General features: G+C 37.0%; 203 protein-coding genes, 1 riboswitch and 1 other annotated feature (2 of these 205 only partly in view). Of the genes, 19 read left to right on the top strand and 184 right to left on the bottom strand.

Annotated elements, in window-relative coordinates:
* From rpmJ to spoIIID, 66 genes are all read right to left on the bottom strand, one after another.
* A protein-coding gene (gene rpmJ / locus HZI73_RS03995) for a 50S ribosomal protein L36 (protein WP_212696972.1) crosses the window boundary here: on the bottom strand, window positions 1-81 show its 5' portion. It extends 33 nt beyond the left edge of the window; 81 of the gene's 114 nt are visible here — the first part of the coding sequence; it begins with the start codon at window positions 79-81; its stop codon lies off the left edge, out of view.
* Window positions 82-202: 121 nt separating this feature from the next.
* Complete coding sequence (gene infA, locus HZI73_RS03990; protein ID WP_212696971.1) at window positions 203-421, bottom strand: translation initiation factor IF-1; 219 nt, start codon at window positions 419-421, stop codon at window positions 203-205.
* A gap of 4 nt (window positions 422-425) precedes the next feature.
* On the bottom strand, window positions 426-719 hold the full coding sequence (locus tag HZI73_RS03985; RefSeq protein ID WP_212696970.1) for a KOW domain-containing RNA-binding protein: 294 nt from the start codon (window positions 717-719) through the stop codon (window positions 426-428).
* A gap of 16 nt (window positions 720-735) precedes the next feature.
* Window positions 736-1,485: a type I methionyl aminopeptidase gene (gene map / locus HZI73_RS03980; protein ID WP_212696969.1), complete on the bottom strand. Its 750-nt coding sequence runs from the start codon at window positions 1,483-1,485 to the stop codon at window positions 736-738.
* A gap of 4 nt (window positions 1,486-1,489) precedes the next feature.
* A complete protein-coding gene (locus HZI73_RS03975; protein WP_212696968.1) occupies window positions 1,490-2,134 on the bottom strand; it encodes an adenylate kinase in 645 nt (214 codons plus the stop codon).
* Between the two features lie 286 nt (window positions 2,135-2,420).
* On the bottom strand, window positions 2,421-3,680 hold the full coding sequence (secY, locus tag HZI73_RS03970; RefSeq protein WP_212696967.1) for a preprotein translocase subunit SecY: 1,260 nt from the start codon (window positions 3,678-3,680) through the stop codon (window positions 2,421-2,423).
* Complete coding sequence (gene rplO / locus HZI73_RS03965; protein ID WP_212696966.1) at window positions 3,681-4,121, bottom strand: 50S ribosomal protein L15; 441 nt, start codon at window positions 4,119-4,121, stop codon at window positions 3,681-3,683.
* Window positions 4,122-4,153: 32 nt separating this feature from the next.
* Complete coding sequence (rpmD, locus tag HZI73_RS03960; RefSeq protein WP_212696965.1) at window positions 4,154-4,336, bottom strand: 50S ribosomal protein L30; 183 nt, start codon at window positions 4,334-4,336, stop codon at window positions 4,154-4,156.
* A gap of 12 nt (window positions 4,337-4,348) precedes the next feature.
* Window positions 4,349-4,858 carry a 30S ribosomal protein S5 gene (rpsE, locus tag HZI73_RS03955; RefSeq protein ID WP_212696964.1) on the bottom strand — a complete coding sequence of 170 codons (510 nt, stop codon included), beginning with the start codon at window positions 4,856-4,858 and terminating at the stop codon, window positions 4,349-4,351.
* A gap of 16 nt (window positions 4,859-4,874) precedes the next feature.
* Window positions 4,875-5,243 (bottom strand): 50S ribosomal protein L18, encoded by a 369-nt coding sequence (gene rplR, locus HZI73_RS03950; RefSeq protein WP_212696963.1) that lies wholly within the window; start codon window positions 5,241-5,243, stop codon window positions 4,875-4,877.
* A 26-nt stretch (window positions 5,244-5,269) separates the two neighbouring features.
* Window positions 5,270-5,803 carry a 50S ribosomal protein L6 gene (gene rplF, locus HZI73_RS03945; protein WP_212696962.1) on the bottom strand — a complete coding sequence of 178 codons (534 nt, stop codon included), beginning with the start codon at window positions 5,801-5,803 and terminating at the stop codon, window positions 5,270-5,272.
* Window positions 5,804-5,966: 163 nt separating this feature from the next.
* Window positions 5,967-6,368, bottom strand: a complete 402-nt coding sequence (gene rpsH, locus HZI73_RS03940) for a 30S ribosomal protein S8 (RefSeq protein ID WP_212696961.1) — start codon at window positions 6,366-6,368, stop codon at window positions 5,967-5,969.
* Between the two features lie 30 nt (window positions 6,369-6,398).
* Window positions 6,399-6,584, bottom strand: coding sequence for a type Z 30S ribosomal protein S14 (locus HZI73_RS03935; RefSeq protein ID WP_212696960.1), 186 nt, complete (start codon window positions 6,582-6,584; stop codon window positions 6,399-6,401).
* Between the two features lie 19 nt (window positions 6,585-6,603).
* Complete coding sequence (gene rplE / locus HZI73_RS03930; protein WP_212696959.1) at window positions 6,604-7,143, bottom strand: 50S ribosomal protein L5; 540 nt, start codon at window positions 7,141-7,143, stop codon at window positions 6,604-6,606.
* Between the two features lie 21 nt (window positions 7,144-7,164).
* On the bottom strand, window positions 7,165-7,491 hold the full coding sequence (gene rplX / locus HZI73_RS03925; protein WP_212698691.1) for a 50S ribosomal protein L24: 327 nt from the start codon (window positions 7,489-7,491) through the stop codon (window positions 7,165-7,167).
* Between the two features lie 19 nt (window positions 7,492-7,510).
* Window positions 7,511-7,879, bottom strand: a complete 369-nt coding sequence (gene rplN, locus HZI73_RS03920) for a 50S ribosomal protein L14 (protein WP_212696958.1) — start codon at window positions 7,877-7,879, stop codon at window positions 7,511-7,513.
* Between the two features lie 31 nt (window positions 7,880-7,910).
* Entirely contained in the window at window positions 7,911-8,168 is a 258-nt protein-coding gene (gene rpsQ, locus HZI73_RS03915) for a 30S ribosomal protein S17 (protein WP_212696957.1), read from the bottom strand.
* A gap of 20 nt (window positions 8,169-8,188) precedes the next feature.
* The gene (rpmC, locus tag HZI73_RS03910; protein ID WP_212696956.1) at window positions 8,189-8,398 is read right to left on the bottom strand and encodes a 50S ribosomal protein L29; all 210 of its coding nucleotides are present in this window, start codon (window positions 8,396-8,398) and stop codon (window positions 8,189-8,191) included.
* Window positions 8,385-8,825: a 50S ribosomal protein L16 gene (gene rplP, locus HZI73_RS03905; protein ID WP_212696955.1), complete on the bottom strand. Its 441-nt coding sequence runs from the start codon at window positions 8,823-8,825 to the stop codon at window positions 8,385-8,387. The genes rpmC and rplP overlap by 14 nt, the downstream gene beginning before the upstream one ends.
* A complete protein-coding gene (gene rpsC / locus HZI73_RS03900) occupies window positions 8,825-9,484 on the bottom strand; it encodes a 30S ribosomal protein S3 (protein WP_212696954.1) in 660 nt (219 codons plus the stop codon). The genes rplP and rpsC overlap by 1 nt, the downstream gene beginning before the upstream one ends.
* Before the next feature lie 10 nt (window positions 9,485-9,494).
* Window positions 9,495-9,881: a 50S ribosomal protein L22 gene (rplV, locus tag HZI73_RS03895; RefSeq protein WP_212696953.1), complete on the bottom strand. Its 387-nt coding sequence runs from the start codon at window positions 9,879-9,881 to the stop codon at window positions 9,495-9,497.
* 26 nt (window positions 9,882-9,907) lie between these two features.
* Window positions 9,908-10,189 carry a 30S ribosomal protein S19 gene (gene rpsS / locus HZI73_RS03890; protein ID WP_212696952.1) on the bottom strand — a complete coding sequence of 94 codons (282 nt, stop codon included), beginning with the start codon at window positions 10,187-10,189 and terminating at the stop codon, window positions 9,908-9,910.
* Between the two features lie 61 nt (window positions 10,190-10,250).
* Window positions 10,251-11,087 carry a 50S ribosomal protein L2 gene (rplB, locus tag HZI73_RS03885; RefSeq protein WP_212696951.1) on the bottom strand — a complete coding sequence of 279 codons (837 nt, stop codon included), beginning with the start codon at window positions 11,085-11,087 and terminating at the stop codon, window positions 10,251-10,253.
* A 90-nt stretch (window positions 11,088-11,177) separates the two neighbouring features.
* Window positions 11,178-11,477 carry a 50S ribosomal protein L23 gene (gene rplW, locus HZI73_RS03880; RefSeq protein ID WP_212696950.1) on the bottom strand — a complete coding sequence of 100 codons (300 nt, stop codon included), beginning with the start codon at window positions 11,475-11,477 and terminating at the stop codon, window positions 11,178-11,180.
* Window positions 11,477-12,097: a 50S ribosomal protein L4 gene (gene rplD / locus HZI73_RS03875; protein WP_212696949.1), complete on the bottom strand. Its 621-nt coding sequence runs from the start codon at window positions 12,095-12,097 to the stop codon at window positions 11,477-11,479. The genes rplW and rplD overlap by 1 nt, the downstream gene beginning before the upstream one ends.
* A gap of 28 nt (window positions 12,098-12,125) precedes the next feature.
* The gene (rplC, locus tag HZI73_RS03870) at window positions 12,126-12,755 is read right to left on the bottom strand and encodes a 50S ribosomal protein L3 (RefSeq protein ID WP_212696948.1); all 630 of its coding nucleotides are present in this window, start codon (window positions 12,753-12,755) and stop codon (window positions 12,126-12,128) included.
* Window positions 12,756-12,866: 111 nt separating this feature from the next.
* Window positions 12,867-13,178, bottom strand: a complete 312-nt coding sequence (gene rpsJ, locus HZI73_RS03865) for a 30S ribosomal protein S10 (protein ID WP_212696947.1) — start codon at window positions 13,176-13,178, stop codon at window positions 12,867-12,869.
* Between the two features lie 1,671 nt (window positions 13,179-14,849).
* Window positions 14,850-16,043 carry an elongation factor Tu gene (tuf, locus tag HZI73_RS03860; protein ID WP_212696946.1) on the bottom strand — a complete coding sequence of 398 codons (1,194 nt, stop codon included), beginning with the start codon at window positions 16,041-16,043 and terminating at the stop codon, window positions 14,850-14,852.
* A 177-nt stretch (window positions 16,044-16,220) separates the two neighbouring features.
* Window positions 16,221-18,308, bottom strand: a complete 2,088-nt coding sequence (fusA, locus tag HZI73_RS03855) for an elongation factor G (protein ID WP_212696945.1) — start codon at window positions 18,306-18,308, stop codon at window positions 16,221-16,223.
* A gap of 195 nt (window positions 18,309-18,503) precedes the next feature.
* A complete protein-coding gene (gene rpsG / locus HZI73_RS03850; protein ID WP_212696944.1) occupies window positions 18,504-18,974 on the bottom strand; it encodes a 30S ribosomal protein S7 in 471 nt (156 codons plus the stop codon).
* Between the two features lie 186 nt (window positions 18,975-19,160).
* Window positions 19,161-19,574, bottom strand: coding sequence for a 30S ribosomal protein S12 (gene rpsL / locus HZI73_RS03845; protein ID WP_212696943.1), 414 nt, complete (start codon window positions 19,572-19,574; stop codon window positions 19,161-19,163).
* A 40-nt stretch (window positions 19,575-19,614) separates the two neighbouring features.
* The gene (locus HZI73_RS03840; protein ID WP_212696942.1) at window positions 19,615-19,854 is read right to left on the bottom strand and encodes a ribosomal L7Ae/L30e/S12e/Gadd45 family protein; all 240 of its coding nucleotides are present in this window, start codon (window positions 19,852-19,854) and stop codon (window positions 19,615-19,617) included.
* Between the two features lie 193 nt (window positions 19,855-20,047).
* On the bottom strand, window positions 20,048-23,608 hold the full coding sequence (rpoC, locus tag HZI73_RS03835; protein ID WP_212696941.1) for a DNA-directed RNA polymerase subunit beta': 3,561 nt from the start codon (window positions 23,606-23,608) through the stop codon (window positions 20,048-20,050).
* 17 nt (window positions 23,609-23,625) lie between these two features.
* On the bottom strand, window positions 23,626-27,474 hold the full coding sequence (gene rpoB, locus HZI73_RS03830) for a DNA-directed RNA polymerase subunit beta (protein WP_212696940.1): 3,849 nt from the start codon (window positions 27,472-27,474) through the stop codon (window positions 23,626-23,628).
* A gap of 700 nt (window positions 27,475-28,174) precedes the next feature.
* Entirely contained in the window at window positions 28,175-28,549 is a 375-nt protein-coding gene (gene rplL / locus HZI73_RS03825) for a 50S ribosomal protein L7/L12 (protein ID WP_212696939.1), read from the bottom strand.
* Window positions 28,550-28,578: 29 nt separating this feature from the next.
* Window positions 28,579-29,136 carry a 50S ribosomal protein L10 gene (gene rplJ / locus HZI73_RS03820; RefSeq protein WP_212696938.1) on the bottom strand — a complete coding sequence of 186 codons (558 nt, stop codon included), beginning with the start codon at window positions 29,134-29,136 and terminating at the stop codon, window positions 28,579-28,581.
* Between the two features lie 191 nt (window positions 29,137-29,327).
* Window positions 29,328-29,487, bottom strand: a sequence feature (ribosomal protein L10 leader region).
* A gap of 41 nt (window positions 29,488-29,528) precedes the next feature.
* Window positions 29,529-30,230 (bottom strand): 50S ribosomal protein L1, encoded by a 702-nt coding sequence (rplA, locus tag HZI73_RS03815; protein WP_212696937.1) that lies wholly within the window; start codon window positions 30,228-30,230, stop codon window positions 29,529-29,531.
* Between the two features lie 69 nt (window positions 30,231-30,299).
* The gene (gene rplK, locus HZI73_RS03810; protein ID WP_212696936.1) at window positions 30,300-30,722 is read right to left on the bottom strand and encodes a 50S ribosomal protein L11; all 423 of its coding nucleotides are present in this window, start codon (window positions 30,720-30,722) and stop codon (window positions 30,300-30,302) included.
* 91 nt (window positions 30,723-30,813) lie between these two features.
* Window positions 30,814-31,332, bottom strand: coding sequence for a transcription termination/antitermination protein NusG (gene nusG, locus HZI73_RS03805; protein WP_212696935.1), 519 nt, complete (start codon window positions 31,330-31,332; stop codon window positions 30,814-30,816).
* A gap of 42 nt (window positions 31,333-31,374) precedes the next feature.
* Window positions 31,375-31,560 (bottom strand): preprotein translocase subunit SecE, encoded by a 186-nt coding sequence (gene secE / locus HZI73_RS03800; RefSeq protein ID WP_212696934.1) that lies wholly within the window; start codon window positions 31,558-31,560, stop codon window positions 31,375-31,377.
* Window positions 31,561-31,600: 40 nt separating this feature from the next.
* A complete protein-coding gene (rpmG, locus tag HZI73_RS03795; RefSeq protein WP_212696933.1) occupies window positions 31,601-31,750 on the bottom strand; it encodes a 50S ribosomal protein L33 in 150 nt (49 codons plus the stop codon).
* 315 nt (window positions 31,751-32,065) lie between these two features.
* Window positions 32,066-34,834: an RCC1 domain-containing protein gene (locus HZI73_RS03790; protein WP_212696932.1), complete on the bottom strand. Its 2,769-nt coding sequence runs from the start codon at window positions 34,832-34,834 to the stop codon at window positions 32,066-32,068.
* Between the two features lie 531 nt (window positions 34,835-35,365).
* On the bottom strand, window positions 35,366-35,848 hold the full coding sequence (flgN, locus tag HZI73_RS03785; RefSeq protein ID WP_212696931.1) for a flagellar export chaperone FlgN: 483 nt from the start codon (window positions 35,846-35,848) through the stop codon (window positions 35,366-35,368).
* A gap of 35 nt (window positions 35,849-35,883) precedes the next feature.
* On the bottom strand, window positions 35,884-36,075 hold the full coding sequence (locus HZI73_RS03780; RefSeq protein ID WP_212696930.1) for a YjfB family protein: 192 nt from the start codon (window positions 36,073-36,075) through the stop codon (window positions 35,884-35,886).
* 18 nt (window positions 36,076-36,093) lie between these two features.
* Window positions 36,094-36,489, bottom strand: a complete 396-nt coding sequence (gene fliS, locus HZI73_RS03775; RefSeq protein ID WP_212696929.1) for a flagellar export chaperone FliS — start codon at window positions 36,487-36,489, stop codon at window positions 36,094-36,096.
* Window positions 36,489-37,985 carry a flagellar filament capping protein FliD gene (gene fliD, locus HZI73_RS03770; protein ID WP_212696928.1) on the bottom strand — a complete coding sequence of 499 codons (1,497 nt, stop codon included), beginning with the start codon at window positions 37,983-37,985 and terminating at the stop codon, window positions 36,489-36,491. The genes fliS and fliD overlap by 1 nt, the downstream gene beginning before the upstream one ends.
* 11 nt (window positions 37,986-37,996) lie before the next feature.
* Window positions 37,997-38,356, bottom strand: coding sequence for a flagellar protein FlaG (locus HZI73_RS03765; RefSeq protein ID WP_246552349.1), 360 nt, complete (start codon window positions 38,354-38,356; stop codon window positions 37,997-37,999).
* 288 nt (window positions 38,357-38,644) lie between these two features.
* Complete coding sequence (locus HZI73_RS26630) at window positions 38,645-40,270, bottom strand: flagellin N-terminal helical domain-containing protein (protein WP_212696926.1); 1,626 nt, start codon at window positions 40,268-40,270, stop codon at window positions 38,645-38,647.
* 182 nt (window positions 40,271-40,452) lie between these two features.
* On the bottom strand, window positions 40,453-40,677 hold the full coding sequence (csrA, locus tag HZI73_RS03755; protein ID WP_212696925.1) for a carbon storage regulator CsrA: 225 nt from the start codon (window positions 40,675-40,677) through the stop codon (window positions 40,453-40,455).
* A 1-nt stretch (window position 40,678) separates the two neighbouring features.
* The gene (gene fliW, locus HZI73_RS03750) at window positions 40,679-41,128 is read right to left on the bottom strand and encodes a flagellar assembly protein FliW (protein ID WP_212696924.1); all 450 of its coding nucleotides are present in this window, start codon (window positions 41,126-41,128) and stop codon (window positions 40,679-40,681) included.
* Window positions 41,129-41,472: 344 nt separating this feature from the next.
* Window positions 41,473-42,765, bottom strand: a complete 1,293-nt coding sequence (flgL, locus tag HZI73_RS03745) for a flagellar hook-associated protein FlgL (protein ID WP_212696923.1) — start codon at window positions 42,763-42,765, stop codon at window positions 41,473-41,475.
* Between the two features lie 18 nt (window positions 42,766-42,783).
* Window positions 42,784-44,478 (bottom strand): flagellar hook-associated protein FlgK, encoded by a 1,695-nt coding sequence (gene flgK / locus HZI73_RS03740; protein WP_212696922.1) that lies wholly within the window; start codon window positions 44,476-44,478, stop codon window positions 42,784-42,786.
* A 13-nt stretch (window positions 44,479-44,491) separates the two neighbouring features.
* Window positions 44,492-46,093 carry a flagellar hook-associated protein FlgK gene (gene flgK / locus HZI73_RS03735; protein WP_212696921.1) on the bottom strand — a complete coding sequence of 534 codons (1,602 nt, stop codon included), beginning with the start codon at window positions 46,091-46,093 and terminating at the stop codon, window positions 44,492-44,494.
* Window positions 46,094-46,134: 41 nt separating this feature from the next.
* On the bottom strand, window positions 46,135-46,644 hold the full coding sequence (locus tag HZI73_RS03730) for a flagellar protein FlgN (protein ID WP_212696920.1): 510 nt from the start codon (window positions 46,642-46,644) through the stop codon (window positions 46,135-46,137).
* 31 nt (window positions 46,645-46,675) lie between these two features.
* Window positions 46,676-47,023 (bottom strand): flagellar biosynthesis anti-sigma factor FlgM, encoded by a 348-nt coding sequence (flgM, locus tag HZI73_RS03725; RefSeq protein WP_212696919.1) that lies wholly within the window; start codon window positions 47,021-47,023, stop codon window positions 46,676-46,678.
* Window positions 47,024-47,194: 171 nt separating this feature from the next.
* Complete coding sequence (locus tag HZI73_RS03720) at window positions 47,195-47,611, bottom strand: flagellar protein (RefSeq protein ID WP_212696918.1); 417 nt, start codon at window positions 47,609-47,611, stop codon at window positions 47,195-47,197.
* A 96-nt stretch (window positions 47,612-47,707) separates the two neighbouring features.
* Complete coding sequence (locus HZI73_RS03715; RefSeq protein ID WP_212696917.1) at window positions 47,708-48,436, bottom strand: ComF family protein; 729 nt, start codon at window positions 48,434-48,436, stop codon at window positions 47,708-47,710.
* 88 nt (window positions 48,437-48,524) lie between these two features.
* A complete protein-coding gene (recD2, locus tag HZI73_RS03710; RefSeq protein ID WP_212696916.1) occupies window positions 48,525-50,777 on the bottom strand; it encodes an SF1B family DNA helicase RecD2 in 2,253 nt (750 codons plus the stop codon).
* 640 nt (window positions 50,778-51,417) lie between these two features.
* Window positions 51,418-52,608, bottom strand: a complete 1,191-nt coding sequence (gene metK / locus HZI73_RS03705; protein WP_212696915.1) for a methionine adenosyltransferase — start codon at window positions 52,606-52,608, stop codon at window positions 51,418-51,420.
* Window positions 52,609-52,720: 112 nt separating this feature from the next.
* Complete coding sequence (locus HZI73_RS03700) at window positions 52,721-53,197, bottom strand: COG2426 family protein (protein ID WP_212696914.1); 477 nt, start codon at window positions 53,195-53,197, stop codon at window positions 52,721-52,723.
* Window positions 53,198-53,635: 438 nt separating this feature from the next.
* A complete protein-coding gene (locus HZI73_RS03695; RefSeq protein WP_212696913.1) occupies window positions 53,636-54,835 on the bottom strand; it encodes a phosphodiester glycosidase family protein in 1,200 nt (399 codons plus the stop codon).
* Window positions 54,836-54,914: 79 nt separating this feature from the next.
* The gene (locus tag HZI73_RS03690; protein WP_212696912.1) at window positions 54,915-55,286 is read right to left on the bottom strand and encodes a rod-binding protein; all 372 of its coding nucleotides are present in this window, start codon (window positions 55,284-55,286) and stop codon (window positions 54,915-54,917) included.
* Between the two features lie 85 nt (window positions 55,287-55,371).
* A complete protein-coding gene (gene flgG, locus HZI73_RS03685) occupies window positions 55,372-56,187 on the bottom strand; it encodes a flagellar basal-body rod protein FlgG (protein ID WP_212696911.1) in 816 nt (271 codons plus the stop codon).
* Between the two features lie 41 nt (window positions 56,188-56,228).
* Window positions 56,229-57,002, bottom strand: a complete 774-nt coding sequence (locus tag HZI73_RS03680; protein ID WP_212696910.1) for a flagellar hook-basal body protein — start codon at window positions 57,000-57,002, stop codon at window positions 56,229-56,231.
* A 26-nt stretch (window positions 57,003-57,028) separates the two neighbouring features.
* Window positions 57,029-58,015 carry a rod shape-determining protein gene (gene mreB, locus HZI73_RS03675; RefSeq protein WP_212696909.1) on the bottom strand — a complete coding sequence of 329 codons (987 nt, stop codon included), beginning with the start codon at window positions 58,013-58,015 and terminating at the stop codon, window positions 57,029-57,031.
* A gap of 546 nt (window positions 58,016-58,561) precedes the next feature.
* Window positions 58,562-58,834 (bottom strand): sporulation transcriptional regulator SpoIIID, encoded by a 273-nt coding sequence (gene spoIIID, locus HZI73_RS03670; protein ID WP_212696908.1) that lies wholly within the window; start codon window positions 58,832-58,834, stop codon window positions 58,562-58,564.
* Window positions 58,835-59,258: 424 nt separating this feature from the next.
* Between spoIIID and HZI73_RS03665 the strand changes: the two genes are divergently transcribed.
* The gene (locus HZI73_RS03665) at window positions 59,259-60,140 is read left to right on the top strand and encodes a hypothetical protein (RefSeq protein WP_212696907.1); all 882 of its coding nucleotides are present in this window, start codon (window positions 59,259-59,261) and stop codon (window positions 60,138-60,140) included.
* Window positions 60,141-60,266: 126 nt separating this feature from the next.
* Here HZI73_RS03665 and HZI73_RS03660 read toward each other — a convergent pair whose 3' ends face one another.
* Together HZI73_RS03660 and HZI73_RS03655 are read right to left on the bottom strand one after the other, a co-directional pair.
* The gene (locus HZI73_RS03660; RefSeq protein WP_212696906.1) at window positions 60,267-61,085 is read right to left on the bottom strand and encodes a helix-turn-helix domain-containing protein; all 819 of its coding nucleotides are present in this window, start codon (window positions 61,083-61,085) and stop codon (window positions 60,267-60,269) included.
* A complete protein-coding gene (locus HZI73_RS03655) occupies window positions 61,078-61,608 on the bottom strand; it encodes a GyrI-like domain-containing protein (protein ID WP_246552518.1) in 531 nt (176 codons plus the stop codon). Before HZI73_RS03655 ends, HZI73_RS03660 begins: the two co-directional genes overlap by 8 nt.
* 249 nt (window positions 61,609-61,857) lie before the next feature.
* On the opposite strand from HZI73_RS03655, the gene HZI73_RS03650 reads away from it, so the two are divergent.
* Window positions 61,858-62,346 (top strand): SAM-dependent methyltransferase, encoded by a 489-nt coding sequence (locus HZI73_RS03650; protein WP_212696904.1) that lies wholly within the window; start codon window positions 61,858-61,860, stop codon window positions 62,344-62,346.
* A gap of 178 nt (window positions 62,347-62,524) precedes the next feature.
* Here the strand turns inward: HZI73_RS03650 and HZI73_RS03645 are convergent, their stop codons facing one another.
* The 10 genes from HZI73_RS03645 to HZI73_RS03600 all read right to left on the bottom strand — a co-directional run bounded on the left by HZI73_RS03645 (window position 62,525) and on the right by HZI73_RS03600 (window position 76,764).
* Window positions 62,525-63,553, bottom strand: a complete 1,029-nt coding sequence (locus HZI73_RS03645; RefSeq protein ID WP_212696903.1) for an FAD:protein FMN transferase — start codon at window positions 63,551-63,553, stop codon at window positions 62,525-62,527.
* A 126-nt stretch (window positions 63,554-63,679) separates the two neighbouring features.
* On the bottom strand, window positions 63,680-64,531 hold the full coding sequence (locus tag HZI73_RS03640; RefSeq protein WP_212696902.1) for a M23 family metallopeptidase: 852 nt from the start codon (window positions 64,529-64,531) through the stop codon (window positions 63,680-63,682).
* Window positions 64,532-64,819: 288 nt separating this feature from the next.
* A complete protein-coding gene (gene spoIID, locus HZI73_RS03635; protein WP_212696901.1) occupies window positions 64,820-65,758 on the bottom strand; it encodes a stage II sporulation protein D in 939 nt (312 codons plus the stop codon).
* A 121-nt stretch (window positions 65,759-65,879) separates the two neighbouring features.
* Complete coding sequence (locus tag HZI73_RS03630; protein ID WP_212696900.1) at window positions 65,880-66,590, bottom strand: Uma2 family endonuclease; 711 nt, start codon at window positions 66,588-66,590, stop codon at window positions 65,880-65,882.
* A 225-nt stretch (window positions 66,591-66,815) separates the two neighbouring features.
* Window positions 66,816-68,210, bottom strand: a complete 1,395-nt coding sequence (locus HZI73_RS03625; protein WP_212696899.1) for an extracellular solute-binding protein — start codon at window positions 68,208-68,210, stop codon at window positions 66,816-66,818.
* Window positions 68,211-68,336: 126 nt separating this feature from the next.
* A complete protein-coding gene (locus HZI73_RS03620) occupies window positions 68,337-69,176 on the bottom strand; it encodes a carbohydrate ABC transporter permease (protein WP_212696898.1) in 840 nt (279 codons plus the stop codon).
* Between the two features lie 50 nt (window positions 69,177-69,226).
* On the bottom strand, window positions 69,227-70,090 hold the full coding sequence (locus tag HZI73_RS03615) for a carbohydrate ABC transporter permease (protein ID WP_212696897.1): 864 nt from the start codon (window positions 70,088-70,090) through the stop codon (window positions 69,227-69,229).
* Window positions 70,091-70,553: 463 nt separating this feature from the next.
* Window positions 70,554-72,104 (bottom strand): response regulator transcription factor, encoded by a 1,551-nt coding sequence (locus HZI73_RS03610; RefSeq protein WP_212696896.1) that lies wholly within the window; start codon window positions 72,102-72,104, stop codon window positions 70,554-70,556.
* 2 nt (window positions 72,105-72,106) lie between these two features.
* A complete protein-coding gene (locus tag HZI73_RS03605) occupies window positions 72,107-73,963 on the bottom strand; it encodes a cache domain-containing sensor histidine kinase (RefSeq protein ID WP_212696895.1) in 1,857 nt (618 codons plus the stop codon).
* 338 nt (window positions 73,964-74,301) lie between these two features.
* Window positions 74,302-76,764 carry a glycogen/starch/alpha-glucan phosphorylase gene (locus tag HZI73_RS03600; protein WP_212698690.1) on the bottom strand — a complete coding sequence of 821 codons (2,463 nt, stop codon included), beginning with the start codon at window positions 76,762-76,764 and terminating at the stop codon, window positions 74,302-74,304.
* Between the two features lie 514 nt (window positions 76,765-77,278).
* Between HZI73_RS03600 and HZI73_RS03595 the strand changes: the two genes are divergently transcribed.
* Window positions 77,279-79,354, top strand: a complete 2,076-nt coding sequence (locus HZI73_RS03595; RefSeq protein ID WP_212696894.1) for a choice-of-anchor J domain-containing protein — start codon at window positions 77,279-77,281, stop codon at window positions 79,352-79,354.
* 262 nt (window positions 79,355-79,616) lie between these two features.
* Here the strand turns inward: HZI73_RS03595 and ileS are convergent, their stop codons facing one another.
* From ileS to HZI73_RS03570, 5 genes are all read right to left on the bottom strand, one after another.
* Window positions 79,617-82,736: an isoleucine--tRNA ligase gene (ileS, locus tag HZI73_RS03590; protein WP_212696893.1), complete on the bottom strand. Its 3,120-nt coding sequence runs from the start codon at window positions 82,734-82,736 to the stop codon at window positions 79,617-79,619.
* An 892-nt stretch (window positions 82,737-83,628) separates the two neighbouring features.
* Window positions 83,629-84,714 (bottom strand): HD-GYP domain-containing protein, encoded by a 1,086-nt coding sequence (locus HZI73_RS03585; RefSeq protein ID WP_212696892.1) that lies wholly within the window; start codon window positions 84,712-84,714, stop codon window positions 83,629-83,631.
* A 146-nt stretch (window positions 84,715-84,860) separates the two neighbouring features.
* On the bottom strand, window positions 84,861-88,640 hold the full coding sequence (locus HZI73_RS03580; protein ID WP_212696891.1) for an IPT/TIG domain-containing protein: 3,780 nt from the start codon (window positions 88,638-88,640) through the stop codon (window positions 84,861-84,863).
* A gap of 297 nt (window positions 88,641-88,937) precedes the next feature.
* Window positions 88,938-89,765 carry a flagellin N-terminal helical domain-containing protein gene (locus HZI73_RS03575; protein ID WP_212696890.1) on the bottom strand — a complete coding sequence of 276 codons (828 nt, stop codon included), beginning with the start codon at window positions 89,763-89,765 and terminating at the stop codon, window positions 88,938-88,940.
* 262 nt (window positions 89,766-90,027) lie between these two features.
* Complete coding sequence (locus HZI73_RS03570; protein ID WP_212696889.1) at window positions 90,028-90,198, bottom strand: carbon storage regulator; 171 nt, start codon at window positions 90,196-90,198, stop codon at window positions 90,028-90,030.
* Window positions 90,199-90,968: 770 nt separating this feature from the next.
* Here HZI73_RS03570 and HZI73_RS03565 point away from each other — a divergent pair.
* Window positions 90,969-93,044: a transglutaminase domain-containing protein gene (locus HZI73_RS03565; RefSeq protein ID WP_212696888.1), complete on the top strand. Its 2,076-nt coding sequence runs from the start codon at window positions 90,969-90,971 to the stop codon at window positions 93,042-93,044.
* A gap of 293 nt (window positions 93,045-93,337) precedes the next feature.
* Window positions 93,338-94,792 (top strand): nicotinate phosphoribosyltransferase, encoded by a 1,455-nt coding sequence (locus HZI73_RS03560; protein WP_212696887.1) that lies wholly within the window; start codon window positions 93,338-93,340, stop codon window positions 94,790-94,792.
* A gap of 118 nt (window positions 94,793-94,910) precedes the next feature.
* On the opposite strand, the gene HZI73_RS03555 is transcribed toward HZI73_RS03560, so the two are convergent.
* Window positions 94,911-95,345, bottom strand: coding sequence for an L-2-amino-thiazoline-4-carboxylic acid hydrolase (locus tag HZI73_RS03555; RefSeq protein ID WP_212696886.1), 435 nt, complete (start codon window positions 95,343-95,345; stop codon window positions 94,911-94,913).
* 67 nt (window positions 95,346-95,412) lie between these two features.
* A complete protein-coding gene (locus tag HZI73_RS03550; protein WP_212696885.1) occupies window positions 95,413-96,102 on the bottom strand; it encodes an RNA polymerase sigma factor in 690 nt (229 codons plus the stop codon).
* Window positions 96,103-96,433: 331 nt separating this feature from the next.
* Between HZI73_RS03550 and malQ the strand changes: the two genes are divergently transcribed.
* The 3 genes from malQ (at window position 96,434) to HZI73_RS03535 (ending at window position 99,431) form a co-directional block, all read left to right on the top strand.
* Window positions 96,434-97,951 carry a 4-alpha-glucanotransferase gene (malQ, locus tag HZI73_RS03545; protein WP_281418859.1) on the top strand — a complete coding sequence of 506 codons (1,518 nt, stop codon included), beginning with the start codon at window positions 96,434-96,436 and terminating at the stop codon, window positions 97,949-97,951.
* A gap of 238 nt (window positions 97,952-98,189) precedes the next feature.
* Window positions 98,190-98,906 carry a lysophospholipid acyltransferase family protein gene (locus HZI73_RS03540; RefSeq protein ID WP_212696883.1) on the top strand — a complete coding sequence of 239 codons (717 nt, stop codon included), beginning with the start codon at window positions 98,190-98,192 and terminating at the stop codon, window positions 98,904-98,906.
* A gap of 141 nt (window positions 98,907-99,047) precedes the next feature.
* Window positions 99,048-99,431, top strand: a complete 384-nt coding sequence (locus HZI73_RS03535) for a hypothetical protein (protein WP_246552347.1) — start codon at window positions 99,048-99,050, stop codon at window positions 99,429-99,431.
* A gap of 962 nt (window positions 99,432-100,393) precedes the next feature.
* Here the strand turns inward: HZI73_RS03535 and HZI73_RS03530 are convergent.
* From HZI73_RS03530 to HZI73_RS03440, 19 genes are all read right to left on the bottom strand, one after another.
* Window positions 100,394-100,888 (bottom strand): HXXEE domain-containing protein, encoded by a 495-nt coding sequence (locus HZI73_RS03530; protein ID WP_212696882.1) that lies wholly within the window; start codon window positions 100,886-100,888, stop codon window positions 100,394-100,396.
* Window positions 100,889-101,471: 583 nt separating this feature from the next.
* Window positions 101,472-103,085 (bottom strand): CTP synthase, encoded by a 1,614-nt coding sequence (locus tag HZI73_RS03525; RefSeq protein WP_212696881.1) that lies wholly within the window; start codon window positions 103,083-103,085, stop codon window positions 101,472-101,474.
* A 258-nt stretch (window positions 103,086-103,343) separates the two neighbouring features.
* Entirely contained in the window at window positions 103,344-104,744 is a 1,401-nt protein-coding gene (locus tag HZI73_RS03520) for a S41 family peptidase (RefSeq protein ID WP_212696880.1), read from the bottom strand.
* Between the two features lie 52 nt (window positions 104,745-104,796).
* A complete protein-coding gene (locus HZI73_RS03515; RefSeq protein ID WP_212696879.1) occupies window positions 104,797-106,305 on the bottom strand; it encodes an S-layer homology domain-containing protein in 1,509 nt (502 codons plus the stop codon).
* Between the two features lie 18 nt (window positions 106,306-106,323).
* Window positions 106,324-109,293, bottom strand: a complete 2,970-nt coding sequence (locus HZI73_RS03510) for an S-layer homology domain-containing protein (protein WP_212696878.1) — start codon at window positions 109,291-109,293, stop codon at window positions 106,324-106,326.
* Window positions 109,294-109,782: 489 nt separating this feature from the next.
* On the bottom strand, window positions 109,783-110,529 hold the full coding sequence (locus HZI73_RS03505; protein WP_212696877.1) for an AgrD family cyclic lactone autoinducer peptide: 747 nt from the start codon (window positions 110,527-110,529) through the stop codon (window positions 109,783-109,785).
* A gap of 222 nt (window positions 110,530-110,751) precedes the next feature.
* Window positions 110,752-112,083, bottom strand: coding sequence for a sensor histidine kinase (locus HZI73_RS03500; RefSeq protein ID WP_212696876.1), 1,332 nt, complete (start codon window positions 112,081-112,083; stop codon window positions 110,752-110,754).
* Entirely contained in the window at window positions 112,080-112,814 is a 735-nt protein-coding gene (locus HZI73_RS03495) for a LytR/AlgR family response regulator transcription factor (protein WP_212696875.1), read from the bottom strand. Before HZI73_RS03495 ends, HZI73_RS03500 begins: the two co-directional genes overlap by 4 nt.
* Window positions 112,815-113,121: 307 nt before the next feature.
* Complete coding sequence (gene galU / locus HZI73_RS03490) at window positions 113,122-114,012, bottom strand: UTP--glucose-1-phosphate uridylyltransferase GalU (RefSeq protein ID WP_212696874.1); 891 nt, start codon at window positions 114,010-114,012, stop codon at window positions 113,122-113,124.
* 92 nt (window positions 114,013-114,104) lie between these two features.
* Window positions 114,105-115,067, bottom strand: coding sequence for a stalk domain-containing protein (locus HZI73_RS03485; protein WP_212696873.1), 963 nt, complete (start codon window positions 115,065-115,067; stop codon window positions 114,105-114,107).
* Window positions 115,068-115,178: 111 nt separating this feature from the next.
* Window positions 115,179-115,667: a DUF1934 domain-containing protein gene (locus HZI73_RS03480; protein ID WP_212696872.1), complete on the bottom strand. Its 489-nt coding sequence runs from the start codon at window positions 115,665-115,667 to the stop codon at window positions 115,179-115,181.
* Window positions 115,668-115,749: 82 nt separating this feature from the next.
* Window positions 115,750-116,805 (bottom strand): D-alanine--D-alanine ligase family protein, encoded by a 1,056-nt coding sequence (locus HZI73_RS03475; protein ID WP_212696871.1) that lies wholly within the window; start codon window positions 116,803-116,805, stop codon window positions 115,750-115,752.
* Between the two features lie 398 nt (window positions 116,806-117,203).
* Entirely contained in the window at window positions 117,204-117,833 is a 630-nt protein-coding gene (locus tag HZI73_RS03470; protein WP_212696870.1) for a TetR/AcrR family transcriptional regulator, read from the bottom strand.
* Between the two features lie 21 nt (window positions 117,834-117,854).
* On the bottom strand, window positions 117,855-118,589 hold the full coding sequence (locus HZI73_RS03465; RefSeq protein WP_212696869.1) for a hypothetical protein: 735 nt from the start codon (window positions 118,587-118,589) through the stop codon (window positions 117,855-117,857).
* A gap of 297 nt (window positions 118,590-118,886) precedes the next feature.
* Window positions 118,887-119,624 carry a stage II sporulation protein R gene (gene spoIIR / locus HZI73_RS03460; RefSeq protein ID WP_212696868.1) on the bottom strand — a complete coding sequence of 246 codons (738 nt, stop codon included), beginning with the start codon at window positions 119,622-119,624 and terminating at the stop codon, window positions 118,887-118,889.
* 167 nt (window positions 119,625-119,791) lie between these two features.
* Window positions 119,792-120,907 carry a Ger(x)C family spore germination protein gene (locus HZI73_RS03455; RefSeq protein ID WP_212696867.1) on the bottom strand — a complete coding sequence of 372 codons (1,116 nt, stop codon included), beginning with the start codon at window positions 120,905-120,907 and terminating at the stop codon, window positions 119,792-119,794.
* Between the two features lie 59 nt (window positions 120,908-120,966).
* Entirely contained in the window at window positions 120,967-122,082 is a 1,116-nt protein-coding gene (locus HZI73_RS03450; protein ID WP_212696866.1) for a GerAB/ArcD/ProY family transporter, read from the bottom strand.
* On the bottom strand, window positions 122,063-123,646 hold the full coding sequence (locus HZI73_RS03445) for a spore germination protein (RefSeq protein ID WP_246552345.1): 1,584 nt from the start codon (window positions 123,644-123,646) through the stop codon (window positions 122,063-122,065). Before HZI73_RS03445 ends, HZI73_RS03450 begins: the two co-directional genes overlap by 20 nt.
* Before the next feature lie 19 nt (window positions 123,647-123,665).
* The gene (locus HZI73_RS03440; RefSeq protein WP_212696865.1) at window positions 123,666-123,869 is read right to left on the bottom strand and encodes a CLC_0170 family protein; all 204 of its coding nucleotides are present in this window, start codon (window positions 123,867-123,869) and stop codon (window positions 123,666-123,668) included.
* 1,450 nt (window positions 123,870-125,319) lie between these two features.
* Between HZI73_RS03440 and HZI73_RS03435 the strand changes: the two genes are divergently transcribed.
* The gene (locus tag HZI73_RS03435) at window positions 125,320-125,535 is read left to right on the top strand and encodes a helix-turn-helix domain-containing protein (RefSeq protein WP_246552343.1); all 216 of its coding nucleotides are present in this window, start codon (window positions 125,320-125,322) and stop codon (window positions 125,533-125,535) included.
* A gap of 169 nt (window positions 125,536-125,704) precedes the next feature.
* Here the strand turns inward: HZI73_RS03435 and HZI73_RS26625 are convergent, their stop codons facing one another.
* The 19 genes from HZI73_RS26625 to HZI73_RS03345 form a co-directional block, all read right to left on the bottom strand.
* Window positions 125,705-125,830 carry a hypothetical protein gene (locus tag HZI73_RS26625; RefSeq protein ID WP_281418858.1) on the bottom strand — a complete coding sequence of 42 codons (126 nt, stop codon included), beginning with the start codon at window positions 125,828-125,830 and terminating at the stop codon, window positions 125,705-125,707.
* 238 nt (window positions 125,831-126,068) lie between these two features.
* Window positions 126,069-126,746, bottom strand: a complete 678-nt coding sequence (locus tag HZI73_RS03430; RefSeq protein ID WP_212696864.1) for a GntR family transcriptional regulator — start codon at window positions 126,744-126,746, stop codon at window positions 126,069-126,071.
* A 140-nt stretch (window positions 126,747-126,886) separates the two neighbouring features.
* Window positions 126,887-127,753, bottom strand: coding sequence for a 4-(cytidine 5'-diphospho)-2-C-methyl-D-erythritol kinase (gene ispE, locus HZI73_RS03425; RefSeq protein WP_212696863.1), 867 nt, complete (start codon window positions 127,751-127,753; stop codon window positions 126,887-126,889).
* Window positions 127,754-128,018: 265 nt separating this feature from the next.
* Window positions 128,019-129,596: a DUF3794 and LysM peptidoglycan-binding domain-containing protein gene (locus tag HZI73_RS03420; RefSeq protein WP_212696862.1), complete on the bottom strand. Its 1,578-nt coding sequence runs from the start codon at window positions 129,594-129,596 to the stop codon at window positions 128,019-128,021.
* Window positions 129,597-129,757: 161 nt separating this feature from the next.
* Window positions 129,758-130,006, bottom strand: coding sequence for a Veg family protein (locus HZI73_RS03415; protein ID WP_212696861.1), 249 nt, complete (start codon window positions 130,004-130,006; stop codon window positions 129,758-129,760).
* 310 nt (window positions 130,007-130,316) lie between these two features.
* The gene (locus HZI73_RS03410; RefSeq protein ID WP_212696860.1) at window positions 130,317-130,727 is read right to left on the bottom strand and encodes a protease complex subunit PrcB family protein; all 411 of its coding nucleotides are present in this window, start codon (window positions 130,725-130,727) and stop codon (window positions 130,317-130,319) included.
* Between the two features lie 51 nt (window positions 130,728-130,778).
* Window positions 130,779-132,479, bottom strand: coding sequence for a phospho-sugar mutase (locus HZI73_RS03405; protein WP_212696859.1), 1,701 nt, complete (start codon window positions 132,477-132,479; stop codon window positions 130,779-130,781).
* A gap of 184 nt (window positions 132,480-132,663) precedes the next feature.
* Window positions 132,664-134,112 (bottom strand): PEGA domain-containing protein, encoded by a 1,449-nt coding sequence (locus HZI73_RS03400; RefSeq protein WP_212696858.1) that lies wholly within the window; start codon window positions 134,110-134,112, stop codon window positions 132,664-132,666.
* 174 nt (window positions 134,113-134,286) lie between these two features.
* The gene (locus HZI73_RS03395) at window positions 134,287-135,987 is read right to left on the bottom strand and encodes an O-antigen ligase family protein (RefSeq protein WP_212696857.1); all 1,701 of its coding nucleotides are present in this window, start codon (window positions 135,985-135,987) and stop codon (window positions 134,287-134,289) included.
* A 230-nt stretch (window positions 135,988-136,217) separates the two neighbouring features.
* A complete protein-coding gene (locus HZI73_RS03390) occupies window positions 136,218-137,411 on the bottom strand; it encodes a pyridoxal phosphate-dependent aminotransferase (protein WP_330619683.1) in 1,194 nt (397 codons plus the stop codon).
* Between the two features lie 251 nt (window positions 137,412-137,662).
* Window positions 137,663-138,655 carry a DUF4097 family beta strand repeat-containing protein gene (locus HZI73_RS03385; RefSeq protein WP_212696856.1) on the bottom strand — a complete coding sequence of 331 codons (993 nt, stop codon included), beginning with the start codon at window positions 138,653-138,655 and terminating at the stop codon, window positions 137,663-137,665.
* Window positions 138,656-138,658: 3 nt separating this feature from the next.
* Complete coding sequence (locus HZI73_RS03380) at window positions 138,659-139,243, bottom strand: DUF1700 domain-containing protein (RefSeq protein ID WP_408648278.1); 585 nt, start codon at window positions 139,241-139,243, stop codon at window positions 138,659-138,661.
* Window positions 139,236-139,556, bottom strand: coding sequence for a PadR family transcriptional regulator (locus HZI73_RS03375; RefSeq protein WP_212696854.1), 321 nt, complete (start codon window positions 139,554-139,556; stop codon window positions 139,236-139,238). Before HZI73_RS03375 ends, HZI73_RS03380 begins: the two co-directional genes overlap by 8 nt.
* 305 nt (window positions 139,557-139,861) lie before the next feature.
* The gene (locus HZI73_RS03370; RefSeq protein ID WP_212696853.1) at window positions 139,862-140,623 is read right to left on the bottom strand and encodes a hypothetical protein; all 762 of its coding nucleotides are present in this window, start codon (window positions 140,621-140,623) and stop codon (window positions 139,862-139,864) included.
* Between the two features lie 4 nt (window positions 140,624-140,627).
* The gene (locus HZI73_RS03365) at window positions 140,628-141,353 is read right to left on the bottom strand and encodes a fluoroquinolone export ABC transporter permease subunit (RefSeq protein WP_212696852.1); all 726 of its coding nucleotides are present in this window, start codon (window positions 141,351-141,353) and stop codon (window positions 140,628-140,630) included.
* Window positions 141,353-142,210, bottom strand: a complete 858-nt coding sequence (locus HZI73_RS03360) for an ABC transporter ATP-binding protein (protein WP_212696851.1) — start codon at window positions 142,208-142,210, stop codon at window positions 141,353-141,355. The genes HZI73_RS03365 and HZI73_RS03360 overlap by 1 nt, the downstream gene beginning before the upstream one ends.
* Window positions 142,211-142,215: 5 nt before the next feature.
* The gene (locus HZI73_RS03355; protein ID WP_212696850.1) at window positions 142,216-142,902 is read right to left on the bottom strand and encodes a TetR/AcrR family transcriptional regulator; all 687 of its coding nucleotides are present in this window, start codon (window positions 142,900-142,902) and stop codon (window positions 142,216-142,218) included.
* 279 nt (window positions 142,903-143,181) lie between these two features.
* Window positions 143,182-143,838: a TetR/AcrR family transcriptional regulator gene (locus HZI73_RS03350; RefSeq protein ID WP_212696849.1), complete on the bottom strand. Its 657-nt coding sequence runs from the start codon at window positions 143,836-143,838 to the stop codon at window positions 143,182-143,184.
* A 119-nt stretch (window positions 143,839-143,957) separates the two neighbouring features.
* Window positions 143,958-146,507 carry a PEP/pyruvate-binding domain-containing protein gene (locus tag HZI73_RS03345; RefSeq protein ID WP_212696848.1) on the bottom strand — a complete coding sequence of 850 codons (2,550 nt, stop codon included), beginning with the start codon at window positions 146,505-146,507 and terminating at the stop codon, window positions 143,958-143,960.
* A 124-nt stretch (window positions 146,508-146,631) separates the two neighbouring features.
* Here HZI73_RS03345 and HZI73_RS03340 point away from each other — a divergent pair, with 124 nt between their 5' ends.
* Window positions 146,632-147,207 (top strand): TetR/AcrR family transcriptional regulator, encoded by a 576-nt coding sequence (locus HZI73_RS03340; protein WP_212696847.1) that lies wholly within the window; start codon window positions 146,632-146,634, stop codon window positions 147,205-147,207.
* Window positions 147,208-147,217: 10 nt separating this feature from the next.
* Here HZI73_RS03340 and HZI73_RS03335 read toward each other — a convergent pair whose 3' ends face one another.
* The 6 genes from HZI73_RS03335 to HZI73_RS03310 form a co-directional block, all read right to left on the bottom strand.
* The gene (locus HZI73_RS03335; RefSeq protein ID WP_212696846.1) at window positions 147,218-148,009 is read right to left on the bottom strand and encodes a response regulator transcription factor; all 792 of its coding nucleotides are present in this window, start codon (window positions 148,007-148,009) and stop codon (window positions 147,218-147,220) included.
* 41 nt (window positions 148,010-148,050) lie between these two features.
* On the bottom strand, window positions 148,051-149,793 hold the full coding sequence (locus HZI73_RS03330) for a sensor histidine kinase (RefSeq protein WP_212696845.1): 1,743 nt from the start codon (window positions 149,791-149,793) through the stop codon (window positions 148,051-148,053).
* A gap of 395 nt (window positions 149,794-150,188) precedes the next feature.
* Window positions 150,189-150,947: a PHP domain-containing protein gene (locus HZI73_RS03325; RefSeq protein ID WP_212696844.1), complete on the bottom strand. Its 759-nt coding sequence runs from the start codon at window positions 150,945-150,947 to the stop codon at window positions 150,189-150,191.
* A 454-nt stretch (window positions 150,948-151,401) separates the two neighbouring features.
* On the bottom strand, window positions 151,402-153,054 hold the full coding sequence (locus HZI73_RS03320) for an ABC transporter permease (RefSeq protein WP_212696843.1): 1,653 nt from the start codon (window positions 153,052-153,054) through the stop codon (window positions 151,402-151,404).
* Window positions 153,054-154,133 (bottom strand): ABC transporter ATP-binding protein, encoded by a 1,080-nt coding sequence (locus HZI73_RS03315; protein WP_212696842.1) that lies wholly within the window; start codon window positions 154,131-154,133, stop codon window positions 153,054-153,056. Before HZI73_RS03315 ends, HZI73_RS03320 begins: the two co-directional genes overlap by 1 nt.
* A 473-nt stretch (window positions 154,134-154,606) precedes the next feature.
* Window positions 154,607-155,710, bottom strand: coding sequence for an ABC transporter substrate-binding protein (locus HZI73_RS03310; RefSeq protein ID WP_212696841.1), 1,104 nt, complete (start codon window positions 155,708-155,710; stop codon window positions 154,607-154,609).
* 422 nt (window positions 155,711-156,132) lie between these two features.
* On the opposite strand from HZI73_RS03310, the gene HZI73_RS03305 reads away from it, so the two are divergent.
* A complete protein-coding gene (locus HZI73_RS03305; protein ID WP_212696840.1) occupies window positions 156,133-156,300 on the top strand; it encodes a hypothetical protein in 168 nt (55 codons plus the stop codon).
* Window positions 156,301-156,353: 53 nt separating this feature from the next.
* Here HZI73_RS03305 and HZI73_RS03300 read toward each other — a convergent pair whose 3' ends face one another.
* From HZI73_RS03300 to HZI73_RS03255, 10 genes are all read right to left on the bottom strand, one after another.
* A complete protein-coding gene (locus HZI73_RS03300) occupies window positions 156,354-157,079 on the bottom strand; it encodes a tetratricopeptide repeat protein (RefSeq protein ID WP_212696839.1) in 726 nt (241 codons plus the stop codon).
* 94 nt (window positions 157,080-157,173) lie between these two features.
* Window positions 157,174-158,052 (bottom strand): tetratricopeptide repeat protein, encoded by an 879-nt coding sequence (locus HZI73_RS03295; protein ID WP_212696838.1) that lies wholly within the window; start codon window positions 158,050-158,052, stop codon window positions 157,174-157,176.
* A 17-nt stretch (window positions 158,053-158,069) separates the two neighbouring features.
* Complete coding sequence (locus HZI73_RS03290) at window positions 158,070-160,463, bottom strand: N-acetylmuramoyl-L-alanine amidase (protein WP_212696837.1); 2,394 nt, start codon at window positions 160,461-160,463, stop codon at window positions 158,070-158,072.
* Window positions 160,464-160,703: 240 nt separating this feature from the next.
* Window positions 160,704-166,460: a glycine rich domain-containing protein gene (locus HZI73_RS03285; RefSeq protein ID WP_212696836.1), complete on the bottom strand. Its 5,757-nt coding sequence runs from the start codon at window positions 166,458-166,460 to the stop codon at window positions 160,704-160,706.
* Between the two features lie 316 nt (window positions 166,461-166,776).
* Entirely contained in the window at window positions 166,777-168,276 is a 1,500-nt protein-coding gene (locus HZI73_RS03280; protein ID WP_212696835.1) for an S-layer homology domain-containing protein, read from the bottom strand.
* A gap of 387 nt (window positions 168,277-168,663) precedes the next feature.
* Window positions 168,664-169,662 carry a CotS family spore coat protein gene (locus tag HZI73_RS03275; protein ID WP_212696834.1) on the bottom strand — a complete coding sequence of 333 codons (999 nt, stop codon included), beginning with the start codon at window positions 169,660-169,662 and terminating at the stop codon, window positions 168,664-168,666.
* 208 nt (window positions 169,663-169,870) lie between these two features.
* A complete protein-coding gene (locus tag HZI73_RS03270; protein WP_212696833.1) occupies window positions 169,871-171,211 on the bottom strand; it encodes a CCA tRNA nucleotidyltransferase in 1,341 nt (446 codons plus the stop codon).
* Window positions 171,212-171,244: 33 nt separating this feature from the next.
* Window positions 171,245-172,294, bottom strand: coding sequence for a mannose-6-phosphate isomerase, class I (gene manA, locus HZI73_RS03265; RefSeq protein WP_212696832.1), 1,050 nt, complete (start codon window positions 172,292-172,294; stop codon window positions 171,245-171,247).
* 271 nt (window positions 172,295-172,565) lie between these two features.
* Window positions 172,566-173,783, bottom strand: a complete 1,218-nt coding sequence (locus HZI73_RS03260) for an ABC transporter permease (protein WP_212696831.1) — start codon at window positions 173,781-173,783, stop codon at window positions 172,566-172,568.
* Window positions 173,784-173,812: 29 nt separating this feature from the next.
* Entirely contained in the window at window positions 173,813-174,583 is a 771-nt protein-coding gene (locus tag HZI73_RS03255) for an ABC transporter ATP-binding protein (protein WP_212696830.1), read from the bottom strand.
* A gap of 228 nt (window positions 174,584-174,811) precedes the next feature.
* Between HZI73_RS03255 and HZI73_RS03250 the strand changes: the two genes are divergently transcribed.
* A complete protein-coding gene (locus HZI73_RS03250) occupies window positions 174,812-175,933 on the top strand; it encodes a GNAT family N-acetyltransferase (protein WP_212696829.1) in 1,122 nt (373 codons plus the stop codon).
* A 61-nt stretch (window positions 175,934-175,994) separates the two neighbouring features.
* Here HZI73_RS03250 and HZI73_RS03245 read toward each other — a convergent pair whose 3' ends face one another.
* From HZI73_RS03245 to HZI73_RS03200, 10 genes are all read right to left on the bottom strand, one after another.
* Complete coding sequence (locus HZI73_RS03245; RefSeq protein WP_212696828.1) at window positions 175,995-177,269, bottom strand: L-cysteine desulfidase family protein; 1,275 nt, start codon at window positions 177,267-177,269, stop codon at window positions 175,995-175,997.
* A gap of 27 nt (window positions 177,270-177,296) precedes the next feature.
* Entirely contained in the window at window positions 177,297-177,674 is a 378-nt protein-coding gene (locus HZI73_RS03240) for a RidA family protein (protein ID WP_212696827.1), read from the bottom strand.
* A 177-nt stretch (window positions 177,675-177,851) separates the two neighbouring features.
* On the bottom strand, window positions 177,852-178,967 hold the full coding sequence (locus tag HZI73_RS03235; protein WP_212696826.1) for a Card1-like endonuclease domain-containing protein: 1,116 nt from the start codon (window positions 178,965-178,967) through the stop codon (window positions 177,852-177,854).
* 452 nt (window positions 178,968-179,419) lie between these two features.
* A complete protein-coding gene (locus HZI73_RS03230) occupies window positions 179,420-179,848 on the bottom strand; it encodes a hypothetical protein (RefSeq protein WP_212696825.1) in 429 nt (142 codons plus the stop codon).
* A gap of 9 nt (window positions 179,849-179,857) precedes the next feature.
* Window positions 179,858-180,553 (bottom strand): hypothetical protein, encoded by a 696-nt coding sequence (locus tag HZI73_RS03225; RefSeq protein ID WP_212696824.1) that lies wholly within the window; start codon window positions 180,551-180,553, stop codon window positions 179,858-179,860.
* Window positions 180,554-180,556: 3 nt separating this feature from the next.
* Window positions 180,557-181,420, bottom strand: a complete 864-nt coding sequence (locus tag HZI73_RS03220; RefSeq protein WP_246552516.1) for an ATP-binding cassette domain-containing protein — start codon at window positions 181,418-181,420, stop codon at window positions 180,557-180,559.
* Window positions 181,420-181,794, bottom strand: a complete 375-nt coding sequence (locus tag HZI73_RS03215) for a GntR family transcriptional regulator (RefSeq protein WP_212696822.1) — start codon at window positions 181,792-181,794, stop codon at window positions 181,420-181,422. The genes HZI73_RS03220 and HZI73_RS03215 overlap by 1 nt, the downstream gene beginning before the upstream one ends.
* Before the next feature lie 293 nt (window positions 181,795-182,087).
* Window positions 182,088-182,315 carry a small acid-soluble spore protein Tlp gene (tlp, locus tag HZI73_RS03210; protein WP_212696821.1) on the bottom strand — a complete coding sequence of 76 codons (228 nt, stop codon included), beginning with the start codon at window positions 182,313-182,315 and terminating at the stop codon, window positions 182,088-182,090.
* A 174-nt stretch (window positions 182,316-182,489) separates the two neighbouring features.
* Window positions 182,490-183,896, bottom strand: a complete 1,407-nt coding sequence (locus HZI73_RS03205) for a glycosyltransferase family 39 protein (protein ID WP_212696820.1) — start codon at window positions 183,894-183,896, stop codon at window positions 182,490-182,492.
* 20 nt (window positions 183,897-183,916) lie between these two features.
* Complete coding sequence (locus HZI73_RS03200; protein ID WP_212696819.1) at window positions 183,917-184,849, bottom strand: glycosyltransferase family 2 protein; 933 nt, start codon at window positions 184,847-184,849, stop codon at window positions 183,917-183,919.
* A 277-nt stretch (window positions 184,850-185,126) separates the two neighbouring features.
* On the opposite strand from HZI73_RS03200, the gene HZI73_RS03195 reads away from it, so the two are divergent.
* From HZI73_RS03195 to HZI73_RS03185, 3 genes are read left to right on the top strand one after another with little or no spacing between them, the layout of a single operon-like run.
* A complete protein-coding gene (locus tag HZI73_RS03195; protein ID WP_212696818.1) occupies window positions 185,127-187,472 on the top strand; it encodes a xanthine dehydrogenase family protein molybdopterin-binding subunit in 2,346 nt (781 codons plus the stop codon).
* Window positions 187,459-188,292: an FAD binding domain-containing protein gene (locus HZI73_RS03190; RefSeq protein WP_212696817.1), complete on the top strand. Its 834-nt coding sequence runs from the start codon at window positions 187,459-187,461 to the stop codon at window positions 188,290-188,292. Before HZI73_RS03195 ends, HZI73_RS03190 begins: the two co-directional genes overlap by 14 nt.
* A 1-nt stretch (window position 188,293) precedes the next feature.
* Window positions 188,294-188,764: a (2Fe-2S)-binding protein gene (locus HZI73_RS03185; RefSeq protein WP_212696816.1), complete on the top strand. Its 471-nt coding sequence runs from the start codon at window positions 188,294-188,296 to the stop codon at window positions 188,762-188,764.
* A gap of 111 nt (window positions 188,765-188,875) precedes the next feature.
* Here the strand turns inward: HZI73_RS03185 and HZI73_RS03180 are convergent, their stop codons facing one another.
* From HZI73_RS03180 to HZI73_RS26485, 7 genes are all read right to left on the bottom strand, one after another.
* Window positions 188,876-190,534 carry a DUF6056 family protein gene (locus HZI73_RS03180; protein WP_212696815.1) on the bottom strand — a complete coding sequence of 553 codons (1,659 nt, stop codon included), beginning with the start codon at window positions 190,532-190,534 and terminating at the stop codon, window positions 188,876-188,878.
* Window positions 190,535-190,568: 34 nt separating this feature from the next.
* On the bottom strand, window positions 190,569-191,006 hold the full coding sequence (locus HZI73_RS03175; RefSeq protein WP_212696814.1) for a GtrA family protein: 438 nt from the start codon (window positions 191,004-191,006) through the stop codon (window positions 190,569-190,571).
* Window positions 190,966-191,949 carry a glycosyltransferase family 2 protein gene (locus HZI73_RS03170; RefSeq protein ID WP_212696813.1) on the bottom strand — a complete coding sequence of 328 codons (984 nt, stop codon included), beginning with the start codon at window positions 191,947-191,949 and terminating at the stop codon, window positions 190,966-190,968. The genes HZI73_RS03175 and HZI73_RS03170 overlap by 41 nt, the downstream gene beginning before the upstream one ends.
* Before the next feature lie 195 nt (window positions 191,950-192,144).
* On the bottom strand, window positions 192,145-194,247 hold the full coding sequence (gene wsfD / locus HZI73_RS03165) for a glycan biosynthesis hexose transferase WsfD (RefSeq protein ID WP_212696812.1): 2,103 nt from the start codon (window positions 194,245-194,247) through the stop codon (window positions 192,145-192,147).
* Between the two features lie 271 nt (window positions 194,248-194,518).
* Window positions 194,519-195,355, bottom strand: coding sequence for an ABC transporter ATP-binding protein (locus tag HZI73_RS03160; protein WP_212696811.1), 837 nt, complete (start codon window positions 195,353-195,355; stop codon window positions 194,519-194,521).
* Window positions 195,352-196,242, bottom strand: coding sequence for a glycine betaine ABC transporter substrate-binding protein (locus tag HZI73_RS26490; RefSeq protein WP_246552340.1), 891 nt, complete (start codon window positions 196,240-196,242; stop codon window positions 195,352-195,354). Before HZI73_RS26490 ends, HZI73_RS03160 begins: the two co-directional genes overlap by 4 nt.
* Complete coding sequence (locus HZI73_RS26485) at window positions 196,235-196,900, bottom strand: ABC transporter permease (protein ID WP_246552338.1); 666 nt, start codon at window positions 196,898-196,900, stop codon at window positions 196,235-196,237. Before HZI73_RS26485 ends, HZI73_RS26490 begins: the two co-directional genes overlap by 8 nt.
* A gap of 205 nt (window positions 196,901-197,105) precedes the next feature.
* On the opposite strand from HZI73_RS26485, the gene HZI73_RS03150 reads away from it, so the two are divergent.
* On the top strand, window positions 197,106-197,609 hold the full coding sequence (locus HZI73_RS03150; protein WP_212696810.1) for a GNAT family N-acetyltransferase: 504 nt from the start codon (window positions 197,106-197,108) through the stop codon (window positions 197,607-197,609).
* A gap of 64 nt (window positions 197,610-197,673) precedes the next feature.
* On the opposite strand, the gene HZI73_RS03145 is transcribed toward HZI73_RS03150, so the two are convergent.
* Complete coding sequence (locus tag HZI73_RS03145) at window positions 197,674-198,762, bottom strand: hypothetical protein (RefSeq protein WP_212696809.1); 1,089 nt, start codon at window positions 198,760-198,762, stop codon at window positions 197,674-197,676.
* A gap of 212 nt (window positions 198,763-198,974) precedes the next feature.
* Between HZI73_RS03145 and HZI73_RS03140 the strand changes: the two genes are divergently transcribed.
* Window positions 198,975-199,493, top strand: coding sequence for a ferritin family protein (locus HZI73_RS03140; protein WP_212696808.1), 519 nt, complete (start codon window positions 198,975-198,977; stop codon window positions 199,491-199,493).
* A gap of 77 nt (window positions 199,494-199,570) precedes the next feature.
* Here the strand turns inward: HZI73_RS03140 and HZI73_RS03135 are convergent, their stop codons facing one another.
* From HZI73_RS03135 to HZI73_RS03110, 6 genes are all read right to left on the bottom strand, one after another.
* Entirely contained in the window at window positions 199,571-199,759 is a 189-nt protein-coding gene (locus HZI73_RS03135; RefSeq protein ID WP_212696807.1) for a PspC domain-containing protein, read from the bottom strand.
* A gap of 82 nt (window positions 199,760-199,841) precedes the next feature.
* The gene (locus tag HZI73_RS03130) at window positions 199,842-200,549 is read right to left on the bottom strand and encodes an HAD family hydrolase (protein WP_212696806.1); all 708 of its coding nucleotides are present in this window, start codon (window positions 200,547-200,549) and stop codon (window positions 199,842-199,844) included.
* Window positions 200,550-200,668: 119 nt separating this feature from the next.
* On the bottom strand, window positions 200,669-201,880 hold the full coding sequence (locus HZI73_RS03125) for an AI-2E family transporter (protein ID WP_212696805.1): 1,212 nt from the start codon (window positions 201,878-201,880) through the stop codon (window positions 200,669-200,671).
* A 115-nt stretch (window positions 201,881-201,995) separates the two neighbouring features.
* A complete protein-coding gene (locus HZI73_RS03120; protein ID WP_212696804.1) occupies window positions 201,996-202,673 on the bottom strand; it encodes a response regulator transcription factor in 678 nt (225 codons plus the stop codon).
* Between the two features lie 481 nt (window positions 202,674-203,154).
* Complete coding sequence (locus HZI73_RS03115) at window positions 203,155-203,724, bottom strand: xanthine phosphoribosyltransferase (protein WP_212696803.1); 570 nt, start codon at window positions 203,722-203,724, stop codon at window positions 203,155-203,157.
* A gap of 201 nt (window positions 203,725-203,925) precedes the next feature.
* Window positions 203,926-204,028, bottom strand: a riboswitch (purine riboswitch).
* A gap of 74 nt (window positions 204,029-204,102) precedes the next feature.
* Window positions 204,103-205,062: a DUF4003 family protein gene (locus HZI73_RS03110; RefSeq protein ID WP_212696802.1), complete on the bottom strand. Its 960-nt coding sequence runs from the start codon at window positions 205,060-205,062 to the stop codon at window positions 204,103-204,105.
* 306 nt (window positions 205,063-205,368) lie between these two features.
* Here HZI73_RS03110 and HZI73_RS03105 point away from each other — a divergent pair, with 306 nt between their 5' ends.
* Window positions 205,369-207,315 (top strand): GGDEF domain-containing protein, encoded by a 1,947-nt coding sequence (locus HZI73_RS03105; RefSeq protein ID WP_212696801.1) that lies wholly within the window; start codon window positions 205,369-205,371, stop codon window positions 207,313-207,315.
* A 265-nt stretch (window positions 207,316-207,580) separates the two neighbouring features.
* Here the strand turns inward: HZI73_RS03105 and HZI73_RS03100 are convergent, their stop codons facing one another.
* The 21 genes from HZI73_RS03100 to HZI73_RS03000 form a co-directional block, all read right to left on the bottom strand.
* Window positions 207,581-209,053, bottom strand: coding sequence for a serine hydrolase domain-containing protein (locus tag HZI73_RS03100; protein WP_212696800.1), 1,473 nt, complete (start codon window positions 209,051-209,053; stop codon window positions 207,581-207,583).
* 459 nt (window positions 209,054-209,512) lie between these two features.
* On the bottom strand, window positions 209,513-210,235 hold the full coding sequence (locus tag HZI73_RS03095; RefSeq protein WP_212696799.1) for a flavodoxin family protein: 723 nt from the start codon (window positions 210,233-210,235) through the stop codon (window positions 209,513-209,515).
* Between the two features lie 93 nt (window positions 210,236-210,328).
* Complete coding sequence (locus HZI73_RS03090) at window positions 210,329-211,201, bottom strand: helix-turn-helix transcriptional regulator (protein ID WP_212696798.1); 873 nt, start codon at window positions 211,199-211,201, stop codon at window positions 210,329-210,331.
* Window positions 211,202-211,234: 33 nt separating this feature from the next.
* Window positions 211,235-211,879, bottom strand: a complete 645-nt coding sequence (locus HZI73_RS03085) for an NAD(P)H-dependent oxidoreductase (protein WP_212696797.1) — start codon at window positions 211,877-211,879, stop codon at window positions 211,235-211,237.
* Window positions 211,880-211,900: 21 nt separating this feature from the next.
* Complete coding sequence (locus HZI73_RS03080; RefSeq protein WP_212696796.1) at window positions 211,901-212,362, bottom strand: flavodoxin family protein; 462 nt, start codon at window positions 212,360-212,362, stop codon at window positions 211,901-211,903.
* Window positions 212,363-212,381: 19 nt separating this feature from the next.
* Window positions 212,382-213,047, bottom strand: a complete 666-nt coding sequence (locus HZI73_RS03075; RefSeq protein ID WP_212696795.1) for a TetR/AcrR family transcriptional regulator — start codon at window positions 213,045-213,047, stop codon at window positions 212,382-212,384.
* Between the two features lie 100 nt (window positions 213,048-213,147).
* Complete coding sequence (locus HZI73_RS03070) at window positions 213,148-213,588, bottom strand: DUF6608 family protein (RefSeq protein ID WP_212696794.1); 441 nt, start codon at window positions 213,586-213,588, stop codon at window positions 213,148-213,150.
* Window positions 213,585-214,046: a LytR/AlgR family response regulator transcription factor gene (locus tag HZI73_RS03065; RefSeq protein WP_212696793.1), complete on the bottom strand. Its 462-nt coding sequence runs from the start codon at window positions 214,044-214,046 to the stop codon at window positions 213,585-213,587. The genes HZI73_RS03070 and HZI73_RS03065 overlap by 4 nt, the downstream gene beginning before the upstream one ends.
* A gap of 47 nt (window positions 214,047-214,093) precedes the next feature.
* Window positions 214,094-215,080, bottom strand: a complete 987-nt coding sequence (locus HZI73_RS03060; RefSeq protein ID WP_212696792.1) for an alpha/beta hydrolase — start codon at window positions 215,078-215,080, stop codon at window positions 214,094-214,096.
* Between the two features lie 230 nt (window positions 215,081-215,310).
* On the bottom strand, window positions 215,311-216,894 hold the full coding sequence (locus HZI73_RS03055; RefSeq protein ID WP_212696791.1) for a YybS family protein: 1,584 nt from the start codon (window positions 216,892-216,894) through the stop codon (window positions 215,311-215,313).
* A 242-nt stretch (window positions 216,895-217,136) separates the two neighbouring features.
* Window positions 217,137-217,616 (bottom strand): helix-turn-helix domain-containing protein, encoded by a 480-nt coding sequence (locus HZI73_RS03050; protein ID WP_212696790.1) that lies wholly within the window; start codon window positions 217,614-217,616, stop codon window positions 217,137-217,139.
* 103 nt (window positions 217,617-217,719) lie between these two features.
* Entirely contained in the window at window positions 217,720-218,682 is a 963-nt protein-coding gene (locus tag HZI73_RS03045; RefSeq protein WP_212696789.1) for an endonuclease/exonuclease/phosphatase family protein, read from the bottom strand.
* Between the two features lie 52 nt (window positions 218,683-218,734).
* Entirely contained in the window at window positions 218,735-219,712 is a 978-nt protein-coding gene (locus HZI73_RS03040; protein WP_212696788.1) for an SDR family NAD(P)-dependent oxidoreductase, read from the bottom strand.
* Window positions 219,713-219,729: 17 nt separating this feature from the next.
* The gene (locus HZI73_RS03035) at window positions 219,730-220,593 is read right to left on the bottom strand and encodes a helix-turn-helix domain-containing protein (protein ID WP_212696787.1); all 864 of its coding nucleotides are present in this window, start codon (window positions 220,591-220,593) and stop codon (window positions 219,730-219,732) included.
* Between the two features lie 10 nt (window positions 220,594-220,603).
* Window positions 220,604-221,572, bottom strand: coding sequence for a DMT family transporter (locus tag HZI73_RS03030; RefSeq protein ID WP_212696786.1), 969 nt, complete (start codon window positions 221,570-221,572; stop codon window positions 220,604-220,606).
* A 114-nt stretch (window positions 221,573-221,686) separates the two neighbouring features.
* Window positions 221,687-222,949, bottom strand: a complete 1,263-nt coding sequence (locus tag HZI73_RS03025; protein ID WP_212696785.1) for a L,D-transpeptidase family protein — start codon at window positions 222,947-222,949, stop codon at window positions 221,687-221,689.
* A 64-nt stretch (window positions 222,950-223,013) separates the two neighbouring features.
* Window positions 223,014-224,081: a sensor histidine kinase gene (locus HZI73_RS03020; RefSeq protein ID WP_246552515.1), complete on the bottom strand. Its 1,068-nt coding sequence runs from the start codon at window positions 224,079-224,081 to the stop codon at window positions 223,014-223,016.
* Window positions 224,071-224,778: a response regulator transcription factor gene (locus HZI73_RS03015; protein WP_212696783.1), complete on the bottom strand. Its 708-nt coding sequence runs from the start codon at window positions 224,776-224,778 to the stop codon at window positions 224,071-224,073. The genes HZI73_RS03020 and HZI73_RS03015 overlap by 11 nt, the downstream gene beginning before the upstream one ends.
* 91 nt (window positions 224,779-224,869) lie before the next feature.
* On the bottom strand, window positions 224,870-226,738 hold the full coding sequence (locus HZI73_RS03010) for a CocE/NonD family hydrolase (RefSeq protein WP_212696782.1): 1,869 nt from the start codon (window positions 226,736-226,738) through the stop codon (window positions 224,870-224,872).
* A 227-nt stretch (window positions 226,739-226,965) separates the two neighbouring features.
* Window positions 226,966-228,492 carry a MerR family transcriptional regulator gene (locus HZI73_RS03005; protein WP_212696781.1) on the bottom strand — a complete coding sequence of 509 codons (1,527 nt, stop codon included), beginning with the start codon at window positions 228,490-228,492 and terminating at the stop codon, window positions 226,966-226,968.
* Window positions 228,493-228,541: 49 nt separating this feature from the next.
* Complete coding sequence (locus HZI73_RS03000) at window positions 228,542-228,919, bottom strand: VOC family protein (RefSeq protein ID WP_212696780.1); 378 nt, start codon at window positions 228,917-228,919, stop codon at window positions 228,542-228,544.
* Between the two features lie 521 nt (window positions 228,920-229,440).
* On the opposite strand from HZI73_RS03000, the gene HZI73_RS02995 reads away from it, so the two are divergent.
* Window positions 229,441-230,686, top strand: partial view of a cellulase family glycosylhydrolase gene (locus HZI73_RS02995; RefSeq protein WP_246552335.1) — the 5' portion only. Its footprint extends 113 nt past the window's final position; the window shows 1,246 of its 1,359 coding nt (coding positions 1-1,246); it begins with the start codon at window positions 229,441-229,443; its stop codon lies off the right edge, out of view.

Raw genomic sequence — 230,686 nt, 5'->3', positions numbered from 1 at the left:
GCAGATCACACGAACTCTACCTTTTCTTTTGATGACCTTGCATTTTTCACAAATAGGTTTTACAGATGCTCTTACTTTCATCCCTATCGCTCCTTCCTAAAACAATGCTTGTTTATTCCTCTCATAAACAATAACAATTGTTCTTATGCTTTTTTACTAAGTGAACGGGTTTCTTATTGGCGAGAAAAATGATGCTATTCTCTTATTTGTCTCTCCAAATAATTCTACCTTTTGTTAAATCATATGGAGAAAGTTCAACCGTTACCTTATCTCCAGGTAAGATTCTGATATAATTCATTCTTAACTTTCCACTGATATGTGCTAAGATCTTGTGTCCATTTTCAAGTTCTACTTGGAACATAGCATTAGGTAATTTCTCGAGTACAACACCTTCTACTTCAATGACATCCTTTTTAGACATTTTTTCAACCTCCTCCACGTTTTAACGTATCATCATTCACTTGGTAAATAGCTAAATGCCTTCTAATTTCTATATTGGTAACCTTTTTATCTCTTGAAAGCTTATCACTCAGCTCTTCAATGATTTTTTTTGTCGGTTGTATATGCTTCATTTTCTTTCGCTTAGGGTCTTCAACACGTCTTAATTGCCCATCAGCTAATAAGGCAAATTCACCTTGTACATCCACGACGATAAATATTCTGTCTTTATCTCGACCAGCTTTTGATTTTACTATTTGACCATATTGTAATTCATGCATAGTATCACCCCTAGCCTTAGACTGTCAGAAGTTCATGTCCATCATCTGTTATAAGAATTGTATTCTCATAATGAGCAGATAATGCACCATCTATGGTAACAACTGTCCAATTGTCTGATAACCACCTTACTTCTGATCTTCCCATATTTATCATAGGTTCAATGGCAAGTGCCATACCTGAGCGAAGTCTCGGACCTCTTCCTATTACTTTAAAGTTTGGAATCTGAGGTTCTTCATGTAATTGACGTCCAATTCCGTGTCCCACTAAGTCCCTAACAACAGAATAACCATGTGCTTCTACATATTTCTGAATAGCAGATGATATCTCATGTAGATGATTGCCTTCTAAAGCAAATTTAATGCCTTCAAAAAAGCTTTGCTTCGTGACGTCAATGAGTTTCCTTGCATGATCACTTATTTCTCCAACACCATGGGTCCTAGCAGCATCGCCATGATACCCCTTATAGAGTGCACCAATATCAATGCTGATGATATCCCCTTCTTTTAATAAACGTTTTTTAGAAGGAATCCCATGTACCACTTCTTCATTAACGGAAGTACAGATGTTAGCGGGAAATCCACCATAGTCTTTAAAAGATGGTATGGCATCATGGCTTAAGATAAAGTCTTTTGCAGCTTTATCCAAGTCATAAGTGGAAACACCAGGTTGAACCATTGATTCAAGAAGCTCGTGGGCTCCTGCAACAATCTTACCTGCTTTTCTCATCAATACAATTTCTTCGTCAGTCTTTATCATAATTGACATAAACTTACGCTCCTAAAATATCAATAATACTCTCAGTCACTTTATCAATATCAACTGTACCATCAACAGTAATAAGAATATTTTTACCTTGATAATAGTCTATTAATGGACGAGTTTGCTTGTGATAAACACTTAATCTTTTTTGTACCGTTTCTGGCTGGTCATCATCGCGAATGATGAGTTCCCCTTCACAGGTATCACATACATTCTCTTTTTTTGGAGCACTGTATTTCAAGTGATATGTGGCACCACACTTAACACAAGCTCTTCTACCAGACATTCTTCTTACAATGTTCTCATCCGGTACATCAATGTTAATGGCATAATCCATTTTTGTATCCATTTTAGCTAGTGCTTCATCAAGACTCTCAGCTTGAGGTATTGTTCGAGGGAAACCATCTAAGATAAAACCCTTTTTACAATCATCTTCTAAGAGACGATCCGCAACAATGTCTACTACCAACTCATCAGGAACTAATAATCCTTTATCCATATATTCTTTAGCTTTTAAGCCTAATTGTGTTTCTTTTTTTATATTTGCACGAAAAATATCCCCTGTTGAAATATGTGGTATGTCGTATTTTTCAGCAATTCTCTTTGCCTGTGTACCTTTACCTGCACCAGGCGCACCTAACATAATTAATTTCATTTTATACCTCCAAGTATATCTGTGCATGCATTTATCAGCTAACTGTTATGTTATAAGCCTCAATCAATGAACAGACAAACTTCATTGTCACCATTTAACAAGACTTATATCGACCATAATTTCTAGAAACTTAAGAGTAAGAATGAAGAAAGCACCTGTTGCTTCATCTTCATTCTTCCTTTGTATATTAAGTTATACAACACCATTACTAGTATGCTCTGCCCCTACAATTCATATGATTATAATTGTACTTTAGCATGGGCCTAGCTTTGATTACTCTTTTGTATTAAGAATTTAAAAACCCTTTGTAGTGACGCATAACCATTTGAGATTCAATTTGCTTAATGGTCTCAATGGCAACCCCTACGACGATGATCAATGATGTACCACCGAAGGATATATTCATGTTAAATGCAACACCCAATAATGTTGGAAGTAAAGCAATGAGTGCAAGTGCTAACGCTCCAATTAATACAATCTTGTTAAGTACATTTGTTAAATAATCAACTGTTGGTTTTCCTGGTCGTATACCTGGAATAAACCCACCATTTTTCTTCATGTTATTTGCTACCTCAATTGGATTAAACGTAATTGATGTATAGAAATAAGCAAAGAATAAGATGAGTACAAAATAAATAAATGCACCTGACCAACTTTGAATTCTTAGTAGGTTAATAATGGTCGCCCACGCGCCTGTTGGCTCACCGAAGAACTGTGTAATCGTTCCTGGGAAACCAAGTAGGGATGATGCGAAGATAACTGGAATAACACCAGCCATATTAACTTTTAATGGTATATGGGTAGACTGTCCACCATATACTTTTCTTCCCTGCATACGTTTAGCATATTGTACGGGCACCCTTCTTTCGCCAAGTTGAACCAAGACGACGAAAGCAACCATGGCTGCAAATATGATAATCAGTACAATAACGGGAATTAATTTGTTACCTGTTGTTGCTGAATTATATAATGATTGTACACCGAAAGGTAATCGTGAAATGATATTAATAAAGATAATTAGGGATATACCATTTCCAATACCATTGGTTGTAATCTGCTCACCAATCCACATTAAGAAAGCTGTACCAGCAGTCATAGCAGTTATACCAATAACAACTGAGAATACATTATATTCATAGAATAATCCTCTTAAACTAATGGATATAGCTGTTGATTGTAATATAGCTAGAACAACTGTTCCATAACGTGTAATCTTAGCAATTTTCTTACGTCCTTCTTCACCTTCTTTTTGCATTTCCTCTAATTTGGGAATAGCAACTGTAAGGAGGTTCATGATGATGGATGATGTAATGTAGGGTCCAATACCCATAGCAAAGAGTGCCATGTTCTGGAAGGCCCCACCTGAAAATGCGTTAAACATGTCAAGCATACCACCGTCTCCAGCAAAGCTTGAAACAGCCTCAGGATTAACAAGTGGTACACGAATATGTGCTCCGATACGAATAGCGAAGAACATCATGAGTGTATAGATTAATTTTTTTCTTAAATCAGGTATTTTAAATGCATCGCGAAGTGTTCTAAACAACTATACCACCTCTGCTTTCCCGCCAGCAGCTTCAATTTTTTCTACTGCGGATTTACTAAAGGCATTAGCTCTAACTGTAAATTTCTTAGTTAATTCTCCATTACCTAGGATTTTCACACCATCTCTAGGATTTTTAATAACACCAGTCTCAATGAGTAATTCCACTGATATGGTTTCGCCTTCTTCAAATCTATTGAGTACATCAACGTTGATAGCCACGATATCTTTTGAGTTTCTACATGTGAAGCCTCTCTTAGGAAGTCTTCTGTACAATGGCATTTGGCCTCCTTCGAAACCAATTCTTACGCCACCGCCTGAACGAGATTTTTGTCCATCTTGTCCTCTACCTGCAGTTTTTCCGTTCCCTGATCCATGACCTCTACCTTTTCTACTACAGTTGGTTCTTGATCCTTGTGCTGGTTTTAATTCTGTCAAATTCATGCTGTTACACCTCCTTGCTTATTTGGGCTTCATTAAATTTCTTCTACTTTTACTAAATGTTGTATAGATTTTACCATACCTCTAATCGCATCGTTATCTTTTTGCTCTACTGTTTTATTAAGTTTTGTAAGACCTAACGCCACTGCAGTTTTCTTGTGTTTAGGAATGGCTCCAATTGTGGATTTAACTAAAGTAATTTTTAATTTATCTGCCATCTTGGTTCCCTCCTATCCTAATAGCTCTTCGACTGATTTTCCACGAAGTTTTGCTACTTGTTCAGGTGTCTTAATGCCATCAAGACCAGCTACTGTAGCTGTTACGACGTTATTTTTATTGTTTGAACCTAATGATTTGGTTCGAATGTTTTTAATACCTGCAAGCTCAAGTACCGCACGAGCAGGTCCTCCAGCGATAACACCAGTTCCTTCAGGAGCTCTCTTCATAAGAACACTTGCGCTTCCGAATTTACCTATAAAATCATGAGGAATACTACCATTTTCGTCCATAGGTACTTCAATAAGTCGTTTCTTAGCGTCTTCAATACCTTTTCGTATAGCCTCTGGAATCTCTGTTGCTTTTCCAACACCAGCGCCTACATGACCGTTTTCATCTCCGACTACTACTAAAGCTGCAAAACGGAAGTTACGTCCTCCCTTTACTACCTTAGTTACACGTCTTATTGATACTACTTTTTCTTTTAGATCTAAACTACTAGCATCAACCATTGTACGCTTCATTCTTTTACCTCCTTACTTAGAATTTAAGTCCAGCTTCTCTTGCTGAGTCAGCTAGAGCTTTAACTTTACCTTGATAAATATATCCACCTCTATCGAATACAACTTCTGTTATACCCTTTTCAACAGCTTTCTTACCAATGGTTTCACCAACGAGTGCTGCCGCAGATACATTATTTGTTTTATCTAAACCTTCACTAATTGCTTTTTCAATTGTAGAAGCTGATACCATTGTATGACCCTTAACGTCATCAATGATTTGTGCATACATATGCTTATCACTTCTATATACCGCTAAACGTGGTCTCTCAGCTGTACCAACGATTTTATTACGGATTTTCAAATGCTTTTTAGCACGTGTTTTTGATCGTGAAACTTTTTTTATCATGTGGATTTCACCCCTTTACTTTTTTACTATTTACCAGTTTCTTTACGTCTGACTACTTCATCAGCGTATCTAATCCCTTTGCCTTTGTATGGCTCTGGTGGTCGCTTGAATCTTATTTCCGCAGCATATTGACCTACTCTCGCTTTGTCAATACCTTTAACGATAATAACATTCTGGCCTTCCACAACCGACTCAAGACCTTCTGGATCTTCCATTTCAACTGGATGTGAATATCCTAAAGATAATGTTAATTTTTTACCTTGCTTTGCTGCTCTATAACCAACACCGTTGATTTCTAACTTCTTTTCGTAACCTTTCGTTACACCTTCAACCATGTTTGCAACGAGTGTTCTTGTTAAACCATGTAATGACTTCATTTTCTTTAAATCACTTGGTCTTGTCACAACGATTTGATTGTCTTCTTTCGTAATTGTCATTTCTTTTGGTAATTGTTGTTCTAATGTTCCTTTTGTCCCTTTTACAGTAACAAAGTTACTGTCGCTGATTGTTACGTCTACACCAGCTGGAATCTCGATAGGTAATCTACCAATACGTGACATAATTGCACCTCCTCGGATTAAATACCTTTACAGTCTTGCTGCAAAGCTTCATCCATTATCGTTAATCATTAAATAATTGTTTACATGTAAGGATACCCTATGCATCATGATTTACAGAAGTAACTGCTACTTCTCAAATGTCTGCATACGAGCTGTTCCTTAACTACCAGATAAATGCTATAACTTCTCCACCAACATTTTGCTTTCTAGCTTCTTTGTCAGTGATAATACCTTTGTTTGTAGAAATGATTGCTGTTCCAAGCCCACCAAGAACCTTTGGTAACTCATCTCTTCCAGCGTATACACGAAGTCCAGGCTTAGAAATTTTCTTAATACCTGAAATAACCTTCTCGCTTTTTGTTTTGCCATATTTCATTTCAACACGGATTGTTTTGATAAGTCCGTCTTCAATTAATTTATATCCTTTAATGTAGCCTTCTCCTACTAAAATGTCAGCAACTGCTTGCTTCATTTTTGAGGCAGGTATATCTACAAAATCATGCTTAGCAGTATTTCCGTTACGGATTCTTGTTAACATATCTGCAATTGGATCGCTCATTGTCATAATTTGTGGCCTCCTTCCTATTACTTGGTTCTACCAACTCGCTTTTCTAACACCAGGGATTTGTCCTTTGTATGCTAATTCACGGAAACAAATTCTACAGATACCGTATTTTCTTAAATATCCGTGAGGTCTTCCACATATTCTACAACGATTGTAAGCTCTTGATGAGAACTTAGGCTTACGTTGTTGCTTTACTTTCATTGATGTTTTAGCCATTTAATCAATTCCCTCCTTATTATTTTTTAAAAGGCATCCCAAACAAACTGAGTAGTTCGCGGGCTTCTTCATCTGTATTAGCAGTTGTTACAAAGATGATGTCCATACCTCTTACTTTGTCTACCTTATCGTATTCAATCTCAGGGAAGATTAATTGCTCTTTGATACCTAAAGCATAGTTACCTCTACCATCAAAAGCATTGGGATTAACTCCTCTAAAGTCTCTTACACGAGGTAAAGCTAAGTTGATAAGGCGATCTGCAAAATCGTACATTCTCTTACCTCTAAGGGTAACTTTACATCCGATTGCCATACCTTCTCTTACCTTAAATGCAGCAACTGACTTCTTAGCTTTTGTAATGATTGGCTTTTGACCAGAAATGATCGTTAAATCACTTACTGCAGCGTCAAGAACCTTTTGATTTTCTTTTGCTTCACCAACACCCATGTTGATGACAATTTTCTCAATCTTAGGTACAGCCATTTTATTTTTATAGTTAAATTTTTTCATCATAGCGTCTACAATCTCGTTATTGTAAACTTCTTTAATTCTACTCACTAAGGTACCTCCTCTCTACGATTAATCGATCACTTCACCTGTTGATTTAGCCACTCTATAACGTACATTTTTAGTACGACCATTTCGCTCTTCTTGTACAACCTTAACACCTAGACGCGTTGGTTTGCCTTTGTGTACATACATGACTTTCGCTGCATGAAGTGCTGCCTCTTGATGTACAATACCACCTTGTTGGTTAGCTGCACTTGGCTTCGTATGTTTTGTTACCATGTTGACACCTTCAACAAGTACTTTAGAATTTTTTCTATCTACAGATAAAATTTTTCCTTCTTTACCTTTATCTTTTCCTGAAATAACTTTTACAGTATCGCCTGTTTTAAGTTTCATCTTCACTTATTACACCTCCCTATAATACTTCTGGTGCTAATGATAAGATTTTCATGTATTTCTTTTCTCTTAGCTCTCTTGCAACAGGTCCAAAAATACGTGTTCCTGTAGGTGTCTTATCCTCTTTGATAATCACTGCTGCATTCTGGTCGAATTTAATATATGATCCGTCCTTACGACGTGCACCCTTTTTAGTTCTAACGACAACGGCTCTAACGACATCACCTTTTTTTACAACGCCACCTGGTGTTGCGTCTTTAACAGTAGCAACAATCACATCACCGATGTTTGCATATCTTCTAGTTGATCCGCCTAATACACGAATACAAAGAATTTCCTTCGCTCCTGTATTGTCAGCAACTCTAAGTCTAGATTCTTGTTGGATCAATGTATCCAGCCTCCTTTCAGCAAAAATAAATTTATTTTGCCTTCTCTAATATCTCCACTAATCGCCATCTTTTATCTTTAGACAAAGGTCTAGTTTCCATTACGCGTACTCTATCACCTTGACCACACGCATTCTCTTCGTCATGAGCTTTTAATTTATACGTTCTCTTAACAACTTTATTATATAATGGATGTTTAACGCTACTTTCTACAGCAACTACAATCGTTTTATCCATTTTATCGCTTACTACTCTACCTATACGTACTTTACGTAGATTTCTCTCTGCCACTTGAATTCCTCCTTTCAAGGCTACTTAGCAACTCTTAACTGCTCAGTTATAATTGTTTGAATTCTAGCTATATTTTTTCTAACCTCATTAATTCTTCCTGTATTATCTAATTGGTTAGTCGCATTTTGAAATCTTAGGTTGAATAATTCTTTTTTAGCAGAAACTAGATCTTCATTAAGCTCTGCAGTCGATTTATTTCTTAAATCTTCAAGATATTTAGTTGACTTCACAATTATCACCGCCTTCTAAATCAGCTCGAGAAGCAATCTTACACTTACAAGGTAATTTGTGTACTGCAAGTCGTAATGCCTCTCTTGCTACTTCCTCTTCTACGCCAGCAATTTCAAACATAACGCGGCCTGGTTTCACAACAGCTACCCAGTATTCAGGTGATCCTTTTCCAGATCCCATTCGTGTTTCAGCAGGCTTTGCTGTAACAGGCTTATCTGGGAATATTTTAATCCATACTTTACCACCACGTTTAATATGACGGGTCATAGCAACACGGGCAGCCTCTATTTGATTGGATGTAATCCAACATGGCTCCATAGCAACAATACCATATTCACCATAATTTATCTTATTGCCTCTAAGCGCTTTTCCACGCATATTACCGCGGAACTGCTTACGACGCTTTACTCTTTTTGGAATTAGCATTATCTACCTCTCCCTTCTCTCTTATTACCTTGTGTAGGAAGAACTTCACCATTATAGATAAATATCTTAACACCTATTTTACCGTAAACCGTATCGGCTTCAGCAAATCCATAATCGATGTCTGCACGAAGTGTTTGTAGAGGAATTGTACCCTCGTTATAAGATTCTGTACGTGCCATCTCTGCTCCACCTAAACGTCCTGCACAAATAGCTTTGATACCTTTTGCTCCCGCTTTCATGGTTCTTCCCATTGATTGTTTCATCGCTCGACGGAAAGATACACGGTTCTCAAGCTGTTGAGCAATGTTTTCAGCTACAAGCTGTGCATTCTTTTCTGGTCTTTTTACTTCAACGATATTAACAATCACCTTGTTTGCTGTCATCTTCTGAAGTTCAATTCTCAATTTCTCGATAGATGATCCACCTTTACCAATAACGATACCTGGCTTAGCTGTATGAATGTTAATCTTAACTCTCTCTGATGCTCTTTCTATTTCAATACGAGATACACCAGCTGAGTACAATCTCTTTTTAATGTATGTTCTTAGTTTATTGTCTTCTATTAAAAGATCAGCAAAGTCTTTTTCTGCGTACCACTTTGCATCCCAGTCTTTAATAATTCCGACTCTTAATCCATGTGGATTGACTTTTTGTCCCATTCTTTCCCTCCTATCTTTCGTTAAGAACGATCGTGATATGACTAGATTTCTTTTCTATTCGGTAAGCTCTACCTTGTGCACGAGGTCTAATACGCTTCATTGTTGGACCTTTGTTAGCAAAAGCTTCCTGAATATATAAGTTCGCTGGATCTAATCCATTATTGTTTTCAGCATTCGCGATAGCTGATAATAACACTTTCTCAATAATTCTAGCACCATTTCTTGGTGTGTATTTTAAGATACCAACAGCAGCTCCTACATCTTTACCCTTGATAGTATCAAGAACGATCTTAGCTTTTGTTGTAGACACTCTAGCATAAGATACTTTAGCTTTTGGCCTTGTATCTTTATTAGCATTTCTTTCTCTTTTTATCTGACTTCTATGCCCTTTAGCCATGTTACACTGCCTCCTTCCATACTACATTAACGTACTCTTGATTTCTTTTCGTCTTTTCCATGTCCTCTATACGTTCTGGTTAAAACGAATTCGCCTAATTTATGACCAATCATATCTTCGCTTATATAAACTGGCACATGTCTTCTTCCATCATGAACGGCAATCGTATGTCCTAACATTTCTGGGAAGATAGTTGAACGTCTTGACCATGTTTTAATTACTTGCTTATCGCCACTTTCGTTTAATGCTCTTACTTTTTTTAGTAAGTGATTATCAGCGAAAGGTCCTTTTTTAAGTGAACGAGCCATATACTCAAACCTCCTTTGATTGACTGTCTAAGAGAATAATTAAGTGCTTTGAACACTTCAATTATTTTTTGCCTCCACGTTTTCTTACAATATATTTATCAGAATGCTTATTTTTCTTTCTTGTTTTATAACCAAGTGCTGGTTTACCCCAAGGTGTCATTGGACTTGGACGTCCGATAGGTGCTCTACCTTCACCACCACCATGTGGATGGTCATTAGGGTTCATAACAGAACCACGAACTGTAGGACGAATACCCATGTGACGCTTACGACCTGCTTTACCCACTGTAATAAGCTCATGATCGATATTACCTACTTGACCGATGGTTGCTTTACAAAGGATAGGTACCATACGCATTTCGCCTGATGGTAATCGAAGTGTTGCAAACTTTCCTTCTTTCGCCATAAGCTGTGCTACGTTACCTGCTGAACGGACTAACTGTCCACCTTTACCAGGCTTCATTTCGATATTGTGAATACTTGAACCAACAGGTATGTCTTTTAACTCAAGCGCATTACCTACACGAATCTCTGCTTCTGGTCCACTCATAATCTTGTGTCCAACTTTTAATCCATTTGGTGAAAGAATATAGCGCTTCTCACCATCAGCATATTGCAATAATGCTATATTAGCTGAACGATTAGGATCGTATTCAATGGCTACTACTTTAGCTGGAATACCATCTTTGTTTCTTTTGAAATCAATTATTCTATATTTTATCTTAGAACCGCCACCACGGTGTCTTACTGTAATTTTACCTTGATTGTTACGTCCAGAATGTTTTTTAAGGCTTACTACTAATGACTTCTCTGGAGTTTTTTTCGTAATCTCCTCAAAAGTAGAACCTGTCATATGTCTTCTGGAAGGTGTATAGGGGTTATATTTTTTAATACCCATATCGTCGACACTCCTTTCAAAAGTATATCCTCACACGCTACCGTGTGTATCAATTAACCACAAATTTTGTGGTTGCTTTTACATTAACTTCTACATACCTTCAAAGAAATCAATGTCCTTACTACCTTCTGTAAGTTTTACAATTGCTTTCTTTGTCTTAGCTGTTTTCCCAAAAGTCATACCTCTTCTTTTGGTTTTTCCATGATTATTCATGGTGTTGACTTTTTCAACTTTTGTTCCATCGAACATTTTTTCAACGGCTTCGATGATTTGAATCTTTGTTGCTTCTGGATGCACCAAGAAAGTGTATTTTCTTTCGGACATTGCTTCCATACTCTTTTCCGTTACAACGGGTTGTAATATGACGTCATAATATTTTAAATCTGCCATTATGCATACACCTCCTGCATTGTAGCAACTGCATCCTTTGTTACAATAAATGTATCGTATTTCAGAATATCATATACATTAATTGTTGACGTTGATGCTGTCTTGATGCCACTAATGTTTCGTGCTGACAAGACAACGTTCTTATCGTTATCTGCAATGACAACCAATGCTTTGTTGACATTTAAGTTGTTCAGTACAGCACTCATTTTCTTTGTTTTAATTTCACCGAACTTTAATTCTTCAAGTACAATAAACTTATTATCGTTAACTTTTGTTGTTAAAGCAGATTTTAGAGCTGCTCTTTTCTCTTTTTTATTTAATTTGAACGAATAATCTCTTGGCTTTGGAGCAAATACAACGCCACCACCTGTCCAGTGTGGTGCACGAATGGATCCTTGTCTTGCTCTACCTGTTCCTTTTTGTCTCCAAGGCTTAGCACCGCCACCTCTGACTTCTGAACGAGTCTTCGCACTTTGTGTTCCTTGACGTTTGTTCGCAAGCTGTCCGATCACTGACATATGCATTAAGTGTTCGTTCACATCTACACCGAATATATTGTCATTAAGTTCCATATCTCCAACTTGTTTACCTTCCATATTATAAACAGAAACTTTGGCCATGTTCGTTCCTCCTTCCTACCGTTTTAGGCTAAGCTTTCACGCTATTTACAACTGTTACAATTGCTTTTTTAGGTCCTGGTACAGCACCTTTTACTAACAATAAGTTATTTTCTGCGTCTACTTTTACGATTTCAAGATTTTGAATAGTCACTTTTTCAGACCCCATATGTCCTGGTAACTTTTTACCTTTAAATACACGTCCTGGGAATGATGCAGCACCCATTGAACCGGATACACGATGAGACTTAGATCCATGGCCCATAGGTCCTCTTGCTTGATTGTGTCGCTTAATGGATCCTTGGAACCCTTTTCCTTTGGATACACCAGAAACATCTACTTTATCGCCAGATTCAAATACATCGGCTTTAATTTCATGCCCTACTTCAAATTCTTCTGCATTGTCAAGTCTAAATTCTTTGATATGTTTTTTGAACGCTACGCCCGCTTTATCAAAGTGACCTTTCATTGGCTTATTTGTATGTTTTTCTTTTCTTTCACCGAATCCAACTTGCACTGCTGAATAACCATCGTTATCCACTGTCTTAACTTGTGTTACAGTACATGGACCAGCTTGTAATACAGTTACTGGTATTAATACTCCGTCTTCTGCGAAGATTTGAGTCATACCAACTTTTTTAGCTATTATAGCTTTTTGCATTCGTTGCACCTCCTAATAATCTACAGCGGATTACACATTCATGTAATCATCCTAGATGGTTTATAGCTTATATATAAACCTCTAAGGGATTTTGCTTCATAAAATTTCCTATTACTTCACATCAACTTTGATGTCTACCCCTGCAGGTAATTCAAGTCGCATTAAAGCGTCTACAGTTTTAGCTGTAGGCATAAGAATATCAATTAATCGCTTATGTGTTCTTTGCTCAAATTGCTCTCTAGAGTCTTTGTACTTATGAACCGCTCTAAGAATGGTTACGATTTCTTTCTTGGTAGGTAATGGAATAGGTCCACTTACCTTAGCACCTGTCTTCTTAGCTGTTTCAATAATCCTCTTTGAAGATTGATCAATTAATTGATGGTCATACGCTTTTAAGCTAATTCTCATTTTTTGACTTGCCATAAAAAAAGTCGCCTCCTTTTCGTACTATTTGTACGACAAGTGGTGACTGTACATCGCTCCGTGTGTATCATCTTATCAACACACGCATCATGGCTTATTCTTCCATGATATCTATATTGTACAGTGACCTTGCCGCCAGTTTCTTGAACATGACATTCGCTCAGTATGAATTACCCGCTTCAGCGGCAACCTCATACTTCATCGCTATCTTTGTCACAGCATTTAATAGTATACACTATGAGCATGCATTATGCAAGGGTTTTTCAATTTATTTTCAAGTTTTTTGCAGTTTTTTATTTATTTCATCACCATATTGTTATAAGTGTAAAAATATGGGTATTTACATATTCTCTACTGGTAAATTATGTGGATTTTAGTGGATTATTATTCGTTATGGATATGATAGGTTTAGGTATTGAATGGTTGGGGTTATTAAGGGTAAGTTTTGGGTTTTATGGGGTATGAATTATTTGTAAAGAAGTTTTTTGGTAATTTAAGTTGTTTGGGAAATTAGGGGCTAGTGCCAGGGTTATATAATAGGTTTAACTTGCCTTTCCTTGAGGAGCGAGCCGGTCTGCGTTAAACCTATTATATAACCCTTTTTCTCTATTATGTGTCATTTTGATTAGTTGTTCCTTTTGACGATTTAACTTTGGTTGGGAGTTTTAGGCTGATACTAGGGGTATATAATGGGTTTAACTTGCCTTTCCTTGAGGGGCTAGCCGGTCTGCGTTAAACCCATTATATACCCCTTTTCTCTATTACGTGTCATTTTAATTAGTTGTTCTCTTAGAGCATAGGCTGTATGTAAGTTTTGTGCATTTATTCTTGGATGTTAGTCTTTTTCAACTCACATTACAATTACAAACTGTGGTGTATTGTTTAACCACTAGCATGATTACGAATAATACTCTGTAGCCATTACCAAAGGTAATATAGTAAATTTAGCGCTGACCGGCTTGCTCCTCAAGGAAAGGCAAGCTGAATTTACTATATTACCTTCACCCTAGCCTTAGTCTCCCCAACAACATATAAAATCTTTTCATCATGTATCCCCTATACTATTAAGAAAATCCCCTTACTCACTTAATATACCTCTTTTACACTCAACAACCTATCATAAAGGTAACATAGTAGATTCAGCGCTGACCGGCTCGCCCCTCAAGGAAAGGCAAGCTGAATCTACTATATTACCTTCACCCTAACCTTAGCCTCCCCAACAACATACAAAATCTTTTCATCACTCAACACCCATACTATTAAATTAAGTCCTCTCACTCACTAAATACTCGTCTTTTACACTCAGCAGCCCTATCACAAGGTAATATAGTAGATTCAGCGCTGACCGGCTCGCCCCTCAAGGAAAGGCAAGCTGAATTTACTATATTACCTTCACCCTAGCCTTAGCCTCCCCAACAACATACAAAATCTTTTCATCACTCAACACCCATACTATTAAATTAAGTCCTCTCACTCACTAAATACTCGTCTTTTACACTCAACAGCCCTATCATAAGGTAATATAGTAGATTCAGCGCTGACCAGCTCTCCTCAAGCAAAGGCAAGCTGAATCTACTATATTACCTTACACCTAGCCATAAACTCCTCAAAAAGACCAAAACAAAAGCAGTGCTAAATAGCACTGCTTCTATACATCATATAAATATGAAATTATTCAATGATTTCAGCTACTGATCCAGCACCTACAGTTCTTCCACCTTCACGGATTGAGAACTTTATACCTTTTTCCATAGCGATTGGAGCGATTAATTCGATATTCATCATTACGTTATCACCAGGCATACACATTTCTACGCCTTCTTCAAGGTTGATTACACCAGTGATATCTGTAGTTCTGAAGTAGAACTGTGGTCTATAGTTTGAGAAGAATGGTGTATGACGTCCACCCTCTTCTTTTTTAAGCACGTATACTTGAGCTTTGAATTTTGTATGAGGTGTAATTGAACCAGGCTTAGCTAATACTTGACCTCTTTCAATTTCGTCTCTTTGCACACCACGAAGTAATGCACCGATGTTATCACCAGCTTGAGCTTCATCTAATAATTTACGGAACATTTCTACTCCAGTACAAACAACTTTTCTAGCTTCATCTTTAATACCAACGATTTCAACTTCGTCAGATACATGAAGCACACCACGGTCCACTCTACCAGTTACAACAGTACCACGACCTGTGATTGAGAAAACGTCCTCTACAGGCATAAGGAATGGTTTGTCAACTTCTCTCTCTGGAGATGGAATATAGTTATCTACTTCTTGCATTAACTCAAGAATCTTATCTCCCCACTCGCATGCAGGATCTTCTAATGCTTTAAGCGCAGAACCCATAACGATAGGAATATCATCACCTGGGAAATCGTACTCAGATAATAACTCTCTGATTTCCATTTCTACTAATTCTAATAATTCTTCATCATCAACCATGTCACACTTGTTCATGAATACAACAATGTACTCAACACCAACTTGACCGGATAATAAGATATGCTCACGTGTTTGAGGCATTGGACCATCAGCAGCAGATACAACTAAGATAGCACCATCCATCTGTGCAGCACCAGTGATCATGTTCTTAACGTAGTCAGCATGTCCTGGGCAGTCTACATGCGCGTAATGTCTTGTTTCAGTTTCATACTCAACGTGTGCAGTAGAGATAGTGATTCCACGCTCTCTCTCTTCTGGAGCCTTATCAATATTATCGAAAGCAACTGCTTCTCCAGTTCCTAATCTTGCATGTAAAGTCTTAGTGATTGCAGCCGTTAAAGTTGTTTTACCATGGTCAACGTGACCGATAGTACCAATATTAACGTGTGGTTTGGTTCTTTCATATTTAGCTTTAGCCATTTTAAAATCTTCCTCCTTTTATCAATGGGGCAAATCCCCTTGTTATCCATTCAGTTTCTGAATTGACCTATTTTAAATTATATTTTATTGGTTCCAATTTTGCAAGTGATTTATATTGAATTCATATTACAAAATTATTAAAGAACCATTATTTGTATCCATAAGCTATGGTTTAACTTATTTAACTTCTTTACCAGCAATAATCTTCTCTTGAATAGACTTTGGTAAAGCTTCAAAGTGAGCAAACTGCATCACAAATGTTCCTCTACCTTGTGACTTAGAACGTAAGTCTGTTGCGTAACCAAACATTTCTGATAGTGGTACGTAACCATGAATTTGTTGAACACCATTTCTTGGCTCCATACCTTCAATACGTCCTCTACGAGAGTTGATATCACCAATAACATCACCCATGTAATCTTCTGGAACAGATACATCGACTTTCATGATTGGTTCACAAAGTACTGCATCCCCTTTTCTCATAGCTTCTTTGAATGCCATAGAACCAGCAATTTTAAAAGCCATTTCTGAGGAGTCAACATCATGGTATGAACCATCAAAACAATCTGCTTTAATACCAAGTACAGGGTAACCAGCTAAGTTTCCGCTAGCCATTGCTTCTTGAATACCGTTGTCAACAGCTGGTACGTATTCTCTAGGAATAGATCCACCAACAGTTGAGTTAACAAATTCGTAAGATTCTTCACTGTTAACATCCATTGGTGAGAATCTTACTTTACAGTGTCCATATTGTCCACGTCCACCAGACTGACGTACAAATTTACCTTCAACTTCAACTTCTTTTGTAATGGTTTCTTTGTAAGCAACTTGTGGTTGACCTACATTAGCTTCCACTTTAAATTCACGAAGAAGACGGTCAACAATGATTTCAAGGTGAAGTTCACCCATACCAGAAATAATTGTCTGTCCTGTGTCATGATCTGTACTTGTTTTGAATGTAGGATCTTCTTCTGCTAACTTAGCAAGAGCAATACCCATCTTCTCTTGGCCTGCTTTTGTTTTAGGCTCAATAGCTACGTGGATAACTGGCTCTGGGAAAATCATGGACTCAAGTATAATTGGATGCTTTTCATCACATAATGTATCACCTGTAGAAGTCATTTTCAGACCTACAGCAGCTGCAATATCACCTGAGTATACTTTTGAAATCTCTTCTCTTTTATTAGCATGCATTTGTAGAATACGTCCCATACGTTCTTTCTTGTTCTTTGTTGAGTTATATACATAAGAACCTGAATTGGTTGTACCTGAATACACTCTAAAGAAAGCAAGTTTTCCTACAAATGGATCTGCCATAATCTTGAATGCTAATGCTGAAAAAGGCTCTTCATCAGAAGATGGTCTAGCCTCTTCTTCTTCCGTATCTGGATTAACACCTGTAATCGCTGGTACATCCACTGGAGATGGCATGTATTCAATGACAGCATCTAATAGTTTTTGAGCACCTTTATTTCTATATGCTGTTCCACATAGAACAGGGATAATCTCAACATTAATTACAGCTTCTCTTAGAGCCGCTTTTAATTCTTTTTCAGTGAGTTCTTCCCCTTCAAGGTATTTCTCCATTAATTCTTCATTTGTCTCTGCAACAGCCTCAACCATGGCTTCACGATATTCTTCTGCTTGGTCTGCTAACTCAGCAGGAATCTCTTCTTCAGAAATATCTTGACCCAAATCATCTTTATAGATGAAGGCTTTCATTTTCATAAGGTCTATTAGACCAACGAAATTATCTTCAGCACCGATTGGTAACTGAATAGGTACTGCATTAGCACCTAGTCTATCTTTCATCATGTCAACCGCATTATAAAAATCTGCACCCATAATGTCCATTTTATTAACAAATGCCATACGAGGTACATGGTATTTATCCGCTTGACGCCATACTGTCTCTGATTGTGGTTCTACGCCGCCTTTTGCACAAAAAACACCAACAGCACTATCAAGGACACGTAATGAACGTTCTACTTCTACAGTAAAGTCAACGTGCCCCGGTGTATCAATAATGTTGATACGATTATCAAGCCATTGACAAGTTGTTGCTGCAGATGTAATTGTAATACCACGTTCTTGCTCTTGTTCCATCCAGTCCATTTGAGCAGCACCTTCATGGGTTTCCCCAATCTTATGTGTTCTACCTGTATAGAATAAGATACGTTCTGTTAATGTTGTCTTACCAGCGTCGATGTGAGCCATAATCCCAATATTTCTAGTTCTTTCTAGTGGGAACTCTCTTCCAGCCAAAGTTTTTTCCTCCTTTGGTAATCAACTGTTACTTTGCTACGATATATGCGTTATTATGCGGAAACTCACGCTTCCGCATATGTCTGCAAATTATTATTACAACACACTATTATATGCATTATTATAACCATGTGCGACAATGTCATACATGCAAAAGAATAGTCCTTTACTGTAAGATTGCCGTTTGTAACATCATTAGAATCTGTAATGTGCGAAAGCTCTGTTTGCTTCTGCCATTTTATGTGTGTCTTCGCGCTTCTTAACGGATGCCCCTGTATTGTTTGCTGCATCCATGATTTCAGCAGCTAAACGGTCCACCATTGTTCTTTCTCCACGCTTACGTGTGTAAAGTGTTAACCAACGAAGTCCTAACGCTTGTCTTCTCTCTGGTCTAACTTCCATAGGTACTTGGTATGTGGATCCACCAACACGTCTAGCTTTAACTTCTAATACAGGCATGATGTTGTTCATGGCTTCTTTGAATACCTCAACAGCATCCTTTCCTGTTTTATCAGCTACTTTTTCGAAAGCTCCGTATACAATCTTTTGTGCAACACCTTTTTTACCATCTAACATAATGTTATTGATAAGCTTAGTGATCACCTTGTCATTGTACATTGGATCTGCTAATACTTCTCTTTTTTGAATATGTCCTTTACGTGGCACGGCTCTTCCCTCCTTAATATACATTAAATCTTCGGTACTCACGAATGATTTCCGTGTTCGTGCTTAGGGTCATCGTCATATCTATCTAATCCTGCAACCTACAGGTAATATTCCTCTTTACCTAGCACTAATTAGTAAAATACCTAGGGGTTACCTGATGCATTTACTAACCTTAAATTATTACAATTACTTCTTAGGACGCTTAGCTCCGTACTTAGAACGGGACTGTCTACGATCAGCTACACCAGCTGTATCAAGCGTACCTCTAACGATGTGATAACGTGTACCAGGTAAGTCTTTTACCCTTCCACCTCTGAGTAATACAACGCTATGTTCTTGTAAGTTATGTCCCTCACCAGGAATATAACCTGTTACCTCAATACCGTTTGTTAAACGCACTCTGGCAATCTTACGAAGTGCTGAGTTAGGTTTCTTAGGTGTTGCTGTTTTAACTGCAGTACAAACACCTCTTTTTTGTGGTGAAGATACATTCGTCACTTTTTTGTGTAAAGAGTTGTAACCTTTTTGTAGGGCAGGTGCTGTGGATTTCTTAGCACTTACTGATCTACCTTTTCTTACTAACTGATTAATAGTAGGCATCTATTTCACCTCCTGTAATTTTTAAGACGCCAAAAACATCTTATTTAATTAGTGCTGCGGTTGCCGTTTTAACTTCTACGTCACAAACTGAACCTAATTCTTCCATGGTTTCTACATAAACGATTGGAAGGTTTTGACTCTTTGCTAAATCAAGAGCACGCACTGTTACTTTACTCTGAGCATCTTTTGCTACATAGAGTACAGATGCTTGTTCTCTTTCTAAAGCTCTAAGAGTCTGTTTTGTTCCAATGACTTTGGAACCTTGCTTTAATCTGTGCACTTTAGATCATCCCTTTCGGTCACTAACAACATTATTACAATGCACACTGATGCATTTTATCACTATTTACTTAGAAAGTCAAGGTTTTTGTAAAAAAAGTTAGAAATCCCAAGAAAAGACATTAAAACGCACCACCAAATATTAAAAGTTACTTAATATTCAGGGTGCGTTCTATACGTATTTACATGTTTATCTACTCTTCAAATAACACATCATCAATCATTGGCTCATCTTCCACATACTTCTCAATATCCACTTTACGGTAACGCTGCATGCCTGTTCCTGCAGGAATGAGTTTACCAATGATTACATTTTCTTTTAATCCAATTAATGGGTCAGATTTTCCTTTAATAGCTGCTTCAGTCAGTACTTTTGTCGTTTCTTGGAACGATGCAGCAGATAAGAAGGAGTTGGTTGCCAGTGAAGCCTTGGTGATACCAAGCATAACTTGTGTACCCTCTGCTTGTTCTAGGCCTTCAACAGCTAATTTTTCATTGGTGTTTTCAAATTCTAAACGATCCACTAAACTTCCTGGAAGGAAATCGCTGTCACCACTGTTTTCAATTCTTATCTTTTTAAGCATCTGTCTAACAATCACTTCAATATGCTTATCGTTTATTTCCACACCTTGTAAACGGTATACACGTTGTACTTCTTGAAGCATGTAGTCTTGAACACTACGGCTGCCTTTAATCTTCAAGATATCGTGTGGGTTAACGCTACCTTCTGTTAATTCATCACCAGCACCAATGATCTCACCATCTGATACCTTGATTCTTGAACCATAAGGTATAAGATATGCTTTGCTTTCACCTGTTTCATCACTGGTTATCACCACTTCACGCTTCTTACGTGTATCATTAATCTTAACCACACCACCAAATTCAGCGATAATAGCTAAACCTTTTGGTTTACGTGCTTCAAATAATTCCTCAACACGAGGGAGACCTTGTGTAATATCATCACCAGCGATACCACCTGTATGGAAAGTCCGCATGGTAAGCTGTGTTCCTGGTTCACCAATGGATTGAGCAGCAATGATCCCAACAGATTCACCAACTTGAACGGATAAACCGGTTGCCATATTTGAGCCATAACACTTGGCACATACACCTATATCCGAGCGACAAGTCAATACGGTTCGAATGTGTACTTTATCAATACCAGCTTCAACTACATCTCTGGCTTTTAATGGTGTAATCAGTGTATCTTCTTCTACGATAACTTCACCTGTTTCAGGATGTGTAATTCGATCCACAGACCATCTGCCAGTGATTCTTTCTTCTAAGCTTTCAATAATTTCTTTTCCATCTGTGAAGGCTTTTATCCACATACCTGGTGTTTTGCCATCTTCACAACACTCATGCTCACGAATGATCAAGTCTTGGGATACGTCAACAAGTCTTCTTGTCAAATACCCTGAATCGGCTGTACGCAAGGCTGTATCCGCAAGTCCTTTTCGGGCACCATGGGCTGAACTGAAGTACTCAAGAACATCAAGTCCTTCACGGAAGTTGGATTTAATCGGTAACTCAATTGTTTTACCAGATGTATCGGCCATCAAGCCACGCATACCGGCTAACTGTTTAATCTGCTTATCTGAACCACGGGCTCCAGAGTCGGCCATCATGAAGATATTATTGTATTGACCAAGTCCGCCAAGTAAGGCGTCTGTAATATCATCATCGGCTTTCTTCCAAGTATCAATCACTTTTGCACGACGTTCATCATCAGTCATAAATCCACGCTTAAATTGTTTTGTTATTTTTTCTACGGTTCCTTCTGCTTTTGCAAGAATATCTTTCTTCACTTCTGGCACTTCCATATCAGAGATGGATACAGTTAAAGCACCTCTTGTGGAGAACTTGAACCCTAACTTCTTAATACCATCAAGAACTTCAGACGTTCTTGTTGAACCGTGAATATTAATACATCTATATAGTATTTCTTTTAACTGCTTTTTACCAACAAGAAAATCCACTTCATATTTGAATAGATCATCTGTTGTGCGACGCTTTACAAAGCCTAAGTCTTGTGGAACAGCCTCATTGAAAATGATACGGCCAACGGAGGATTCAACTAAACGGTATTGTAATGCACCTTCAATCATCATCTCTCTTCGCACATTGATCTTAGCATGTAGTGTAATGGCGCCATTCTCATAGGCAAGTATGGCTTCATTTTCATCTTTGAAGTAGGAACCTTCACCTTTTTCACCATCTTTTTCCAGGGTCAAGTAATACGTACCAAGAACCATATCTTGAGAAGGTACAGATACTGGAGCACCATCAGATGGTTTTAACAAGTTATTAGGCGATAAGAGTAAGAAACGACACTCTGCTTGGGCTTCTACTGAAAGAGGTACGTGAACCGCCATCTGGTCACCATCAAAGTCTGCATTATAAGCCGTACATACCAATGGATGAAGCTTAATGGCTTTACCTTCAACGAGTATTGGCTCAAATGCCTGGATACCAAGACGGTGAAGCGTAGGGGCACGGTTTAACATAACCGGATGCTCTTTAATCACTTCTTCGAGAACGTCCCAAACATCGGATTCAAGTCTTTCCACCATCTTCTTAGCTGATTTTATATTATGGGCTAAACCATCACTTACTAATTTTTTCATCACAAATGGCTTAAATAATTCAATGGCCATTTCTTTTGGAAGACCACATTGGAAAATCTTAAGTTCAGGTCCAACAACGATAACAGAACGACCTGAGTAGTCAACACGTTTTCCAAGTAAGTTCTGACGGAAACGTCCTTGCTTACCTTTTAACATGTCAGATAAAGATTTTAGTGGTCGATTACCAGGACCTGTAACAGGGCGGCCACGTCTACCGTTATCAATAAGAGCATCCACAGCTTCTTGAAGCATTCTCTTCTCGTTTCTAACGATAATGTCTGGAGCACCTAGGTCTAATAACCGCTTAAGTCGATTATTTCTATTAATCACACGACGGTATAAATCATTTAAGTCAGACGTAGCGAAACGTCCACCATCTAATTGAACCATGGGTCTAAGATCTGGTGGAATAACAGGTACAACTTCCATAATCATCCACTCAGGCTTATTAACGGATTTATTGAAAGCATCAATGACTTCAAGACGTTTGATGATACGTGCTCGTTTTTGTCCTGAAGATTCTTTTAATGCTCGTTTTAATTCCACAGATTCTTTTTCCAGTTGGATATTAGAGAGAATCTCTTTGATGGACTCAGCTCCCATACCTGCTCTGAACTTATTGCCATATTTTTCATAGGCATCACGATACTCTTTTTCTGTTAAGATCTGCTTGTATTGTAATCCTGTTTCACCTGGGTCAATCACAATATAAGATGCAAAGTATAATACTTTTTCAAGTGTTCTAGGGGATAAATCTAGGATTAATCCCATACGACTTGGGATGCCTTTGAAGTACCAAATATGTGATACGGGAGCTGCAAGTTCAATATGTCCCATTCGCTCTCGACGTACTTTTGATTTCGTTACTTCAACACCACAGCGGTCACAAACAACACCTTTATAACGTATTTTTTTGTATTTACCACAATGACATTCCCAGTCTTTGCTAGGTCCAAAAATCTTTTCACAGAACAAGCCATCTCGTTCTGGTTTGAGTGTACGGTAGTTAATTGTCTCTGGTTTTTTGACCTCTCCCTTTGACCACTCTCTAATTCTTTCAGGAGATGCTAAGCCAATTTTGATAGCATCAAAGTTTACTGATTGCTCTAGTTTCTCGTTTGGCATTCGTCGACACTCCCTTCTTAATTCTCTTCATCAAATAATGTTTCTTTATCGGAGATAATAAACTTACTTTCATCTATTTCGTCGTAATTTTCATCTATTTCGTCAAATAATTCTTCTTGATCAGAAGTCTCTTTTTTACCTGTTCCACTGTTAACTGTATCCCCAGGCGTGTATTCCCCTTCTCGACCTTCTAGATTAATGGATAAATCGTCTACATCGTCGATACTTTCACGGAGTCTTACTTCTGTATCATCATTCTTGAGAATTTTAACATCAAGTGCTAACGACTGAAGCTCTTTTAACAATACTTTAAAGGATTCTGGTATACCTGGTTCTGGAATATTTTCACCTTTTATAATGGCTTCATATGTTTTAACACGTCCAACCACGTCATCGGACTTAACAGTTAAAATTTCTTGTAGTGTATAGGCCGCACCATAAGCCTCAAGTGCCCATACCTCCATCTCACCAAATCGCTGTCCACCGAATTGGGCTTTACCACCTAATGGCTGCTGTGTTACCAGTGAATAAGGTCCCGTTGAACGGGCATGAATCTTATCATCAACCAAGTGGTGAAGTTTCAAGTAGTGCATGTATCCTACGGTAACAGGGTTATCAAAATATTCACCTGTACGCCCATCCTTCAGATAAATCTTACCATCTCTGGATATGGGAACACCCAACCACTCTTCACGGTGTGCTTTATTTTCATCTAAATATTGTAATACGTGAGGTTCAAGAGAATCTGCCCATTTGTCACAGAATGTCTCCCAATCATGATTCACGTAATCATTAGCAAGTTCTAAGGTATCCATGATATCATCCTCATGTGCACCATCAAATACAGGCGTTGCCACTTTAAAACCAAGGGCTTTTGCAGCTAATCCTAGATGGACTTCAAGTACCTGTCCGATGTTCATACGGGATGGCACCCCTAGTGGGTTAAGCACGATATCAAGTGGTCTCCCATTAGGCATAAATGGCATATCCTCCACTGGAAGAATTCTAGAGATAACACCTTTGTTACCATGTCGACCAGCCATTTTATCCCCTACAGAAATCTTTCTCTTTTGGGCAATGTATGCACGAACAGATTGGTTAACACCTGGTGGTAGTTCATCGCCATTTTCTCTTGTGAAGACTTTTACATCAACGATGATACCAGATTCACCATGGGGAACTCTTAGAGATGTATCCCTAACTTCTCTAGCCTTTTCACCGAAAATAGCTCGAAGAAGTCTCTCTTCTGCTGTCAGTTCTGTTTCACCTTTTGGTGTTACCTTACCAACTAAAATATCGTTTGCACGCACTTCTGCACCGATTCGGATAATACCTCGCTCATCCAAATCTTTTAGAGCATCTTCACCTACACCAGGCACATCACGGGTGATTTCTTCTGGTCCAAGTTTCGTATCTCTTGCTTCAGCTTCGTATTCTTCTATATGAACAGATGTATACACATCTTCTTTCACTAAGTTTTCGCTCAGTAAGATGGCATCCTCGAAGTTATAACCTTCCCAAGTCATAAAGCCGATTAATGGGTTCTTACCAAGAGCAATTTCACCTTGATCCGTTGAAGGTCCATCAGCGATGACTTCGCCAGCATCTACTCTTTGCCCTTTGTTAACAATAGGACGTTGATTGACACAAGTACCTTGGTTACTCTTTGCAAACTTTAATAATTTATAAACGTCACGCTGACCATCATCTGTTTTCACAACAATTGTTTTGGCCGCTACTCTTTCAATCACACCAGCTCGTTTAGCAATAACCACAACACCTGAGTCAACGGCTGCTTTATGCTCCATACCTGTACCGACAATAGAAGAATCTGTCATGAGCAGTGGTACCGCTTGTCGCTGCATGTTAGACCCCATAAGTGCACGGTTGGCATCATCATTCTCTAAGAATGGTATCATGGATGTGGCTACTGAGAATAACTGTTTCGGTGAAACGTCCATTAAGTCAATGGTATTACGTTCCATCTCCAGGATATGTTCTTTGTAGCGTCCTGTAACGTACTTGTGTACAAAATGACCTTCATCATCAAGAGGCTCATTGGCTTGAGCCACATGATAGTTCTCTTCTTCATCAGCTGTTACATAGATGACCTCATCTGACACAACGGGTTCACCAGATGTTTTATCAATCACACGATACGGTGCTTCAATAAAACCATATTCATTAATTCTTGCATAACAAGCCAACGAGTTAATCAAACCAATGTTTGGTCCCTCAGGCGTCTCAATGGGACACATTCTACCATAATGGGAGTGATGGACGTCACGAACTTCAAAACCAGCTCTTTCTCTGGATAAACCACCTGGTCCAAGAGCTGATAAACGTCTTTTATTGGCAAGTTCAGCAAGGGGATTATTCTGATCCATAAACTGAGATAATTGTGAACTACCAAAGAACTCTTTTATGGCCGCTGTAACAGGACGAATATTAATAAGGGTTTGAGGCGATATACCATCACTATCTTGAATGGTCATTCTTTCTCGAACCACACGCTCTAATCGTGATAAACCAATTCTAAACTGATTTTGTAACAGTTCACCAACGGCACGAATTCTTCTGTTACCCAAATGGTCAATATCATCTTTATTGCCTACGCCATATTCTAAAGCAATGTTGTAGTTAATGGACGCAAGAATATCTTCCTTTGTGATATGCTTAGGAATTAATTTATGGGTATTCTTTTTAATGGCTTCTTTTATATCTTCAATATCATCATTTTCTTCTAATATTTCTTGTAAGGCTTTATAATACACACGTTCATAGATATCATATTCTTTTGGATCAATATCCACGAATTTTGTGATGTCAACGGTTAGATTTGATAATATTTTTACTCTTCTATCCTCTACTAATAACCATACGGAAGGTATGGCAGCATCTTGGATATCATTAGCTAATTCTTTGGTAACAACTGTACCCGCTTCTGCTAGTACTTCACCTGTTGAACCATCAATGACAGATTCCGCTAAGGCAAAACCTGTTATTCTATTTCTAAAAGCTAATTTCTTATTAAATTTATAACGTCCAACTTTTGCCAAGTCATAACGTCTTGGGTCAAAAAACATGGTATTGATAAGCGATTCAGCACTTTCAACTGTTGGTGGCTCACCAGGTCTAATACGTTTATATATCTCAATTAAACCTTCTTCATAAGAAGTGGTGCCGTCTTTTTCAATACTGGCAAGAATCTTAGGCTCTTCACCAAAAAGATCAACAATAGCTGCATCTGTACCAATACCTAGCGTACGAATAAGTACCGTGATGGGTACTTTCCTTGTTCGGTCAACACGTACGTAGAATATATCGTTTGAATCTGTTTCATACTCAAGCCAAGCTCCCCTATTAGGGATGACTGTCGCAGAATATAACTGCTTACCAATTTTATCAAAGTTAATGTTATAGTATATCCCTGGCGAACGAACCAACTGACTAACGATAACCCTCTCAGCACCATTAATGATAAATGTTCCTGTTTCCGTCATAACAGGTAAGTCACCCATGAAAATTTCATGCTCATTAATTTCGTCTTTTTCTTTGTTGATTAGTCGAACTTTGACTTTTAATGGAGCCGCATAAGTTGCATCTCGTTCCTTACACTCTTCGATGGTGTACTTTAATTCTTTATTAAGCGAGAAGTCTATCAGTTCGAGTACTAAGTTTCCACTATAATCTGTAATAGGGGATATATCCCGAAATACTTCCCTAAGCCCTTCTTTCAGAAACCATTGATAGGAGTTTTTTTGAATTTCGATCAAGTTTGGCATATCTAAAACTTCTTTTTTTCGGGAGTAGCTCATTCGAACGCCTCTCCCAATTTTCATAGGTCGAATTCTGTTTTTTTCCATGTACGTTTCACCCCTTGGCTAATTTTAAAATTATCTATGAAACAGCTTAAATATGAATTTATCCTCAATAGTTAACCGGTCTAACTTATATAAATCTTGGTCAATAGATGAGATAAAATCATTTTAGTGTTTCGCTAAAGATACGGTGATACTTGCTAAAAAGCTAATGATTGCCAGTATCATATGTATCATTAATTATCTTATATCCTTGACATATATTTGATTATTATACAATAATTACCATATATTCTAGGATTTTTGTGCTAACATCTTTCATCTATTTCAATGATCTTTTGCTTATTTGGCTCAGTTTAAAATAGCGATTAACTTCTTTATTTAAGCCACTTTCTGAACCTAAGTTTATTGTATACACGGCTAATGAGCATACAACTCCACAATAATGCATTATCAAATATTACCACAAATAAATATGCCTGTCAACAACTTTTTTACTATTTTTTATCTTTTATTCTAGTATTTATTACCACGTGTTATCAAAAGATTGTAAAGACAAATGTACGACTGTTTTTTAGTTTATTCCTTTACATTAGCCTTTACAATCCTTAGATATGTCGTGGCAACCTCTTCCCTTACATCAATGATTCTTATTAAGCGTTGCCGACCATTAACTCTATCATAGTACTATAAGTCCCATAACGAAAGCCCCTAGCAAAGGCTAGGGGCTCAAAACATTAAAAAACTATTTTAATGTTGCAGAAGCACCAACTTCTTCTAACTTAGTCTTCATTTCTTCAGCTGCATCTTTAGCTACGCCCTCTTTAACATTTGCTGGAGCACTTTCAACTAAAGCTTTTGCTTCTTTTAAGCCTAAGCCAGTGATTTCTCTAACAGCTTTGATAACTTTGATTTTTTGAGATCCTGCTGATGTTAACTCTACATCAAACTCAGTTTTCTCTTCAGCTGCGCCACCTGCTGCACCTGGAGCTGCCATAACCACACCTGCTGCTGCAGATACGCCAAACTCTTCTTCACATGCTGTTACTAATTCATTTAATTCTAATACGGATAATTCTTTAATAGCTTCCATAATCTCTGCTATTGTTAATTTTGCCATAATCGTACACCTCCGAAATTTTTATAATTTTATTCTTCTGTTGCTTCTACAGCTTCTTCTGACTTTTCTACTACAATTCCTGCAGCTGTCTCTAAACCTTGCTCTTCCACTTTGTCAGCAAGTGCTTTCAATGTACGAGCAAATGATGATATAGGAGACTTGAAGCTTCCAAGCATCTTAGCAATTAATTCATCTCTTGATGGAATGGATGCAATCTTGTTAATACCATCCACATCATAATATGTGCCTTCAACGACACCAGCCTTGAATTCTAATTCCTTGAAATCTTTAGTCGCTTTTTTAAGTACGCGAGGTCCTGCAGTAGGATCTTGGTAACTTATGGCGATAGCACTAGGCCCTGCTAAGTGTTGTCTTAACTCATCAAACTCAGTTCCTTCAAAAGCAAAGTTCATCATTGTATTTTTGAATACTTTATATACAACTTCAGCTTCTCTTAGCTCTTTACGTAACTTCGTATCTTCTTCAACTGTCAAACCACGATAATCCACAAGAACAACTGACGACGCACCTTCAAGATTTTCTTTTATTGCGTTGACAACTGTTTGTTTTAATTCCACGTTTGGCATCCTGTACACCTCCTTGAATTCACGACTCTTCGCAAACCATGTCCATGTTTTACTTATTAAGGAACTAAGCCACTTAAACTTGAGGGAATAATAACTTAGCTATATTGCAATAAGACCATTAACAACATCCATTTGACAAAGTTTGTTAACGAGTTGGCTTATGATTAGCCATTGATAGGAAAGCTTACTTCCTATCTCAATAAAAAACTCTCTGCCCATAGACAGAGAGTTTACATTTATTCAATCATACAACTATTGTATATATTAATTGATTTCATGTGATTCCTCGGTAGGTGGATTACCCTTTACACCCATGGTACCTACTGTCTACGGTCATGATTCTTTTATTTATTTTCCGAAGGTATTATACCATCCGAAAAATGGTTTGTCAACTATTGTTGAAGGGAAATTTTATCAGGATTAATTTTAATACCTGGTCCCATAGTTGATGTAATGGCAACACTTCTTAAGTATTGACCTTTGGCAGCCGATGGCTTCGCCTTTATAATTGCGTTCATTAAAGTGTGGAAGTTGTCCATAATCTTTTCTTGTCCAAATGATACTTTTCCAACAGGTACATGAATAATATTGGTTTTATCTAATCGATATTCAATCTTACCTGCTTTTATTTCTTTAATTGCTTTTGTTACGTCCATTGTAACTGTTCCAGCTTTTGGGTTAGGCATTAAACCTTTAGGTCCAAGAACACGTCCAAGTCTACCTACAACAGCCATCATATCAGGTGTTGCTACAACAACATCGAAGTCTAACCATCCGTCGTTCTGAATCTTAGGGATCAATTCGTCCCCACCTACGAAATCTGCTCCAGCTTCTTCTGCTTCTTTTAACTTATCGCCTTTAGCGAATACCAATACTCTAACTTTTTTACCTGTTCCGTGAGGAAGCACTACGGCTCCACGAACTTGTTGGTCAGCGTGACGACTGTCTACACCTAATTTAATATGACATTCTACAGTCTCATCGAATTTTGCACTAGCTGCTTTTACTACAATATCAGCGGCATCATTAGGATCATATAGTGTTGTACGATCGACTAATTTCACTGCCTCTTTATATCTTTTTCCTCTTTTCATTTCATTAACCTCCTTGTGGTAATATCGGGAGCAACCCTCCCACAGTTCAAAAACAAGCTTCTCAGCCTATTATTCTACAACGATTCCCATACTTCTAGCCGTTCCTGCAATCATACGCATGGCAGATTCAATAGAACTAGCATTTAAGTCTGGCATTTTTAATTCAGCAATCTTTTTGAGCTCATCTTGAGAAATAGTTGCTACTTTCGTTTTGTTTGGTACACCTGAACCTGAATCAATTTTACAAGCTTTTTTAAGTAAAACTGCTGCAGGTGGTGTTTTTGTGATGAAGCTAAAGCTTCTATCTTGATATACTGTAATAACAACTGGAATAATCATGCCTGCTTGATCAGCTGTCTTTGCATTAAATTCCTTAGTGAATTGCATAATGTTAACACCGTGCTGTCCAAGTGCTGGACCTACTGGTGGTGCTGGCGTAGCCTTACCAGCTGGAATTTGTAATTTAATTAGACCTGTTACTTTCTTAGCCATTTAAGGGCACCTCCTGAATTTTGTGGTATTTAACGGGATTTCCCTCCCACTCGCGCGAATATATGTCATTCACACGTTAAACCTACATCTGTTAAATTTTTTCCATTTTTGAAAAGTCTAATTCTACAGGGGTTTCTCTGCCAAATATTGAAAGGTTAACGATGACGGTGTGCTTGTGTTCGTGAATCTCTTTCACATTACCTGTTGAGCCTTCAAAAGGTCCATCTGTAACGGTAACAGCATCACCAACTTCAACGTGGATGTTCACAACCTCTAGGTCAATACCCATATTCCTAATCTCTTCTTCAGATAAGGGTACAGGTTTGGATCCTGGTCCAACAAAACCAGTCACCCCACGTGTATTTCTCACCACGTACCAAGTCTCATCGTTCATGATCATTTTTATGATGACATATCCTGGAAAAGTCTTTTTTTCGACTTCTTTTCGTGTACCGTTCTTTTCTTCTACAACTTTGTAAAGCGGTACGATGACTTCAACAATCTGATCATGTAACTTTCTGTTATCAACTAACTTTTCAATATTGGCTTTTACTTTGTTTTCATACCCTGAGTAAGTATGCACAACAAACCATTTAGCTTCTTCTGCCATAGAACCATCCTTTTTAACTTATTTCGCCTAGACTTACTTGTACTAATAAATATAACTTACACCTGCATTGAACAAGAAGTCTATTCCAGCAATTAAAGCCCCAATTACTAATGACAAAACGATCACTGTAACTGTTTGTTTTGTTAGTGTTTTTCTATCAGGCCAAACGATCTTTTTGAATTCACCTTTTAAACCTTTGAAAAAACTTTTTTTCCTTGCTTCACTCATTGCTTTCACTTCCTTTTACACAAATTATAGAAAACGTTTCTTATTTTGTTTCTTTATGATTAGTATGCTTTCTACAGAATTTGCAATATTTTCTTGTTTCTTGCCTCTCTGGATGTAATCTTTTCTCTTTTGTTGTGTTGTAATTTCTTTGCTTACATTCGGTACATTCTAAAGTTATTTTGACACGCACAACTTCCACCTCCACTTGTCTATAAGTTTAGAGAAAGCACATTTACGGCATAAAAAAAGAGCCCTACAAATGTGCTTTTATAATATATCACATTGTAGGTTCTCGTGTCAAGGTTTTTAATAGAAAAAGTTAATAGCGTATGTATGTAGACGCATATTTATCAATGTTTTCTTCTATTTCTTCTGATCAACGAAGAAAGATTGCTCCTTGAAAGTGTTGTTCATGTTTTTATAATAGTTGGACTGTAGCTTTACTCTAGAAAACATATAAGAACTCTTCCCCCTTTATCTCAATGTTAAGTAAAATGGGAATACTTTATTCAGATAATCTTACAGATTCATCTGGTAGCATGTCTTTTAATAATTTTATGAAGTCTACTTTTACCTGAGCTAAAGTAATATCGTCTTCATTTTTAGTTTCTTCAGCTGTTAATAGTAGTTGATCAGCTTCTTTTAAATTAACGTTCACTTGTACATACTTTAACCTTAGTTGTAAATCACTCTTATCATTATCAATTAATAAGTCATAAAGTTGTATTGCATTATTATAGTCCTCTCTTAATTCACTATTTTCAGCTGTTGATATAGATGATTCAACTTTTTCTCTATTAAGTGTATCGATAAAGTTAATATTAATTATTGTGCTACTACCTATAATGTCTGAAGCACTTATATTTGAAAATGCAGTGTCTTTAATATTTAGAGTGATTTTCGTATTAGATGAAATACTATGATCATTAGCAATCCCATCTAATGCTAAAGTTATCTTTGTATCATCAATTTTAGTAGCTTTTAATGTTAATCCATCTGGAATTGAGCCAATTACTTCTATATTATTTAATACATCATCACCGTTAATTCCTGTAAAAGTATCTCCTTGTAGTACGATATCAATAGCGTTACCAATTATACCATTGTTAGTTATTACCTCATTAAATTCGTTTGAAGAAAACTTTACATTAGGACTATCTATGAATTTAATAGACAAGTCTACAGATTTATCTTGAATATTTAAGTCATTCTGATTTAGAAATAAACTATCTTCAAATATTATCTTTAAATCACTTATATTATTTTCAGATGTATGATTTATAGCATTTCCAACTAATGATATAGTAGCATTATTGTCTGAGTTGAGTTTCACTTTTACTGTGAGTCCATCAGGACAATTTTGAACGGTTACTTTGCCTTTCTCTACTAAGTCCTCTCCTATGTTTTCGTTAAATTTATTCGTATGTAAAGAAGCAGATATTATTGTTGATATTGATCCATCATTGGTACTATTCTCTATCAACTCCTTTGATGTGTAAGTAATATGTGAAGGATCAAGGAAGTTAATTGTAATATCTGATTTAGTGCTTCCTACTACATTGTTTGCATTACCTTTTTCAAAAGCTAAATCACTAAATACAATTTCTAAATTCGTTAAACTATCTACTAGATCGTGATTATCTGCATTTCCTTCTAATGATAAAGTAACTTGGGAATCACTATCTTTGTTTACTTTGGCAACAATACCCGAAGGAACATTGTTTACTGTTACTTTATTATCTAAAACAAAATCATCATTATTGTTTCCTGTAAAATAATCGTTTGTCAATGTCATAATTATATCATCTAAAATATTACCATTGTTTGTCTCATCTTCTATTAAAATATTTTTAGAGTAACTAATTTCCGGCACAACCTCAATATTCTTTACTTCTGTTCCGTTTATGCTGCCAATAGATTCGCTATGTTGCTTAATGAATTCTATATTAGTTTTTGTTCCTGTTCCTAACTGACCTTTATTATACCCACAAATGTATAGTTTATTATCATTATCTACAAAGAAATAGGTAAAAAAACTGTTTGTTGACAATGTATTGGTGTTATCCATTATGTATTTTAATGAATAGCTTTGCTCTTTTCCTGATAAAGTGTATAGCTCTTTCCCTGCCCCATATAACTTGCCATCTTTATCTAGAACATATATATTTTGGTCGACTATCACATCTATTAAATGAGGTACAGTTGTAATTTTTGTTAATTCTGTCTTATCAACATTGTCTCCCGTGGCAAGGCTACCATAATAATTATAACCAGCGGTATATAAGTATCCATCGTTACCTATAATAGCTATAGATTTACCTGAAGCTATTTTAACTATATCAATACCTTGATTTTTTAAATTCCCTATTAGCCTATATTTGTTGTTATACTTGAAGTAAATATCACCAGAATTTTTTATGTAGTATGTATCTTTAAACTCTTTTACATCTGTATCAAAAATCACCTTATTATCTAGATCAATTGCACCATCAGTATCACTTATTATATTAGAGTAATTATCACCCCAAGCTATCAAGTTTCCATTATCTTCAAGAACAAAATTACTTCCTGTGTGAGTACATATAGATTTTACAGTATTAAATCCACTCAGTTTAATAGGTACAGTATCATGAGACTGTACTTGCCATAATTCCCCATTCTCCTTTATGAAGAAAACTCCTCTAGCTTCAAAAGCTACCACTGCATCAATACCCATTAATCGATTAGCTGTTGCTGGATATTTATCAGATATACCGTTTGGGTCACTACCTACATACCATACCTGTCCATCTTTTGTTAAACCAACAATCTCATTCCCTCCAAATGAAAGATAGACATCTTCAACAACAGGAAAATCTACCTTGTGAAATTTCCCAGCTTCAACAGAGTTAACTGGGGTTCCCATAGCTGCCGATAAAGAATCTCCTGATATATACACATTACCTTCTTCTGTAAGAATACAAGCCAATCTCTGTGTATTTAATACTTTTTTTATCCTAGAGCTAGTTGGGATTCCTATTACATTGGTTAAACTGCTTTTATAGTCATAATCAGATACTGTTAAAGTATCTGACCCTACCCCAAGAGAACCCTCCCGATCTAACCCAGAACCCTTTATTGTTCCATCTGCATATTGTATGAATGTTCTATATTGATGAGTAAACATATCGATACCTTCTGCCTCTGATGCCAATACACAAGTGAAATTTCCTGTGATTATGACCATAGTCATTATTATTACTAATGTTGTTATTTTTACTATCTGTTTTTTCATAAGTACATTCCTTTCGTTTATAATATAGTATTTTATTAGAACCTTTCATTATTCTGTCATTTTATTTTGTGTGATATTAGGTTCTCGTTAATAATGGAATTAATTATGTATAATTCATATTATAGTATAATACAATGCATAAATTAACACAACAATAAATATAATTTCTAATACAATATATATTAAGCATAATATTATACTTAATTTAATAAAATTACTAATACCATGTAAAATAGAATCACTAAATAGCATGTATACCTTCTTTTTATTAGTTATAGGTCACAAGACTCATTATACTATATTAATATAATGGGATATATGGCTACATATTTCATATATAAAAAAGCTAGAACATATAAATTATAGTCATATGTTCTAGCTTGATAGTATTAAATAGTGAATCATGATTAAATTAAGAAAACTCCATTATAATCGACTCCATGTATCACATTATAGGTTCTATGTCAGGGTCTATGATAAAAAAAGTTAATAGCTAGTGTCATGTAGACACATATTTATCAACGTTTTCTTCTATTTCTTCTGATCAAGGAAGAAAGATTGCTCCTTGAAAGTGTTGTTCATGTTTTTATAATAATTGGAAGCTGTTGCTTTGCTCTTCTTAAAAGATTTAATGCGCTTTTTCTTTCTAGAAAAATGTTCTTCGATCTTTGCTTTATTTTTTTCTTCCAATACTTGTATGTTGATACCTATGTCAGATACAGCTGTTATTTTTTCTTTCAATAATATAATGGTATTTTTATAAGGTTCTGCATGATGTTCTAACTCTTCCGCAATCCGATCAAAAGTGGATTGAAATCCAGAATCAATAAGTTCAATGGCATCAATGTGTGCTTGTTTCTCATCCATATAGCTGCTGAACTTATCCAGTTCAAATGTTTCTTCATTAACATAGGCTGCTTGTTCCTTGGTTACTTCATAGATTTTCTTAAGTAATTCCTTCTTATTATCTAATGAATCCATTAAGATATTAAGATATGTATGGATATCTGACATGACAATACCTCTTTTCTAAATGGTTGCTGTTGGTATCATAGCTTGATGTCGATGTTTCCTCCCACATGAGGTGTAATGGATTGTTCCATGGAGGACGTTTCTACCAGTTGTTGGAGGGCTTGTCCTTGTTGTTTGGCTAGGTTCATCCCCATCTTAGCTAGTGAAACACTTACTTGTGACATAATTTTACCCTGAGCAAGGGATGTAGATAGTGCTGCGATGTCCATTATAAACACTCCTTATCCTTAAGCATTCGTAACCTTAGGATTTGGGTTTTTAGCTAATTTCATAGCTTCCTTCCAAGTATCTCTTAATTCCCTAAGGTATCCTAGAACCTCTTCTAAAATCGTCTTATCTTTATTCATATTGGCTTCTATCAGTCTCTGATGAATATAATCATACATATTTTTAAATGTTTCAGCAATAGGATATTTGTCATCTAGTGTAATTATAAATTCTTCAATGATGTCCTCTACACGAATAATCAATTCGTGAGCAGTTTCTATATCTTGATTATCAATGGCTTGAATTGCTTGATTACAGAATTTAATAGCTCCGTTGTATAGCATTAGGGTTAATTCTTGTGGTGATGCAGTAAGGATAGCGTTATTTTGATACTGATTATATCCATTGTTAACCATTAAGCTCCTCCTCCCAGCATGGACGCTAATGAAGCACTTTGATTATTCATGGCTTGTATGGCTTGTTCCATGGCTGTAAATTGTCTGTAATATCGCTGTTCCACTTGTATTAATCTTTCTTCTAATTCACTTATTTTATCTTTATAGTCATCAATATCTTCTGTCATCAGTTTGTCACTGAAAAAGGTAAGGGCGCTACTTACTTTAGTTGATTTCATTTTCTCCTGCATAGTGGAATATAGTTTATCACCCAAGGCATTTAGTAGTTCTGAGACCTTTTCAGGATCATTTTCAATAGCTTCTTTAAGAGCATTTTTCTTGGGTGCATATAATGCATCATCTTCATCACCATTAATATGCAAAATACCTTTTTCCTTATAATCACCCGTTACAATCCCTAAGTCTAATAAATGACTATATGTAAACCCTGTTGTGTCAATACCACTACTGTTAGTTAGAATATTTCTCATGGAATCTCTTAACCTAAATAAAATACTATCTCTTCTCAACAGTGACTTCTTAATTTTTTCTTCATACAGTTTAACTTCATCTTCAGACATAGCTTTTTTTTCTTCTTGAGTTAGAGGCTCATATCCTGTTGCTTTATCAGCATAAATTTTTTCATTAATTTCTGTAAGCAACTTATTATATTCTGTAACAAATTCCTTTACATTGTCATATATCGCTTCAGAATCTTGATTAACACTAATATTTGCCGTTACCCCTTCTGCTTTCAACGTTAGTGTTAACCCATCAATTGTCACTTCGTTACTGCTACTTGTTAGAGTTGTGGTATTATAAACAAATTCTGCATCTTCTCCAATAGTTCCAGTTCGATTACCAGCTAATAAACCTAGTCCTGTAAGTAATGTGTCATCTCCAGCAACTACAATCTGATTACCATCTCCTTGCTTCTTAGTGGACATCATCAATCGATTAAAATTATCATCAAATGAAACATTAACACCTTCTACATTTTCTTTGATCTTTTTAACAACACTTGCAATGCTATCTGTTTTTTCGATTTCAATATCCGTATAAGTAGTTCCATTATCCAAGCTAATACTAATGGTTTTCTTTGTAACGCCTCCAAAATCAATCAACTCTTCTGCCAACGATGTAGATGTAATAGCAGCACCATTTTTATCTAATTCTATCTTATTTCCAGTAAGAAAAGAACCTTTTGCGAGCCGATTTACCGTAATGGTATGATTCCCATTAGTAGCTTTAATGGTTGCTTTAGCTGATATTGCTACTTCATTGGATGAATAGGCGTTCTTCTTCATATAAGTTCCACTAGATTTTAATGCGTAAACATGCTTTGTGAAAAAAGAATATAATTTCGAATTCATATCCTGCCAAATATCCTTTTTCCATTCTAGTTTAGTTTTTTGTTTTTGTATTTTTTCAACCTTCATTCTTTCTGCATTCATTAAATCTTTAATAATAGCATCTGTATCTAACCCCGATGCTAACCCGGAAAACTGTATTGCCATATACTCACTCCCTATCTTTTCTCATCTACAAAAATACCAGCCATTTCCCATAGTTTTGCAACCATATCCAGTATCTTCTCTGATGGAATTTCTCTAATAATACTATCATCTTCTGTACTAATAACTTTAACCATAATTTGCTTTGTCTGTTCATGTATGGAAAATTCTAATCGTCTATCATAAGACCTAAAATGCTTGTTTGCTTTTTCAATAGCTTCAATAACATCTTGCTCTTGTTGCATTCCCATATCAATGGGCTCATCTGATTCTTTTGATTTCTGAACTTCAGATGCTAACTCTACATGCCTGCTATTAACCTGAGCATTTGGCGTATACTGATTACTTGCATTATTGACATCAACTCTCATCATATAACCTCCCATATTTATTTCTATATATTATATCGTAAAAAATAGCTAAGAACTTAAGTATAATACTAAATTAGTCACTTCTATCATTTAAATAAAAAATTGGTTTTACTGTATTTTAAGAAGAACATTATTATTTACGTATCTAGCTAATAAGCATTCTTAGGTATTTTTTATGATGTAAAACATTATATGCAACTTGGTAGATACAGCATATTAGAAATACTGTTCACATATCAAAAGAGACTCTAGTTAAACTAGAGTCCCCTATGTAAAATTCAACGTTCTGTACTATCTTAATAGTTGAAGTACACCTTGAGGTGCTTGATTTGCTTGTGCTAGCATTGATTGAGCTGCTTGTGCAAGAATATTATTCTTAGTGAATTCCATCATTTCTTTAGCCATATCTACGTCTCTGATTCTTGATTCAGATGCCTGTAAGTTTTCTGCTGAAGTATCTAAGTTAGCAATGGTATGTTCAAGCCTGTTTTGGAAAGCACCTAACTTAGAACGTTCATCAGATACTTTTGATAAAGCAGCTTCTATTGTTGTAATCGCATTTTGTGCACCAGTTGTAGTGGATATATCAACATCCTTAATTCCTAATGCGTTACCTCTCATATCATTCATGTTTATTTCCATTTTTTGACCTTGATTTGCACCAATTTGGAATTCAGCTTTGAATTCTTCTTGGATACCACCATCTGAAGTTCCAATAGAATTTCCAGCTTTACCACCTTGAGTAGCAGTAACTACTAAATCATCACCAACATTGGTTAATGTAACACCATCAATTTTGGCCTGTGCTACAATTGCATTAGTTAAAGCTGCTTTAGTAGCAACTCCACCTATATCAATACCTTGAGCATCACCTTTGTAAACACCTTTAGTAGCATCATAAAACTCTAATGCTGTACCATTAATTGTAATTCCTTTTCCTTCAAGACCTGCAGCAACAACTGCATCTGCTGGCATTGTAAGAGTTCTCGTTGCTTGAGCAGGGGCTGTAGTTGTTCCTACATTTGCAGGACCAGCTGTACCACCAGCAAATACATCAGTACCACCACTAGTTGATAAAGCTATGTTTCCTGCTGCACCTTCAAAAGCTCCACCTTTAACTGCTGATACAATTACATCTGCACCCGTACCTGATACAACATAGTTACCTTTTAATACCGTATTATTATCAATTACTTTTTGAAGAGCATCTCTTAGACCAGTTGCTGTTTCATCAACAGTTTGAGCAGCATCAATGTTTACTGTTGCAGAATTTTGAGTAACATCATAACCAACATGACTTGCTTCACCTGATGTTCCAGCAGCGTCAAAATTAATTGTTAAAGCTTGTCCATTTAGATTAAATACTACACTTGATGTAGCATCTGCAGCTGCACCAATAGTATTAGTGCTGGTAGCTTCAGTAGTACTCAAATCAGCTCCACCTGTTAAATCACCCACACTAGCTGCAGCAATACCAATACCTTGAAGTGTTGTTCCTCCATCACCTTTAAGCAATGTTTGTTTGTTGAACTCAGTAGTTTCTGCAATTCTATCAACTTCTGCTTTTAATTGCGTAATTTCATTTTGAAGAGCATCTCTATCTTCTTCAATGTTAGTACCATTTGCAGACTGAACTGCTAATTCTCTCATCCTTTGGAGAATTGATTGTGTCTCATTCAAAGCACCTTCTGCAGTCTGAATCATAGAAATACCATCCTGTGCATTTCTTGAAGCTTGATTAAGACCTCTAATTTGGCCTCTCATTTTTTCAGAAATAGCTAAACCAGCTGCATCATCACCAGCACGGTTGATTCTAAGTCCTGAAGAGAGTTTTTCCATGGATTTTGATTGGTTAACACCAGTTGTACCCATTTGACGATGCGTATTCATAGCTAACATATTGTGATTAATTCTCATAAGATATTCCTCCTTGAATTTTAAGATGGCCTTCCTTTGCCACCAATATTATTTATATAAGAAGCCAATGGGCCCAATCGAATGACTCCTTATACATTTCAATATATATATCGGATAAAATATGAATGACTTAATACTTTTGGACTATTTTTTTACAATTTATTTTATCATGTCATTTGTTGTTATTTTAAGAGGTTTTTTAATAAGTCTGTGCTTTGCTTAGAACTGTTAAGAGCAGCTTTGTTTTCTTCTCTAATTTGGATAAAGATTTCTTTTCGGTGAATGGTGACATGCTTGGGTGCCTTGATACCTAGGCGAACATTCTCACCCACGATGTCTAAGACAACCAGTTCTATGTCTTCGCCAATCATAATACCTTCTCCTTTTTTTCTTGATAATGCTAGCATCTTATTCACCCACCTTTTGTTCGTATTGTTTAAGGTGTTGGTAGAGATTATGTTTTACTTGGTATTGATCATCTTCTAGAATGACCTGCATACCTTTTTTTGTCTTATTATTAATGATGATAGGTGCTTTTAGGTTTGTTGTCATTTGTTCAATATCAGAAGGTATGACAACGATTGTATGCACCATAAGGTCCTCGTCACTTAGATCACCAATACGTAAGATCAATTCATCTTTTACTTCTGGTTGATATTCTGGGAAAATAAGGGGTGTGGTAATCATGGGCAAGACAATGTCCACATCATCAATGGATTGTAACCAACAAAGTAAGTCATTCTCATATAATATAATAAATCGATGGTCATCATTAAAACCAAAAATACCTTCTTCAAACGTTATGATATGTTCATCATCCATATCAATTGTTCCAAAATGCTTTGTATTCATTAACATCCAATCACTCCTTAATCATTATCTCATCTATCTTCATATAGATGTCTTACATCTATAATAGATAAACTATTTTTTAAACCAAGATGTTGGTTAATAAGATATCTATGTATCTTTTTATAAACTTACATTCATCATTAGAGGTATATAATTGAAGCATATGCAAAATCTACCATAATGTCATTATATCACCTATTATTCCACATAAAAAGTAATATTTTAATAATTTAATGGGATATATTACCACGTAAAAAATAAAGACGCATCATATCATGCGTCTAGCTTATGAAAGATATTAATTTGTTATCTCAGCTTTGGTAACCACTTATTTAATAATATAGGATACATTATCTAATAAAATCAAGCAACGTAGTCTGCACAACTTTACTCGATGCCATTAACGATGCATTATAAATCATTTCCTGTGACTTTATTCTAATGGCTACTTCTGCAATATTAACATCTTCATTTTTTGACATTATATCTTCAAAATTATCCTTATCGTACTCTAAACGTGTTTGTGTTAATTCTAAGCGATTCATTCGCGTACCTAGATCAGATTGTTCTTTAACGATATGCTCAATATGATTCTGTATCAGACCATTTAGTTTATCAAATTTATCACCTAATACATCTTTTTTCAAATTATCTTCTTCAGAATCATCATCCTTAATCTCACCTACTGCATGAATAATGTCTTCTAAATCTCGCATAAGATCGACTGAAATGAGTTCACTGCCTTGTGTGTTCACTTGTACATTTTGATTATAGCTTACTTGATAGGTAATAGCATCTACTTTCTTAGTATAGGTATCCGTACCATCTGTACATGTAAAGTAGTGGATAGGATTCAAGTCATTCTTTTTAAAATTGGTTTTATCATACTCAACACTTATATTAGCAATATTATTCTTATCTGCATCATTAAATATCAATTCACCTGTATCCTTTAAGAAACACACTTCCCCTGCGAGTGGTGTATATCCATTTGCATCTGTTGATAATCTTTGAATTGTTGTTATCCCAGCAGGCAAACCAGTAATAGTAACCCCAGCATCTAAGTCTGAATACCCTAGTCTTATACGATGTACCTTATCAATAGTAGGATGAGAACCACCTTTAAACACTTTATCCAATGTTTCAATATCAGTGTTTGTAAATTCTTCAGTAATGGTATATGTCTTACTGCTATCATCATCTCTATAAGTCAAAGGCATGTCTGTCTTAAACCCACTAAACACATATCGCCCAGCATAATCCACGTTACCTTCATTGGCCAATTGATCTTTTAGTTGTTCAATGGACTTAACAATTGTTGCTCTTTCATCTTTTCCTAAGGGATCATTGGTTCCTTGATTACTTAACTCTTTTATTTTCTTAACTATTTCAATCACATTCGCTACGGACTTCTCCGTTACTCCCATCCATGATAACCCATCACTAATATTTGATTTATATTGCTCAATTTCTTGTAATCTTGCGCGAAATTTCAAAGCCCTAACGGCAATAATGGGATCATCTGAGGGTTTCTGTATTTTCTTGCCTGTTGAAAACTGCTGTTCATATTTACTTAAAGCTAATTTATTCCGATTAAGATTAAGTAGCATGTTATTGGTTACCATACTATTGGTTATACGCATGATGTAATCCCCTCCTATCTATGCACCCATTCGGTTAATGGTCACATCGTATATTTCGTCAAATACTTTTATGGCTTGTGCCGATAAATTATACGCTTGTTGGAATTTCAAAAGATTCGTTGTCTCTTCATTAATGTTAACCCCTGAGACAGATAAGCGTTGGTTTTGAATCATGTTGCTCATGTCGATTTGTCCATCCATAAAACTCTTTGCTTGTTCTTTATCAATACCCAATTCACCAATGATTGATTGTATATAATTCTCTGGTTGACCTTTACTAAACACGTTGTTATCATGTCGAAGCTTGAGCATTTTTTTTATGAGTACGGCATCGCTTTCCCCATCAATAGGTTTTAATTTTGTTAGCAGCTTACTTACATCTGCTATTATATCTGGTGAAAATCGCACATTATCAATGGTCATCAAGTTATAATCCATCGTACCAGTATACCCATCATATTCAAAAAGTGGTATACCATGAGCACCTAGCTCGTCTACCCCATCATCATGTATATTGTTAAACTGCTCAGCAATGGTACGAATAAAATGGTTCATCCGTTCTGCATAATAAGGTATTCCTTTATACGGAACATTCTCACCAATGGAAGCCGGACCAGCGGTCACTGTAATTGACCCTGGCAATGTAAATTCGATATTACCGCCAACAACTTGATAAGATTTATATTCTATGATTTGCGTACCGATTCTTACTTCACCACTAGCTGGCAAATCCGTTCTATTGATACCTTCAATCAACATTTTATCCGAAGCTGGATTGATATCAGCAACTAATGTACCTGTAAAATTATCCCCATTATTCCCATCTCGCATTTCAATATAACCCTTTAACTCGCCTTCCAGTGTGGTACTATATAAATTAAGACTTGGGCCACCTTTCCAATTAATATCATATAACCCAGGTTCATCTTCTGGATTCTTAAGGAAATCTCTTGGCTTCACTTCTAATACGTTGGTATCTGTACCTTCAACAAGGGAATAATTGTTTAATTTAACAGAATATGTTTTCTTACCATTAATGTCTTGGAATTCTTCTACGTCCACATTTACAATCTTGGATAATTCATCCACAACATTCGCTCGCTTATCCCGAAGGTCATTGGCTTGCATACCTGAAAACTCCATGGCTTCAATTTGAGAATTAAGGGTAGCAATACGTTCTGCACAATAATTGATTTGATCCACTTTTGTTTTAATAGAGAAATTGGCTTCTCGTTGCTGCTCTCTTAATTGCTCACCAATATCGTTAAATACCATGGCAAAGCTAGATGCTTTATCTATAAAATTATTACGAAAAGAAGGATCTCCAGGTGTTGTGGCCAATTTACCAAGGTTATCAAACATATCGCTAAAATGTTTACTAATACCTGTCTCATTTAGCTCATTCAGCAAGTTTTCAACACTACTTGTTTGAAAATTTTTCACTTCATATTCACCGAGATGACTGTTATTATTCCAGAATTTAACATCTAAATATAGATTTCTATATTGATTAATCTTTAATATCTCTGACCCTGTCCCAATCATACCCATGCCATGCTTAGGTAAAGGGCGCATAGCGGATTGTATGCCATACTGTCTGCTATAACCAGGTGTTTCTGCATTGGCTATATTGTGATTGGTGATGTCTAAATTAATACGTGCTGTATACAGACCTTGTGTTGCAACATGTATACCAAAAAATGATGATCCCACTCTAATAACCTCCTTACCTTCCGACGAGTCCTAGTTGTTTAATAATCGTTTCCAACATGGAATCTACCGTTGTTACCACTCTTGCTGACGCATTATAGGCATGTTGGTATTTCATCATGTTACCTAATTCTTCATCGGATGATACCCCCATTAGGGAGCTTCTTTTGTTCTCTATCTGTGCCACCAACAGCTGCTGATTTTCCATATGTTTAATGACCACATTACCTCGATTACCTACATCCCCTATAAAACTTTTATAATATTCATCAATATTAAGTTTCGTTGGACTGCCTGGCTCCTCTTCAATAAATGCTTCAGCCCATTTGTCCTTAATCTCTTGAATGGATGCGTTGTTACCAGGACCATTCTTTTCTTTTGATATACAAATTTTATTGTAATCATTCAGAACTTCTGGATTGATTTCTATATTGCCTGCTGTATATAAGGAAGCATAGTTACTTGCTACTTCAGCATTAACTGTCGTGCCCGTATAACGATCCATATTCTTCCGTTTAAAAATCTCAATATGCTGACTTGTTTTATCTAGTCCCCAAGGCGAGTTAGCACTTTGAGTTTTTGGTGCAACAATATCATTGATGGTCGTTACCACCGCATGCACCAATTTATCAAAATTAGCTTGAGCTGACATAATCAACGAGGGTTTTATCTCATTTTCATAGATAACTGGATCATCCGTATCAATCCATGTAGCTGATCTTGAACCTCTAGCTAATAATAGTCCTTTTAACTCCCCTCGGTCATTGCCTTTTGCAGGAGATACCTCTTCATCAAGGTTGTAGACATCCATATTGTAATCTTCCCATATGGGATCCACCATCAAGCTCTTAGCGGTTGTTTGTCTGACACCCATCTTCGTCACCCCACCTATGGTGACAAAATCCATCCCCTCAGCTTTAACTAAAACATTACCAACCTTATCTTCCGAATAGGAGATGTTAATCATACTTGATAGTTTATCCAATGCCAAGTTTCTTGCATCTCGATAATCGTTGGCATGATCCCCATTGGATTCATATTTCACAATTTGCTCATTCAATTGACGTATTTCTTCACCTAGCTGATTGATTGCATTGACTTTGTCTTTGACCTGCTGGTTGAGATTAAGCTGGTATTCTTGAAGCTGTTCCATGATGAGATTCGCTTTATTAACGAATTGAACAGCTGTTTGAACAAAAACACCTCTATTTTCTAATGTATCAAGACCTGTAGACAGACCATTAATGGCAGAATAGAGTTTTGTCAATAATTTACTCATGCCCTCACCTTCTGTCTCACCCAATATGGTCTCAATCTCATTAATGGCATCATATTCACCAGCATAAAAACCATGTCTGCTTGACTCTTCACGATAGGCTGCATCTAAAAACATATCCCTTACTTGACGGATAGCTTGAATATCTGTTCCTAGACCTACCATGAGAGGATTGTTGCCGCTATAACCCACCTTTAAATATGTTGCATCTTTCATCAACACCTGCTGCCTTACATATCCCGGTGTATTTACATTACTGAGATTATGCGATGTTGTCTGTAATGCTTGCTGACTTGCTTGTAATCCTGAAAACGCCCTTGAAAGGCTGCTTATGGATGACATGTACTCCACCTCTTATCTGTTGTACTATCTTATTCTACTACTTATTGTTTGGCATCAAATAGTCGTTTGCTATCGGCATGGTTATACGTATTACCTTCTGATTGATAGTTTGCGTTGGCAATCGCATTGACACTTTGAATAGCATTCATTGTAAAATCTATATAATCCAAGGATTCTTGTAATAAAATTTTATTTCTGTCATTCACCGTCTTAAAAGCTTCTACTACTTCTTTAATGCTATCTTTTAAAGTCACTAACTGTTCATGCTCTTCTTTTTCATTGATCAGTAATTCTGCCAGATGACTGATGGTTAACTGGTTGGCATCTTTATTGGTCACTAAAGCTATATCTTCAATTATACCTGTGCGTTTTTTATCAAGTCCAATAACGCGAGATACGAATTCTTGCTCCTTCTTTGTGAGTTCCACAAGAGTTGATGCATCTCCTTCAACAATAACCTTCGTTTTCTCCTGACCGATGACTAACAGTTCTTCATAACATTCTTTTTCTTCATATAAGCTCTTAATAAGATCTTCTATTAAGCTAGCCATGCTTATCCCCCTTCAATACCAAGCTTAATCCTTATCCTCGATGGTCAAAATAATGTTCCATTATTTTATCAGCAACTTCTTTTGCATTGACATTATAAGTACCAGACTGGATACGTTTTTTAATGGCATCTACTTTATTTTGTCGGATATCAGGGGCTTTCTTAACAGCCTTTTTTGCAATTTGTAAATCTTTTGCTAGATCTGATATAGCTACAGAATCTTTCTCTTTTTTTATTTTTGAAGTTTGTGATGTTCTATTGGCCCTATTTGCTTTATAAGCATTGTTCATATTCTTTATCCCATTAATTCTCATGATATGACGCCTTCCTCTCTTTATCTTTTTATTGATATTCTTCATAACCTCTCTATTTCTAGTCATATGAAATCATGTCCGTTAATATCCATTTTAAGTCCACATCATCTATTTCTCTTATTGTTCTTATGCGGTTCAATAATACTATCGGCATTGTTATCTATATTATTTAGTAAAAATAGAATAAAAAAAGCAGAGACATCATCTCTGCCATTTCCTTTATTATATGTACAATTGTTAATCTCTATCTCTGTTTAAGAATCGCATTTCTTCTTTTTTGCCTCTGGATCTCTTAAAATTTTCAATGGCTTCCTTATTATCATATGCGCCACCAAGATTATGTTGGATATCAGCTTTACAAACATCGCAAAAACGGCCTGTTCGAATACTTGTATCACATATCTCACAGGAAATACCAATAGGGGAGTCTTCTGAAAAAATCAATCGTTCTTCGCGCACCCATTGGTGAATCATCTTGATGGATACATCACACTCTTCAGATATCTCAGCAATATTTGCGTGAGGGTTATCCCGAATATAACGCTTTGTTATCTGGAATCGTTCTTCTAACTCACTTTTACATGTGGGGCATATAGGTGGACCTGTTATATAATTAAATATCTTGCCGCATTTTACACAGTTTCTTACATTCATATAAAACACCTCCATAGAATTATGTGTCAAACATTTGCTAATTACTGAAGATAGCACTTACCTGACATCTTAAACAATCATGTTCATGGTTTTCTCTCAAAAACCTTTCCCTATAGCAAGGGTAATAAAATACACTTCACTGGCTCCATGTCTCAATAATGCTTTTGCACAGCCATTAATGGTACTGCCGGTGGTATAGATATCATCACACAAAAGAATGCGTTTATTATCAATACATGCTGGTTCAATAACTTGAAAAGCTTTTTGCATATTTTCAATACGACCCAGATCGGATAAATGTTTCTGAGGTTGTGTGTTCATGGTTCTTATAAGACACCCGTCTTCACACGGTATATCCATAGCTTCACTAACAGCATCTGCAATAATCTTCGCTTGATTATACCCTCTCTTCTTGTATTTCTTTGGATGTAATGGTACAGGTATAATCATGTCGATACTAGCGTGAATAATATCTCTATAATATAATGTTACTACTTCTTTCGCGAAAATTCTACCATTATTTTTATTATTATTATTTTTCAAGCGATAAAGGGCTTGTCTAACCTTACCTTCATATAGCCACAATGCCCATCCCTTCCTATAATAATGCTCGGATTTGGAACAATCAAAACAAAGAGCTACATCTTGGTCAAAAACGGGTTTGCTGCATTTTTCACATCGAGGCTCACTGATATAAGGTAAACCATCCACGCATGCAGAACAGATAGCTTCTTCTTCATGAATGGGTATAACCTCCAAGCACATGGGACAACGCTTAGGATAAACAATATCCAATAAACCTTTGCCTATCTCTCGAAACAACATATCGACCTTCCTTTAACAAGAATTCCTCATCATCTACTTGTGCATTAAATCTAACGTTATACATGTCAGTTATTACTTATTCCCTTTATTATTCTATAACTTGAACTTCAGCCATGGTATCAAATATCTCCTGTATACGCAATTTCAAAGTTGTATACCGCTCAATTTCTTTATCATTATCAATCATCTGATAGATTGTTGAATCCAGTCCCACAATGACCACATACTTCTTGGCTCTTGTAACAGCTGTATATAAAAGGTTCCTTATAAGGAGCATGGATGGACCTGTAAGAAGGGGAATTACCACCACAGGATACTCACTACCTTGGGATTTATGAATGGTTACCGCATAGGCTAACTCTAATTCCTCTAGTCCAGCATACTCATATTGCACCACTTTGTTATCCTCAAATTGCACCTTCACTTTGTTACTATAAGCATTAATTTCAATGATCTTACCAATATCCCCATTAAAAACACCTAAACCTTCGTCAATGGTATACTGATAACTGTTTTTGATCTGCCATGCTAGATTATAGTTGTTTTTAATCTGCATGACTTTATCGCCTTCCCTAAAAATCATACTTCTAAATTCCCGCTCATTCTTATCCTTGTGTGGAGGATTAAGTGTGGCTTGCAGTTCCTTATTAAGATTTTCGATACCTAGAATACCTTTGCGCATGGGTGCAAGAACCTGAATACCCTCGTAGGCTGAGCACTTGGCGAACTTCGGCAATCGTGTCTTAATAAGGGTCTTAATTTCATCTAATATACCACCTGTTGTGGCTCGCTTAATATAGAAAAAATCACTTTTCCGATTGGTTAAATCAACATGTTCACCTTTATTAATAAGATGGGCATTCATCACAATAGCACTTTCTCTTGCCTGACGAAAAACCTTCTCTAATTTTACCACCTTTATGCGGTCACTTTCAATCATATCTTTTAACACATTCCCTGGTCCAACTGACGGCAGCTGATCTTTATCACCCACTAATATTAACCGGGTCCCAGGTATAACAGCCTTTAACAAACTGTTCATCAGCACCACATCCACCATGGATACCTCATCCACAATGAGCACATCACACTCTAAGGGGTTGTCTTCATTCTTCTCAAAACGGTTGTTCCGGTCATCTTCCTTCATAAAAGATATCTCCAATAACCGATGAATCGTCTGCGCTTGCCTCCCTGTGGCCTCCGTCATCCTCTTAGCCGCTCTACCAGTGGGAGCAGCCAACAACACATCAAGACCTTGCTTTTCCAATAAATCAATCATGGAGTTAATGGTGGTTGTCTTACCTGTTCCAGGACCACCCGTGACAATAAGAACCCCATTGGTCAACCCTTCTTTGATGGCCTCACGTTGATACGCATCAAAATAAATATCCGAATCCTTTTCAATGGCTTCAATCTCTTTTTCTGTATCCTCTGGAAGATCATAATCATAACCCGACAAATCATAGAGCTTTCGGGCTACGTTTAACTCCACATGATAATACGTCATGCTATAGGTAATCACTTCTTCATCCACTATTTTACTAATGACCGATTTCTCAATCTGCATTTCCAACAATGCCTGATCCAATAGCTCATACGCCGCATCTAACATAGCCTCTGCCTTCTCAATCAGTTCATCTCTAGGCACATAAACATGTCCCTCTGTGGTCGCCCGATTTAAAATAAACATCAATCCAGCTTTAATACGATGAATAGAAAACTTGTCCACACCCATATTCAAGGCAATATCATCCGCCATCTTAAACCCAATACCAAATATGTCCTCGGCCAACTTATAAGGATTATTACTGATCACATCCATTGTTCTCTCTTTATAGCGATTATGAATCTTAATGGCATAAGTAAGGGATATACCATACTCTTGCAGAAAAATAATATTCTTACGCATCTCCCGCTGTTCATAAAAAACCATAGCCACTTCCTGGGCTTTCTTCTCACTAATCCCTTTTACGGTTGCAAGGGTCTCAGGCTCTTCCTCAATAATACGAAAAGCATCATCCCCAAATTTCTTAACAATACGCTTCGCAAGACCAGGACCAATACCTTTAATCGCCCCAGACGATAAATAACGCAACACCGCATGACGATCCTTAGGTATAAAACTCTGATAACTCTCTATCTGAAATTGATGCCCATATGTATGATGCTTCACATACGTACCTACAGCCCGTAACTGCTCACCCTCTGATACGCCAACCATCGTACCCACACACGTCACATCATCATCTTCCAATGCTACCACACAAACACAATAACCATTATTATCGTTTCTATATATAATTTCTTCAACAATACCTTCAATAACTTCCTGGTTTTCCATCCACAATCACCTTTACAGAATATATGTTCCTTTATTTTAACATACATTATATACGAATACAATTACTCTTAAAATTAGCTACATCGGTAATCCTCACAAAATCATTCCATCATACTAATACCCTCTAAACTCGTAAAACTTAGCCTCTACATCAATCAAAATACAAATGCATACTCCATCAATATCTTTCTCCCATATTCCCACCCAAATAAACAAACCTCTCAACCAAAATCACCACTGCACCCCAACTAGCCCAGTAGCTGAATAGGTATAGGTAATCCGTGATTTTTAAATAATGGACTAGAAAATCTTAGTGAACCACAAGGTCTATGCCGTTAAAAAACTTAATTGTTTGACCGAAGGGAGTTTTAAGTTTTAGGCATATACCTTGTGGTGAACTTAGTTTTTCTTCCACTATTTAATGTGAACGGATTAGCTATACCTATTCTGCTACGAACCCCTTGCACATCACTCAACACCATCTCTCAAACTAACTCCTCTTAATTCTAACCTTCCCCTTCCAACTCACAATAGCAATTATCAACAACAAAAAAAGGCATAAGGAACTCCCATTCCATATGCCTCATCTCATTTCATCAACTCATAAATTTTTAAATACTACCTACTTCAACACTTCAATCTATAAACCAGCAGCCCTTCTCAAAACATCCACCTTATCCGTCCTCTCCCAAGGAAGATCCACATCTGTTCTACCAAAATGGCCATAAGCAGCCGTCTGCTTATAGATAGGTTGTCTTAACTCTAAGTTATGAATAATAGCCCCAGGTCTTAGGTCAAAATGCTCATCAACAAGCTTCGTCAGTTCTTCATCCGATAATTTCCCCGTACCATGTGTATTTACCAACACAGAAACAGGTTTTGCAACACCAATAGCATAAGCTAACTCAATCTCACACTGAGAAGCCAACCCTGCTGCCACAATATTCTTAGCCACATACCTGGCTGCATAAGCTCCAGAACGATCCACTTTCGTTGGGTCCTTACCAGAAAAAGCACCTCCACCATGACTTGCATAACCGCCATAGGTATCCACTATGATTTTACGCCCTGTAAGACCAGCATCCCCTTGAGGGCCACCAATCACAAAACGTCCTGTGGGGTTAATATAATACTTTGTCTCACCATCCAATAAAGCCTCAGGAATCACAGGCTGAATCACATGCTCCATAATATCCTTCTTGATGGTATTCAAATCCACTTCACTATCATGTTGAGTGGATATTACAACAGCATCCACTCTAACCGGCTTATCATCCACATACTCAACCGTTACCTGTGATTTCCCATCAGGCCGCAGATAAGAAAGTGTTCCATTTTTTCTCACATCTGTTAAACGCTTTGTCAAACGATGTGCAAGGGATATGGGCATGGGCATTAGCTCTTCCGTTTCATCGCAAGCATAGCCAAACATCATACCTTGATCACCAGCACCTGTTGCTTCCAGTTCTTCCTCTGTCATTTTTCCTTCTTTTGATTCTAATGCTTCGTCAACACCCATGGCTATATCTGCTGACTGCTCATCCAGGGATGTGAGCACAGAGCATGTCTCACTATCAAAACCATACTTTGCCCGATCATAACCAATCTCTTTTATGGTTTTTCTTACAAGTTTTGGAATATCCACATAACAATTGGTTGTGATCTCACCCATAACAAGTACAAGACCTGTTGTGACAGCTGTTTCACAAGCAACCCGAGCCTGTGGGTCCTGTGCTAAAATAGCATCAAGAACGGTATCTGAAATCTGATCACATATTTTATCTGGATGTCCTTCTGTTACGGATTCTGATGTAAATAATCGTTTAGCCATTCTTCATTTCTCCTTTCGTACCTTCATGTTTGAACGAAGCAATCACATGCCTTGACCGTTCAATCATATCTACCTTATCAACTGGTTTATAGGATACTGTATCTATGTATACCTATGCGACTAGAAATTTTACACCATAAGATATCATTAACATAAACACACCTGCTAATGAAGCACCTAATACCACTGCTAGCAATGACTTCTTAAAATCAAACCCAAGAAGTGCTGCAATGGTTGAGCCCGTCCATACCCCTGTGCCAGGTAATGGTATAGCCACAAATAAAAAGATGCTCAGATATTTATAATTATCTTTTACTTTTTCTGCTTTTTTTAATGCTTTATTTTCATACCAGTTAGCTAATTTACCTAAACCCTTCACTTTCTTAAGAATTTCTAATACTTTTGGCATAAGAAATAAAATGAAAGGAGCCGGTATAATGGCACCAATCAATGTCCATAAATATGCCTCACTTGGACTAAAATGACTTAAGGCCGCTAATGGTACGGCACCTCTTTGTTCAATCAGTGGTGTTGCCGATACAATCATTAATTCAATGATTGATACGGGTAATGCAAAAATGTTTTTCATACATGCCCTCCTACGATTCTCGCTAAACTCTCGTTACAACGTATACGACCATCATTAATCAACTTATAATTATAGTATTACCTATATCATGCATTCATACCTAAAATGATGTATTTGCCCCCTTATGCTGTTACAAATAATATCATAAGGCAATTTAGATGAAAAGCATACCCTCTTATCTTATCACCCCATACAGGTATTTACCATACATTACAAGAAGTATTAATTAAACTTTAACAATAAAATAAACCCTCTGAACATCAAGAAGGTTTCTATGATAAAGCCTTATCGACGTTAGCAGAACCACCTTACAATATGCAGGCTGGCGTAGGGTCACCGAGCTAACTCTCTACCCTAACTCTTGATAAGCATTTCTATTTAGTTAAATGTGTAAAATTTCTAAATCCATCTTAACATATATAAATGTTAAATGCAACCTCATTTTTTTACAACACCTTCATGTGCAAACACATTAGCAAAGGAGGTGCCTTTTGTACGAAAAATGATGCTATGGGCTACTTTACGCTCTTCATTACTGGATGGCTGATTGACCACTTTTCCATTGAAGACCATGGTACTGGATGCTCCACCGTCTAAATAGACAGCTTGGATACAATTTGAACCCAACATAAGCTCTGCTGCTTCCTTACCTGAAATACCATAGCTCTCTTCTTGTCTGCCGTCAATAACTTTTACAACCAGTTGATTATCGGCTGTGACCCCTATGATGGTTCTTGGATTGGGAATTAAGGTGTTTCCTATATAAGGCTCATAGTTCTTGGCTACATTCTTTCCATCCTTCACTAGCCAACCACCCGATTGAAAAGCCTCTTTCACTTGACCGATTTCTGGCTGGTAGGTGGTTTTAATCGTTACAACATCCCCTACTTTTAGAACATCATCCTGAGCAGGCTCTTGACTCACACGACACAGTACATAACCGTTTTCAGGAATGTCAATGGGTTCATCCGTTAGGCTTTTTTTAATTACCTTATTATCTTGAATCACATAATTAATGCTGTTTCGCGTAATACGGGTGGTACGACCATATATTCTGGAATACAGTACCCATGTATTTTCAAATGCTGCATCATTAACCGTCTGAACAGGTAAAGTTAAGCCTTCCCTTTGGATGGCTACAGTGGTGGATATAGGGCCAATATAAACACGATTATCTTCTAAGATAGCAATGGATGGTGTTTCGCTTCGAGCTAGGGTAATAAGTTCTTCATCCTTAATCATCAACCCAATGTGATGACCATAAATGGTATAGAACATACCGTTAACCCCAATCTCAGCACCTGCGTCTGCAACCATGGTACTGGTTTCCTCAAAACCATAAATAGCACCCAAAGAAAGCACATTTTCCATAGAAACCCGCTTATCGTTCATGTTCACTTCTAAAGTATGAACCTGTTGTTGGCGTCCGTTAATCTCAATATCTTCCATATGATACTGAATGGGTTGCTTTGTGGTTACCAAACTTATGATGATGTTTATGAAAATAATAAAATAGTAAATAGCCTTCACAATATACACCCTATCCCATAACTGTCTTTTAATGATACTATTAAACAAAGCGACTACGTTGCATCTTGCTAAGCAAGTTGTTACGTTAGGAAAGTTTCCTTGACGCATATGAAAATGCTTCTATTTCATATGCTAAATTCAGAGGACGTTCCTATAAGAATAAAGAAAAGCCCTGATTCATCAGGACTTATTTTAACCCACTTTTAACTTGATTAACCGTACCCGTGTTGGATAATTGCTCAAACATCATCTGAGCAATGCCTATGCCCTGTTCTTTTGCTATTTCCTTTGAGTACTCTTCATAAAGCATATCTTCAAAAATCTTTTCGCCTTGTGACTTTGGTATAAGGCTACCGCCATGTACCGTTTTTCGCATTTCACTAAACATTTGATTCACAAAATATTCTTCAAACTCACGGCATGCTTCACGTAATGCTTTATCATCTTGTTCTTCTTCAGCTTTTTTTAATGCATCCTCAAAAGATGTCGTGGTCACCTTATCTTGTTTTGATATGTTTAATTGTTGATAGATATTAGGGTTAATGCCTGATATGTCCACGTTCATTCATCCTTTCGCTTATGTACCATTGAATCAAAAATTACTTATGACAATTAAGTCCTGTTGTCGCAGTATTGGGACTTACCTAACGCTTCAAGTTATTAGCTTGTGAGAGCATTTCGTCGGATGCTTGGATGGCTTTGGAACTTACTTCATAAGCACGTTGAGCCACAATTAAGCCAACCATTTCTTCAACCACTTGCACGTTAGAACCTTCAAGAGAGCCCTGTATAAGTTGACTCATGACTAATTCATCATCTTCGGCTTCTGCAATGGCAGGTCCTGATGCAGCTGTTGTTCGATATAAGTTACTACCAAGAGCCTCTAACCCGTTCACATTTCTAAATTGAACAATTTTTATTCTTTCATCTAACTGAATCACTTCATCATCACTGCCAACATAACTTAATGTTCCATCCGCATTGATGCCTAATTTTTTAATATCAATGGTAGAATCTAACATAATGGGTTCATCATTTACATCAAGAACTTTACGTCCGTCTGAGGTAATAAGCATTTGTTGTCCTTCTACTAAGGCAATTTTGAAACTTCCATCCTTTGTATAAACCTGACCACCAGCTAAGTCATCAATAACAAAGAAACCGTCTCCTGTTATGGCCACATCCAGAGGATTAGCCGTCTTTTGCATAATACCACCTGTATAATTTCTTACAGTGCCAACGGGTTTAACACCGTGACCTACTTGTAAATTCACTGGACGTCCTTTACCATTAGCGTCTGTTCCTGCACGCTCTAATGTTTCATATAATAACGATTTGAATTCCAATCGCTCTTTTTTAAAACCTGTTGTGTTGACATTTGCAAGGTTATTGGATATGGTATCCACATTCATCTGTTGTGTTTTCATACCGGATGCCGCTGTATATAATGAACGTATCATCAGCTTTCATTCCTTTCACACTATCTTATCTCATCATCATGCTACAATCTACCAATTTCATTTGCCGCTTTTTTGAGGGTTTCATCTTGGGTCTGAACCACTTTCTGATTGGCTTCAAAAGCGCGCATAACACTAATCATATCCACCATTTCTTTCACTGTGTTCACATTGGAGCTCTCTGTATAACCTTGTAGAAGTGATCCGCTAAACCCTTGTTCCACAGAATCTGTTGTTTGACGATACAAGTTGTCCCCAATCTTTCTTAAAGACTCTGGATTTTCAAAATCAACTACCTGAATCTGGTCTATGATTTGGTCATTGTCGTAGATTGTCCCATCTTTGCCAATACGGATATTTTGTCCCGTACTGCTTTCCAAAACAATTTTACCTTGTGTACCAAGGACATAATTCCCTTCTCGGGTCATGAGTGTACCCTCATTGGATACGACAAATGAACCGTCTCGTGTATACCTTGTCTCTAATTCACCTTGGGCATTTTCTTGACCGATAGCAATCATGCCATCACCTGTTATGGCAACATGATAAGGATTCCCAGTAGGTGTAGCGCCACCTTGGGTATAGTCTGTAAAGATATTGCCTACTTTACAACCTAAAGTCATTTTTCCAATGACTTGGTCATGAGGCATACTGGGGTCTTTAATTTTTTTTGTTAAAACACTGTCAAAAGACTCGACAATCACACCATCACGTTTAAAACCTGCGGTGTGCACATTCGCAAGGTTATTGGACACAATATCCAATTTCTGCTGCCTCGCAATCATACCATTTGAAGCGGTGTATAAACCTCTAACCATGCTTTCACCTAACCTTTAATTCATCATTAGTTTTTTTGATTGGCTTGATATTCCACATACTTACCTGTACCAATAGCCACACAAGTAAGGGCATCATCTGCTGTAATCACATTGATACCTGTCTTGTTCTCAATTAACTGATCAAGACCTTGTAATAAACTGCCGCCACCTGTTAACACAATACCTCTGTCTGAAATATCAGCGGATAACTCTGGTGGTGTTTTTTCTAGAATGCTGTGAACAGCTTCTACAATATTGGATGTTGCTTCTCTTAAAGCTTCTTCAGTTTCTTCAGAAGATACTGTAATGGTCTTAGGTAAACCGGTAATGAGATTTCTTCCACGTACATCCATGGTCAATATCTCTGGTCTTTTATAAGCTGTTCCTATCTTAATCTTAATCTCTTCGGCTGTTCTTTCCCCGATTAATAGATTGTGTTTTTTACGCATATACCGCACAATGGCTTCATCAAAATTATCACCAGCTACTTTGATGGATGTGCTAACAACGGTTCCTCCTAGAGAAATAACCGCGATATCAGAGGTTCCTCCACCAATATCAACCACCATGCTGCCACAGGCTTTACTGATATCAATACCTGCCCCAATAGCTGCTGCAATGGGTTCTTCAATAATCTCGACTTTCCTTGCTCCTGCTTGATAGGTAGCATCTTCAACGGCACGTTTTTCTACTTCTGTTACACCACTTGGTACACACACTGTAATACGAGGTTTTCGAAGCCTTTTACCTACTGATTTTGACACAAAGTATTTTATCATTTTTGCAGTTACTGTATAATCGGATATCACACCTTGTCTAAGTGGACGAATGGCAACGATGTTACCTGGTGTTCTACCTAACATTCTTCTGGCATCACTACCTACTGCAAGAATTTTATTTGTATCACGATCTATAGCAACAACTGAAGGCTCTCTTAATATGACACCTTTACCTTTTATATACACCAGTATGTTAGCCGTTCCTAAGTCAATTCCAATATCTGTTCCAAACATTATTTATCCCCTTCCGTAATCTTTTTATTTTGGTATAAGAAAGTATGTTATCTTGTCTTTTCATCCATAATCAACCCATACTTTTCTTCATTTTTAGAAAATTATTGTATATTTGTATTATCACCATTCATTAATTGACAAAATCAATTACTGATTAACAATTGCAAGCTTTTACAACAAACAATAGAATTAAAATCTTTTTTATCAAATGGTTCTGTCTATTGCAATGTAGATTTTATGCTATTATACGCTATTTCCATATACATATTATATACAAATACCTGCAATTTTCAAAGGGGAATTTGATAAATTTTAATATTTATCGGCACTTTTTTAACATTCTATTATATAGGCGCAAAAAAATGGTACTTAGTCCCCATGATTTTACTATTTCAGCCCTATTTTGACTTAGTACAACCCTGTTACGACATCCGATTTAAGACCTATGTTGAAATGGTATAGCAATATATGTCAAACACTTTTCTATTTAGATAAAAAAAAGGGGCATCTCACCTGGGATAAAATCCTTTAGGTGAGATCCCTCTTTTAATAGAGCGTTGGTCGTGTATGGGACATACTGACATATTTAGCTCGAGTCGCTAAACCACCTCGAATATGCCTTTCTGATTTATTAATGTCAAGGACCTTTCTAGCCTCTAAGGCTAACCCTGGATTAATCTTGCTTAGCCTTTCTGTGACGTCTTTGTGCACCGTTGATTTACTAATACCAAACTTTTTGGCAGTTTGTCTTACAGTAGCATTGGAAGAGATAATATAATTTGCAACCTCAATAGCCCTTTCCTCTATATATTGCTTCAAGATAAATCCCCCTCGAATCATTGCTTAGTTAAATATATGGGAGAACTTTGCAAAATATACATCTTTTTTTTACTATATTTTCAAGGCATTTGGTTACTTATGCTGTATAAAATGTTAGGATTCTATTTTTATATTCTTGTCTTGTTGTCATCTTGACTTTTTATGGTTTTATGTTCGTTAAGTAATTAACTATTTTACGAAGCCAGCCATAAGGAAGTCTTATGCTACATAAGCTTAACCCATTTCTACTTAACAAAACTTACAAAACTTACTTTATTGACCCTTTAATTGATTTTTAGAACTGTTACACATATAATAACTCTGTAACATAGGTATATTACCTAATATGCCTATCTATTAACAAGTAAACTTATAATGCCTTATGACTTTTTACTAAGGTGGTTATAAGACTAAGGAGGCAACTATGAAAAAAATATTAACATCTATATTAGTAGTTATTTTAACAATCAGCGTGATAGCAGGGTGTGGAAAAAAAACAACTGAAGATACATACAAAGAAACAGGTTCAAATGACACCTCTACAGATTCAAAAGATAATGAAACAGCAGCCTATGCAGATGGCATTTACTTTGCTACAGGGGACTTTGGGGATTCAGGCTGGAAATCTGTTGTGACTTTAGAAGTTAAAGACGGTAAAATCATATCCGCAGATTGGAACGGTGCTTCTATCCACGGTGGTGACGATAAGAAAACCACTTCAAAATCTGGAGCTTATGGCCTCGTTGAAAAAGGTAATGGTCAATCAGAATGGCATGAACAAGCCGAAGCAGCTGAAAACTTCTTATTAGAAAAACAAGACCCAACGGCTATTACCTATAATGATGAAGGTAAAACAGATGATATCGCTGGGGTTTCTATTTATGTAACAGAACTCTTTACATTAGCCGAAGAAGCCCTTGCTAATGGACCTACTGGTAGCGGTAATTGGAAAGATGGCGCTTATCATGCAGAAGAAGATAATTTTAGTGAGCAGACAGGTTGGAAAGCCACATTTGATGCAACAGTCATTAACGGTTATATCGTTGCTGCTAACTGGAACGGTCTTCATAAAGATGGTGGCGATGACAAGAAGAAACAAGTGGCTGCAGGTAATTATACATTATCTAACGATGGTGGTAAAACTTGGACTGAACAAGCTGCACTTGTTGAAGCTAAATTAGTAGAAACCCAAGACCCTACAGCCGTTACGGTTAAAGACGATGGTAGTGTGGATGATATTGCAGGCGTTTCTGTTAAGGTAAAAGAATTCTTTACTTTAGCTGAGAAAGTATTAGAAGCGCGATAATTTAATCCGAATAAAACGGTAGAATTTAATTTCGCTTATTCACTTATCAACAAAGCCCGTTGTTCCTTCGTTGGAATAACGGGCTTAAGTATATTAAAAATCGTGCTTACACCAAATGATCAACCATTAAAGCTTATGTTTTTTCCAAAGCCCTAGAATGGGTACATATACTCTAATGCATGGCCTGTTATCCTCTAGCATGTATTGTTCAATCACATAGTCATCCGCAAGTTCATAGGTTGTTTTTGGTAACCATGTCTGGAAAATATAATCATAGGTCATAGACAGCACATCTTCTGAACCCATATGGGTGAATTCGGCAGAATACCCTTGTGGTATATGTTTTAAGATATAATCCCCAGGTGTACTTGCTATTTGGTCGGTTTTATGACCAACCATCTTATAAGGACTATTCTTTCTAGAAACTTGGGGGAAAAAACTTATTTTATGGTCATAGGTTGTATGATCTGCCTCACAAGAAGGTTCTTTACCCCACTGAACTCGACCTAATACATAGAATGCTTCCAGTTGTCTTATTACTGGTACTTTTATCAAAGTATGATTAATATGCTGAATATAGTCATAAGTGACTGCTTCCTTATGATGCATAAGTGGTGCTTTATTACGCCTTAACTGAACAGGAGCTATACCGAACATTTTTTTGAATGCTCTAGAAAAAGAAACGGCTGTATTAAACCCATAATCAAGGCTGATAGCCATAATGGATTGTTGCGTATCCAAGATGACTTTGGCTGCTTCTGTTAATCGTCTTCTTATCAAGTAATCATAAGGACTATGGCCAATGTACTGATTAAACAACCTTGAAAAATGAAACAGTGAATACCCCACTTCCGAAGCCACATCATCAATGCTTATGTGATCCATTAAATGTTGCTCTATATACTCCGTTGCTTGATACATGGTATCCATATTACGATTATGCATCACAGGCATCATCCCTAACGAGAGGTACATAGGCATACACAATGGACTCATCTAACTGGTCCATACCTTTAAAGTGTTCATCATACAAAATCATGGAATAAGATTCGATTATGTTATAACCAGAGGTAGGTTGCCACTCATGATGCATGTAATGATACCAGTCGGATGCTATTTCATCTCCTTTTACAGAAAAAACAGCATATGCCCTTAACGGTAATTGCTTAGCAACACACGCCTCCGGTATAGCTTCAAATTCTTTCACCTGTGTACCAACAAAAATTTCATAGAGACCTTTTTCTTTCGTCTCATCATTTGTTAAGTGTATTTCAATAAATTCATGTTTATTTATTTGTTGTTTTATAGCGTCTTCATGAGCTAGGTAAAACTTCATAAATCTTCTCCAGAGTTCACCTATACCGTTCTCTTCTTCCCATGCTGATTTATTCTCAAAAGGGTCCCCATAAAAATTCATACCAACCAGTTGAAAGGATTGTTCAGTAATCTTAATAAATTCCATTGTCATCACCCTAACATCATCATTTTGTTTCCGTTATTTTCTTATTGCCCTCTTATAGCTATCTTAACACAAATACCCCTGAAAGCGTATCCTCAAAAGAAAAATTTTTATAAGTAGCAAGATATGTTAAATACATGCCATTCCCCTGTTGAAATGCCTCCCATTCCAGCAACATTATTTAAGAAAAATATCCTCATTCCATGTACAATAATAGCAGTAACCCATATAAGGATTTATTAAACAAGGAGGAACAATATGCATAAGAATACCTTTACACTTGAAGCCATTGGTACAGTACGGATTGAGGATCAACACTATTTTATTGATCTTAATCCCAAGTATATCCCTGCACTGGAAGGGGTTGAAGGCTTTAGCCATATGAACATTCTATGGTGGTGTCATAACTTTGACGAAGAATCTTCTAGAGCAATTGTTGATATGGATAAACCTTATAAAGCAGCACCGGATAAGCTTGGTGTATTTGCCACCCGATCACCCATTCGACCCAACCCGATAGCGCTAACAGCTTGCCAAGTCATCAATATTGACCACCATAAAGGTAGTATCCAATTGGCTTATATTGATGCTGATAACGGTACACCGGTTTTAGATATGAAGCCTTACCAACCATCGGTAGACAGAATCAAGGATGTATCAGTCCCTCATTGGTGTTCTCATTGGCCAGAGTACTATGAAGATTCCGCAACATTTGATTGGGGAAGTGAATTTACTTTCAATGATTAAGTCTTTATGTGTACCTCTATCAATACCAATATAAGTATGCTTAGAAAATTAACAACGATAGGAAGTAAAAAATCTCTATTCTAGTGCCATATGGCTAGGTTAGGGATTTTTCTTTATAAAAAACCCTTTATTAGCTGCCATGTTATCTATTTGGCTTACCTTAGCCTTTCATTTTTTATTACTTCTTCATCTGCTTCTTTTTAAAGTCCTCATGAGTAAGCATAAATATCTCATCAGCGCCAGATGTAAGATAGACCTCTTTATCTTTTGTAACAAATATAGCATCCACCTCATCTAGTCCTTCTATAAAATCAAACCCTTCCTCTAGCCCCATAGAGAAAACTACCGTGGATAAGCCGTCCCCATCAATAGATAAATTGGATATAATGGACACACTTGCCAGCTCATTCTCTACTGGATAACCTGTAAAGGGATCAAGAATATGGTGATATTGTTTGTCACCTTCTTCAAGATAACGTTCGTAGATACCCGATGTGACCACAGACTTTTGCCCAATGGTCACCACACCAAGTTTCGTTCCTCTTGCATCAAATGGGTTCTGAATGCCAATCTTCCAAGAACTGCCATCGGGTTTTTCCCCAACAGTTAAAATATTACCACCCAGATTAATGATGGCATGCCCCATATTATGCTCCATGAGATAGGCTGATACTTCATCAGCTACATAACCTTTCGCTATTGCACCAAGGTCCAATTCAATGGGTTGATGTATCTGAATTTTGTTGGTCTTTTGATCCAGTGTAATGTGTTTATAATTAATTTTCTTAATGGCTTCTTGAATCTCTTCATGGCTTGGTACTTTTGCATTTTTTGTGCCAATCCCCCACAGGTTAACCAATGGGGCAATGGTAATATCAAATTTCCCTTTAGAAACCTGAGAATAATACAGTCCCTTTTCAATAATCTTATAAGTGGATTCAGATAAGCTTATTTCCTGACCCTTATTAATCTGACTAACTTCGCTGTTATCCTCATTCTTACTCACTGTAGCCTCTATATTTTTAATGATATCAAAAGCCCCATTAAAGACCTCCTTAGACACATCTTTACCATAAACGGTTACTTTCACCAGCGTTCCCAGTAAATATGTCTGATTGGATACCTTGGTATAGTCTTGTGTATTGTCTTTGGTACATCCATTTAAAACCATCAAGCAAACCATCAAAACCACCATGATTTTTTTCATAATGTCATCCTTTCTACGTTCAATACCTTCTCATATTATACCTACTTGAGATACCCTACGCAACATCATTTATGTACAAAACGAAAGCCTCTCTTGTGAGAGGCTCCTACTATCATAAAGCATGCGCTATTCTATTAACGTTGTTGGATCAATGGATTTTTCATTACTCAGTACTTTGAAATAGACATGTGAATCTAATAGAACATGGTATTTGGTAGGTTTTTCAACAACACCAAGTAACTGTCCCTTCTTCACAAGGTCGCCTTCTTTAACAGCTAATGCTTCTCCTAACTGACCATAAATGGTTTTATACCCACTACCATGATAAATGGTCACGGTGATACCTGTCTCAGGCTCATTGGTTATGGACTCTACGATACCTTCAGCTGCTACTACAACCTGTCCTCCAACATCTGATGCAATATACATTGCTGGATTAACCTTATATTGATCAAGGGTTTTAAAATGGATAGGTACCATGCTATAAGGCATTAAGACACTACCGCTAACAGGCCAAATCATCTTTTCACTTGGATTGAATGTAATATTTGGTTTTACAACAGGTGCAATTTCAATGGTATAATTCTCATTGGTTGCATCACTATTGGCTACTAATGCATCATCGCCTGCATCCCCTTCTCCACTTACTTCCCCATCAACTTCCTCTTCATTAATCGTGATAGGTGTTGTACTGGTAGGTGTTGCATCTGGCTCACCTTCATCTTCTGGGGGATTGTATTCTGTCTCATCGTTGTCCACTAAACTGGAAGGTAATTCTTCTGGATTATCTGCATTCCTTATCACATCGCTGTTAAGGTTAGCAATCTCAGAATCGTCATCTTTTGGTTGAACCCATACTAGAATTGCAATTAAAAAGATCGTCACACAACATGCGAACAAAGCAAAATAGAATTGCTTCCTTTTTATGTATGCAATTATATTTTTCATTTTCATACCATTCACCTCATTATTTTTCATAAATGTTTAGCCATATCTGGCATAATTCTTTTGTTACGTCTATATTATTACCAGACTCTTCCTATTATATTCATGAATATACGCTCCATTAAACATTTTTTGGTGTGATGGTTATATAGGCTATCTCCTTCTGTTGGCTAACACATTCTTTCATTACATTGGAATAATTTCTTGCCCATAAAATAGTACAAAAAAATACCCATTGCCATAACGCTACGATGAATCCTATCTACATAGCTTTATGGTTAATGAGTATATGTGTACGCATATATCTTTATTGTATGTCATCTAAGGTAATTCGGATACCACTGCACCGGTATAATAATACTCTAAGATTTCTTTATAGGAATACCCTTTCTGTGCAAGGCTGTCTGCTCCATATTGGCTCATACCTACACCATGACCATACCCCTTGCAGAGGACCTCAATCTGATCATCTGTTACATTTATGGTAAAATTACTGGATGCAAGATCCAGATACTTTCTAACAACTTCCCCATCTAATATTTTATTACCAATTTGAATCTTGGCTACATAACCTTCGGGGGTCCGGTTAATAATCTGAATCTCACTGGCAACATCAGCAGAGTAGAACTGAAAATCCGTTTCATAAGCTTTAATTTTACTTGTAAAATCTTGAAGGGTATAGGTGCTGTTATGGAGATATTCTGGTGAATTGACATCTTCTGCACTATCTACACTTACAAGATAAGGTATATCTTGACCCCATACCTCTTTCGCCGATTGTGTTTTACCACTACTGGTAGAATGAAATACAGCTTCAATAAGGTCGCCCTGATAAACGACTACTTCGTCAGCGGTATCTTCAACGGCTTTTTTTATCTTACTATAATATTTTGCAAAACTACCTGTTCCCCATCTGTTTTCCATGTCTTCTTCCGTCAAGTAAGCTTGAAGATCGTTGGAAAAAATAAGGTTATCATAATCTCCTAGTTTTTTGAGGGTATATGTTCTTGCCGCCACAGCCTGAGCTTTAAGGGCTTCTTCATAAAAATTATAGGGCATCTCTGCCGCCACTACACCAATAAGGTAATCATCTAATGCCATGACTTTTTCTTCACCATTGACCATGACTCTAACCGTTGTATCCACCACTTCACTGTCTTGTTTTTCTTTGGGAATCCCTCGCAGCATGGTTGTTACAAATATAGGTATAAAACATATGATTAATATTACAAGTAATATGGTCATGACTTTTTCCCGCATACAATCATCCTCCCCAGCATGATGTACAAGAATGTCTATTTCTCGCACATGATTCCCTTGTCCAACTTCTTATATTCAGTATATGCTTGGTGGATTCTCAATATGATTGTAATTGGTCACCCTATACCCATTTTACCTTCAATCCCTCAAAAAAAGAAGATGCGATGGTACTACCCTTTTCATACTCTCTATAATCGATCAACTCATCATCATCAAAGCCATACACTTTGGCATTTTGGTACATGGGGTCAATAATCCAGTATTCTTTAACCCCTGCTAACATGTAGTTATTTAATTTCTTGACATAATCTTTGCTCCGGGAGGACTTGGATGTGACTTCAACAACCAATGCTGGTACACCCATGTATTGATCATGTTCATTATTAAATTCTTCTAAATCACAGATGACACCTAAGTCTGGTTGGAACACATTGGTTTCATCCTTAATGTTTAAGGTAATATCGTAGGGTGAAATAAAAGGTGTACAGGACTTGCCTTCAAAATACTTGTAAAATGCTACATAAAACTGCCCTACAACCTGTTGATGGGTTGTTTTAGGAGACGCCAACATGTATATTTCGCCGTTAATGAGCTCATATCTATTCTCACTATTAGCTGTAAACTTAAGAAATTCCTCATAGGTTACCTTTCTATCTTGCCCTGTATACTCAGCTGGGTATTCCTTAATATAACCATGATCTTTTACGGACTCTGTGAACTTCACTATCTTAGCGACTGCCTTTCCCTTCTTTGTGACAATAACATCCTCATAATCTAACATTTTTAAGACTTTACCAAAACTATTCTTTACATCTGTTGCATTCAGTAACATGACCTCACCTCATTATGGTTATATTAGCTAAAATCAGTTTTAGCTAATATAACCATATACCCTTATACATTAATTGTCAAGTACTACTCGCCACAAGACTATCAACAGCATTATCAAAAAAGCTGTCACCTTATGGATGGATGTTATAAGCATCATATGACACTTCCAGCTTATAACACGACCACCATTATGACAGCTCTTATTGATTACAACTTCATCCTTCTATTAATTTAAAGATTTTACCCAATCATCAGCTTCTTTTTGAGCATCAGCTAATGCTTCTTCCACTGTGGCATCATTTAACATGAATCTTTCTACAGCATCCGTAAGAATATAACGTGGCTGCCCTGCACGATAGGGATATCTTGGTGTCCATAGGTATTGCATGGAATCCAACATGACCGTCATGTTGTCAGATGACTTGATACTTTCCCATTCGAATGCGGAGTTCACACAAGGTACTTGTTGATATTCCTCTAGGATAAATTGTTGATAGAAGTCGCTGCTTGAGAATTTTAAGAATTCCCATGCTAAATCTTTGTTTTTACTGTTTTCTCCAATAACAAAGGGACTTCCAGCAAACATACCACCCATGCCCTCTTTTTCATTAATGAATAATTTCGTTATTTTATAGCGGCCTTCTAAGCCTTCTATTTTATCAAAGTTTATCACATTACCAGGAAATTCTCTAAGATGTATGGCAATATTGTTATTTTCTGTTCCCCATTTTTCAAGACCTTGACCCGTTACAATACCTTCTGGGGCATATTTTTTCATATCCAATAACCAGTTTGAAGCTTCAACAAAGGCTTTTGAATTGAAATTAAAGGTTAGTTCATTTGGTTTAAAGCCTTCTCCCCATGAACCGCCTTTTAATTCAGCGATATTTACCATGGTATCCGCAGAGTCTTTACCTTTCCAAGACAATCCATAATTCATATCTCCTGTCTTGGGATTTTTGCCTGTCATTTTAGCTGCTTTTTCTTCTAGCTCTTGAAGTGTTGGGTTGTCGGATAAGTACACCACACCCCAATCATCGAATATTTTGGTATCATACATGATGACCCTTGTATCACCCAGTACAGGCAGGCCGTAGATTTGCAAGTCCTTATCATCTGGTCCCATGGCTTTCCATCCTTCTACTTGGCCTTTGATGTACGTGTTTAAGTCAAAGTTGTCTTTTTCAATATAGGGTTGCAAGGGCTCTAACAAGCCTTGTACGGCAAATGATGCAATACCTGGTGCTTGATAAACATCACATTCGCCAACAGTCAGCATAGCTTGAGTCTTCTGTGTGTAACTGTCCCATCCCATAAGAATAAATTCCAGGGTTGCCCCAGGGTATCTTTTTTCAAACTCATCCTTTAGAACATCTACACCCTTACGTTTTTGTCCTGTTATTGGATCTGTAGTTGCGTCCATTGCCCAATTTCCAATTAACTGAACCTTAACGGTGCCTGACCACTTATTGCTATCATCGTTTGTCTGGCCATTACTGGTCTGCTTTTGTTCTCCTCCAGTATCTTCTTCTTTTTTTCCACAACCTGCTAGGAGAGTTAAGCAAACACATATAAGTGACATGATTAAAACAAACTTTTTCTCAACGATTCTTTTTTTCATTTCATATGTCTCCTTTTCTTATATTTGAGAGATTTCATAATTTAAATCCAACCTATTAGATTTTTTAATTATGACATGCTCTTACTTCACTTGGTATGAAAGACTAAGTTATTCATATAAAACAAGTTACTCGCCTTTGGTGCCACTAAGGGCTACGCTTTCTATGATATACTTTTGGAGTAATAAGAACACAAGTAAAATGGGGATAATGCTTGCACTCGCTAAGCTCATAGTTAAACCTGCCATTCTTTCCCCGCTTTCTGTTGAAAATGTAGCCAAAAAGAGGGGTACCGTTCGCATTTTCTGATTGGTTAAGACGATTAAAGGCCATAAAAATGAATTCCAGTTCGCCATAAAGCTTAGTATAATCATGGTTGCTGTGATGGGTCCCGTAAGGGGCATAAAAATTTGGAAAAATGTTGCAAACTCACCTGCTCCATCAATTTTGGCAGCTTCTCTTAGGCTATTGGGCAGCTGGTCAAAAAACTGCTTACTGAGTAAGATGCCAAACCCATATAAAATATTAGGTAAGATAATGGGCCAAAATGTATTGAGTAATCCAAAGTTAAAGAACATTTTATGCATGGGGATCAATCGGGTTTGAAGGGGTATCATCATGGTTGATAACACAAAAATAAAAATTAATCTCTTCCCTCTGAATTTACCTTTGGAAAATGCATAACCAGCTAAAATAGCCGAACCGATGCTAAGACCTACCGACGAGATGGTCGTTATAAAGGAATTGAAGTAGGCTTTCAGCAAATAACCATTTTCAAATACGCTCTTGTAATTAAACAAGGATATTTTTTCTGGAATGAGCTTTGGTGGAAAAGGTGGTTGCACGTTAGCCATTCTTTCAAAGCTGACAGAAATCATCCAAAGGAATGGTAATATAACGAGTAATCCCAGTATGAAAAGCATGAGATAGATGAGCATGTTACTTACTTTAAATCTTTTACTCTTCATGATATCCTCCTTTTTCATGATTTTTACGATAGTGATTGTCCATTGTTTGGTTATACCTTTAGTTTGGATAGTTTAATGTTAAATAATGTGAACACTAAAATCATCATGAACAGAATATAGGCTGCAGCAGATGCAATACCGTATTCGTTGCCTCCAAAGCCTCTTTCATAAATAAAACCGACAATTGTATAGAGAGAACGCATAGGACTGCCTTGAAGCCCTCCTAAAATGTAAGTCTCTGAAAATCTTTGTAAACTTGCAATCCACCCCATGACAATAAAAAAGGCAAATGTTGATTTCATTTTAGGTATGGTGATGTATAACCACTTCTGAAAACGATTAGCGCCATCTATTTCGGCGGCTTCATAGAGTTGACGGGGAATGGTCTGTAAATTAGCCAGACTGATGACCACAACAAATCCTAGTTCATGCCATACTGCAAGTACCACAGCTCCCCACCGAGCTGTTTGTGGTTGTGCCAACCAAGTTGATGTAGGTAATCCAACCTTCGCCAATATAAAGTTTAATATACCCATCTCTGGATGAAGTACATACATAAATACCATAGCTGCTGCAACAATAGACGTGATATAAGGAATAAAAAATAAAGATTTAAAAAAGTCTTTTCCCCATTTTAAGCCATTAATCAGACTAGCTAGTGTAAAACCCAAGGGGATGGATATTGCCAGTTGAAAAAAACCGATAAAAAAGGTATTGTATACTGCTTTCCAAAATGTTTTTGATTGTAGAACTTGACTATAGTTTTTTAATCCCACCCATTTTTCAACTGTCCCATTTGACATAAAAAAACTGATACGGAAGGCTTCAAAAATAGGATAGATCATAAAAACGGCTATACCAATGAGTGTGGGCGTTAAAAATAGATACCATATAAATGTCGACTTTTTTTTCACTTAGCTCCTCCTTTCTTAGCCACTTGATGTGTTAACTAATTTTATTATAAGGAGTAATGGGCTTTAAGATAATGGATAAATCTTATTTTGCCTATGGATAATTCTCATAATGGTTATATTTAACGTTTGCTTTACATTATATATACAAACGGTCGCTCCAATTGTATAGGGGAATATTACGTCAGCAGGTTAAACGTCCGTGTTTAAACTGCTGAGCTCGCCGTCCGTGGCTCGCAGCTCCATATTCCCCTATACAATCTCCACTCGATATTTGAATTTTGATTTTGTAAAGACATAAGAGACTGCACCTTCTTCCGCTAAGCGGAATTGTGGTTAGAAAAGTATCTTAATAGCATAAGAAAATACTTCTCATATGCTAAATTCAAGAACTTTTATAAGATAAAAAAGAGCTATTATATGTTAACTAATAGCACCCTTAAGATAGATCATGATATGATGGCGGTCATCGATTTTTATTTCTATAGGCTAGGGGGGTTACGTCCATATGTTTCTTAAACACACGATAAAAATATTGAGGGTCTACGTAACCGACGCTTTGGGATATCTGGGCTACACTAGCTTTTGTTTCTAGTAGTAGCTGACAGGCTTCTCCTATGCGTTTATCTGTTAGATAGGATTTAAAGGATTTACCTACTTCTTTTTTAAATGCAGAGGATAAGTAGTTGGGGTTCATGGCTAACTGATGGGCTAAGTCTTTTACGGTAATTTCTTCTCTATAATGTTTTTCAATGTATGCCTTAGCTTTGTTGATGTTATCCATGTCCAGGTTATTGCTATCATTGCTTAGTGCTAATACATCAACGATGGTGGTGTATAAGTATGATGTTAAAGCAGGCAAATCATCAAACTGATTGAAAAGCTTTTCACTATTAAATGTGCTGTCTATCACATGATTGTGTTTTATCTGCTTATCTTTACACGCCTGATAAAATTGGTTCCATATGGTCATAAAACATTGTTTTACATGTCTGCTAGTGGCATTTTTAAGGGACTTTAGTGAAAAGATATCTTGTAATATATCTTGAATACCCCCTGTATGACCTCCCTCAATGTAATGCTTAAGAAGGTTTATTTTTTCTTTTGGAAGATCAACATCATGTTGTTCCTCTGAATAGGTATATATTCTATTGTACCCTTTATTCAGACGGTATCCTAATGCATTCATGGCTTGCTTGTATAACGTGTTCGTTATGTCTTGTCTAGGGTGACTGTGACCAATGGCAATGGGTTCATCAAACCATTTCTTTAGTCCATTGAAGAGGTGGATAAAGGTTTTCTGGCTTTGTTTGTATAATGTCACCGCATCATCACCCATCAGTAACACCATGATTTGATGCCGGTTATTATAATTATCCGCTAGGATGATGGGTGAGTCCATTTTACTCACATCATCTTTTAGATGCTTTTTAATGGTATGTATCACCGGTTTCGTTTTTTTTGTCCCATGGGGTCCAGTTGTATGGACATGCAGTATGCCTAAAACAAAATAACGGTAGGGATCCATGGACATGGTTACATTGTTGTGAAAAGCCTGATTAAGTTGCTGATTGAGCATGTAGGCTTGATTATTTTCCTCAAGTACCTTTTTCTCTTGCATCAATAGGTGAATATCTCTTTTCTTCTCCAGATCATCCATGGCTTTTTTTAAGACCCGTGTAAAATTTTGATCGGAAATAGGTTTTAAGATATAACCATAGCTACTCATCTCAATGGCTTGTCTTGCATATTCAAAGTCTGCGTACCCGCTGACGATAATAAATTTAATATCCGTATAGGCTTTTGCTGCTTTCATGAGTTCAATGCCGTCCATTAAGGGCATTTTTATATCTGTAATGACAATATTCGGTTGTTCTTTTTCAATTATTTCAAGGGCAACTACGCCATTTTCAGCTTCATAAACATGAGAAAATGTGTATTGGTGATGCTGCAATTTTGACATAATACCTTTCCGTATCCATTTTTCATCATCCACAATTAAAATCTTATACACCATGCTCACTCCTTGATCCGTTTATTGTCGTCTAACAAGTATTCTTCACAGATGGGTAACGTATAGATCACCCGGGTGCCCTCATTTTCCCCACTGAATAGATATATCCCATATTGCTGTCCGTATGCCAGCTTAATACGCATGTTGACATTTTTTAGGCCAATGCTTTTATCACCACTGAATAGGGATTCTGTTCCTTCATTTATGGCTTTGTTTAGCCTTATGACTTCATCTTTATCCATACCGCAGCCATCATCTAATACCTGTATAATCAGTTTATGCTTATCTCTAAAGGCTGCAATTTCAAGAAAACCTTTTTCCATGTCCTTTGAAAACCCATGGGTCATGGCATTTTCCACGATAGGCTGAAGGATGAATTTTAGTACCTTCGTTTCTTCGATACCTTCTTCAATATCATAATATACTTCAAACCGGTCTCCAAATCTAACCTTTTGAATATTAATATAGTTTTTAATATGACTGAGTTCGTCACTAAGATTTACAAAGTCACTGGTATCCGAGCTAATGCTATACCTAAACATCTCACCAAGGTTTTCACTGATGTCACATATAGCATAACATTTATGAACAGAAGCAATGGCATTCATAATTTCCAGGGTATTATACAAAAAATGCGGGTTAATCTGAAATTGCAGAGCATTTAACTCTGCCTCTCTCTTTTTTAACTGCTTTACATAATTATCTTGTATAAGAGCCTCCAGTTTTTTGACCATTTTATTAAAGTGCCTATCAATTATACCGATCTCGTCATTGCTATCAATGGTTTGCGTAATGACCAAATCCCCTTGTTCAACTTTAATCATTTTTTGAATAAGCACGTTTATCCTATTTGAAATACTTCTTGGTACGATATAGAAACCGATAATTATGACCAATAGGCCTATGAAAAAAATAAGACCGTATGTAAGGTTTTTTATTTTTTTTGAGGATTGCATTAAATGGGATTCGGGAATAAGACCCACTACCATGTATCCTGTATCGCCAATACTCTCATAGATCATTAAGTGCTTTTTACCATGATAGTCTTCATAAGAAAATCCTTTTTTATCAGTGGCGTTCAACAATTCTTCATTGTTAAAGGTATTCTCCATGGTCATGATCATCTTATTATCACGGCTTCTTAAGTAAATATCTCTTCCATCTGGGCTTATGAGATGGACCTCACTATTCGACCCTAGATGAACACCTTCTAATACTCGGCGGATATTGATTGGGTTAATGTTAAAAACCAGTATACCCATTTCTTTTTTTACAGGGTAATTCTTTACCATACCCACTGCTGACATGGCATAGTCTCGAATAAGGTCATCACTATGAAACAGCTCATCTATTTCTGTATGTCTGCCTACCCAGCCAAGTTTACCTTTTTTATCAACGGCATCCTTATACCATGCTGCTTGTTGAATGTAATGAATCATATGGTCACGGGACATAGAGCTGCCGTTCGTATGAGGGAACACATACTTTTTTTCATCTACCAATAGGATGATTTTAGATATGTACAAGTTCGTATTGGCGTATTCAATAAAAATATCTTCCATGTCACTATTTTTTTTATGCTGGTCATAGTCCGATAATGCTTGAAAGTTCGATGCGAGGTACATCTGAAATCGAGGATCCACACTTATTTGCTTATAGAGCTCTTGTATGGATGTCATAATATTATCTACATTTTTAGATGTTTGATGGATGGTACTCATGGTGGATTGTATGGTTTGCTGCTTTAACTCATCGGCTGCTAACTTTTGGGACATGTAACCTAATATAAATATGGGAACAAGAATAATCATGAAGCCAATACTTATTTTAGCCCATATGCTGTTAAATTCTACTTTTTTCATAAACGCCACCCCATTAAGCTTCTGATTAATTGCTCCACATATATACATGCCGTACCAGGGTACATCTTCTCTATGTATTTCTAGGGTCATTCTACCATAAAAGAGCATAAAAAACCAAGTTTTTCATAAAAGGGCTGTCTTATAAAAGCAACATGCTGTTCATATCATTCAAAACATAAGGGATTAAACGTAAAACCCATACACAAAAAACAGACCCCTTTTCAAGTAAATGAACATGTTACATCATCAAATACAGACTTTAGGGGTCTGAAATACTTATTCTCTCATATTAATCTCAAGTCAGCAGTATGACTTTATCAGGACAGGCCTTTTTACCATTACTTTCTAATGTCAACAGGTGTTTTCTGCAAACCCCATATTTCCGTGGCATACTGCTCAATGGTTCTATCCGACGAGAACTTGCCGCTGTTGGCTGTGTTTAACATGGCCATTTTTGCCCATCTTTTTTTGTCTCGATAAGCTTCATCTACTTTTTTTTGAGCTTCTTTATAGCTTTCAAAATCTTTTAAAATATAATAGGGGTCAGGCGGCTGTCCTTCACCATCTAACAATGCGTCATAGATTTCGCGGAACAAATCTGGGTCATCAGGCATATAATACCCATTAATAAGCTGAATTAACACTTTCCTGATATCTTTGTTTTTATTATAGATATCCCATGGGTTATAAGCCCCTGTGTGCTGGAATCGAATGACCTCTTGGGATGACATGCCAAAAATAAAACTGTTTTCTTCACCTACTTCTTCAACAATCTCTATATTAGCGCCATCCATGGTACCAAGTGTTACTGCTCCATTGAGCATAAACTTCATATTACCCGTTCCAGATGCCTCTTTACTGGCTGTGGATATCTGTTCGCTTACATCTGCTGCTGAGAAAATAATCTGGGCATTGGATACACAATAATTCTCAATAAAGACCACTTTAATCTTATGATGGATGTTGGGGTCATTGTTAATCACATCTGCTACGCTGTTAATGAGTTTAATAATCAATTTCGCTCGTCTGTATCCAGGTGCAGCCTTGGCACCAAAAATAAATGTTCGCGGTACCATATCATAGTCTGAGTGTTCTTTTAGTTGATTATAGAGGTACATCACATGTAGAATATTCATAAGCTGACGTTTATATTCATGGAGTCGTTTCACTTGAATATCAAAAATAGAATGAGGGTCTACGTTTATACCTTCATGTTCTTTTATATAGTCAGCCAACCGTTCTTTATTATGCTGTTTGATGGCCATGAACAACTTCTGGTCTTCTTCCCTATCCACATAGGTTTCTAACCCCTTTAACTGAGGTAAATCCGTAACCCATCCGCTACCGATACGCTCTGTAATGAAGGTTGCCAATGCTGGATTTGCAAGCAGTAGAAAACGCCTTTGGGTGATACCATTGGTTTTACTGTTGAATTTATTGGGATACACTTGATAAAAATCTTTTAATACTTCCTGTTTAATAATCTCCGTGTGTAAGCGTGCTACACCATTGACAGAGTAACTACCAACGATACTCATATAGGCCATTCGAATGTCACCATCTGCTATAATGGCCATCCGGTGGAGATGCTCTTTCTTCACCATATAATCTTTAATCAAAAAATGATTAAAGCGACGGTTGATTTCTTCAACAATCATATAGATTCTTGGTAATAGACGACTAAAAAGCTCAACGGGCCATTTCTCTAAAGCTTCACTCATAATGGTATGATTCGTATAAGCACAGGTCTTCGTCGTCAACGCCCATGCTTCATCCCATTCAAGACCTTCTTCATCCAGCAATAGCCGCATCAGTTCAGGTATAGCTAGAGAAGGATGGGTATCATTAATATGAAAAACAACTTTTTCTGGTAATAATCCTATATGGGTATGCTTCTGCTTAAATTTCCGTAATACCTGCTGTACCGTTGCTGATACAAAGAAATATTGCTGTTTTAGCCTTAGTTCTTTCCCTTGGTAATGATTATCATTGGGATAGAGTACTTCGACGATGGTTTTTGCTAGATTTTCCTGCTCAACAGCTTTGTGGTATTCACCTCGATCAAAGGATTCTAAATCAAATTTTCTAATGGCTTCAGCATCCCATAAACGCAGGGTGTTCACCGTATAATTATTATAGCCTACAATGGGGATGTCGTAAGGTACCGCTCTAACAGATTGGTAATTTTCATGAATGAATTTATCCCGTCCATTAGGTTCCTTGACAACACGTACGCTACCTAAGAATTTAACTTCAACCCCATATTCTTCTCTTTTTATTTCAAAAGGATTACCATTCTTTAACCATTCATCAGGACGTTCTACCTGATAACCATCCACAATCTGTTGTTCAAAAATACCATACCGGTACCTTATACCACAACCATAAGCGGGATAGTCAAGTGTTGCTAATGAATCCAAAAAACATGCAGCTAATCGTCCAAGCCCACCATTACCTAAACCTGGGTCTGGTTCTTGGTCTTCAATGATATTGAGGTCAATGTCTAAAGCGTCCATGACTTCCTTCACCACATCATACACTCTTAAGTTTAATATACTATTGCCCAGGGCTCTTCCCATTAGAAATTCCATGGATAAATAATAGACGGTCTTAGGGTCTTTGGTTTCGTAGGTTTTATGGGTTTCTATCCATTCATCAACAATAATATCTTTTACTGCTAGAGCTACGGCTTGAAATATCTGCTCTTTGGTTGCCTGATCAATTGTTCTTCTAAATTGATTTTTAATATTTTCCAAAACAGCCTCTTTGAATTCTTCTGCCGTCAAATCCCATCTGGTCATTAACATCATCCCTCTCTTTTTATCTCTATATGACGTTTATATCCTTCTCATTCACCATTACTCTTTACATATTATGCCTAACATATGGATTTTTTACTTATAATCTATAAATATTTCTAATGTTATATAAAATAATCAGAAGGCAACATGGTCATTTATGGATTCTCTAAAAAAAGCATACTGTATATCCAAGGTAAACGGAGAGAATGTAATTGTAAAAATTTGTAAATTTTCTATTTATTTAATGCTTTAATATAATAAAACCACCTATATAATTACATATATTAATTTATGTATTTAATTTGTAATGCATATATAAAGGTTTATCTTTTGAATATAAAGCGTTTTCTAATTAATCGTTAATTTATCATAAAATTCGAGTTAATATGTACTATTTTAAGCACTTCTGTCATATATATTATATTAGGGGCTTGTCCTGTGCAAAAACATATGTCTATCTTATAGACGCTGTCTTGGATAATACCCTAGAAAATATACTAAGGAGGATTTTGTAATGAAAAGAACTAAAATTGTATTAAGTTTGGTACTTACATTAAGTATGCTGTTTGCCATTAATGTAACCTATGTAAGTGCAGCTGTCGAAGATGAGTGGGACACAAATCGTTATGGCGATGTTATCGATATTGGTCCTAGACTAAGAGCAAACCAAAAAGATCCTGATTTTATGGAAGAATTAAACAAGCAAATCCGATCCTTCGCTGAAAGAAATGACATAAACCTTATGCGCTCCAAAGTTGTGGAAAATGGTAATTTCACTTTTAATGGGGGAAATAAAATATTCCTCGGTCATGATGAACTTGGCTCTCCTTACCTAAAAACATACACCCTTCGTGGCATAGGTCAACATATTGAAGTATGGATAGCGGATGACCTGACATATCCTGATGATCGTCCAACACCTGAAATCACCCAAGAACAAGTGGACCGTGTGGTAGATGTTTTTGATAAAACCATCTATCCCAAGGATACAGACTTTTTTGGAGATACGGATTCACATACTGGTAACCATGCAACCCTTCCAGGTATGATCGGCTTAGAACCTGATTATTATGTGGCAGAAGATGGCGTAGAGCGCGTTATCCTATTGGTCGATAACATCCGAGATACATATTATCATAATCCAAGTTATCCACTTATTATAGCTGGTTTCTATGCACCAGGATATCAAGATTATTTTGATCGTAACGTGATTAATCTAACAGCAAGAAGTTGGGCTGAAAGATTAGATGAATGGTTTGGTACCGTTGCCCATGAGTTCCAGCATCTCATTCATGACGATAACGATTCTTCTGAAGAAACTTGGCTGAATGAAGGTATGTCTGATTTCGCTGAATACTTGTGCTTCGGTACGCATCCACAATCACATGTGAATGCATTCATAGACAAGCCTGAGAATTCCTTAGTGACTTGGGATGAACATGGTGATGCAGCAACCGGTCCTGAAACATTATCGGACTATGGTCAAGCCTATCTCCTTCAACTCTATATCAAAGACGCCCTTGGTGAAGATTTTATTAAAACTTTAGCCAGAAACGAAAAGCAAGGGATTGAAAGTGTTAATGAAGTGCTGGCCCAAGCAGGTGAAGATTATGATTTTGAAGAGTTATTTAGACGTTTTAGCATAGCTGTTGCTATTGATACTTTCCTTCCAGGTTGGGGCGATTACTATTTTGACAGTATCGATGTGAATGTTAATTTTGAATCCGCTCTTGCTTTTGATAAAGATGGTGTTCCTGCATGGGGAGCAGATTACAAGGTACTCCAAGCTGATGGTCCAATCCACAACATAAAAATCAACGGTATCGAATTCATGCCAATCCCTTGGCAAGTCAAAGAAGACCCTGTAAAAGGTACGGTTCTTTGGGGTAATAACGGTCATCTCATGGATAACCAATTAATCTTTAAAGCAGATTTAACAGGTGCATCAAGTCCTGTGCTTACCTTTGATACCTTTGTTGATATAGAACCTATGTGGGATGCAGGCATGGTTCAAGTATCCACAGATAACGGCAACACATGGACAAGTCTTGCTAATGAAAACACCGTTGGTCAAGATACCTTCCCATTGAATGACCAAGCACCTCAAATCTATAACAATTTACCTGGCTTATCCAGAAATGATCAAGCTTGGGGCAGCGAATCCTTTGATTTATCCACCTATGCTGGTCAGGAAGTATTGGTAGGTTTTAGATACATGACGGACGCTGGTTACAACGATACGGGCTGGTTCATTGACAACATTGCCATAGATGAAATCGGCTATAGCCATAATTGTGATTCATTAGAAGGATTCCTAAGTATTGATCAGATTCAAGATACCAAAGTAGAATACGCTGTGACATTCATCAACGAGAAAAAATTAGGTTCATTAAAATTCTATAATGTACATAGTGTGAATCCCTTTAACATTACAGAAAAAGATTCTATTAAATTAAAATCTTTCTTCATAACAGGCACGAACTACATGATCGTCTGGTACCCTGCACCTATCGGCAAAAAAGGTACCGTTGATTTTACCTATGAAATCATCACCTGGGAAGATTATATTAACGACTTATTTGATCGTTAAAGGTCAGAACAAAAGAGGCTACGCCTCGTTCCGCAAAGGGGATTTGTCCGTTAGGAAAATTTCATTAACACAAATGATAACTTTCCTATAAGAGAACAAAGTGACTATGTGGCGTCTTGCCAAGCAAGTTGTTGCGTTAGGAAAATTTCCTTAGTTCAGATGAGAACGCTTCTATCTCAACTGTTACATTGAGAACTTTCCTAATAAGATAAGAATTGGGGATGTCTCATGACATCCCCATTATCTTTAGGTATTGTGTATCTTATACTCTTTCTACTGCCAGATTTAACTTCTCGCCATTAATATTCCATGTTTTTTCATAAGCTTCTTGTGAAACCTTTTCAACAAAGGAATCTGCTAATGTCTCAGATAAGATAACTTGTTTATTCTCTTCAATGATTTTCATCAGTTTATCGTTATCCCCAGCGTAGATGCGAATATGATCCGTTACCTCAAAATCCGCTTCTTTTCTCATGGTCTGAATCTTACTGATGACCTCTCTTACATAACCTTCTTCAATTAATGCATCGGAGAGGTTCGTATCTAGAACCACTGTTACATGTCGATCTGTTAAGGATTCATAGCCCGGTTTCTGAGCTGATTCAATGAGTAAATCTTCTTCAGCTAATGACACAAGGGTATCACCAATTGTCAATTTTACCAAACCGTTTGCTTTTAATTCATCCATCAACCCATTACCGTCACTATCCATTAATCCTTTTTTAATCTGAGGAATTAGCTTACCATACTTAGGACCAACGGTCTTAAGCTGGGGCTTGAAAGAATAGGTGGTGAAGGCTCTTACATCTTCTGTAAATAACACTTCTTTTATATTCAGCTCTTCCGAAATAATGGCTTTGTACATCTCGCTTAAGCCTTCTGATGACTTCACATACATCTTACCAATAGGTTGTCTGTTCTTGATGTTGGCACTATTACGGCAAGCACGTCCATTCACAACAATACGAAGGACAAGGTCCATGTTTTTCTCTAGGTCTAAATCAATCAGGTCTTCATTCACTTCTGGGAAGTCACATAAATGAACACTTTCAGGAGCATGGTCATAGAATGGGCTCTCCAGATTAAGGTAGATTTCATCTGCCATAAATGGTACAAAAGGTGCAGAAACTTTAGCCAAAGTTGATAAAGCTGTATATAGTGTCATATAAGCATTCACTTTATCCTGAGGCATATCCTTTTGCCAGAAACGCTCACGGCTTCTTCTTACATACCAGTTACTTAGGTCATCCACAAATTCTTGGATGGCTCTAGATGATTCTGTAATCAGATAGTTGCCAAGATTCGTATCTACTGTTTTAATCAATGTATTTAATTTGGATAATAACCATTTATCCATAAGTGGCAGCTTATCGTATTCTAATGTGTATTGCGACGGATTAAAGCCATCAATATTGGCATATAACACATAGAAAGCATAGGTATTCCAAAACGTACCCATGAATTTACGTTGTCCCTCGATAACAGCATTATCGTAGAACTTATTCGGCAGCCATGGGGCACTATTATTATAGAAATACCATCTGACTGCATCTGCTCCATGTCGGCTAAGGGCTTCAAAAGGGTCTACTGCATTGCCTTTTGACTTGGACATCTTTTGCCCATTCTCATCCTGTACAAGACCTAGAACGATGACATTTTTAAATGCAGGTTTATCAAACAATAATGTGGAGATGGCCAGTAAGGAATAGAACCAACCTCTGGTCTGGTCTACCGCTTCACTGATAAAATCTGCAGGGAAATTGTCTTCAAAAATCTCTTTATTTTCAAATGGATAATGCCATTGGGCATAAGGCATCGCCCCAGAATCAAACCAACAGTCAATAACAGGTGATGCACGCTTCATTTTTCCATTACATTCTGGACAGTTAATAAGAACGTCATCAATGTAGGGACGATGCAGTTCAATATCATCTGGACAATTATCACTCATGCTCTTTAACTCTTCTATACTGCCAATGGCATGACGATGACCACAATCACATTCCCAGATATTAAGAGGTGTACCCCAATAGCGGTCACGGCTTAAGCCCCAATCCATTACATTTTCTAACCAGTTACCAAAACGCTTTGTACCAATGGCTTCTGGTAACCAATTGATCTGATCATTGTTTTTAATTAATTGATCACGAATCTCTGTCATTTTAATAAACCAAGTATCTCTTGCATAATAGAGAAGAGCTGTATCACATCGCCAACAATAGGGATAGGAATGCTCATAATCAAGGGCATGGAATAATAAACCCTTTTCCTCAAGGTAATCAATGATCATTGGATCAGCTTTCTTCACAAAGATACCTTTCCAAGGTGTTACAGCTTCCACAAATTCACCCTGCTCATTCACCAGTTGAACGAAAGGTAAACCGTACTTACGTCCCACTTGCGCATCATCTTCACCAAATGCAGGTGCCGTATGCACCACGCCTGTACCATCGGATAAGGTAACAAAATCAGCACAGGCTACATAATGAGCCTTTTGGTCTGGTTTTGCAAAATCAAATAACGGTTCATAGGCTGTATATTCTAAGTCTTTACCTGTATACGTCTGGATAACCTCATAGGTTTCTCCTAGAACTTTTTCCGCTAGTGCTTCAGCAAGAATAAAGTATTCATCATTCACTTTTGCTTTAATGTACGTCTCAACAGGATTAACGGATAGAGCCACGTTAGATGGCAATGTCCAAGGTGTTGTTGTCCAAGCTAGAATGTATACATTCTCTTCATCTTTTACCTTGAACTTAGCCACAACGGACTTTTCCTTCACATCTTTATAACCTTGTGCTACCTCATGACTGGACAGAGGCGTCCCACAACGAGGACAATAAGGCACAATTTTATGTCCTTTGTAGAGTAAATCTTTTTCCCAAATCTGCTTCAAAATCCACCAGATTGATTCAATATACTCGTTATGATACGTCACATAAGGATCATCCATATCCGCCCAAAATCCAACGGTGCCACTGAAATCTTCCCACATGCCTTTGTATTTCCAAACACTTTCTTTACACTTTTCAATAAATGGTTCTAGCCCATATTCTTCAATCTGCTCTTTTCCATCAAGACCTAAAGCCTTTTCAACTTCAAGCTCTACTGGAAGACCATGGGTATCCCATCCAGCTTTACGAAGGACTTTGTACCCTTTCATGGTACGGTATCTTGGAATTAAATCTTTAATAACACGGGTAAGAACATGTCCAATATGGGGCTTACCATTAGCCGTTGGTGGCCCATCATAGAATGTATACGTTGGTCCATCCTTTCTTAATGCTATACTTTTCTTAAAAATATCATGATCATTCCAAAATGCTAGGATTTCTTTTTCACGGTCTTGAAAATTAAGATCCGTCGATACTTTCTTGTACACCGCTATACCTCCTAATTTTTATAAGATTCCTCTTTCTAACTACATCCACAGCTTTCACCTGACACACATCATGCTATCATGAATGTTCCTATAGGTTCGTGGGTATAGATTGTCTTTATTCAATGCAGCTCATAACTGACAAGCTACCAATCTCTCATGATCGAGGGTATAAATGAGAATGGCAGTCAAGCCCTTACATCCTGTTTCTTCAACTTATAATGTAGACCTTGTTTCCATATCTTTTTTGACAAAAAAATAGCGTGCTAATAGACTCCCATTATTTTACCAAAAGACTACATTATAAATTGAAGAAGTTCATTGATGAAGGGCTTATATACGACGCCTACGCATTTTATTATTATAACGCTTATCCACTACTTTGTAAAGCAGTAACCATCCATTTGATGTTTGGCGGCATTGTAAGCATGATATACCTTTTTCTGTATCTACATTATTGGCTAATTATATGCAAAATATGCCAATGTTGCTAAGCCTCCTTTAGCAAAACAGATTTGCCTATTAGGAAACACTCATAAAAATGCATACACAAGGCATGCTGACAATACCGAGTGGAAATAGTAAAGGGGAATATGGAGCTGCGAGCCACGGACGGCGAGCTCAGCAGTTTAAACACGGACGTTTAATCTGCTGACGTAATATTCCCCTTTACTATTGGAACGACTGTTATAACGTTCATTCTTGTGGGAAGTGCCTCAACACAGATGAGAACGCCCCTATCTTATTTCCTAAATTGAAAATCAACAGAAGCAAAAGGTTATGATAGCCTATGTACGGGCTTATCATAACCACTTATGCTTCATGCCTGTCCTTTTTTATTATACTTGATATGACCTTTCAATCATTAAAAGCTACAGCTATTGTTAAAACTTAACTACATAATTTCAAGCTCTTTGTTCTCAAACAAATCAATATAGACATCATCCATTTTCACAATGGGTCTTGATATATAGTTCGTATTGATAAAGATAACTTCTGCTTGTTTTCCAGTGTTTAAGGTGACAATATCACCTAAATGAAAATATGAAATATTATTAAGAAACACATGTAAATACTTCGGACTAAAAAGTCCAAAACTGTTATTAAAAAATATCTCTAAGACCTTAAAAGCCGATTGTTCATTCTCATAGACATATTGGGACATGAGGTTATCATAGGTATCGACAATGGCAATAATCTTGGCAAATTCATGGGTTTGCTCGCCTTTTAATCCCATGGGATACCCTGAACCGTCTTCCCTCTCTTGATGCTGCAAAACCCCTAATGTAATATCTAAATTCATACCAAAATTCTTTTGCATGCTCTCATACACAAATTCAGCATATTCATTAGGGTCTCTTAGCTTTTCAGAAGTGCCGTCATCCATGGTACTCAAATATTTCTCGGTCATCTTACTTTCCTTAATATGGTGCAATAATCCAGCACAAACCAAATCTCTAATCTTTGTTTCTTTAAAATCCATCCATCTTCCCATCATAAGGCAGAGAAGGCCCACAACAATCGAGTGACTATACGTTGTTTTATCCATACTCTTAAAGTATTTAATCATCTGTAAGAGGTCACCATGATCATTAAATTTGTGGATTAACATATCCGAAATACTATATATTTTTTTATAGCTTATTTGTTTATCATCTTCAATACTTTCCATCATACTTTCAATACTATTTTTGATGATGGCATATATCTTATGGGGTTCATCATTATTCATCTCTATATCTTGTGACAACTCATCTTCTAATGCCGTTGAATCATCATCTCTATTTTCATCTTCGTTATCTTTATATACCCATATTTCTTCATATCCAAGTTGTTGAAGCTTGTTTATAATACGTTTATCCAATGTGCTGTCAACACCAATAACCAATGCTCCTAAAGCATTATGTATATTTTCTGCAATGACCTTTCCCAAGATCGTACGATCAACATGCATCCTTATTCTTTCAGCAAAATTATCCATTTGAACCTCCTTTAACCGTTAAACAACAAGTGTTGTGACTGAATCCATTGTATTCCTGCCTCCTTTATGCCATGTGCTACATGTTATGAATGAAAACTCCCAAGCTTATGCGTCTTAGGACAGCTTGGGAATTTCCTTGATTGGCGTTAGTTGGTATACGTGAAGCCGCCTGTAACAGTCACTGATTTATTCTCTGTATTCTCAACTTTGATATCTACCGCTCCAGCTGTATCTGTTGCTGGGGAAAGCACACGAATCTTACCGCTATTATATCGATAAAAACCTGTGGCTTGCTTTGTACCAAAATAAACCTTTGCATTGCTTTCAAAGTTTTCACCATAGATAAACACAATGGTGTTCCCATTCTTTGTCCCTTCTGTAGGCGTTATGGATGTGACAATTGGTGCTGGTGCCTCAGGGGGCTCTTTATAAGTAAATGCTTGACTCAATGTATTGGATGAGCCGTCGGGATTTTCAATGGTAATATCCACTGTTCCCGGAGCATCTGCTTTTGGCGTGATGACACGAATTTTACTGTCATTATAACGATAGATACCTGTTGCTTCATGTGTGCCGAAAGTAACCTTGGCATCTGCTTCAAAGTTTTCCCCGTAGATAAACATGATTTCATTACCAGTCATTTGACCTTCACTTATGGAAATGGATGTAATAGAAGGTACAATGGGGATATAGTTAAAACCATTTGTTAACGTGACAGACTGTCCATCTTGATTAACAACCTTTATATCTACAGTTCCAATGGCATCTGCTACTGGGCTGATGACACGTATTCTGGTATCACTATAGCGATAATAGCCTGTGGCTTTTTTGTCACCAAAATAAACGGCACCGCCAATACTAAAGTTCGCTCCTTCAATGTATACGGCCTGTCCACCAGCTAACTTTCCTTCTGCTGGGCTTACAGATGTAATTTCTGGTGCTGGTGGTGCTGGTGGTTCTGTATAGGTAAATCCGTCTGTTATGGTAACAGACTGCCCATCAGAATTAACCACTTTTACAGCTACCTTACCAGCAGTATCAACTGTTGGTGTTATAATACGTAATCGACTATCGCTGTAACGGTAAAAGCCTCCACATTTTTTATCACCAAAGTATACCTCGCCGCTTTGTGTAAAGTTGGCACCTTCTATAAAGACAATTTCATTACCTGTTATTTTACCTTCATTTGGACTGATTAATGTCACTTTTGGTTCTGGAAGAGCAGGTGGTTCAAGGTAAGTAAAGCCGTTTTCTACTGTAACCGATTTGTCACCTGGGTTCACTACTCTAATATTTACAGGACCTGCTGTATCTGCTGCTGGACTTAAAACACGTATCTTGAGATCACTATAGCGGTAAAAACCTGCTGCCTTCTTATCACCAAAGTATACCTCCCCACCAGCTTCAAAGTTACTGCCTTCTATAAAAACCGCATCATTCCCCTTTAATTCACCTTCATTTGGCGTTATGGAATCCACAACCGGCTCTAGTGTATTCGGTGGTTCAGATTCTTTGTAGGTGAAACCTGCTGATAGGACGGCATACTTGCCACCTGGATTAACTACTTTCACATCCACAGCACCTACTGCATCCACTGCTGGTGTCGTTACACGTATTTTAGTATCGTTATAACGATAGTATCCTCCAGCCTTCTTGTCGCCAAAAAAGACTTCACTGCCTAGTTCAAACTTATTTCCTTCTATAAATACAATGTCATTTCCACTCACTACACCTTCATTAGGTGTTACAGATGTAATTTCTGGTTCCTCTGTATGGGGTGGCTCATCTTCTGTATAGGTAAAGCCGCCAGATAGGATGGCATACTTGCCACATGGGTTGACTACCTTCACATCCACTGGACCTGCTGCATCTGCCGCTGGTGTTGTTATACGTAACTTTTTATCGCTGTAACGGTAGTAACCTGCTGCCTTTTTGTCACCAAAATAGACTTCACTGCCTAGTTCAAAATGATTACCTTCAATATGTACAATCTCGTTTCCAGCCACTACCCCTTTATCTGGCGATACTAATGTAATCTCTGGTTCCTCTGTATTAGGTGGCTCATCATCTTTATAGGTAAATCCTTCTTCTAGGATGACGTATTGTCCATCAGGATTAAGGACCTTCACATCTACTACCCCTGCTTGGGTTACTGCAGGTGTTATGATACGTATTTTTCCTGAGTCGTGAAAATAGAAGCCACTGGCTCTAAGATCACCAAAGTAAACTTCAGAAGTAGACGTAAAGTTAGCTCCTTCAATATACACTATTTCATTGCCAGCCACTTTACCTTCATTTGGGTTGATTAAACTGATTGCTGGAGCTGGTGGCGTCGTATAAGTAAAGCCATTTTCTACAACGATACTTGTCCCATCTTGATTCATCAGTTCTACATGAACAGGACCTACTTGAGAAGCTGGAGGCGTCTTGGCAGATACAGAGGTACCATCATGAGATACAACAACATCTGACGCTAAACTCTCTCCAAATTTCACCTGAATATTATCCATAAAATATTGGCCATCTATCTGGACATGGGTATTCCCTGTTAGTAAACCACTGGATGGTTCTATTTTATTTACCACTGGTTGAGCGGTATACTTAAATGAAGCCGTAGCTGTTTGTCCATCGTCATTGGTTAAAGTAAGCGTTGTATTACCCTGCTTTCCTGCTGGCACTCTCACCTTAACTTTTGTGGAATCGATGTATTCTTCAACGATTGCATCCCCATCACCAAATGTAACCGTTAATCCCTCTCTAAAGTACTCACCAAAGATTGTGATGACCTCATTTCCCTGAATGTCACAAGCATCTTGGCTCAGACTAGTGATGGCTGGTGCATAGTGTTTTACCGTAATGGACCGAGAAGGCACTTCCCCTTGAACGGCTTTATCTTCATGATCAAAATAGGTAATGGTTGAACCTGTTGAAATGGGCAGTTCACCAACTCTTTCCCCATTTCTATGGCGTATTTTATATGTAAAGATAAGTTCTTCATCTTTAAGTTCTTGGAATTCCCAAATTAACTTGTTGCCTTCTACACGAGGTTGTGGGATATTATCTTGATAGGAATCAGGAACAATTTCAAATTCGTAAGCAACACTGTCCGTTAGTGTGACGTTATAAGCACTAGCTATACCGATTTCCTGTACAATTTTATTATATATGTCAGCTAAACCAATTGAACCCAACACAAAATGATGGTGTTGTGCCGTTGTTGCCATTTCCTTTAAAAGGAGGTTTGGAGCGCTTGCATCAGGGTCTTCCCCTACATTCAAAAGAGCAATGGTGTAAAACACGATGCTATCGGTTTTAGCTGCACCTGCTGCTTCTTTGGCGTACTCATAAGCACTTGTTGGGGAGGTTTGTGGTATAGTCGCTTCACCATCTGTTAACAACACAATAACCGGTTGAGCCTCATCTCGTTTGGCCTCTAACAGCTGCATAGTCGTATAGATGGCATCACCTGTTGCCGTTGAACCTTTTGCATTAACACCATCAATGTATGTCTTTGCACTTTCAGCATCCGTTGTTAATGGAAAAGAATGTGTGATGTCCGGTGAGCTAAAATCAACAATCCCCACCCGATGTTTCGTCATATCCATTAAATCGATAAATCCTTTTGCAGCGTCTTTTGCATTGGTCATTTTATCCTCACCGTTGTTTGGCTGATAGTTAGGACTCATGCTTCCTGATTTATCAATGATGAGTATGACATCATTTGGTAAGATAAAATTTACTTCTGGCGTACCCTTGACTGATAGCGTTATTTCTGCCTCTTCATCTACATAAATAGAATCGGGATTGACAGTTTTTTCTACAGTAACATTGTTACTTGCCCCATAACTCATAGAAAACGGGCTTAATGTAGAAGCTATAAGAACCAAGGATAACAACAGTACGTGTAGCTTGTTCTTTTTATACATGTAATCAACCCTTTCTTTTATAATACATAAAAACAAAACTTAATAACCAGCGTTTATGGTATCTTATAGCCATTTAATATCATCTATAGCACACCATAAACGCCTGTTATATAAGCATTGTTTTTACAATTGATTAAAATCTATTAAGAGAAGAGTGCGGAAACGCATACGACTGCATCTATTTTTTCATTGTTATTTCCAAGTAATATTTATGTATGGTTGTATGTTTGGGTGGTATTTATTAACATGTTGAATGGTCTCAACAGCCTCACTATCTCTTGTTTGTGTCCCTTACCTTTAGCTTAATAGCTGAAGCACACCCTGTGGCATTTGGTTAGATTGGGCAAGCATCGCTGTTGAAGCTTGTAATAATATATTATTTTTAGTGAACGTTGACATCTCGTTTGCCATATCCACGTCTCTAATCCTTGATTCAGCCGCTTGAAGGTTCTCAGCTGCATTATCAAGATTAGAAATGGTATGCTCAAGTCGGTTTTGGAATGCACCAAGCTTGGATCTTTCAGTTGATAGAATGCCGATACCTGCATCAATAGCATTTAATTGCGTCATACAAGAAGTATGATCCGTAATACCTGCCGCAGCAGCAACACCTAATGTACCACTATCCATTGCAGCGATATCAACCTGTAAGGTATTCTCAGCAACTACACTGTTTGCACCGATTTGTAATGTCAGTCCACCTGCTAAATCGCCATTCAATAATTTCTTTTTATTAAATTCTGTTCCGTTTGCAATTCTGTCTAACTCTGCTACTAATGAACTAAGTTCAGACTTAATTGCATCAATATCTTCTGCTTCATTTGTACCATTGGCAGCTTGTAATGTGAGTTCTCGCATTCTCTTCATAATGTTATGTGATTCATTTAATGCGCCTTCTGCTGTTTGAATTAAAGAGATACCATCCTGTGCATTTCTAGATGCTTGATTAATACCTTTAATTTGGTTTCTCATTTTTTCAGAAATGGATAACCCAGCAGCATCATCACCAGCTCGATTAATTCTGTAGCCTGAAGATAATTTTTCTACACTTTTTGCTTGGAAACGGTTGTTAACTTTTAATTGTCTATGTGCATTCATTGCCATAAGATTGTGATTAATAATCATAAATTCTACCTCCGTGTTTTTAACATTTTAAATGAACTTCCATTTTCATCTGGATCATTTAATGGGTTACTAAATGATAGTTACAAATATATATAACAAGTCTAATGGCCATTGAACTTATTAACGTAATATAATATTGAATAAACTTAGAACTTTCTACGAGCAAATTACACCATGTCATGCCGATACTGTTAGTAAGTAATTACTAAAATACAACTTTTATATTGCATGTAATTTGCTCAAGTACAACCTTTTAAACACATTATTGCATTTGGGCATATTCATCTTCTAATAGTTCGCCTCTTACAATCTCAATATCCTTAGGTGCATCAATGGCTAATCGTAAATCGCCATCTTTACTCTTTACCACCTGAACTTTGATGTTGTCCCCTATCATGATGTATTCTCCAATTCTCCTACCAAGTACTAACATAATATCTCCTCCTATATTCTTCATTCTTCACTTTATGAATTGCTAGAGTAATTGTAAATTTAAAAAAAGATAAGCTGGTATACCAAATCCTCCTTGTATCCTACAAGACAAAAAATTGGTAAATCAACTCATCCATGATATGATTCAAACTCTTTATGCAATTTTTAAATTTTACCCCTTTTATTGAATTGTCCTTCTTTCAAACAATATATCGTTTTTTTTTACGAATAGATTCATAGTGATTTATTGCTAAAATAATCAAGGGACAAAAGTACCAAGATGAAAAAATGAAGTAGCTAGAAGGAAAGAGTGATAATTGGTTACCTACTAGGGACATTGTAAACAAGTGTAAACCTATAGTCCTAATCCTATTATTTCATTTTTAATCTTACAATAACAAAACTTTCTTGAATAAAAAAATGAGCCCTTCTTTCACTTACGGGCTATACATAATACATGTAAAGCAAACGTAAATGACTATCAGCTCATCCTTGACCTTCGTTTTATATTCAATTTTCAATTTTAAGCATTACTTTTTGTTACATTATGTTTATCGACAATAATTTTCCAAGAATATATAGTTACATAGTCACAATTTTTATAAAAAAATACAAGTCCAAAGTCCCAAAACACACCCAGCACTTCCAAACCCTTTATACTGTTCCATACAAATCTTTAATTGGGATTTAATGTAATATTTATTGACGATAAATCCCTTAAATAGTACAATATAGGATAAGTGTTGACATGAAACTGAAAGGAGTACAGATATGAGACAAAAAATACGAGCATGTATAGCCTTATGCTTATGCTTAACGTCTATCAATGTTCAAGGTGCTACAACTAGCACGTCTAGCATAAAAGCAATTGAGCTTAGTCAAATCAATGTCCGCCAAGAAGTACACTCCCGTATAGAAAACTATCGTACGGTTGAAACAGATACAACTATACGTAAATTAGAGATACTGCCAGGGGGCATCTTTTCAGAAAAAATTGTTAAAGAAGGTTCCATTGTCTCCCCAACAACAGCCAGTATTCAGGCTTACCAAAAAGCAATTCTAGAAAAGGTTACGGCATTATGCAAGGAACGGGATACCTATAGCAAGAGTAGTGAAGAACATGGAAGAATCTCCAAAGCTCTTATCGATACATTCTCCCCAATGACAACATGTTATAAGGTAAGAAAAGATATGACTTTAATGATGAATAACCGAACCCTTGAGCAAACGTTACAGGATTTAGACGATGCTTTCAATAGTATACAACGTGTCATCCATAGCGAACGAGAAGCCGTCCATGTCTTTCAACATGATCAACCATCCAAAGAACATCTGGTGGATATTGCTAAGGCCATAACAGATGGCCGTGTACCTGAGAAATTCCAAAAAGACTTTCAACGGGCCATTACCCTTGGTGAATTTTTAGAAATTGCCTATGCTGGTATGGCTTCCACCAACTCCTTGTCATTCTTAGATCGTATTACGATCAAGGATAAAAACATGCCAAATACCTATCCTGATTATGCAAAGCTTGGCTATGTGGCTGGTATCGTTAATCGTATGGGTGACCTTAAACAAACACTTACAAGAGAGCAAATGGCTAAGTACATGAGTTATCTTAATCGACGTGGCGGCATCTGTACATCTGTTGATTACATGGATGTGAGCCCTGATGTTATGGATTTTGCTACAAATGATCTGCTGCATTATACCCATGGCTACTTTCATCCAAAGGCTTATTATCGATTAGAAGATGCCATAGTGGATACTTCTTTTACACGCTATTATTATACACCTCAACTTACCATTAGGGGTATTCTCCCCTATACGCCTTTAGGGTATGCTGGTACCATTATCCTTGATGGATCGACTGTTATATTAGAAGACATCTATCGTCCTGATTATTTCTTCAAGGACTTTAAGGAAATGGTATTAAATAATATCCCTTTTGACCCGGCTACACAATTAGTCGATACAGGTGCTTTCTATGTGGATATGGACATGACGCATAGTAAAATGACCTTAACTATAAAAAAAGATATCACAGCCATTGCCATGAATTTTGATTGGAGCCAATACAATTATTATCATACCCTAGAATCCGGTAAGAACCACTATAACCCAGTACCTCTAGCAAAAGGAACTCCACTGGATATGCAGGCTAAAGACGATAAAACCGTGACCCTATTAAGGCAGAAAATACAAGAAGTAATCAAGCAAATCATCACACCAGATATGTCTCAAAGGGACCAATTAAAAGCCATTCACGATTATGTGGCCAAAACCATTCACTATCATGGTCCTCCTGATTACTTAACAGCGGAAAATGCATTGGCTGCTATAACCAAAGGTGAAGGTGTTTGTGTACATTACACCGCTCTTTTCCAATATTTCTGTCAAGAGCTTGGTATTCCTAATCGGGTAATTATGGATAATGCATTTGTAGGACGACACGCATGGAATGTGGTCTATGTGAATAATCAATGGTACCATATTGATGTGACCCTAGACGACACACAAGATAAACTAAGGGATAGATATTTCATGAAAACGTCTACGGAAATGGTGCCTACCCATCATTTTTCAGGATTTGGTTCCATAAGCGACAAAGCCATTTTAGGTATTAATCCAATGGCAATTCAGTCCACAGAAGAATTCCAAATCTTTATTCGCAGTCTGGTTATGAAATATGAGTATCAATATGATCAAGTTAACTTCAGAATTACGAATCCTAACGTTGATTTGGATACTTCATTTATGAAATACCTCTATAAGAATTATACTTTCAGTATTACTGGTGACCATAAGACAGGTTTTTATACGGTAACAAAGACAGAATTACCATAGGAATAGCTTCATGACACTTGTATGGATGAACCCATAGGACTATGAAAACTTAGTGGGCTGATTTTCATGTATGACGCGAGGAAAATCAGCCTATTATGCTGTCCTTTAACATGCTCCTATGGATGCAGGTAGTCCGTCCTTATTTTTTTACAACATTGACGGAATACCTTGATTGTTATGTTATTATAGTATAAACTATAGAAAAATATGATATCATTCATTCTATCTAAGTATTGGCATATAGGTTTGTTAGATATCATGTCACGTAATTTTCACAGAAAGAAGGAATAACAATGCCAACGATTGATTTAACACTACTAACCGATTTTTACCAATTGACCATGATACAAGGGTATTATAAACTGAATCAAAAAGATCAAGTGGTTGTTTTCGACCTTTTCTACCGTTCAAATCCCCATGGGAGCAGTTTTTCTATTGCTGCTGGCCTAGAACAAGCCATTCAATATATAAAAGACATCAACTTTACAGATGATGATATAGACTACCTAAGAAGTCAGCATATATTTAAGGAAGATTTTTTAGAATACCTAAAATCCTTTACTTTCACAGGTGATATTTATGCTGTTCCAGAAGGTACTGTGGTCTTTCCTAACGAACCTTTAGTGAAAGTGATTGCTCCCCTTCGTGAGGCACAATTAATTGAGACAGCTTTGCTTAACATTATTAATCATCAGAGTCTCATAGCTACCAAAGCAGCTCGTGTAAAATGGGCAGCAGAGGACGATATTGTTCTTGAATTTGGTCTTCGCCGAGCTCAAGGACCTGATGCTGGAATATATGGTGCCAGAGCAGCTGTTATCGGTGGTTGTAGTGCAACATCCAATGTCCTAGCAGGTCAGTTATTTGATATACCTGTAAAAGGCACCCATGCTCATAGCTGGGTCATGAGTTTTCCCGATGAATTAACCGCTTTTCGAGAGTATGCCAAACTTTATCCCATGAATTGCCTGCTTTTAGTTGATACATACGATACCCTTCGAAAAGGCGTACCTAATGCTATAAAAGTCTTCCAGGAGTTGAAAGAAAAAGGCATAAAACCTAAATTTTATGGTATCCGGCTTGATAGCGGTGACTTATCTTACCTATCCAAAAAAGCGCGAAAAATGCTGGATGAAGCTGGATTCACCGATGCGATCATCAGTGCTTCCAGTGACCTGGATGAATACCTGATACGGGACTTAAAATTACAAGGCTCTAAAATTACCTTATGGGGTGTTGGTACTAACTTGATTACCTCAAAAGGCAATCCATCATTTGGCGGCGTTTACAAGTTATCAGCAAAATATGTGGATGGGGCATTTGAGCCTAAATTGAAAATTTCTGAAAATCCAGATAAAATAACCAACCCAGGTAACAAAAAAATTGTGAGAATCTATGATAAAGAAACGGGTAAAATAAAAGCAGACTTAATTGCCCTTCAACATGAAGTCATCCACGAAAATCAGTCCTTGCTTCTCTTTGACCCTAATGCCACATGGAAACATATGCGACTACAACCAGGTTCTTTTATAGCTAGAGAATTACTGGTACCCATATTCAAAAATGGTACATGCATCTACGATTGTCCAAGTACCTTTGACATTAAGCAATACTGCAACAAAGAATTAACCACATTGTGGGATGAATCCCGACGACTTACCAACCCTCAGACGGTCTATGTGGATTTATCTGAAGAGCTATACGATCTAAAACATACCCTTATGAAGCAATATAAAAGCATGCAATAATATGCATACTAAAAGGGCTGTCTTAAAAGCAACTTTGTTGGCTAGTTGCTTATAGAGACAGCCCTTTTATGCATGTAATTGAATCAAACAGACCCTTTTATAGCTATAGCCGGTGTCTTTATTTGGTCACAGAAACAACACAAGCATCATCACTCCATAATGTTTTTTCCACCTTAAAATCAAGTTGTGGATCAATACCTTTTACCATACCCTCCATAGGATTGAGGCAATACATGTAGCAAGGACTTTCCACACCTGCTTTTTTGGCATAAGCACACAAGGTACACTTTTTAGCCTTAGCTTGAAATCCATGATGAATCCTCTTAATTTCCCATGATGTACAATTAAAAATATCACTTAAAACTGTAAACACATTCTCTGGCTGGGTGATGCCAAATTGCTCAGCCTGTTTTTTTCCCATTGACAGTTGCACTTTCTTCTTCTCTTCTATAATACTGTCTAATACCCCTAGTTGTCCATAATGACGGATAGAATCCACTAATGTATGAACATACATACGCTCCATCACTTTTAATCTTGTTTCTACATGCATATGCTTACCTCCACTAATATATTTTTACATTACATAAGTGGGGACTGTGGATGCATTTGTGACATCTTTAGATATATTTTTTCCAATAATTTTTGGTTGGCAGTATTTTTTCAGATACTAAAAAGAAATCAATATGGTTCATGACATTCCTTATCTTATGGTACTCTTCATCAAGCTTAATGTTGTTTACTTGCTCTTTCATTCGGCAATGACATTGACCATTGGGATTATATAACGTGCATTCATTTTGGAGAAAATTTTTAAGCTTCGTTCTTGACCTGGAAACAATTTTTCTTATAGCAGGCTCTTTCTTGTGACATATATCTGCAATTGTCATATAGTCTAATTGAGCCACATCCCGCAGCAAGTAAATCAACCTGCTCTCATTATCCAAGCAATGTAAAATACCTGTTAAACACCGATCACACATCTCTTTAACCCACATGGTATGTGCATCCTCTGTATGTTCAGGTATAGCCACTTCTCCATTACGAAAATAATCTGAAAGGTAGTTTGTCGTATAAACTTTCTCTTTCGTCCAATGTTGTTGAATGACTCTGTAGCATATGGTATAGATCCATGTGGATAGTTTTGATCGCCCTTTAAATGAATCCTTACTTTTCATTATCTGGATCCATACTTCTTGGGCAACATCCTCAGCCAATGTTTGATCTTGAATCATTCTTCGACAGATGGCTGAAACCATGTGCCCATATTCTGTTACTAGCGTGTCCATTTGAATTTGTTCTTTTAACATAATGGATCAATCCCTTTCCAACTAACATTATTATAGGAACATTAGCTAAGTCCGTCAATGCTAAGTGTTAGCTTTTTGCAATAATTATTATGTAAAAACTAAAGGGACCACATTCGTCTTATGAAGCAAGTTGTTTCGTTAAGCAAGTATCCTTGACGCATATGGAAACATTTCTATTTCATATGTTATATTAAAGATAACTTATTTATAACACAAAAAAACACCCTATATGCTTAAGGGATGGTGTACATGTAATTCATACCAGAGGTGTTTAAAAGAAATGAATTCGCATATACTACTTAATATGTTCATTCAGTTAGGAGGGTATTCATTGATAGATTATACATCTTTTTCAACTGACAAACGCATGTCAGGTATTTTATTGCACCCAACATCTTTTCCCAGTCCTTATGGCATTGGTGATTTAGGAAAGGAAGCCTATGCATTCATCGACTTTTTGGCCAAGAGTAAGCAAACCTTATGGCAGGTACTACCTCTTGGTCCAACTGGCTATGGCGATTCCCCATATCAATCTTTTTCATCTTTTGCAGGTCAACCCTTACTGATTAGCCCTGATATACTCATGGAAGATGGTTTATTAATAAAAAGTGAATGGCATATTCCCGAGCACAACCCTCATAAAATTGATTATGGTTTCGTGATTCAACATAAATTTTCTCTTCTTCAAAAAGCTTTCGACCAACTTAAACAGAACATTACACATCCTTATTATGAAGCGTGGCAGAATTTCTGTCATAAGGAAGCATCTTGGTTGGATGACTATGCACTCTTTATGGCATGTAAGGATTATTTTGATGGCAAGGAATGGTTAAAGTGGACAGAAGATATTGCTAAACCATCCAAAGCACAAAAAGAACATTGGCGCATTAAATTATCTTCTCGCACTGCTTTCTATACCTTTATACAATTTTTATTCTTTAAACAGTGGCATCATCTAAGGGAATATGCCCATCAACAAGGTATTCTTATTATTGGTGATCTTCCTATTTTCACATCCTATGACAGCAGTGATGTCTGGGCCAAGAAAGAGCTTTTCTTGTTAGATGATCATGGTTATCCTACAGAAGTGGCTGGTGTACCACCGGATTATTTTAGTAAAACCGGTCAATTATGGGGTAATCCACTGTATGACTGGCCCAGCCATAAAAAACAAGATTATGCATGGTGGGTTTCCCGATTAGCCCATACATTAAAGCTAGTGGACATTGTTCGTATCGATCATTTTAGAGGGTTTGAAAGTTTCTGGGCCATACCTTATGGTGAAGAGACTGCCATTTATGGTACTTGGAAAAAAGGCCCAGGCGCCGACTTAATGAACACCTTTACCCATAAATTAGGGGAGCATCTACCCATTATTGCTGAAGATCTTGGTGTCATTACCGATGAAGTCTGTCAGCTAAGAGATGCCTACCACCTTCCAGGTATGAAAATACTTCAATTTGCTTTTGAAAACTTAAAAGACAATGATTTTTTACCTCATCATTATATAAAAAACACCATCTGCTATAGCGGCACCCACGATAACGATACCACCATAGGTTGGTATGCCAAAGCAGATGAAGCCAAAAAAATAAAAGTCAGACAATACATGCAAAGTGATGCCATGGATATAAGCTGGGCTTTTATCCGAACATGCTACAGTTCTATTTCTAAGATGGCCATCGTCCCCATGCAAGACGTTCTTTCCTTAGGCAGTCAGGCACGTATGAACATACCAGGCACAGCAATGGGTAACTGGCAATGGCGTTATACCAAAGAAATGTTAACGGATTCTATTAGTCAGCGATTAGCCTATATCACGGACCTCTATGGCCGCTCAAGCACTTAACATGACTATGTATGCATCATCTACAAAAATTAATAGCGTATTCCTTCGCTTCATGATATAATTTAAAGACAAAAAGTAGGATAGAAAGCAAGGACTGTCTCATAAAACATTTACATGACTATCCTAGAAAATTATTTGATTGTATGTAAATGGAACATCATCACATGTTCATGAAACAGCCCTTTTTCGTTTTCTATTACATAAAAAACAGGACGATGTTCCTTAGATAGGTGGTTTTATGCGTACAATTTTAATTATTATATTTCTTGGTTTATATGGTATTGTAACACTCCCCTTGTTACTTGCTATATACATCATCGGTTTCTTTTCCAAGAAAAAACAATATGCATGGTGTAAAGGATTTACAGCTTGTCTGTGTCGAGGTATCATGTTCTTAACAGGCAGTACCATAGACATAACAGGATATGAAAATATTCCAGACGAAACAGTTCTATTCGTTGGTAATCATCGAAGTATTTTTGATATTGTCACATTACTCTTTATCATAAACCGGCCTTTTGGGTTTGTTGGTAAAGCAGAAGTAACAAAATGGCCTTATGTGAATATGGTCCTTTCCATGTTAGGCGGTTTGTTTATAGATCGCAGTGATAATCGCAAAGCCTTAAAAACCATACTGGAAGGTATAGCCTTATTAAAATCCGGTCATTCCTTGTTGATTTTTCCAGAAGGTACCCGTAACAAGAAATCAACGGAACCTTTACCTTTTAAACAAGGCAGTCTGAAACTGGCAGATAAAGCGAATGTACCTATTGTACCCTTTAGCATAAGAGGCACAGATGATGTTTTTGAGAATAATAGCTTCTTAAATATAAAAAGGAGCAATATTAAGGTTAATTTTGGAAAACCCGTTTTATTAAGTACACTAGCAAGTGAAGACCGTAAGAAAAGTGGTTCTTATGTAAGGGATTTGGTTATCCAATTACTTCATAAATAGCTCGTTCTTTTGTAGTGTTTCATGATAGATAGTTTACATTTAGGAATAAAATTTTTACAAATTTACTCTTTGTTTTTTATCTATTTAATGGTAAAATAGATAGAACGCACGATGAAGAAACATGTTAAAGGAGGTGCACCCATGGCGTGGTGGGAAATTCTATTACTGGTATTAGGAATCATCGCTGTCATTCTTGTAATCCTTTATTTTGTAGGACGCAAACTCCAGAATAAAGCAAATAATCAACAATCGATTATTAATGAAAATAAGATGACCACATCGATTCTCGTTATTGATAAGAAGAAACAGAAGGTAAAAGATTCGAATTTGCCAAAAATGGTACAAGATCAAATACCCAAGTATTTGCGTTTTAGAAAATTACCTTTAGTAAAAGCAAAAATTGGTCCTAAGATTACGACACTTATGTGTGATGATAAGGTATTCAAAGTTCTTCCTGTTAAGAAGATGGTTAAAGTTGATTTAGCAGGTATGTATATTGTTGGTATGAAAGGATATAAAAAATAGAGGGAAAGCCAAGACGATTGTCTTGGTTTTTTAGTTGTTTTAAGAGTAAAAGATTAGAACAGGCAACGGGAGTTACGTGGAATGATATAGTGTGTTAATGCACTTTCGTTGGTCTTGTTGCTTGATTTGAATTTAAGGGAATAGCAACAAGTGCAAAGTCGTTTATTAATACAACACGGTATATATTACTACTGTTTGGTTTGTGTGATTATTTTTTTCCAGTGGGGTAAAAGAGATTAGAACAGACAACGGGAGTTATATAGAACGATATAGTGTGTTAATGCACTCTCGTTGCGTTTGTTGCTTGATTTGATTTAAAGGAATGGCAACAAGCCGCAAAAGTCGTTTATTAACACACTATATCGTTCTTTGAATTGTGCCACGAATGAGCCTGATGTAAACCGTTTATGTAGCAAGGCGCATGATTTAATTGTAGATTATGTGGGATTCATATGTTCTTCTATAACAAGTATCTATCTAGTATAAAGTCGAACCCTAGGGTTAGATAAAATTCCTCTGGCTGAATAAGCGGTTCTTAATTGGCTTTATCGTGGCATGACTTTCTTATACCATATAGGGTGTTCATCAACGACTTTTGCGGCTTGTCGCCTCCGTTTCTATCATTAAAAGCGACAAACGCAACGAGAGTTGATGAACACCCTATATGGTATATACTCAACTCCCGTTGTCTGTTTTATCTCTTTCATTATTATTACTACAACTACGACAGTAAAAGCATAGAACCGACAACGAAGGATTGCGAGTACAATAACTCATGTTATTCTAAAATATAAATTTTATTCAGTATAATGCCGAACCCTATAGTTAGATAGAATTCCTCTAGCTCAATAAGCCGTTCTTAACTGGCTTCGTCGTGGCACGACTTACCTATATGGTATATACTCAACTCCCGTTGCCGGTTTTATCTCTATATCATTCTTGCGAGTAACTCCCACAAGTTGTCACACTTCAACATCAACCACTCCCCTACCTATCTTAAACAATATTGGTAACAACCCTAGCAACACAATACTCATGATTCCCGTAGATATCATAACTTCTATACCATTGATTAACTTCTCATTAACCGAATGAATAATCAATAAGCTAAAACATGGTATGTTAAGAAAAACACCTGTTAACACACCTGGACAATACTTCTTCGTTATGATGGTCACTAATAAATGTGGCATGATTGCATTAAGTAACATTGCACCTACAAATCCATAAAATAGATATCTAAAAATCACTTCGCTCTGAAATAATGCAAATAGAAATGTTGCCATATAAGCTAAAATCGTCACACATATTAAGGCAAAATGGAATTCATTCTTCCCTTTAATCTTAGAAAATCTTGGATGCTTTTCTGACCATTTTGGCATCCATAACCCTTCTTCCATATTATGTAACGTGATTGCTAATGGAAAAATCCAAATAGCATGAAATAATTCATTCAAATTACCACCTCTTAATCCTTAATCTTTCAAAAAAATTCTTCCAGTAAATTAATAAATACGAAAACACCTTATCATTATAAACCCATCCTATATATCTAAAGTATAACATATTGACAACAACAGCATCAATAAGCCCTTAAAAACTTTCCAACCTCCACCCACTATATACTCTACAAAAACCCTTACAAAAAACATTAGCAAATACCAATAAAATCCCTATAACTCAATAAGCAGCTCTTAACTGGCTTCATCGTGGTACCACTATCCTATACCATATAGGGTGTTCATGCACGACTTTTGCGGCTTGTTGCCATTCCTTTAAAACAGCTCAGGCAACAAACGCAACGAGAGTGCATGAACACCCTATATGGTATACACTCAACTCCTGTTGCCGGTTTTACCCTCTCTTACTAAGCCAATACATCTAAACCACCCCCCATCAACTAATCCCCACCATACCTAACAAAAAAATAAATCAATATACCCTCACACCAATAATAAGAAAAAATATCTAAACCACAAAAAAACCATACACAGCCCCACATCCCCCCTAGATGCAACACTCCATATGGTTTATTCAAAATTACTTACCTTTTTTTATATTTTCTATACTGGCACCCACAAAATCCCTAAACAACGGATGCACACGATTAGGTCTGGATTTAAACTCAGGGTGGAATTGAACACCTACAAACCAAGGATGATCTTTAATCTCAACCATTTCCACTAAACGATCGTCTGGAGAAACACCTACAATATCAAGCCCTGCACCTGTAATCGCATCACGATACTCATTATTAAACTCATAACGATGTCGATGTCGCTCATAGATAAGTTCTGCATCATAAGCTCTATACGCATTAGAGTCTTCCGTTACTTTACATGGGTAAGCACCCAGTCTCATTGTACCACCTAACTCATCAATATCCTTTTGTTCTGGCATTAAGTCTATAACAGGATATTTTGTATTGGAATCAAGCTCTGAACTGTGAGCACCTTCATAACCTAAAACATCCCGAGCAAATTCAATAACCGCACACTGCATACCTAAACAAATACCTAAGAAAGGAATGTTATGCTTTCTGGCATAACCTACAGCCGCAATCTTACCTTCAATACCACGATCACCGAAACCACCAGGAACTAAGATACCATCTGCTTCTTTAAGGAAATCTACCACATTACTTTCATTCACTTGTTCAGAGTTAATCCATAGCACCTCGAGTTTTGTTTTATGATAAATACCAGCATGTTTTAAGGATTCAACGATAGAAATGTAGGCATCGTGGAGTTCCACGTATTTACCAACAAGGGCAATCTTAACTTTCCCCTTCATGGCCATTTCACGTTCAATGATCTCTTTCCATTCTGTTAAATCAGGCTCTTTACAATTTAATTGAAGCTTTTCACATACGATCTTAGCAAGTCCTTCTTTTTCTAACATAAGAGGAACCTCATAGAGGGTATCTGCATCAAGGTTCTGAATCACACACTCTTTTTTAACATTGCAGAACAGTGCCATTTTGTCTTTCATTTCTTCTGACAACTCATGTTCTGTACGGCATACGAGAATATCTGGCAAAATACCGATTGAGCGTAATTCTTTTACGGAGTGTTGTGTGGGTTTCGTCTTCATCTCCCCTGCCTTTGTCAGGTAAGGAATAAGGGTGACATGAATATAGAGGACATTCTCCTGTCCAACTTCTGCCGCCACTTGGCGAATTGCTTCTAAGAAAGGTAAACTCTCGATATCGCCCACTGTACCACCGATTTCAGTAATGACAATGTCGGACCCACCACTTTTACCTACACGGTATACACGCTCTTTGATAGCGTTGGTAATGTGAGGGATGACTTGAACCGTCGCACCTAAGAATTCTCCTTTACGTTCTTTGTTAAGTATGGACCAATATATCTTACCTGTAGTAATATTATTATATTGGCCTAGATTTTCATCAATGAAGCGTTCATAATGACCTAGGTCTAGGTCTGTCTCTGCACCATCTTCCGTAACAAATACCTCTCCATGCTGATATGGGCTCATGGTACCTGGATCAATATTGATGTAAGGGTCAAACTTCTGAATGGTTACCTTCTTTCCTCTTGCTTTTAACAGCCTTCCAAGAGAAGCAGCCGTGATGCCCTTACCTAGTCCAGAAACAACACCTCCAGTAACAAAAATATACTTCGTTTGCATTTCTCAATTCACCTCGTGTTTTTTTTTAAGGAGAATGTAAACACATCCTCTTTAATGGGTTAACTCTGCAACATATATGAATGATTATTCCTCACTATAAAAAGTAGTCTAAACAGGTTTGTTCTTACTACTTTTTATTAATAATCATTATGTACTTTTATGGATATCACATCAATAGATGCTAACACATATCCTCTCGGTCATACTTATACAACTTCTTTATTTTATTATTAGTTGCTGCAATAGTCAATACTCAATTTAATTTTTATTCATTTTGCTCAAAATAACATCTAAAGCTTTCTCTAATTGTATATCTTTTTCATTAATACGCTCTACTAATTTCTCATTGAGCATTTCAAGCGTTGGATAATCCGTTACGCCATAAGCTCTTAGTTGATGCTTCTCTTGAAACTTGGTAATGGCACTTTCTGTTTTCTGATCGTAGACAAAGTCTGGCTTATTAATATCATACCCTAAATAATCAAGAATTAATTCAACATCCTTCACTTCTTCCATTTCATCATCTAAAAATAGACGCTCGGGACTAACAATCAGGTTAGGAACGATAACTTCATAATCCGGTGTTACACCAATCTTATTAATTTTATTGCCATCTCTAGACAAAAATTCTTCCATGGTTAGTTTAAATGCATAGTCACTGGAGAAGTTCCATATGTACTGAGCCACACCTTTTCCATAAGTTGTTTCGCCCACGGTAACACCTATACCGGATTCTTTCACAGCAGCAGCAATAAACTCAGAAGCGGATGCTGTGTTTTCATTGGTTAAAACGACAAGTTCAAAAGGCGCTTTCTCAAGCTCACTTCGATAGGTGTGTTTTCTTCCCTCTTTATTGATAAAATGAAGCACTGGACCTTTTGGAATCAAAAGATTACATAGATCAACACCTGTATCCACATATCCACCAAGATTATCCCTTAGATCAAGTATTAAGTATTTTACACCTTTTTTCTTAGCCTTCTCTACATAGGGCACCATATCCGTTGCTACATTCTCGTTAATGCTGTTCACTTTAATATAATTAATCTGACGGGCTTTGCTGTCACTTAATGATGGAAAAAGTGTTTGGATATCTTCTGACTCTACGGCAGATATTTTAATCAACTGTCGCGTAAGCTCCAAGGTAAATTCATCATCACCTCTTCTAAAGGTAATGTTTACTTGTGTTCCTTCTTTCCCTTTCACTTTGCTTGCTACTTCATTAAGGGATAAACCTTTTGTACTCTCACCATTAATAGCTATGATCAGATCTTCTGGCTTTACGCCTGCTTTAAGAGCTGGTGATTTGGGAAGGGGCTGCTGAATTTTAGGATAATCACCATCCAGTTCCATGTATACGCCGATGCCAACAAACTCACCTGATACTGCCTCAATAAAAGCTTCCTTTTGATTTTTTGTATAAAATGTAGAATAGGTATCTAGTTCCTCAAACATACCATCCATTGCTGCTTTAAATAAAACTTCTCTATGGACTTCATCACCTGCATACTGTTCTGTAAGCAAGTGAAGCATGCGCTTGAATTCCTCTCCCTTTTCCTCAATATACGCATCATGACTATCCGTTGCCAACACACGTAGTGGTGTCAACATAAGGGTTATTACGCATACCGTCAGCATGTACTTATGCCATTTTCTCATAGCCACTTTCCTCCCATTACACGATAAAAACGTCCTAAAATAATATGTTCTATTATGACTGGAGTTTCCTAAAACTTTCTGTAATATCTTCTCTTAAAAAATCGATTAAATTATTAATAATCTTTCCTGCCTCAACCTTTGACAACCATTTATCAGGATTCACATTTCCAGCAGAATCCCCTTGAATTATACCCAGCCTATAACCTGCCTGAATAGCCTTCCTGGACCAGTCTGAAATCTTATGGTCATCTTTGAAAGGTGTCACAGGCTGATCCGCAATACTCAGCCGCTCTAAACCTATTACACGGATATAAATGGCAAAAGCCTCTTGCCTCTGTATGGGTACAGCCACATTAAACCGAGCACCTGAACCATTAATAAGCTTAGCGTCATAAGCAGCCATGATATAAGGATAGAGGGGATGCTCTGGTGGTACATCCACAAAAACAATGGGCTTTTCGTCCCCACTTTTCATATCGGTGTACTTGGACGTATCAATGTTCATAGCTATACATATGGCTTTTACAAAATCACCTCGATACATGGCTTCTACCTCCATGCCGCGATAGGGTGTTTCTGTAAATACTTCCAAGCTGTATAACTCTTTTATAGCCTCCTCACCCCAATGACCTTCTATAAAATCAAGTCCAGCAGGAATCACTAACTTTTCTATCTGTATCGCTGATTCAATGCGTGTACTGTTTTCTAGTTGCGCTTCTGTCAGTTCTGGATGATATGTGTTAATACGGTATTTCAGTGATGCATCTCTTTCCAGCCTTTGGTTATAAGTCCCATCAAAACTTATGGGATAAGGTATGGTTTTATCATAATACATGGTCTTCTTCGCTTCTAATGAAGGATTAAGCAGGACAGTCATCTGCCAATCATCCCGTATAATTTCCATGGTAAGTTCTCCTGATTCAACCTTAGACCAAGGCTGGCTATAACCGTATATGCCCCCATAATTCTTAATGCTTATTTCTTTATTGTTATTGGTTGTAAACTGAGCTGTATAATAGACGGATGTATTATAGTAGCTTACACCAGGAGTGACATCTTCAACAGTGGTTAGTGAAAAGGTTGAAAAGTCATCATTAAGGGTGTATGTTTCACTGCCAATGGTTATTTTTTCATTCCAATTGGTTACTTTAGAATCGGTCACAATCTGCTTTTTAAAGTGACCCTCCACCACTCGAAAGGATGTAGTAAACTGTATGGTTCGGTCCAGTTTGCCACTGGTTTCAGCGTTGGTTGCATCAATCTCATATTTCTCTGTATAGCTTCCACTTGTTTTGGTCTGTACGTCACTATCGTCTTTTGTGACTTTAATGGTGCCAGTGAAAATAAGAGGTTCCCCTGATATATAGACCATTTCTTTATAGCGTAATGTTTTACTGGTACTGGGTTTTACCGGTACATGTTTTTCAATGGTTTTAGGTAGATTGGTTCCTTCTGATATACCGCCAAAATACCCGATATCACCTGCATCTGCCTTTACTGTTATACCCGTTATGAAAATGCCTGCTAGCAACATGCATGTTATCCATAATGTCTTTTTCATTCATCTTCCTCCTCTTGGCTACCTTTCAACCAATATGATGTAACCGTCCACATCTCTAGCACCTGTACTGGCTAACTTACTGATCAGGTATTCTGTTGTTAATACCCTGATAACATCTCCAGTTTCTAACTGATCCGGGGTAATGACTTGGTTATTTTTAACAATGATACTGTTGTTTTTTAAGTTAATCTTAGCGTAACTATTGGTATAACTTAGATCTTGCCATTGATTGTTAGCTACATGATAGACAATGGTATCTTTTATGTTGATATGGTCAGTCCCTATTTCATAGATTTCTCCCTTTACGCCTTCTTTGGAGTAGGGATTTTCCACAATGTATTTGGCTTTGGTTCCATCAGCAATGATGGTATATACCTTATTTACTTTTGTCTTATCCGTATAATCAATAAAATCTTCATGTGGAACAAGACCGTTACTATCCATAATAACCGTGTCATAATCCGTATTAAACACACGTGGGATAGGTGAATAGATCCAGTTCATGCCCCCTAACAAGGCGAAGCTCTGTACCGTCATGTTCACATGTTGATTAATGTCTTTCACACGTCCTCTGAATATAGATAGACCTGCATGACTTGGCTCAGGTGTAATATTCACCACAGCTGCTGAATAAGCACCGTTAAGAACAACCTGTGCATAGTCTGGTGCTACAATGTTATTGCTTTCCAGCAACTTGCCGTTTTTTACAACAATGGTACCAGGATTGGTACGAATATTTTGCGTACTGCTCAACATTCTGAAAGCATTAAAACCATTAGAGTAGGTTACATTATCTTCACTAAGTATCTGATCTCTACCTGTTCCAAAGTTGACTTTAATGATTTTCTCATCGTCATAATATTGTTCCATGGCTACATACACATCAATATCTTGCAGCTTCAGATAATTCATGGCATAATCCAGTGAAATCTGCTTACCATCTAGAAAATAAGTGATGTACTTATTGGAGATATCCAATACTTTAGCCTTTTCATAATTCCGCCAACCTGCTTTTGTCAGTGTATAGGTATTTTGTAACGTAAGACTACGCCCTGCCTCATTCAGGTTCCCTAGCTTACCTTTATAGACATTGGTAATTGTATTGCCATATTCATCAATCTGGATTTCTTTTACCAGCTCTGTCATGGTACCAGGCTCAAATACAGCTTGATTAATCAGCATCTTAATAACTTGTCCTTCTCTTAAGTCTCCTTGGGTTAGATTCTTACCAGCTTTTTTAACAGGAATGTTAGCGGGTACGTCAAAAACACTTGTGCTCAGATCATCAAATGCCACATTCAATCGAATGCCTTCTGTCCCATTGTGTACCATGTATTTGATGGTGCCATATTTAACAATATAGTTGGTTTTCGCACTAATGGATACAATACCACTACCATCTGGCGTTAAACGCATGAAAACCATGTCCCCTGCTTCAATATCGTTAACATCGCTGTCTCTAGGGTCGAATCTGAAATCTGGAAACATTTCGTCCATATATCCAATTTCATCTTCTGTATCATAGTACTGCTGTTTTTCAACAGATATACTGCTCTTGTAATGCTTTGTTAGTTCCCTGCCATCCCAAGTGATGATGGTGATATAACCAAATAGGGGTTCATTTTCTTTGACAATACCACTGATTTCTGTAAATAATGTTTCACCTTTAACTGTGCTGATCTTGGTTACAAGGTTATTCTCAATAGTAAGTGCTACCTGTTTACTGATAGGTGCATGTTCTATGGCTACTTCCATATCATTCATCCATAGCTTTTGGGTTGTTTTATTATAAAGGCTTGCTTTTATGGGATAAGTAAAGGCCACATTGGATGCATTCTTAATGGTTATACGGCTGTTTTCTATATCCGTTAATGGTTGAAGCGCCCCTTCTAAGAGATAAGGTGTACTTAATCCTTTACCATAAGCATACACCATTTCGTTTGTGGTTTTCTCAACAAGGTATTCTATGTATTCCCCTTCTCTAAGGGATAAAAGTCCACCTACCGTACCATCAATCAGTACAGGAACGTCTTTTGTAAATACCTGATCATTAGCGTTTTTTTCATATTCAAAAGCCACCTCATTAACGTTTCCACTCTCATCTCGCATAAAAATACGTCTTTTGGCTTTACTGCTGGTTGCTCCCATAACATTGCTGTCTTCTACATAAGCCACCATACCACCTTCTAATCGCACATTAAGGGTATCGTATACCATGGTATCCATGTTCTTTAGCACCTGTGCCATTTGTTCCCTGGTCACATAACCTTTTGGGTTGAATTGTCCGTGGCTGCCTACTAAGATTTTTTTCTGGATAGCTGCTTCTACATAGGGTATATTCTCCGAGTCTATCCTTTCCCAATCACCGTAGTTAAAGACCTCTTGCTGTTCATATAGAGGTGCAATGGTATTAGGGTCCTTGTTATTCATGGCCTTAACAAGCCATACAGCCAATTGTTCCCTTGTGATAGGACCACGGCGAATAAAATTCTCTTCTGGCAGTAATTCATCTTGTTCTTCCATAAGGGCATCATCTAAATCATCTTGGGTGATGAGCCCCATGTTTGTGGCCAATTGTAAGTAGCCTTTTGTCCACAAAGTTAACACATGGTCTGGTAAATCCGGATTATCTGTCAGCAATTGATAACCTGCTTGTTGTGCTTCTGCTTCCATACCAAGTACTCTTAATAGAACAGCTAAGGATTCCTCATTGGTAATGTTTGCTTTTGGCCGATAGGCTTTTCTACCTCTTTCATTGTACCCTTTTATAACTTCAAGGGCTCCAAACCGCATAATGGGTTCAACAGCCCAACTATTTGGTGTCACATCTGAAAACTTAAGATTTTCAATAATGGCTTTTGCTCCTGACTTAGCCACATAAACATTTTGAACCTGTTCTTTTAGTATCCCAGGATCTGTTGCAGCGTTAACAGCTATGGACGATAGCATAAGCGTCAACACACATATGTACGTAACAAGCTTTTTCATTTACCCAATCCTCCGTTTGCGTATTTTGTGCCATAACTCCACTAATTTTCACCCTATTTTCTCATATAAGGAAAAATCATGTAAATTGCACAAGTCTATCCAATATTATATCATAATATATCGGAAAAATGGGATTAAAATTATAGTGTCTTGGAAGTGTATAATTAAAAATCCGACATTTTTACGCCTTAATTAGGACCAATGACTGACCTACATTTAGATGATCCCTTCATTTATACTTAGTTCATTGAGTACAATAACCTAGCCACAAATTCTCCCATATAGGTTCATCTACAGATACATTGCTATGGGTTATTGGACACAAAAAAAATATGGATGAGACATCCATATTTAAAAGGAAAAAACTTGTAGCTCTTAAGCCTGCCAAGCGGCACAAGGCCTGTTACACATACATTATCCGCTAAGGGTTAGATAACATACATATATGAGTATACCACTTGTCCAACTTAAATTGCTTTACGCACGTTATTAGTCATTTTTCCTTAGTTTATCAGGAACCTTTGGCTGATTAAAAAACCAAATACACGCTGTTTGAATAGATAGTGAAGCTACAGCAACGCCAAGTAAACCAATTAAACCTAATACCTGTGACCCAATCTTCTTGTTGATACTTGTTAACATGTTTTGACCCCGCTTCCTTCTTTTATTTATTATTGGCAGCACCGTTACTGATTCAATGAGAATAGCAATAGCAGCAACCATATAATACACTTGAAATCCACTATATAAGCTTCTCATAATAAGTATAATACTCGTCTGAACTACAACTGTAACAATACTTTTACTCTTATAGTTAATTTTTTCGGAATCATTTAATGGCTTGTTCTCGGTATCAACCGGTGCATAGGACATAATAATAATACAAGATTCAATCAGTACAAGCATCATAATCACATAATTTTTATCATATCCCAATAATAAACGGCTTATGACAATTGCAAAGAAACAAGATAATGCAAAGAAACTAAAGCATTGTAGATGGGTTTTTGCATGGTATCCTCCTGCCTGTATCCGCAACAAACAGAAAAACGCCATAAATATAATTACTTCTATTATACATTTAAAGACAATCCCCAAAGTCATCATACCCAAAAATATTAAGAGAGATGATATTATAATTTCAAATCCGTAATTATACACTTCTATATCATCTTCTTGTATTATACCTTTCTTCACAAGCTTGTCTGATATCTTGGTTGAAAGTTTGTATATCACATATATCCCCCTCTTCTAATTATTATTTTACACAAATAAACCAACAATTCAATATGCATATGACTTTTGGTTGTTATCTCATGATATTTGGTAGCATATTCTATGATTTTATTGTATATTTATAATTTCATGAAGTATTGTCTCGGTACAAAATCTTCATGATGAGCAGCAAGCAAACCACTAATTTAAGAGAAATTTTATGAACAAAAAAACAGCAGTTACTTATGAACTGCTATTATCTAGTGTATCATTATACATGGTGATGGTTATTGTAAAGTAATCTTTTATGGAGGATATATCAATACTGCCATGATATTTTTTAACAATCTGCTTCACATTGGATAAACCAATGCCATGCAATATCTTATTATCTTTGGTGGTTTGAAGTGTAGATTTAGAATTCACAGCGATTCTATTGACGCAATCAATGATAATGTATTTTTCTATATTCCGAATATCAATCTTTATATAGCGATCCTTTTGCTCCAGTTTAAGACTTGCTTCTATAGCATTATCCAATATATTCCCTAAAACGATACAGAGATCCAGGTCATCCATAAGAATCTCATCCATGTATTGTATGTTCATGGAACAATGTATATCATGCTTATCTGCTAAAGTTTTCTTCCGGTTAAGCAAAGCAGATATGGCAGGATTTCGCGTTATAATCATTTGATCAACATCTTCAATATCCGTCAACAGCTTACTCAAGTATTCTTCTAGTTTGTCATATTCTTTATATCTTACCAGACCCTGTACATTACCCAAGTGATTGGACATGTCATGTCTCAGACTTCTTAATTTCATGGTAGCATAATTAATCTCATCTAAATACTTGGATTGCATGTCATATTGCTGCAATCGCAATTGCAAATCAATATCATGATGGGCTTGCCGAATAATTCTAAGGTAGATGAGTAGGGATAGTATATTAATAAAGCCTAAACCCAATATAACTATTCCCGCAATAAAACCATTCTCATCATGCACATACAATATATTTTTATACACAGGTAAAATACTGATCATAATACTAAGATTGATTGAAAATAAAACGACAATTTCAAGTATAATTCTTTTCTTAACAATCAGCCTCCCATTCTTTAATCCAAAGCTAATGAACATGATAACGATTAAGAAAATTAATAGTTTGGATGTAAACATACCCACTACTCGAAAAATATTTTGCTCTGCGAAAAAACCAGGTGATTGTTTAAATGCAATACTCAGTAAGGATAATACAATGCCCTCAATTGCAATAATAAAAATCAATAAGCCAATATAACTAATCAGCAAACGATGTAAAGGTTCTTTATACAGCCAATAAACAACGACAAACAGTAGAATAATCATTGTTATAGACGTACACTGGACAGGATGTCTGGAATGTTTAGCCAGATAGTTAAATCCAAAAATAATATTTGTCAGCATAAATCCTCCTATAAAATATGTACTAGCTGATTTGTACCGTTTTTTGTAAATACCATTCAAAAAAATAATAATGGTAATGGCTTCTACTATATCAATAAAATACTCTATAAAATACCAAATCATATGGACACCCTCATTCGACTTAAGAAATTATCTCGAATTTCTTTAGCATTTCTTCTGCTAACGGGTATGCGGCTACCATCTTTCAAAAGGACTTCTTTTGATGTAATCAACTCAATCTTGTCCATATTTGCAATATAACCTTGATGCACTTTAATAAAACACGTGCCTTCCAGGAGATAATTCAATTCACTAAACGTCCCATAGAACTCAATATCCTCATTATCCGTTTTAACCAAAATCTTATTTTTATACTTTTCAAGATAACGTATACTGCTATACTTAATCATAATCTTCTCTTTGTTCTTGTTAATAATTAAGAACTCATCCTCCATTGGGAGATGATGTTTGTTCCAAGCATGAATAGCATCCTCAAAAGCCTTCGTAAATACCTTAGGTTGAACAGGTTTTAACAGATATCTAAAGGTACCGAGTTCAAAAACATCAAATACATAATCCTTATAACCTGTGACAAAGATAATGAGCACATCCTCACAACATGTTTTAATGGCTCTGGCCAGCTGTATGCCATCCATACCTTCCATCTCCATATCCAAGAATGCGATATGCATCTGGGTATTGTGGGCATTCAAATAAAGCATCAGTTCCTTCCCCGATAAAAACTTATAAATGTTGGCACGGATATTTAACCTTGCAGCACCCTCTAACACCATTCTTTCTACAATGTCACCTTGAATGGCTTCATCATCACAAATTGTAATATTATAGTCCATAATAGAAATCCCCCAGCAATTTTTAGATTTATTGTAGCCCAACTTGTCATATAACCCTTAACTTTTACACACCCACATACATATTATACATGAATTATAACCAATATTTCAAATTCTTGTCAATCCTACTTGGTGATTTTGTAACTTTCTTAATTGCAAGTTTTTCAAATGAAACCCTATGAATTAGACGACATTTACAAAGATATGCCTATATGGGTTTTCATTTGGCACAAAAAAAGACAATCTCATTCATCATACAGCTCATGAGATTGTCTAGTTATTCATATGTTCTCTATATAATTTTTATTTAATCAATTTGAAGTACTTGGTCTACTTGGTTCACTGTTTGCTGCAAATATTGAAGGAATTCATCTCTAAGCTCATCCCTTCTGAGGGCAAATTCTACAGTAGCTTGTAAGAATCCCATTTTATTACCAACATCATAGCGTTTGCCGATAAAGTCATAAGCATAGATAGCTTCTTCTACTGCTAATCGTCTAAGTGAATCTGTTAGTTGTATCTCACCGCCAGCGCCTTCACCTTGTGTCTCAAGGTATTCAAATATACTGGGTGTAATAATATAGCGGCCAAGAATGGCTATATTGGATGGGGCATCTTCACATGCTGGCTTTTCAACCAGGTCCTTCACCTTATACACCCGTTCCTCAATGATTTTGCCATTGACAATTCCGTATTTATTCACATCAGATTCTGGTACTTGTTGAACACCAAGAATGGATGTTCTGTACTCACTGTATACATCAATCATTTGTTGCAAACAAGGCTTCTGTGAAACAATCACATCATCCCCTAATAACACCGCAAAAGGCTCGTTTCCAATAAAATGTTTCGCCATTAAAATAGCATGCCCTAATCCTCGAGGTTCTTTTTGTCTAATATAATGGATATTAGCAATTTCAGATACACTTTTGGCAATGTCTAATAGATCTTCTTTCCCTTTCTTTTCTAGCTCCAACTCCAATTCAATGGACTTATCAAAATGGTCTTCAATGGACCGCTTATTACGTCCTGTCACAATGATGATTTCTTCGATACCAGCATTAACAGCTTCTTCAACAATGTATTGAATTGTTGGTTTATCAACAATAGGCAACATTTCCTTTGGCTGTGCTTTGGTAGCAGGCAAGAATCTTGTTCCCAACCCTGCTGCTGGTATAATGGCTTTTCTAATCTTCATAAAGCTCCTCCATGATTTATGCATATACCACATTGTCTTGTACCTTTTACAATAATTTTAAACAATATGTATATGGTATTCTATTCTTTCTATTAAAGCTGGGGTAATTCTCCAAACCTGCCTTGGGTGGGATACACAGGTTCTCCATGAATGTCCTTTATATTAAATAACTCTAATTGATAGATAACAAATAGTTTTATTTCATCTGTTGTTATGGTTACTTTTTTTAATTCAGCATCATAGACAATGTCCTTAATGGCAAGCTTATTGTCTTTGGAAAAATTGCTGGTTATCACATAATTTGCCTTATTGGTGACAGTTTCCTCATTAACAGGTACATGAAATGTGAAGGTGATAATGGTATTCGACACCATCTCAATATCTAACATATCTGAATCCACAGCTGCTGATGTGACGAAGCCATCTGAATAGGTGTCCATCACATTACCTGATACATCCTTGATACCGTTCACTTCTATTGCAAAGAACCATTGTCTTTCTTCCTCTGTCATGAGGACCACTTTCTTTTTGCTTGCATCTAGAATTGCTTTTGTAATAACAAGTTTCGTGTCATCCTTATACTTCACCATGAGATGTTCAATTTCTTTTTTTGCCAGTTTATAATTAGCTATGTCTTCAGCCGTCTCTTGATCAACTTCTTCACTAAAGGTAATCTCGATCCTATGGTTTCCCATGTTGCTGACAGCCGTAACTTCTGGCTTAACCTTATCCTCTATCTGAGTTATTTCTTTTCCTATAATATGAATTGTTTTTGTTGCTTGTTCCCACTTAACTTGGCTGCCAAGAATCTCTGCAACCTTCCTAATAGGTAGATAAGTGGTATTCTTATAGGAGATACTCATGGGCACTTCTTCACCGTTATCAAGTGTATAATGCTCACCTTGTCTTCCCACAAGTTCATCATTAATGGCAATGTTGACTTTATTCAACAATACATGGATGGTTTCCATTATATTACCAGCAAACGCCGTGGATGTTGCACTCAATAGAACGCCCAATACCAAGCCAATGACTAATCCTTTGTACTTTTTCATCCATATCCTCCCTTTATCAAGTTGTTTCGTTAAGAAAGTATCCCTGACGCATATGAAAACACTTTTCTATATGCTAAAATACGGAGAACTTCCTTATAAGAGATAACATGCCTAATGATTAAAATCTTCACTTTCCACATGCATGACTTGATCATCCATCAGAAAGAAATTTTCAGATTTAGCATTCTTTACGGTAATGGTAAATGTATTAATGCCCATGGACATATGATTAATGCTTAGGTTATAAGCCACATTAATTTCCATGTAATCATCTTGCCTGTCCACTTTGATCTCTTTGGTTAATGTATTAATCTCAAAAACACCAAAGGGTGTTTCATAGTGGGTAATATGGGCTTTATCCTTTTCAAAAACCATGTTGGTATTCACGCCACCATAACGTTGGATAGAAACCTGACCTTCACTTAATTTTACAATGGTTTTTGTCTCTTTATCTTTATCAAGGGTGGCATCAATATACGTAATAAATATTTTATTCTTCTTCTCTATAAATTGTCCTGTGGTAACTAACTCAATTTCATCTGCTTCAAACATATCTGTTTGAATACCTTTTATCGCTACTATGACATCTTTTGTCAACATCTTCACCTCTGTTACATGATTGTCTACACCTTATCGGTTATAGCTTCTGTATTTTCAATGCATTTTATTATTGGTTACCTGTTTATTTGGTATAAGCAAATTGAATAAGACGCTCTACTAATTCTTTTATGGAAATACCTTTGTCTTCCCATAATATAGGGTACATACTAATGCTTGTAAAACCTGGTAAGGTGTTAATCTCATTAAAAACAACCTCTCCTGTAGCTTCTTCTACAAAAAAGTCTACCCGAGCTAATCCTCTACCATCAACTGCTCTAAATATGTCCGTCGAATATTCACGAAGCTTCTTCACTGTTTCTTTAGGCAGATCCGGATTTATCAGCGTTTCAGATCCTTTATCGTTATACTTTGAATCATAATCGTAGAATTCTGCTGCTGCAATGATCTCGCCAACATTGGAAGCTCTTGGGTGATAGTTGCCTAAGACGGCACATTCAATCTCCCGTCCTACAATGGCTTCCTCTACTACTATTTTTGTATCAAATTTAATGGCGAACTCAAGACCGTCAAATAATTCACCACGACTATGCGCTTTCGTCACACCTTTTGATGAACCTGTGTTGGACGGTTTTACAAAAACAGGATATGGAAGCTCCTTTTCAATCTTAGCCACCACATCTTTAATATTTTCCATTTCCTTTTGATTTACAGGTACATGCTTCGCTTGCCTAATGCCTAATTTTTCCACAATAATCTTGGTGTATAGTTTATCCATGGAAACACTGGAAGCCAGTATACCGCATCCTACATAGGGAATCTGAGCTAATTCCAATAATCCTTGGACGCTGCCATCTTCTCCATATAACCCATGTAGTGCTGGAAAAACAACATCTACCGTAACCTTGGACATACCATCTTCTCGAAAGACATAGAGTGCTTTTTCTGTAGCATCTGGACTAAGAAAAGCTTTTACACTCCCCTTCACCCATTTGTCTTCAGGTAAATCATCAACGGTTCCTTCATGTAAACGCCAATTGCCTTCTTTGGTTATTCCTACAGGGTATACGGTATATTTATCATGATCCATGTTCTTAATGATGGTAGCTGCCGAAATACATGAAATCTCATGCTCAGAAGACTGCCCGCCAAAAAGAACAACTATATTCTTCTTACTCATCTATATTTCCTCCTCATTTCCACTCCAATGCCTGCTTCGTTCTATATTCCCCAATATGTATGCCTCATGGTGTAACACGGATGTTTTATTCATTTAACACTTACTTCTATAGGTAATCCATTGTCCTATAAAATTAAATATATTATTACCCTGACTAAATTATGATAAAACCTTAAGAGAATATCGTGTCCATTACTTTTATCTTCTATATTGTATAACTTATCATATGTTTATTCAATAGTTATTTGTATAAGGATTATATCATCACTTCACATGTGCGATAAAATAGGATATATTTCTATTGCTCATGCTTACACGTAAGACCATAAGAAAAAAGAACAGCATGCCTTGTCTTCATTCCTGTTCTTTCAAACGTATAAGGGGTTAAGAATCGCTTGTTAAGCCTTCAAGGTGTTTAAGATCTCTTGAATGGCTTCTCTCACAAAAGCATCCCGATTTTTACCCACTGCTTCTTCTATTATTTTTTCTTTATTTCTAGCAATTGTCATGATACCATTAATGGCACCCCATATCATAAAATTCATTTCATAGGCGGTCTTAGTGGTTCTTATACTGCCGTCTTTTATACCTTCTTCTACAATGTTAACAAAAATAATTTTATCTGCTATATCCTCTGTTTGTTGAAATATCTTTTTTTCTTCTGGATTTAATTGGACAGGCTTAGGATTCATTTCCAACATGATGTTTGAATAGAGTGTATGCTTATTTAAGAACTCCAAATAACGCTCAGCGAAGACAGCCATCTTGTCGTACCCATTCATATCCAAAAAAAGAACAATATCATCTGTATATTCTTTTAGGGCTTTAAACGCTCGGTAAGCAATCTCATAATATATTTCCTGTTTACTCACAAAATATTTATAGATGGTTTTTTTAGTAAATTCCGCTTCTTTTGCTATTTCATCCATTGTGGTTTGTTCATAGCCTTTGCGCTCAAACAACCGCTCAGCACTATCAATGATACCCTTGCGTCTTGCTAATTTTTCTCTTTCCACTCGTGTTCCCATGGTTGTATACCTCTCAATCTTTTACTCAAACACAATCTCAACTTTATCCACTATTTGCAAAGCTTCTTGTATGGATTCAAGTTCTTGAAAGAGCTCTGGGCTTTCGCCTGTTGGATCACTATGTCCTATTGGCTCTAATGTATAATGTGTTTTGTCTTCTAAGTCCACATGAGCTAAATACACAACGGCAGGCTGTCCACAATAACCTGTGTTGTAACCAGGGTCTTCTTTGGGTAAGTTTTGCTTATAAGTAGCATTATAATCGAATGAGTTATTAATTTCCATATAAACCTTGAATTGTTGTGTTTGCCTGTTATCCACTTCTTGACGAATGGTGGTGGTATTGATGGAAGCACTTGCACTGGATACGCTATCCACAGATAATCCTTCTTTTGAAAGGGTATCCATATAGATGGGTAAAGCTGATTGTCGATTAATGGTAGCTACTTTTTTTGTCACATACAAGGTCTCCAGATAATTGCCATCCATGTCTTCTGTCCATATAGCCATTTGTGGTGTGACAACGAACTTGAATATGCCTGTAGAAAGACCTGCATATCGCTTTCCCTTTGTTACATGGATTGTAGTGTAAGGTGATTGATGCTCATCGGTACACATAATCTGAACATCATCTGAATGTATAAGTGCCGTCCTTTCATTAATGGCTCTTACATATAAAAATGTATAGATGGCCCCTAATACCAGTATGATGATTAGGGTTATTTTTACACTCTTTTTTTGCAGCAATTTTTTCATATATCCTCCTTAGGTAACTGTTAGTTTATTTAGTATACTTATAGTATACCTTTTAGAAAGATACACGTCAACCCCCTTATTTATCTTGTACGAACATAGAATATGTGTTTTCTAATAACAGAACAAAAGAGGCTACGCCTCGTTCCGCAGAGCGGATTTGTCTGTTAGGAAAGTTTCATTGACGCATATGAAAACGCTTCTATTTCATATGCTAAATTCAGAGGACTTTCTGATAAGAATAAAAAAGGTATCTCATAAGCTAACACTTACAAAATACCTAATGATATACCTTTATGGTCATTTTTTACTTTCGTCTAGTTGTACAAACACTTTGTTTGAATCGGGTTCTTGCTGCTTCTTTTTATTAAAGTTCAACCATTCTAAAAATTTGAACTTCACTTTAACGGGTACATCTTCTTTTGCATCGGCTATAACAACGGTTTTATATTCCTCATCCGTTAGAACATTTTTAAGAGTTTCTTTCGTGGCTTCTGGTACAACGCCACGGGTAACATCCACGAAACATAGTGGTGGAAACATGACACACCACCAATTTTTTCCTTTTGCTTCACCAATCTCAATTAGCAAAGCTTCATACTTACCTGGTGGCAATATGATGTCACCGTAAGCTTTTAGTGGAAATTGTTCTAATTTCAAGGATATATTTACTGAATAAGCATAGCCATAATCTGTGATGATACCACTGGCAATGTCTTTCATGCTATCCATGTGATCATAAATCAATTGTCTCGTCTCTTCAATATTTTTTGATTCACTAAGAATGCCTGTCATTTTATCAAGCACCGCATCTCTAACCTGCAGTTTCAATCTCTGGTCCTCATCTGTATCGCTATTGGCAATCACATGAAACCGGATTAAGCTATCAGATATACCTTCAAGAACAGCTGCTTTTGAAGCATTCTTCTCATAGTCATAGACCACAGCACTCACCATAAGAACCACTAATAATATGGATAATATATACGTTCTATATAAACCTCTTCGACTTAATACCCTCATCCTATTCACCTTCATTATTCCATCCCCCAACATGATTTTTGATTCCTAGTATAAAAAATATAATAACTGTTTTTATACCATAACCTTGTATTTCTATTGTTGCCAGTTCTTGATGAATTTATTCATAGACGATTAGGTTTCAACGCGACTTAAACATCCTTTATACAATAGAATTATACCATCTACTTGGACAAACCGATTCGACGTATGTTCACATCCGATTCCACAATGATGGAGGCGCCGCTAAAAAAATTTTGCCAATCGGATTTGGTGTCACGCCATATTTCTCTATTTTCCATTTTTAACTGATTAGAAGCACCAATAATGTCAATACCATAATCATCTTGAAGAACATCCATCAAGTCATCAACCTGACTGACCATCTGCTCAGCTATGGCTTGTTCTAATTCATCGATATAGGTATTGCGAAATAATTTATCATGATCTTCAAAGATAAATTCCGCCACATCCCCTTCACTCTTAATGTGAATACGAATCGTTAAAAGACCATCCTCAAGACTAAAACGCATATTCGTATGCAGTTCGCTTATTTTATAGGGCACAAGGACACCTTCCATGTCAGCAACCACCACAGAATGTCTGCCTTTGCCCAATACCCAGCCGTATGGCGTCACATGTTCCTCTTCCATCCATCCCGTAAGGCCATAATCTTTAATGACTGCTAAGCCTTTTACAATCACTTCATTATCCTGAAATACAATATTAGGCATAACACCGTTGCCGTCATTGCTATGCATCTCTGTAATAAAATCACTTAGTTCAATGGTTTTGGCTGTTATTGTTTCCTGACTATTGTTCACAAAAACCTGTGATAAATAGATACCTGTCGTCTCCTCACCGTTAGGAACGGATTCTAAAAGAGATTTTCCACTGGCTTTTGTAGCAAGCAGTAACAAGGCTTTGGAATACTCTGGATTCCGATCAAAATGATCCAATACTTTTCTCAGATTTTGATCGTCTTCAAGAAAATCCTTCCCAAAAATAACCACTTTCGCATGATCAAAGTTTAAACGTAAATTTGACTTTTTTCCGAAATTACGGTTGGCTTCAACCAATGTTCTTGACTTGGTTGTTTTGACAAATTTAGTGGCCTCTCCACCACCCTGAGAGGTGATAACGGGTAAGTTAGGAATGGTATAAGTTACTTCCAATAAATCACCTAGATCGTCTAAAGCAAGACTAATCACATAAGCCCGATCATTCATCTCAACCTTATCCCAGCAGCCGGTTAATAACAGACCACATAAAAGTATTATTATACTGACTTTTACCTTCAATCTTCTACCTCCTCTCCTGTTATCTATCTGACATAGCAGGAAAACATGCTCATCACCATTTAACTGACTTCTTTTTTATTTGCTTGCTCACCTAATCCCTTTAACTTAGCGCCAATTAAAAGAATAAGAGGAATTGGCAGTAAGAATAGGATACTTACATACCGTGTCATAATCCTTAGCCAATCATAAGTTTCCACAATATTATCCGGCATAAGGGATATTAAATACACAATTGGCAGCAATGGCAGCACAAGAAAATTTTGCTCTTTTAATCGGGTTACTTTTTTCAACAGATGGGTGGAGAAGAACAAATAGGCATTAATCAGTAGAAAAACAGTCATTATCCAAAAACTGACCATCAATGCATCCTGTCTTTGAATAAGGGACCCTGGTAAATGTATGGTCTGCATGATGGACATCACCGGCCATAGCTGTCTGGATGTTTCTATGGGTCCAAATGTACCGATGGTTAATAGACAGATGGTGCCATTAAGTACAGCCACAAATATGACACTGGTCAATGCCGCTTTTGGAATACGTTTAGGCTTATTCACAAAAGGTGCCGATAACAATAATAATTCAAGTCCCGAATAGATCATGGACATGATTAAACTGCCATAAGCAAAAGTCTTCATATCCATCATAAAAATAGGGGAAATATGATAAATCTCAATATCGGGTATGGTGAATAAGAAAATCAGCACCAGTGGAATAATGACCACGAATATAAGTAATTCAGCCATTCTAGCACGTGCTTCAAAGCCTTTTCTCGTTAAGTAAGCTACCACAAAAAGCATGGTAATCACAATGATTTCAATGGGGGTATCACGAAGCAGTGTTTGTTTAACCAATTCACCAAAAACCCTGATCTCAAGTCCAGCTAATATAACAAGTTTTATAGCAAATAGAATGCCTATAATAACCGCTACAGGTCTTGAGAATATAAGTTCTGTGTAGGATAGGATATCTTGTCTGGGAAACAGCTTTATAAGGGACGTTATCACCCACACATACACCAATGAAACAATGGCACCACCAATGACGATAATCCATCCATCTTCAGCTGCTATCTCCGATGCTAATCGTGGCAATATTAAACTGGTATTACTAAACAAATTTAGAATAATAAGTATCTTAATCTGCCTTATGGATACTTTATTGTTTTGTGAAAACATTATTTTCTCCTTTTTCTTTTATATCCATCCTTACCTTAACCTGACTATTCGGTTTAACAAATATGGGTCTTAGTCGATTCATAAATGTAGGCATACGTATCAGCGCATCATTCAGATCACTGCGATGGATATCCCTGGCTACAAATGGTGATAAATAAGGGACATTGACACTCTTAAGGGAAACAAGATGTGTTAATACGATAAGAATACCAACCCAAAAACCATAGAAACCTAATAGGGACGATAAAAGAATAATCAAATATTTAATCATCCTAAAAGCCGAAGTAAGGGAATAACTTGGAATGGCAAAGGATGAAATAGCTGTTAACGCCACAATAATAACGATAATCGGGCTCACAAGATTTGCTTGTACCACCGCCTGCCCTACGATAATACCACCGACTATACCAATGGTATTTCCAATCGGTGCTGGTAATCGAACACCTGCCTCTCTTAGTAGTTCAAAGGCCAGCTCCATAATCAACACTTCAATCAATGCGGGAAAGGGTACCCCTTCCCTAGCCGCCGCAATGGAAAACGTCAGCGGTGTCGGAATCATGGCAGGATGAAAAGTGGTTAAAGCAATATAAAACCCAGGTATAGCAAAAGATAAAAAGGCCGCACAGTATCTCAGAATACGCACAAAACTCATTACATACCAACGCTGATAATAATCTTCTGCTGACTGAAAAAAACAATTCATGGTTGTGGGCAATATGAGTACAAAAGGCGTATTATCCACGACAATAGCAACCCGCCCTTCCAATAATGCTGAAGCTACTTTATCGGGCCGTTGGGTGACTTGGGTCTGAGGAAAGGGTGAATACCACTCTGTTTCAATCATCTGCTCCAAGGTGCCGCTCTCTAACACACTATCAATATTAAAATAACTTAATCGCTGCTCAATCTCTTTCAATATCTGAGGCCGTACCAAATCATCAATATACATAACAGCTATATCTGTTCGGGTTCTTGTACCCAATTGAATTTGGTTGACTTTCAACTTAGTATCTCTAATACGCCGTCGTATCAAAACAGTGTTAATACGTAAAGCTTCTGAGAAACCTTCTTTAGAACCACGAATAACACTTTCCGTATCTGGTGGTTGAACCCCTCGATTGGGAAATCCCTTGGTCGCTACCACAATGGCTTTTTCATAACCATCTATCATGACAACGGTATCCCCTGACAAGACAGCTAGTGTTATATCGTCCATGGTATTGACTTCTTTTAAATCAGCCGTAGCAAGGCCACCATCTTTAACAAAAGCAAAAGGATCATCGTCCGTATTCTCAAGATCCTCTGGCACCCCTCTTACTTGAATAATCAACTGTTCTAACACGGATTCTTCAATCACGCGTCTATCAATCATGACATCAATATAAGCAATGTAGGCCCATATTTGTTTCTTTTTTCCTATGGGAAATTTACGCTTAACAATATCGCCACAGTCTTTAAATAGCTCTTCAAAATTTTGAATATTTGTATCCAATGAATCCGATAACGGTACAATGACTTTATTGGTTTTTGAATCATGTTTTGGTGTTGCTCTTTTTAGTCTCATATGATCCCACCTCACTTATTTAAACTAGTCCGAGAACATTACCTGCAATGTATAGCACAACGCCAAGGGATACATAGATAATGCCCAGTATAAGGGCTATCTTATGCTCCTTCTTGATTTTTTTACGATATAATACTTTTCTATCCCACAAAAGAAGTACCAATCCAACAATCAGCATAATCACCACAAAATTAAGGGAAAAAATACTTCCGAATTTATTCAAAATATTCATTTCGTAATCTACCTTTCTTTTTTACATTTTTTGTAGATGTTGGGTATTTTATTCAAAAAGCTTGGATTCTGTTTTCTAAATTTTTGGTAGCTATGTTATGGTGAATTTGTATGTAGTGGATTATGACAAGCTTATAACTACGATAAAAGATTTTAGAACCGGCAACGGGAGTTATGTGGAACGATATAGTGTGTTAATTCACTCTCGTTGCGTTTGTTGCTTGAGCTGTTTTAAAGGAATGGCAACAAGCCGCAAAAGTCGTTTATTAACACACTATATCGTTCTTTGAATTGTGCCACGTATGAGACAGATGTAAACCGCTTATGTACAAGGGGTATGATTTAGTTGAACTTCTGTTGCCGATTAGAACAGGCAATGGGAGTTACGTGGAACGATATAGTATGTTAATGCACTCTCGTTGCGTTTGTTGCCTGAGCTATTTTAAAGGAATGGCAACAAGCACAAAAGTCGTTTATTAACACTACATGGTATATACCTTACTACTGTTAATTTTTGTTATTATTATTTTACAACTACGAAAAAGAGTTTAAAACCAGCAACGGGAGTTATATGGAACGATATAGTGTGTTAATGCACTCTCATTGCGTTTGTTGCCTGAGCTGTTTTAAAGGAATGGCAACAAGCCGCAAAAGTCGTTTATTAACACACTATATCGTTCTTTAGATTGTGCCACGTATGAGCCAGATGTAAACCGTTTATGTAGCAAGGGGCATGATTAAATTGTAGAGTATGTCGGATTCATATCCACCATAATGCGGAACCCTAGGATTAGATAAAATTCCTCTGGCTCAATAAGCGATTCTTAACTGGCTTTATCGTGATATGACTTTCCTATACTATATAGGGTGTTCATCAACGACTTTTGCAGCTTGTCGCCTCCGCTCTTATAATTAAAAGCGACAAATGCAACGAGAGTTGATGATCACCCTATATGGTATATACTCAACTCCCGTTGTCTGTTTTATCTCTTTCATTATCATTACTAAAACTACGATAGTAAGGGCTTGAACCAACAACGAGGGCTTACATAAACAAGACTTCATATACTTCTACAATACATAATTTATTCAGTATAATACCAATCCTACAGTTAGATAAAACTCCTCTGGCTCAATAAGCGATTCTTAACTGGCTTCATCGTGATATGACTTTCCTATACTATATAGGGTGTTCATCAACGACTTTTGCAGCTTGTCACCTCCGCTTCTATAAATAAAAGCGACAAATGCAACGAGAGTTGATGAACACCCTATATGGTATCTACTCAACTCCCGTTGCCGGTTCACCCTTTCTCTTATGAAGCCAATACAAACCAACCCAAACCTCTAACACCTCCAAACTAGCAAAAAAAATAGGCGCATTAAGCCTAAAATCTCATATCACCTAAACTTATAAGGTATAATATCAATGAGGTGATGTTATGATATGGAAAAATATAAAACATCTAAGAGAAGATCATGATTTTAAACAAATATATATTGCAAATCTATTACATATTGACCAAGGAAGCTACTCACGTTATGAACGAGGTGAAACACCTATAACCGTGGAGACATTATGTAAGCTTGCCGATTTTTATGGAACTAGTTTGGATTACTTGGCTGATCGAACAAAAAATAAAACGCCATATGAATAATTGTATATCCTATCCTCTTGATTTTAAAATGACAAAATAGTGATACAATCAACGAAAAATACACTTTATCAGTTGACAATATACCCTCTAAACTGGTATGATGGATATATAGAAAAGGACACCCGAAAGAGTGTCCATCACCAAATCTTGTCTCTAGGAACGGCTATTCCTAAAGATTTAAAAAGTTTTTGATAAGATAAATAAAAAGGGCTTTAACGATATCAAGCAAGAATTTGCCGATTAATGTTGAAGCTTTTTTTATTTTTTTCTTATTGTTCTTTTTATCTTTAGTCATATGTACTCACCCCCTTACGTATAAAATACGTCTAGGGGTTGCTAACCTACCATTCTAACCATAGGCATCACCTCATTAGCAGGTGATAAGACAATCTTAGGTGTCCTATAAGCGAATATTCGCTCAATTACATTATACAATTTTCGACAAGATTTGGCAATAGATTTTCACGAATAAACTTTACTTTCTAACAATTTTAAAAAAAGACCATCATGCACCATGCATGATAGCCTTATTCCTATCGATTCTTTTTATCAAATATTTCAATAACGGCTTTTTCTTGATTTTCAATATGCTGTAATGCTATTTCTCTTGCTTGCTCCACATTTCGGTTTTCTATGAACTCTAGAATTTGATTATGTTCACGAACGAGATTATCGTAATTACCAAGTTTACGGATATACTCTACACGATACCGATATATTTGTTCCCTTAGATTGTTAACGATATGAATGAGTTTCTCATTTTCTGTGGCATTAAAAATCGTATCATGAAATTCCACATCTTTTGAGATAATGCTGCTGATATCTTTTTCGCTACAGGCTGTTTGGAAGGCATCACTTGTGCGTTTCAAATCTTCCAAATCTCTTTCAGACATCTTCTCACAAGCAATCTTCACAGCTAATTCTTCTAATGCGCCACGAACTTCCAGAACATCTTTGATATCTTTATGAGTAACCCTTGCTACTTCTGCACCTTTTCGGGGGATCATGACAACCAAGCCTTCTAACTCTAACTTACGTATGGCTTCACGTATTGGCGTTCGGCTTACACCCATTCTCTCAGCAAGTTGCTTCTCCATCAATCGTTCACCAGCTACTAACTCCCCTTTTAGAATTGCTTCTCTAAGCGTGTTAAATACAACATCTCTCAATGGCAGATATTCATTTAAATTTACTTTTAGTTTATCATCCATCACTTGCTACTTCCTTTCATGATTACTTTTCTTCTCTATTCACTCAACTGTCAGTACATCTATCATATATCCTAGGTTTTCATATCGTATTCAAGTATGACGATAAATTGAAGGACTGACAAAATATTCATGTGCATCATCTATCGGTTAAATATGGTTGTTGTATAGATGAATTTAGCCATGTTTTTCACTTTTAATTGATGTGCTAGATGATATGCTTTTTGCTTATCATCACATAAACCATAGACCGATGGACCACTACCACTCATGAGAGCACCTATGGCTCCATTATTTATCATAAACGTCTTAATACGTTCAATGACCGGGTATTCCTTCATGGTTACAGTTTCAAGTACATTACCTAACGCACGGCATATACCATGCAAATCACCAGCTTCAATACCCTGTATAATAGCTTCTGTATCGGGTCTTTCCTTAATGTTTGTTACATCAAGGTTATTATATACAAATGCAGTAGATACACTTATATTAGGCTTTGCTATAACCACATACGCTTTTGGAAATGATTTTAGGGGTGTTAGTTTTTCACCAATTCCCTCTGACAAAGCCGTTCCCCGCATCAAACAATAGGGAATATCAGCCCCAAATTTTGTACCTATTTCCATCATTTTATCCATGGTCATATCTAAATCAAATAATTTATTCATAGCAATGATAGTAGCTGCTGCATCACTGCTGCCACCAGCAAGCCCTGCTGCAACAGGTATGACTTTAAAAAGATCAATAAAAACACCTGTTTCTATGGCATATTCTTCTTTGATATATTGAACCACCTTATAGACAAGATTTCTTTTATCCACTGGTAAAAAAGGCAGGTTCGTTTGTAATTTTATTTGGTCACTCTTTATCTTCTTTAAATTGATTTTATCATAGAGATTCACGGTTTGCATGATCATTTTTACATCATGATAGCCATCATCTCTTCTTCTCAAAACATCAAGTGATATGTTAATCTTCGCTCGTGCTTTTATATTTATTCTATTCATAAATGCCCTTTCAACGGTGTGTTGAACTTGCTGCTGATAAAACGACGTCCATTCAACTTATATTTTAATCTTAAGATACGTCTTGTGTATAATGTACAATTGTACTTATCTTGTACCTTGTATACTTAATATTATATACAATGCATATTTATAAATCAAGTCAAAAGAATAAAAGTCATGTCTTTACATAAGAATGTCCTATCTCATTTATAATTAAAATCTCTATAAGAGGACAAAAAAAGAACGCCTAAGCGTTCTATTATCTCTATATCTCTAGTCCATCTATATTTTTAACGATAATGAGTTTATCGCCTCTTTTTACATCGCCTGCATCCAAGTTATTAATTTGTCTGATGTCATCTACCTTGGTGTAATAATTTTTTGCAATGTCCCATAGTGATTCATTATCTTTTACGATATACCCTACAACACTAGGGATACCTTGAATCTTTTTAAGATCAAGGGGTTCCTCAGCTAAACCATTAATGACATTCACTTCTTGTTTATCAAAAATAATGGTGTCTAAAGATACGCCACATTTCACTTCCACTTCTTTTTCACCAAGCATGCTGCAGTTCATATAGTTAATGGATGGTCGAATGGACATATTACTGTCTTTTTTTATACCTTCTGCATCAATGACTTGGTTGAAAGGCAACATGGTGCTATAGACATTAATAGGGCTGTTATCGTCTGCTGCTACATATATAATATTGCAGAATACAACGCCTTCAACTTCTACTTTGTCTTCATACACATCAATGTTATCTACATTCACATCACCAGTAGCATAATAGATTTGCATCATATCTGGGTCATGGCTTGCAAGTTCAATGCTTTCTTTTATTTTACACTGGCTTTGATTCTTACATAACAAGGTTTCGTATTCCACCAGTTCTTTATTAATCTGTACATCACCAGATAAGGAATACACGTCTGTCAGGATATTACTCTTTTCTTCTGAATACACTTTAATGTCTAAACTGGTCATCACATCAACAGATAATACCCGTTCCTCACCATCAAGGTCTGGTCTAATCTGGATTTTGTCCTCTACAATCTTGATATCGATGTCCGAATACATATCTTCATTGACACCGTGACATTCGATAACACCATTAAATGGTATCTCATGCTCCACAAATTCAAGGGAATTTTCCCCGGTTTCACCAAGATATAGGGTAGCCAATGCAATGGTACCTTTTACATTTACTTTGTCGTCCAACAAGCGAATTTCTTTGTTTTTGATGGATCGGTCATACCATAGTATTTCTGTGATATTGGGTTTACTACTTGGTATAGCCAGTTCATCTTTTATTTTATAATTTTCTTTCTTGGATGCCAGTAATTTACAAACGGTGATATCGTCCCATTTGCTTTGAATGTCTTTTTCACCGCACACATCAATGGGTACATACATGTCTTTTTTCTCATCAACCATGACTTTTACTTGGATAATAGCCTTCATGTTAATCTTCCGCGTATTGATGGGCGTAATCTTCATTTCTTCAACTGCATATTCTGCCTTGATATGATCTCCTTTTGCTACACCATCCATGTTTACGGCTTCCTCTATGGGAATAAGGTTCATCATGTTATGTACAGGTTTTGAATCATTAAGAGGCACATATAGTATCTTACAATGAAAATCTCCTTTGACCATTACCTTGGAATCATAGACATCAATACCCGTGATATTCACTACACAATGGTTCTGTAATATTTTATCGATATCTGGTTTGATATCTGGCACATTCATATCTTCATCAATAGTCATCTGAAGCATGCGGTTACCTTTGGGCTTAATTAGTGTTATATTTCTTTGTTCCAATTCCAAACTCAAAAAAATCCCTCCTAAACCTTTGTCTATATTATTATATTAAGGTTAGGAAGGATTTTATGACTATTTTTTATATCGAGAATTCCGTTATGTGAAATTTTCCATTTTCCAATCGGTTATTGCATCTATTAGTACGTACATGATAGAATGAGAGCTGTTCTTATTTATTCTTGACACAACGATAATTCAACGTTATTTGTTAATAAATCAGTATAGCTATAGGATACTGTACGATAGGTATTCTGTAGTTCGTTTTGTACTTTTACAACAAAGATACTAGGATATGTGCTTTGTAATACACCTTGCTTAATGACGATTCTTTTTCGTCCCTTATTTGCCTTTACCAAAACTTTACTACCGACATAACCATCAACACGTTTTCTTACCTCGGTAATATCTTCTTTTGCAATCATTTTAACCACCTCATCTTTAACAACTACTACTAGTATATCACATATACATATAGCAGGTCAATAAATTTTAAAATTATATCAAATTTCATTCGAATTGTCAATAGACTTCCATCACTTTTTAAGATTTTAGTGCTTTTTACCATAAAAAGGGGGCCAAAAAAGGCACCTGTGGTGGTTATCTTTTACATCCCTTTTTGAAATCTCTAACTAATATTATATCCATTTTTTACAATTCTATACCTTTTTACTTCGAATTTGTTTAAAATGCATAGAAAAAGGAAAAGCAGCTGCTTTTCCTCTTCAACCCTATTTACTTATAATATACAGGTAATGATAAATCTTGAGTCTTGATGACGATGTATGGATAGGTTAGACTCATGGTGACATTATCATCTTTGGATGGTCCTAGTAAATCTGTCATGATAACCACATAATCCTCAGTTTCATAGACTTCTTTTACTTGTATACTATAGCCTCCTGTTGGTTGTTCACCATATCCTACGACTATGTACAAGTACTGACCATCACTAAAACTAAATTTAAATGCTTCTTTTTTGGATTCTTCAATTTTTTCAGCTATGATATCGGGTATATCTACTTCGTCAATAACCGTGAAATCCAAATCTTTAATTTTATCGTCTTCTTGCTTTTTCATTTTATTACATGACGTCAACATCAACAGCATAACAATCGTCAGTATCCATATGAATAATTTTTTCATGCCTTCACCATAAAATAACTATTTTTACATTCTATTGTTTAAATGGATAAATTATGCCATAATTTCCTTAATTAGAGCCATAACACCTGCAACAAATGTTTCTAAATGTGCGCTGGCTTCTTCTGACGTAGGGTCTTTCACACCGAAATAAAATTTGACCTTTGGCTCTGTGCCTGATGGTCTAACGCAGAACCATGATTCGTCTGCCAATTCATAATACAACACGTTAGACTTTGGTAAATCCGTATCCTCCATGTAATCGGTAGCTTTCACAATGTCTACGTCACCAATATGTTTTGGCGGATTGGCTCTTAATGTGGATAAAATATGCTTTATTTTATTAACGCCTTCAATACCTTTTAGGGTAATGGCTTCTAAGGTTTCTTTATAATAGCCGTATTTTTCATAAGCTTTCATAAGGGCATCATATAAAGTCATGCCTTTTTGCTTATAGTAAGCACCCATCTCACAAACTAGCATGGTGGCAACCACTGCGTCTTTATCTCTAGCATGGGTACCAATCAGGCAGCCGTAACTTTCTTCGAATCCAAATAGGTAGTCAAAGCTCTTATCTTCTTCAAATTCCTTAATCTTTTCACCAATGTACTTGAACCCTGTTAACACTTCAATGAGCGCCATATCATAATGGGCGGTTATGGCTTTGGCCATATTGGTTGTGACAATGGTCTCTATAACGGCTCCATTAGCAGGTAGAATGCCTTTTTCTTTTTTCTGTCCTAAGATATAGTCTAGGAGTAAAACACCAATCATATTGCCTGTAAGGGCTTCATATGCCCCATCATGTTTGACAAGTACACCAAGACGGTCTGCATCGGGGTCTGTAGCAAGAATAATATCACCATCTTTTTCTTGACCCAGTTGAATGCCCAGCTCAAAAGCTTTGATGTCTTCTGGGTTAGGGTAACCAACTGTTGAAAAATCACTGTCTGGTAATTCTTGCTCAGGTACCACTAAAACTTTATTGAAGCCAATTTCTTTTAGAATCCTTCTCACAGGAATATTCCCTGTGCCGTGAAGGGGTGTATAAATGATGGTAAAATCATCGGCTTCTGCTTGGATCACTTCTGGATTAATCAATTGTTTTTTTAGGGCTTCCATATAGTCGTCATCCATGTCTTGACCGATGACTTCATAGAGTCCTTTTTCTATTGCTGCCTGTTTATCCATGGTTTTTACATGGGCATAGTCTTTCACCTTGCCAACTTCTGCAATAATGGCCACATCTCTTGGGGATGTAATCTGTGCGCCATCTTCCCAATAGACCTTGTAGCCGTTATATTCAGGCGGGTTGTGGCTGGCTGTTACCACAATACCTGCTACAGCATTTAGTTCTCTTACTGCAAAGGATAATTCTGGCGTGGGTCTAAGACTTTCAAAAACATAGGCTTTGATGCCATTTGCCGCTAGCACAAGGGCTGCTTCGTCTGAAAACTCAGGTGACATGCGACGTGAATCATAGGCAATGACCACACCTTTATCTGCTGCTGCATCCCCTTCCTGTCGTATGTAATTAGCTAGACCCTGAGTGGCTTTCCTAACGGTATAGATATTCATCCGATTGGTTCCAGCACCAATGACACCTCTTAGTCCACCTGTTCCAAATTCCAAGTCTTTATAAAAGCGTTCCTCAATGTCTGTTTCGTCCTCTTTAATTGTCATTAACTCTTGCTTCGTTGCTTCGTCAAAATAGTCACTTTCTAACCAACTGGTATATTTGTCTAAATGTGTCACTTGTTTACCTCCTAAAATATTATTTACAAAGTGATGATTCACTTTTTATCACAGTTTTACTTGTCTGATGACAACAGACAAGGGCTATCTCATCCCAAACGTGGTCAAGTACTAAGATAAAGCTTCTTCTAGTTGACAATGTTTGGATAAGACAAACCCTCTATGGATACTTTTCGCTTATGAACTAGTCTGTATTATAGTTATCCGATGAAGGTGTATCCGAATTGCTTGTATCTTCTAAGCTATCACGTGGTACATCACCTTCATTGCCTGTATCTGAATGGTTGGGTGAATGCTCTTGAGAATCATTGGATGAATCTTGGTCATCGTTCCCACCATTATTTTCATTTCCTGGGTCTGTATGATCTATACTTTCCATTTTCTTTAATGGTTCAAATGTCCAATAAGCATCCTTCCCATCATCTTCAACTCTTGCAGGATGCATCTTAGAGTAATAGCCATCTTTCCTTAAGGTTACCGTATAGTTACCTGGGTCGATTGGTATTGATATAGGGATTTTACCACTAAAATTCCCATTAATATATATATCTACGCCTTCAGGGCTATCAACATGCAGAAAAATTGGTTTTTTTTCAAGGTTAATATCAAACTTGGTAAATGGCTGGTTCACGACTAGTTCTTTCTCCCAATCCACATATTGGTCTTTAACTACTTTTATGTTATACGTACCATACTCCAGAGAAATAGGCTCGGAAAAATCGTTATAAACCTTATCGTTAAGGGTGAACTCAATACCCTCTTGAAAGACATTGACTTCAACGATTCCCATTCTAGGGGAGGCATCACTTACATCAATAAGCACCTTCTGACCATTAGCGACCATGACTTCTGTTTCATAGTTAAGCTCATCTTTTGTGACAACAATATTATGGACACCTACCGGTACAACTACTGATGTCACATCTTCAATATCCACCATCTTGCTTATACCAATTTCTAACACACCACCTACAAAATAACTGTGATTTTTCAAGGTAATAAAACCGTGACCACTTTCCATAATAAGGGTCCATACTTTATCTTGATACCCTCTTAAGGTCACTTTATCTTCTGGCTTGATATCCCCGATGTTCATAAAGTCACCATTAAAAACACTAACGGCTTCGTCCGCATAGCCATATTGGTCGTTACCGATGGTGATGGTATGTTTTTCTGCATCCACATGGAGACCGGATATACTTTTACGTTCCCATGTCTTGGCTGTAATATGCACATATTCGGGTCGATTGGATGCTGTATCGTACTTGGTTTCTACCATATCCCCTATATTAAATTGAACCAAGGTTAGAAGAGAATCATATTCGTCTTTCATATCCACGGCACTATCAATAGCCAATGACACCACATCGTTGGTTTCAATGTTGAGTATCGTTAACATATTATTGCTTGAATCCACGTTTTTTATGACAGCTAATGCACGGGCATACTGGATATCCCCATTATCATTGGTTTGCGTATCTTGGGCATTATGTTCAGCACCATCAACAGGTCTTCTATTTTTAGCTGGTTTGTTCATAAATGTCATCAATAAAATAATGACTGTGACACATACAAGACCACCAACCCCAATAATGGTCATCTTGGTCACAATATCCATTTTCTTTTTCTTCATTTTTACTCACCTCTAGATTATTTGAGATCGGTTATTAACCTTCTTATCTTCCTACTTGTTATGTATATCCTTTTATCTTTAATTACATTGTTGCCTATCTCCATGGACATCATACCTTTTAGGCAGAAGGTATCTGTCATGGCCTAATTGTGACAGACGTTATCATTGTATCTGTCACTCCACCAAAAGAATATCCAGTATCTGTTCTGTTTCTTGTTGGTTCTTGAGCAATTTTTCGGACATGGACAAGTTTGGTTTATGCTTTACATTATAAGAGGTAAGCCTCTCTTTTGCAAGTCTCTCCAAATAATAGGGGATTTCTAATAATTCTCTAATGGTATCATAAGCTTTTTCTGGATGTTTTAATGTGAGCTGTTCCTTTAGCTGCAGTAATAACAGATCACTGTATATTTCCAAGTGAAATACACCCAATGGATTCAACTCAACCATCTTTCTTGCTGATGTAAGAGCTTCTTCTAATTCACCGTTACGGTTGTGTAAATCTCGCATGATGCGATGGCCTGCTAGATGATAGGGATTTTGTCTCAGAATCTCTTGGGCTAAATCATAAGCTCGATCTTCATCCTTGACTTCATATGCACGAGCTAGGGCTGCTTTTGCCTCCGTATCATAGGGATATAGATAAATGGCAGCTTCTTCTAAGCCCATATACGCACAATAGGTGCTTATACCCATATACATATAGACCATGACAGCACCTATAGGGAGGATATATCCTAATCCTCTGGATACCGGCAGCTTGCGGATTTTGTCCTGATCCACGTAGACAATCATCATAAGCACCATTAATACAGCTGGAAATTCCCAATCAAAATCCATAGCCCCATGTCCAAAGATAACAAGAATGGCAAGTTTCTCATGAAAAGCTAACCGCTTACCAAACATGTTCATTATAAAATAAATGCCGACTAATGCCATGCCAATGATACCAATATCTAACCCAATCTGAATAATTTGACTGTGACTATATTTCACAAAATAAGTAGCTCCAGTCTGGTATAGCCGCTGTAAATAGAAAAATCCTAAATGTCCTGTTCCTAACGGATAATCTTCTATAATAGCTAGACTGTCTTGGTAATAGAGTAACCGGGTCGTCCATTCACTGACAGTTGGTGATGTGGCCTCAATACGTCCTATCATATGACTTAGCCCACTGTTGTACATGACCCCATAGCCCAAACCCATTCCAAGTAAACAAGGCCATAGTATGCTACGCACCCTTCTTCGATCATACAGGACATAAACCACCATGGTACCTATACTTATCATAAAAATACTCCGACTAAAGGTAAGAAATAAACCCGTCCACATCAGCACTAGACCCACCATAGAACCCTGATTCAACCGGTCTTTTGACACGAGAAAGAGAATGCCCACAATTATCAATAAGCCAAATGTGTTTGGATATTGCAGCACAGATCCTAGGCGGCCATTCTGAATAAAGTAGTCCCCTAAAAAGGGTATATAGAAAGCCAAGATACCCAAAAATGCCATGATCACACAACAAACAATGACGGTATCCATAAATAGAGCCTTGGCATGTTGATGTTTGATTTGGGTGATGACCAGATAGAAAAGATAGACAACTAAGACTTTTAGTGCACCCATAAAGGCCATACCAAAATCCACAGCATAAAAAACGGTAGCAAAATAAAGCCCCACACCAACAAGTAATACCAGATGATTGAGGCTTTTTTCTATATAGATGCTTTTATAACGAATAAAATACCCTAAGAGAATACCTATTAGAATAGCGCCTACTGTATAAGCCATATGATAGAAGTATAAGCCTTTCCACAGAAGGGTTAGTGCTATTATACCACTTAATAAAACATGCATTTTGTTTTTCGTCATGACCATTTTCCTTTGTTATGTCATTTTTCATGTCCTATTCTACCTTTTATTAAGGATTCTCACAAGGGTTAAATTAAATGAATATGTCATCATGTTGCATATGGCGCTTATTATTTGAAAAACGAACCAAGCCATTTATACATTCCGCATTGACCAATAGGGTCATTAAACATGTTGTCATGGTTGGCAAATGTATGTCATTGACCATGATAATTGGCATCTTGTTTATTCTATTTCATATCATAGGACTGCCATAATTTTTCAAAAGCAGGCAGTGAATTCATTACCGTATCATGAGCAATACAGTAAGCCAAACGCACATAACCTGGACACCCAAATGCAGAACCGGGCACTAACAGTAAATTAAATGCTTTGGCATCTTTGCAGAATTGTTTGTCATCAGCAATAGGTGTTTTCATGAATAAATAGAAAGCCCCTTCTGGTTTTAATACGCCAAAGCCTAATTGAGTAAGGTGTTCATACAATACATTTCGATTCTTTTCATACACACTTAAGTCAACCTTAACCCCTAGTGTTTTGGCAATGACACGTTGGAAGAGGGAGGGTGCATTCACAAAACCAAGGATGCGATTGGCTACATTTAATCCAGCCATCACGTCATCCACATCTTCAATCTTCGGATGAACAACTAAGTATCCAATTCTTTCACCTGGTAAGGATAAGGATTTTGAATAGGAATACACAATAACCGCGTTGGTATGATAGTGTAACAAGTAAGGTACTTCTATATTGTCATAAACAATTTCTCGATAAGGTTCATCGGATATGAGAAAAATACCATGACCGTATTCTTGTTCTTTGGCTTTGATGATATTTGATAGTTGTTCCAATGTCTCATGGCTGTATATAACCCCTGTTGGGTTGTTAGGCGAATTAATTAACACAGCTTTTGTTTTATCTGTGATATGCTGTTCAAAGGCTTTAAGGTCAGGTTGGAATGATGTTTTGTCCGATGGGACAATCACTAATTTAGCATGATGGTTGTTGGCATAATTGCGATATTCACTAAAAAAAGGTGCAAAGACAATCACTTCATCATCCGGGTTTAGAAGTGTTTTAAAAAGGACATTCAACCCGCCTGCTGCACCACATGTCATGACAATGTGTTCTTTGCCCACTTGGGTATTGTATTGCTCACTGGTATAAGCAGCTATTTTTTCACGTACATCCTCATAACCTGAATTATTCATATACCCATGTACCATGGATGGTGATTCTTCATCAAGTATCTCATGAATGGCTGTTACAATTTCTTTTGGTGGTTCAACATTGGGATTCCCTAAACTAAAGTCAAACACTTTATCTGGCCCATAGATGCTTTTTAGTCGCTTTCCTTCTTCAAACATAGCCCTGATTAACGAGCTGCTATTGACTAGATCTCTCATCTTATTTGATATCATCATTAACCTCCTTCAATTTGTAGTCATCAATCAAATTCTATCAAAGATTATGATGAAACTCAAATGAAATCTTTATTTAACTGTAAATAAATGTGGTCTTGTCAATGCTTTTTTCTACGGCTTATGGCAAAGATAATGAATCTAAAAGTTAATACGACCATCTTTTGTTAGTAATCCTCACACACATACATTCCCGACACCCCTATAGTGTGTGCATTAATGGCTAGATACAAGGGATATATCAACTATCTTGGTTAATCTAAAAAGATGATATCAATATCGCCAGAGCCTGTTTCAACGGTTAACGTTTTTTCACCAATGCTGATATTATCGGGAAGATTGTTCTTACCTGAAAAAGTTGATGTGCTAATGGTGAACTTGCCTGCACTATCTTTAATACTCCCGTCAATATCACCAGAACCTGCTCTTAGGCTAATCGATTTCTTTGCAACGATGTTATCAAATCGCATTTTCCCCGATCCTGTTTTAGCGGTTAATGCATCAACAGCTATTTCTGAAAAAGTCATACGCCCTGAAGTTGTTAATAGATCAGCAGTACTTGCGCCCCTTAATGCACTAATTTCAATCCAGCCGCTACTACCTTTTGCAGAAAAATCCCCATTAAGGGCTATCTGATTGGCTTCAATTTTTCCTGATCCTGCTCTAATGGCAATGCTGCCTTCACTACTCATGTTGCTTGCTTTTAGGCGGCCAGAAGAAATGGAAAGGGTTATATCAGAGCCCGAATCAATATTGTTTAGCTCTAGGCTGCCGGATCCAGCTGAGAGATGGATATCTGCTCCTGCACTAATATTTTCTACAATGACTTCACCAGAGATAGACATTAATGACAGAGAACCTGAATAGTCAGCAGGTACACCAATGACTAAAGTATATAGGCTTTCATCAACTATTCTGGGTATTAAGTGATCAACCCATCTTAATTCATTATGATAGGTTATGCTTAAATCCCCATTATTGTTGACTGTTTTGAAATGAATATCTTTTGTTTCAACCCAGGATAAGGTTAATTCGTCGCCATCAACATCATAAGCCTTTATATTCAAGGAATCACAATCTGCTGTGATACTTTTTATCTCGCTGATGGGATAGGCGTCTTCATGAGTTGTTGCCCTGGATAGATTTGCTTGTCTTGCAATCATTGAACTACCTGCCCAGATAGCGATTATACCAACAATAACAATGCCTATGGCAACGCTGATTATTAATTTCATATATTTCTTCATGTTTTATGCACTCCTTTTTTTTGCAAGACTTATTTTAGCTGTCTCCCAACTGTAATGGGTGAATTTTATCAGTAATTTAGATAGTAGAAAAGCACCGAAAAACAGTAGTACGGAAAGTCCAACGCCAGTCATAAATAAACCAAAGAATACAACGCCATTACCAACCCCATTGGTAAAGAACGTATTAAACAACGAAACCACTGCTGCACCGACGCTTGAAGCGGAAGCCACCCATACAGATGCAACTGCTGCCCATGCCACAATATATAAAGCAACCCCGATTACCGCAAAAACAACAGACAGTGGAAACCATAGAGGAAAACCAAGTATAAGCAGCACTGTCAGCAGCCGGTTATTATTATATCTCATTTTGGATTTAACCAAAGTGGACATGGGTGTGTTTAAGATTGCAAGATCAGCCAAATGCGCCACATCACCGAGAGCGTCAACAGCTTCTTCCTCCGTCATGCCTTCTTCCATTTGATCGTCAATAATTTCAGCATAGTAAGATAATGTTTTTTCTCGTTCAACCTTTGGTAATGAACTCAATAGTTCTGATAGCGCATATAAAAAAGCTTTTTTATTCATATTGCTCCACAGCTCCTTTAATGTATTCGTAAATCAAGGTCAAGTTTTCCCATTCGGATAAAAAAGCCTGAACCCTTTTTTTGCCTACAGCAGTTATCTTGTAGTATTTTCTTAATCGCCCATTATACGCTCTTGAATGAACCGTTACAGCACCAGCCTTTTCCAATCTGTTAAGAATGGGATAGAGGGTTGATACTGATATTTCGATTACATTTGAAAGGTCTTTGATGATTTTGTACCCGTATGATTCCTGCTTTAGTAAAACACTCAAAACGCATATATCTAAAACACCGCGTTTTAACTGTATATCCATAATATATCACCTCTCACAGTATATTATATGACGCATAGTATTATGTGTCAAGTATTATATATTTTTGGCTATCTTCATTAAAAACAAGTACTTGGCTATCATTAAAAGCGGCTAGGTCTCGTTGTGCAAAGGGGTCTAGTCCGTTAGAATAGTTTCTATGCCATATAAAACGCTTCTTTTTTTATGCTAAATTAGAGAACATTCTTATGATATAAAAAAAGTAGGAAAGCTTATTGAGCTGTCTCCTATAAGACAATAAAAGCGCCAACCTTAAGAAAGTATTGGCGCTTCTAAGAAAAAGAATTTTAATAGTGATAGAGTGTTTTCTCGAATTTCCTCATGAGAAGTTTAATCATAACAAATTGCAAGACAATACCTACCACGAGGGCTATCAGCCATGAGCTATGTCCATCTAATGCCAGCCAATAGGCTTTACTAATCCAGTAGGGTGGAAAAATACCAAACAGGTATTGCAGTGGTTCCTTCACAAACCAACTCAATAAAACAAATAACCCACCTAGAGATAAGAACTTGCCATAACCCATTCCTTGTAGTTTCCCATCAGCAAAACCAGCTAAGAATAGCATAATAATTGGACCAAACAGCGAACCTCCTATTGCAATGAGTACCATCTGCCAGAAAGGCAGTACCAGTATCCCCACAATATAAAATTGAAACATGATAATAACAAAGGATATGATGGTGGTGATCACAATTCTATAGGTGTTAAATTTTCTAGGTGACACAGGTGTCACCAGCATGGCCACGGCTGTACCGTCATCTTTTTCGGATAAAGCCAAAAATCCAGAAACTGCTCCTGCCAGCATGCCCCCCATATACAATAGGAAAAAAGCCACAATAATGGGGTAGTAATAAGATAAGGCATGTGGGATAGTGGCATTGGGAAGGAATCCCTTATCTGCCAAATAACTGTTAGCCCATGGTAACAAGAATTTCAAAACAACCGCAATATACACAACAAATAAGAGTAATGTGATTAGAATGAGTTCTCTTCTAATTAAACGCATATCATTTTTACCGATATTTCTTATGCTTTTAGATATCATATTATCACCCCATTTTCATTATAATGTGCTTATTATATGACTTAAAAGCCCATTTAGTTAAAACAATTAATAGACAACCCATATACACAGTGGCATAGATCCATTCCCATGATGCTAAAGGTGTAAAGGCACCTTGTATAAACATAATGGGTGCACTGGTGGGTATAACTAAAAATATTGGATGTTCAAAAATATGCCAAAAGTGTATAATCGGTACTTGAAGTAGAATCATCAACATGACCACAGGAATCATATAATCGGTTATTTTTTTGAAACGAACGGTCATACCTATTCCCACAATGGTATAGAGCAGGTTAATGATAATAATGCCTATAATGAGTATCAAAAAGTTAGGTAGTGGTGTGCCCTTTACAATGGATAAGTAAACAATGGGTACACCCACCATGATGATAATTTCAATGGTTGCCAAAAAGGTTAACGTTATCATTTTGGATGTGAGATACGCTCTTGTACTTAATGGCGATACAATGATGGCATTCAAAATACCTTCATCTTTTTCGGAAAGAATCAGACCACCTACAAAAACAAGGGTGGTTCCACCAACAAGCAATAACATAGCAGCAGGTATAACCGTTACGATTTGGTCTGGTTTTAGTAGTATTGAGAAGATGATTGCAAAGATAACGGCTAAACCAATACTGATGGCGTATAATTTATTACGTGCCTGTATAATCACATCTTTTTTAATGGTTGAAGTCATTGGCTTCATTAGTCCAACTCCTCTCCTGTTATCTGAATAAAAATGTTGTCGAGAGTTGTTTCTTGAGAATGCAAACGGTCAATGGTAACCCCTGAATTGAGCAGATGATAGAATGCTTCATTCTTCCCAAGCCCTTCTATAGGGAATTCCTTGTTGCCTTCTTTACCCTTATCATGATAAGTCACTTTGACATTTCTTTTACCGTATTTTTTCTTAAGTGCTTCTGGTGAATCAATGGCACGGATGTTACCATCTGTGACAAAAGCCACTTGATCACATAATTCATCAGCTACCATCATGTTGTGGGTTGTAATGAATACGGTGGTTCCAAGGTCACGGAATCTCAGAATTAAATCTTTGATATTCCTAGCATTCACTGGATCAAGTCCACTGGTAGGCTCATCTAAGAATAATAGTTTTGGCTTGTGAATTAAACTACGGGCTACATTTAATCTAATTTTCATACCTTTACTATAATCACTCACCCGCTTATGGGCATCTTCTTCCAGTCCCACCCATTTTAACAGCTCCATGGGTTCATAGGTACTGCCACTGTAAAGGGAGCCAAAATAAGTTAAGTTTTCGAAAGCAGTGAGCTTCGTATAATGATTGGGCATCTCAAAGGATATACCAATTTTTTCATAGAGGTCTGCATGCCAAGCGTTAATTTCTTTGTTCATAATTTTCACGTCGCCAGAATAGCCCTTCAAAAGTCCATATAGAATCTTTTGTGTGGTTGACTTACCAGCTCCTGATGGACCTAAGAAACCAAATATTTCTTTGTTCTTCACTTCAAAATTCAAGCCTTTTAATGTTTCTTTCTTATTTCCTGAATAGGTAAAAACCAAGTCTTTAACGCTAATCATAACGATCACTCCTCCATATTTTCTTGTGCCTCATAATAGCTTACAGTTGCTGCTGCAATATCTCTTAGTACTTGTTTCCCTGCCTCACTATTGCCTCCATCTTCAGGTGTTAGTGCTCGGTCCATGAAAACGGCAATGGCCTCAATAACTTCATCTGTTGGCGGTATCTCGTCATAACGTTTTACATCACCCATACTGACTAGACTAAATGCTAGCATATCCATGATATGAGCTGTCATTTTGGGGTCCACATCTTTTCTTACAGCACCTACATCCATCATTTTTTGGATAAACTCTTTACGGATACCTGCCGTACTGTCCTTTTTGAAAAAACTGTTATCTTTCTTTACATAACTTCCGAGTACTTTTAAATCTTTTTTGAAAATGGCTATCATGAGTTCTGAGCTGGTAATGGCCTTCAGCATGTTCCTATACATACCCGGTAGAAGACCTCCTTTAGGGTCAGACTCAATTAATTCAAACCACCTCAAACTATAGGTTTTTAATTCACGAAACAATAAACTCTCGAACAAATCGTCTTTGCTTTTAAAATGTAAATAAATAGCGCCTTTACTGATGCCTGCATTTTTTGCAACTTCTGCTACCGTTGTTTTGTCAAAGCCGTATTGAATAAACAGCTCCATGGATGCATCCAGTATCCTATTTTCTTTATCGTTATAGTTGAGTTTCATGGGTTCATTCTCTCCTCACTGACCAATTATTCATTCTTGGTCATGTGGTCATTTTAACATATTTATTAAGACAAATCAATAGCTTATTTCTAAAAAATTTTTTTGCTTTACTCTTATTTTGGTCTATTAAGAATGGGTATAAACATATAAAGCAAAAGCCGCCAAAGGTCTCAGCCCTTGAACAGCTTTTGCTTCACTAATTCTTTTAATGTTATCATGATTGTAAATTAACTATCCTTCGTTCTCAGCCACTCCCCCTCGAAGTCATTCTTATAACCCTTAACCTCCAAATGCACCCACTGAGTAAAAATTAAGCTGTCCTTCTTTTGTACCTAATAATCTTTCAATGGTACGTTGAAAAGAGACCTGTAGCCTTCTAATTTCTTCCCCTTTATGTTCGTCCATACCGTAGTAATACCTTGCAATTTTAGCTTTATAATGGTGTGCAATGACTAGAAATAGATCCGGTGTTTCCTCTATATCAACAGGATGAAAAACCCCTTCATCTTGACCTTGCAGCAGGATCTTTTTTACCATGCCAGCATATAAATCATTGGATTTTTGTTGATACCGTACATTAAACATGTCATTACCCTGTTTTTGATGAATGGTATATAAATCCTTATAAAGCTTTTCATGTTTCTTTCTATAGGTTATAACATCTAGCTCCAGCATCTTAAGTTTTTCTATAGCTCCACCTGTTGATTTCTGAACATCTTCGGCAATGGTGCGAATATCCTCCAGAAATAAATCAATAATTTGGGTTAACAGGTCTTCTTTTGATTCAAAATGATAATAAAAAGACCCTTTTGTAATATTCATTTTCTTCAGTATATGATTAATGGACGTGACGTCGTAACCTTTCTCTATAAACAACCCAATGGCTGTCTCCAAAAACTCCCTTTTCCTTGTTTCTTTATCTTTTGAAACCCACATGTTGTCCTCCTTTGTGTTTCACTTTTATTAAACATACCCTTACACTGCACATACTGATGGTATGCTCATTGTAAGGGTATTTTTAGATAAAGTCAAGATGGACTGCTTATTTTTTACAGCTACTTTTTAACTGACGGCTCACATAACTTAACGGTTCCCGCTTCTCCATTTACAATGACCCAATCCCCATCTTTTAACAATTGTGTTGCATAGGTAACCCCTGCAACAGCAGGTGTTCCGTATTCTCTTGCCACAATAGCGCCATGGGAAATAGGACCACCGCTTTCCATAATAAGGGCACCAGCTACTAAAAACAATGGCGTCCACGATGGGTTGGTGTTATGGGTAACAAGGATATCCCCTTTTTCTAAATTCACATCTACAGGTGTATGGAGTACACGAACTCTGCCTTTGTAAATCCCATTTGATATAGGTGTTCCTTTCAAGTAGTCTTTATGGATTACGGGTTGACCATCACTTGGGACATGACTTTCCTCTTCTACCTTTGGATGATAGAAGCATTCCCCTGTGCTCATGATACATCTGGGTATCTGTTGTGCTTGACATTGTATATGGTATTGATCTTTTGCTTTTTTTACAACAGCATTGAGATTTTTGTGGTCTGCCTGCAATAGATCGTTGAAGGTCAAGAACGCTACATCTTCATAATCCTCAAGAGCGTTTGCTTTTTGTAATGTTCTACCCACATCAAGCATCATATCTCGTAATAAATCCATTACCCTTATGACATCAAATTTTGGACGTTCTCGCAATCCTGCAAGTGTCCTGTAATTCATATAGTCATATTTCATTCTTTTTGCTTTTCTTTTACTTTTATCTTTCAATACCTGATGATAGATGGCCTCGATTGTGTCCAATGCCTTTTGATTATTTTTATTCATGGCATCAATACTTTTAGCTGCACTATCACCATCCATATAGGATGCAATAAGGTTTAATATATATCTTGGTTCATCTTTCCAACGTTTTGTACCTATATCCATTTCCGTATCCCCTCGATGGCCATACGTTTTAAGAAATTGGGCAATTAAAGGGTGATTTTCTGTCACCTCTTTTCCCTCTTCTAAGAGTCTCTGAGCAATGTGTGAAAGTTCTATGCCCATGGTTGTCGTAGGGTTATTGGGTAAAACTTGACGGATGGATTCTAAGTCAAATTGGTTGTTGTAGTGTTTTTTAATCCATTTATTATGCTTTTCAACAGCTTGCATGCCGTATTGGCAATAGGCTGCTTGCTTAAAAGCCACAGTAAGGCATTCTTCAGCCACATCTTCCATAAGATGTATTTTATCCTGGATGGTTTTTGTTTGTTGTATTCGGGATGCTACACTTTCCACAAATTCATTTCCCATTTGAATGGCATCTTTTAGGGCTTTATCTGTATCTTTTCCTAACTTAGCATGTTTGGAGAGACCGATCATCCACTTAATTAATCCCCTAGATAGCTTGAATGCACCACCTTGTTTATAAAAAAGTGGACCATATTTCTTTATCATCTGACGAAGAAGTTGAGCGGCTGCAGGGTCTTTTGCTTCGAATATTTTAGGGATATTTTTGGCATAGAATTTCTTACCCACCATTTCTGTTAAATCATAATATAATCGCCCATGAATCATGTTGATCCAGCTAGGGTCTAGATCTTTTTTCTTGAAACCATAATACACACTGGTCCACCCTGCAAGGTTCACTCTTGTAAACTCATAGCCAAGGGGTGTAAAAGGTTGGGTAATGCCTTGAATAACCGTATTGTAACAGATGAACAAACGTAATTTCTTGCTTTTAAGGACATTTTCTTCTATGGGATACAATGTAGTAATATCCCTTGACTGAACAATGAAGAAATCCTGCCCGTCATATGCCCATTCTATATCTTGTGGCTTTTTATACAGATGCTGCACCGTCATGGCTATGGCAACTAACTGCTTCACTTGATCCCGGTCTAAACATGCTTTTAACAACATTGCTTTTCCCACAGGTTGAAGGGATACACCTTTTTCCTCAGCTTGTGTTCGATATGCTTTTTCCATAATGCGTTCACTGATTATATGGCTTGTGACAGAATCGACGATCCACTGATCCGGTGATACCTGACCATCAACAATGGCTTCTCCTAATCCCCATGCACCATTTATCAAAATCTGGTCGTATCTGTTATTCAGGGGATTTGCCATGAATAAGACACCTGATACTTGACTGTGAACCATCCTTTGTATAATAACCCCCATGCTGTTTTTCTTTTTTTGATCTGTTTTTGCTTCGTAATAGGTCTTAACCCGTTCTCCGCTAACAGACTGCATGCATGCCTTTATACGATCTATCATATCCTCAAATGTTGTCACATTGAGAAACGTTTCATAGAGACCTGCAAATGAACTGTCTTCTGCATCTTCTAGAGATGATGAGGACCTGACAGCTAATGGTTCACCATGCAATGCTTCATACACATCCCTCAATTCATGAACAACGGCATCTGGTATTTGGATTGTTCCATCTGGTTGCATAACCTTATCGTATAGTTCTTGACTCATACAATAACCGTCTGGTACTTGAATACCTGCCCTCATCATGATGCCTAGATTAACAGCTTTTGAGCCAAAGTTATGTCTATCCTCTTCCTTTAATTCCCATAATGCTTTAATCATCCTTTGCATAACAACACCTCCCTATTGCTTTAACCCTATACTTATGATACACTTGTATCGTATCTAACATTATTATATAATACTTTTTATAAGGTGTAAATCCTTTAGAAGATAAGAGACAAAGAGGTGACTTATGTATCATATCAAAGAAGATAAACGCTCTAAACAATCCAGTCAATGGATATATGAAGCACTAACACATCTCATGACAATACAGATGTATCAGGACATTACCATTACTGAGATTGTAAAAAAAGCTGAACTTGGACGGGCAACTTTCTATCGTCATTTTGATGGGAAAGATGATGTTCTGGCGTATATCTGTGACAAGACTTTCAAAGGATTAATAGCCCATCTATTGGACTACCAAAAACAGCATGATGTTCAACATAATTCTGACTTTATGGAACCTTTTTTGTATTTTTTTGATCAACATACGGTCATTGTTGAACAGCTTATTCAAGCCAACAGACAAGATATGCTTTCAGAATCCTTGGCAAAGACATTGACATTATTTTTATCGAAGTATAAAGGATTGGTTACAGATTGGGATAAAACTTGGGATTATTTCGTTGCTATCCGTTGTGGTATCACCATTAATATTCTCACGACATGGGTTAAGAATGGTAAGAATATACCACCAAAAGAGTTAAGCACACTATTAATGCAGGAGCTAAAAAGACCCTTTACTGTTAATCAATTTTTATAGTGTTTTGTCTTTACTGCTGACTTGTCATGTTCACTTTTTCTCTTAACTCGGAAGGCGTCATACCGATATATTTCTTAAAAATTGAACTAAAATATCGAGAGTCTTTAAAACCTATTAATTCTGCCACTTGGTATATTTTAATATGATCATCTTGTAATAACTGAGTGGCTTTATGGATGCGGTATCTAGTGAGGTAATCCACAAAGGTATACCCTGTCTCTTTTTTAAATAATCTGCTCAGATAACTATCCGATATATATAATGCTTCCGCAACATCTTTTATGGTGAATTCGTGATAATAGTTACTGATGATGTATTTGACAGCATTGACCACGTACTTCTTCTTTCCTTCCAAGTTATCAAGAGGATATTCTTCAAAATCTAACAAGTAACTGGAACACGATTCATCTTTATTATAGATATCTTGTTCCTCATGGATATGTTTTACTGTTTTAAGAAGAGCATCTATAAGCGCCCTATCTTCCACAGGTTTCAGTAAATATTCTTTTACACCTAAAGATATAGCTTGTTGAGCATATTTAAAATCATCAAAACCTGATAAGATAATATACTTTGCTCTGGATTGATTTTCAAGGGCTTTAATCATATCGATTCCATTCATTTTAGGCATACGCACATCCGTTATCACAATATGGGGTTTTACACGTTTAATGATTTCTATGCCTTCTAAACCATTAGCTGCTTCACCGACAACTTTGCAGCCCATATCATCCCAAGGGGTGGTGAGTACTAACCCTTTTCTCGTTAAGTTTTCATCTTCAACTACGACAACTTTTACCATGCAAACGCATCCCTTCATAACATTGTAAATTTCTCACATATCTAATTTTCATGAGCAAGGCTGGAATTAACCGGTATCCTTATGGTAATGGTTGTACCTGTTCCATAGGTACTCTCAATCATCACTTTATAGAATTCGCCATAATAGAGACGTAACCGTTGATCCACATTATACAAGCCAATATGTTCATCACTTTTCTTGTTAATGGCTGTGGCTAGCTGCTCCTCTGTCATACCAATACCGTTATCATGGATTTCAAAATAGATATCCCCTTGTTTTTCATAGCCCGTAATATGGAGGATACCTTTTTCTTCTATGTGCTCAAAACCATGGACAACGGCATTTTCTACAATGGGTTGTAGAATTAACTTGGGTATCTTATAATCCATGATATCTGTTGCTACATCCATGTTTACTTCAAAACCATCATTGTACCTTAACTCTTGTATTTTTAGGTAATGATTAAGGAGAGCGAGGCTTTCTTTTACGGTGATAAATTCTTGGTCTGAGTTAATGGTGTTTCTCAGTAGATTGCCAAGATGGGTTACGATATCACTGATTTCTGTCACTTGGTTTAACTTAGCAGTCCATTTGATGGCATCTAATGTATTGTATAGAAAATGAGGGTTAATCTGAGCTTGTAAAATTTTAATCTCAGCAATTCTCAGTTGTCTTTGTTGTTCGATGGTATTATCCATGGACTCTTTTAAACGAACGACCATCTGATTAAAGCTATTTTCAAGAACACCTAATTCATCGTTTCGATTCAGATTAACTCTTACGGTTAAGTTGCCTTCCTCTACTTTTTTCATGCTTTTTGCCAACTTGCTTATGGGCCGTACCATGTGCTTGGCAAAAATAAAGGATATAAGAATGGCTAAACTAAGGCTTAATAAAAAGCTAAGGATAACTTTCTCTCGGAGATAACTATTATTTTCTGCCACAATATTTAGGGGAACTGTGGCTATAAGAGTCAATTCTGATTGACTTTGGGTATGGTAGATCAATAGCTTCGGTACTTTATTCCCTTCTACATAGATTTTCCCCTGTTTTTCCTTAGATACTTCTTCACGAAATGGTGAATTCCAGAAAAAACCTTCCTGATGGGCATGATTTGCATCGGTTATGGTGTAGAAGAATGGATCGATTAGTTTTAGATCCATGACCTTACTGCTGCCTAGTGTATTCATGATATTAAGGATAGCATCTCTATGGATATCAATGACAATATACCCTATGGATTGACCTGTATCGTTAACAATGCGTTTTCCAAGAGTAAAGACGATGGTGTTACCGGTATTATTGATGAACTTGTGGGGGTATAACACCACGTCATTGCTGTCATTCATTTTACGAAATACACCCCAGCTGCTGGAAGCCTGTCCTTTATAAATAGGAGGTAATGGGGATGTTTCATAAACAGCTTGACCCTTTTGATTAAGGATGTATATGGGAAATTTATATTTTTTGCTGGCTAAGAGGAAATAGATTTTCTCATTTATTTGATAGTAATAGTCATCCAAGGAAACATGATGTGATAAAACTTCTTGTAGGGGGATATCTTGTTCTACGATATCGATGACTGTTTTATACTCCATTAAGAATTCATTAATGCTGTCGTTGATTTGTATTAAGCTGTCGTGGGCTTGATCGTAGATGGCGTCTTGTAGGATTTTGGATGAAAAGGTGTAGCCTAGGAAAGTTAGAATGAGTGGGGGTATGATACTGATGAGTATAAAGAATATGAGGAGTTTGTGGAAGAAAGCTTTTTTGGGTTTTTGCATGGCTTTTTTCTCCTTGGGTTGATTTAAATGTTCATCTATCCGTTTTAATATATTAATTTTAATTTTGATTATATTTATTTACGGCTTATTGATGGTATTATGTTTTTTAGGAGGTTGTCACTTTTTGTTTAGGGGTTCTTATTGTTTTTTTTGGTTGCGTGGAATTTTTGGGCTGGTATGTGTGTATCATCCTTTATTTTACTTGCCTTTCCTGTTCAGCCGGTCTGCGTAAACTAAAGGATGATACACACTTTTAGTGTTGGAATTTTGGGGCTAGTGTTTTAGATGCTATTGGTTTAAGTTGGGTATATGTATTATTAGGGTTATTAAGGGAATTTATTAGTGGTAGAAGGTAGTGTGATTTATGTTGATTATATAATCTGTGTATTAAAGGATTAAGACTGCTTATTATTTTTAATGGTAAACATGCGGTGTTGGGGGATATTGAGTTTTTGGATGAGTGTTAGTGGATAATCCAGGTTGCAGATTTCGGTGAGGCGGTGGCAGTCACTTCCTAGGGAAAATTGGATGTTTTTGTTGAGTGCTTTCTTGATGAGGTGGGTGCTTGGGGCTTTCCATAGGCCGCTTAGTTCTAGGGCTACTTGGTATTTTTCACATAAGTGAAGGATTTCGTTTTCCCATCCGTCAATGAAGGTGGTTCCTTGCAGTTCATCATAGAATGGTAATATGGTACAGTGACCATAGATATCTACCCTTGATTGACGAAAGCATTTTTCAATGGTTTGTAATAAGGCTTCCATAATGTACTCACAATCTTCTGTTTTATATTGTTTTTTATAACTGGAGCTATGGCCTACTCGGTATCCGAAATAGGATGATAACCATATGCGGTCTTTTGTATGGCGGTCATAGAATGTATGCACACTTGATATGACATAATCCAATTGATGTAGTAATCGGTCTGGCCAGTGGATGATATCTTTCATGTTTGCTTCTACACCTTTGTATACGTCATATTGATCTAAGGCATTCAAATAGTTTTCTATAGCATCCATGTCGTTCATCTTTGAGCAAAAGACATGGTCAGATATTCCAACCTTAATGCCTTTTTCTTTAGCAACCCTTACAATATCCTCAACGGTTCCGTCTCCATCAGAAAACTGGGTGTGTGTATGCAAATCCATTATGTTCATATTTATAATCCTCTCTTTTACGTACCATTCATCATATATCATGTATTTTATCTCTTGCTTAACGCCTAACATATCTTCAAATAAACGATCTATCCATTAATCATAACAACTTCATAAATCATTATTGTATTTACCAAAAACATCTAACCATCAAACATATGCCTACCATCATCTAGTATAAGCATATCTCCTATAACACTATACAATGAATATCCATCATAATCAACAACTACTCTTGACGCGTCAAATAACCTACCTAACAACACATCATCTTTTTAACGTCATCTTGAACCAAGTGAGGTGTATCATGCATTTGTGCAGACCGGCTGAAAGGAAAGGCAAACAAATGCATGATACACCTCACCACCCTAGCCTAAACCCCAACCAAACCAAAGACTTCCACCTATAGCTTTAACCCATAAAAACAACTGTTTTATATGGGCTCAAGCATCTTCTACATGGTAATACCCCTACCACCAGAAATTTTATTAAAAACTAAAATAGAAATAATCGTCGTCACCGTCAAAATAGATGCCAATGCAGCAGCCGTACCAAAGCTTGCACGAACGACCTCCGTATAAATAGCTACAGAAATGGTTCCCGTTCTACCTGTATACAAAATAACACTGGAACTCAATTCATTAATGGTGGTAATCCAACTCAGTACTGCACCTGATAATACACCGGGTGCCATCAACCTAGCTGTTGTCTTGAAGAAGGTCTTCATAGGGGATACCCCTAAATTAATGGATGCTTCTTCAATACTGGGATCTATCTGATACAATATGGCCGTTGATGAACGAATGGTATAAGGTAATTTACGAATGACATAAGCAATAATCAAAATGGTCGCTGTACCACTTAATACGATAGGTCCGTCATTGAATGCAACCAATAAACTAATACCAAGTACAGCTCCTGGGATAACGTATGGGAACATAATCAGTATATCAAGCAGTCCATTAACCTTGGACTTCCTTCGAACGATCAAGTAAGACAAGAGCAGTCCTGCAATTACCATGATGATGATGGCAATGGTTGAATATAAAAAGGTGTTGGAAATATTGGTGGATAGTTTATTAATAATCATACGATAACTATCTAAACTGAAGCCTTTTGTAAAGATAGGACCTTTTGTCTTAATAAAAGAAGTAATGACAACCACCACTTGTTGAACCATGGCAACCCCTGCTACTAAAAAAATGACAAATGTTGCCCAGAAACGCTTACCACCTTTTAAGGCAATCACTTTTGGTGGTCTAAGTGCACTCATCATGTAACTTTTTTTGGCGATAATGAACTTCTGAACAAACAGAATTGCCATGGCACAGATGATAATAATGACACTAAGCATACTAGCAATCGTCGCGTTACCACCAATTTCACTCATGTACTCCTCATAGATGAGTACAGGAAGGACTTTATACCCCTCACCAATAAGCATGGGTGTACCAAAATCAGCTAGAGATGTCATGAATACCATCAATGCACCTGCTGTAATGGTGGGTAAAATAAGTGGAAATGTAATGGTCATAAGCTTTTTAAATCCAGATACACCTAAGTTTTCAGCAGCTTCTTCGATGGAAGAATCCATGCTCTTAAGAGCGCCTGATACAAATAGGTAAACATAAGGGAAAAATTTCAAACTAAAGACCAGCACAATCCCTGTCCAGCCATAGATGGGTGGTAATTCTATCCCAATATTTCTGAATAAGTTGGTGATAAAGCCGTTACGCCCCAGTAAAAGAATCCATGAATAGGCCCCGATGAATGGAGGTGATAGCAAAGATAATATAATCATAATATTAATGATGGATTTACCCCATATGTTGTAACGGGTGGTGATATAGGCCATTGGCAAACCGATAAGCGTAGAAAAAAAAGTAGCAGCTAATACAACGGACATACTATTTAATAGGGTTTTGTAGTAATAAGGATACTTAAAAAATTCAAAGTAATTGGCTAAAGTGAATCCGCCTGTATCTTGGGAAACAAAACTCTCCTTTAACATGGTGACGAATGGATATACAAGCGTAATAGCTAATGTTGCGAATGCGACAATTCTGACCACATTCCAGAAATTAAAGAATTTCCTTAACTGCTTCATTATAGAAGTACCTCCTCACCTGCTCCATCATATACATGCACTTTATCTGGTACGAGGACAACACTTACTTTATCACCCGTATGACGTATACGTGACACATCTTTGGTATATTCATTCACTTCAATGACCTGCTCATTATCCAGTTTAATTTCATAATTGATGAAGTCACCTAAGAAAGTACCTATGACCACTTCACCTATGATATTACCTTTCTTAACATCCTCCAAAATAATCTCTTCTGGTCTTGCGGTGATAATCACTTCACCGTTGCATGCTTTCTTCATGTTGAAATCAATGGTCTTACCATTCACATCAATCACGGTTTTTTCATCATCCCTTTTTACAACTGTCCCTTTTAGAAAATTAGATGTCCCAATAAAATCACCTACAAAAATATTCTTAGGGTCTTTATAGATCTCTACAGGTGTACCGACTTGTTGAATAACGCCTAATTTCATAACAGCTATACGATCAGAAATGGCAAGGGCTTCTTCTTGGTCATGTGTGACATAGATGGTTGTAATTTTAAGGTCTTTCTGTAATTTTCGGATGATGGTCCGCATCTGCACACGTAATTTTGCATCTAAGTTACTGAGAGGCTCGTCCATCAATAATACATCTGGGTGGATAACAATGGCTCTTGCAAGGGCTATTCTCTGCTGCTGACCCCCACTTAACTGTGACGGCTGACGGTCTTTAAACTCTTCCATCTGAACCATTTGCAAAGCTTCTATCACACGTTTTTCTGTTTCACTTTTACTTACTTTTCTAGCTTTTAAACCATAGGCTACATTATTAAAAACAGACATATGGGGGAATATGGCATAATTCTGGAATACCATACCAATATTACGTTTATGAGCTGGTATATCATTGATTACTTTATCTCCAAATGCTATGTGGCCTTCATCAATGGTGTTGAATCCTGCAATCATACGTAGTAATGTGGTTTTTCCACATCCTGATGGTCCAAGAAGTGTAAAGAGCTCACCTTCTTGAATGGTTAAATTAGCATTGTTAACCGCTTTATAGTCACCATACTTTTTTACCGCATTTTTAATAACAACTTGATGACTCATAACTTTATCCTCCTAATTTTCTTATTATTTAAGACCTGAATAGGTTTACGCTTTATCTTACTATTTAAATGCCTTCGTCACTTTATTATATCTCAAGATTATAACTTAGTATTTTTACCCCAAGACCACGCTATGTATGTTCACTTTATAAGCTCCCCTGAATCTTTATCACCTTAATTGGTAATGGTTCGTCAATACGGATATATCTTGGAAAAAATACTAAGTTGTTATCTTGTGTACATAATAGATGTATCCTTTACGCTATTTAGAGGATTCCATGTTTACTTTCATCTATTTTGTTGTCATTAATTAACAATAAATGTATCCCTTAGAGCTAAATAAGGCATATTGAACGTTATCTGTACATCATCATGAAATCCTCTTACTACTTACTGATACTTGAATGATTAAATTCAATCAATACGGCATATCTCCATGGTGTACCAAACTATAACGATTACATGTGTTATTTCTTAGTACTTACCAATAACGATATCCTTCCACTTCTTAACAATGTTATCTTTGTTATCCGATACCCACTGTAAATCATAGTCCACTAATTTAATCTCTGACATCTTAATCAGATTATCACCCATTTCAACATCGTCCCGAACTGGACGTGAAGCGAAGTGGTCAAGAACAAATTTCTGAGTCTTAGCCGTTAAGACGAATTCTAAGAACTTCTTAGCATTTACTTCATTCTTGGCTCCTTTAATGACAGCAATTGCATCTGGAGCAGATGATGTACCTTCGCTAGGGTATACCATACCTACTTCGGCACCTGCATTGATATATTCCATAGCTGCTTTTTCTAAGGTTAACCCTACAGCATACTCACCATCAGCAACACCTTTGTACACACCTGACGAACCAGATGTTAATTTACCATCAAGATTTTTGTAGAAATTGTTAATGAATTCCCATCCATCATCGCCTTCTGCTTTATAAGCCGTTAACATGGTCGCAAGAATCGTAAAGGATGAACCGGATCGTGTTGGGTCAGCATAAGCAATCTTACCTGTCCACTTTTCGTCAAGTAAATCTCCCCAAGATGTAGGCACATCTTCTGGCTTAACTAACTTCTTATTGTACATGATGACCATGGGTAAAGGACTGGTTCCTGTCCATGTCTTTTCTCTATCGATAAATACGGTATTAATCGCTTTTGCTTCTTCACTTTCATAAGGCGCAAAATACTCCTTGAATGCATTAAGCGACTCTGCGCCACCGCCCCACATGACATCACCAAGTGGGTTATTACTCTCTGATTCAACTCGCTTTAATAGTTCCCCTGTACCAGCAGCTACCACATCCACTTTGATACCTGTTGTTTCTTGAAATTCTTTTACAATGGGGTTAATCATATCTGCTTTGTGTGGGCTATAGATAACCAAGTTATTTGTTACAGCTGTCTCTGCACTGTCATCCGTACTTGTGTTGTCATTCTCTGTGTCTTTTTCATCCCCTGTTTGTTGAGCTGGTTGTGCTTGGTTATCTTTATCATCTTTCTTAGTACATGCTGTAAACATTGTCATACCTAAAGTTAGCACTAATAATAAAGCCATTAATTTCTTCATATCGCTTTTGCCTCCTCCATAATTCTTTCTTAACGTAATAGGTCTTGATGATGATGCTCACCACTATCATTTACAATGCGATGTAAAGTGATATCATCTCCAACTATATGGTATTCAATTTCGACAATAATCGCAATCCAAAATCATGAACTTTTGTTTAAAATCATGAACACTTTATCAATAACCCTATTATTATTCGTGTTTATGGCGTATTATATGCTGGATACCAGGGGACATCTATTGCAATTGATAAAGTATCCCTCCATGTTATTTAACATTTTAAAAAAATCATTCATCTTAAGTCATAAAGGGTCTCATTGTCTATATGCACGCACGAACAAAGCGACTACGTCGCGTCTTTCCAAGGAAGTTGTTATGTTAGGAAAGTTTCCTTGACGCATATGAAAACGCTTCTATTTCATATGCTAAATTCAGAGGACTTTCCTATAGGAATTAAAAAGCATTACGGTTTTATTTACCGTAATGCTCACGCAATGTTTTCTAACATTCAGTTATGGCTGCCTCAGGAAATGGATTACATGTCCATGTACATGCTTGTGTATATTGGCTATAGTGGTTTTCTGGTTTAAATGTGATCAAAATGCTATGTATTGCACTTCCCTCTTAGCCCGTAGATGTTGTGTCATGGGCTCTCATCCTGCGGTTTGTTATTATCTACAGCATCATCCCTTGACCCCTTATCCTCTATGCCTAAAAGTATTTGATAATCTTCTAGTAGGCTTAACTGAGAAAAGGCTGGATCAGATTTCGCAAATTTGGCGTTATTTGGATTTATTTCTATGCTTATTGCTAAACTCTTAATAGCATCGTCAAAATGATGCATAAGACTATAAATGATGGCCTTTTCATAGTAAAGAGAATCATCCTCTGGCGCTTGTTCAATAGCCAAGTCTAAGGTTTGTATGGCCTCATGATATTTTTTTAATCCTTGTAACGATCTGGCTTTATTGATATAGGCAAGGGTCTTTTTATCATCCATAAGAAGGGTCTTATCAAGTGCTTGTAATGCATTATCATATTGTTCGAGCGCTAAATATATCATACCTTTATAAAAGTAAGCATCCGCGTAATCTGATTTTAGTTCAATGGCAGTATCAAGGATCTGTATGGCTTTGTCATAGTCTTGCATCATGTACAGAACCCTGCCTTTTTCATAATAAGCCTCAACATAATCACCATCTATAGCAATTACCTCATCGTAAGCCATTAAAGCTTCATCATGATGACCTTCTTGATGCAAATGAGCAGCTTTATTAAAAATCTGCTTTACTTCTTCTCTGTTTTCTTGAGATACATCAGCAACATGTTCACTTTGGGTATTCTTATGACATCCTATTATATTAATCATAAAGATACACAATAGAAATATCGCTAAAACTACCCTTATCCTTTTTTTCATGGACTTTCCTCATTTCAAAATCATCTATTTTTTCCTTCACCACTTATGCACTAAATTCAGGATAAGATGAGTCAAACGGATAATCCAATATATCAAACATTAGACTTCCTTGTTGATCTAAGACACCCTTCAAAATCATACCTTCTTCATAAAGTGTATCATTGTTATATATGTCCTCTCGGTTTGACCTTTTTAACATTTTCTCATCCAATTGGAGTGTAATGTTGTTTATATTCACTTCATAGTGTCCATGGTACTGAAGTTTTTCAAGGGTATCATCGTATGCCTTCCAGAATTCAGTAGGATAATACCATAAAGTAAATGTCTGGTCTTCATGAAATGTGATACCACCTATTACAGGTACGATTCCTTCTCCAAGTATATACCAATCCAAACGCTGAAGTATCTTATTAACATCTTCACTATTATTTATGGATAGACCAGTTAGAAGTTGATAGGCGTATTCTTTTCGAATCACATCAAAATGTGCATCCTCTTCAATATGTTTAACATAGTCAGGATTTAATTCAACCACTTTTTTCAGATGTTCAATGATATCTTGTTTTCTATCAAACCATGTTGGGTAATCTTCTTCCATTAAGATACCAAGGGTCTTTGCAAAATGGAAATGGGCTAATAGGTATTCTGGATCTTCGACAAAAGATTTTTCAAACCACTCAAGAGCATTCTCATAGTCCTCTTTCTCTAAATACGTCACACCTTGTAAATGGTATTGGGTTGCTTTTTCCTGATCATTATAATTCGTGTCTTTCGGCAGAGGATTCTCTTCTAGTTGGGCGACTTGCTCGGTGTCTGTAGCATTCTTTTTTTGTTGACTATCCTCATTAAAATTTTTAACTGCACTACAAGAAGTAAGCATCATTAGAACACATATAGCTATCATATGTCGATATAACTTCATTCAATCACCACCATTTTTTATTCTTTTCTTCCTCGAGCTATCGCTACATCTTTTTTAAATTGCTCCCATGCGTCATTTTCATCTGAATGTACCCACTTACTGGAATCTACAAATAATCGTGGACATGGTTTCATTGAAATATCATTATGTCTTAATAATGCCGTATCCGTATCAAGACCATATTCATTCAACAAGTCTGCGGTTAATCTAACAAAAGATGTATATGTCTCATTATTATAATTACCATCTTTATCAAGATGACATGATTCAATACCTATTGTATAATGATTAGCACTATCTGTAAAATTATTTTTTGCCAAATCTGTCTTTCGTGCACCTGCATGATAAGCTACTTCATTATCAGGTATTGCTTGAATAACCTCACCATCAAGCCCTACACAATAATGTGCACTGGCATAAATATACTTTCCTCGATCATTTTTTTTACCTGTTTTTAAACGTTCAAAATAATCAACATTAGCTTGAGCCGTTGACTTAGGGTTACCTACATAATGTACAACAATGGCTTTAACATCTTTAATAGGAGTCCCAGGTCTGGAATATTTATTGACCGTCAATAAGTCTTGTTTTACGGTATACTCAGGTAATGTGCCATCATAATAATTCTTAGTCGTATCTCTGTTTCCATCAAGTGTAACATCGTTAGTTGATACTTGAATATTATCTCCCTCCATATCTGGTAATTCTTCTACATCATGTATCGGTAGTTTTAACGCTTGATTCACATGTATGCTATTGACATTGGTAATATGATTTAACTTTGCTAGTTCATTCACTGTGGTATTAAATTGATAAGCAATTTTACTCAAGGTATCGCCTGACTTAACCTTATATATCTTGATGCTGTTATCCTTATTGGGTTCTTCAATAGCTTGCTTATATCTATTTCTTGTATTTATAACCATTTGGGCTGCTTCTGCTTTGGTGATAATACCATCTTTGTTGATATCTAACCCACTATTTTGTTGATACACTTTACCTTTAGAAAGGGATGTACCCTGAAAACATGTGGTAGAATCTTTTATACCTAACTGAAAATCATTGCTTTTTCCTACTGCTATAGGCATAAATACCATCATATAGGCATCATATATATTTTGAATCTTTCCGGAATAGGGCTTGCAATATGCATAGACGTAATCTAATTGCTCAACAGCAGACATCGTCGCTAATTCTTCAATGCTTGTACCTAACTCTTTGGCCGTACTGGGCATAAATTGGATAAGTCCTGTTGCATTAGAATATTTATTAGATACTGCTGGGTCAAATCCAGACTCAAATGCCATAATTGCCATTAAATCATCAGGATGCATTTTTAGTTTTTCAGCTATGTTAACCACTTTTTCTTTAAATGTTCGATCCACATGCTCTCCATACCAATTGTAGTGAAAACCATCCTCAAACGTAGATGCAGTGTCTATATGCATAAGCTGTTTCCCATTTGGGGCAAACAAATAATCCCAGGTTTGTGGGCCTATAACCCCTTCCCAGCTACCCGTATTGCCAAGTTTATTCATCCTTTTATATTGATTAACTACTTCTAATGTTGTATCGTCAAAATATCCCGTCACCTGAACATCATAACCAAGTTCTCTCAATCTTATTTGAGCCATTTTAACATACGGATTATACTTACTAGGGTTCCATGATAACTCACCAACAAGCTGCCCAAATAACCATAACCAAGTTTGATTGCCTACAATACCTGCATAGCTATCAGTATTACCAAGACCATAATTGTCTTTAAATAGATTAACTGCTTTTAATGTTTCATCACCAAAATAACCATCTACTTTAATGGTATACCCCAAATCCTGTAACCTTTGTTGGAGCATCTTGACTTCTTCTTTGTAAACATTTGGGTGGGTGACTAAGTTTTCTGTAAGTGGGTTCATATGGGTTGGTAGTTGTAAAGAGGTCTCTTCTACTTTTATGCTATTATTGATTTTCATATGAATATCATTCAAATATTTTTTTATAGGGGTTAAACGTGTTTGTAACCATTGCAGAAGTGCGTGAAACAATATATTCTCTTTTTGCTCAGTAAAAATATTTGCCTCATTCACATCTGCATCTTTTTTGTTATGACTACCAGTTGAGTGATCAATAGCGTTCATACTTTCAATTAACTTCTTTTCTGTAGCCTCATAGGCCGTAACTGTACGATGAATGAATTGGCTTCTTTCATTCATATCTTGTCCTAGACCTCGTAGGACATGACATAAACTGCTTAGTTGATGATTCACGTTATCCCTAGTTAAAACTGTGCTGTCCATGGAATTTTTAATGATGGATAAGTTTTTTTCAACGTCATAAATTCTTCGTGATACATCTTCTAAATCTCTAAACTTGTTTAATAACACTTCTTGATGTATTACTATTCTTGCCAAACCCTTCTCCTCCTCTATGATTGGTTTCAAATTTATCATGGATAAATATGTCATGTATGTATAGCGGTTAGTATCTTCATCCTATACTAGCCTTGATTTGTTTTCAACTCATCCTGACAAACGACACGTTTTAGAGGATAAAAAGCATGACATAAAATCCTTTTGACATTTTTCGACTTTTGAGGTGAGCTATTACCACTAAAAGAGGACTATCTTTTAAATAAGATAGCCCTCTTTTATTTAATGTGTTCCGGATATGCTTAAGTCGTTGGCTGATGATTTATGTGCTGAATATACGGTGATAACATTGTGAGGTATGGACGTTAAATCAAAAGCTAATCCTGCAATATCCAATGTACCATTACCACTGGGATGTTTGTATTCCAGGTTATATAATGTACCTGCTGACTTTATATCCAGTGCCATTATGATGACGGATTGATTATTTGAAACACTATCCATATTCCCTTTGGATATGGGCTTTCCATGATGTACAGCAATGGCCGATGAAGGTAATCCAGATTTAAAATGCCACCTCTGAGCATTCTTTGTATACATTTGTTCTAGATTACGATTACCTGGATTATTATCCTTCCCTCCTGTTATGGAAGAACCAATATAGGTTCTATTTCTCTCTGACAATTGAACCAGTTGGGCTATTCCAGCAAACGTATTACCATAAGGTGATTCTTTGATATATTCCACACCATCACCGTCTATTTGTTTGGTGTAGTCAATGACACTTTGGGTCTTGTTCTCTTCCGCTAACTCCACACAACGTCTCATTTTTTCCATACCCCAATCTACCCAGTACTTGTAGTGGTACACTGCATTGGTATCCCAATCTGTCTTCACCAAATCATAGATGTTAATGGGTCTATACCCTGATTCTGTGTTCATATACACATCTAATGGTGTGATGGTACCATCCACTAAAGATAAATGATAATAGTAAGGTATCACCTGTACTTTTTCATAATTTCCTAGTGTTGAAATATCCAAGTAGGATAAATAACCTGGGCGTTGAGGTTGATTTCTTAAGGCCATTATATTATTTTTGGATGGCGATAGTGGAAATCTAATGGGTTCCCTATTAAAAGAAGTTATGGCGCCATATGTATTAAGGTAATGATTATAAGCATTCACTCTTTCCCCACGTATATCAATAGGATCAGACATGATATTCAACTGTTTTTCTGGATTAACCTTAGGCACCACATTCTCAACAAACCAGCCTGATACAGCTTGTTTAAACAAGTTAGAGAACCTAAAGTCTTCCGTATCTTCCATGACCAAATTTCCAATTCTTCCAACCACATCGATATAGGTTATTTGCTTGGCTGCATGTTTGGCTTCTTTACTACCTGTTCTAACGCGATTGGTGAAACTGTTTGCATCATCATATCGGCAATTGTTGGCTTTTGCTTTAAACATCACCTCAGCAGACATGGCTTCTGATGCAGCTAGTGGCAGATAGAAGGAAAAGTTTTCTTTTGCTTTGTCCAATGTTATTTTTTCACCGGGCAAATACATATCATCTTCGTATATGACTGCAAATGGGAAGGTAACTTCTTTGCTTTTTGTCCATTCGGTTGTATCCATATTATCGGTATAGCCTTTTCCTCGGATAAATGAGGTATTGCCTAAACCACTTCTCCCATTGCCATAAAAATCACCTCTATTTGGGAAATAGATTGTAAAACCATAATCAATATTAATAAAATTTCCTGGCGTGTAATTAACGCCTCCTACTTGGACTGGTTCTGGTTTAACTTCTATTGGCACAAGCTGGTACTCATATACTGTTTCTCCACCACTGACAAGGACTTGTTTATCAATAAATTTAGGCTCATCACTGGCCGGTATCCATATGGTGGGTTCTCCTACTGCTGGCATATGGATAGCAGGCTGCTTAATGGTGATACTGCCATGGCCGTTATTTGACCCTGTGGAAGTGGTGGTGTTACTGCCTGCTGAATAATTTGTTCCAGCATAGCCACGGGAGGGGTCATCACCACTAACTGTCTGACCACCGTAATAGCCACCTCCGCCTCCACCGGTGTCATATTCATATTTTCCAGACCAGCCTGTAGGACCATTACTGCCATTGACACGATTACCATTAGACTTTATGGCCGAACCCTGTTGGGCACTGGCTGATCCTCCACCTCCACCTGCAACGATAATCTCACTTGTTGGTGACGTGCTCGTACGGATATCCGAGCGTCCTCCGCCACCAGGTCCTCGTGACCCTGATCCATAGCCCCCACCATTATAACCACCGTTATAATTACGTCGATTAAACTGGTCAATCCTGTCACTAGGAGAATTGCCACCTTTGCCGCCTACATAAACATAGAACTGCTGTCCTGCTGTCCATTGAAAGGTGGATGTAACCGTACTGCCATACCCTCCGTTATTAGGATGTGAAGGTGTACCACCACCTGATGCTCCTTTTGCCGTAACGATGTATTCACCTGTAGTTGGTACGGTAAACACTTTATAATTGCCAGCATAACTAAAGGAAATGGTTTGACCTTCAACATCTTTAGCCGGTTGATAATCTGGATTGGGTACTTCTTTTTCCTTATATTTAGGATTAGGTACTTGAATGGTGTTATACACTGGGGGTTTAGTAACCTCAACCAAAACTTTTTTATACTCCATAACACTTGTATTCAGCGCCATGTCTTTTGGTAATGAACTTGGTGTTCTTTGATCTCTGGATGATGGCAAGGATACAATCATGGCATCTTGTACCGATACAGGGTTATGAACCACAATATCATTAATCTTGCTATGTCTTGAGGAATAGGTTGAGGTTAATTCAATGCCCGTCATACCAAAATCTCCAACATACCTTGGATGATACGCTGTTGGGTTTCCTTTTTTGGGTGCCACTTGTTGATAAAATACCTTTGCATGTCCTGTTATGTATTCTCGGTTAGCCAGTGTATCTATGATATCAATATTATTCTTTAATAGCCTAAGGGGTTTGGTGGGTCTAGCTGGTCGATTAACGGATGTTTCTGGTGCGTCATGAGCCGTCGTCACATGGCTTGATGCATAAGCAGCATGGGCAGTCTCCACATCTTCATAATCACCCGTATAACCTGTTATGTCTAGTTCATCAGGTTGCCAATCAAATGCTGCATTAGGATTATTAATCCATTGGTCATCCAGCGAGCTTTCTGGTAGTTCAATAGGCTCTTCTGTCTTAAAATCCATGGATTGCTGATCAAAATACATGACCGCTTTATCCCCTTTGGTGGTTTGAAGAATAAGAAAATCCGATACAACCGTCACGTTATTCATGGTTTCTTTTCGCATCTTCCATATATCTTCTTCAATGACTCGTCCACTATCTGTCTTGTTCTCCTCTGCATTGTCAGAAGGCCCTTCATCCCATACAACATCATCGTTCTGATCCGTTTCTAGAGAGTAAACTAAGCGTCCACCAGCCGCTGTATTGGTTTCGTCAATGTTGTAGAAGACAGAAGGTTGTCCTTGTATCACCGTGCCGATAATCTTATCGGTGCCTGTTATGGTACCCATACCGTCTACTAGGGCTTCTGTTATTTCATAGACAGCCACATCTGTTATTTCCATATAGTCATAGGTAATGGTTTGTGACCAAGTTTCTTCGTAACCACCTACTGTCTTATCATGACCTTCCTGTACCCATCTGTACTCTGTTCCATTTTCACCTGAAAAGCCATACCACTCTTGTCTGTATTCCATATGATTGACTTCAGGTTCAGCGGGTCTTATAACATTACCGTCCTTATCTTTTTTTTCCGATACAGCAGGTTTATCTACAACAGTTTTACTACCTACACCCGTTGTTTCACTACGGGTTGTCCCATCCCAAGCAGTGCTTTTTCTAGGTGTTGGGGCACTGAAACTTGATGTGGACCAAGAACCATTCTTGGCAGCTATTGGGGGATATTTCAAATAGGGTCTTGTTTCTTGACTGATAGGCTCAATGGTCGTTGTACCCATATGATCTGTTTTCTGTCGAGGTGTTGGTTTCGGCGCTGGTTTGTCTTTTGTCCAGGAGTTCTGAATGACAGGCATGTTATTCTCTGAGGGTACACTACTAAAAAATGACCTATAGTTTCGTGTTGACTGCTGGCGTTTATGTAATTCCACAGCTATATCGACGATGTATTCTGCGCCTCCCGAGCTAAAATATACATGTCGTGTTGTTGGCACCCCTGCCATGGCTTCAAATTGTTCATGACCTGGTGCTCCTTGTTTAATCTGTGAAAATACCTTCGTGGCCGATGAGTAATTACCGGTCTTAGGCTCTGGAATTTTACCTCTATGGGCTTCTACAGATTCAGTTACGTGATTAGAAACAACTTGTTTTGTTATACCATTATTTGTATAGTCAATAATGAGCTGAGCTGTGTAATCTTTTATGATGGTCTCTTCTTCTTGAATGGATACATCCGATAATTTATCTTGGTACCTAAAAGAAGAAGTGCCACTAAGGATATCCTCCAGTTCAAGTCGGTTCATATTGGTTTTCTTAATACACATATCCGGTGCTGATTGATCCAGTTTAGATAGCTTATCCGATGGAGTAAGGTTCAGTGTAAAATCGAAGGTTACATCTAAATCGGCTATTAATGTCTTCCATTTAATAAGGTTATCATTGGTTTGTCCAAGGGATACATCCAGATAAGCATCCACTCCTATGGTTTCCATCTCTACAGGTACTTCGTACCGCTTATCCCCATCAGGTCCTATGGTCGTATTCATACTGATGGTTAATGTAGGATCTACTTGGGGTTTGTTGTTTCTACCACCTACTAAAATAAAGCCTATTTGATTGCCATGATATGTAAGACCATGCATAACACCCGTTCTTCCACTCCAATAACGCCAATTTGGCACACCATTCTTTGTGGAGAAATACCCACCTATAACACCTGATAAGCCATGAGAAAAGGCATTTTTTTTGGTGCTGCTTTGGTAGATTTCTGTTAAACGTGTCAGGTTATCTTTTACTTTATATGATGATTTATACGAGTTTTCTATTATACTTTTTGTGCTGTGGTTAACAACTTCATTTGGAAATTCAGGCTTATTATATACCGAGTATTTTTCTACAGCCCCATACATGAACATAAGATAATCTGTTGAACTCATATAGGCATACGTCTTATCAAACATTTCACTTGATGATACCCTTACAGCAGATTCAATGCTGAGTAATATAGGTTTGTTTTCCAAAGACTCTCCATATATGTATCTATTGATATAATATACCATTGTATCTTTTAAATCTTTATCGATTGCCACAAGTGTCATCAATAAATCCAAGTATTTAAGTTTTTGTGTCAGCGGGTCTGTCTCCGTTTCACCTATATAGTTTTCAATTCTTGTTTCTATACCATCTTCCGATTGTAATATATAATTCCATACTTTTTGCGATTCTGTATTAGCTCCACTATATCCATTCAGAATGTCTAACCACCATAACCTGTTTGTATCTTTTTTAGCCATCAATATGTCTAAACTAGGGACTTGGGCTTTAAGTTCATTATAAAATACGTTACTATATCTTTCTTGAGTCGTTATTTGATGTAATTTTACGTCTTTAATTTCCTTAGGTAATGCTTTAAAATCCTGTGATGAAAAATCATAGTGAACCAGGTATGCATATGGCGTCCATATTTTGGGCTTAATGAAATATGTATAGTTTTTTATAGCAGGGAATTTTTTGCTGTAATTCTTTCGTAATTTTTCTTCAATTTGATTAGTCGTATCCTTATATGAAATAATGTTTTCATTGGTTAGGGCGTTTTCCCCTTCCATATCCACAAAACATACTTTATATGCTGTCCAATTAATGCCGCCTCTAGCATTCACCACATCACCAGGACTAACAGAACCCGAGTGCCCTGACACGAATGCATGGATATTCACTGTACTTGAAGTAATCATGACCATAACTAGAAGAACACATATCATTTTTTTCTTACCCATTCAAAACCTCCTTATTATTGTTTAAGGCATTTTATAGCTTAAGCTTGTCTCTTGTTGTTTATCATACAGATTAGGCATTGAATTTTCAATAATTCCTGACAAACGACATGATTTATTGGACAAACAACACTTGACAAGAGTTTTTCGACATTTTTCTACTTTAGTCATTAGATTATTGAGTCCAAAAAAATCCTTGCAATCAATGCAAGGATTTTTTATTAATCGTTATATATTTTATTACCTAAACCATTATAGTATAAACCATTTGGAACTGAATCAAGTCATATGCCTTAATATAAATAATACAATGCCTATTCTATTGATAGTGTAAGACATTATAGATGACTTGAGCAGCTTGCTCCCTTGTCACAGACCCTTTTGGATTGAATAAACCGTCCCCTACACCGTTAAGTGCTCCAGTTGACATACATGCATTTATGTAGGGTTTATAAAACGAATCTGCTTCGTTAATATCTTTTGGAATCACTGTTGGTTCCTTCTGTAGGTCTAATTTTAGTTGGTTAGCCACCATATAGGCTACTTCTTCTCGTTTGAGCTCTTTTTTCATATTCTGTAATAGCTCATAGCTACGATCATCTTTGATATACTTCCCAGCTAGGACAAAATAAGGTCGCCACCATTCATAATAGTTAATTCTTACAGCATCTTCAACACCCCTTACATCTTTTGGGTCATTAAGCGTTTGATGGTCACCATAAAATACTTTAGTAAACATGGTGACAAACTCATAACCAAGAATCTTCTTCTTAGGCTTATATGTATGGTCTGGAAATCCGTTTATAGCCCCACGATTGGCTAAAGCTATAATGGTGTCTTTTGCCCAAGATGTATCAATATCTGTCAACGTACAGTTGAACGTGGCTTCGTCTTGAACAGCATCTTTCATATAATTACTAAATGTATTTGTACTCAATGTGCCTTCATTTTTAAATGTTTCTCTATCTCTACGGGAATATATCACAGGGTTCTCCCAGTTATTATCAAATCGAAACAATCCTCGCTCTAGTAACAAAACCTCGCCATAGGACTGCTCTGCATAACTATTAAATTGTTCATGTAAATAGTTCTGTAGTGCCATTACATAATCGTCACGATTAACGGAGTCTATTACAAGCTCTCTGGCAATTGTATTGGGATACTTACCTACGATGATTGCATCGGCTAAACGGTCTGCTAATGGTTTAAAATAAGCAAGTTCTTTTTTTTCAATGTAACCTTTAGACTTTGTTAAGGCAACAACATAACGCATATAGATACCTGAATACCTATCATAATTAATATATTGACCGATGTTATCCCGTTGTACAACAATTTTTACTCCCAAATCTGTTCCTAATATGTCATCTATTACTTCTGGAAGATCAAAACGAAGTTCTGCTGTATAGCCATTACCAGGTATATTATAATGATAAGATACAAAATCTTCATTCTTAAGATACTTTAAAAATGTGACACCTGGTGTATAGGTGATTTCAGGAACAGTAGAGCGCTTTACCAAACCTTCTACATCTTTGAGTCCATCCAAAAATTTTTCTGTGATGACATCATCATCATGAATCATGGGATACTTAAACTCGCCTTGACTACGCCATAATTCTAAGCTAGGTATATACACACCATTTAAGAGGATTCTATTAAAATAATTTTCTGGAGATGTCTCACTATTAAAACCCCAATGCTGAGGTGAGTTCAGCTCCATGGTCAATAGCTCCATACCTACATCATATTCATCTAACTTAGAACAACCTGTCATGAACAGCGTTACCATTAGTACGATCGCACATAATTTCTTCATATAAAATCTCCTTTTCCAAGTATTGTTAACCCTTTAAGTTATTCTACCTATTAAACAAATATCTAATGGCTCTTATGATGTTTCTTCTGCTGATAGTTTATGTATTGGAATAACTTAAACTTTATTGAACCCACGATTATTTTCTGATAGTTAAAAGTAAAATAACAATGATGCTTATTACATTATTTTATCTTGTTAATCAGTACATGTCCATAGTTTATGTGGAAAACAATTAATATAAGCAGATTTTTTTTACAATTCAATTATTATGTGTTCATATTCCTAGGCTAATTTTTCAAATTTTATTAGGCAAGCGTACGAAAAACCATATCGACTAAATACGAATATAAGCATCTAGTCTATATGGTCTCTTTTATTTTCCCATTATTATTTAGCAAGTGACTTCTGTAACGCCTTCACAAATCGCTCCTTTTTATCCTTCTGAGCAATTAACTTATTTAGCTTAATCAGACTTTGTTTTGGCTTCCATGCACGATTAAGGTTAAAGTAATAGTTACTAATCTTCCAAAACTTCTCAGGGTACATAATGAGATAGAGTAATGTCTGGAGCTCTTCCGTACTTAATGGGCTAATGCTATTATAAATATCAATGGCTTTTATTCCCAATTTAACATGCCAATCATTTTTCTCTAATACCTTACGTAGAAGCCGATAAAGATCAATAACGGGTAGGTCAATGTTACAATAATCAAAATTCATGGTATAGAGTTTTTTATTACCCACTAAAATGTTATGATGAATATATTGCCCGTGGATGATGGGATTTTTCTTTTTGTAGTGTTCGATTAGCTTATCATAACCGGATGCTTCCATTAGACTAAGAGCTTCTACGGCTTTTTGGTGGTAATAATGAAAGCTGCTTAAAAAGCTGATATCAAATTCTGACCACTTACCAACACGGCGTATTTTATTACGTATTCTGACCAGCTCTACATTATGTTTGTTTAATTTTGTACACAACGTACCCAGTTTAATATAATTTTTATACTTACTTCCTCTTGGGAAATTAGTACCTGATTTGCTAAGAATTGCTAGGTTTTTAACCGCTTTATATATTTCTTCTTCATCATTAAAAAATATTTCTCTGCCATTCACCCAATTTTTTAGAATGTAGAGGGTACCATCTTCTTCTATGTATGGATCATGGTTAATGGATACATTTAACCGATCAATATTGGTGAAGCCTTTATTATGTAGGTATTCTTCTATTTCATACATAAACTTAATCTTTTCTTTACGCATACGGATTTCTTTAAAAAGCTTAAGCCCTTTATCCGTATCTAATATGTACGCTCCTCGTCCCTTATAACCATTTTTCACTTTCACTTGAAATTGTTCAAATATGTTATTGTATTCTTCAAGCATCCAATCACCCCAACCTTAGCACTTGTCATATATTCTAAATATGTGGAATCGCCTAAATCCGTATAGGTCTACTTTAAAATATATGTAATACTTTTCACAAATATGAGGACAGGAAATAATTATTTCTTATGGAAAAAAAGGGGTATTAAAAAACCACTATATATAGTTGAAAATCATGTTTTCCATCTATATATAGTGGTCAAATTCTTTATTTTTTTAATGTCTCAAGGATCTCTAACAACATATCTCTGTTATTCAAGGCAGGTTCTTCAATGACCTTATTCAGTAAGTGTTGTAGAATATCGCCTATTTCTTTACCTTCCTTAAAACCATGGTTGATCAAGTCTCTACCATTAATCTTTAAGTCTTTTATTGTCACACATTGACCTTCTTCTTGAATCCTTTGCCATATTGCCCTGACCTTATCTAATACAATAAGCCGTTCTTCTAATTTATCTGGATGCTGTGCCCGCATATCTGCTTCTTGTACGGCTAGAAAATCATCAAATAAATGGGTACCGATTTTATTCACAGCACGTCTTACCCTTTTGGGTTGGTCTTCTACACGTATATCATGACAGGCAATTAAGGCTACAATTCTATTCAAGGTTTTTTTGTCAAATTTTAATCGATTTAAGATAGCATATGCCATATCCGCGCTTAATTGCTCATGGCCATAGAAATGGTCGATACCGTCTTCATCTGTGGTCTTTTTCTCTGGTTTTCCTATATCATGTAGGAGCATGGTCCATCGAAGTGTTTTTTCTGCTCTGATAGCTTCTACGGACCGCATGATATGTTCACCAATTGGATAATGATGATAGGGATGGTGCTGATGATTACCAATACAAGGTAAAAATTCGGGCATTACATAGGGCATTAAACCATATCGATGAATATCCATAAACCGCATGGGGTGATTGCTTATGAGTAATTTATTCAGTTCTACATGAACACGTTCCATGCTTACATGTCTAATCAAATCTGCTAAATCTGTTATTGCTTGCCCTGTCGCTTCATCCAATGCATAATCCAATTGTGCAGCAAAGCGTATGGCTCGAAGCATTCTAAGGGCATCTTCATTAAAACGCTCATGGGGGTTGCCAACGCAACGGATAATACCTTGCTCTAAGTCGGCCACACCATGAAAAGCATCCACAAGACCCTCTTTATGATGGTATGCCATGGCATTAATGGTAAAATCCCTTCTTCTAAGGTCTTCCACCAGCTGATTGGTGAAGGCAACGGATTTGGGCCGTCTGTTATCTTCGTACTTTCCATCAATCCGATAAGTGGTTACTTCGATAGGCTCTTTTCCAATCATGATGGTTACGGTACCATGCTGTAATCCTGTATCAATGGTTTTCCCAAATAACTTTTTCACTTGCTGTGGCAATGCAGACGTGGTAATATCCCAATCGTTAGGTTCCCTGCCAATTAATTGATCTCTTACACAACCACCAACCACATAAGCTTCATACCCATGGTCATTAAGCCTTTCAATGATTTGCCTTGCATAATCTGGCATATCTATTTTTATGTCCTTCATGACGATCATCCTCTTATTAACCTCTATTAAAATCTAACCTATTCTTACATGTTTATGAATATCTTCTAGTGTATAACCTGCTGCTTGTAACACATCTAGGATATCCTTCTGAATATCAGGTATATACGTCTGTACCAATGTAGCATGACCCTCTAAAGTATAAGTGTCTATTTCGGCAGGTATCATAAACGTATCCCCTAATGTAAAAGGATAAGATTGTCCATTATAGAGCACTTTTCCTTCTCCATTTACACACATATAGATACGGTATGTCTTCTGTTCAGTGACCATCATTGGCTCATTCAGGTTTAATTGCTCCAATGAAAAATAGCTGTTAGCTACATAGTAGATTATGTCATTCTTACCCTTTTTTATACATAACCCCTTGGCAATATCTTTTGGATGCTTGCCTTCAAAATCAATCACATCAAGGGATTTATCCACATGGAGTTCTCGGCTTTTACCATCAAGACCCACTCGATTCCAATCATAGACCCGATAAGTTGTATCGGAATTCTGTTGTATCTCAGCCAACATAATCCCATCTTCTATGGCATGAACGAATCCTGCTGGAATATTAATCACATCCCCTGCCTGTACCTCTACTTCATGAAGGACTTGTTCCAACTGTCCTTTTTCCAAAGCTTTCACAAAATCTTCTTTGGTCACACGATCCTGTAGCCCTGCAATCAGCTTAGCGCCTGGCTTGGCATCCAGAATATACCAAGCTTCACTTTTTCCCAGTTCCCCATCCTCATGTACCATGGCATAAGCATCTTCAGGGTGTACTTGAACAGACAGCTTATCCTTAGCATCAATGAATTTTATAAGCAGTGGAAATTTCTCCCCCTCTTTCATGTCTTTGCCTATTATTTCTTTTCCATGAATCTTTAATGCTTCTTTTAAGGTTATCCCTTTGAGTAAACCATTACGAATGATGGAATTACCGTTTTCATGGCAGGCAACTTCCCAACTCTCACCGGTGTGCTCATAAGGTATGTTCTTATTTAATCGGTCTCTAAGGGAAGTACCTCCCCATACACGCTCTTTATAATCAGCTTCAAAAAATAATGGATATAACATGCTTTTCTCCTTTCAAGTACATTTTACGCCATGCATAAGTATATGAAGAAACCATCTGTTTCTAGCTTCTATTCTTCTATCGATTATACCAAAGGTTACACCCTTTGTATACCTTTCATATAGAATGATATGTAAAAAGAAGGTGCTACATCCCTAATGGGTATAACACCTTCTATGACTTTATTTTTAATCTGTTAGGCATACTACATCATAGGCGACTATTTACTGTGTAACAGCTGTATAAGTATTTTATCTACACCAGAATCATCACCTAGGCATTCAGCATCACTTTTTCATCATTAAAGGTCATGGTGATAAGTTTAATCAAGATTAAACTGGTAATCAATGCTGATAGGGCCGATACTAAGAATTGGTTCATAGTTAAATCAAAAGCTAATGATGCTTTGATAGCTGATACACTACCGTAGATCGGAATAGCAAATTGGTAAAGTTCATCAGCTCCACTGCCAAATAATGTTGAGAAAGCGGCAATCATAACAACCATATAAACAGGTGCAATGTAAGTTCCTGCTTCTTTAACCGTACGGGCTCTTACGGAAATCAAACTGATTAACCCAACAAATATAGCCACAAGGGTTAACATAATCACTAACAATTGAACCATTTGTAACGGTGTAAACTGTATGGCACCAAGATTCATAGAGGATTCACCTGTTAATACATTGGAGGATGACGGTAAGGATGCAAGAATGGCAATAAAAGATGTGGTTGCACTAATAATGGCCACAATACCAAGTCCAATAATCTTACCAAGAGCAATGGTTTCACGCTTAGCAGGTGTTAATAATAACGTGGACATGGTGCCTCTCTCTTTTTCACCAGCAATGGTATCAATACCGATACCCATGGCACCAGAGAATAAAATAATGGCGATGAGCATGGGTAGAATATTGCTTATGCCTTGACCTGATGCCTTCTGTTCATCCACAACAATACTCTCAGCTTTATTACGGTCAATGTCAAAGGCAACGGCATAGCTCTCGTTACCAAAACGCTCTGCTAATAAATCCCTCTGATAGTTACTGAGTATGGTACTTACAAATGTACTTCTTCCCTTCTGGGAATAATCTTCTGTGGGATTATAGAATGTTTTTACTTGTGGAGGTGCATCAAATTGGTCGTAGCCTTTTACCTTATCCAGAAATCCCTCTTCAAACTGAACAAGTAAATCCACATCGCCTATTTTTATATCCTCTTTAATGGTGGCTATATCGTCACCAGGGCCGATATAGTCGATGTTTATATTTAAGTCTTGGTTATCTGCAAACTGTTCAAATCCCTCTGGAGCATTCTGAACATAGACGTTGGTTTGATGCTCTTCCACATCACTTTTCTGATTGCTTAACATGCTTCCCATAAACGAATACAGGACAAAGATCATGACAGCAGGCATAATAAATGAAGAGAATACCAATCTTCTATCTGAAAAAACGCGTTTTAATTCTTTTTTAATCACATTCATTAACATGGCTTTCCACCCTTTCCTTTCATCCTATCTTAATCACCAATGGCTTCTTTATAGAGTTTAAAAAAAGCATCCTCTAAATCATCACACTGTGTATCCCGCAATACATCACCAATGGTGCCTTCTATGACCTTCTTGCCATCGATAATGATGCCCACGCGGTCACATAGCTTAGTAGCAACGGTCATGATATGTGTGGATACAATAACAAGTTTACCTTGTGTTCTTAGGTTATCTAGAAAGGCCATAACAGCTCTGGCTGTGATGATATCCAGACCATTGGTTGGCTCATCAAAAATGACCACTTCAGGGTCATGTATGACACTCACCGCAATGGATAGCTTTTGCTTCATACCTGTTGATAACTCGTTGATTTTTTTATCTGCAAATTTATTCACACCAAAGTAATCAAAAAGCTCCTTCTTACGTGACTCAATCTGTGTCTCGCTCATACCATGTAATCTTCCAAAAAATCCCATGGTATAATTGGGGGTAAAGTGACCGTCAAGTTTCAGTTCATTGGTTAAAAACCCAATGCGTTTTCTAACTTCTTTACTGTCTTTTACCACGTCATACCCTGATACGGTGATCTGCCCTTTTGTCGGTTTCAGAAGGGTAACAATGCTTCTTAGTGTTGTGGTCTTTCCTGCTCCATTTGGACCCAATAGACCGAATATCTCACCTTCACGAGCTGTAAAAGACACATCATTAACAGCTATTTTAGTGCTGGCTTTCGTGTTTAACTCCATCTTCTGCTTTTTGTTTAGCTTATATATTTTGGTTAGATGCTTAACCTCTATCATAAACTTACCTCCTCGTTCATTTATCTTATATTTCACTGTATATCTTGTATATGCACAGTATATATAGAAATCTCAGCTTTGTCAAGCGTATTTTTTTATATCCTAATGTTTTAAAATAATAACCAATTATGCTATAATCATGATAATAAGTATCCATGAAAAAAATCTATTAAAACAAATCGTCTATGATGTGCACTACTTTATTATGACCATGAAGGGGGACCATATATGCTCTCAATTGTAGAGGTGCGTACAAAACGGGAATTAAAAGCATTTGTTAATTTTCCAATTAAGCTGTATAGAAACTGTAAGGAATATGTACCTACCATAAGATTTGATGAACGCAATACGTTAAGAAGAGATAAAAATCCTGCCATGGATTTTTGTGAATCCAAATATTGGTTAGCCTATGATGGTAAGAAAATCGTTGGTCGTATAGCAGGTATTATCAACCACGCAGCTAATGATCTATGGCAGGAAAGTGCTGGTCGTTTTGGCTTTATTGATTTTATTGAAGACATAGAGGTTGCCAAAAAACTCCTAGAAACCGTTGAGCATTGGCTCATATCAAAAGGTTTAACCAAGATTCAAGGACCTCTTGGATTTACGGATTTTGACTATGAAGGTATGTTAATAAAAGGTTTTGAATACATGGGTACCATGACAACCGTTTATAATTATGCGTATTACATGACATTGTTGGAAAAGCTGGGTTATGTGAAAGATGTGGATTGGCTGGAATATGAAATCATAATTCCCAGGGATGTACCCGATGCCGTTAGAGTAGTAGCTGAACGAGCCATGAAATCCAATCATTTGTATGTTCTTGAACCCAAAAATAAAAAAGAGCTTTTTAAGCATGTACCTAAGTTATTTGATCTTATCAATACAGCTTTTAAAGAACTGTATGAATTCACACCCCTTACTGACAAACAGATTAAGCACTATACCAAACAATACAAAATGGTCATTGATCCCGATTTTGTAAAATTTGTCTTTAATGACCGCCATCAATTGGTCGCTTATGTATTAGGATTCCCATCCCTGGCAAGAGCCCTTCAAAAAAACAAAGGCCGCTTATTGCCTTTAGGTTTTATACCTATTTTAAAGGCTCTTAAAAAAAATAAGCGCCTAGAAATTGTACAGATAGCTGTTGATCCCAAATATCAACGAAAAGGCGTCAATGCTATCTTATTCCAAGAACTTATCTTATCCTGTAACAAACGTGGTATTGTATGCGCTGACCTTAATCCTCAACTAGAAGATAATAAGAAAGTGCGTTCCCAATGGCATCGCTTCAAACATCGACAGCATAAGATTCGTACCAGTTTTTATAAAGATTTGGCCTAATAACAAAAGCTGATCATGAAAGTCCTTTAAGCCAGCTACAACAACTTTCATGATCAGCCTTTTATTTTTTTGAAATCATAATATCTAAAATCATCTTATCGGTTTCTTCCATACCTTTTGAACCAATACAGGTGAGATTCTGTATACAAGTCTCTAAGTTCTCATCAATGATCCCTTCTTCTTTGGTAATTTCTATATCCCCAAGGGCTAATAACATGGCATTGAATGCGGATTCCACAACCGTTGCTACTTTCAGCGCACAGCCTGTCTTGGCACCATCACATATCATCCCTGACACATCACCGATCATGTTTTTAATGGTAGCTCTTATATGATTCATGTTACCATCTAGCAAATAAGCCATGCCACAGCCTGCCCCAATACCTGCAGCAATAACCCCGCAAAGTGCTGAAAGTTTACCTAGATGGCCTTTTATATGAATGGCAACCAAATTGCTAAGGATAAGTGCTCGTGCAAGGGTTTCCTCTGAACACTTTAGCCATTCCCCTACAGCTACAACGGGTAATGTAACGGTTATGCCTTGATTACCGCTGCCAGAATTGGTCATCACCGGTAACAGACAGCCATCCATTCTGGCATCCGATGCGGCAGCTGTCAAACGGATTGCATAATTCTTCATATCATCCGCAATAATCTTTCTTTGTATATTCTGCTCAATGGTTTTACCCACTTTCAGACCATAGCATTTATCCAAGCCTTCCAGGGCAATGGTCTTATTCATGGCAGCCCCTTCAAGGATAAACGTAATGTCTTCATAGGGTGCTTTCTGAGCAAATTGGTAAATATGTTCAATACATATAGCCAGATCACAACACTTATCTGTTTCTGGATTATCCGTTAGATGATTCAGTATAATTTTCTTATCATAGGCTATATAGGCGATATCTGTATGGCTTCCTTGAATAACAACGGTTACTTGATGTTCTTTACTGCTTACAGTGCCTTTAACATAGAGTTTGCACACTTGCTGAGCCACTTCTATATGCACACGCTCTTCCTCAACCAGTCTGGTAGCTTCTTCTACATGTGCGTCATTGACCTTGGATAAGACTTCCAGTCCCAATGTAGCATCACCGGCTACAACACCCAGTGCAGCAGCAATATGAATACCCACTTGACCTGTCCCAGGTATACCTACACCCATTGCATTTTTGATAATATTAGGGCTTAATGAAAGAGCAATACTCTCTACAGCTTCCCCTAGAACCTCCTTAGCTTTCGCCACACATAAAGCAATCGCTATGGGTTCTGTGCAGCCTGTAGCAGGCTTAACCTCTTTACGTATCAACTCAATATAAGATTGAATATCACACATACAATCTCCCTTTCCTCGCCATTTTATCTATACCTCAGCAATGACCTCAATTTCCACCATAACATCTTTCGGTAGTCGAGCTACTTCTACACAGCTTCTAGCAGGGTATACACCGCTAAAGAAAGTTTCATAGACACCATTCATTTTAGCAAAATTATTCATATCACTGATAAATACCGTTGTCTTAATGACTTTTTCCATGGAGGAACCAGCTTCTTCAACAATGGCTTTGACATTGCTTAATGAAAATTTTGTCTGTTCTTCAATGGTATCCGGTATATTTCCAGTGGCTACATCAATGGGAAGTTGTCCTGATGTATACACAAGGTTATTGATGATAATTCCTTGTGAATAAGGCCCGATAGCTCCTGGTGCTTTTGTGGTTGCAATTGCTTTTTTTGGCATAATAATCATCTCCATATTTCATTTATATTTTTACCTCAATGTGTGTTGAGATACTCTTTTTGTCTGTTTATATTGTACAATAGATACGTCATAAGTAACAGTTTTTTTTACTTTCTTCAATGGGATAACATATTAATGAAAGCGTTGTTATTCGAACACTTTATAATCATTAGCTGATTAATCATTGATAATTTCATCCATCTGTGTTTTAAACTTATCCACATCACCGTCAAATACCAGTATCTTTATCCCCATTTTCTCGGCTCTTTCATCCACATATTGACCTTTTGATGGTTTTGTGGCTACCAGAATTTTCTTCACTGTTGTACCGCCTATTTGCTCTGCATAGATATCCAATTCATTCAACGAGCCGCTGTTATAGCGTCTTGTATCTTTACAGGATATACAGATAAGTTGTGTGCCTGCTACTGCGATGACATCCAGTTCATTTTCCACTTCTGCTCGGTCTTCATCCCATAGAAACCTTACGCCAGTTTTTACATCGGTTACCTTACGGTGTTCTTTCACCATGTTGTAGGTAAAATGCTCCAGCCAGATACCGGATAAGATATATTTGCGAATATCATCATTTTTAAATATGAGTATTAGGCGGTCAGCTTCTTCACGTATTTCCTTTACACAATCAATCGTCATAAATTTGCGAAAAAGTTTTTTGATTGGTGTGTTGTAGTCAGAAGATGCAATGTCAATGCTGACGTCTGTCTGACTTAGGGTATGATTTCTGATATAATCTTTGGTGGTAATCCATAAATCATAATGGTCTAAGATAATGAACAGCATGTTATAATAATCGTCTGTCATATAGTCAACGGTATCGTCTGTGACAATTTTACCACCTGTAATGGCTATATAATCTTTGACACCAAATCTTACATGGTCGCAGTCAAGGGTTTTAATACCTTTTGCATTGATTCGATATACTTTTTCTTCTGAGACATCCATATACACCATGGAACATTTATATTTGAGCATGGCTTCATAGGCAATGGCTGAGGATAAATTATTGCCAGAGGAAATATTAATAAGGGTATGTTCATTGGCATACTGTTCCAATATTTCTTGTAGTTCAAAGGGGCTGTTATAGCTTACTTCAACAATATGTGTATCTTCTAATTTTTTTGTTAAGAATCGGCACATATCTGTTAAGACGTCTTGATAATTGTCACGCTCTTGTGCGATATTAATGACTTTTTTGGGGTTTATAAATTTTGACATGTAGGCCACATCGTCATTGAAATTATCTAGTATATTGATTAATGTATTGTATTTCATGTTTTCACAACCTAACTGATTATTGAAGCTTGTTATTAGCCGTCATGCTTGTCTACTGTAAAACCATATAACTTAAGTATTTCTTGTTGTGGGGATAGTTATTAAAATAGTATCATTTTTTGTTGGCAATGTAAATGAGCTATGATTATTTTTTGTGGTATGCTATTTATTGGCTTAGTGGGAATACTATATTGTTGTTTGGGTTTCCGTCCATGTATCCCTTTATAAAAATACGTTCTTGTTAAAGAATGAAAGAAACGCTAAGTTCATGCAAAGATGACTACCTAAAACTTAAGAACTCGCTTTGCTCAGACACTTAAGTTTTTTAACGGTATGCATCTTAGCATTCACTAAGCGTTTCTGGTTCATTCTTTAAAAGTCACGTATTTTTATAAAGGGATACATGGACTGGGCTAAGTGGAAGGGGGAATACTTGGTTTTGTGGAGATTCTCTAAGGAAATATAACATCTTGTTTGCGGTGGATTATGTTGTAGCCTAGGTGAATGTGTTTTGCGTTATGGATGTTAATGATGATTTTGTATGGGCCTTTTTCTAATGTTACTTTTTCTTTGTAGATATCAATTATTTTACCTGTTTTGTCTATTAATACATTATTATTGGTGTCGATTATTTTAAAGGTATGGGGATTACCTTGAACTTCGCCTTTGTAACTGATGTAGATTGTGGTTTTTTTCTTAACATCCATGTGGATTGTTTTGTGTTTTTTGATGCTGTCATTGGTGGAGCTTGTTTTGGAGCCTTCTTCCCAATTGCTGCTATATATGGATACGTCATTGTTCATTAAGGTGATCTGTGTATAAAGGGCTAATAAGAATATGAATACGGAGCCCCATAGAAATACTGTTGCTTTTTTATGCATATCTATCCCCTACCCTTTCACTTCTACTTTTTTGATTAATTGACCGTTGACGATGGTGAACAGGAAGCCTATTGCCAGCAAAGCACCAAATACAAGTGGCATTTGTGTGCCTGCCATAAAAAACATAAGGATTTCATTGAACCCCAGGATAGCGACGGCAAGGGTTAGGAAAATAGTTCCTACGAGATAACGCCAGCCAAAGCGTTTCCCCAGCAGGGTTATAAACATGATATAACCAACTGTAAGGAATCCAAGGATAGAAAAATAAATGAAGATTAGGATATAGGATAGTCCGTTTATGTTCATACCTCTTATGCCGAAGATAAACACGTTATCCATTGAGGTATAGCCATAGTTAAGGTTAAGGCCCAGTGCCACGGTGAGTATCATCATGAGTAAGCCTATTAATATCCAGATGTTCTTCATGATACTTTTGAAAATAACGTTTCGCTCTACATAGAGTGTAATCATGTAATCAAGTCCTTGTGACGCCATGACAGCTGTTAAGGATATGAGGGTACTGATGATCATAATGCTTAAGTTAATAAGCATGATGGAAATGTATCGCCCAAAGGCGAATTCATTTCTTTCGAACAAGGGTACAATGAGTGATATGACCATGTTAAAGCCAATGATGGCAAGCCATATCCATAAACCCGAACGGTTCATCCTCCATAATATTTTGGTTACAACATCTTGTTTCATTGTCTATTCCCCCTTACGACTGGTGGTAAGCTTAACAAATAAGGTTTGTAAGTCCATACCACTGATGTTCACATCTAATGCTTTTATGTGTTGTCTATCGTCTTCTGTGAAATGGTCCATCACATAAGCAATCATTAAGCGCCCCACTTTCTCTGTGGCTATCATGTGCTTATGCTGGGTTGCTTTCTTAACGTCCTCTTCTCTACCTTCAATGGTATAAGACATGTCACCGATTTCATCCATGGTTTTATGGAATATGGCTTTCCCTTTATCAATGAGAATGACTTCTTCAAACATGGTTTGTAATTCGTTCATGAGATGGGTTGAAATAATGAATGTACGTGGATAAGCTTCATAGTCTTCTCTTAGAAACTGGTAAAACAAGTGACGACCTACAGGGTCCAAGCCTACATACGGTTCATCCAATAAGGTAACGGCTGCACGACTTGATAAGCCGATGATAATACCAACCATGGTTTGCATACCTTTGGATAGTTTTCTGTATTTCTTATGGATATCCAGATCATAGGCTTCTACCAAACGCTCTTTTAAGGATTCATCCCAATTGTAATAACTGAGGGAAGCCATATGCATAATATCTTTCACTTTATACTCAATGACTGTTTTATTGGTCATGACTTCTCGCGCTAGACACACATCATCTTTTTTATTTAATTGAAGGTCAATGTCTCCCTTTGTAGGAAAGAGCTGTTTGGCCAGTAGTTTTAATAGTGTGGTTTTCCCTGCACCATTTCGTCCAATTAAGCCATATATTTTATTTTTCTCAAGCTTCATATCAAATGCATTAAGAGCATAGACTTTATCAAATTTTTTACTGAGTTGTTCACATATGATTTGATTTCCCATCACGACTTGCCTCCTTCATTTCGTTCAATCATGTGGATGATTTCTTCTTTACTTATATCAAGTTTTTCGCCTTCTTTTAACATGGTTAATATATAATCATAATAAAAATTGTTTTTTCGTTTTTCACGAATATAATGAACTGCTCCTTCCGATACAAACATACCTAACCCTCTCTTTTTATAGATGATATTTTCTTCTACTAACATATGAAGTCCTTTTCGCGCCGTTGCAGGATTGATATGATACAGCTTCGCTAATTGATTGGTTGAATACACCTGTTCATCAGCTAATAAAATACCACCAAGTATTTGATCTTCTATTAATTCTGCCACTTGGACAAACAATGCTTTGGTTGAGTCACCTGACAATTGCAAGACATCACCTCCCGGGTAGTTAGTTGGTTAGTTACTTATGTAACTAACTATACATCTAAATATTTAATTTGTCAAGAGATAGGTATCATTTCTTTTAAAAATCATCATGATCCGTCACATCCTCTATGTAAATGATAAATACTATAGTAGAAACATGTATAACGAGCTAACGTCTATCGGCATCCCTTAAGCATCGATTCATTCAAAAAAATAAAGAGCTGCCTCATAAACACATGATTTAGCTCTAATCTCTTAACACGGTATATCTTAAACCAGGTAGCCCTTAATAACTCCTATCGATAATCGTCTTGTTTATCTATTGCTTCATCTTTGATTTCTTCTCGCATACCTGTTAGGGCATCTCTTCTTCTTTCATTTTTATCCTCTAAGGCTTGTCTTGCTTTTTCATCATCTGTTTCTTCCATCATATCCTCAGCTCTATTCATGTTTTGAATGGTCTTATCGATATTGAATTGAATTCTGTCCACATTATCTGTTCTGTCATCTTCTTTGTGTCTCATGTCTTTTTCTCCTTTATGAATGATTAGGTGTTGTAGGAACACCTTATAGTTTATTATGTCTATAACATCATTTGTTATGCATCAACAAACGTATTACTTCGTTATGAATTGTCTTGCAGATTTACATCTTTCTTAACCCAAACAATCGTTCATCATGCCACATGATAAGTTCATTTACCGAGAGGTTCGGTGATTGATATAACGTATACCATTGCCTGCCAGCATAAACACAAGCCCCATGACAACGTACTTATAACGGGGGCTTACTTCTATGAGAAAATGAATACCTGTGTACAGAGTTAAGACGTAATAGATAATCTTATATTTGCTTTGATGTCCATGGATGAATTGTATCACCAGTCCATATACGACCAAACCAATCATTAGAAGATATATCATTTTTTCCAAATTTAACAGGCTAGTGTGTAAAGCATCAAAGTCCCTGCCCAATCGTTTGATATCTTTTCCTAACATATGAGGAAAGGTGAAAACCCCTAACTCATATTTTCCCCACATGGACCCTACTTTATTAACCATTAACATAGCCATCCTGTTAGGGGGAATACTTAACCGTTTGCGAATTAATGCCCTCTCCTTATCAAGGAGGGCTTGGTTGATGGGTTGGTCCTTTAACATCTTTACATCTTCAAAAGAGTAAAGCCCATTCGTATCTTCATTGAACCCCACAACGAATTTCCAATAAGGGTTATTGTTCTTAAGACCTGTATCCGTTATACCTGTCCGGATAAACAGTAGGGATATACCATAGAACACCACAAGATAGATGACTAAACACATGGCAAAGCCTTTTAGACGCACCCCATGATGGTGCCTCCTTCTTGTTGAAAAGCAATCAAAAACTGCCCATAGCCCAATGGCAGCCAGCCAAATGATACCAATTGGGCGCATCACATTCCCTAGAGCTAAGGCAACTCCTGCCATGATCCAATTTTTATAACCGGGTGAATCTTCTTTCACTATAAAATACAGCCCTAAATAATAGAGCATTGTAGAAATATGTTGATTGGTGAGTACGGGTGCATAGAGAAAAAAGGGGATATAAACCGCATACAGAAGCCCTGCTGCTCGAGCTGCCACATCATTTAGCAGTCGTTTTGTAATTTTATAAATAAAAAGGGTGGTTAAGGCAATCCATAGGCAATTAATAAGCTTCATCAATATCAAATGATACCCAAATACCTTGATAATCAAACCTTGATAAACAACAAATCCTGATTGATAAGCCCAAGCCTGAAAATAGCCATTATCTTTAAAACCATAATCACCTACAGCAAATGCTTTTGCAGCATCAATCATCATCTTAAAATCTGAGATGGGTGGCGTATCAATCAAAACAACGGTTATGGCTTTGGTCAATAAGACGAATAAAAAAAGATACAGTCCGAAATACTGTATGGTGCCATAAACGCTAACCCAATAGATGATGACCATCAAAAGTATCGCTGGAATGATATATACTATATGAACGTCCATTTCAAACAAAAAAGCAACCGTTAAGCCAATGACCAATGAAAAAAATAGTATCAGATAGATATCAAAAACTTGATTAAGACGCCTCATATAGCTCTCCTCTTTCGTGCTTATTGGTTGCCGCCTTCATGACGATTAATAAAATACAAAGGTCGATTCTTGGTTTCATTAAAAACCCGTCCTACATATTCCCCTAATATACCCATGCATATCAACTGAATACTGCCTAAGAACAGCATAATACTCACAATAGAAGCATACCCAGGTATATCCACACCTTGAACCATGGTGCGTACCACAATATAAATCATATAAACCAATGCTCCAATAGCAGTGATACCGCCAAAAAATGTGGCAATTCTAAGGGGTGAGATGGTGAAAGTTGTAATCCCCTCAATAGCAAGTCCAACTAAACGCCAATAATTCCACTTGGTGGTTCCTGCTGCTCTTGGTTCCCGCTCAAAGGTTATTTCTTTTTTATTAAAGCCAATGAGACTAAATAATCCTTTTGTATAGCGCTGACTTTCACGAAAACTTTTGAGGGCTTCTACTGCTTTATGACTTAAAAGGCGAAAATCGCCCGTGTCTTTCTGTATATCCACCCTTGTTAGACGACTCAGAAGCTTATAGAAACAACGGGAAGTAAACTTCTTCATAAAGGTTTCACCTTTACGGCTTGTACGTTTTGCATAGACATCATCATAGCCCTCTTCCCATTCCTCGATCATGGTTGGTATAAGCCTTGGGGGGTCTTGTAAATCTGCATCCATAATGATGACGGCATCCCCTGAAGCATAATCCAGCCCTGCTCCCATGGCAATTTCTTTCCCATAATTTCTCGAAAGGTCCACATAGGTAACGCGTTTATCCTTCATGCGTAGTGTGATGATTTCAGCTAGAGTCTTGTCACGGCTACCATCGTTAACAAACAATAACTCAAAATCATAAGACAGCTTATCAATGACTTTGGTTACCTCCTGATAAAACGTATGAATGACTTCTTGTTCGTTATAACATGGTACAATAATGGTAATCGTCTTCATGGTTATCCTCCTGTACTTCCACTGGATGGTTCTTTATTATACTGAGCAAAATTTGGTAAATTTATTCTTGTATTTGTTAACAGACAAGGTTCGTTTTATCAAGGATATCTAAAGAAGCATGGATAAAAAGTCTTAAGATATTCTTATGTTGTCATCCTTCTATTGGCTAATGGAGTAAAATAAACCCCATTCCCTTTATTTTTATATGGATTTTGACATATATTTTGAATCTTATTGAATAAACATATATCAAACACATTATTGAGGAGGCTCTTTTTTGAATGCTGATGACTATATAGGTAAATCCTTTTTACGTAAAGATGCTAAGGATAAAGTTACAGGAAATGCACACTATACTGCAGATTTTCAACAAAACTTCTATTATGCCAGTTTAGTCACAAGCCAATATGCCCATGCTGACATCCTTGAAGTTGATACCCATGAAGCTCAATCCATGGATGGGGTTTTAGCCATACTTACTGGCCGGGAATATCCTATAATAACTGGACCCATTATCGTTGACCGACCTGTCATTGCCATTGATAAGGTACGCTATTATGGCGAACCTGTTGCTATTGTCGTAGCCGATACAGATGCTCATGCCAAAAATGCTGCATCCAAGATTAAGGTTCATTATAAACCTCTTAAAGTGATTAATAGCATTGAAGAATCCCTTAATCCTAACTATCCTGTGCTACACCCTTATTTGGGTGAATATAAAAGAAGTGTCACGGAAGCTGAAATAAAAGACGTATTCCCCATACCCAATACAAACATCGCCAACTTACAAAAAATTCGCAAGGGTACGGAAGCATTTCATACCTGTGATGTGGTTGTGGAAAACTCTATTTCTTTTACCCAATCGGATCATGCACCCATGGAAACACATTGTTGCTATTGTAATATTCAAGCAGATGGTCAAGTCAATATTCACTCTTCCAGCCAAGGTCCCTTTGTCATAAAGGAATATATTTCCAAATTTTTTGACGTACCCGAAAACAAAGTAAATGTAACAGTTCCTTTTGTAGGGGGAGCATATGGAGGCAAAACCCCTGTTATTATTGAATGTCTTTGTTATCTGGCGTCCAAAGCTGTTAATGGAAGAACAGTTAAGCTGCTATTACCAAGAGATGAAGATATGATTACTTGTGCCGTTCACATAGGGCTAACGGCAACAATACGCCTTGGTGCAACAAAGGACGGACAACTAAAAGCCTACCATGGGGTTTTTTACTTTGATGGGGGTGCTTATTCAGACAAAGCCATTGTGATCGCTCGTGCTGCTGCCCAAAACTGTACAGGACCCTATAACATTAATAATGTCTATTGTGACTCTTACTGCCTCTACACCAATCATACCTTTGCTACAGCCTATCGTGGTTTCGGTCATGCTGAAATGACCTATGCCGTTGAAAGGGCCATGGATGTATTAGCCAAAAAATTGCACATGGACCCATTAAAGCTTCGATACATCAATGCTATACAACAAGAGGATACAACACCAACGGATACGACACTTATAGGCAAAGTGGGAAACCTACGCCAATGCATCGACAAATTAAAAGATACCCTTCAATGGGATAATCAGAAGATTATCCAAACGGGAAAAGATACCATTCTTACTCGGGGAATTGCTTGTTTTTGGAAATCATTTTCCGTACCAACGGATTGCGTAACAGGCACTGTTCTCACTTTTATGCGAGATGGCAGTGTGAACTTAATATGTGGATTAATCGACATCGGGCAAGGCACAAAATCTGCATTAGCACAGATTGTATCGGAAGTATTAACCATACCCTATCATAAGGTTCATGTGGATTTTGCAGCCAATACCTCCTCTGCTCCTCATGATTGGAAAACCGCTGCAAGTCGGGGTATGTTTATGTGTGGAAATGCTACCCTCCGAGCGGCACAACAGGTAAAAGATGAACTGCTTTCACGGGCTTCTTTTGTGTTGCGCCATAGCAAAGAACAGCTGGTCATGAAAGATGAAAACATCTATGTAAAAACAAATCCTGCCATACATATAGCTTTTAAAGACCTTGTACTGGGATATTCATTTCCTAATGGAAACAGTATTATGGGAGAAATCATCGGAAGTGGTACAGATATCGTCAATGGGTTAACACCACTTAACAAAAATACAGGGAAAGGGAATCCAGCCTCCCAATGGACCGTTGCGGCTCAGGCTGTAGAAGTGGAAATTAATCTTCGCACCTACCGGTATAAAATACATCAAGCCTATACCGTCATTGATGCTGGCAAGATCATCAATCCAGCTCTTGCTATAGGGCAGGTTAAAGGTGGGATGAACATGGGACTAAGTTTTGCTTCTAGAGAAAAGTTCTACCGAACCAATGAAGGCATTACCTTGAATGATAATTTGCGTACTTACTTAATTATACGCTATGGAGAAGTGGATAAATATACTGTAGAATTCGTAGAAACACCAGGAGCAGATGGTCCATATGGCGCAGGTGGTATTGGCGAACATGGTGTCATCGGTATGCCTGCTGCGTTGAGCAATGCTCTGTCCCATGCATTAAACATACAGTTAAATACACTTCCTCTCACGCCAGAAATATTATGGCAGAATAAGGAGGGACACCATGATCGGGTTTAGTTTTGATTATTATGTATGCGATACCATTGAGGAAGCTGTGGATTTGTATGGCCTCTTATCCCTTAATGGAAAACGCGTGTTATATTTTAATGGTGGTACCGAAATCCTTACATTTGCGGATAAAAATAGAATTGAATTTGATGCGGTTATCGCTGTTAATCAGATTCCTGAACTCAAGATATTTACCTTAGATGATGATGCCCTTTATATTGGTGCAGCCAATACGCTAACCTTCATTGCTAACACAGACGTTTTTCCTCTTTTAAGTGACTCTTGTCCCTTTGTAGCGGACCATACCTCTAGAAATAAAATTACCATTGGTGGCAATTTATGTGGAAAGATACCATTTAAAAACGCTGTTATTCCCTTTTTTATCAGTGATACAACTGTCATCATAGCTAATCAAGAAGGCATCCGAAACGAACCTTTTTTAGAGGTTTATAATAATGGATTACACTTGCAGCCAGGGGATTTAATTGTTCAATTTATCATACCAAGAAGGGTTCTAAATCTTCCTTATTACACACAAAAACTACGGAAAATTGGTGAATTTGGTTACCCTTTGATTGGACTTTCGTTGGTAAAGGACCAAGGTAAACTAAAAGCTGCTTTTAGTGCCGTCTGTAAAAATGCTTTTCGTTCCCGTCAAGTGGAAGATGCGTTAAATGATGATACCTTACCCCTAAATAAAAGGGTTGACCGGGCCATTCATAATATCCCCTGTAGCATCGTGTCCAATTTACAGGGTTCGGCTCCTTACAAAAAGTTTGTGTTAAAACAGCAGTTAGTGGAAGCACTAACCCAGTTGGAAGGTGAGTAGAATGAAATATTATAAAAGCAACTGTACTATAACGCTTCAAGTGAATGGTGCGTCTTTTAACGTTAGCATACAGCCTAGTGATATACTGGTGGACGTATTACGGAGAGAACTTGGTTTAACTGGTGCGAAACCGGGATGTCTTCAGGGTAATTGCGGCGCATGTACCATACTGATTGATGGCCAACCTATGAAATCATGCCTTATGCTTGCCGTTGAAGCAGTGGGTCATCACATCACAACCATAGAAGGCCTAAAAGATACGGTTGTACAAGATGCTTTCATGAAATATTTGGCTTTTCAATGTGGTTACTGCACCTCTGGATTCATCATGAATATAGAGGGACTCTTTCATAAGTACCCTCACCCAAAAGAAGATGTTATAAAGGAATGGATGACGTCCAACATCTGCCGCTGTACATGTTATGAAGAGATGTATGAAGCCATTCAAGAGGTAGAGCAAAATAAAAATTAAGACATATAAGCATATAACTCAACCACTAGACAACATTGAGTCTAGTGGTTTTTGCTGGAAAAAATGATATGTTCATGAAAACATATGAGAATTTCCTTACTTTCTTTTTATCTATTTTTCTATTCCTCCATTAACCCATTCTATCTCTGTATTGTGATCCACATCCATATATATTTTATAATATGGCTCATAGTAATCATTATGATAGGGCATGACCCATCCATAGGTATCTTCTTTGAACATGTGCTGCATAAGTACCTTTTGCCCACTGTTTTTATATTCATCAACCCTTGCAAGATTTTCATCGTATGTTATGGCATTATCTTGGTACCCTTCTACCGTTGGTTTCATCAAGGCCATAGCCAATAGAACCAGACTTATATAGCTTATGATGATACCTGTTTTTCTATAGCTATTAGCCTGATGGTTATGCATCCATAGGGTGAGCACAAGACCCGTTACAGCAAGAGGTAATAACCATGGCACTTCCATGATAAGACACAATATAACACCGATAACACCTGTCAATCCTCTGGAGTTCAAGTGTGGAATGAGAGCTGCCCCATAGAGAGCCAGCATAAAGATGACAAATATTAAATTTCGTGGTCCATAAACAGGGGAAACAAGCATCATGATTTGGGACCCAAATGCTAAAATCAGGGCGATAATGGGTACGGTATAATGTTTAATCCACTTGTAGCGATACACCAAAAGAGCCCCATATAGCAGGGTAAAAAGATAGCCTACCCCTACACCTAAGTATATGAAATCTCTAAGAAGGTGACTATACGTTGGGTAATGCAGCAATTTAAAGGCATACAAATGAATGAGTAACCCTAGACTTGCCAGACCACCTCCAACATAGACAACTGCCTTAAACCATAAAAACTTATGGGCAATTTTCTTTTGCAACGTTATAATAACACCCCATGCAGCCCCTAAAGATAAGACATGAAAAGGTGCCATATACTTGGAGAATAAAAACATAAAACCTTGACTCTTCATATTGTACTTCAACAGTTCTATAAATCCTTGTCGAGGTGCGTCTTCTATGGATGCTCTTAAGAGCACAGCTGGCGAACAAATCACCGTTAACATACCAATAGCCGCTGCTAATAACGTGATGGTCATCCATGTATTCCATTTATATTTTCTCATCATAACAAGGTCTAAACATACCAAAAGGGTTAGCCCAAAAGTCATTAAGCTCCCCTGCTCTACGGTTGCTGCTGATAGGCATGCAAGGAGGGGCACATACCATTTATAATGACGTCCATAGAAGGTCTTATTTAAAAAATACCAGTATATCAACAGCATAAACAGTGGATAAACATAGTTAAAAGACCCTGTTAACCAATAAACACTTTGACGGGTCAGATGGGGGTTAAGATACCCTATGGCAACAGCCATGATGAGACCTCCACTTATTACCTTACCCTGCTCATCATGTGCCGTATAACAAGCTGTTTTTGCCCCAAAATAGACAATCCCAGCTAACATGACAGCATTACATAGGACCCAGTATATGGAATCAATACCTAAAAAACCTGTTGCTAACAGGTGAACGATGACACGACCATTGGCACGTGCATAATGATCCATATGCCGGCTAATAAAATAATCAAAATCACCTGTGGTAAAAACCGAATAGAAAAAATCGTCTCCATAGAGACGGACATAACTGCTTATCATATAAGCACCTATAAACACAAAGATTGTTATGGACATAAGCCCATAACGATCCACCAACCCCTTCTTTTGTAATGACATAATACGCTCCCTTCTCATCTAGGTGAAACATCTATTAACACGTGCTTTTTCTAAAAATAAGGAACTGTGAAAACACATAATTCAAGATTAAGACAATCACGTTCATGAAACCTTTCGATAACATAAATTCCATCTGCAAAAGGGTGTTTAAAACAAATACACCGCCAATTTCGATGAGCATGGTGATAACTCTTGATGAAAAGAAGCGAAAACCTTCTATTGCCACTTCTCTATAGGAATCACACTTACTTTTAAAGACGTATCGCTTATTGGTTATGTAAGCAAAAAGTATGGCTAAGACAATGGATAACGTATTGGCTAGATTAGGATTCATCCGTAGAGGATATACCATCACCCAGCTTGAACCAAAGCTTACCAAAGTCGTTAAGCCCCCAATGATCACATAACGTATCATTTTCTGATAGGTTGGATTAACCATTATTTTCTTTAATCGTTGTATATATCGGTTCATATAATCTTCCTGCCTTCATTTCTTTTTCATTAGCTGATTCGGATATAATGTATCTTGGCCGTTGCTTCACTTCGTCATAGATACGTGATATATAGATACCGATAATGCCCAAGGATAACATAATCATGGAACCAATCATCAATAATAATACAATGACTGTGGAAAAGCCGCTAATGGCATTGCCCATAAAATAATTCACCAATGTTTGTACCCCTAATATCAATGCAAATATTAGAAATATACCACCGCCTACAATGGTTAAATAGAGGGGTTTACTGGTATGGGACAAAATGGCATTACAGGCTAATTTCATTAAATTAAACGTGGAAAAGCTTGTCTCACCTTCCTGTCTGTCTTCTACATCAAAATAGTAAGCCGTCCGCTGAAAACCTACCCAATCCACAACACCTCTAAAAAACAGATTACTCTCTCGAAATTGTCGGATAGCATCCACCACACGCTCATCAATAAGTTTAAAATCCGATGAATTATCCATATTTAGTCCTGTAGCGGTCTTTAATAAACCATAAAATCGCTTGGCTATGGACCGATAGAGCCTTGATTCTTTTCCTCTTTTTTGCTTAATCCCATCCACAATATTTGCACCTGTTTTGTCCATTAAGCGCATCATATCTCTTACACAGGTTGGTGGATGCTGAAGGTCGGAATCCATAATAAGATAACGGTCTCCTTCAATATGATCCAGTCCTGCACATATGGCCATTTCTTTACCAAAATTCCTAGCAAACCGAATAGCCGATACATGAGGATATTGTTCTTTTAACCGACTTATTTCTAGCCAGGTTTGGTCTGTGGAACCATCATCCACTAACATATAATGGCATGGTATACCTGCCTTATCAAGACTATTGTATATCATCGTAAAATTATTATAAATAGCATCTGACTCGTTGTAGACAGGAATGACTATAGCAAGATTCATGTATCTCTCCTCCTTATTGTCATGCTGAATGTCTAACGATTTTATCCTTCGTCGTTACCCAATAACATGTTTATAACATCCCACTCATTTCTATTATAAATCAAATAGAGATTTTTTCATTAAAAAATCATTAGAATCTGACCTTTCCATTTTTTCATGCTTCATTGAACCGCTCATGGATGGTATTACTTATGCTTATTTCGTTATGGTTATAACCATACATGGCACAACGCCAATGGACGGTTCATGGACCCCTTTATGGTACACAAAACCATCTGTATCAACAATTCTTGCCATATCATTGTTGGCATAAGGTGTTCGTAACCAATAGGGATGTCCTTTTTGATGGGATAAATCATAGGCTTCATATTCCCATACCCCCAATATAAAAACTTTCTCTAGGTTAATGTTGCCGTAGGCCTCAAAATAATTCTGTCTCACATCACCTGGGACAGGGTACCAGTAAAAAGGTTTTGAACCCTCATCCGCCTGTTCTTTAAAAGGTAGAGCTAGAATCGTTTTTCGATTAATGGCTTGTATACGTCTTTTTTCATCTTCAGTAAATCCATATAGAAATCCATTTTTTTCATCACTGTTTAACCATTGACGCAGTGTGGATGTGTGCCATCTATTAAGCTGTTCATCAAAGGTTCTAAAGGTCACAATGTCCTTTGCTGCTATGAGATAGTCATTACCTGTCTGCTCTAGAACCTCCCAGTGAATAGGTTTGTTGTTAAAGCGGCCCATGGTTATGATGGCAGGTGACTTTTCATTCGTAAACATATGAATGATAATCACAAGACTAAATAAGCCTCCTATTAATACAATTAAGGGTTTATAATATCTTTTTTCCAACCATCTTATGCTATCCATAACCGTCAAGATAATCAACATGTCCACTATCATATTAAATAAGAACATATGCTTCACAAGATCTGCCTCACCATTACCAATCACTGGGAGTATAAACTGGCTCATGGCAAACAACAATAACATGATGCGAAATGCTAACACCAATAACCCATTGGATTCAGAAGGGTATTTTCTGTAGGTTAGAACACTGGTTATGCTATAGAGTAAACCGATCACCATCACCATCAACAGTGCATAAGGGTGGGTTTTCTTTCGCAGTGTTTCCCAACTGCTGAATCGCCTATCGAATACCAAACGTTCTCCATGATCCTCTTCTAAATAATTCCCCACATAAGGCGGCCGTATGATGGTACTTGATCGTGCAAGCACTTGCATCTTATGCCATAACCTCTTAGGGTGAGTAAGATAGTAAATGCTGACTCTTAAAGGTGTTGCTCGATCATAGACTGCTTCAGAAAAAGCATCACTATGGATATCATATTCCCCATGGTCCATGTAAGCATGGGTGTCTTTTAGGGTCACATATTGCTCGTCTATACCTAAATCTCTTAAGTCTTCTATAGGATGTGGCGAATCCTTTAAGATACCATAAAAAACAGCATGGTAACGATTATAATGATTCATCCACTCAGGTACTGTTGTGTAAAAGTAAAGGGATGTGAGAAACAAGCACACACTCCCTAAGATGATGATGCGTCTAATGGACTTGTCCTTTTTCTTCCAATAAAGCAATAGTGCAAAACATATCATCAGTACCCCAAGGGGTATATTGGCAACTTTTGCACCGATAAACAGGCCTCCTGCAAGAAAGCTCAGGACGTACCATAGACCATGAACCCTTTCTTCTTTTAGTATGACTAAGGTACTAGCAACATAGAGTAAGAAGGACACTAGAATAAGGGGTTCACCGTAAAAGCTATTAAAGTATAAGATATAGCCCTTGTCAAAAAATATCCCAATAAAGAGTATGGACAATAAAGTTTTAGCCCAGGTGTTTTTTAGGGGTATACTCCTGATAAAAACCGAGACAGCCAAGCCAAATATGCCCATATACAATATGGCTAGGGTCCATATCTCAAAGGTATTAATCACACCTTGGGTCATATATTGATAAAACCCGTTGATAAATCCAGCTATTTTTAACACTATAAATTGTGTGGAATGATAGGGATGATCCACTTTAATATCTGGACTGCTAATAAAGGATAGATGTTCACCTAGATTATACCATTCCCGATTATACGCAAAAGTACTCTGGGCATAATCATATTTTTTATCCACATCTACTTTCAACCCAATAGGCTTCATGACTCTATCAAAATCACTGTTATCCCCTACCCCTACAAACTTAGGGTAATAGAGCAATAGACATACGGTTACGATACAGCCTATCCATAGGGCTAGATAGATCATTTTCTTATTCATTCGTACACCTCATTTTAATGATTCATTCGCATTAAGGCTTATTAGATATATAACCCATTAGGTTGTTTTTTATCCCTATAAGGCCTAAAAACTTGGTATTCCCTAGCACTACGATTACGTGGTCATGGGCTTATACCTAAGAATCTTAAAGCTCAAGGCTTATGCAAGGTGCATACTTCCATAACAGTATACACCTACCATGGTCATTATTCAATTTACAATCCTGTTACGATTATTTCTAAAACATGTCAAGCCATCTCTATGCTGATTTCTAAGATATCCTTGTATTAATCTGATCATAGAACGCCTGCATACTGGTATCACCTGTTAAAATATCCCCATAGATTTGTTCCATGATGCCTTCATTAAGAGCTGCTTTAAAGCCCTTCAACCCTAAGAAATCCTTTACAAAAGGTGTTTTAGGCTGAAATATAAGTTCCTCCTTGATACCACTTTGCTCAATCTGACCTTTATGCATAAGTACAATTCTTGTACCCAGTTTAAGGGCTTCACTAATATCATGGGTAACAAATAAGATTGTTTTTCCCAGTTGTTGATGAATGTGTTTTAACTGTTCTTGTAATTTGGTTCTTGCTATTTCATCAACGGCTCCAAAAGGTTCATCCATAAGGATGATATCTGGGTCAGCAGCCAATGCTCTAGCCACCCCTATCCTCTGTTTCTGCCCGCCACTGAGTTCTCTTGGATAACGTTCCAGCATATCTTCTTCTAATCCCACCAGATGAACCAGTTCTCTTGCTCGTTTTTCTCGAAATGATTTGGTCATGTTATTGATCATGGGTACATAGCTTATGTTATCTTTAATCCGCATGTGGGGAAAGAGACCAATCTGTTGAATGACATAGCCAATACCACGTCTAAGGGCAGTGGTATGCCAATCATGAATGGATGTTCCCTTAACCCATATATGGCCGTCATCAGGTTTAATCAGTTTATTTACCATTTTTAACAAGGTGGTTTTACCACAACCGGATGGTCCTAAAAGTGTCACGAACTCCCCCTGTTCAATCTGTAAGCTCAGGTTGTTGATGACTTGATGGCCTTTGTTGTAATGTTTACATACTTCCTTGAATTCAATATCAATCATGGTAAGAGTCCTTTCTTTTCTAGAAAGTCCACTGCCACTTGTTTCGGTTCTTGTTTTTCAATCTCCACAAGGTAATTCATCTGAATCATTTCTTCATTATTAATCTGACCGCCTAATGTATTAAGAACCTCTTCTAATTCTGGGTATTTTTCTAGAATCTCCTGACGGACAATGGTTGTGGCCGCATAATTGGGGAAAAAGTATTGATCGTCTTCAAGAACAACCAGACCTACTTCTTTTAACCGCCCATCTGTCGAAAAGACATTAATGACATCCACTTCATCTTCTCCTATAGCCTGATATTTCAAGCCGATATCAATTTCTGATATGGTTTTAAACTGAAAGCCATAGGCACTTACAAGTCCAGGGTAACCATCTTCACGTTCAAAAAAGTCATACTCTGCTGCAAATGATAACTTATCACTTACTTTAGCTAAATCCGTATAGGTTTCTATATCATGACCATCTGCTAATGCTTCCTTAATGGCTAATCCAAAGGTATTGTTAAAACCGTATAAGTCAAGCCAGGTGATGTTATAGGTCTCAGCATACCCTTTTTTGACTGCTTCGTAGAGTTCTTCAGGGTCTTTGATTAATGGTTCTTTTAAAACAAATAACCATCCCGTCCCTGTATATTCTGGGTAAAGATCAATGTCACCTTTTTCCATGGCTGGGTGAATATTGGAGGTGCCTCCCCCAATACTCATCTTCTGTTCCACTTGTATATCTGTCTTTTCTTCAATAAGTTTTGTCAGCATTTCCACTATAATTAATTGTTCTGTCATGGGTTTACTGGCAATGACCACTTTCTTTTCATCTTTTTTACATCCTGTAACACAACTTATAAGACTGCATATTAATACCATGATCAATAGCTTTTTACACATGTACATGACCTCCCATTCCTTCTGATCCTAATATTCGTTTACGCATTATTTTTTCAATATAGCCTAATACCAAGTCCGTTACAATGGCTAATAGAGCAACTAATAAGCTTCCTGCAATGGTCATTTGCGGAAAATTGGTGGTAATACCCCTCCATATAGCTACACCTAATCCCCCCGCACCAATGAAGGACGCAATCCCTCCAAGTGCAATGGTCATAATCACCATGGTACGAAATCCAGTAATGATAACAGGTAGTGCAAGAGGCAATTGAATTTTGAAAAGCAGTTGTTTTCTTGTGCTTCCCATACCTATAGCGGATTCTATGGTTTGTTCATCCACTTCCATGATGCCCACATAGGTGTTGCGAATAATGGGTAACACACCATATATGGTGAGAGCTGTAATGGCACTTTTGTTTCCAATACCTGTAATGGCCACTAGAAAACCAAAAAGTGCAATGGATGGTATGGTGTAGAGAAAATTAGTGACAGCCAATAGCACACCTGCTATATAACGATTTCTTGTCATGAGAATGCCTGTGGTAATACCGATTACCGTGATGATACTCACAGCGGTCATGGTCAGTGCAACATGTTGTACAAACAAATCCTTAAAAAAATCCCATCGTTCTATGTAGATTGTTATGACACTGTTCATGAAGACTTGATCACCTCTTTCGTAGAATCATATATGCCGTTATGAAAGTATATTCTCTTATGAAAGACAATATTCTCTCAATGTAGAAAACCCAAAACCATCTGTATGTGGATGGCTTTGGGTTTTAAGGTTACTTCATCCTTGAATAAGCCAACTTATTCAAGTATAATAGCTAAGAAAAAGATAATCATAGGAGGTTTCCATCATGACCATTAGACCCATTCGCATAGATGATGCTGAACGTTACCTAAAGATGTTGCAACAATTAGATTCTGAAACGAAAAATATGATGTATGAGCCAGGTGAGCGAAAAACCACTGTACAGGAAATGAAAGTAAAGATTGAGGATAGTCTAAAATCAGGGTCACTTATCTTAATCATAGAAGATACAACGAAGCATTGTATTGGAGGCTTCCTTGCATTGGAAATAGGTTTTGCCAATCGCATAAAACACAGTGCCTACCTTGTGGTAGGTATTCTGAGTGCTTATCAAGGTCAAGGTTTGGGAAAACGGTTATTCCAAGAGATGGATAGTTGGGCAAGAGAACACCATATCATAAGAATTGAATTAACAGTGATGACCCATAATAAACCGGGTATCCATCTGTATCAAAAAATGGGTTTTACAATGGAAGGCACCAAAGTAAAATCCCTTATGGTAGATGGGGAATTGGTGGATGAGTATTATATGGCTAAACTCTATGAATAGGATATAGAAAAGGCTATCCCATAAAAGTCATTTATGGGATAGCCTATTTATTCATGAAAGGATGTTACTGTTGTATGATCGTTTTCATTCTCTTTACAAAATAATAGATGATTGCAATCAGCCATATACCTGCAAAAGGTATAAAACCGGATAAGAAATAATGGCTGACACGAAATTCTATGTTACCAACAGCAGGTATGTTTGTCATATAAATACTTGAACAATACCCAAGAACACCGAAGAATATCCCTGTCACAACAGAATAGATAAATGTATTGATGTAGAAATAGTCGTCTTTTTTCATTCTAAGGGTAAAAATTACAAGAACAATCACGAAAACAAGTACGGCACCATAACGTACATAGACCATATTTTGGAATGTAGGATCGATACCTAGATAGTTCAGCCCACCTCGTAGCTCTTCATTAAATGCCATGGTTAATCCAGACATATAATAGAAGGAATATACCACCACATTAGGTAATGCGAAAATAATGACAAACAGCAATAAAATAATCTCATCGTGTAAGGATTGTAAACCAAAGACCATGGCCAATATGCCAATAACAGCTCCTATAATGGCTAGTGTCCGATAGGTATGACGAAAAGCTTTAATACCATCAAATGTTTTTCCCTTGGATTTGGTATTCATTAACACAAACAATTGCAAAAGATAGATAATGATCATGGTGGATATCCCATTACGTAAGGATGCAAAATTAATGTTCAGTCCTTCCACCAACTCACCTTTTGTAATAAAGGATATTAAAAACTGCAGGATAGCAAGTACAATGGCTGTTATACCATAGACTTTTAATTTATAGATATTTAATATACCATTGTCATTCACCCGTTTGTTACTGATCCACAATGCAATACCAGGTACAGCTGCCAGTGCAATGATCCCTAGTCGCAATTCACCCACTGCATTAAACAAAGACATGTTAAATATCATAATGGTTATTTTCAAAATACTGCTGATGTTAGCACCTTTATAGTCACCTAAGGTACCTGACATCAGTTCATTAAACCGTTCATATATGGAAAAATTAATTGCAATGGATAAAACCAGTGATATACCCAGCATGATTAAGAATGCTACTAACGCCGATTGTATGCCATCTACCCATACACCATTGTTCTTTTTATTCATTTTATATCCTCCTCTTTTGTGCTGCACACTTTACATGAACCCTTATGACTTGTTTTATGCTAGGTTTATTAAGCATTCAACTCCATATCCATTGTACTTTATCATGCTACAGGAGTCAATACAGGAATACCTTTTCTAATGGGCATTATGCTCATATTTTAACAGGTATGTGAATACACTTAATTGAACATACAAAAAAGTAGGTGTCCGCTATGAGTTATACAACTGAAGGTCAGCCTCAAGGTATACCCTCTAAGATTACTAATTTTATTCGTGAATCCCTCATTTCCGAGATTGTAGCCATTAATCAATACAACTATCATATTAATAATACATCCTGTCCTCCAATGGTTAAATTATGGAAGCATATTCGTGATGAGGAAATAAGGCATTTCTCCATGTTTTCTGAATTACTTCGGAAATATGATCCTGTGCAGTTAAAACTTTATGAAGAGACAAAGGGACATATCAATATTGATTTTACAAACTGCTATTCCTTAAAATCAGCCACCAAAATAAACATTCCAGGTGCTATACGCAGCGATATTAAAGGGGAACTTGAAGCGATTATTCTCTATGAAGATGTAGTGAAACATGGTAAATATCGAGATGTTTTTGAGGTATACACAGAAATTACTACTGAAGAAAAAGAACATTTTGAAGAACTCTCTTTTGCTATCATGGACTATGATAGGGATTTTGGTATAAGACCGGGTTGTAAAGGTGTCTAATACGCATGAAGGGCTGTACCTTACATATTTTACAATAAAATATGCAGGATACAGCCCTATTTGTCTTTTGATATGTGTTACGCTATGGGTTCTTCTGGCATAATTAACAAACAAATGAGATATGCCCATAAACCTGCAAATCCAAATAAGATACCAATTCCAAATATAACACGAACAATTGTAGAGTCAACATCTAAGTATCTCGCAATGCCTCCACACACACCATTAATTTTTCTGTCCGTTCTGGATTTATAAAGTTTTTTCATGATCCATCACCTACCCAATTTTTTTAATGGTACTATATCGCTATACATGCTGCATAACTGCTTACTATGTGATTGAATGCGTCTACTTTATTATATCACAAAGTTTTCGTATATCCCCATCCAATATTTTGTATTTAGATGGTACATCTTCCGCATTACCTTGTGATAAATTGGTGTGAATATACATGGAATCTATGCCCATATTGCTTGCACCTTTTAAGTCAATAGCATCGTTTCCAACAAAGATTGTTTCTTCTGGTCTAATATCATACTTTTCAAAGAAGTATTCGTAGAATTTTGTATCCGGTTTACGAATACCTACATCGGATGATATGCAAATACCGTCGAACAATTTTTTAATGCCTAGATATTTCATTTCTGAATTAGCAAAGGCTTTCTGTGCATTGGATAAAAGATAGATTTTCTTATCCTGGGCTTTTAATTGTTCCATGACATCAAGAACACCATCATAGAGCTTAATAGAATCCGTGGATAATAACCGAAAGGTTTTAGCAGCAAATTTTGCCTTTTTCTTTGGCTTTACACCCTTGTCCTTGTAAAGTTTAAAAAATACATCCTCAATTTGATAATCTGGACATTCATAATGATCGTTTTTCTTAATGAGTTTCTTAACAATTTTGTCGAAACTCTCTTTTAATTCCTGATTATCATAGTGCGCACTATTATACCCCAAGTAAATCGCTAATTTCTCCCAAATCTCACTTTTTTCTTCATTGGTTTTAATATCAATTAATGTGCCATATAGGTTAAATACATAATTCTTATACATTCACAAGCCCTCCATATTAAGCCAGCGTCATTGCTATTATTGTATTGTTCTCTTTTCTAAGCTTTGTTTGTGTAAGAACCCCTAACCTATATTGTATCCTCTTTTTGTCTCAATTGCAATTATGTTTTTTCTAACTGAATCAGTTTAATGCTTTTGCGCTCCTGTCGTTTCTTAACCCATCTATTTAAGAATATCTTCACAATACCACCCATTGGGATGGATAAAATCATACCCATAATACCAAAGAATTTGGTAAATACAAACATGGCAAGGAGTATAAATACGGGGTGCATCCCAACACTTTTCCCTTGAATCCTAGGACTGACGATGATGTAGTAGATTTGTTGGATAACAACAATGTATAGACCCACAAATACAGCCTGCTGCCAAGTACCTGTAACGAGAGCAATGATGACAGCTGGAACAATACCAATCCATGTACCAAGATAAGGAATAATATTGGTATAACCTGCAAAAGTACCTACAATAAATGCATATTTAAAATTAATAATCACTAAGGATAGTACCGTTACTAAACTTAGTAGCGTTAAGTCAATGATTTTACCCCGAATAAAACTTAGGAAAACCACATTGATTTCTCCAGCTATTTCTTTTAAGCTATTCTTCTTTTTATTGTTGAATAAGAGCCTTAAAGCATTCTCAACTAGACCATTAAAATATTCACGGTTCATAATAAAGTTAAAAGCAAAGACAAAACCAAAGGAAATATCAATGATATAACGGCCAATGGTGGTAAGACGGTTGGTTAAACTACCGAGGATGGTCTGAATCTGTGTGACCAAATTACCTAAAAGGTCTTCAATAGCTTGGGATATATTAGCTGTCAATCCCATCATCTCAAGTTTTCCTTCTAACCCTTCTAATTCCTTGGTATAATTTGCAAATCGGGTTGTAATCTCTTCAAGAAATGAGGTGAATTCAAATTTTTGAAAACTACCATTAATCATCACAAAGACACTATTAAACAATAAAACAATAACCGCGATAATAAACGCAAGGGTTATGACAAGACTTAATCCTCTGATAATGGCTCTTCTTTGTTTAGGATGATTCCTACTCCATTTTTTACCTATACGTATTTTTCCTATGATGCGTTCAAAATAGCGAACTAATGGGTTAAGCAGATATGCAATAACTAATCCCCATAAAAAGGGCGATAACGTCTTAACAGTAATAGAAAAAGCAGAGGAGAGACCATCCATAACATCGCCAATTTCTGTTATGACAAGGTATATGATATAGATAATGACAAAGCCAAGGGTTATATATTTTATCTTTTTCATATACCCATAATCCAGTTTAATCTTCATAGGGTGCTATAATCCTTTCTCTCTATCCAGAAAATTTTCTGTATGTATTCAAGAACCACTGAATACCACTTTTTTCTAGTATCTCATATTCAGTTAGCTTCCACAAGGGGTTTTATTAATTTGTGTCAAATTTGTAACCTGCCCTAACAACGGTTCTTATGTAAGTGGATTTATCTTTCAATTTCTTCCGAATCTTTTTGATATGGGTATCCACAACCCGGTAATCCCCAAAATAATCGTACCCCCATATGGTATCTAATATTTTTTCTCTTGTTAACACACGCCCTTCATTTTCCACAAGATATAGAAGCAATTCATATTCTTTTGGCGCAAAATCAACTTTTATATTGTCCACTCTTACAGAATATGCATCCTTATCAATGGTAATTCCCGATTTTTGAATAATATTTTTGAGTTTGTCATCTGTCGTGGCCAGTCTTTCTAAGAGCCGATTGCTTCGAGCTAGGAGTACTTGGATATTAATGGGTTTAATGACATATTCATCTACTCCTAACTCAAATCCTAATAATTGATCTTCATCATCATCTCGTGATGTCAGCATAATAATGGCGACATCTGATTTAGACCTTATTCTTCTGCATACGGACCATCCGTCCAATTTGGGCATAACAATATCCAGCAACACCAAATCGATATGGTTTTCATCGAATATTTCTAATGCTTCAAGTCCATCTGCAGCTTCAAGGACATGGTAACCATAATCTCTAAAGGCAACCGCTATCAATTCTCTCATAATCGCTTCATCTTCTATAATTAAAACCGTATTTTCCATAACTACCCCTTCTTTACTCTTGGTATGAATATTATACGTTGTCTAAGACATACACACCTTTTATCCTATATTTTATATTATATCATAGATAAGACAAGTTAACCATTTGTTAACCCTTCAATGATACAATATAACTACCCTTATAAACTTTTCTTCCTAACCCTATAAAGGTTTAAGTCCTTTTTTACATATAATAAATATATAACACATTCTATAATATTTCAACATTTTTGATCTTAAATTTTATATATATTCACACATAAAAAGTGACTATTCCATAACCTCAAATTAAATTCAGATTATGTTATGTCACTTTTCTTGATGCGCCTTATGGTAAGGCTAATACCTTTTATGCTCAATGGGTATTAGCCTTCTATTTCAAACAATTTTAGCTAATATGGTCATGTATTATCATCAACAATGACTTATACCAGTATAATTCTATTAGGAGTCAGCCCCATATTATGTCAATCAACGACTTTTAAGCAAAGATAACTTTCTGATTTTCAAAACGGTCGATAATAGCAAGTGATTGGACATTCACACCTTTGTTTCTTAATATTTTTCCGCCATCTTGAAACCCTTTTTCAATGACAATACCCACACCGCAGTGAGTAGCACCAGATTGCTCAACGATATCAATGAGTCCATTAGCTGCTTTACCATTGGCTAAAAAATCATCCACAATCAGAATACGGTCCGTTTCTTGGATATATTTTTTGGATACCCTAATTTTGTAGGTTTTATCTTTTGTAAAGGAGTACACGCTGCTCTCGTAGGTTTCTGCATCTAAGTTACGTGATTCTGTCTTTTTTGCAAAGACCATGGGCACTTTAAAATACTGAGCCACAATAGCTGCTATGGCAATGCCTGATGCTTCAATAGTAAGTATCTTTGTTACACCATGATCCTTAAACCGCTGATAAAACTCTTCCCCTATAGCATTCATTAATGCTACATCTATTTGGTGATTGAGAAAAGAATCCACTTTCAATATATCCTTACCTTCTACTCGACCATCTTTCCTTATTCTGTCCTTTAAATATTCCATGTACAAGTCTTCCTCTCAATTGTCTCAAGCATTCGCATACTTGGCATCATCATACAAAAAAACCTTACCAATACAGGCAAGGTTATTAATCATATGATAAAATGCATGCTATACGCCATTAAGCTATTGCTGTGACCATTAGCAATAGATAAGATAATCCATAGAGATTTATTAACAGATTATGGTTTACGGCAAAGCACACTCATACACTAATAATCACGTAGCCTGTAACTGTTTACGGCAGTTTGTAGAAACGTCTGGACCCTATTTCCAGATTTATACGGGATATATGTAATTACATTTAATTTCACACAAATTTTACATGATAATGAAAAAAAAATCAAGAGCCACTTTGCTTTTCTAATATTTTCCGTATAGCTAATAAAGAATACCTTCAATAAGAATGGCCGCAACTAAAGCATAATCTAAACTTATTTGTTTATTCCCTTGTCCAATGACATAACAAGTATGTTGATTTTTATCATGAATACCTAACATAATAAGGATAGCAATAATCATATTATATACTTTATTTTTTTTGAAGAATTTGGTATTGCCCATGAACTGATAGATCTCTTTGAACTCGGTGATAAAAAGCTCCGCATCATTATCATTAAAGTTAATCACAGCACTGATAAGACCAAATAGACCCATCATAACACCTTTTACCTTTAACCCTTCATGGCGCATACGTTTATACATAAATATACAAGTTTTAATGGCGTCGTCTTTATTATCTAATTGCATTAATGTAAGGACATGGGATAGAAGTTGGAGTGCATTCCCCCTTTTAAAGCAATCTTTGGCTAACTGCTTGTAATAGTACTCCACCTGGTTCATAAGATTTTCATTTGAATCATCTAATCCTGAAAGCAGAATGGACAAAGCATAGTCTTCTTCTCCTGTAATGAAGGCATGATGGTCTTGCATATCATAGAAAATATTACTGGCTGCTTGCAGACGCTTTTTGACATTGCTTTCGTCCAATAACATAAAAGCGATAAAAAGCCGATGGTTCACATAGAGGTCAAATTCATCGACAATTTGAAGATTACTAAAAAGAAGATTAATTTTGGTAAAAGGGTAATCGTATTTGAGTATGATGATGGTTGATAGTATATAGCGCAACTCACCATTCAAATCAGAAAAATCAACCTTGCTCTTAATACGGGCACTAATTTCTTGAAACAATTCATCTTGAAATGGCCGATTTGAGATGGTATAAAGTAGTGCTACGATTTTAATGGTTTCATTGGAAATCTCTTTTCGTAGAGCTGATTTCACTTCATGATATGTATTCAAATATTGTTGAATCATTTCTTTATTCTCTAAACGCATGCAGTACCCTCCAATATAATTCATGGTTTAATGACTGTGAGTTAACGCTAACTTACTTATAGTTTCCGTTAACATCAACAAGCTTTATATAGGATTCTATTATAACACTTTTCCAGTCACTTCCATAGTATGTTACACAACTTCTTCATATTTTTGATCTGTATGACATATGCCGTACCTACAGTATCTAAACCCCTTGTTGTGTTATGGCATATTTAACACAATATCTATATTAATAAAATACAATATATGATATAATAATATCGCATATAAGGTCTATATCACTACTTCTTGCAGGAGGAATGTATGATGTATCTTTCACATATCGTGAAGACAAAATTAATGAAGCAAATCCTCATCTTTTTCATTATTATCCTAACCACTTTTGTAACAACCTATGTACTCATGATGCAAAATATTATTGCCAAACAAGATGAATTAATGAACATGTTTACATCAACCATAAAAGTATCCATTGAAGAAAATTACCGCATAGCCAATCAAGAAGAACGGGAGGAAGAAGATGAGCTTTATATTAAATTAATGGGTATTGGCCAAGAATTCATAGATGTTCCTCTGAATAAAATCACCAGTAACGTGTTATATCATTATCGGGATAAATACAATCTTACACATCTTTCTATCTTTAACAAAGATGAAAAAGACGAGATTACCATCGCCCGTTCCACCCATCCTGAAGAAATTGGTATTAAAACAACCAGTTGGGGATTCTGGAATGAAGCTTTTTTACAGCTTTATAAAAAGGGCACTGTGACCCTTTCAAAAGGTGTGGCCATTAATAATTTTTGGGTAGGACCAAAATCCTATTCTTATGTTGATTATAAAACAAAAGGTGTTAAGAATTATTATAAATATGCCTATTATTTTAATAGGGAACAGAACTACATCATCAATGCTGTCACATCTGAAGAATCCTATAGTCTTAGCAGCACCAATCGCTTAGATAACTTATTAGACGAATATCGTCATAAAATAAAATCCATTAAGAAATTTGGCATCATTGATATGCACAATTGGCGATCCTATATCCAGAATAATAGTAACACCCGTATAGAGCCTATTGTAACTTATGGCAACTTAACCAATCAAGAGTTTATTGCTTTTAATATTCGTCAGCCTTCTTTAGAGAATCTTGATGATATTCGATACATGGATGTGATGCACAGAGGTAAGCCTTATAAGTTAAGCTTTACAGCTTTAGATGATAATATCGCTATATGTACGTTGATGAGTACGTCCTATTTCCAGACCATTACCTTACCCATCATCATTGCTATCATTATCATAAGTTTACTTATAAGTTTAGTCATATCATGGGTCGTTAGAAAGGAAGCTAGAAAATCCGATATCTTATTACGTCGTGAACAACAGCGTTTAAAGGCTGTGGAAGAGTTTAAAAATGCCATCACCAATGTACCTGACTACATATTCCGATTGATTATCGGCCATGATGACCAACTGATGGTTTCCTTTAACGAAGGGCGTTTGGTCACAGAAGACCATTATATTGGCGTGGATAAGGAACCTCGACCCATACACATGCTCTATAGCGAAACTTTTATTACCACAGCTACCCCTTATATTCATGAAGCCTTTGCTAATAAGAAAGTCAGCTTCGAATTTGAGGAAAATGATATCTGTTATGAAGTCATCATTATCCCAGACCAACCCAATGAAATCCATCAAAAAGTTGATGAAGTTTTATGTTTTGTTAACGATGTAACCAAGTACGTGAAAGATATTCAGAAAAGTACCTACATGGCCCACCACGATGAGCTAACAGGCTTATTAAACAGAAGGCAGTTCAACATGGATTTTGATACCTTTAAAGCTTCCAAGAAATTTGCGGTTTTTTATCTTGATCTTGATGGTTTTAAATCCGTGAATGATCAACATGGTCATAAAGCTGGCGATTATGTCTTACAAAAAATCAGTAAGCGATTAACCGCCCTAGAAGGTCTATGTACTTATCGCATTGGTGGTGATGAGTTTCTTATCATCATGCCATTTAAGGTACAACGGGAATCGTCTAAAATGGCAACGACCATCATTGAAACCATTAACAAGCCCATCATTTTACCATCAAATGATACCATACATATGGGTGTAAGTATTGGTATATCCATTTATCCATCAGACGCTAAAGACCGGGAACAGTTAATTAATTATGCCGATCAAGCCATGTACCATGCTAAACGTGAAGGAAAAAATGCGTTTTTCTTCTATAACTAACATTTATTCCTATTTTGTTATCTTGGATTTTATTGGTATGACGTGTATAGATTAGGGGCTGTCAGAAAATACATTTTATGATACCTAATGGTCTAAGAAGATATACACGATTATGCTTTGCAAACCCCTAATCGTCCATGTTTAGCAACAGGTTAATGTTGCTTGAACAGGGGTTTGCGCTTGGCCATCCATGGCTTCGCTTTAAGCATAACCGTGTATATCTTCCTAGATAGTATCATGAGATGATTTTCTAACAGCCCCTTTACTATCTAAGTTTTATACTTTTTATCTGCTTTGACATATCCAAATAACCTTCTACCGTACAGCTTTTTAGTGTAAAAGATGTATTAATATGAAATAACATCTCGATTTTATCATCTTTGAACAAAAATCCATATGTCACTTCATAAGGTGTTTCCAAATAGATAACTTGTACCATAAGCCGATATGGACTTTCCCATCTTGCATAGGAAATATAGGTCTGTTCATGACATTGAATGTCTTTAATAAAGACGCCATCCGACTTTACTTGATGTGCATAATCAAATTGGACCGTATAATCCTGATCATATTGATTCTTAATTAGCAATTTATATTGGCAACCTTCTTTCGTAAAAACTAATTTTACCATATCATTGGGATTATCTTTTAGAAGGTAGCTTCGCTTATGTAGTTCAGGCATTTTTTCCGGTAGATAAACCAGGCTTGGCCGACATAGGCTATAGCGTAATGTCTTTAATTTTTTATCTAATACTTCATAATCATCTTGATGGGTGTTGGCAGCAAGTGGATGCACGATATATCGATATATATATTTTATGAGCACATCTGCATTGGTCTGCCTTGACGTTGCAATGACAATGAGTTTTTTATCCGGTATAATAAGGCAAACTTGACCAAAATCACCATCCAGTCTATAACAATTATCGATACGCAGATGTAAGTGTTCATCTTGATGCATACCTGTGTTTAATCCTCGATCCTGATCTTCTTCTATATGTTTATACATGTATAGCCATATAGCCGCATGCATATTGTATTCAGCAATAATTTTCTTCCCTTGGTAAAGACCTTTATTTAATATCATGATACCAATCTTAGCCATGGCATCCGTTGTCAAACTTAGCCCCATGCCACCAGCTGTAACACCAGATGGACTGGTCTCCCACTGTGGTTTTGGAATATCTAGAGGTTGGAACAGATGCTTATTCAGAAAATCCAGCAAGCTTTGTGAGGTTGCTCTTTCAATAATGGCTGATAAGATATGAGCGCAATGGGTGTTATAACGATTATAAATACCTGGCTTATGTATAAATTCCTGGGCTAAAAATAATTTTGGCCAACTTTTTTTGAGAAATATCATATGATAACCATTTGTCTGATGATGTGCGCAGACCAGCAGCAAGTCTTTAAGACTTATTTGACTAAAGTCATTGTTATAAGACCTGGGAAGCTCTTCAGGATAATAGCTTATAACCAAATCATCCCATTTTAGATAACCTTTATCTACAGCAATACAAGCACCTAAAGAAGTGATAAATTTTGTCATGGAAAATAAAAGGTGTTGATCATTCAGTGAATAAGGTTCTTTACTAAATTGGGTAAGCACATGATTCTCCCGCAGTAGCATAAACGTCTTTAGGGAAATCCCATCATCTTTTTCAGTTGTTTCAATAAACTCCAAGAGCTTCTTGGACGACATACCAAAATCCTCTGGTCTATTATGATAATTTAACATCCGTATGACCTCATTTCTAACTATCTTTATGGTGATGATGATCTTTCCATCGATATGGTTTACTCATTGTATAACACCAGCGATTTGAGTCATATGGATTCGTTAATGAATAACGGGTTAGCATACCCATTATAATGACCCTCGACACCAATATCCTTATCCTTTTTTCCACCTGGCATGCCTCCACTATATCTGTCTTAGTCCTCTAAGAACTTACGGTCATTATAGAAAGGGTATGTGAAGTTTATGTGAAGTAAACCCTGTTTCTACCTGTATTCATGGGTAAAAAAGGTTATATTTGCTTATTTTCCCACAAAAAATAGATGGGCCAGTGGGTCGTTGCTCCAGATTCCCCTTCACTATTTCCGCTCAGTATTTTCATACCTTGTGTATGCATCTGGTGGGGATTTCATATACTAAAAAATCTCGCTGGGCAGCGAGATTTTTAATGGAAACGGTTCATGTAAAGGCACGATTATTGATTTGTTGGTTGTATTGCTCCACGGGTATTAGGGGCTCATCAAGTTGTAATTGCGTCTTAGGATCAATACCCCATTGGGCTGCAATTTCTCTACCTGCTTGCTGTAACACAAGCTTATACTGGTCAATCATTGGTTTAAGCTGTTCATGGCCCAACATCAATAAGGGCCCTTGCCCTCGAAAGATCTTAGCTACTACTTCTGTACTCATGTTCCTTGCCATACGGTCCATCATATAGTCTAATGCTTTGAATTGACTGTGCTCAGCAAACCCACCATTACTGATGACTACGATTCTTGGGGCCTGCTTACCGTGATGCTTTTCTTTAAAGGCATCCACGTGTTTGCTCTCCCCATGTGAATCTTTTTCAATAAAATAACTGCCATAAGCAATGCAGCGATCTAAAAATACCTTTAGCATGCCTGAAACGTTATCAAAATATAGGGGTGTGCCTAGAATCAGTATATCCATGTCCTCAAAGTGAGCTATAGCTTCTTCCATATCATCCTTTAATACACATTTATTTTTTTCCACATACCAGCAATGAAGACATCCTTTACAATGGTGTATGGTCTTCTCTGAGAGTGTGTAGTTAACAACTTCTGCCCCCTCCTCTTTGGCACCTTTTAGGACTTCATTCAGCATCATATGAGTGGCGCTGTTTTTCCCTTTTGGACTACCGTTATATGCCACAATTTTCATGGTGTAACCTCCTTTTTTCATTGAGAATACGAGTAAAGACTGCTCATGGAATCATTCTCTTTCTCAGTATAGGTGTTACACCACAATTTTTCTTCACATGTCTTGCGGTATTAAACGTATGGGTAAATAGATGCTGGATGCTTGGTTGTCTTGGTATGCATGGTCATAGGCTTGTATAAATAAAATGTCCTTAACGTCCTTTTTAACTTTGGCAATGTTTAACCACCTTCCTAAATCTCGCACCACAATATCCCCTATATTTAATAGGTCCCCTGTGTATTGAAACTTAGCATTGAGCATACGAGGTAGCAAATAAGTGGTTGACCAATCAAATGGTTGGTTCTCTAATTGCACATCAATACCGAAGAACGTACGTAAGCGCTCTCTGTTAGCCTGTTCTTTGGTCTGAAAATATACAGCATAGGCATTGTAATCAGCCACAGAATTAACGGCTTGTAAAAAATGTTTAGCTTTTGCTTTGACTTTCTCTTGGATCTGGGCATCTGAGAGATCTACATCCATGTAAAACCCTGTTAACAAACGTTCCTTATCCTGGGTGAAACTAAAATCCGTCACCATATCACTGTTAAAATTCTTCAGGCACCTTTTTAGAACGTGAGGAACAGGTTCTATGGGCAACTGTATTTTTTCTTTCCTAACTTGACCAGGTGGTAAGCCGTAGTGGTTTTTAAAAGCTCGTGTAAAGGAACCTTGGGAAGCAAACTGGAAGCGATATGCAATGTCCACCATGGTCTCAGATGTTTCCATGACATAGACAAGGGCTCTATTTAGTCGTCTTTTCGTCATATACTTATTTAATGAACAACCTATCACTGCTGAGAATACCCTGTGAAAGTAATACTTTGACAAGTATACTTTTTGGGATAGTACATCCAATGTTAACACGTCTTCAAGGTGTTCTTCAATATAGTCAATGGTATCTTCTATTAATCGTGTATAATCCATCCTCTAAACTCCTTCAGTGTTGCATGAATCTACTCAAGCAAATGGCTGGTCTAACTTTTTATGGAAAGCATCATTCTTTTTCAAAAACCGATGCCACATGATTTTGTTTGCGCCTAGTTTCGTGGTAAATTGCATAAACTTAAGGGTAAAACCGGTTAGTACATAAGGTTGTTGCAATTTTTCCATAACACGTCTATCAAACGTATGGGTTTGATCATACATTTCCCCTAGCTGATTAAGTAAAGTAAAGAGCTTTTTCGTCATGAACTTAGGCAGCATATAGACACCTGCTGCTTCCCCTTTTATGACTGTTCCCAGATAGGTTCGATTGAGCTCCTTAGCAAGACATGAAAAATAGCGTTCTACATATTTACATTGGGACGATTCTGTAAAACCACATTGCAGGATAAAACCTATGGCTTGCTTTGAATGAACAGCACTGGGTTCTAAATGCTCGATGAAGCGCATTACCATACCAGGCATACTGTGAATATATAAGGGCAGGACCATGATGATTGTATCATATTTCTTAACATGTGAAGCCAGTTCCTCTGGATTCTCTTTGTTCATATACTTTACATCACAATGGGTTCTCATACCTTTTAGAAATTGCCGTATAAAAATTTCACTGTTCCCATTATTTCCTCTTGGTGACCCGTTAAGAATAATTGTCTCCATAATCTATGCCTCCTTAACCCCTTAGATGGATTCTATCGGTTTAACGGTGATCTGTTTTGAAGCAAATTGATCAAATGTACGATAGATGTAGGCCTCAAATACCTGCTTGCCCTCATCTGTTATAAAGCTGCCCTCATAATAGAACTTAATATCTGGGTATTTAGGATACCTGGGTATATGCCGTGACTCTCCTGTGGATACATCTACATAAGGTAGAAATAATGGAATCATCCGGTCAAAAAGCGATTTCATATTGGCACTCACAAAACCTTTTACCACCTTAGCTAGAATAACAACTTCATCAGCTGCTACATAACGGTTGTAGAACGTATCCAAGTCTTTATACACACATCTTCCCGGTGTCTTAAGCCAACAGTTCCAGCACCCTTGACAGTACTTAACCTCATGATGAATAAGATCTAATGTATAGCTGCAATCCATATGACATGCTTCCATTTCACGAATAACAACGGTCTGCTTCATCTTATTCCCTCCCATCCATTTAATCCTTCCTCAATGATGTAGTCTTTAGCATACCTAAAAGGGATTGAGCAAATATCCCCATCATCTGCACAGCATCTATTTTGCCGTCATAGGCACCATAACACTTGCTTAATACCATATCTCTAATTAATCCATTAATAAAAGTACTGATATAGGTATAGAGATCTTGTACAGAATAGCTTGGTGTATAGATACCATCTACGATACCTTTTTTTATATAATCATGGAGCGTTTTCATCAGGTATTGACCATTATTTTGTTCCACAAGTTGATGCATGTATTTCTCTGTTTTCTCTGGGTGATTGGCCAGTAATACTGTGAGCTCAAATTGTATTTTCCCAAGCACTAAGATATGTTCTTGGATGTATGCACCCAAAAAGACAAGAATTGCCTTAATGGTATCATCCGAGTTATCTGTATCACGTAACATGTCATCAATGTTGTCCTTGTAAGGATGCTTCGCCGACTCACGATTAATCATACCAATTAGAACCTCATCCACATCCTTGTAATAACGGTATATACCCCCTTTACTTAACCCAGCTTCTCGTACAATATCAAGCATGGATATCTCATACAATGGTTTATGCTGAAACACGTTATATGTGGCATCTATGATAAGTTCTTTCTTCTTTTTCATGTATTCAGGACTAACTTTTGGCATAAGTCACCTCCTATAAATGAGACTCTTCTCATTTATTCTAATCTACTTCGTAACATAAGTCAAGGATAAATGAGATAACTCTCATTTATCCTTGGATGGGTTAGCCATTGTGAGATTCTATGTTACCTTTCTTCCTTATCTCTTGGAGCAATGTATTTTGCCTCCTGGCTTCTCGTATGACCCATATATAATGAATACCGGCACCGATAATATATGGAATGGTGAAGCTAAGAAACGCATCCCGATAACCATGAGGATGGATCGGTGAGAATCGTGTTTCTATAAAACTGCTTGCCATGATAATACCCATTGCTATAACATATTGTATCATCATCATAACTAAAGGGGATAAGCGTTGAAAATAGTGATGGGTATAGATGATACCTACCCCAAGACTGGTCCATAGAATCATCCTAAATGAATTGACAGCATGAATACTTTCTCTTCCTAGTGCTAGGTTCAGACCTGCATTAAAGAGGGAGAGAATGGTATACGTGATACAAATAACAATAAGTATTTCAGACAGGTTCTTTTTTTTCATAGGACATGACGCCTTTCTTCAAGATAGCTTTTAAAATTGGCTTTATAGCTTCTATTGATAATAAGACATTCTTCATTCTCCATGATGGCTTTTACCCGCATATTGACCTCTGGTTTGATGGCTTGAATATGGTGGATGTTCACCACATTGGATTTATTAATCCGTACAAATCCTTCGTCTGCCAAATGAACCTCTAATTTTGCTAAGCTCTCTTGTACTTGGTACATTTCGTCTCTAAGATAAGCAAAAGTACGCCTATCCACATAGTCAAAATAATAAATATCACTGATTTTTATTAATACCTGCTCGTCTTTATTTGTTTTTCCATAAAGATGCAAAACTGTATGGGCACCTTCTAATACACCAATCACCTTTTTGAGTATGGGTGTCATCATACGGTAATGAATATCCACATGGTCTTGTTTTAAAGTTTTATCCTGATAGAGTCGTAATTTCATAGGTCACCACCTGTATCATAAAGCATCAAGAGGGTGCAAAACACCTGCTATTGATCCTTATGATGAATAAATGCTAAAACTTTCTCTTTATATTGTACAGGATAATCCATGAAGGCTTCAACATGTTTTGAATCATTTAACCAATATACTTTTCTCTCATCTGGGATGCTATGGAAAATAGCTTCACCCATGGCTACCGTGGAGACATCGTCCTGTTCCCCTTGAATAATCATGGCAGGTACCTGACACTTCTTCATGGCGGATACCACACTGGCATCCTCAAAGCCAAAACCATATTTCATCCTCAACACCAGGTCACCGCACCAAACCACATAATCAGTGGGTAATGGTATATCCATGGTCTTCCATACTGCTCGAAACACACTTTCCATGCTGTCAAATGCAGAATCTAGAATAACCGCATCTACAACATCAGCCGCGTGTTCTGTAGCTGCATAGATTCCTGTGGTGACTGCTCCCATAGAGAAACCGTGAATCACTATTTTTTTATTGTCAATGTGTCCCTTCACATGTTCAACAATGGCTTTTAAGTCTCTTTTTTCATCATAGCCAAAGGTTATCTGGTCAGAGGATGACTCCCCTCCTCCTCTTTGATCATATGCAATGACATTCCATCCCTCATTGAGATACATTTCAGCTTGTGGAAATACACTTACATAATTCCCGCCAAGGCCATGGACCAAAATGACGGTGTGATTATCTTTTTCATTGTCAGCATCATACGTGACCATGGGTATCTTATACCCATCATCTGCTGTTAAAGTACTTTTCTCACCTGCATATTGTTTTTTAAACCCCTCTGTATCATATTCCCATAATGCAAGCTGCTTGTGACTGTTACTATCTGTATCGTTGCCTTTATTCAAATAAACCAGGCCATCAGCAACCTGATTACCTATGCTGTAACTTACAATACCAAATCCAATAAGAAGCAGCAAACCGATGATGCTTAAGACTATTTTACCCCTTTTTTTCTTACGTCTTTTTCGTTTCCTTTCTTCTACCTCTTTCATACGTTCTCCTCCACCCTTAATTCTTTCTTATCATGTAAACGACTATAGCAAAAGAAAAAGGAAGATTCCAATGAATCTTCCTAAGTTGCACATTATGGATACTAAGCTGCAAGACTTTGGCCTAATTGCTATATGAACTTCACCTCGTATTATCTATTCACAATACATAAAAATGAAGACCATAACCCCTCTGTTATGATCTTCATTATCCTCTATGTTAGGACCCCTTATTATTGAATGGATGTGTTGATAAACTCAATGGCATCTATTTTAACTGTCTCCTCTGTTTTGATGTAAGATACCTCTACTCGGTCCCCTTTATCCGTAATGGCAATGGAGGGGTATTGGTCAGCTGAGACAACGAATAAAGTATTAAGGTTCTCAATCTTCACTAGGAAATAACCATCTTTTAATGCACCTACTCTGGATACTGTACCCATACTTTTTTCTAGGGTATTGTATTGATCACTTAACGTATTGGTAGCACTTCCTTCGGTGATTAAAATACGGTTATATTCTGTTTGGGCTTCTCTTAATGTCTTGCCCCATGCTACTGCACGATAATTCTTAACGGAACATAACGCATATCCAACAACGTTACCACTCTTACCTTTTAAGGTAGATAGGTAGGTTGCTTCGCCATTGATATTAATAAGATATGGGTATTTTGCTGCATAGCCTGCATTTTGAACAAGCTCTTCCATAAGACCCATAGCTTTTTGCTCTGTTGAGCCTGAGATGCGATTGTAATAGGCCCTGCAAGTTCGAGGATTATATATAATAAAGCCTGTGGTAGCTTCATCGCCACCATAGGACGTAATCCCTGTGTAAAAATAGATATTGCCTTCTTTAAACACATATCCAATACCATCTGTACTTTTTAACTTACCTTTATCTGAAGGATTCCACCAACCGTTGGTGTATTTTCCCCAAGCTTCTAGATGTTCTCGAAATACATGTTTGGAAGCCACTCTGTCTATCCATTCTGGCTGTTTTCCCTTTTCAAAATAAGTGACATCCTTATTGATTGGGTTAACAACAACAACCCCTGTGACCTCTGTTGTAGAAAGACCTGTCTTGTGCGTATAAGCTGTCACCACCCATTGTGGATTGCCATTTGCATCTTCTTCAAAGGAGTAATCTGTAAGACCGATATCCTTATGCTGAGCATAGATCACCCGCTTAAGGTCGTTTCCAAAATAAGCAGATGGTGCTACACGGTATTCTTTCTCAATAAATTGGGCATCACCTGTTGTGGCATTGACCTTTATGTAGCCTGGGATGGTTTTATTCTTAAGGTACTTGAAGAAACTGTCATGTTCCAGTGGAAACAACCAATAGGGTTTATCATCAATGACAGATAGTGTCCCGTATTCTTTGGATATTGCATAAGTAGAACCCAGTGATGCGTCTTTTTCTGTAATGAGTTTCTCTCCGAATTTGATGGCATCTGACTCATCCCATATAATAAGATTTTCCATATCCACATTGGGAACCGATTCGTCAAATACAACTTCCTCTACATGCAGCATTTTCTGTTTTGTACCTGCTCTAAACATGGCAGAGGATGAAATGAACCCAATAATCAGATAAACAACTGCCAATATAATCAGGGCACCACCAATTTTACCTGGTAGCTGTGTCACAACTTTTTTGTATTGTGTGGCATAACCTACCCCAATCATAACGATTGCAAAGGCGATAATCAGGATCAACAATCCTGTAAATTTGATACTAAGTACTGGTAATATGACCAGTGCTAACAAAAACGTCACGATAGCACCAGCTATTGCTCCTAATATAGTATGTTTCATGAAATACCTCCCTCATCTCATGATGTATGTTATCCACATGAACGATTGCCTAGCTTGTATCCAACATACGCTATCTATTGAATGCTTGTGACCTTTAATGACCTTCATACAATAGATGTTCCTCATACCATTATTATAGAGCAATGGACGTGTACTTCTCAATAACATAAATGCTACATCTGACAATAGCATCAACTCATCTTTGATAAATCGATTGGTCAAATATAGCATATATAGAAAGATTAATCATCAATATCATATTTTAGGGAGTGTTTTTCTATCTCTATTTCAATATCACTTAGTAACTTCTGTACCTTTTTAATCTGTGGTATGATTTCACGGAGCCGAATGATCTCTTCTTTATCAACCTTACCATCAGCCAACACCTCAAAAAGCTCATTTTTAAACGAGTCAAGGGCTTTATTGGCATTAATCAAACCATAGCCAGATTCAAAAAGGGTTTTGGGTGCACTATAGGGATGATCGGTTTTACCAATAAGGCAGCCTTCTGAACAATGTTTTCGCCTAAGTACGGGGTTTTCATAGACCTTACTCATGGCATACACCACTTCTGGACTGGGTGCACTCTCATCTGTCTCATAACGACCTAATGTTGCTCCACTGATATGTAGTTTAACAGCTGCTTCTTCTCGATTAAGAGGATTGTTGTGGGCATCATTGTATTTTTCTCTTGCTTCTCGATAAATATTGTTTTTCTTCATGACTTAATCTCCTCACATATGCTTCTTAGAATTATTATAATATATATTCTTAAGATATAAAAGGGGATGTCCGTAATTCCTGTCATGTAAAAAGTGGTTTTTCCTATAAGATGAGCGTCGCTACAACACCCGCATGATCCGATGGCCATAAACCATTAGGTGTCCTATTTCGCTGCTTATTACCAATGGTGTTAATTCTACATACACAAAAGCCCTTATTATACAGTATGAGATCAATTCTCTCACTTAGGGTTGAGACTTTATTTAATAAATCTCTTGCTTGTGCAGCTGTAAAACCTGAGCCTTGTCCTGCTACCTGCCAGGCATCTGTGAAGCCCTTTTTAATCAACATATCATAGGTAGGTGACGCTGTACCTTCTGCATTGGTATTATAATCCCCTATCAATACCAGCGGAAGATTGGTGTCACCAGCACGTTTGATTAATTCTTTTGCTTGAGCAAAGCGAATATCCTGGGATTCACTTTCTAAGTGTGTATTCACCAGTCGAAACTTTTCATGGCATAAATGAATATCCACAGATGACCAGCCTCTTAAGATTGTAAATGGTTCGTTTCCAACAGGTACAACTAAATTGGTTTGGTAATGATGTTCTTGAATATTGGATAGCATCATGGGTGTATGACATTTTGCAAGAATCACATCCCGGTCCAATAAGCCAACGATGTCCCCTGTACTACTGGGCAACTGGTTTCTGAAATTTTTATTCACCGCTATGACCCCATAGTATAACCCTCTTCTTCTCAGCTCTTTTAATAATGTTTTTAAAAAGCTGATAATCTGAGTGGATGCGGCTGATTGAACCGTCCATAATGCTACCTCTTGAAGACCAATTAAGTCAGGGTCTGCTAGACAAATTTGTTTTGCTATGGCTTTTGCTCGAGCTGGAAAGTCCGTCTGGACAACTTGGTTAAACACTTCTGTTACAGCTTCTGGAACTTCTTCTGGTGTGGTATTTATGAGGGGTGTAAGGTCTGCCCCAAAATAAATGTTCCATGTCATAATGGTTAAACCCTTATGTCCATGATGTCTTTTTGTCGGTATCATGAGCATGTCTCCTTTCTGCTATACTATATGTTCCAGAAAGGATTTTAGTGACTTACCATAACGCTGCTTTTAATGATTTCGGCTGCTTACCGTCAACATCTGTAAAACCATAGTGCTGGGCAATCTCTGCTGTTATCAGTATTTTACCAGTATCTTTGATGGCTTCATGATCATTGGCCACATAAGCAATGCATCTGCCTACAAATTGAGGCGATTCCATGGCACCAATATCTATGGCTTCGTTGTGTTTGGCAAATTCAATCATGCCTTCCGTCCTTACCTGCCCAGGATACAATGAGAAAACAGGTACATGGTGGTCTTTTAATTCATATGCCATATCAGCAGATAATCTGTCCACTGAAGCCTTACATACCCCATATGCTACGTTGTTTAAATAGTTTCTCCCACCATAGAATGACACATTAATGATAATACCGCTTTTTTGCTCTGCCATGATTTTGGCAGCACATCGACTTGCCACATAATTTGATCGGACACCAACTTGATAGTTATCATCCCATAATGTTATGGGTTGTTCCCAAAAAGGTGTATGAAAAAAATAAGCTTGCCATGCATGTATACCACCACCCCAAGCATTATTCACCAGTATATCCACCTTACCCTGTTCTTCCATAACATGTGTAAACAGTGCCTCTACTTCTTCATCTATGGCATGATTACACCGATACGCTATACCAACACCACCAAGGCTGGTCACCTCTTCTGCTGTTTGATAGATGCTGGTCTCTTTTAAGAATGCTGGCAAATGTTCACCTTTTTCCGTACGTCCGGTAACATATACCGTAGCACCAAATTCCCCAAGACCTCTAGCTATCCCTTTTCCCACTCCCCTGCTTGCTCCTGTCACAATGGCAACTTTCCCTGTTAAATCAATCATGATAACATCTCCTTTCACATGTTTACGTGTGTTTTCAACCCCATACTTTTCTATACTAAAAAATAGCTGATACACCATCAACAGATTGTCATCTGTCAATACCATATTAGCTATTTCATCGTTTGTCTTCATGATTTTTCTTGCTGTCTTTAAGGCTTCTTAATGGGAACCAACATGTGAACCTTGCCTGTATGGGTGTAGTCTCTGCCATAGATGTTCACCATACCCACACCATTAGCATGCAGTTCAATCTCTTGTATCATGATCCATTTGTAGAGATCATCAAGGAATGTTTCTCTTATCTGAAACATATCCCCATCATAATGAAACCTGGCATACCATCCTTCTGGTACAAGACGTGGCTGATATCCCAATGAATCACCGTGACCCTTCTTTTCTTTGCCATAGAATACCGTATACATACCATTATCCTTTCCATGACAATGAACGACGGTGTAGAATGTGTCGTGATTAAGAGAAGCTGCAACTTTGGATTCCTCTAAAAAAGCTGCTCCTGTAGACCGCATGTGCTGCTCACATTGAACATCGTTTATATCAACGTCCAGAGCTATACCTTCTAAATGTATCCCTTCTATATATTCACAACTTCCTTTTAGGGTTAAATCCCCCTTATAATTGATGATATGCCTGTCCACAACGGTTGCCTTTTCAACCAAATGGGTGTTTATTTTTGACTGTCTGGACCTAGAAGGCGGTATACCAAAATGCTTTTTAAACGCACGACTAAAGACCTCAGGGTATTGAAACCCAAAATCATAGGCAACATCAATGACCGAATCATTATGTGCCACTAAGTGGTCATAGGCCAATGTGAGTTTTCTGCCTAAGATATATTGCTTAAGTGTTTTCCCAACAACGGTTTTAAACATGCGGTTAAAGTGAAACGGGGATACACATAGCATTTTTGACATATCTTCAAGGGTTAATGGTGCATGAATATGTTCTTCTATGTAATGGATGGCTTGATTAATTAACTGGCAATAGAGATTCATATGCTGCTTCCTATCTTTTTTTATTTAGGGCACTTGCAAATAAGGGTTGCTTCTTAACCATTCTACGCTTTTTTGATTGACTCCCATAGTAATTTGTTCCCCAGACACCTAACAGAATCATCAAAGCACCAATCATCTGATACCATGAAAAGGGTTCATTTCTGATGAGGACCCCGGCTACGATGGATGTGACACTGGATAGATTTGCAAAAACAGCAGACCGAGAAGCTTCAATCTTGGACAACGTATAATTCACTAGAAAAAAGGCCACGATGGAGGATAATATACCCAAATAAACCACTGCAGAGATAACTTTAGGATTGGATAAAGGTGCAAAATAATGCCCTAGCTGACCATTTTGTATATGTTGAATAACAGCTATTCCATTAAAGACAATAGCACCAATCCACATCATGGCAAAAGTAATGTCTACGGGTCTAAAATCCGAGGAAAACTTTCGGGATAGTATATTAAAGATGGATGCACATAGTACGGCTAACAAAAGAACAATGATGCCTGTGGCACTTGAACCGATTTCACTGCTCTTCATGATAATAATAAACATTGCGCCTGTTACCGATAGCCCAATAAAGAATACTTGTATCTTCTTAGGGAACTCTTTTAAAAATATAACCGCCAGTACGGTGACCACAACAGGTATGAGAGCAATCATCATGCCAGCTTCAGAAGAATTGGTTAGCTTAATACCAGAAATCTCAAAGATAAAGTAGGCAACAGGTTGTGTCAAAGCTATTGCTATCAATTTACGTACATCTTTTCCTTTATAATCCACCCGTATGACTTTCACTAACTTTAAAACCAATAAAAGCATCGCTGCAATACCAAACCTAAATCCTAACAAATGAAATGGATGAATGGCATCTAGGGCTTCTTTTGTGAATAAGAATGAAAATCCAAATATTAATGCCATTCCTGTACCGGATAAATAGGGTAAATACCTTTCTTTCTCAGTCATCATGATACCTTCCTCAATATATCGTATCACCCATTATATGAGGGTGACCTACTCCTTTAGATTATACATGAGGTCAGGTAGGACAGCAATAGGCAGTATCCTATTGCCATCTATATATTAAAGCTCATAATGAGCAACTTCCTGCTTATTGTTAAGTAAATCAATGGTTGTGATAAGGTACTCTTTTTCTACCCCAACCTGCATCTCATTATGAAGCATTACCTCAAGAATGATTGTTAGACAGCCCTTGTGCTGTTCTTTATGCTCTATACGGATGATGTCTACGGTTCTTGAGGGTGTAACTTCTCCATAATACTGTATTAATGCTTCATGAACATAGGGTTCAAGTAATAAGGGCATTAGGTCTTCGTAGAATGCCATCTTAGATTCTTCTTGTTTTTTTAGTATGGCTTCATGGGTCTTATGTAATGCCTTAACCCATGCTTCTATTTTGTCCGTTGTGCCAATCCAAACAGGTGTATGGACGGGAACTAAGTCGTATAACTCTTCCACTTGAAAATTGTACATACGAATGCAACCAGCACTGGCATAAGTGCCTATGCTCTCAGGTCTGCCACATCCGTGTATACCATAGGTGGTATGATTGCCAATCGTTAGCCCCATCCATCTTGAACCTAAGGGATTTGTAGCTACACCACCTGGTACATCTTTCCAAGCTGCATTCACTAGCTTATTGGCTATTTTAAACTGACCCTCTGGCGTATAGGATGGGTATCGCCCTGTAGCTACCCGATAAACACGTAATCGGTTTTTACCTTTATACAACTGTAATACATTGGTTGTTTTATTAATAATGATCCAATAATCTTCTGTAGGTCCTATCTTCACATCATAATCCATGTAGTCATATGCCATCCGGCTATGATGCAGGTAATCATTTAATCGAATATATGCCAGCTTATCAACAATACCTGTCCCTTTCATGCTATGGTCTTGTTGAAACTTGATGACGGCAGCTTCTGTTTGTGCACTAAATAGAGACGATGTCTCATCCACATCATAATGAAGCCATTTCAACAGCATATGCAAGGACTTAACTAAATCTCCTTTTTCACCAACTTTTAACACCTTGCCACGTTTATTAAAAATCTTAAGTTTGTGTATCTCTTCTGCTAACATGTCGTTACACTGTATAGCATCTGGTAATACAGTGCCTTCAAGCTCTGATGGTTCATCCTCTTCAACTATATTTTGGCCTTCATCATCAATGGTATCGTCTTCAACATCCACCATGTTTTCTTCATCTGGTTTATTTTCTAATCCTGTTGCATAGGAAACTCGTGCCATTTGATACCCATATAGTATCACGATGGTCAACACAACTATCCGTAACCCCACTCGGTAAAATTTCTTATTCATGAATAACACCCCCTTAACATCATTATTCCTAAAGGGTGCTTTTCATGAGTAATCTTTTCATCCTTTAACTTAGGTTTAGCCTGACTTCAAATACGGTTTTATTGTTCATGCTAAAAGCTTCGACCGTCCCATGATGCATATCCATGATACGTTTGACAATAGCTAGACCTAACCCCGAATGCTGAGTGTCTGCTGACCTTTGACCAACTTGATAAAACCGTTGGAATACATAGGGTAAATCTGCCTGGGCTATGGAATTCCCATAGTTCATGATGTGAATGACAGCCTGTTGATCCTCTTTTATCAGCTCAACATCTAAATACTCACCATCTTTTCCATAACGGATGGCGTTATCCATCAGATTATCAAAGACTCTTGTTAACAGTAAAGGGTCTACATCAACCATGAGCTTCTCATCGGCAAAAGATAGCCTGTATGTCATATTGACTTCTTGGAGAGCAGGTATAAAGCCTATGATAACCTGCTCTAACAACTCGCCTATGCTTATGCTTACTTGATGCATTGTCATCTTCGTATGATGCAGCTTTGAATACTCAAAGAGTTGGTCAATTAGGTTTTTTAAGTCCTTACATTTTCCAAGTGCAATGTTTGTATATCGCCAAAGATTTGACTCTTGGTCAGGTGTATTGCTACGTATTAATTCCAAGTATCCTAGTGTTGATGTAAGGGGTGTTCTTAGATCATGGGATATGTTGGTGATCAGATCATTTTTGGTCTTTTCCAATCTCCGTTCTTCTTCAATAGCACCTTTTAGTTTTCTTGCCATCACATTAACCGTCCTAGCCATCTTCCCCAGTTCATCTGATGTTCTCTCTGGTATGTGGATATCTAAATCACCTCGGGAAATGACCTCTAGGGTGGTGGTTATTTCTTCTAGATACTGTAACCCATCACGTATTGATAATAGAAAAAAGACAAGGGTGAGCACAACAAACATACAAAAAAACAACACCATAAAGGCTAAAAAGTGTTGATGAAAAAATATAGAAAAACGCAAGGAGCTGGATGCAATAATGAAGAGAATGCCTAAAAATATCATGCATATGCCTGCCAAACCTGCACTCTTAAAAATGGCTAATACTAACTTGGTTTTAATGGCATTACCTTTCATTTTCAATTTTATAGCCCACCCCCCAAACCGTTTCAATAAATTTTGGTTCTTTTGGATTATCTTCAATTTTCTCTCTAAGCCGCCAAATATGAACCATGACTGTATTATTGGATTCATAATATTTCTCTTGCCAAACCTTTTCAAAAATAGCTTCTGCACTAAAAACAGTTCCTGGATGACTTGCTAGAAGAAGAAGTATCTTGTACTCCGTGGGTGTCAGGTTAATGGCTTCGTCATATACCGTTACACCATGGTTGTTTTTATTCAATACTAAACCTTTTATATGGATCAGGTTATCTCCATGTTCTTTTTGATGTGGGGTGTTAAAATAGATATACCGCCTTAATTGGGATTTGATTCTTGCAATGAGTTCCATAGGGTTAAATGGCTTGACCATATAATCATCCGCACCAATACCCAAACCTAATATCTTATCCATGTCTTCTGATTTAGAACTTAACATGATAATGGGTATGGTATGATGCTGTCTTATTTTTTGGCAAGTTTCCAACCCATCTATTCCAGGCATCATGATATCCAAGACCACAAGATGAATGGCTTGTTCCTGTAAAATTTTTAACCCATCTGTACCATTCAATGCTGTGTAGATGTTATAACCTTCATTGGACAGATATATTTCCATTAATTCTATGATGGCTACATCGTCATCAATGATTAAAATATTATAATTATTCATGTCACTATCCTTTCAGAACATACCATTATGTCTATGATTATAGCATGGTTAACCCATAAAAAATAGTTTTATCACATTAATGAAATACCCACTATTTCCTTATTTTCATAGGCAGTTCCACATAAGATGCCAGTCTGCTATTTCGTTGTACATGAAGTATCACTTCTTCATGATTATCGGGGATTCTTGCAAAATTGGCTGCATCATGACCAGCTATAGCTATGCGTATGCGATGCCCTTTCTTTATGAACACCGATGTGGCAATCATACCTATCTTAAGTTCTGTGTTTTCTCCAGGTGAGAGTAGTTCCCCATCCTTTCTTAAGAAGGAATGGTTGGGACCTATTCTTACATAGCCCAGATCCTCGTCTGTAACCTTCCTGTGAAGCCCTCTTAACTGTCCTTCTGTGATGTACGTCACCGAACCACTTGGGTCAACGTCTTCAAGATAGACATAAAATGCCCCGTCCGCAGCAGTAGATGACAGATTCAAGGTGACAACAGGTACACCGGTGATTTCTATATCTTGTTCTAAAGGTTCACTTGTATAGGTGAGTAACTTTTGGTCTTCTTCTGCTCGGTCTGGATAATTAATAGGACCACCACCAATATTGGTAAACCACCGATTACTGTTTCCCGTCGAAGCAGTGAAATCAACGTTGTATGTATCTTTTCCATTGCTTTTATCGGGTTTACGCTGGTCTAAACGGTCATGATCACTAAAATACAATCTTTTATTGTCAAAGCCCTCCACCGGCCAATGGGTTGTGGTTTTCCATTTCCCTTCGCCTAGGGTATAATACTTGATTTCCCTTTTAGGCATGGTCACATCTGTCTCTTCTTCCTTAAGGTAGGTATCAAAAAATGAAAGAGTCTCATTGGTTTGAATGGTTTCTAAGTGCTTACGTTCTTCCATAATTTCTTTTTGGGTTGAAGCATTTGCCATGTAGGGGTCATAAAAATGCCAGCCGCCATGACTCCAAGGTCCTATAATAAGGGTATGGTCATTATCATAGGTCAAATATCTTTCAATGGCACCATTGACCGTAGCCGCATCATGCCACCCAACACGGACATATAAGGGCACTTTGGATTTTTGAATGGCTTCTTTGTAATTATAGGGTGCAAGAGAACTTGCTTCATAGCCATCTACTAAGGTATCATCATAATATAAAACATGTTTAATGGCTGCATGTATATCAATGGTATGATGACCTTTTATTGCTTCCTTCAACCGTTTTTCTTGTTGATCACCATCCACAGGGGCAGCCCCTCCATTAAAAAGGTCTTTGACATTAGCATCCATGGCCTTATTGGATTCGCTCCATTCTTCAATGAGCACCTCATTGTATATACCTCCTGGTATGGCCGATTGAGCCATGGGGTCAAAATCCGGGTATAGGGGAGCAGCAGCACGTAAACTTGGGTGGTTAGACACCATTGCCAATTCTGCTGTATTGCCACTATAGGATATACCATAAGTGCCTACTTTTCCATTGGACCATGGTTGATGCTTAATCCATTCCATAATTTGACCCATGTCATCGATTTCTTCTTTAGACCACTCCATTGCTCTGGTTCCATAAGAAGCACCGGAACCTCTTGCATCTACTCTGACACAAGCATACTTGGACTTTAAAAGTGTTTCATAAAAAATAGATGGGGGCTCTTTCCCTATGCCTAAATTTATGAGTGCATTGAGTATAAAGCTCTTTTTATTCCTTGTACCATATCGCGTACTTTCCATGATTGTGGGTACTTTTTCATTCTTTTGCAAGTCATATGGAAGAGAAATCCTGACAGCTATTTCTGTTCCATCTTTCATGGTAACGTAGGTGGACTGATGTTGTACTTGCCCTCCAGGTGTTATAGGCTCCTTATCTTTTATAAGACCTGCCATCATAAAAATAATGATGCACATAAACAATATAAAACATAGTATCCGTATTACTCTTTTCATAAAAAATCCTCCTATCATCTTTGTTCTTTAATCCAGTTTACCTGAAAAAAACTGGAATTGCTTAACGGATTATTAAAGGATTTCTTACGAATTTCTTAAGATGCTATTTTTATGAGTATTAAAGGATTTACGTTCCAAAACCTATGGAACCATCATGGCTTTCTTCCCCTATAAAATAATGGACAATCCTTCTTCTATTGTGTCTAAGAGGGATTGTCCATGTATTCTTATTGACTATAATTAGTTATCTCATTGTCATGACTAAGCGGAACATACAATTCGATTTTATCCACCATTTTACCATCTTTACGATACTCCCGTTCAAGACAGAAATGAGGGTCAACCTTGCAATGATGATTTGCAATATATTCTGAAGCAGCCATATAAAGCTCTTTACTTTTTAGCTTTATATTGCCAACATGTTCTGGTGATATCCAAGTGCTAAACACCAGATATTCTAACTCAGGTAATTTTCTTTCTTCTAACCCACCCGGATAACTCTCAAAGGACTTTGTCATCTCTACAGCAGCAAAACATTGATCAACCTTACCTCTTTTACCATCCGCATAAAATGCCGTGTCAGAGGACGCATCACCATAAACTAAAGTAAAGGTATTATTGCCTTCTTTTGTTCGAGACATCCAGTCTTTTCCTGACTGATATATGTTCTGAGCCAGCTTATACCAGGGTACTTTTTTATGCCATAGCAAGGTGTTTTCTTTCTGGGGAAATATGCACCCTCCCAGCATGATTTCTGGCAACAAGACGCGCTTAGGTTCTAACGTCCTATGCACTTCTATTGTCTGATTGTCCTTGCTTATTTTAGCAATTGGATACAACAAATCAAGTTGCTTTTGTGATTCACTGGTTTCTTCTCCGTGGAATGTAAAATAATCCATGCACTCCTCAAGATAATGACGATTATCGTCTGGTCGCCAATCTAACCTATAAGTATCATTATCTTCAACCCAATCACTTAGTTGACCCCATCGTTCTCCAATAATCGTTAAATAAGCAGGTAACGCAGCATATAATCCTGGTGTAACTACCTTTTTGATTAACGGCTCTTGAACCTCAAAATCATCTGGTATTACTACCCACATTTCATAGCCATAGTTCTTGTTATCATCATTAAACCCAAAACCAAAGTGCCTAAAACCTGACTTTTCATGCAATGCATGCTCCAATACGAGTGTGTGAAGCATATCCCTGCAATCTTTTTCAGGTGTTTCACTCACGACAGAATAAGATGCAACAACCATCTTGGGTAAATGAATAATCCTAATATCATTATTGCTATAACTTGAATGTTGACGCATAGCTTTCTCCCTTTCTGAGAGTATTCGTTGAAGTGCATTTCTCAATTCTAGAGCTGCAGCATGATCTGGGATATTCAGGTATTGAAAGACATTCTCTAAGCTCTGCTTTGACTTAACAATCTCAATTAGGCGTTTTAGAACTACACCTAAAGCCTTGAGTTCATCCGCTTGTTGATTGGTTTCTTCCACATGACGTGTTAGTACCTCAAGGACGATAGAAAGTTCACCTGTTACGAAGATACGCTGTATATCTTGTATGGGTAAACGAAGCTTACGTAACAGCATAATTTGCTTAATCCGCATCATGTTTTTGTTATCAAAATATCTGTAGCCATTATCCATACGATGACTCTCTAGTAAGCCTGCTGCCTCCCAATGCCTTAAGGTTCTGTTTGATACCCCACATGCTGTTGCAGCTTCACCTATTCTTAGCATACCACTTCACCTCTCTAGTAGGAGTATAAACCTTTACATAACGTTAATGTCAAGCCTTAAACCCTTGAATAAATTCAATCTCAACACCATTAGGGTCTTTTATGAATGCAATGATCTCACCACTTGGTACTTCTATTGGTCCTTTGTGGAGTTCTATGTCATTATCTTTTAACGTCTTGATGGTTTGATGGATATCTTTTACAGATAGACCAATTGAAACTACTGAGTCTTTGATAGGCTTATCCGATACTGGATTATGCTTATTCTCGATGAGTTCTATCAACCCTTCTTCACTATCTTTTAGAAAAACCATTAACATACCTTCCATGTGGTCTATTCGACGCACCTCTGTAAACCCTAATTTTTTGTAAAACTGTAATGACATTTCCATGTTTTTGACATATATGGTGACAAACTTAATAATCATAATGTTCCTCCTTTGTGTATTGTAATTTTATTATACTATAAAATAATCAGGTTTATTATATTTCCTGTAATTAAATGATATCTTAAGCTTACTACACGATAATGCTTTTTTAATTAAGGTTTTGTAACTTAATCGTTAACTTTATTTATTAAAATATTTTATATAGATTGATTAGTCAAATTATTTTCCAATAATGTACTTTTTTACTTGACAATAGCGTGTTTTTTAATTTATGCTATATATATTCCAATTGGTTTATGTTTAAAAATAATTGTATAAACACGTTCAATTATAAATAACGCTTGAAAAAACATGTATTTCTTCGCTTTTGTAAAGCAATCGATAAGTTTATATCAGGTTATCTGTTTCATATGTCACTAACTAAGGAAATATTTTTTGTGAGGATGCTACGAAGGAAGGAGTACGGCATGGGACTGCTCTTAATATTTATAGAGCAGTAAAATAAACCCTTGCTAAATCCATCACAAAAGCATTTCAAATAAAAAAAGGAGGTCATACATTTGAAAAAGGTATTTACTTTATTTTTCGTATTGATGCTTGCGTTAAATACCATGGGAGGTTTCAGCGTAAATGGCGCTACAGCTGTTAAAGGTTTTCAAGTGAGTGGGACTACATTGCTGGATGCAAATGGACAAGCTTTTGTGATGCGAGGGATTAATCACGCTCATACTTGGTGGAAAGGAAACGAAGAGACCGCAATCAAAGCTATTGCAGATTTGGGTGCTAATACGGTAAGAATCGTTCTTAGTAATGGGGATAGATGGAGTTATGATGATATCGATACTGTAAAAAATCTATTGTCAATTTGTGAAAAAAATAAGCTCATTGCAGTATTAGAAGTGCATGATGCAACAGGCTCCGATGATTATACGAAATTAGCCAATGCTGTAGATTATTTTATAGCCATGAAAGATGCTTTAGTCGGGAAAGAAGATCGGGTGATTATCAACATTGCAAATGAATGGTTCGGCACTTGGGATAGCCAAGGATGGGCAAACGGATATAAGCAAGCTATTCCAAGACTTAGAAATGCCCAACTAAAACATACGCTATTAATTGACTGTGCAGGATGGGGGCAATATCCTAAGTCCGTTCACGACCTAGGAAAAGAAGTTTTTAATGCTGACCCAGAAAAAAACACCATGTTTTCAATACATATGTATGAATATGCTGGTGGCAATGCTACTGACATCAAGCATAATATTGATGGGGTTCTTAACCAAGGCCTTGCAGTTTGTATTGGGGAATTTGGTTTAAGGCATACAGATGGTGATGTAGACGAGGCAACAATCATGCGTTACTGCCAGGAAAAAGGTGTTGGGTGGATTGGATGGTCATGGCATGGCAATGGGGACACATGGAAATATCTAGATATGTCAACAGATTGGTCAGGAAGCCAATTGACGGAATGGGGTAACATTGTTGTTCATGGCAATAATGGGCTTAAACAAACATCTAAGATCTGTTCTGTTTTTGATAGTTCATCTTCAGAGCTCATTAAAAAAGAAGCAGAAAACGGAATTTTAAACGGCACAACCATCAGCACCTCTCGACCCGGCTACTCTGGTTCGGGATATGTAACAGACCTAGATAATACAAATGATTCCATAGTGGTAACGGTCAATGTTTCATCTCCTGGTAACCGCCAACTTAAAATCAGATATGCTTCACCATATGGGGTCAAATATAATTATGTGTATGTGAATGGTACGAACATAGGCAATAAAACGTTCCCCCAATCCAGTC

The organism is Vallitalea pronyensis, assembly GCF_018141445.1.
Classification (GTDB): Bacteria; Bacillota; Clostridia; order Lachnospirales; family Vallitaleaceae; genus Vallitalea; species Vallitalea pronyensis.
The sequence above is the reverse complement of the archived record's forward strand: the minus strand, read 5'-3'. Positions and strand labels throughout refer to the sequence as shown.

Coding starts and splice junctions, on each gene's coding strand:
- infA (WP_212696971.1), bottom strand. CDS start 421: ATGTCTAAAAAGGATGTCATTGAAGTAGAAGGTGTTGTACTCGAGAAA.
- HZI73_RS03985 (WP_212696970.1), bottom strand. CDS start 719: ATGCATGAATTACAATATGGTCAAATAGTAAAATCAAAAGCTGGTCGA.
- map (WP_212696969.1), bottom strand. CDS start 1,485: ATGTCAATTATGATAAAGACTGACGAAGAAATTGTATTGATGAGAAAA.
- HZI73_RS03975 (WP_212696968.1), bottom strand. CDS start 2,134: ATGAAATTAATTATGTTAGGTGCGCCTGGTGCAGGTAAAGGTACACAG.
- rplO (WP_212696966.1), bottom strand. CDS start 4,121: ATGAATTTGACAGAATTAAAACCAGCACAAGGATCAAGAACCAACTGT.
- rpmD (WP_212696965.1), bottom strand. CDS start 4,336: ATGGCAGATAAATTAAAAATTACTTTAGTTAAATCCACAATTGGAGCC.
- rpsE (WP_212696964.1), bottom strand. CDS start 4,858: ATGAAGCGTACAATGGTTGATGCTAGTAGTTTAGATCTAAAAGAAAAA.
- rplR (WP_212696963.1), bottom strand. CDS start 5,243: ATGATAAAAAAAGTTTCACGATCAAAAACACGTGCTAAAAAGCATTTG.
- rplF (WP_212696962.1), bottom strand. CDS start 5,803: ATGTCACGTATTGGTAGATTACCTATCGAGATTCCAGCTGGTGTAGAC.
- rpsH (WP_212696961.1), bottom strand. CDS start 6,368: ATGACAATGAGCGATCCAATTGCAGATATGTTAACAAGAATCCGTAAC.
- HZI73_RS03935 (WP_212696960.1), bottom strand. CDS start 6,584: ATGGCTAAAACATCAATGAAAGTAAAGCAACAACGTAAGCCTAAGTTC.
- rplX (WP_212698691.1), bottom strand. CDS start 7,491: ATGAAACTTAAAACAGGCGATACTGTAAAAGTTATTTCAGGAAAAGAT.
- rplP (WP_212696955.1), bottom strand. CDS start 8,825: ATGCTAATTCCAAAAAGAGTAAAGCGTCGTAAGCAGTTCCGCGGTAAT.
- rpsC (WP_212696954.1), bottom strand. CDS start 9,484: ATGGGACAAAAAGTCAATCCACATGGATTAAGAGTCGGAATTATTAAA.
- rplV (WP_212696953.1), bottom strand. CDS start 9,881: ATGGCTAAAGGGCATAGAAGTCAGATAAAAAGAGAAAGAAATGCTAAT.
- rpsS (WP_212696952.1), bottom strand. CDS start 10,189: ATGGCTCGTTCACTTAAAAAAGGACCTTTCGCTGATAATCACTTACTA.
- rplB (WP_212696951.1), bottom strand. CDS start 11,087: ATGGGTATTAAAAAATATAACCCCTATACACCTTCCAGAAGACATATG.
- rplW (WP_212696950.1), bottom strand. CDS start 11,477: ATGGCAGATTTAAAATATTATGACGTCATATTACAACCCGTTGTAACG.
- rplD (WP_212696949.1), bottom strand. CDS start 12,097: ATGGCCAAAGTTTCTGTTTATAATATGGAAGGTAAACAAGTTGGAGAT.
- rplC (WP_212696948.1), bottom strand. CDS start 12,755: ATGCAAAAAGCTATAATAGCTAAAAAAGTTGGTATGACTCAAATCTTC.
- rpsJ (WP_212696947.1), bottom strand. CDS start 13,178: ATGGCAAGTCAAAAAATGAGAATTAGCTTAAAAGCGTATGACCATCAA.
- tuf (WP_212696946.1), bottom strand. CDS start 16,043: ATGGCTAAAGCTAAATATGAAAGAACCAAACCACACGTTAATATTGGT.
- rpsL (WP_212696943.1), bottom strand. CDS start 19,574: ATGCCTACTATTAATCAGTTAGTAAGAAAAGGTAGATCAGTAAGTGCT.
- rpoC (WP_212696941.1), bottom strand. CDS start 23,608: ATGCCAAACGAGAAACTAGAGCAATCAGTAAACTTTGATGCTATCAAA.
- rpoB (WP_212696940.1), bottom strand. CDS start 27,474: ATGGAAAAAAACAGAATTCGACCTATGAAAATTGGGAGAGGCGTTCGA.
- rplL (WP_212696939.1), bottom strand. CDS start 28,549: ATGGCAAAATTAACAATAGCAGAGATTATGGAAGCTATTAAAGAATTA.
- rplJ (WP_212696938.1), bottom strand. CDS start 29,136: ATGCCAAACGTGGAATTAAAACAAACAGTTGTCAACGCAATAAAAGAA.
- rplA (WP_212696937.1), bottom strand. CDS start 30,230: ATGAAAAGAGGAAAAAGATATAAAGAGGCAGTGAAATTAGTCGATCGT.
- rplK (WP_212696936.1), bottom strand. CDS start 30,722: ATGGCTAAGAAAGTAACAGGTCTAATTAAATTACAAATTCCAGCTGGT.
- nusG (WP_212696935.1), bottom strand. CDS start 31,332: ATGGCAGAAGAAGCTAAATGGTTTGTTGTGCATACTTACTCAGGGTAT.
- secE (WP_212696934.1), bottom strand. CDS start 31,560: ATGAGTGAAGCAAGGAAAAAAAGTTTTTTCAAAGGTTTAAAAGGTGAA.
- HZI73_RS03790 (WP_212696932.1), bottom strand. CDS start 34,834: ATGAAAAAACAGATAGTAAAAATAACAACATTAGTAATAATAATGACT.
- flgN (WP_212696931.1), bottom strand. CDS start 35,848: ATGTCAGATATCCATACATATCTTAATATCTTAATGGATTCATTAGAT.
- HZI73_RS03780 (WP_212696930.1), bottom strand. CDS start 36,075: ATGGACATCGCAGCACTATCTACATCCCTTGCTCAGGGTAAAATTATG.
- fliS (WP_212696929.1), bottom strand. CDS start 36,489: ATGGTTAACAATGGATATAATCAGTATCAAAATAACGCTATCCTTACT.
- fliD (WP_212696928.1), bottom strand. CDS start 37,985: ATGGCAATACAGTTTTCCGGGTTAGCATCGGGGTTAGATACAGATGCT.
- HZI73_RS03765 (WP_246552349.1), bottom strand. CDS start 38,356: ATGATGAGAGTTGATGTCAATAATGCAAGTAATCAGTATACGCCAAAT.
- HZI73_RS26630 (WP_212696926.1), bottom strand. CDS start 40,270: ATGAGAATTAATCACAATATGTTAGCTATGAATACGCATCGTCAAATG.
- csrA (WP_212696925.1), bottom strand. CDS start 40,677: ATGCTAGCATTATCAAGAAAAAAAGGAGAAGGTATTATGATTGGCGAA.
- fliW (WP_212696924.1), bottom strand. CDS start 41,128: ATGTTAATGAATACAAAGCATTTTGGAACAATTGATATGGATGATGAA.
- flgL (WP_212696923.1), bottom strand. CDS start 42,765: ATGCGTATAACCAATAGTATGGTAACCAATAACATGCTACTTAATCTT.
- flgK (WP_212696921.1), bottom strand. CDS start 46,093: ATGTCATCCATAAGCAGCCTTTCAAGGGCGTTTTCAGGATTACAAGCA.
- HZI73_RS03730 (WP_212696920.1), bottom strand. CDS start 46,644: ATGGCTAGCTTAATAGAAGATCTTATTAAGAGCTTATATGAAGAAAAA.
- flgM (WP_212696919.1), bottom strand. CDS start 47,023: ATGACTAGAAATAGAGAGGTTATGAAGAATATCAATAAAAAGATAAAG.
- HZI73_RS03720 (WP_212696918.1), bottom strand. CDS start 47,611: ATGAATGTAAGAAACTGTGTAAAATGCGGCAAGATATTTAATTATATA.
- HZI73_RS03715 (WP_212696917.1), bottom strand. CDS start 48,436: ATGTTGTTTCGAGAGATAGGCAAAGGTTTATTGGATATTGTTTATCCT.
- recD2 (WP_212696916.1), bottom strand. CDS start 50,777: ATGGAAAACCAGGAAGTTATTGAAGGTATTGTTGAAGAAATTATATAT.
- metK (WP_212696915.1), bottom strand. CDS start 52,608: ATGGCTAAACGATTATTTACATCAGAATCCGTAACAGAAGGACATCCA.
- HZI73_RS03700 (WP_212696914.1), bottom strand. CDS start 53,197: ATGAAAAACATTTTTGCATTACCCGTATCAATCATTGAATTAATGATT.
- HZI73_RS03695 (WP_212696913.1), bottom strand. CDS start 54,835: ATGCGTCAAGGAAACTTTCCTAACGTAACAACTTGCTTAGCAAGATGC.
- flgG (WP_212696911.1), bottom strand. CDS start 56,187: ATGATACGTTCATTATATACAGCGGCATCCGGTATGAAAACACAACAG.
- HZI73_RS03680 (WP_212696910.1), bottom strand. CDS start 57,002: ATGGTTAGAGGTTTATACACCGCTTCAAATGGTATGATTGCGAGGCAG.
- mreB (WP_212696909.1), bottom strand. CDS start 58,015: ATGTTTGGAACAGATATTGGAATTGACTTAGGAACGGCTAACATACTG.
- HZI73_RS03665 (WP_212696907.1), top strand. CDS start 59,259: ATGAAAAAAATATTAACATCTATATTAGTAGTTATTTTAACAATCAGC.
- HZI73_RS03660 (WP_212696906.1), bottom strand. CDS start 61,085: ATGCATAATCGTAATATGGATACCATGTATCAAGCAACGGAGTATATA.
- HZI73_RS03655 (WP_246552518.1), bottom strand. CDS start 61,608: ATGACAATGGAATTTATTAAGATTACTGAACAATCCTTTCAACTGGTT.
- HZI73_RS03650 (WP_212696904.1), top strand. CDS start 61,858: ATGCATAAGAATACCTTTACACTTGAAGCCATTGGTACAGTACGGATT.
- HZI73_RS03645 (WP_212696903.1), bottom strand. CDS start 63,553: ATGAAAAAAATCATGGTGGTTTTGATGGTTTGCTTGATGGTTTTAAAT.
- HZI73_RS03640 (WP_212696902.1), bottom strand. CDS start 64,531: ATGAAAAATAATGAGGTGAATGGTATGAAAATGAAAAATATAATTGCA.
- spoIID (WP_212696901.1), bottom strand. CDS start 65,758: ATGCGGGAAAAAGTCATGACCATATTACTTGTAATATTAATCATATGT.
- HZI73_RS03630 (WP_212696900.1), bottom strand. CDS start 66,590: ATGTTACTGAATGCAACAGATGTAAAGAATAGTTTTGGTAAAGTCTTA.
- HZI73_RS03625 (WP_212696899.1), bottom strand. CDS start 68,210: ATGAAAAAAAGAATCGTTGAGAAAAAGTTTGTTTTAATCATGTCACTT.
- HZI73_RS03620 (WP_212696898.1), bottom strand. CDS start 69,176: ATGAAGAGTAAAAGATTTAAAGTAAGTAACATGCTCATCTATCTCATG.
- HZI73_RS03610 (WP_212696896.1), bottom strand. CDS start 72,104: ATGGTGTATAAGATTTTAATTGTGGATGATGAAAAATGGATACGGAAA.
- HZI73_RS03605 (WP_212696895.1), bottom strand. CDS start 73,963: ATGAAAAAAGTAGAATTTAACAGCATATGGGCTAAAATAAGTATTGGC.
- HZI73_RS03600 (WP_212698690.1), bottom strand. CDS start 76,764: ATGACCAGATGGGATTTGACGGCAGAAGAATTCAAAGAGGCTGTTTTG.
- HZI73_RS03595 (WP_212696894.1), top strand. CDS start 77,279: ATGAAAAGAACTAAAATTGTATTAAGTTTGGTACTTACATTAAGTATG.
- HZI73_RS03585 (WP_212696892.1), bottom strand. CDS start 84,714: ATGGATAATTTTGCTGAAAGAATAAGGATGCATGTTGATCGTACGATC.
- HZI73_RS03580 (WP_212696891.1), bottom strand. CDS start 88,640: ATGTATAAAAAGAACAAGCTACACGTACTGTTGTTATCCTTGGTTCTT.
- HZI73_RS03575 (WP_212696890.1), bottom strand. CDS start 89,765: ATGATTATTAATCACAATCTTATGGCAATGAATGCACATAGACAATTA.
- HZI73_RS03570 (WP_212696889.1), bottom strand. CDS start 90,198: ATGTTAGTACTTGGTAGGAGAATTGGAGAATACATCATGATAGGGGAC.
- HZI73_RS03565 (WP_212696888.1), top strand. CDS start 90,969: ATGAGACAAAAAATACGAGCATGTATAGCCTTATGCTTATGCTTAACG.
- HZI73_RS03560 (WP_212696887.1), top strand. CDS start 93,338: ATGCCAACGATTGATTTAACACTACTAACCGATTTTTACCAATTGACC.
- HZI73_RS03555 (WP_212696886.1), bottom strand. CDS start 95,345: ATGCATGTAGAAACAAGATTAAAAGTGATGGAGCGTATGTATGTTCAT.
- HZI73_RS03550 (WP_212696885.1), bottom strand. CDS start 96,102: ATGTTAAAAGAACAAATTCAAATGGACACGCTAGTAACAGAATATGGG.
- HZI73_RS03540 (WP_212696883.1), top strand. CDS start 98,190: ATGCGTACAATTTTAATTATTATATTTCTTGGTTTATATGGTATTGTA.
- HZI73_RS03535 (WP_246552347.1), top strand. CDS start 99,048: ATGGCGTGGTGGGAAATTCTATTACTGGTATTAGGAATCATCGCTGTC.
- HZI73_RS03525 (WP_212696881.1), bottom strand. CDS start 103,085: ATGCAAACGAAGTATATTTTTGTTACTGGAGGTGTTGTTTCTGGACTA.
- HZI73_RS03520 (WP_212696880.1), bottom strand. CDS start 104,744: ATGAGAAAATGGCATAAGTACATGCTGACGGTATGCGTAATAACCCTT.
- HZI73_RS03515 (WP_212696879.1), bottom strand. CDS start 106,305: ATGAAAAAGACATTATGGATAACATGCATGTTGCTAGCAGGCATTTTC.
- HZI73_RS03510 (WP_212696878.1), bottom strand. CDS start 109,293: ATGAAAAAGCTTGTTACGTACATATGTGTGTTGACGCTTATGCTATCG.
- HZI73_RS03500 (WP_212696876.1), bottom strand. CDS start 112,083: ATGATTTGGTATTTTATAGAGTATTTTATTGATATAGTAGAAGCCATT.
- HZI73_RS03495 (WP_212696875.1), bottom strand. CDS start 112,814: ATGGACTATAATATTACAATTTGTGATGATGAAGCCATTCAAGGTGAC.
- galU (WP_212696874.1), bottom strand. CDS start 114,012: ATGAAGATTAGAAAAGCCATTATACCAGCAGCAGGGTTGGGAACAAGA.
- HZI73_RS03485 (WP_212696873.1), bottom strand. CDS start 115,067: ATGAAAAAGTACAAAGGATTAGTCATTGGCTTGGTATTGGGCGTTCTA.
- HZI73_RS03480 (WP_212696872.1), bottom strand. CDS start 115,667: ATGTTGACAAAAGATGTCATAGTAGCGATAAAAGGTATTCAAACAGAT.
- HZI73_RS03475 (WP_212696871.1), bottom strand. CDS start 116,805: ATGAGTAAGAAGAATATAGTTGTTCTTTTTGGCGGGCAGTCTTCTGAG.
- HZI73_RS03470 (WP_212696870.1), bottom strand. CDS start 117,833: ATGGGAACACGAGTGGAAAGAGAAAAATTAGCAAGACGCAAGGGTATC.
- HZI73_RS03465 (WP_212696869.1), bottom strand. CDS start 118,589: ATGAAAAAATTGCTGCAAAAAAAGAGTGTAAAAATAACCCTAATCATC.
- spoIIR (WP_212696868.1), bottom strand. CDS start 119,624: ATGAAGGTGAATAGGATGAGGGTATTAAGTCGAAGAGGTTTATATAGA.
- HZI73_RS03450 (WP_212696866.1), bottom strand. CDS start 122,082: ATGTTTTCACAAAACAATAAAGTATCCATAAGGCAGATTAAGATACTT.
- HZI73_RS03445 (WP_246552345.1), bottom strand. CDS start 123,646: ATGAGACTAAAAAGAGCAACACCAAAACATGATTCAAAAACCAATAAA.
- HZI73_RS03435 (WP_246552343.1), top strand. CDS start 125,320: ATGATATGGAAAAATATAAAACATCTAAGAGAAGATCATGATTTTAAA.
- HZI73_RS26625 (WP_281418858.1), bottom strand. CDS start 125,830: ATGACTAAAGATAAAAAGAACAATAAGAAAAAAATAAAAAAAGCTTCA.
- HZI73_RS03430 (WP_212696864.1), bottom strand. CDS start 126,746: ATGGATGATAAACTAAAAGTAAATTTAAATGAATATCTGCCATTGAGA.
- ispE (WP_212696863.1), bottom strand. CDS start 127,753: ATGAATAGAATAAATATAAAAGCACGAGCGAAGATTAACATATCACTT.
- HZI73_RS03415 (WP_212696861.1), bottom strand. CDS start 130,006: ATGATTGCAAAAGAAGATATTACCGAGGTAAGAAAACGTGTTGATGGT.
- HZI73_RS03410 (WP_212696860.1), bottom strand. CDS start 130,727: ATGAAAAAATTATTCATATGGATACTGACGATTGTTATGCTGTTGATG.
- HZI73_RS03400 (WP_212696858.1), bottom strand. CDS start 134,112: ATGAAGAAAAAGAAAATGGATATTGTGACCAAGATGACCATTATTGGG.
- HZI73_RS03395 (WP_212696857.1), bottom strand. CDS start 135,987: ATGACGAAAAACAAAATGCATGTTTTATTAAGTGGTATAATAGCACTA.
- HZI73_RS03390 (WP_330619683.1), bottom strand. CDS start 137,411: ATGATGATATCAAATAAGATGAGAGATCTAGTCAATAGCAGCTCGTTA.
- HZI73_RS03385 (WP_212696856.1), bottom strand. CDS start 138,655: ATGAAGAAATATATGAAATTAATAATCAGCGTTGCCATAGGCATTGTT.
- HZI73_RS03380 (WP_408648278.1), bottom strand. CDS start 139,243: ATGAATAAAAAAGCTTTTTTATATGCGCTATCAGAACTATTGAGTTCA.
- HZI73_RS03375 (WP_212696854.1), bottom strand. CDS start 139,556: ATGGATATACAGTTAAAACGCGGTGTTTTAGATATATGCGTTTTGAGT.
- HZI73_RS03370 (WP_212696853.1), bottom strand. CDS start 140,623: ATGATATCTAAAAGCATAAGAAATATCGGTAAAAATGATATGCGTTTA.
- HZI73_RS03365 (WP_212696852.1), bottom strand. CDS start 141,353: ATGAAGCCAATGACTTCAACCATTAAAAAAGATGTGATTATACAGGCA.
- HZI73_RS03360 (WP_212696851.1), bottom strand. CDS start 142,210: ATGATTAGCGTTAAAGACTTGGTTTTTACCTATTCAGGAAATAAGAAA.
- HZI73_RS03355 (WP_212696850.1), bottom strand. CDS start 142,902: ATGAAACTCAACTATAACGATAAAGAAAATAGGATACTGGATGCATCC.
- HZI73_RS03350 (WP_212696849.1), bottom strand. CDS start 143,838: ATGTGGGTTTCAAAAGATAAAGAAACAAGGAAAAGGGAGTTTTTGGAG.
- HZI73_RS03345 (WP_212696848.1), bottom strand. CDS start 146,507: ATGCAAAGGATGATTAAAGCATTATGGGAATTAAAGGAAGAGGATAGA.
- HZI73_RS03340 (WP_212696847.1), top strand. CDS start 146,632: ATGTATCATATCAAAGAAGATAAACGCTCTAAACAATCCAGTCAATGG.
- HZI73_RS03335 (WP_212696846.1), bottom strand. CDS start 148,009: ATGGTAAAAGTTGTCGTAGTTGAAGATGAAAACTTAACGAGAAAAGGG.
- HZI73_RS03330 (WP_212696845.1), bottom strand. CDS start 149,793: ATGCAAAAACCCAAAAAAGCTTTCTTCCACAAACTCCTCATATTCTTT.
- HZI73_RS03325 (WP_212696844.1), bottom strand. CDS start 150,947: ATGAACATAATGGATTTGCATACACACACCCAGTTTTCTGATGGAGAC.
- HZI73_RS03320 (WP_212696843.1), bottom strand. CDS start 153,054: ATGAAGCAGTTAAGGAAATTCTTTAATTTCTGGAATGTGGTCAGAATT.
- HZI73_RS03315 (WP_212696842.1), bottom strand. CDS start 154,133: ATGAGTCATCAAGTTGTTATTAAAAATGCGGTAAAAAAGTATGGTGAC.
- HZI73_RS03310 (WP_212696841.1), bottom strand. CDS start 155,710: ATGAAGAAATTAATGGCTTTATTATTAGTGCTAACTTTAGGTATGACA.
- HZI73_RS03305 (WP_212696840.1), top strand. CDS start 156,133: ATGCTAAATTCAGAGGACTTTCCTATAGGAATTAAAAAGCATTACGGT.
- HZI73_RS03300 (WP_212696839.1), bottom strand. CDS start 157,079: ATGATTAATATAATAGGATGTCATAAGAATACCCAAAGTGAACATGTT.
- HZI73_RS03295 (WP_212696838.1), bottom strand. CDS start 158,052: ATGAAGTTATATCGACATATGATAGCTATATGTGTTCTAATGATGCTT.
- HZI73_RS03285 (WP_212696836.1), bottom strand. CDS start 166,460: ATGGGTAAGAAAAAAATGATATGTGTTCTTCTAGTTATGGTCATGATT.
- HZI73_RS03280 (WP_212696835.1), bottom strand. CDS start 168,276: ATGAAGAAATTATGTGCGATCGTACTAATGGTAACGCTGTTCATGACA.
- HZI73_RS03275 (WP_212696834.1), bottom strand. CDS start 169,662: ATGCTTGAAGAATACAATAACATATTTGAACAATTTCAAGTGAAAGTG.
- HZI73_RS03270 (WP_212696833.1), bottom strand. CDS start 171,211: ATGAAGGACATAAAAATAGATATGCCAGATTATGCAAGGCAAATCATT.
- manA (WP_212696832.1), bottom strand. CDS start 172,294: ATGTTATATCCATTATTTTTTGAAGCTGATTATAAAGAGCGTGTATGG.
- HZI73_RS03260 (WP_212696831.1), bottom strand. CDS start 173,783: ATGTTAATGAATGTGATTAAAAAAGAATTAAAACGCGTTTTTTCAGAT.
- HZI73_RS03255 (WP_212696830.1), bottom strand. CDS start 174,583: ATGATAGAGGTTAAGCATCTAACCAAAATATATAAGCTAAACAAAAAG.
- HZI73_RS03250 (WP_212696829.1), top strand. CDS start 174,812: ATGCTCTCAATTGTAGAGGTGCGTACAAAACGGGAATTAAAAGCATTT.
- HZI73_RS03245 (WP_212696828.1), bottom strand. CDS start 177,269: ATGTGTGATATTCAATCTTATATTGAGTTGATACGTAAAGAGGTTAAG.
- HZI73_RS03240 (WP_212696827.1), bottom strand. CDS start 177,674: ATGCCAAAAAAAGCAATTGCAACCACAAAAGCACCAGGAGCTATCGGG.
- HZI73_RS03235 (WP_212696826.1), bottom strand. CDS start 178,967: ATGAAATACAATACATTAATCAATATACTAGATAATTTCAATGACGAT.
- HZI73_RS03230 (WP_212696825.1), bottom strand. CDS start 179,848: ATGCATAAAAAAGCAACAGTATTTCTATGGGGCTCCGTATTCATATTC.
- HZI73_RS03225 (WP_212696824.1), bottom strand. CDS start 180,553: ATGAAACAAGATGTTGTAACCAAAATATTATGGAGGATGAACCGTTCG.
- HZI73_RS03220 (WP_246552516.1), bottom strand. CDS start 181,420: ATGGGAAATCAAATCATATGTGAACAACTCAGTAAAAAATTTGATAAA.
- tlp (WP_212696821.1), bottom strand. CDS start 182,315: ATGAGACACAAAGAAGATGACAGAACAGATAATGTGGACAGAATTCAA.
- HZI73_RS03205 (WP_212696820.1), bottom strand. CDS start 183,896: ATGAGGCGTCTTAATCAAGTTTTTGATATCTATCTGATACTATTTTTT.
- HZI73_RS03200 (WP_212696819.1), bottom strand. CDS start 184,849: ATGAAGACGATTACCATTATTGTACCATGTTATAACGAACAAGAAGTC.
- HZI73_RS03190 (WP_212696817.1), top strand. CDS start 187,459: ATGATCGGGTTTAGTTTTGATTATTATGTATGCGATACCATTGAGGAA.
- HZI73_RS03185 (WP_212696816.1), top strand. CDS start 188,294: ATGAAATATTATAAAAGCAACTGTACTATAACGCTTCAAGTGAATGGT.
- HZI73_RS03180 (WP_212696815.1), bottom strand. CDS start 190,534: ATGTCATTACAAAAGAAGGGGTTGGTGGATCGTTATGGGCTTATGTCC.
- HZI73_RS03175 (WP_212696814.1), bottom strand. CDS start 191,006: ATGAACCGATATATACAACGATTAAAGAAAATAATGGTTAATCCAACC.
- HZI73_RS03170 (WP_212696813.1), bottom strand. CDS start 191,949: ATGAATCTTGCTATAGTCATTCCTGTCTACAACGAGTCAGATGCTATT.
- wsfD (WP_212696812.1), bottom strand. CDS start 194,247: ATGAATAAGAAAATGATCTATCTAGCCCTATGGATAGGCTGTATCGTA.
- HZI73_RS03160 (WP_212696811.1), bottom strand. CDS start 195,355: ATGATTGATATTGAATTCAAGGAAGTATGTAAACATTACAACAAAGGC.
- HZI73_RS26490 (WP_246552340.1), bottom strand. CDS start 196,242: ATGTGTAAAAAGCTATTGATCATGGTATTAATATGCAGTCTTATAAGT.
- HZI73_RS26485 (WP_246552338.1), bottom strand. CDS start 196,900: ATGAACAGTGTCATAACAATCTACATAGAACGATGGGATTTTTTTAAG.
- HZI73_RS03150 (WP_212696810.1), top strand. CDS start 197,106: ATGACCATTAGACCCATTCGCATAGATGATGCTGAACGTTACCTAAAG.
- HZI73_RS03145 (WP_212696809.1), bottom strand. CDS start 198,762: ATGAATAAAAAGAACAATGGTGTATGGGTAGATGGCATACAATCGGCG.
- HZI73_RS03140 (WP_212696808.1), top strand. CDS start 198,975: ATGAGTTATACAACTGAAGGTCAGCCTCAAGGTATACCCTCTAAGATT.
- HZI73_RS03135 (WP_212696807.1), bottom strand. CDS start 199,759: ATGAAAAAACTTTATAAATCCAGAACGGACAGAAAAATTAATGGTGTG.
- HZI73_RS03130 (WP_212696806.1), bottom strand. CDS start 200,549: ATGTATAAGAATTATGTATTTAACCTATATGGCACATTAATTGATATT.
- HZI73_RS03125 (WP_212696805.1), bottom strand. CDS start 201,880: ATGAAGATTAAACTGGATTATGGGTATATGAAAAAGATAAAATATATA.
- HZI73_RS03120 (WP_212696804.1), bottom strand. CDS start 202,673: ATGGAAAATACGGTTTTAATTATAGAAGATGAAGCGATTATGAGAGAA.
- HZI73_RS03115 (WP_212696803.1), bottom strand. CDS start 203,724: ATGGAATATTTAAAGGACAGAATAAGGAAAGATGGTCGAGTAGAAGGT.
- HZI73_RS03110 (WP_212696802.1), bottom strand. CDS start 205,062: ATGCGTTTAGAGAATAAAGAAATGATTCAACAATATTTGAATACATAT.
- HZI73_RS03105 (WP_212696801.1), top strand. CDS start 205,369: ATGATGTATCTTTCACATATCGTGAAGACAAAATTAATGAAGCAAATC.
- HZI73_RS03100 (WP_212696800.1), bottom strand. CDS start 209,053: ATGTTAAATTATCATAATAGACCAGAGGATTTTGGTATGTCGTCCAAG.
- HZI73_RS03095 (WP_212696799.1), bottom strand. CDS start 210,235: ATGAAAATTGTGGCATATAACGGTAGTCCAAAAGGGAAAAACAGCGCC.
- HZI73_RS03090 (WP_212696798.1), bottom strand. CDS start 211,201: ATGGATTATACACGATTAATAGAAGATACCATTGACTATATTGAAGAA.
- HZI73_RS03085 (WP_212696797.1), bottom strand. CDS start 211,879: ATGGAGACAATTATTCTTAACGGGTCACCAAGAGGAAATAATGGGAAC.
- HZI73_RS03080 (WP_212696796.1), bottom strand. CDS start 212,362: ATGAAGCAGACCGTTGTTATTCGTGAAATGGAAGCATGTCATATGGAT.
- HZI73_RS03075 (WP_212696795.1), bottom strand. CDS start 213,047: ATGCCAAAAGTTAGTCCTGAATACATGAAAAAGAAGAAAGAACTTATC.
- HZI73_RS03070 (WP_212696794.1), bottom strand. CDS start 213,588: ATGAAAAAAAAGAACCTGTCTGAAATACTTATTGTTATTTGTATCACG.
- HZI73_RS03065 (WP_212696793.1), bottom strand. CDS start 214,046: ATGAAATTACGACTCTATCAGGATAAAACTTTAAAACAAGACCATGTG.
- HZI73_RS03060 (WP_212696792.1), bottom strand. CDS start 215,080: ATGAAAGAGGTAGAAGAAAGGAAACGAAAAAGACGTAAGAAAAAAAGG.
- HZI73_RS03055 (WP_212696791.1), bottom strand. CDS start 216,894: ATGAAACATACTATATTAGGAGCAATAGCTGGTGCTATCGTGACGTTT.
- HZI73_RS03050 (WP_212696790.1), bottom strand. CDS start 217,616: ATGAAGAAAAACAATATTTATCGAGAAGCAAGAGAAAAATACAATGAT.
- HZI73_RS03045 (WP_212696789.1), bottom strand. CDS start 218,682: ATGATACCGACAAAAAGACATCATGGACATAAGGGTTTAACCATTATG.
- HZI73_RS03040 (WP_212696788.1), bottom strand. CDS start 219,712: ATGAAGACAAACGATGAAATAGCTAATATGGTATTGACAGATGACAAT.
- HZI73_RS03035 (WP_212696787.1), bottom strand. CDS start 220,593: ATGAATCTCTATTGCCAGTTAATTAATCAAGCCATCCATTACATAGAA.
- HZI73_RS03030 (WP_212696786.1), bottom strand. CDS start 221,572: ATGATGACTGAGAAAGAAAGGTATTTACCCTATTTATCCGGTACAGGA.
- HZI73_RS03025 (WP_212696785.1), bottom strand. CDS start 222,949: ATGAATAAGAAATTTTACCGAGTGGGGTTACGGATAGTTGTGTTGACC.
- HZI73_RS03020 (WP_246552515.1), bottom strand. CDS start 224,081: ATGAAAGGTAATGCCATTAAAACCAAGTTAGTATTAGCCATTTTTAAG.
- HZI73_RS03015 (WP_212696783.1), bottom strand. CDS start 224,778: ATGAATAATTATAATATTTTAATCATTGATGACGATGTAGCCATCATA.
- HZI73_RS03010 (WP_212696782.1), bottom strand. CDS start 226,738: ATGAAAAGAGTAATACGGATACTATGTTTTATATTGTTTATGTGCATC.
- HZI73_RS03005 (WP_212696781.1), bottom strand. CDS start 228,492: ATGCTAAGAATAGGTGAAGCTGCAACAGCATGTGGGGTATCAAACAGA.
- HZI73_RS03000 (WP_212696780.1), bottom strand. CDS start 228,919: ATGATTATTAAGTTTGTCACCATATATGTCAAAAACATGGAAATGTCA.